Source organism: Brevundimonas sp. EU05-FHT14B07 (genome assembly GCF_058790795.1).
Window position 1 is genome coordinate 184779 of record NZ_JBYTCZ010000003.1, and the last position, 223945, is coordinate 408723.

The following is a 223945-nucleotide window of genomic DNA, read 5'->3' on the forward strand; positions in this document are numbered from 1 at the left end:
CGACCGTGCCAGGCGCCGCGACGCGGCCCACATCGTTGCGGCCAAGGTCCAGCAGCATCAGGTGCTCGGCCAGCTCTTTCGGATCAGCCAGCAGTTCGACTTCCAGCGCCTTGTCCGCCTCTGGCGTCGCGCCACGCATGCGGGTGCCGGCCAGCGGCCGGATCGTGACCTCGCCGTCCTTCACCCGAACCAGAATCTCGGGGCTGGAGCCGGCGAGCTGGAAGCCTTCGAAGTTCAGATAGAACAGATAGGGCGACGGGTTCTGGCGACGCAGCGAGCGATAGAAGGCGAACGGATCGTCCGTCCACGGCGCCGAAAAGCGGTGGCTGAGGACGACCTGGAAAATGTCGCCGGCGCCGATGTAGTCCTTGGCCCTGGCGACCATCTCGCCGAAGGCCGGCTCGTCCACCGGCGAGGTGAAGACGGGAGCCGGCGTTTGCTGCGGGGCGGCGCGGACGGGCAGGGGGGCGCGCAAGGCCGTCTCGAACGCGTCCAGCCGCGCCGTCGCGGCGTCGAACGCCTTTTGCGGGGAGATTCCGGCGTCTGGATAGGCGGCCGACACCAGAATGATCTCGTGACGGACCGAATCGAAGATGGCCACCAGCGACGGCCGGGTCAGCACGGCGTCGGGCAGATCAAGCGGATCAGGATTCGGCGCGCCCAGCGGCTCCAGCAGTCGCACCATGTCGTAGCCGAAGACGCCGAACAGGCCGGCAGCCATCGGCGGCAATCCCTCCGGCAGATCGAACTTCGACGCCGTGATCAGTGCGCGCAGGGATTGCAGCGCCGGCAGGGGGTCGGCCGTGAACCGACCTTCGCCTATGGCTGAGCCGCGCGACAGTTCCGCCGCGTTGGATCGACAACGCCAGACCACATCGGGATCCAGTGTCAGGATGGAGTAGCGACCCTTGACCGCGCCACCCTCGACCGATTCCAGCAGACAGGCGTACGGCCGGTCGCGTCCCAGCTTCAGATAGGCCGAGACCGGGGTTTCCAGGTCGTCGATGACCCGCCGAACCAGAACCTGCGGCCGACCGGCCGAAAGGCCGGCGGCGAAGGCGTCGAACGTGACGTCGCGCGAAGCGTCGTCGGTCATTGCGCCGGTGCGGCGGGCGTTGCGCCACCCGACAGACCCAAGGCCGACAGCGCCTGGGCCGGGTCGTTCTTGGCCTTGGAGCGCTGGGCGCCCGCCGAGACCGACGATTCGACCATCGCCTGCACCAACTCCTGGGTCAGGCGCGGGCGGACCTGCTCGGCCAGTGGTCCGGCCACGGCCGGACTGGCGGCGCGGACGTTGTCGACGCGGCCGACCACATAGGCAGTCTGCGACGCCGGCTGTGAGAAGGCCTGGCCCTTGGATTGGCCGAACAGACCCTGAAGCACGCCCTGACCCAGGGCTTCCTGGGTTTGCTGATTGCGGATGACGCCGGTGCGCACGGTCAGCGGCGCATTGACCGAGCGGGCGACTGCGGCGATGTCCTCGCCATTGCGCACGCGGGTCGTCAGTTCTTCAGCCTTGGCCGACAGGCGACGCATGGTCTCACGCTGGATCCATTGGGCGGCCAGGGGCTCGCGAACCTCGGCCAGGGTCGGCAGGGCCGACGGGCGGATGTCGTTGACGCGCACGGCGAAATACTGGCCCTGACCGGCGTCGATGACGTCGCTTTCGCCGCCCTTGGTCAGGCTCCAGGCCGTCTCGAAGATTTGCGGGGGGGCGTTCAGCGCCTGACCGTTCGGCAGTTTGCCGTCCTTGGTGAAGGGCGGCAGATCGACGACGCGACCGCCGGCTTCACGCGCCGCGTCAGCCAGATTCTTGCCGGCGGTGCGGGCGGCTTCGTACTTCTCGACCTTGGCGTAGGTCTGGGTCTTCACGTCCTCGGCGCGCAGTTCCTGAATCAGTTCCTCGCGAGCGCTGTCAAGCGTTGCGGGCGCAGCGGGTTGAACCGCCGTGACCTTGGCGACGGCGAAGCCGACACCGGCCTGGACCGGATTGGACACTTGGTTGGCTTGCAGGCCGAAGACGGCGGCTGCGGTCGCCGCGTCGCCGATGGCGGAGCGAGGGGTCTCGTTGAAGGCGGCCGGGGTGATGTTGTTGGCGCGACCGACGTCGGCGGGCGATTGGCCCGCGCGCAGAGCGGCGGCGATCTTCTGGGCCGTCTCGCGGTTCGGCGCGGTCAGGGTGACGAAGGAGCGCGTCTCGGGCTTGCTCAGCGTGTCCTTCTTGAACTCGAAGCGCTCGCGGATGCGGTCTTCCGAGATCGGCGCATTGGCCGAAGCCTCAGGCGTGAACAGAACCACCGACACCATGCGGAACTCGGGCGCGCGCAGGCGGTCGGCGTTCTCCTGGATGAAGGCGTTCAACTGGGCGTCGGTCGGGGCGGGGATCTGACCGGCCATCGCGGGGGTCACCTCGAACCAACGACCGTCGCGGCTTTCGAAGGCGGAACCGGCTAGCAGCGCGCCATAGATGCGCGGCACGCGGGCGCCGGCGAAGACGGCGGCGCCGAAATGCTCCGTCGCGTACTGATCGCGCAGGTCCTGCTCCAGCATGGCGGGGGTCAGGTTCTGTTGCGCCAGAGCCGCCTCATAGGCCTGCTGGTCGAACTGGCCGGTGACCGAGTTGAAGAAGGCCGGGATCTGGCGGATTTGCTTGACGATCAGTTCCTTGCCCGGGCGGATGCCCGCCTTGTAGGCCCAGTTCAGGAAACCCAGCTGTTGCGTCTGCTCGGTCAGGAAACGGACGTGGATGTTTTCTGCAACCAGCTCTTGGTTCGTCAGGGGACGGCCGACCTGCTGCTGCAACCGTTCACGCACCTGATCGAAGGCGGTGCGGAACTCGACTTCGTTCATCGAGCGGTCGCCCGCGTCGATGACGTGTTTCGGTCCAAGGTTGGAGAAGACGTCCATCCGCGCGCCGACGATCACGAAGCTGATCGCGATCAGGACAAGTAGGGCGGCCGCCCATTTGGATCGAGAGAAGGCGCGGAAGGCGGTGAGCATTCGAAAACCCGGGACTGGCCGATATTGGCGTCAATCGTCGCGTATAGTCGGGGCGGGGCCGCCGCTGCAAGGATGGCTTCGTGTCCGGATTGCGGCGGCGCCTCTTGGCTTGGCGGTTTTCGCCTTCTAGACAGGCGGCCATGAAACAATCCGTGAAGATGATCGTCGGCAATTGGAAGATGAACGGCGTCTCGGCCGCCTTGGCGCAGGCTGAGGCGATCAGGGACGCCGTCGGAACGACGGAGCAGGGATGCCGTGTGGTGCTATGCCCGCCGGCGACGCTGATCTCGCGTATGCAGTCCGCGCTGGCAGGCAGCGGCGTGGGCGTGGGCGGTCAGGATTGCCATGAGAAGCCCGCCGGCGCCTTCACCGGCTCGGTGTCGGCCGAAATGCTGCTCGACGCCGGCGCGACCGTGGTGATTCTGGGGCATTCCGAACGCCGCTCGGCTTTCGGCGAGACTGATGCGGACGTCGCCGCCAAGGTCGAGGCCGCCATCGCTGCCGGACTGGAGCCCATCGTGTGCGTCGGTGAAACCTTGCAGCAGCGGGAAGCGGGCGACGCCATCGCCGTGGTGTCGGGCCAGGTCGCGGGCTCGCTGCCGTCCAGCTTGGCCGAGCGCGACTTCGCGGTGGCTTATGAACCCGTCTGGGCCATCGGGACGGGCCTGACCCCGACGCTGGATCAGATCGCCGAGGTGCATGCCGCCGTGCGCGCCTCCATCGTCGAAAAGCTGGGAGAGGGCGCTCGCACCGCGCCCATTTTGTATGGCGGTTCGGTCAAACCGGAGAATGCGCGCGACATTCTGGCTACGCCGGAAGTCGGCGGCGCCCTGGTCGGCGGCGCGTCCTTGAAGGCCGAGGACTTCATGCCGATCGTCAACGCCGCCGCGTGACGTTTGCCCCTGGCGCGCTTCGATGATAGAGGCCGCCGCTTGATCGGCGCATATCCGCGCCCACATGAATGACGCCATGCTCCAGACCATCCTGCTCGTCGCCATCATCATCGTCGCCATCGCGCTGACGGGCATCGTCCTGCTTCAGAAGTCCGAGGGCGGCGCCCTGGGCATGGGCGGCGGTCCGTCGGGCTTCATGACCGCACGCGGGGCAGGCAATCTTCTGACCGTCACCACCTGGTGGCTTGCGGCCGCGCTGTTCGCCCTGACGATCATTCTGACCGTCGTCGGCAATATGGATCGCGCCTCGGTGTCCGGCATCGACGCCGACGCTGTGGGTTCGTTGGCCACGACGCCGCAGACCCAAACGCAACAGCCCGCCCAGCAACAGCCCGCTACGCCCGCCAAACCGGCGACGCCGTCGCTGGATGATCTGGAAGCCAGCCTGCCGTCGGCCTCCACCGCTCCGGCGCCGGCCCAACAGCCCGCTCAGTAAGGCTCAGACAAAGACCCGAGTTTCCGAAAGCGCGCCGCAGGGCGCGCTTTCTTCTTTTGATCAACAGTTCGATTCGACGGCGGCATGACCGAGCCGCGAATCATGGAGTAAGGTGTCCCCCCATGGCTCGCTATGTGTTCATCACCGGCGGCGTGGTTTCCTCGCTAGGAAAAGGCCTCGCCTCCGCCGCTCTCGGCGCTCTTTTGCAGGCGCGCGGCTACAAGGTCCGCCTGCGCAAGCTCGACCCCTATCTGAACGTCGATCCGGGCACGATGAGCCCGTATCAGCACGGCGAGGTCTTCGTGACCGACGACGGCGCCGAGACCGACCTGGACCTGGGCCACTACGAGCGGTTTACCGGCGTGTCGGCCGCCAAGTCCGACAACATCACCACGGGCCGAATCTATTCGACCATCTTGGAGAAGGAGCGGCGCGGCGACTATCTGGGGGCTACGGTCCAAGTCATTCCGCACGTCACCGACCAGATCAAATCCTTCTGCCTGACGCCTGCCTTCACTGATGACGGCGATGACGTCGATTTCGTCCTCGTGGAGATCGGCGGCACGGTCGGGGACATCGAGGGCCTGCCCTTCTTTGAGGCCATCCGCCAACTGGGTCAGGACTTGCCGCGCGGTCAGTCGTGCTTCGTCCACCTGACCCTGCTGCCGTTCATCAAGACGGCCGGCGAGATGAAGACCAAGCCGACCCAGCATTCGGTCAAGGAGCTGCGCTCCATCGGCATTCAGCCGGACATCCTGCTGTGCCGCTGCGAGCAGCCGATCCCGGCCGAGGAAAAGCGCAAGATCGGCCAGTTCTGCAACGTGCGCGAAAGCGGCGTCATCCAGGCGATGGACTCCGCCGACATCTATGCCGTGCCGCTGGACTATCACCGCGAGGGTCTGGACCGCGAAGTCCTGGCGCACTTCGGCATAAACGACGCGCCCGAGCCGGATCTGACCGGCTGGCAAGAGATCGCGCGTCGCCGCCTGCAGCCCGATGGCGAGGTCACCATCGCCGTGGTCGGGAAATACACCGTCCTCAAGGACGCCTATAAGTCCCTGATCGAGGCGCTTCACCACGGCGGCGTGGCCAACAACGTCAAGGTCAACATCGACTGGGTCGAGGCCGACACCTTCGAAGGCGACCCTGAGGCCTGCGAAGAACGGCTGCAGGGCGCCCACGCCGTCCTAGTGCCGGGCGGCTTCGGCGAGCGCGGCTCGGAAGGCAAGATCGAGGCGGCCCGCTTCGCCCGCGAACGCAACATCCCTTATTTCGGCATCTGCTTCGGCATGCAGATGGCGGTGATCGAGGCGGCGCGGAACCTGGCTGGCTATCCCAAGGCCTCGTCCACCGAGTTCGGCCCGACCGCCGAGCCGGTCGTCGGCCTGATGACCGAATGGACCCAGGGCAACCAACGCGTCCTGCGTCAGCAGGGCGGCGACCTGGGCGGCACCATGCGGCTCGGCGCCTATGATTCGACCTTGTCGGCGGGATCTAAGATCGCTGAGATCTACGGCTCGACCGCGATCAGCGAGCGTCACCGCCATCGCTACGAGGTCAACATCAACTATCGCGAGGCAATCGAGCAGAAGGGCGGGCTGGTCTTCGCCGGTCTCTCGCCTGACGGCGTCCTGCCCGAGACGGTTGAACGCAAGGACCACCCCTGGTTCATCGGCGTTCAGTATCATCCCGAGCTGAAGAGCCGTCCGTTCGCGCCGCACCCCCTGTTCGCCAGCTTCATCGGCGCGGCGGTGGTGCAAAGCCGGCTGGTCTGACGGAACGCGGTTCTCACAGACTCCATCGGGTCCGCGTTTTGCAGTAGACTGTCCGGAACGGATCGAATTGGCACGATCCGAATGCGGCGGGACCGTCGATGATCGGCGAGTTGCTTTATCACCTGCACCGGCACGTGCGCCTGGTGCTGATCGCCGGAGCGCTGATGCTCGTGCTCGGCGTGGTCCTGGTCGGCTATGAAGCGCTGCGGCTTCTGGACCAGCCGCCGGCCCGCCCGGCCGAAGCCGGACAGGCCTTGAGCTAGATCAGTCGATCTTCAGCCGCACGAAGAGCATCGCCCCGTCGGGATCGCCGCCGTACAGCGCCTCCAACGCCGTCGGCACGCGATTCATGGCATAGAGACCGCCGAGGCCGAACCGGACGTGTTCGGTGATCCGCCAGTCGCGGACCACGCCGACCGACGCCTTGCCCACCGTATAGAGCGGGCCGTGACCGCCGCTGACGCCGGGAACCAGTTCATCCGTCTCGATCCGTTCGGCGCGGGCGAAGACCGTCCAGCGGTCGTTCGGATGGATCGCCGTTTCCAGCAACCAGCCGTCCTTCGATTCACCGTGGTCGTTGGTCTTTCGGCCCCAGGCCAGGGTCGAGGACCACCAGCCGTCATCGCCCAGACGGCGGGTGTGGATGGCGCTGGCCGACCATTTCGTTTCGTCCTCGTCGGGCTCCAGCTGTTCCGGCGCGGAGACATCGGCGTAGGACGCCTGCAGCGACCAGTTGCCGGTCGGGTTCCAAGCAGCCCGCACCGACCAACTATCCAGCCGTGGCGAATCGATGCCCCATCGCTCCTCGTCCGGCTCGCGTCCCTTGAAGGCCGAGGTCTCGATCTTGAAGCGGTCGTGCGCCCAGCCCAAGGTGGTCACGCCGAAGACGATATGGGTCGAATCCAGCCAGTGGTGGGTGATCGGCGCCTCGGGACTGTCCATCGCGCTCATGCGGTGCATGAAGGCGGGCGGGCCGAAGGCGGGCTCGCCCGGCAGGCCGATATAGCCATAGACGCTGTCCTTGTCGGAAAGGCGCTTCGAATAGCTGGCCGACAGCTCCATGAACAGATCGTGCGGATGCTGTCGATCGACCAGTGGATTGACCCCGTCCGCCGTCTCGCCCGCCGCCAGAAGCAGCGGATAGCCGGACTTGCCCATCAGGGGGTCGGGGCTGAGCATCGCGCGTAGGTTCAGCGTCGAACCGTCGTCGAAGTCACGGCGCGCCGAGGTCATCAACATGCCGGCGACGAAGGTCTTGTCGCCGCCGCGCGGCCCAGACTGGCTGTCATAGACCAGGTTCAGCATGGCGTGGGTCATCACCATCCAGTCGCCACGGACGGTGTGGACGCCGCCGTGCTCGCCCGCATCGGGTTGCCAACCGGTGCCTGAGGCGTCGCGGCTCATGGGCCAGGGGCCATACGGGCTGGTCATCGTGTGACCCATGCTGGCGTGATCGGTCATCGGGTCGGCCGATGACATGGCCATGTCGTGACCCGCGTGCGGATTGCCGGCTGGCGTGGTCGGCGGCGCGTGGTGCGAATGATCCTGCGCCGCCGCGGCCTGAGCCAGGGCGAGCAGGGAAGCGCCGGCGCAGGCGCCGACGAGAATACGGATAGCCATTCGAGGCCTCCTCTGATGATCGTGACGGAGTGCGCCCTGCGAGAGGCGCGAGGTGTGTCAGACGATCAGGAGGCGGGGTGGTCCGGGTTCGGGCGACAGCAGTTGCCCGACTGGCAAGGCGGCCGGAACCGCAGCGATGCGCGAGGGCGAAGGAGCCGGGCCGGATAGGGGCGCAGGATCCAGCGTGGGTGTCGCTACGCAGGCGACGCAGCAGATCATCGCCTTCATGGCCTTGGGCGCATGGTTCGGGGTCTGGTCGGGCGAAGACTGGCCTGTCTCATGGCCCGTCTCATGGCAAGGCGCGGCGGCTGCCGGCGACGCCGAGGCGCCGACAGCGCCGAGCGCCAGCACCGAGAGGGCGCCGATCAACAGCAACAGGGATTGAACGATCTTCACGGCGTCACGATAGGCGTCGGGTGATGACGTCGCAATGCGTCAGCGCAGCGGCTTCTTGTCGACAAGGGACAGGCCCGGCGCGTCGGGCGCTGTCGCGCCGCCGTCGCCCAGCGCCCGCTGCATGAACACCACGTCGCGCCAGTCGTCATGCTTCCATCCGGCCGCTTTGAAGACGCCGGCGTCGGTGAAGCCCCGCGTGCGGTGCAGCGCGATTGAGCCGACGTTCTCCGCATCACCGATGACCGCGACCATCTGACGAAGACCCATCACTTCGCTGCGGACGATCAACGCATCGAGCAGAGCGCCCGCGACGCCGCGTCCCCTGGCCCAGGGCGCGACGTAGATGGAGTCCTCGACCATGTAGCGATAGGCCTGACGGGTGCGGAAAGGCCCGGCGTAGGCGTATCCGGCGACCGCGCCGTCGATCTCTACCACAAGGCGAGGCAGGCCGAGCGCCTCGACGGCGGCGAGCCTTGCGGCCATCTCGGTCTCGTCAGGCGCCTCTAGCTCGAAGGTGCCGCGCCCATTGGCGACGCTTTCGGCATAGATGGCCGTGATCGCCGCAATGTCGTCGGGACCGGCGTCGCGAACCATCAGTCCGCTCACGCGTGCTTCCACCCCTTATCGATGGCCCAGACGGCGAAGGCGTAGTCGTGGGCGACTTCTTTCAGATAGTCGAAGCGCCCGGCAGCGCCGCCGTGACCGGCCTCCATGTTGATCTTCAACAGCACGGGCTTGCCCGAGGTGGTGGCGGGTCGCAGCTTGGCGACCCACTTCTCCGGCTCCCAGTAGGTGACGCGCGGATCGGACAGGCCGCCCGTCGCCAGCACCGCCGGATAGGCCTTGGCCTCGACCTGATCGTAGGGGCTGTAGCTCATCATGTAATCGTAGGCGGCCGGGTCCTCGATCGGATTGCCCCACTCGGGCCATTCGGGCGGCGTCAGCGGCAGGGAGGTGTCCGACATGGTGTTGATCACGTCCACGAACGGCACCTGACCGATGATCCCGGCCCACAGGTCGGGCCGCATATTGTTGACCGCCCCCATCAGCAGACCGCCGGCCGATCCGCCCTGAGCGACGATGTTTCCAGCCGTCGCGTACTTCTTGTCGATCAGGTGTTCGGCGGAAGCGATGAAGTCGGTGAAGGTGTTCTTCTTCGTCATCTTCCGGGCGTCCAGGAACCAGCCCCAGCCCTTGTCGGACCCGCCCCGAATGTGGGCGATGGCGTATATCCAGCCGCGATCCACCAGCGACAGCCGGTTGGTCGAGAAGCTGGCCGGCATGGGGATGCCGTAGGAGCCGTATCCGTAGAGCAGCAGGGGCGCCGAACCATCGACTGGCGTCGATTTGCGACGCAGCACCGTGACCGGCACCAACTGGCCGTCCGAAGCAGGCGCGTTCAGCCTCTCGACCACATAGTCTTCAATGTTGTGACCGGACGGAATCTGCTGCGTCTTGCGCAGGGTCCGCTCTCGAGACGCCATGTCGTAGTCGAACGTCTGCGTCGGCGTCGACGGCGAGTTGTAGGTATATCGGGTGGTCGTCGTCTCGTATTCGGAGGCGCCGGCCAGCGACAGGGCGAAGGCCGGTTCGTCCACCGCGATCTCATGCTCGGCGCCGGCCCGGTCGCGGATGATGATGCGCGTATTGGCGTCTGCACGTTCCTGACGCGCCAGATGGGCGTTGGTCAGGTCCAGACCTTCGATGAAGCGGCCCGGCGTGTGCGGCACCAGATCGGTCCAGTTCGCCTTGGCCGGCGTCGCGGTCGGAGCCTGGACGATCTTGAAATCGATGGCCTCGTCCGCATTCGTGCGGATCACCCAGCGGTCGCCCCAGTGATCGACGTCATAGCGGGTCGCCACCACGCGCTGCTCCAGCACGACGGGTTCGGCCGTCGGAGATGCTGCGGGGATATAGCGCGCTTCCGACGTTTCCTGGTTCTGAATGCCGATAACGATGAACTGGTCGTCGGCGGTGCGGCCCACGCCGATGAACATGCCGTCGTCGGCTTCCTCATAGACCAGGGTGGTCTTGCCGCCGCGCGCCGGGCGACGGAAGATCTTGTCCGGACGGCCGTTGTCGTCGCGGTTGGTCCAGAAGATCCACTGGCTGTCCGGCGAGAAAACGAAGTCGCCGGTGGCGCTGTCGATCACCTCGGGCAGGACCTCGCCGGTCGCCAGATCCTTGACGTAGATCTTGTGCACCTCGGAACCCTGGGCGTCCTCGGCATAGGCGAACAGCGTATGATCCGGGCTGTGGCTCGCAGCCGACACTTCCGAATAGGCCTTGCCCTTGGCCAGTTCGTTGGCGTCCAGCAGCAGCTGAGGCGTGGGGGCCATGACGAAATTCTTCGTCACCGGCTGACCGTCGACCATCCACGTGCCCTGACGCTCGACGCGCATGTAGCGGGGGTGCTGATCGCCGGTCTGGTATTCGACATAGTAGTTCCAGCCGCCGTCCGGCGCGGGAACCGAGCTGTCGTCTTCCTTGATGCGACCGCGCATCTCGGCAAACATCGTCTCCTGCAAGGGCAGGGTGGAGGCCATCATGGCCTCGCGGTAGGCGTTCTCGGCGGTCAGGTGTTCCTTGACCTCGGCCTTGATCAGGGTCGGATCGCGCAGGACCGCCTGCCAATTGTCGTCCTTCATCCACTGATAGTCGTCGGTCCGGGTGCGGCCCAGTTGTTCGATGACGACAGGGATTTTCTTGGCGACGGGCGGCTGAGGCATGGGGGATCCGGTGGACTGACGGGCGAGCGCGGGGGAGGCCGAGACGGCGAGGGCGGTCGCCGCCGTGGACATGATCAGTTGCCGACGATTCATCGGACGCTCCCTGCTTGTTTGAAGGGCGGACCTTGAAGGTCCGGCCCCCTCTACGTCAAACGGAGAAACGCCGAGCCGATCATCCGGCCAGCGCGTCCACCGTCATCCGCCGCAGCAGGTCGCCGCCCTGACCCACGGCAGCCAGTCGGCTGGAGACGTGGCCCAGCACATTGGCGGCATAGACTTCGTAGAGGTCCAGCTTGCCCTGCAGCCAAACCGCATCGCCGTCGTTGGCGTCCAGCTTCGCCTTGGCGGCAAGCGCGCCTTTGGCCAGCATCCAGCCGCCGGTCACATCGCCCAGCAGTTTCAGATAGGCGTCGGCCGCCGCCAGCACATCGGCCGCCGCGTTCGGATCGGCCTTCTGATCCAGCAGCCACAGGGTCGCATCCTCGACGGCCTCGATGGCGGTGGCGAACCGTTCAACGGGCTTGCCGCTGTAGAGCTTTCCGAGATCGACCAGCGTCGCCTTCATGTCCGCGATCAGCGCCTTGGCCGCATCGCCGCCGTCCATTGACAGTTTGCGACCGACCAGATCCATGGCTTGAATGCCGTTGGTGCCTTCGTAGATCGGGGCGATGCGGGCGTCGCGATAGTATTGCGCCGCGCCGGTCTCCTCGATGAAGCCCATGCCGCCGTGGATTTGGACGCCCATCGAGGCGACCTCGCAGCCGATATCGGTGGACCAGGCTTTGGCGATCGGGGTGAACAGGTCTTCGCGTCCCTTCCAATGGCGGCGTTCCTCTTCGGTCCCGGCGTGGCGGGCCAGATCGGCGGCGACGCCGGTCGACAGGCACACGGCGCGCGCCGCCGAAATCTTGGTCTTCATGACGCTGAGCATGCGGCGCACGTCGGGATGGTCAAAGATCGGGGCGTTGACCTCGCCGGTCCAGACCGAGCGACCCTGACGGCGGTCCAAGGCATAGGCGAGGGCGTGCTGATAGGCGCGTTCGGCGATGCCGACGCCCTCGACGCCGACGGCCAGGCGCGCCGCGTTCATCATAACGAACATATGGGCCAGGCCCTGATTCGGCTGACCGACCAGTTCGGCGGTCGCCCCCTCATAGCTCATGACGCAGGTCGGCGAGGCGTGGATGCCCAGCTTGTGCTCGACGCCGACCGGGCGGAAGGCGTTGCGGTCGCCGAGCGTACCGTCTTCCTTCACCGCAAACTTCGACGCCAGGAACAGGCTGATGCCCTTTGGCCCCTTGGGCGCGTCCGGCAGGCGGGCCAGCACCAGATGCACGATATTGTCGGTCGCGTCGTGGTCGCCCCAGGTGATGTAGATTTTCTGCCCGTTCAGCGCATAGGTCCCGTCGCCGTTCGGCGTCGCCGTGGTGATCAGCGAACCCAGGTCCGATCCGGCGCCCGGCTCAGTCAGCACCATGGCGCCGGTCCATTCGCCGCTGACCAGTTTTGTCAGATATTTGGCCTTCTGCTCATCCGTCCCGACCTGCTCCAGCGCCTCGATCGAGGCCAGCGACAGCATGGGGCACAGGCCGAACGCCATGTTGGCGGCATGGACGGTCTCATAGGCCGCCAGTTCCAGCGCCTTGGGCAGGGCCTGTCCGCCGGCTTCGGTCGAGGCCGACAGCCCGGTCCAGCCGCCGGCCGCGAACTGGCGATAGGCGTCGGCGAAGCCAGGCGCGGCGGTGACGGCGCCGTTGGCGTAGGTCGAGCCCTTCTGATCCCCAATCCGGTTTAGCGGCGCCAGCACCTCTTCGGAGAACTGTCCCGCCGCCTCCAGAACGGCGCCGGCGACATCGGCGTCATAGTCGGGAAAGGCGCCGGTCGCCGCCACGTCGGCCATGCCGGCGACGGATTCCAGAGTGAAGGCCAGGTCTCGAACGGGCGCGCGATAGGTCATGGGTTTCCTCAATCGTCTTTGCGGCCTAAGTGCCGCGTCGGGGCTTGTCGCTGCAAGCGTCTTGGCGACGCGCCCCGTCTCAGTGCAAAGTGGCTGAATGCATGGTGACGCCGTGCCGTCGCGGAAGGGAAGACATGGGCGAGCCCCGCAATCGATATTCGGTCGTTTCCCTGCTGATGCATTGGGGCATCGCCGCCGCCGTTCTGGCGCAGGTGCTGCTGATCACGGCGCATGAGAATACGGAAGGGCCGATTTCGGGCCAGTTCGTCATGCTGCACAAGTCGCTGGGTCTGACGATACTGGTGCTGACCCTTGCGCGGATCGGATGGCGTCTGGCGCATCCGGCGATTCCTTTGCCGTCGGCCTTGCCGCGCTGGCAGAAGGTGGCGGCGCGCGCGACGCACGTCCTGTTCTATCTGGCTCTGATCGTCATTCCGATGACCGGCTGGCTCGCATCATCGGCGGGCGGGCGCGTGATCGAGTGGTTCGGCCTCTTCTCCTGGCCCCTGCTGCCCGTCGGCGGCGGGCGTGAAGCGGCGCGCAGCCTGATGGGGCTGCACGAACTGGCGGTGAAGGGTATCTATGTCTTGATCGCCCTGCATGTGATCGCGGCGCTGAAGCATCAGTTCATTGATCGGGACAATGTGCTGCACCGGATGATCCCGATCATCCCGCGCAGACCGTGAGCCAAACGCCGCTGCAAGCCGCCCAGGCGCTGGCGAACGGCGATCTGATCCTGCTGCCGACCGAGACCGTTTATGGACTGGGCGCCGACGCAAGCAATGCCGAGGCGGTCGCCGCCATCTTCGCCGCGAAAGGGCGGCCGAAGTTCAATCCGCTGATTTCGCATGTTGTGGATGTCGATGCGGCGGCCAAGATTGGCGAGCTCGGCCCGCTCGGACTTGCCTTGGCGGACGCCTTCTGGCCCGGACCCTTCACCCTGATCACGCCAATCCTGGACATGCGCAGTGTCTGCGACTTGGCGCGCGCCGGATTGGACAGCGTCGCGATCCGCGTTCCGGCGCATCCGGTAGCGAGGGAAGTGTTGGCGGCGTTTGGCGGCCCGGTCGTGGCCCCCTCGGCCAATCGTTCCGGCCGACCGAGCCCGACGACCTTCACAGATGCTGTCGAGGAGACGGGCTTTGCAGTCTCAGCGGCTGTCGATGGCGGGCCTTGTCAGGTCGGTCTGGAAAGCACGGTCGTTTCGGTGCTGGGGGGACGGGTCGCCCTGCTGCGTCCAGGCGCCATCACCCGATCCGAGATCGAGGCGGTCGTCGGTCCCATTGAAGAGGGCGTAGAGGGGCATCGTTCGCCCGGGCGACTGACCCTGCACTATGCACCGGATGCTCCGGTTCGCATCGAGGCCGGCGCTGCGCGGGACGGCGAGATCCTGCTCGGCTTTGGCCCTGACGCCGGTGAGCCGCGCTGGAGTCTGAGCCCGTCGGGCGACCTGCGCGAAGCCGCCGCCAATCTGTTCCGACTGCTGCGCGAGGCCGACCGCACACGGCCGACGGGTATCGCCGTGTCGCCGATCCCGACGACAGGACTGGGTGAAGCCATCAACGACCGTCTGCGCCGCGCCGCAGGCTTCGTCGGTTAGCCGAAGCGGGCCTGAAGATCGACGCTGGACTGGCGTCCGACGCTGCCCAGGCACGCGTCCAGCCAATCGTCGGCGGCCGCGCGTCCCCGCGCCTTCAAGTCGTTGAGGAAACCCCATTCGGTGTTGAACTTGGATCGCAGCGACAGGTCCGAGAGCCAGCCGTCCGCCTCAATGGCGTGCAGTCGGACATGCCGATAAGGTCCGGCGCCGCCGCCTTTCAACTGCCCGTGTTCGATCAGTTCACCCGCCAGCGCGATGGCGCGCAGCTCGGCGACCAGCGGCGCGTTGAAGACGATCTCGTTCAGCCGATCGACGATATCGCCTGCGCTTTTCGGCGTCTCGTCGCGCACCATCGGATTGAGTGTGATCAACAGCACGTCGTCCGGCGTGTCGTCTCCGGTCAACGGCCACAGCGGCGGATTGGTCAGATAGCCGCCGTCCCAATAGGGCTCCCCGTCGATCTCCACGGCTTGAAACAGATGGGGCAGGCACGCCGACGCCATCAGGACATCGGCGTTGATCTCGTTCGTCTGGAAGATGCGCGCCTTCGCCTGGCGTACCGCGGTGGCGGCGATGAAAAGCCGGATGTCCGAGGCCTGAACGGCGCCGAAATCGACCGAGGCCTGCAAAACCCGTTTCAGAGGATTATGGTTCAGCGGATTGAATTCATACGGACTCATTGACATCGCCAGCGTCTCGCCCGCGCGCCAGAATGGGTTGTCCTTGATCCAGTCGGGCGTCCGCGTCGCAGTCCAGATCGCGCTGTCGCCGAAGACGTTGCGACCGCCGGACTGGTTGACCTCTCGCCAGAGCTTGTCCAACGCGGCGCGGCCATCTCCTGACGCCAGGCCTGAAACCAAGGCCGTGCCGTTCATCGCTCCCGCTGAGACGCCGGACACCGCTCGAATATCAAGCCGATCGTCTTCCAACAGACGATCCAGTACGCCCCATTGGAAGGCGCCGTGTGCGCCGCCGCCCTGAAGCGCAAGGCAGATGGGCCGTCGGGCAGGAGCGGCGGGAACTGAGCCCGCCGCCTCGGCGGTCTTGCGCTTGAAAATCGCCATGACCGCCGCCTTCCTTTGCTACTGCGCGGTCCAGCCGCCGTCGATGGAGAAGCTGGCCCCGTTGGCCGAGGCGCCGAGGTCGCTGACCAGGTAAAGGAAGATGCCGGTCAACTCCTCCGTCGTGACGAACCGCTTTGTCGGCTGGGCCGCCAGGATCACGTCCGTCAGCACCTGCTCCTCGGTCATGTTTCTCGTACGGGCCTGATCCGCGATCTGCTTGGTCACGATCGGCGTCTCGACAAAGCCGGGGCAGATGGCGTTGCAGGTGATGTTGTCGCGCGCCAGTTCCAGCGCTGCGGTCTTGGTGAAGCCGATGACGCCGTGCTTTGCCGCGACATAGGCGGACTTGAACGGACTGGCCACCAGACCGTGCGCAGAGGCCATGTTGATGATCCGGCCGCGCCCCTGCGCCTTCATGATCGGGATCGCCGCGCGCGTGGCGTAAAAGGCCGACGACAGGTTGATGGCGATGATCTTCTCCCACTGGTCGGTGGGGAAGTTCTCGACGGATTCGACGTGCTGGATGCCGGCGTTGTTGACCAGAATGTCCAGGCGTCCCAGTTCGCGTTCAGCGAAGGCGATCATGTCGGCGATTTCGTCACCGCGCGTCATGTCCGCCGGATGATAGAGGACGCGAACGCCAGATGAGGCCTCCAGATCGGCGCGAGTGCGCTCGATCTCCGCCGGGTTGCCCAAGCCGTTTAGAACGACTTCACCACCGCCTGCCGCCACGGCCCGCGCCAGAGCCAGTCCGATGCCGGAGGTCGAGCCCGTAATGACCGCGACCTGCCCTTTCAGATCGCCGATACCGCGTGCCGCCCGACTGTCAGCGCCCGTGGAGTCCTTAGGCTCTTGCGACATGAATCCGCCCCTTCGTTTGTTTTGGCGAGATTAGCGGGAGGTCGATGTCGGGATCAAGAATTTCCCGATCTGATGAATATCCACTCGGCGTCGGTCGAGGCGGCCTTGTCGAACGCATAACCGTCGCGGTCGAAAGCCTTCAGGTCGGCGACCCGTTCCACGCGTTCGTCGATCGCGAACCGCGCCATCGCCCCGCGCGCCTTCTTGGCGAAGAAGGAGATGATACGGCTCTCGCCATTCTTCTCTTCCCGGAACTGGGGCGTGACGACAGGCAGTTTCAGAGCCTTTGCATCGACGGCCCCGAAATATTCCTGGCTGGCCAGGTTTACCAGCGTCGGATCCGGCTGGCCTTCGGCGTCTTCGTTCAGTTGTTTAGAAATCCGGTCGCCCCAGAAGTCGTACAGGCTGGCTCCGCGACGCGTCTTCAGCCGCGTGCCCATCTCCAGCCGATAGGGCTGAATCCGGTCCAACGGACGCAGCAGGCCGTAAAAGCCGGACAGAATGCGCAAATGATCCTGCGCGAACGCCAAGGCGTCGGCGTCCAGTTCGCGCGCTCTCAAGCCCTCATACACATCGCCGGCAAAGGCGAAGGCCGCCTGAACGCCCTCTGTGGATTCTGGATCGAATGCCTTGAAGCGCGAGGCGTTCAGGGTCGCCAGATTGTCCGAAATCCCCATCAGCCGACGCAGATCCGCCTTGGTCTGGCGCTTGGCGGTTTTGGACAGGCTGGCGGTGTCTTCGACGAACCGGCGGTCGCTGCCGGGAATAGCCCCATCGGCTTCGGTGAAATCGAGGCGCTTGGCCGGGGAAAGAACAATCAGCAAGACGCGGCTCCGTAATGTCGCCGCCCACATAGGATGCTTCGATGACGATTTGAACCGGCTGCGGCGAAGCGGCGATTAGGGTCGCTAGAACAAAACGGCTGGGTTCATGATCCGCTTGGGATCGATGGCGCGGCGGATGGCGGCCATGGTTTCGATCTCGAGCAGGGACTTGTAGCGTTTGACCTCTTCGGTTTTCAGCCGGCCAAGACCATGCTCGGCCGAGATGGAGCCGTCATAGGTTCCGACAACGTCGTGAACGACTTGCGACCCTTCTTTCCAGCGGCCGATGAAGGCAGGGATGTCCTGACCGACGCCCGGCAGAATGTCGTAGTGCAGATTGCCGTCGCCGACATGGCCGAAGACCGAGATGCGGGCGCCGGGATGGAAGCGTTCGACGGCGACTGAGGCCTCGTCGATGAATTCGGCGATGCGGCTGATCGGGACGGAGACGTCGTGTTTCCAGCCGCCGCCTTCGGGCTTCAGCGCCGCCGAATGCTCCTCGCGCAGGCGCCAGAAGGCGGCGCGCTGGGCGTCATTCTGGGCGATGGTGGCGTCAGTGATCAGGCCTTGCTCGAAAGCGACCTCCAGCAATGCCTCGATCTGGGCCTCGGCGCCGCCGGGCGTACCGGAGGCGACCTCGATCAGGACATACCACTCGGGCGTCGAGTCCAGCGGCTCGCGGGTGTCGGGGATGTTCTTGAGGACCAGTTCCATCCCGAGGCGCTTCATCAGTTCGAAGGCCTCGACCCCGCCGCCCGTCTCGGCCTTAGCGCGTGCGAGCAGTTCGACGGAGGCGGCGGCGGTTTCCAGGCCGACCACCGCGACGGCGCGCGAGCGCATGATGGGGAAGAGTTTCAGGGTGGCGGCGGTCACGACGCCCAATGTGCCCTCGGCGCCGATCAGCAGCTGTTTCAGGTCGTAGCCGGTGTTGTCCTTGCGCAGACGCTTCAGGCCCCGGAAGATTTCGCCGTTGGGCATGACCGCTTCAAGGCCCAGCACCAAGTCGCGCATCATGCCGTAGCGCAACACCTGGGTGCCGCCGGCGTTGGTGGAGATGACGCCGCCGATGGTTGCCGAGCCTTCAGCCGCCAGGCTGAGCGGGAAGTAGCGACCGGCCGCCGTCGCCGCTCGCTGCGCCTCAAGCAGGGTCAGGCCGGCCTCGACCGTCATGGCGTCGTCGAGCGGGGTCACATCGCGGACGGCGCGCATCTTGCGGGTCGACAGCAGGACCTCGCCGAAGGGGATCTGGCCGCCGACCAAGCCGGTGCCGCCGCCTTGGGACGTAATGGCGACGCCCTCACGAGCGCAGATCGTCACCGCGCGCGCGACCTCTTCCGTCGAACGCGGGGTCAACAGGATCGGCGTATTGCCGGTCCAGCGATTGCGCCATTCGGTCAGCGACGGGGCGATGACATCAGGATCCTGGGTCCAGCCGCCCGGACCCAGCGCGGCCTTCAGTTCGTCGAGCACGGCGGCGGAGGGGGCGGGCGTCTGCATGCCCCCTTTTGTCAGGCGTTGTCTTGCGTTGGAAGGGCCGCTGGGGCCTCAGACGTCGAGTTCTTCTTTCACGAACTGCGCATTTTCCTGAATGAACTGGAAGCGTGCGTCGGCGCGCTTGCCCATCAGGCGTTCGACCAGGTCTTCGATGCTGGTTTCGGCGTCGGGGACCGTGATGCGGGCCAGGGTCCGCTTCTTGGGATCCATGGTGGTCTCCTTGAGCTGGGAGGCCATCATTTCGCCCAGGCCCTTGAACCGGCCGATCTCGGTCTTCTTGCCCTTGAAGACGGTGCTCAGCAGTTCGTCGCGGTGCGCGTCGTCGCGGGCGTATTCGCTCAAGGGGCCGGCCGAAATTCGGTACAGCGGCGGCAGGGCCATGAAGACCCGACCCTGGCGGATGGTCTCGGGCATGACGCGATAGAAGAAGGTGATCAGCAGGGCTGCGATGTGAGCGCCGTCGACATCGGCGTCGGTCATGATGACAATCCGCTCGTAGCGCAGGTCGTCAATGTTGAAGCGATTGCCCGGCTGGACGCCCATGGCGAGCGCCAGGTCGGACAGTTCGACGTTCTGACGCAGTTTGTCCGCCGTGGCCGAGGCGACGTTCAGGATCTTACCACGCAGGGGCAGAATGGCCTGGGTCGTGCGGTCGCGCGCCTGTTTGGCCGAGCCGCCGGCCGAATCGCCTTCGACAATGAACAGCTCGGTGCCCTGGGCCGACTGGCGGCTGCAGTCCGACAGCTTGCCTGGCAGGCGTAGTTTGCGGGTGGCGGCGGCGCGCTGGACTTCTTTGTCCTTGCGGCGACGCAAACGGTCTTCGGCCCGGTCGATGACGAAGCCAAGCAGGGCGTTGGCCTGTTTGGGGCTTTCAGTCAGCCAGTGATCCAGCGGGTCACGGAGCAACTGCTCCACGATGCGCGTCCCCTCAGGCGAGGACAGGCGGTCCTTGGTCTGGCCCTGGAACTCGGGATTGCGGATGAAGACGCTGATCAGGGCGCCGGCGTTGGCGATGACGTCCTCGGCCGTGATGATGGCGGCGCGCTTTTCGTTGGTCAGTTCGCCATAGGATTTTAGACCCTTGACGAGAGCGGCGCGGAAGCCGGCTTCGTGCGTGCCCCCGTCGGGCGTCGAGACGGTGTTGCAGTAGGACTGGATGAACCCGTCGGATTCGCCGAAACCGATGGGCGACCATGTGACGGCCCATTCGAATGCGCCCGCCTCGCCCTGACGCTCGGCACGGCCGGCGAAGGTGGGGGTGACGGTGTCCAGTTCGCCGATCCGATCAACAAGGGCGTCGGCCAGGCCGCCGGGGAAGTGCAGGCTGGCTTGGGTCGGGGTGGCGTCAGTGATTCGTTCCGGCGCGCAGGTCCACCGGATCTCTACGCCTCGGAAGAGATAGGCCTTGGAGCGGGCCATACGGAACAGGCGGGCGGGCTTGAACGCCGCGCCCATGCCGAAGATTTCGTCGTCGGGCTTGAAGCGGATCAGGGTGCCACGCTTCTTGGACGGGCCGATCTGCTGGATCGGGGCCAGGACGTGGCCGCGGCTGAAGGCCTGTTTCCATTCGAAACCGTCGCGCCAGACCGTGACCTCGACGCTTTCGCTCAGGGCGTTGACGACCGAGACGCCGACGCCGTGCAAACCGCCAGAGGTTTCATAGGCTTTGCCGGAAAACTTGCCGCCGGAGTGGAGGACGGTCATGACGACTTCCAGCGCCGACTTGCCGGGATGTTTGGGGTGAGGATCGACCGGGATGCCGCGACCGTCATCGCGCACCGACAGATAGCCCTCGGCGTCCAGATCGACGGTGATCAGCTTAGCGTGCTTCGCCACCGCCTCGTCCATGGCGTTGTCCAGGACTTCGGCGAACAGGTGGTGCAGGGCGCGCTCGTCGGTGCCGCCGATATACATGCCGGGGCGTTTGCGAACGGGTTCAAGCCCTTCCAGCACTTCAATGGAGGAGGCGGAATAGCCGGTGGCGGCTGCCGTCGTCGCTGTGGCCTGAACAGGTGGCGGCGCGGGGGTTGGGGCGATAATGGGCGCAGCCGCAGGCGGGGTCACCGCAACAGGCTTGGGCGGCTCGGGTTTGCGAGCTTCGGGTTCGTCGTCAAAAGCGAAGAGGTCGGCGGCCATTCAAATAGTCTGAGGCGATTCGGGACCGGGTCTGGTAGGCCCGTGAGGCCGGTCGAGCAAGCGGCGCACGAACCGGGGCCGGATCGAAGGTCACGGCGCGGGCCATAATCGCCAGCATCAGGATCCATGGCAGGTTGGCGTGGGTCAGCAGAACGCTCTCTGACAGGCTCAAAGCGGTGAAGGCGGACAGATAGGAGATGCTCCAGTAGCCTTCGCGCGCACTAAGCCCGTTCGTGCGCGCGATGACGAAGATCGCAGAGATAGCCATGATGGCGCCTACAGCCGCCGCACCGGGCCAGCCCAACTGCACGAGAAGGTCGATCCAGCCGTTGTGGGCGGAGGGGACGGGCCATTGGGTCTCGATGCGGATTTCGCGCGCGGGGATCGAGTCCACGCCCCAGAAGGCGCTGAAGCCGTATCCCGTCCAGGGGCGTTCGGCGACCTTTCGCATCAAGGCTTCCCAGATAAGGGTGCGGCCTGTCAGCGACGGATCTTTACCCAGCGCCTCCAGGATCGCGGCGGAGTCGGAGTTCCACAGCCAGGTTGCGCCCGCCGCAACGATGACGGCAAGCCAGATGCCGATGACGGTGATGACGGCGCCGCCCTGTTTCAACGCCCACCATCCGCCGATCATGCCCAGGCCCAGGCCCCAGCATAGAAGCGATGTCTTGGATTGGGTGGCGAGCACCAGGAGCGTGGTCAGGCCCAATGTCAGAAGGCAGATCCAGAACCGGTGGCTGCGTCCCGCGATATGATCGGCGGCCAGGGTCGCTGCGGCGGAGACGGCGCCCACCACCATGACCAGCCCCATCTGGTTCTTCTCGTACCAGAGGCCGCGCCACAGGCCGGCGTTGTCGAACTGGTGCACACCGACCTTCGGATAGCCGAACACCATGATCAGGCTGCCGACCGCCATCACCAGACAGGTGTACATCAGGACGCGCGGCAGGGCGTCGTCACGGAAGCGGGCGCCAAGATAGATGGCGAAGGCGCTGTTGATCGCCATGGCGATGACACGGCGCTCCGTGACCTCGGGGTCGATGGACCAGTATTTCGAGACGAAGCACAGGGCGACCAGGGCGAACATCATCAGCCATGCCGGCCAGGCGCGGATGACCTTGTCGAAGCGAAAGACGATCAGGCCGGCGATGACGGCATAGACCGGCAACCAGATGAACCGCAGGATCGGCGTCTCGACCTGGGTCGGCGCGATGACGGGCGCGATAAGGGCGCCGGTCAGCATGAAGACGACGAAGCCGGCCGCCCACTGTTCCCACAGCGGCGGAGAATCATCCGGGATATGAACGGGCGGTTCACGCACGGGCGCACAGTCCTTTGCGTCGCTTAAGGAACCGTGAGCGCGGCGGTGAAGGCGGCGAGACCTCGTTCCAGATCGGCGATCAGTTCTGAGGGGTCTTCCAAACCGACATGCAGTCGGATCAGTTCGCCCTCAAGCGCGGGCGGATGGTTGCGGTAGTCCATCTGATGGGTTTCGTGAGTGATCAGGCTTTCGAACCCACCCCAGGAATAGCCCAGACCGAATAGGGTCAGGGCGTTCAGCAACGCCTCGCCCGCCGCCCTGTCGCCGCCTTTCGTGACCACGCCCATCAGGGACGCGGCGCCGGTGAAATCTCGCCGCCACAGGTCATGGCCGATCGAGCCGGGCAGGGGTGGGTAAAGGACGCGGGACACCTCGGGTCGAGCGTGCAGCCACTCCGCGACGATCAAGGCCGACCGCGCCTGTTCGGCATAGCGCAGCGGCAGAGTCCGCAGGCCGCGCAGCGCCAGCCAGGCGTCGTCGGGCGACACATGCCAGCCAAGATCCTCGATAGTATCGCCGATGGCGCGCAGGCAGGCGGGATTGTTTGAAGCGATACTGCCCATCAGCACGTCCGAATGACCGCCGACATATTTGGTCACGGCCTGGACACTGACATCCACGTCATGGGCCAGCGGACGATAGGCCAGGCCGGCGGCCCAGGTATTATCGACCACCGTCAGGACGCCTCGTGTGCGGCAGGTCTGGGCCACGGCGGCGACATCGACCATTTCGAATGTGAGAGAGGCTGGCGACTCCATCAGCACCAACCGCGTGCGTTCGCCGATGGCGGCCAGAACAGCCTGCGCGTCTGCGTCTGCGGGCAAAAAGCGGGTCGTGACGCCGCGGGTCGATTGATACCGGCTCAGGAACCGGCGCGTCGGACCATAGACGGCGTCTGTCGTGATCACCTCGTCGCCCGGTCTCAAAAGCGCCAGCAGCGAAACCGTGACGGCAGCAAGACCCGACGGAACCAGAAAGGCGTCTTCTGCCCCCTCCAGGTCGGCCAGGGCGCGGCGGAGATCGCGGGCGGCGCTGGTCCCGCTGAGGCCATAGGTCGGCCCGTCCGTCTCGTCGCGCATGACGGCCGCGCTGTCGCTCAACATCGTCGAGGCGCGTTCGATCGGTGGATTGACGCCGCGCCGACCCTGGCCGCGTCGCGTGGCAGCGGCGATCAGGCGGGTGCGGTCCGAAAGCGGCGACATGGCCCCTCCGATGGGTTGCGGATCGGCCCCTAAAGGCCTCTAAAGCCAGCGGGGCGCAAGCGGCGAGGGATAGGAACGCGATGCGGTGCTGGACGATCGGAGCGATGGCCGTTGTGCTGATGACGACGGCTTGCGGGCGCAAGGACGCCAGCCCTGCGCCGGAAACCGGCCCCGCCACGCCCGCGCAAGCGTCTTCGACTGCGGTCGGAAAAAGCCCGACGCTGGCCGCCATCAAACGTCGGGGTCGCCTGAACTGCGGCGTGCATCAGGGGTTAGTCGGCTTTGCCTACACCGACAATCGCGGCCAGTGGCGCGGCTTCGACGTGGACTTCTGTCGCGCCACGGCGGCGGCGGTGCTGGGCGATGCCGATGCGGTGCGGTTCGTGCCTCTGTCGGCGTCGGATCGTTTCACGGCGCTGAACGACGGCCGCATCGATGTGCTCTGGCGCAACTCGTCCTGGACGATGAGCCGCGACGCGGGCGAGGGGTTCGTCTTCGCCGGTATCAACTATTACGACGGCCAGGGCTTTCTGGTCCGGCGCTCGCTGAACCTGAACAGTGCGACAGAACTGACGGGCGCGCGGGTGTGCGTTCAGTCGGGTTCGACGTCCCAGGCCAACGCCGCCGACTATTTCCGGTCTCGCGGCATCGAATATCGGCCCGTTGTGTTCGAGACTGAGGAAGCGGCGCGCGACGCCTATGGCCGTGAAGATTGCGACGCGTTCAGCGCCGACATCTCCGCGCTAGCCGCCGCGCGGACTGTGCTGACCAATCCCAACGAGCATGTGATCCTGTCCGATGTGGCGTCCAAGGAGCCGCTGGGGCCGGTAGTCAAGGCGGGCGACGAACGCTGGGCCTCGACCGTCCGCTGGACCCTAAACGCCCTAATGCTGGCCGAAGAACTCGGGGTCACCAAGGCCAATGCCGAAGATCAGTTCAAGACGACGACGGACCCACGCGTGCGACGTCTTTTGGGCGCCGAGGGCGAGTTCGGACCCATGCTGGGGCTGTCGAACGCCTGGGCCAAGGACGCCGTGGGTGCGGTCGGAAACTATGGCGAAATCTTCGAGCGGAATCTGGGGTCGCAATCGGCGCTCGACCTGGCGCGCGGTTTGAACGCACAATGGAACGCGCGCCCGGCCGGCTTGATCTATGGCCTGCCGATCCGATAAGCGCCGACGCTTGCATCGCTTCCTGGGGGACAGATGACCGAGACGAAACGCGGCGGCCTTGCGCTGCACTGGCTGATGTTGATCGGTTTCGCGGTCGGTCTGATCGGGGGATTGCTGGTCAATCTGACGCTGGGAGCGGATACGGCCTGGGTGGTCTGGCTGACGGACAACGTCACCGGACCGCTGGGTCAGATCTTCCTGCGTCTGCTGTTCATGATGGTGATCCCGCTGCTTTTTTCGGCCCTGGTGGTCGGGGTGGCCGAGATGGGCGACCTCAGCTCGCTGGGTCGCGCGGGGGTCAAGACTCTGTTGTTGACCATTCTGGTGTCCAGCATCGCCGTGGTGATCGGCCTGGTGATGGTCAATGTCTTCCAGCCTGGCCGAGGCGTCGATCCGGTGCTGGCGCAACAACTGCTGGAACAAGGACGTGACGGCGCCGCCGGCATCGTCAGCGGCGCGCCCGAAACCATCCAGCTGGGCGATTTCTTCCTCGACCTGATCCCGTCGAACGTCTTCACCGCTGCCTCCGAGAACCAGATCCTGCCGGTGATGGTGTTTGCTCTGTTCTTCGGCATCGGCCTGGTGATGGCCAAGTCGCCCGCGACCGACCGCTTGCAGCAGGTCATCGAGGGCATGTTCGAAGTCACGATGAAGCTGATCAACCTCTTTATCAAACTGGCCCCCATCGCCATCGCCTGCTTGATGTTCAACCTGGCGGCTTTGTTCGGCTGGGACCTGCTGGTGCGGCTGGCGGCCTATGTCGGCGTCGCGGTGGGCGCGATGGCGATCCACATGTTCGTCGTCTACCCGCTGGTGATCTGGATCCTTGGCGGACGGTCGCCGATCGCGTTCTTCAAGGGCGTGCGCGAGCCGATGGTGGTGGCCTTCTCGACGGCTTCATCCAACGCGTCTCTGCCGGTGTCGCTTAAGGCGGCCGAGCAGGAGCTGAAGCTGCCGCGCAAGATCGCCCGCTTCGTCCTGACGGTCGGCGCCACCGCCAATCAGAACGGCACGGCTTTGTTTGAGGGCGTGACGGTGCTGTTTCTGGCCCAGTTCTTCGGCATCGACCTGACGATCACGCAGCAGATCATCGTCATGCTGGTCTGCATCCTTGGCGGTATCGGCACGGCGGGCGTGCCGGCCGGTTCGCTGCCGGTCGTGGCGATGATTCTGGTGATGGTGAAGGTGCCGCCTGAAGGCATCGGACTGATCCTGGGCGTCGACCGCTTCCTGGACATGTGCCGCACGACGCTCAACGTCACGGGCGACTTGGTTCTGGCGACTGTCGTTTCGCGCGGTGAGGAAGACGAACAGATCGACGCCGACGATGTCGTCCCCGTGGCGCCGCCGGCCTGATCTCAGCGGGTCTCGACGGGGGTGTCCGTTCGGGCGCCCCATTCCGCCCAAGAGCCGTCATAAAGCTGCGACGGACGACCGAGTTCTGTCAGGCCCAGCGTCAGTAATGCGGCGGTCACTCCGGATCCGCAGGTCGTGATGACGGGGCGGCTGATATCCACACCGGCGTCCGCAAAGGCCTGCACCAAAGCTGAGCCACGCTTCATCGTGCCGTCGTCGTTTAGCAATCGGTCGTAGGGGAGGTTGCGCGCGCCGGGCATGTGGCCGCTCCGAACACCGGCGCGAGGTTCGGGCGCCGCGCCTTTGAATCGTGGTGCGCCGCGCGCATCTACGACCTGGGCATCCTGGGCCAAGGCCGCGCGCACGTCATCCAACGAGGCGACAGCATTGGGCGCCATGTTGGCGTAAAAGTCTTTTGCATCTGCGACTGAAGGCCCGGAGACGGTTGGCAGGCCGTCGTCACGCCAGCGCGGCAGGCCGCCGTCGAGCACCTGAACCCTCGTCGCGCCCATCGTCTTCAGCATCCACCAGACGCGCGCCGCCGAGAACAATCCGGCTGTATCATAAACGACGATCTGGTCATCGACGGAGAGGCCCAGCGTCCCGACCGCCGCCCCAAAGGCCTCTGGCGTCGGCATCATGTGGGGCAAAGCGCTGTCGCGATCCGATATCGCATCCAGATCGAAGAAGACTGCGCCAGGGATATGGGCCTGTTCGAAATCGGCGCGCGCGTCGCGGCCGTCCAGATGCCAACTGCTATCGACGATCCGCAAATCGGGCGCGCCCAATCGCGCGGCAAGGTCCATTGTCGAAATTAGCGGGCTCATAGGCGAGACAGGCTCAGTTGGATGACGTCGGTGCGGCGAGAGCGGAATCCGGCCTCGCAATAGGCCAGATAAAAGTGCCAGAGCCGGCGGAATCTTTCGTCAAAGCCGGAAAGCTTGCTGATTTCGCCCCAGGACGCCTGGAAACGTTCATCCCAAAACTTGAGCGTCGCAGCGTAGTCGAGGCCGAACCGTTCCACCGACTGCCATGACAGTCGGGCTTTCGACACGACCGGCGCCAGCCGGTCTTCGGAGGGCAGCATTCCGCCGGGGAAGACATACTTCTGGATGAAATCCGTCCGGGCATTGTATTCGTCGAACAGGTCGTCCTGGATCGTGATGATCTGCAGTCCGGCCTTGCCGCCAGGTTTAAGCACGTCGTGGACCTTGCCGAAGTAAGCGGGCCAGTACTCCATGCCCACAGCCTCGAACATCTCGATGGACGCCACCCGATCAAATCGACCCTGCACATCGCGGTAGTCGATCAGCTGAATATCGGCGCGGTCGCTCAAACCCGCGTTGAACATGCGCTGGCGAGCGAAATCGTGCTGCTCTTTGGAAATCGTGATCCCGGTGACCTTGGCGCCGATCTCGCGCGCCGCGAACTCGGCGAAGCCGCCCCAGCCGCAGCCGATTTCCAGCACTGACATGCTTGGCCGAAGATCCATCATTCGGGCCAGGGCGGCGTATTTCTCACGCTGCGCCACCTCCAACGCCTCACCATCGCGGCTGAAGCGGGCCGATGAATATGTCATCGTGCCGTCCAGCCACTGGGAATAGAAGGCGTTGCCCAGATCGTAGTGGGCGTGAATGTTTTTCTTCGATCCGGTCTTGCTGTTACGATTGGTGCGGTGGCTCAGCCAGTTGACCACCCACATGATCAGGTTGCCGTCGAACAGGCGCCGGATGTGATCGTAGTTGTCCACCAAGGTTTCGAGCAGACCGGCCAGGTGCGGACTGTCCCACTCGCCCGCGATATAGCCTTCGGCGAAGCCGATATCGCCGGCCGCCAGGACGCGGCGTGCAAACCGATAGTCGCGCACGGTCATCATGCCGCTGGGACCCGGCCGCTTGCCTTGAAGCACATGGGTCTCGCCATTGGGCAGTTGCACGGTCAAGCGGCCGAAGGTCCAGTTGGCGGCCAGAAGCCGCAGCAGCATGGCGAACACGCGCGGTGTTCGGCTGGCGACGGCTTCGATATCGGCGTGTGCGACGCTCATCTTTTGACTTTCAACGCGGAATACAAAGGGGGTCAATCACGGTCGCTGTGGTCGTCGCCGCGACCGGAAACGGTCTTCAGGGCAGCGAGCGCCCGGGCGCGGCCCTTCTCGTGTTCGACGATCGGTTTGGGGTAATCGCGCCCTAGAACGATTCCGGCGTCACGCAGCACTTCAGCGGGTGCGCTCCAGGGTGACTGTAGCCAGCGGTCCGGCAGGCGGCGAAGTTCAGGCACCCACCGACGGACATAGCCGCCGTCGGGATCGAACTTTTCACCCTGCGTGATGGGATTGAAGATGCGGAAGAAGGGGGAAGCGTCTGCGCCAGAGCCTGCGACCCACTGCCAGTTCTGCGCATTGCTGGCCCGGTCGGCATCCACCAGCGTGTCCCAGAACCAGGCTTCGCCTTCGCGCCAGTCGATCAGCAGATGCTTGATCAGGAAGGAGGCGACGACCATCCGAACCCGATTATGCATCCAGCCCGTCGTCCAGAGCTGGCGCATACCGGCGTCCACCAACGGGTATCCGGTCCGTCCCTGTCGCCACGCCTTGAGGCTCGCGTCGTCCTTAAACCAGGGCATGGCGTCATATTCGGGACGGAACGCGCGCTCGGTAAGATAGGGAAAATGGTGCAGCAGGTGCGCGGAGAACTCGCGCCAGCCGATCTCAGCAATGAATTTGTCGGCCTCCGACGATGACACCTTGCCGTCTTTGGCTGCCTGTTGGGCTCGGTCTATTGCACGCCAAGGGCTGATCTCGCCCCAGTGAAGATGCGGCGACAGGCGGCTGTTGGCGCCTTGCCGGTCGGGAAAGTCGCGATCCTTCGCATAGGTCTTCAGGCCGGATGGTATGAACCTGGATAAGGCCTGCGAGGCCCCATCCTCCCCCGGCGTCCAGTCGAAGCCCTTGGACCAATCCGGACGGTGGGGGTGCAGCTTCCAGCCGTCGAGGTCGTCGGATTGAACCGTTTCGGGCGTCTGTATCTGGCGAGGTCCCGTTGTGTGAGCCGGCGCCTCGGCCGTGGACAGCAGAGCTCTCAAGAACGGCGTGAAGACTTTGTACGGCTGGCCCGAACCGTTCAGCACCTCGCCCGGGCGGCAGAGCAGGGCGCCATTGAAGCCACGGCATTCGACGCCGTCCGCCTTGAGCGTATGGGCGATTTCGGCGTCATGCTCAAACGCCTCTGGTTCGAACAGGCGGTTCATAAAAACAACGTCGGCGCCGGTTTCGGCGATCAGCGCCTGAAGCTGGCTCAGCGCATTGCCCTTGCGCAGAATCAGGCGCGAACCGCGATATTGAAGCGCGGCATCCAGCGCCCTCAACGACTTGTCGAGCCACCAGCGCGACGCGGCGCCCATCGGCCGCTCGAAATGTTCGTCTAGAATGTAGACGGGCAGGATTGGTCGCCTGGTCTCCGCCGCGTGGTTCAGGGCGGGATTGTCATGCAGTCGCAGATCGCGGCGAAACCACAGGATGACAGGTTTGGTGGCCACGCGGGCGAACTCCGTGATAACTTGCGCTCATCCCTTCAGAGCGCCACCTGATGGCCCAATAGCTGCGGCAAAAGCCGCCTCCACAACACCGAACGTCGAAAGAGCCGCCTCGTGAGCCGACCCAACGCAGTCATTACGTTGTCCGAAGGTCTTCGGACGCCTGTCGTCATCGGCGGCGGCGCAAGAATCGCCTTCATCGCCGGTCCTTGCCAGATGGAGAGCCGCCAGCACGCGCTGGAGACGGCCCATGCCCTGAAGGAAATCGGCGATCGGCTGAACGTCGGCATCATCTACAAGACCAGTTTCGACAAGGCGAACCGGACCAGCGCCAGCGCCGCGCGCGGTATTGGTCTGAAAGACGCCATGCCGATCTTCGCCGAGATTCGCGAGGTCACAGGCCTTCCGACCCTGACCGATGTCCACTCCGAGGTTCAGTGCGGTCCCGTCGGCGAGGTCGTCGATGTATTGCAGATCCCGGCCTTCCTCAGCCGCCAGACCGACCTGCTGCTGGCCGCCGCCGCCACCGGCAAGGCGATCAACATCAAGAAGGGTCAGTTCCTGGCTCCTTGGGACATGAAGAACGTCATCGCCAAGGTCGTCGGCGCCGGCAATCCGAACGTCATGGCCTGCGAACGCGGCGCCAGCTTCGGCTACAACACTCTGGTCAGCGACATGCGAGCGCTTCCGGTGCTGCGAGAGATCGGCTGCCCCGTCGTCTTCGATGCGACCCACAGCGTTCAGCAGCCGGGCGGGCAGGGCGCGTCGTCGGGCGGTCAGCGCGAGTTCGTGCCGGTGCTCGGGCGCGCGGCGGTGGCCGTCGGCGTCGATGCAGTCTTCATGGAAACGCACCAGGATCCGGATAATGCGCCGTCGGATGGCCCAAACATGGTGCCGCTGAGCCAGTTCGAGGCCCTGGCCGCCGAACTGATCGCCTTCGACGACCTGGCCATCAAGATCGGGGCCAAGGCGCCGGTGGCGCAGGCCGCCTGAATCCTCTAGGTCGGACCCATGTCTGACACCTTGGATCTGGGCGCCCTTCAAAGCCTGTTGGAGCGCGTGCGCGGCCTGAAGATCGCCTGCGTCGGCGATCTGATGCTGGATCGCTACGTCTATGGCGAGGTGAGCCGCATCTCGCCCGAGGCGCCGATCCCTGTGCTCCGCACCAGCCGCACCGTCGCCATGCCGGGCGGCGTCGGCAACGTCGCGCGTAATATCGCGGCTATGGGTGGGGTGGCGCGGCTGGGCGCCGTGATCGGCGACGACGCGGCTGGAGCGGAACTGACCGCTCTGATCGCCGCCGAGCCGCACATAGAAGACGTCGTGGCGAGGCCGGCAGGCGCGTCCACCATCGTGAAGACGCGCTTCGTTTCGGGAGGGCAACAGCTGTTGCGTTTGGATGACGAGGCTGCGCCGACCTCGATCCAAGATTCGGCTGCCTTTACAAATGCGTCGGTCTATTTGCTCTCAGATTACGCCAAGGGCGTCGTCGGCGATGCACTTCTGGCTTCGGCGCTGAACGCGGCGCAGAAATCCGGTGCGCCGATTGTCGTCGATCCAAAGGGAAGGGATTTCGCTCGCTACGGCGCTGTCGATGTCATCAAGCCCAATGCTTTGGAACTGGCCAGCGCCACAGGTCTGCCGGTCGGCACGGACGCCGAGGTCGAGATGGCGCTTGCCGCCTTGCTGGCGGCCACGACCGCCAAGGCGATCATCGTCACCCGTGCGGGCAAGGGCATGAGCCTGGCGCGGCGCGGCGAACCGGTGAAGCACTTCCCCGGCCGGGCGCGCGAGGTCTTCGACGTGTCTGGCGCTGGCGATACAGGCCTGGCCGCCATCGGTTTGGCGCTGGGCGCCGGCGCGTCGCTGGAGATGGCGGTCGAGTTCGCCATCCTGGCCTCGGGCGTGGTCGTCGGGAAGGCCGGCACGGCCGTGGTTACACCCGCCGAGCTTATCGAAGCCGAACTAAGCCAGTACGCCACCGCTGCGGTATCCAAGGTGACGCCGATCGACGAGCTGGCGGTCGAGGTCGAGGGCTGGCGACGTCAGGGCCTGAAGGTCGGTTTCACCAACGGCTGCTTCGACATTCTGCACCGCGGCCACGTCGCCTATCTGGCCCAGGCGCGCAGCTGGTGCGATCGTCTGGTCGTGGCGCTGAACACCGATGCATCGGTCAAGCGACTGAAGGGCGAGGGGCGCCCTGTGAATGATCTGGACAGTCGCGCCGTCGTCATCGGCGGGCTGGCCAGCGTCGATCGCGTCACCAGTTTCGATGACCCGACGCCGATCGCCCTAATCGAACGGTTGCGTCCTGATGTTCTGATCAAAGGCTCGGACTATACGCGAGAGGGCGTCGTGGGCGGCGATCTGGTCGAAAGCTGGGGCGGCGAGGTCAAGCTGGCGGATTTCAAGGACGGCTATTCGACCACGCGAACGATCGAGAAGATGACAGGGAGCGCGCAGTGACGCCGAGAATGATCGTCGTGACCGGAGGCGCCGGTTTCATCGGTTCAAACATCGTTGCGCGGCTGACAGCCGAGACCGCCTATGATGTCGTCGTCTGCGATCGGTTGGAGACGGCCGACCTGGCCAAGTGGAAGAACCTGGCCAAACACGCGATCGCTGACTTCTGGTCGCCCGAAGAATTGTTCGAACAGCTGGAGCGCCACGCCGAGCGGATCGAGGCCGTGGTTCATATGGGCGCGATTTCTTCGACGACCGAGCCGGACGCTGACCTGATCCTGCGGACCAACTTCACCCTGTCGCGCGACCTATGGGACTGGTGCGCAATTCGGGGCTCGCGGATGATCTACGCGTCTTCCGCTGCCACCTATGGCGACGGCGAAACGGGCTTCAACGACGATGACGATGCAGACTCATTGTCGCAGCTTCGCCCGCTAAATGCGTATGGCTATTCGAAAATGCTGTTTGACCAGTATGCTGTTCGGCAGGCGGATCGGGGTCAGGCGCCGCCCCAGTGGGCGGGGCTGAAGTTCTTCAACGTCTATGGCCCAAACGAAGGTCACAAGGGTGGAATGAAATCGGTCGTGGCTCAAATCTGGCCCAAGGTCGAGGCTGGCGAGACTGTGACCCTGTTTCGGTCGCACAATCCGAACTATGCGGATGGCGGCCAGATGCGGGACTTCGTCTATGTCGACGACGTGGTCGATATCATTGAGTTTCTGCTTCAGTCGCCGCAGGTCTCGGGCATTTTCAACGCCGGATCGGGTCAGGCGCGGTCGTTCGCCGATCTTGCGCTCGCCACTTTCGACGCCGCCGGCAAGACGCCCTCCATCGACTATGTCGATACGCCCCTGTCGATCCGCGACCGCTACCAATATTTCACGGAAGCCCGCATGGACCGCATCCGCGCCGCAGGCTTCGAGGGTCATTTCACGCCGTTGGAAGAGGGCGTGCGGCGCTACGTGCAGGACTTCCTCGCCACGGCTGATCCGTACCGCTGATGCGTCGGCTGACCTTCAGGCAATGGGTCGGATATGCAGGCTTCGCCGCCGTCTTCGTGCTGACGGCGGCCGTCGCGGTTTGGAGCGGCGACATCCTGAGGGCAGGTCTGGACCCGCAGGTGCCGTTTCAAACCTACAAGCCGCCGCCCGCGCCCGACTATCGAAAGACATCCTCCTGGGCGCTGATCGATCAGGGCGCGCCTAACCAGGCGGCGGTCTTCTTCGTCATGCCGACCACTTTCGATGGCGGGGCCGAGTGGAATGGGCCGATCGACGATGCGCGGGCCAACGCCTATATGCGTCGCGTCGTGCTGCCCAACTATGCGTCGCCCTTCGCCCGAGAAGGCAGGGTCAGCGCGCCGCTTTATCGCCAAGCCAGCCTTTATACGCGACTGACCTTGCGTGACGACGCGCGCGAAGCGCGCGCCTTCGCCTATGAGGACGTGAAGGCCGCCTTCGAATTGTGGCTGCAGCGGCATCCCTCTGGCCCCATCGTTATCGCGGGGGTCGAACAGGGCGGGGAGCTGACGGCGCGCCTGGTTCGCGACCAACTCCGCGCCGAACCGGCGCTGAAGGACAGGCTTGTCGCCGCCTATCTGATCGAGACCCTGGTCGGGAGCGAGATGTTCCGGCAGGCGATCTCACCCTGCGACGCCGCTGGTCAAACGGGATGTGTAGTGGCCTGGGCGTCGGTGCAGGACGGCGACGAACCGGGCGCGCGGCGAAAGCTGAGACGCGCTCTGGAATGGGACGATCGCGGCGATCTGGTGAACTTGTCGACCGATCCCATCTGCGTGAATCCAGTGACGGGTGCTGCGAGCCAGCCGCGCGCCCCTGCGCGTCAGCACAGCGGCGCGACCAATGCGACCGGCCTGGAATGGGGCGCCCGACCGGCTCTCACTGGTCGGTTGATCTCCACCGAATGCCGTGGCGGCCTGTTGTGGCATAGTGCGCCGGACGCCGATTTCTTGACGGCTGGCGGCAGCTGGGCGGATCGGCGCAAGATCGTCCCCTATAATCTTTTCTACGGCGACATCGAGCGTGACGTCAGCGTGCGTCTGGCGGCCTGGCGGGCCAAGCACGGCCTTTAAAGCGGCCGTCCTCCCGGTTTGTCTGGCGCCGCTCGCGCGTAGCGGGTAAGCTTGCCGCGTCAGGGAGGGATCTGAATGGACGTGACCACCATCTTCGCCGGCGTCGTGCTGCTGCTGGCCATCGTGCTGTTGATCAGCGTGATCAAGATCGTGCCGCAAGGCCGTGAATTTACGGTCGAACGCTTCGGCAAGTACACCAAGACGCTGAGCCCTGGCATCGGCTTTCTGACGCCGTTCGTGGAACGCGTCGGCCGCCGCATGAACATGATGGAACAGGTGCTGGACGTGCCGACCCAGGAGGTCATCACCAAGGACAACGCCATGGTGAAGGTCGATGGCATCGTCTTCATCCAGGTGATGGATTCCGCCCGCGCCGCCTATCGCGTCGACGATCTGCCCTATGCGATTTCGCAGCTGTGCATGACCAATCTGCGGACCGTCGTCGGTTCAATGGAACTGGATGAGGTGCTGAGCCAGCGCGACAGCATCAACACGCGACTGCTGCATGTCATCGACGCAGCGACCGAGCCGTGGGGAGTCAAGGTCAATCGGATCGAGATCAAGGACCTGACCCCGCCGACCGACATCACCAACGCCATGGCCCGTCAGATGAAGGCCGAGCGCGAACGTCGGGCCGTCATCACCGAGGCCGACGGCGAGAAATCCGCCGCCATCGCCCGCGCCGAGGGCGCCAAACAGGCTGCCATCCTTCAGGCCGAGGGTCGCAAGGAAGCCGCCTTCCGCGACGCCGAGGCGCGCGAGCGCGAGGCCGAAGCCGAGGCCCGCGCCACGGCCATGGTGTCGGAAGCCATCGCCCGCGGAGACGTCAACGCCATCAACTATTTCGTGGCTCAGAAGTACGTCGAGGCCTTCGCGGAACTGGCGCGCAGTCCGCAGCAGCGCACTGTCATCGTGCCTGCCGAAATGGGAGCCCTGGTCGGCACGATCGCCGGCATTGGCGAGATGGTCAGCCTGGCCAAGGATCAAAACTCGGCCGCGACGCCGCCCGTGCGGCCCGCGCCGCCCCGCCGCCCCGCCGGGGGCTCGGTTCCACCCTCGGCCTGATCCAAGGAGGCTGACCCATGATGTCGCTTGCTGATCTCTATGTCGCCCAGCCGTTCTGGATCTGGTTGGCGATCGGGGTCCTGCTGCTGGCGGTCGAGGCGATGTTCTCGACCGAATGGCTGCTGTGGCCCGCTGTTTCGGCCGGCGTCGTCGCGGTCATGACCGCAGCGGGCGTGCGGTTGGGGGTGCCGGGCGAGGTCGCGGTCTTCGCGGTTCTGACCGTCATCGCCACCCTGCTGTCCCGTCGTCTGATCTCCAAAGCCAATCCCGACGGTCCCGACATCAATGACCGCGACAGCCGTCTGGTCGGCCAGCGGGCGAGGGTGGTCGAGACGTTCGTTTCGGGCCGTGGCCGCGTCTTCATCTCCGGGGCCGAATGGCCGGCCGAGATCGTGGGCGAGGCGCCGGTCGAAGGACAGGATGTCGTCGTGATGCGCGTGAACGGCTCCTTGCTGACGGTGCAATCACCCGTCTGAACGCAACGGTCGCATCGGCGTTCGTCAGGCATGACAGACAGCCAGAACGCCGTCACGGACGGTTTGCCGACGCCTAGGCGCTACTGGGCCATCGTATCCATCGGCTTGGGCATCACGCTTGCCGTTCTGGATGGCGCGATCGCCAATGTCGCCCTGCCGTCGATTGCGCAGGAATTACAGGCGTCATCGGCCGCCTCGATCTGGATCGTCAACGCTTATCAGATCGCCATCGTGGTCGCTCTTTTGCCACTGGCGTCGCTGGGCGAAATCGTTGGCTATCGGCGTGTGTCACAGGCGGGACTGGCCGTGTTCACCCTGGCCTCCATCGCGTGTGTGTTCGCCAACTCCATCGAGACGCTCAGCCTCGCCCGCGTTGTTCAGGGGTTCGGTGCAGCGGGCATCATGAGCGTCAACGGAGCCTTGGTCCGTTACACCTATCCGCAGCGACTGCTGGGTCGCGCGGTCGGAATCAACGCGGTGATCGTTTCGCTGGCGGCGGCGGCGGGGCCGACCATCGCCAGCGCAATCTTGGCTGTCGGACACTGGCGCTGGCTGTTTGCGCTGAATGTGCCGATAGGCCTGTTAGCGGTGTCGCTGGCGGGTTTCACCCTGCCGCACAACCGACTTCAGCCGCGAAAGCTGAATTGGGTCGGGGCTGCGCTGAACGCCGCCGCGTTTGGCCTGTTGATCACCGGCCTTCAATCGCTGGCGCATGGCGAAGCGGCCGTTTTGGGTTTCGGTCTGACAGGGGCAGGGCTGGCAGCCGGGATCTTGCTGATTCGCCACGAGCGCTCACGGACATCGCCGCTGATCCCCCTCGACCTGCTGGCGCGACCGATGTTCAGCCTGTCGGTCGCAACCTCGGTCATATCCTTCACCGCTCAGATGATGGCGTTCGTGGCCTTGCCCTTCTTTCTCCAGGCAGCGTTGGGGCTTACGGCGGTCCAGACCGGCTTGCTTATGACGCCTTGGCCACTGGCGACCATGATCGCAGCGCCGCTGGCCGGCCATCTGTCTGATCGCTATTCGGCGGGCGTGCTGGGCGCCATCGGCCTTAGCCTGTTTGCTTGCGGCCTGATGGCGCTCAGTTTTCTCAATGCCGATTCGAGCCATTTCGACATCATCTGGCGCATGGCCCTTTGCGGCGCGGGCTTCGGACTTTTCCAGTCGCCCAACAATCGCGCCATGTTGTCGGAGGCCCCGAAAGATCGCGCCGGCGCAGCGGGAGGCTTCCTGGGCATGGCGCGGGTCGTCGGGCAATCCCTGGGCGCCGTGGTGGTGGCTTTCCTGCTGTCGGCCGCGCCGATCAACGGCGTCGGTCACGGGTTCCAGATCGCGGCCGTCACGGCTCTGTTTGGCGCGGTGATGAGCGGGTCGCGCGTCCGCCGAGGTCCAGCCGAGCCGGACAAGGAGGTGGAGGCGGTCTAGCGCCGGGGCAGTTCCGCGACACCGCGATTCGCCAGTTGGTCGGCACGTTCGTTCAGTTCATGTCCAGCATGACCCTTCACCCATCGCCATTTCACGTCGTGACGCAGGCGCGCCGCGTCCAGCCGCTGCCACAGGTCTGCGTTTTTCACAGGCTTCTTGTCGGCCGTCAGCCATCCGCGCGCCTTCCAGCCGCGCATCCATTCGGTGATTCCCTGCATCACGTACTTGCTGTCGGTATGCAGTTCGACCTTGCAGGGCCGTTTCAGGGCTTCCAGCGCCATGATCGCGGCCATCAGCTCCATGCGATTGTTGGTCGTGTTGGGCTCGCCGCCCCACAGTTCCTTCTCGTGGCCACCGCCGGCCTGAAGCACGGCGCCCCAGCCTCCTGGGCCCGGATTGCCCTTGCAGGCGCCGTCGGTGTGGATGATGACGTGATCGGAGGGACTCATGGTCGCGCAGACCTACAGCCTCCCTTGGCGCGGGGCCATCACTGCGCCTATATGCGGGTCGAATAAGAGTGGATGGGATCGGATGACCGATCCCCGCGAGGAGAATACGCCATGGGCTCCATGAGCATCTGGCACTGGGCCATCGTCATCGTCGTCATCGCGCTGCTGTTCGGCGGCCGGGGCAAGCTGTCGGGCATCATGGGCGACGCCGCCAAGGGCATCCGCGCCTTCAAGGACGGTTTGAAGGACGAAGACAAGAAGGACGGCCCGCACGAAGGCGTCAGCTCGCTGCCGCGCACCGAGGCGGAAAAGGAAGAGCTGAAGCGCTAGTCGTCGTCTGTAAGGGCTGACGCATGGGCGGGCTCGGCCCCGGTATCGGGGGTTTCGAATTAGTGGTGATCGGTCTGGTGGCCCTGCTTGTGGTGGGGCCAAAGGACCTGCCTGTCCTGATGCGTCGCGTCGGTCAGATGGTGGCCAAGGCGCGCGCCATGGCCAATGAGTTCCGATCCAGTTTCGACGAGATGGCGCGTCAGTCCGAACTGGACGACCTGCGCAAGGAGGTCGAGGCGCTGCGGACGGGGCAGGGGGCCATGTATCCCCTGGGCGCCGAGGCGGACGCCGCCTTCAAGGACATCAACGCCGGATTGACCGGGCCGACTGCGGCGGCTGCCCTGCCTGCGCCCGAAACGGAGGCGCCGATCATGACGTCTGCGGCCGACGAATGGCCTGACACGCCGGCGCCTGTTGAGCCCGTTACGGCGACGAAACCCAAGCGAACAGTCCCAAAGACCAAGGCGGGGACGTCCGTCTCCGGATCGGCGACGGCCAAACCTCGGTCAGCCGCCAAACCGAAGACCGCCGCGCCAGCCGCCAAGACCAAGCCTGTAGCCGCCAAGCCCAAGACCTCGCGCAAGAAAGCCGTTGACCTGTGACGCCTTCCGATCGTGACGAGGCCGAGATCGAGGCGTCGCGTGCGCCGCTGATGGATCACCTGATTGAGCTGCGCGGGCGGCTGCTTATCTGTGTGGTGGCTTTCTTCCTGGCCTTCATCCTTTGCTTCGCCTTCGCCAATCAGATTCAGATTGCGCTGATCAAGCCGTATCAGGCCGCCGTGGCGATCCATGCCGCAGCTTTGGCGACCGGCGGTCACGCCAATCCCATCGAACTGATCGCGGTGATGACGGGGATCAAACCTTATCCGCCAGGCAGCGCCGCCGTTGTCCAGCTGATCGCCACGGCCCCGCTGGAACAGCTCTTCACCAAGATGAAGATCGCGGCCTTTGGCGCGGCGGTCCTGACCTTCCCTGTCATGGCGTGGCAGATGTACCGGTTCGTGGCGCCGGGTCTCTATCGCAACGAGCGCGGGGCGTTTCTGCCATTCCTGATCGCCGCGCCTGTGATGTTCTGCTTGGGCGGGGCGCTGGTCTATTACGTCATGCTGCCGTTCGTGATGCTGTTTTCGCTGAGCCAGCAGGTGGCGACCGACGGCATATCCGTGGCGCAAACCACTAAGATTTCCGACTACCTCAGCTTGGTCACCTCCCTGCTGCTCGCCTTCGGTCTTTGCTTCCAGCTTCCTGTGGTGACGACTCTTCTGGGCCTCGCCGGTCTGATCAGTTCCAAGGTCATGGCGGCCGGTCGGCGCTACGCCATCGTCGCCGTGGTCGTGGTCGCAGCGGTCGTCACGCCGCCCGATCCGATCAGCCAACTGATGCTGGCCGTGCCGCTGGTCATTCTCTACGAGATTTCAATCTGGTGCGTGCGACTGATCGAGCTGCGCCGCAAGAAGGCGGACGATCTGGAAGCCGAGATCGCTTAGCGCCACGGCGGCGCGTCGGTCGCTGCTCGAAACAGCCAGGCCATGCAAAAAAGGCCGGGGAGCGATCCCCGGCCCTTTGTCTTGACTGCGATCAGGTGATCAGCAGCTGTAGTACATGTCGAACTCGACCGGATGCGGGTGCAGTTGCAGACGCATCACTTCTTCCATCTTCAGCTCGATATAGCTGTCGATGAAGTCGTCATCCATGACGCCGCCCTTCTTGAGGAAGGCGCGGTCCTTATCCAGGTTCTCCAGCGCTTCACGCAGCGAGCCGCAGACCTCGGGGATCGAGCCGCGCTCTTCCGGCGGCAGGTCGTAGAGATTCTTGTCGGCGGGCGCGCCCGGATCGATGCGGTTCTCGATCCCGTCCAGACCGGCCATCAGCAGGGCGACAAACGTCAGATAGGGGTTGCCCATCGGGTCGGGGAAGCGGGCTTCCAAGCGCTTGGCCTTGGGCGAGGAGACGTGCGGGATGCGGATCGAGGCCGAACGGTTGCGGGCCGAATAGGCCAGCTTCACCGGGGCTTCATAGCCGGGGACCAGACGCTTGTAGCTGTTGGTGGTCGAGTTGGCGAAGGCGTTGATGGCCTTGGCGTGTTTGATGATGCCGCCGATGTACCACAGACATTCCTGCGACAGACCAGCGTACTTGTCGCCGGCGAACTGGGGCTTGCCGTCCTTCCAGATCGACATGTGAACGTGCATGCCCGAACCGTTGTCCGCAAACATCGGCTTGGCCATAAAGGTCGCCGACTTGCCGTATGCGTGGGCCACATTGTGGATCACGTACTTATAGAGTTGCAGGCGGTCGGCCATGGTCAGCAGGTCCGAGAACTTCAGGCCCAGTTCGTGCTGAGCCGGAGCCACCTCGTGGTGGTGCTTCTCGGGCTGAAGGCCCAGATCGCGCATGACGCCCAGCATTTCGCCACGCAGGTCCTGTCCGGAATCGACCGGATTGACGGGGAAATAGCCGCCCTTGGGCCCAGGGCGATGGCCCATATTGCCTTCGGAATATTCAGCACCGGTGTTGGCGGGCAACTCGGTCGAATCATAGCTGTAGCCGGTATCGTGCGGCTGGGTGGACCAACGCACGTCGTCGAAGATGAAGAACTCGGCTTCCGGTCCGAAGAAGACCTGGTCGCCCACGCCCGATGACTGGACGTAGGACAGCGCCTTCTTGGCCATCGAGCGGCTATCGCGGTTGTAAGGCTCGCCGGTGTCCGGGTTCAGCACGTCGCAGAACAGGAACATCGTCTTCTGCTGATAGAAGGGATCGATATAGGCGGTGGTCAGGTCCGGCTTCAGCAGCATGTCGGACTCGTTGATGGCCTTCCAGCCGGCGATCGACGAGCCGTCGAACATCGTGCCTTCGTTCAGGAAGTCCTCGTCGACCAAATCGACGTCGAAGGTGACGTGCTGCAGACGGCCGCGCGTGTCGGTGAAGCGGACGTCCACATATTGGACCTCCCCATCCTTGATCTCTTTGAGGATCTTGCTGGCGCTCATTCTCGGAAAGTCCTGTTCTTGTCGTTTGGGGAGGAGACCGGACAGCGACCCGAGGGCCGAAGGCCGGGGAGGGTAGTCAGGTCAGACGGCTTGGGCTCCGGTTTCGCCGGTGCGGATGCGGATCACCTCGGCGACATCGGACACGAAGATCTTGCCGTCGCCGATCTTGCCTGTGCGAGCCGAGGTTTGAATGGCCTCGACAACCGCGGGCGCAAGGTCGTCGGCGACGACCACCTCGATCTTGATCTTGGGCAGGAAGTCGATGACGTATTCCGCGCCTCGATACAGTTCGGAATGACCTTTCTGGCGACCATATCCCTTGGCCTCCAGCACAGTCATGCCTTGCACGCCCACGTCCTGGAGCGCCTCTTTGACGTCATCCAGCTTGAAGGGCTTGATGATGGCTTCGATTTTCTTCATGGCGACCCCGGAGCGGCGCACGGAATGCAGCGGCGCTCGGGCGCGAATGGGACACAGCAGGGCCGCTCAAAGCAAGCGATTTTCGCAGGCTGGCGAAGGATAATCGGAACGCGGATGATAGAAACCAACGACCCGGCGATCTGGCGCAATTTTCTGCCTTGGCCGAGCGCAGAAACGCACAAGCATACGCGCGGACGCTTGGCGGTCGTTTCAGGAAAGGCGCATCACACCGGCGCTGCGCGACTTGCAGCTCATGCGGGTCTCAGGATGGGCGCTGGAGTCGTGCGAATCCTCTGTCCGCCAGATGCGGCGTCGGTGATCGCGCCGGCTGTGCAAGCGGTGATGTTGAAGCCTTTTTCTTCACCCGAAAACTTAAGTCGGGAAGCCACCGGCAGTGACGCCATCGTGATCGGACCTGCCGCAGGGCTGGACGACGCGACGATCGCAAACATTCAGGCGCTTGGCTCGACCGGCGCCGTTTTGGTGATCGACGCGGATGGTCTGTCGGTCTTCAAAGGTCGGACTGCGGAACTACTCGCGGTGTTGGATCGTGACGATATCCTGACGCCGCATGAAGGTGAGTTTGAGCGACTTTTCCCAGGCCTGCTCGCCCAAGGTCGTGAAACGGCCGTTCAGGACGCGGCGCGAGAGGCACAAGCCACGATCGTCTTGAAGGGCGCCCAGACGCTGATCGCATCGCCTGATGGTCGCATCCGCCGAAATGAAAACGGCTCGCCGTGGCTGGCGACGGCCGGAACCGGCGACGTCCTGGCCGGCATGATCGGCGGATTGGCCGCCCAGCGCATGGACAGCTTCGATGCCGCTTGCGCCGCTGTTTGGCTTCATTCCGATGCTGCAGAGCGTTTTGGCCCGGGGCTGACATCGGATGATCTGTACGATGTCCTGCCGAAGTCGTTGTTCGAGCAGTGGATGGCTTCCGCCACCTAGCGCGTCCCACCGCCGGCTAATCACTATATTTCATATAATATATCTTAGGCGATAACGTGATCGCGCTGTTCAGGGCTGCAAACGGCTGTCTTGAGCTTGGCGTTGAATGGTCACTGGCGTGCCCGCCGGTTTGGGCTGCCGTGTCAGACCGACGCCTTTGACCCACAGCTTCAGCGCCTCCCAATGGATCGCCGCGACCACCTTGAACGTCATCAGCGGGATCGCTGCAGCCGCAGCCGCGATGTTGCGATCCTCCAACCGTTCCCGCTTGGCCGCCATAGCGGCCGTGATCAGCACGCCTTCAGCATCTAGCCCATCGATCGTCATGTCGAGGCGATCGCCCGGCGTATGACCACGGAACTGGTAATCCATCTCCATGCCCATAAATGGCGACACATAGAGCGCCTTGGCCGCGCCCTGACGAATGACGCCTGCGGCCTGATCTTCGATCGGGATCGGAATGACATAGGCGTGGCGGATGCCGAAGGTGCTGGTCACCTCGTACACCATGGCGGCCAACCGTCCGTCGGGCCAATGGCAATAGTAGATGCTGATCGGGTTGAAAACGTATCCGAGGACGCGTGGCATGGTTAACAGGCGGACAGTTCCGCCCTTTAAGTCGATGCCGGCTTGAGCCATCCACGCATCCACCTGAGGACGCAGCGCGCCAGAACCGTCTCCGTAATCCTTGTCATGAAAGGACAACAGATTGAATCGATTGCGCGAAAACAGGCGCAGGCGCGCGTCCACATCATCGATTTCCGACAGGTCGAGCAGGAGCCAGAAGACGCGATAGTTCAGCTTATGGATCTTGGGGCGAAGGCGTCGGTGCATAACCCGGCCGCGATAAAGGGCCGAGCTGAGTGTCACGCGGCACGTTCCAGCTGCGCGCCCATAGGCGTCGTCAAATGAATGCGCCCGCTTTCGTTCGCGACGGACCAAGGGCGACGCACGCCGCCGAGTTGTTCGGCGACGGCGAGGCCGGATTGCAGGCCATCCTCGTGGAAGCCCGCGCCGAAGTGGGCCCCGCAGAACCAGACGCCCCCCTGCCCTTGCAGGCTCCACAACTGCTTTTGAGCCTCTATGGCGGCGGGATCGAAGACGGGGTGCTCGTACAGTTCGCTGCGTAAAATCGTGTCGGCCCGCGGCGGACGTGGCGGGTTGAGCGTCACGAAAAGGTCGTTGCCCGGCAGACCTTGCAAGCGGTTCATCCAATAGGTGACGCAGAGGCCGTCGTCCGCGCCGATATAGTTCCAGCTGGCCCAGGCGCGATGGCGATGCGGCATCAGCCCGGCGTCGGTATGCAGGACGGTCAGATTTCGGCTGTACCGGAAGGCGCCGAGCAGCGCCTTCTCGCGCGCCGTTGGTTCGGCCAGCATCGCCAGAGCCTGGTCCGCATGGGACCCGATCACGACCTGGTCGTAGCACTCGACCCCGCCTTGGCTGTCGTGAACGAAGACGCCATGGTCGCTACGCCGCACGGACGTGACGCTGTGGTCCAGCCGAATGTCCTGGATGGCACGAGCAAGATGTTCGACATAGACGCGGCTGCCACCCTCGACGGTGCGCCACAGCGGCCGCCCCACCAGTTTCAGCAGGCCGTGATTACCGCAGAAACGGATGAAGGACTCGGCCGGATAGTCCATCAGCGTGTGCGCCGGCGATGACCAGATCGCGGCGGCCATAGGCAACAGGTGATCGTCGCGGAACGCCTCGCTGAAGCCTTCCCGCTTTAGATAGTCACCGAGCGTCAGCGAGGAATCGGACATTGCAGCCAAATCCTTTGGCGCGTCGCGATAAAAGCGCAGGATTTCGCTCAGCATCGACCAGAAGCGAGGACGCAGGGCATTGCGACGCTGAGCAAACAAGCCTGGCGCGGCATATTCGAACTGTCCGTCATCCAGTGAAACAGCGAACGACATATCCGTCGCGCGTGTCGGGATCCCCAAATGCTCGAACAGGGCGATCAGATTGGGATAGGTCGCGTCATTGAAGCAGATGAAGCCAGTGTCGACCGCAATGTCGCCGGAAGGCACGCTGGCCATCACCGTATTCGAATGCCCGCCCAGGCGGTCGCCCTTTTCGTAAAGCGTCACGTCATGGCGTTTCGACAGAAGCCAAGCCGAAGACAGCGCGGCGACGCCAGATCCGACCACAGCGATCTTTTGACGTTCGGCAGAGGGCGTCGCGGACGACAGAGGCATGAAAACTCCGAAAGATACGCCGCAGCGCAATCGCTAGGGCATGAACGGATTACGGGTCGCCGTCATGTTCGGATCGCGATTGATCCAGACATTTCCGCTGAGCGTATTAGTGTTCATGCATGCCGAGCCGTTATCCTTCGCATCAACGCCATGTCGGTCCAACCGCGTGAAGGCGCTCGACAGCTTGCCTGATCCGCTGCTGCACGATCGGCTGATCGAACAGATCGCCCTGAGGCGCGATCGTGACGCCTTCGCTGCACTCTTCGCCTATTTCGCACCGCGGCTGAAGGCCTGGCTGATCAAGTCGGGCGCGACGCCCGGAGCGGCCGAAGACTTCGCGCAGGACGCCATGCTGACCGTGTGGCGCAAGGCCGATCTGTTTGATTCGTCCAAGGCGCGCGCCGCCACGTGGATTTTCACCATCGCTCGCAACCGTCGGCTTGACATGCTGCGCCGTGACGCGCGTCCCCTGCCGACGCCCGAAATCGAGCTGGCGGGGGACGACGTCCGCCGGCCCGATGAACTGCTGTCGATGTCGCAAGACGCGGACCGCGTGCGCGACGCTCTGGCGCGGCTCAGCGCCGACCATGTCGAGGTTCTGCGTCTGGCCTTCTTCATGGACAACTCTCATTCAGAGATCGCCAAACATCTCGGCCTGCCGCTCGGCACCGTCAAATCCCGTATTCGTAACGCCATGACCAAGCTTCGTTTGATCCTCGCGCCGTCCGAGGACGCTGCGCGATGAAACCTCAGCGCAATCCCTCCGAAGAACGTTTGCTGGCCTATGCGGCCGGCACGCTCAGCCCGCCCGAGGCTGTTGTGATGGCGGCGCATCTGGCGATGCGGCCGGCCAATGACGCCTGGGTGCGCGACCTGCAGTCGGTCGGCGGCGAGTTCCTGGACGAGACTCCCCCCTCCCCCTTGTCGAATGATGCGCTCGCCTTGGCGATGGCGCGGATCGAGACGGATGCCGGCAAAGCCAATCACAGCGCGCCCCTGAACGACATGCCCGAGCTGCCCGAGCCGCTGCGGCGGTATGCGCTGGGCCCATGGCGCTGGGTCGGGCCCGGCATGCGCGTGCGCGATGTCCATGCGCCCCGGGATGGTGATTGTCGTGTCATTCTTCTGAAGATCGAATCCGGTCGAGAGACGCCAAAACACACGCATGGCGGCGTCGAGCTGACCTGCGTCATCTCCGGCGCTTACGCGACCGAAACCGAGCGTTTCAACGTGGGCGATTTCGAAGAGGCGGACCCGGATGTGCTGCACCAACCCCGTGTGGTGTCGGACGAGCCGTGCCTGTGCGTCGTCGCGCTCGACGGTCAGATTCAGCTGGATGGGTGGGTCGGCAAGCTGATCCAGCCCTTCGTTCGCCTGTGACGGCTCTCGCGACCATTTGGGGTGTCGCCGCCCTCTTTCTCGTTGTCGTCATGTCTACGGCTTGGCTGGTTCAGAAACGAACCGGCCAGGGCGGTTGGGCGGACGCGTTCTGGTCGCTTGGACTGGGAGCGGCCGGTGTCGGCGTCGCGTTATTCCCCATCGACGGCGCCGCTCCGTCGTTGCGCCAGTATCTTGCGGCGCTTCTGATCGGCCTTTGGGGCTTGCGGCTAGGGTCCCACATCGCTGTTCGCGCCGCCCACGAGGAGCGAGAAGACGCTCGCTACGCGCGTCTACGAAAGGACTGGGGCGCCGGTTTTCAGGTCAAGATGTTCGGCTTCCTTATGTTGCAAGCCGGAGCCGCCGCCTTCTTGGCGCTCAGCGTGATGGCGGCGGCACGCAACCCGGCGCCGGGCCTGACGCTCCAAGATGCTGTAGCGACACTGATCTTTGTCGGAGCCCTGGTTGGAGAAGCCGTTTCCGATCGCCAGCTGGCGGCCTTCAAACGCAACCCGGCCAACAAGGGTGGAATCTGCGATGTCGGTCTGTGGGCCTGGTCACGCCACCCGAACTATTTCTTCGAGTGGGTGAGTTGGTGCGCCTGGCCCGTGTTCGCCATCAATCTGAGCGGTGAATGGCCTTGGGGTTGGCTGGCGCTGACAGGGACAGCCTATATGTACTGGCTTCTGACCAAGGTCTCCGGCGTGCCCTTGCTGGAAGAGCATATGCGACAATCAAGACCAAAGGCGTTCGAGGCCTATGCCGCCCGCACCAGCGCTTTCTTCCCTCGCCCGCCCCGGCGATGAGGCGATCCTAGTCTTTCTGAACTGATCCCAGATGCGTCTCGCCGCGTTCGCGAGCCATTTCCATCTGCCTGTGACGCTCGGCATATCGCTGCCGCTGGACCTCGTCGCGGACATCGTGACAGCGCTCGCAGCATACGCCTTCGACATAGTGAGGGGAAGCACGACCCGCCTCGTCCACTGGCAGACGACATGCCCGGCACAAGGTATGAGGACCTTGGCTTAGGCCGTGCCCGACCGAGACGCGTTCGTCAAAGACGAAACACGCTCCATGCCATAGGCTCTGATCCTCATCCACCGTCTCAAGATAGCGAAGGATGCCGCCCTCCAGATGGTGGACGTTCTCCACACCCTCAGCCTTCAGGAAGGCCGTCGATTTCTCACAGCGAATGCCGCCGGTGCAGTACATGGCCACGCGCTTGGCGCCGGTCTGCTCAATCAGGGCGCGACCTTCGCTCCGGAACCAGTCGGGAAAATCGCGAAAGCTGCGGGTATTGGGTTGGACGGCCCGTTCGAACGCGCCGATCTCGCCTTCGTAGTCGTTGCGCGTATCGATCACCAAGGTCTCGGGATCGGCGATCAGCGCGTTCCAGTCCGTGGGCGTAACGTAGACGCCCGCCTGATTGGGAGGGTCCAGATCCGGCTGTCCCATGGTGACGATCTCGCGTTTGACGCGCACCTTCATCCGGTGGAAAGGCACGGCGTCTGTCCAGGCGTATTTGAGCTCCAGCGTCTCGAAGCCTGGCATGGCGTGGATCGTGGAAAGCACCGCTGCGATGGCCGCCTCCGATCCGGCGATGGTGCCGTTCAGACCCTCCGGCGCGACGAGCAGGGTTCCCCTCACCTGCCCAGCGTCGCAGACCGCCTGAAGCGTCTTGCATACGGCTTCGGGGTTGGCCACCGGCGCGAACCGGTAGAGCGCGGCGACACGCACGGCTTGATCGGACGGGGTCTGATGGTCGGTCATGGATCAGCCCCTCGAAGGCGCCGGAGGTGGCGCGCCCAGCAGGACTCGAACCTGCAACATCCCGCTTAGAAGGCGGGTGCTCTATCCGGTTGAGCTATGGGCGCTCTGGCAAGACGTCAGGCGTCAGTGCGTCCAAGACTGCTTGCGGTTGGTGGCGAAATTGTCGGCATAGGCCTTGATGATCACCGGCGGATCGTTCGGCTCGTGCAAGCGGAAGGCGATGCCGTGACGCTCGGCGTACTCGATCGCCTCTTCCTTCGATTCGAAGCTCAGCCGAACCTGGCCGTTCATGTCGGTGGAGCTGGTCCAGCCCATCAGCGGATCGATGGTGCGCGCCGAGGCCGGTTCGAATTCCAGCCGCCAGTCGCGGCTCTTGGCCTTGCCCGACTGCATCGCAGTTTTGGCCGGGCGGTAGATGCGAGCCAACATGGCGAAATCCTCAGTGACGGCGGGGTCTGCGACCCTGCCATAACGCGCGCTGGACATATGATCCAGCGGCCTTCCGTTGGTCGGGGCGAGAGGATTCGAACCTCCGACCCTCTGGTCCCAAACCAGATGCGCTACCAGGCTGCGCTACACCCCGGACCGAACGGAGCGCTCTATTGGCACTTCGCGACGCGATCCGCAATCAAGGCTTGAAATAAGGATGTAAAACTTTGTCGCCAGGCTTGGCGTTGATTTCGGCCGCCCGCCCTGCCCGCAGTTCCAACACGCCGTTGGCGGCGCCATTGGAAGGGATCGGCGCCTCGGAGAACGGCGTGGCGTGCGAGGCGATGGAGACGATCCGGCCTTGCGGATCGATGTACAGAATGTCCAGCGAACTCGGCGTGTTGCGCATCCAGAAGCTTTGCTCGCGCGGCGCTTCGCCCGGCCATTGGAACAGCATCCCACGGTCGGCCTCGAGCGGCGGACGAAACATCAGCCCCCGTTGACGTTCGGGCTCTTCATCGGCGATTTCGACCCAGAACTGATGCTCGCCCGACGTGGTCACGACGGCCAGTTTCTGCAGCGGCTCGCCATTGGGGCCGACCGGCGCCTTGGCCGCGCATCCGGCGAGCGCGAGCATAATAAGCCCCGCCATCGCAAAACGTCTCGTCGCCTTGATCATACGCCTCTCCTGGGCGCTGGATCAGTCGCCCGTTCTGATGTCCGCCACCACCAGACCTTTGGGTCCGTTGGCGAATCGCACCCGCACCGCATCGCCAGGAATCAGATCATCCAGGCCGCAGCGACGCAGGGTTTCGATGTGGACGAAGATATCGCCCGGCTCGCGATCACGCACGACGAATCCGTAGCCCTTGGTGCGATTGAACCACTTGACCAGGGCGGTCTCCAACTGTTCGTCACTTTCGGCGACCGGCCGTGGCGGCGGCGAAGTCACAGGTCGACGCACGGCGGGCGTCGCTTCGCCCTCGCCCAGGTCATGGATCTCGATCGTCTGCCAACCCTTGGCGCGCTTGACGCAGTCGCACGTAATGGTCGCGCCTTCATCGGCCGCGTCACGGCCGAGATCGCGCAGGCTGCTGATATGCAGCAGGATGTCTCTCGTTTCGGTCAGGGTCGGATCGTCAGGGACGATAAACCCATAGCCCTTGACGGCGTCGAACCACTTCACGCGCCCAGTGACGCGAACGGTCTGCGCCGTTTCCGTCTCTCTAAAGTCAGACACTTAAAAACCCCCGCCCGCGCCTCCAACGGACTCGTTTTATATTTAACACCGTTCCGCGAAATTTTGAAAAGCGGAAAATGCGCGTCTATGCAGAAGCTTGCGTTCTGGGGAGTGCACACGCGCGTCGTGGACGCTGGCGAATGACCGCCTGTTTCGTCTGCAATCTTGATTGGGGCTGTTTCTCGGGAGCCTCAAAAGGCTCAACCATCGTCCTGCCCGCGTGGCAGTCCCTAGGGGAGTCGAACCCCTCTTTTCAGGTTGAAAACCTGACGTCCTAACCGATAGACGAAGGGACCGCTGCGCGGGAGAGCCGGCGATATAGCCGCGCCCTCGGGGCGGTGCAAGCGTGGATTTTCAGTTTTTTGAAGCCGTCGTCAGATCATTCGAGGATCGGCGACATCCTCGATCTCGAACTGCACGCCCTTGCGGCCATTCCAGTCGTCAGCCTTCAGCCGGCCCACGACGCTCAGCCCGCCCTGGCCCGACAGCAAGGCCTGGCCCGTCGGCAGATCGGCGCAGCGCCAGGCGATGGCCTTGACCGAAGCGCCATCCGGACCGACCAGACGGCACCGCACGTGACCACCATTCATGGCGACGGGTTCGCGGGCTTGAACCCCGCTCAGGGCGAAGCTGGGTTCAGGGTTGGCCGGGCCGAATGGGGCCAGACGCTCAAACGATTCGAACAGATCGCGCGTCGCCGCCGCCGGGTCGATCAGCGCGTCGATCTCAAGCACGTCCTGGGCGACAGCCTCGACTCTTTCGGCAGCGAGTCGCTCGTTCAGAAAGGCGGTCAGCTCGGACACGCGCGCACTGTCCATCGTCACGCCTGCCGCCATGGCATGACCGCCGCCAGCGAGCAGGATCCCGCTCTCCCAGGCCGCCTGGATCGCGCGTCCCAAGTTCATGCCTGGCTGTGACCGGCCCGAGCCCTTCCCGAGACCAGTGACGGGATCGACGCCAACGACGATCACCGGCTTGCGCCAGCGCTCGCGCAAACGGCCGGCGACGATCCCGACGACGCCCGGATGCCAGTCCTCGCCCGCGACCACGACGACGGCGCTCTCGTCGGCATGGGCGCCGGTCGCCTCGACTCGACGAACGGCGGCGTCGGTGACGGCCCGCTCCACATCGCGCCGCGATAGATTCAGGGCATCGAGTTCGATCGCCAGGGCCTCCGCCTCGGCCGGGTCGTCCGTCGACAGCAGCCGTGCGCCGAGGTCGGAGCGACCGATGCGTCCTCCGGCATTGATGCGCGGCCCCAGGATGAAACCGGCATGATTGCTTTTGGCCGGTCCCGGTTCGGCGCCGGCCGCCGCCAACAGCGCGCGCAGACCCGGATTGCGCCAGTCGCTCATGACCTTCAGCCCAAGGCCGGTCAGCGCGCGATTGAAGCCGGTCAGGCCGGTCACGTCGCAGATGGCGCCCAGCGCCGCCAGATCCAGCCACTGGCGAATGTCCGGCACGGGCTTCTCGGCGAACAGGCCCCGCCGACGCCCCTCCCGGTTCAGCGCCGCCAGAAGCACGAACACGACCCCCGCCGCCGCCAGATTTCCCTGACCCGAGTTGCAGCCCGGCCGGTTCGGATTGACGACCGCCAACGCCGTCGGCGGCTCGCTGCGCATCAGGTGGTGATCGATCACGACGACGTTCAGGGCGATGGCGGCCGCATGGGCCAGGGCTTCGTTCGCTGCAGCCCCGCAATCCACCGTGATGACCAGATCGGCGCCCGAGGCCTTCAGCGTATCGAATGCCCTGGCGCTGGGGCCGTAACCTTCGGTCATCCGGTCCGGAACATAGATCGAAAGCGTATGTCCCATCGCCCGGAACCAACGCACCAGCAAAGCCGCGCTGGAGGCGCCGTCCACGTCATAGTCCGCGAAGACATGGATGTTCGCCTTGGCCTGTAATGCGTTCAGGATCGCATCGGCGGCCGCATCCATGTCCATGAAGCTTGAGGGATCGGGAAACAGGGCGCGCAGGGTCGGGCTAAGGAAATCTTGGCCCTGGTCTGCGCGTACGCCCCGCGAGGCCAAGGCCCGGGCCAGCGGTTCTTCCAGGTTCAGGGTCTGCATGTGCGCGCGCGTCGTGGCGGCATCGGCCGGACGTTGACGCCAGGCGCGCCCGGACAGGGACCGAGACACGCCGAGGAATGCGTTCAGTGTCTTTGCGCCGCCGTCGTCTGCCATCAGCGCATTATCGCGGGATTCTGCCTCCCGCGCGACCGGTCATCGCGTCGGGCTGCGGTCGAGCCGCGGCGGAGCCTTTGCCCTGTCACGCAGGCTTTGGGCGAAGGCCTCGATATCCGCCTGGGTTCGGACGGCGTCAGGCGACACCGGAACGGCGTTCACGGCCGCGCGTGTTTCGGCGGCGAGCGCCTCGGCGTTGCCGAGCGTCCAGTCGATGCGTGCGATCTCGCTGGTCAGCGTCGCGCTGTCGCCTTGGAGACGCTGCACATTTGACGCGACCTGAGTGACCGGCGGCAGGTCGGTCGGCGCTGCCGGAAAGTCTTCCCAGCGCGGATAGCGCCGATTGGCGTCGACCAGTTCCTGGATACGCGGCGCCAACGGCGAGACGGCCTCAGTCTTAGACGCGGATGCCCCAATACAGCCGCTCAGTGGCGTCGCGGTCGCGACTGCGGCGATCAGGATCATCTTTTTCGAGTGCGACGCGTTCATTTCCTTGATGGTCTTATGCCATCATCGCGGTGCGCGGAAGGGCGGATGAACCGCCCTCTGGCGCAGGAAGCGCGCAGGACGATCATGGCCAAGACTCCCAGAACGCCGACAGACGCCCCCGACCGCCCCGCACGCAAGGCCGGACGTCCGACGTCCGCCAAGCCCCGCCCGCCTCGGCAGCCTCGGCAGCCTAAGTCGAAACCTGCCGAAACGCGGGAGGCCGTCTCTGAAACCCATGCAGAGCCGACTCTTGAGCCGACCGCAGCGACGTCCAACCAGGCCGAGGTGATCGAAACCCTGTCGATGAATCTAGCCAAGGCGGCCATGATGGCCCAGAGCGCGATCGCCGAGGCGGCGCTGACCCAGGCCGATCGGCCGGCCGCCCTTTCCGCCGATCCCTTCAACGTCGCTCCGGCCATGACGTCAGTCATGACCAGCCTGGCCGCCCAGCCTGACAAGATGATTCAGGCCCAGGCCGACCTGTTTGGCCGCTATATGCAGCTCTGGTCATCGACGGCGCGTCAGGCGGCCGGCGAGGCGCCCGATCCTGCACCGGTCGACAAGCGGTTCAAGGATCCGGCCTGGTCTGAGAACCCCATGTTCGACATGATGCGGCGGTCGTATCTGCTGACATCGGACTGGATGAACGGCCTGATCGCCGGGGTCGAGGACGTCGATCCGACGCTGAAACGTCGCGCCCAATTCTTCACCCGCCTGCTGACCGACGCCTTCTCGCCGTCCAACTTTTTGGCCTCGAACCCCGTCGCGCTGAAAGCCTTGGCGGAGACCAGCGGCGAATCGCTGGTGAAGGGCATGCAGAACTTCGCCGCCGATCTGGAGCGTGGCGGCGGATCGCTGCGCATCAGCCAGGCTGACTACGGCAAGTTCGTCGTCGGCGAGAACGTCGCCACAGCGCCGGGCCAGGTCGTGTGGCGCGATGAGCTGTTCGAACTGATCCAGTACGCGTCTACGACCGACACCCAGCACGAAATCCCGCTGCTGATCTTCCCGCCATGGATCAACAAATTCTACATCATGGACCTGCAGCCGGCGAACTCGCTGATCCGCTGGCTGTCGGCTCAGAGCTTCACGGTCTTCGTCTGTTCCTGGGTCAATCCGGACAAGGACAAGGCCGGCTTCGGCTTCGACGACTATCTGGAAAAGGGCATTTATCGCGCGGTCGAGAAGACGCTGGAGCAGGCGGGCACGAAGCAGCTGAACGCCGTGGGATATTGCATCGGCGGCACCCTGCTTGGCGCTGGTCTGGCGCACATGGCGGCCAAGGGCGACAAGCGCATCGCCGCCGCTACCTTCTTCGCCGCTCAGCATGACTTCGCCGAGGCCGGCGACCTGCTGCTGTTCACCGACGAACACTGGATCGCCGAGATCGAGCGTCAGATGGATGCGGCGGGCGGCGTCCTGCCGGGCGCGGCTATGGCCGAAACGTTCAACGCCCTGCGGTCCAACGACCTGATCTGGTCCTTCTTCATCAGCAACTATTTGCTGGGCAAGGATCCGCCCGCCTTCGACCTGCTGTTCTGGAACGCAGATCAGACGCGGATGCCCAAGACGCTTCACCTGGAGTATCTGCGCCAGATGTATGGGGCCAACGCCCTGGCCAAGGGGCAGTTCGAGATCGGCGGCCTGACGGCGGATCTGTCGAAAGTCGAGATCCCGCTCTATTTTCAGGCCAGCCGCGAGGATCACATCGCGCCGATGAACTCGGTCTATCGGTCCGCCAAACTGTTCGGCGGCAAGGATGTGACCTTCACCCTAGCCGGGTCAGGTCACATCGCCGGCGTCATCAACGCCCCGGCCGCAAAGAAATATCAGCATTGGACCAACCCTGCCCTGCCCGCGACCTTGGCCGAATGGCAGGCTGACGCCGTCGAACATACCGGCAGCTGGTGGGAGCATTGGTCGGCCTGGCTCGGCGCGCGTTCCGGCGCTCAAATCCCCGCTCGTGACCCCGCCAAGGGTCCGCTCAGGCCCATCGAGCCAGCGCCGGGCAGCTATGTGAAAGTGAAGTCTTGAACCGTCTCGAACCCAACGCCCTGCTCGCCGTCAGCACAGGCGTCGCCTTGATCCTGCTGATCATGACGGCCAGCCTGTTCGGAGAACCGGGCAACACGATCAAATATGTGATATCGGCCGTCATCTGCGCGGCCGCTTTCGTCCTGCTCAACGAACGGATGGCGCGCGCGATGAAACGACCGGTCGCTCAGCCGCTGATCCACGTCAGCGCGCCGGGCACGGCGGTCTGGGCCGGACTGTTTCCATTGATCGTCATCGCCATGGCCTGCGTGCCCGTATTCTTCGCCGGTCACGACTATGGGCTGCTGGTGATCATCGCCTCGGTCATCTTCGGCCTGACGGTCGATTCAGCCGTCCGCGCACACCGGGCCTAGGCCGAGACGAACTTCAGCGCCACGCCGTTGTTGCAGTAGCGCAGGCCCGTCGGACGCGGACCGTCGTCGAACACATGCCCCTGGTGTCCCAGACAGCGGGCGCAATGGTATTCGGTGCGTGGAATGCCGATGGCCAGGTCACGCTTCTTGCCGATATTGGCGGGGATGACGTCATAGAAGCTGGGCCAGCCGGTGTGGGAATCGAACTTCCACTGCGATCGGAAGAGCGGCAGATCGCAGCCCTTGCAGACGAAGGTCCCGCGTGCGTGCTGATCGTTGAGCGGGCTGGAATAGGGACGCTCCGTCCCCTCGTGCCGCATCACGCGCCAAGAGGCGTCGCCCAAGCGTCGTCGCCAATCCGCATCGGACACCCGACGATAGGGCGAGGCTGCGTACTGCCCCTCCCCGGCTTCGGACGTTTCAGGCGAACAGGCGGACAGGGCGAGCGCGCCGGCGCCCATCAGAAGGCCCCGGCGATGCAGGATCAGGGACTGGGTCATGTCCCTGATACGACGACGGTCGCGGAATGGTTTCAGACCTCAGATCAGACCGGTCGCCTCATCCAGGCCCAGCATGATGTTCAGGTTCTGCACCGCCGCGCCCGACGCGCCCTTGCCCAGGTTGTCGAGCAAAGCGACCAGCCGCGCCTGCTCGCCATTGCGATCGCCGAAGACATGCAAGCGCAGGCGGTTGGTGCCGTTCAGGCCTTCGGGCTCGATGCCGGTCATGGCCTCGGTTTCCTCCAGGTCGGCGACCTCGACGAAACGCTGGCCGTCATAGGCCTCGACCAGGGCGCCGTGCAGCCGTTCGACAGAAGGGGTTTCCGGCAGGGCTCCCAGATGCAGCGGAACCTCGACCAGCATGCCCTGGCGGTAGTTGCCGACCGCCGGCGTGAACAGCACGTCTCGGCTCAGACCTGTGTGTTTGGTCATTTCGGGCACATGCTTGTGCCTAAGCGTCAGACCATATGCGCGATAGGCGGTCGTAGCGCCCCCACTGTTTTCTCGGGCCGCCTCGAACTCGGCGATCATGGCCTTGCCGCCGCCGGAATAGCCCGACACCGCATTGACCGTGACCGGATAGTTGGCTGGAACCAGACCCGTCTTCACCAGCGGCCGCACCAAAGCGATGAAACCCGTGGGATAACAGCCGGGGTTCGACACGAACTGAGAGCGCGCAATCAGCGCACGCTGCCCGGCATCCATTTCAGGAAAGCCATAGGCCCAGCCCGGCGCGACCCGATAGGCGGTCGAGGCGTCGATCACCTTGACCGACGGGTTGGCGATCATGGACACGGCTTCCCGCGCGGCATCGTCGGGCAGACACAGGATAACCGCATCGGCGCCGTTCAGAGCCTCGCGCCGTGCATCCGCATCCCGACGTCTGTCGCCCAGCAACAGCAGAGTCAGATCCGGGCGCGCTTCCAGCCGCTCGCGGATTTCCAGCCCCGTGGTGCCGGCCTCGCCGTCGATGAAGATGGTATGGGTCATTTGTCTCTCCCGTCCCTTCTCCGCTTAAGGAGCAAAGGCGCAAGAAAAAGGGCGCTCCGGGTCTCCCCGAAGCGCCCCAAATCCAAACCGCGTAAACGCGATCAGCGCTTCGAGAACTGGAAGCTGCGGCGAGCCTTGGCGCGGCCGTACTTCTTGCGCTCGACGACGCGGCTGTCGCGGGTCAGGAAGCCGTGCGGCTTCAGGACCTTGCGCAGTTCCGGTTCGAAGTGCGTCAGGGCGTGCGACAGGCCGTGGCGGATGGCGCCGGCCTGTCCCGACAGACCCGAACCTTCGACGGTGCAGATCACGTCATACTGCGTGGCGCGGTCCGAGACGGTCAGCGGCTGAGCGATCATCATGCGCAGCACGGGACGAGCGAAATACTGCTCCTGGTCCTTGCCGTTGATGGTGATCTTGCCGGTGCCGGGCTTCACCCAGACGCGAGCGATGGCGTTCTTGCGCTTGCCGGTCGAATAGGCGCGGCCCTGTGCGTCCAGCTTCTGGACATAGACGGGCGCGTCGTTCTCGACCGAAGAGCTCAGGCCCTTCAGAGCGTCGAAGCCGGTTGCGGTTTCGGTGTTGGTCACGTCGGTCATGCTCAGACGCTCCGGGTGTTCTTGGGCGACGCCGACTTGAAGTCGATCGTTTCCGGTTGCTGGGCTTCGTGGTCGTGCGCGGCGCCGGCGAACAGGCGCAGGTGCGTCATCTGCTTGCGGGCCAAGGGGCTTTCCTTGGGCAGCATGCGCTCGACGGCCTTTTCAAGCACGCGCTCGGGGAAGCGGCCGCCCAGAACCTTCTCAGGCGTGGTCGACTTGACGCCGCCCGGGTGACCGGTGTGGCGATAGTAGATCTTGTCGGTGTTCTTCTTGCCCGTGAACACCACCTTGTCGACGTTGGTGACGACGACATAGTCGCCGCAATCGACGTGCGGGGTGTAGTCGCCGCGGTGCTTGCCGCGCAGACGGTTGGCGATGAAGGTCGCAAGGCGGCCCACCACGACGCCTTCGGCGTCGATGTGGATCCACTTCTTCTCGACCTCGGCCGGCTTCAACGAAGCCGTAGTGCTCTTCAGCATGAGGGGTTTCCTGGAGACGAAAATCGGGTCCGGCCCCCGAGGGAACCGAATGAAGGCGCGCTGATACAGGAGACGATTGGTCGCGTCAACGCGCACGACAACGCCGCATTTGCCACAACGTATTGTTCAAACACAGTTTTTCAAATACGGTATTAAAATACCCAGCGTAACTGGCGTGAGAAGCGTTACGGCGTAACATAAAACGTCATCAAACCATGATTATAGGCGGGCATCGCAACGGCGACAGCTTGGGAGCCCCTCATGATCCTTCATCGTCGCGGTCTGATCGCCACGGGCGCAGCCGCCGCCTTCTCGGGACTGGTGCGTCACGCCGCCGCTCAGACGGCGGGTGAAGAGACCTACGTCAACAATGTCCATGGCTACGGCCCGCTGCTGCGCGATCCCAATCGACTGCTCGATCTGCCCGAAGGCTTTTCCTATCAGGTCGTGGCCCAGAGCGGCGACACGATGGACGACGGCCTGTTCGCTCCGGGACAGCCCGACGGCATGGCCTGTTTCCCGCTTGAAGGGTCTCGCGTGGCCCTGGTTGTCAATCACGAGCTGAAGGGCTCCAGCGGCCTGCATCGCAACCTGGGTCCAGGCGGCCTGCGGGAGGAACGGCTTGACCTGTTGGACGCCAGCCGGGGCTACGACACCTACAAGAATGGCCGCCCCCTGCCCGGCGGCTGCTCCACCATCATCTATGATCTGGCGACCCGCCAGATGGTCGGCCGGCATCTGACGCTGGCCGGCACCTCCACCAACTGCTGCGGCGGCCCGACGCCGTGGGGCAGTTGGCTGACCTGCGAGGAAACGCTGGAGACGCCGGCCGACGCCGATGTGACCAAGGCCCACGGGTGGGTCTTCGAAGTGCCGGCGACCGCGACTGGCCTGGTCGATCCCGTGCCTCTCAAGTCGATGGGCCGGTTCGATCACGAGGCCGTCTGCGTCGATCCCCGCACGGACGTCGTCTATCTGACCGAAGACGACAACGCCGGCCTCTTCTATCGCTTCATTCCCAATTCGCCCGGCAAGCTGATCGAGGGGGGCCGGCTTCAGGCGATGGCCTGGAAAGGCGCACCCTCGGCCGACACCCGCAATCAGGACGGTCGCACCTGGGCTGTCGGCGACTGGAGGGAGATCGAATGGATCGATCTGGATGACGTCGAATCTCCCAATGGCGACCTGGCCAAGCGCGGTCATGCAGCCGGCGCGGCCTGGGTCGCCCGAGGGGAAGGCGTTTGGTGGGGCGAAGACGAACTGTATTTCACCGCAACTTCGGGCGGACCCATCCGCCGCGGTCAGGTCATGCGGCTGGTTCCCGGTCTGAACGGCGCGGCAGACCGGCTGCAGTTGTTCGTGGAAAGCACGGACCCGAAGACGATGAACATGGCCGACAACATCACCGTCGCGCCTTGGGGACACCTGATCCTGTGCGAGGACAACTATTCCTCGGACGTCCGCAACCACCTGAAAGGCGTCATGCCAGAGGGCAAGGTCTATACGATCGGCCGCAACGTCTTCACCGGCAACTCGGAGTTCGCCGGCGCCTGCTTCTCGCCGGATGGCGAGGTGCTGTTCGTAAACATCATGTACCCCGGCATGACGCTGGCGATCAGAGGCCCATGGTCCTCGGTCCGGACATGAAGATGCGCGGCTGAGCCCGCAGCACCAACCAAAGGTTCACGGTGGCCGTCGCCAGCACGATCGCGGCGCCCGCCTGGTGCAGCACGCCCAGCCACACCGGAACGGCGTGCACCAAGGTCACGATTCCCAGCAGAGCCTGGAACCAGATCGCACCCGCAAGCGTGAAGGCGCCGAGCCCCATTCCCTCCGCCACGCGCCAGCGCCAGGCCTGGAAGGCATAGACGCTGACGGCGATCAGCAGAGCATAGGCGACCAGTCGGTGATTGAACTGCGTCAGCGCCTGATCATGCAGGAAGGCGGCCGCGCCCAGGCTCCAGTCCGCAGGCGGCAGAACGGCGCCGTTCATCAGCGGCCAGTCGGTATAGACCAGTCCCGCATGACCGCCCGCAACCAGAGCGCCCAGCAGACATTGCAGAAACACCGCGCCCAGCAGCAGGCCGGCGCCCCTCGCCCAACCCGACGGCGGCCGGCCGTGATCCTCACCGTTCCAAGCCTCTAGCCCCGTCCAGATCAGGGCGGCGAACAGAACGAACGCCAGGCCCAGGTGCGTCGCCAGACGCTCCGGCGCGACGCTAACCCGCTCCGACAAGCCGCTGGACACCATCCACCAACCGATCAGACCCTGAAGGCCGCCCAAGGCCAGGAGCAGGACACAACGCCAGATCAGGCGGTTGGGCATAGCCCACTGATGAAATACCGACCGGGCCGGCGCCAGACGGCACAGCAGGAAGATGATCAGCGGCAGGGCGAATACCATACCGACCAGACGACCGATCAGCCTGTGCAGCCATTCCCACCAGAAGATGCCCTGAAACTCGCCCAGGCTCATGCCGGCATTGACCTGCGCGTACTGCGGGATCTGCTTGTATTTCTCGAAGGCCTCGGCCCACTGCGCGTCGTTCAGAGGCGGAATGGCGCCCATGATGGGCTTCCATTCCGTGATCGACAGGCCCGAGCCCGTCAGCCGCGTGATGCCGCCGATCACGACCATCAGGAAGACGACGGCGGCCGTGGCGAAGAGCCATACGGCGACGGCGCGGTTACGATCTGGATTTCCGAAACGGTTCATTCGACGCCTGACACTGACCCGGATATGGTGTCGCGTCGAACGAAGACCAGACGCGACCGGTGCGGTATGCCCGCCCCAAGCGACAAGATCGAGTCGGATTGAGTTAACGGCGCTGTCGCCGCAGGAGATCAGGGTTGCAATACGCCGATATCGCCGCCGCCGTCGCAGGCGGCCTGCTGCTGGCCTGGATCGCGGACCTTCTGACGGGCCGGCGCGGCTTCGGCGGCACAAGCCTGGTGTCCGGGATCGGCCTGGCCTGCGGATGGTTTCTGGCGGTGCGGGTCTTCGCGGTCAGCACGATGGACAGCTGGGTATGGGTGCCGTGGGCGCTCGTTGGATCTGGCATCTGTCTGGTCGCCTTCTTCCTGTTCCGGAACAAGCGCTGATGCCGCCCCGTCTGCGTCGCTTCGTCGCCGCGATCGGCGTGCTGCTCTTTCTCGTTTTCTGGGTCTGGGGCCTGATCGCCCTGCGCGGAATGCTGCCGCCGTCGCAGTGGATCGACTTCCTGTTCTTCGGCATCGGCGGGACCGCTTGGGGCCTGCCTCTCATCCCGTTGCTGCGATGGGCCGAGCGCGGCTGAGCGCCGAACCTGCCCCCCAGATACGGCGATGGGGCCGCCCGCAAGGACGACCCCACCATCATCATTCTTTTTCAAGAATGGTCGGAGCGACAGGATTCGAACCTGCGACCCCTTGACCCCCAGTCAAGTGCGCTACCAGGCTGCGCCACGCTCCGAAGGCGCTCCCTATAGACGGGGGGACCGCTGTCCGCAAACGCTAAAACCACTTTTCCACCTACCGTGAAAGAACAGCGTCCAGACGCGCTTTGGCTTGCTCGAGATCGGCCAGAACCTGATGCAAATTCGAGGTTTCGGCCCGCGTGACATCCGAAGTCGCCGCAGAGATCGTGACATCGCCGTCGTCGATCAGTGCGGCGGCCTCCGCGCCGATCAGCTTTTTCAGCCCCTGTTCCTTGTGCAGACGCTGGACGCCGCGAATCGTCAGTCCGTCATCGTGCAGCAGACGTTTGACCGCCTTCAGCACCGCGATGTCCTGAGGCCGATAGAACCGCCGACCGCCGGCCCGCTTCACAGGTGTGACGAAATCGAACTTCGTTTCCCAGAACCGCAGGACATGCTGGGGCGCGCCGACCTCTTCGGCCGCTTCGGAAATGGTTCGGAAGGCGTCGGCGCTCTTGGCCACCGCGATCAGGCCTCGACGACGGCGTCGTGAACCCGGCTTTTCATGATTTGCGAAGCGCGGAAGCTGATGACCCGGCGCGGATTGATCGCCGCCGGTTCGCCCGTCTTGGGATTGCGGCCCATACGCGCGCGCTTCTCACGGACCTGGAAGACGCCGAAGCCGGACAACTTCACCGTCTCGCCGCGTTCCAGCGATTCGACGATCAGTTCCAGGGTGCGCTCGACCAGGCTGGAGCATTCCTGACGCGACAGGCCGACCTCTTCATGCACGGCTTCGCACAAGTCGGCGCGCGTCACGGTCTGTTGGCCTGCCATCATATCCCCGCTGTCATGCGATCCGCTCGCATCCATAGGGGCGCAAAGCCCCCGAAAAATCAATGCCTCGATGTCGATTAGAGCCGAAGCGCGCAGGCGCCCCAGGTCAGGCCGCCGCCCATGGCTTCAAGCAGCACCATATCGCCCTTCTTGATCCGCCCATCCTGGATCGCAGCATCCAGCGCCAGCGGGATCGAGGCGGCCGAGGTGTTGGCGTGGGTGGCGACGGTGGAGATCACCTTGTTCTCATCCAGACCCAGCCGGTCGCCGACGCCCTTGATGATTCGCTGGTTAGCCTGGTGCGGCACGAACCAGTCGACATCCGCGATCTCGATGTTGGCGGCGGCGCAGGCGGCGGTGATGCCTTCTGCGATGTTCACGACGGCATGACGGAAGACCTGGTTTCCGGCCATGCGCAGATGGCCAACGGTCCCCGTCGTCGCCGGGCCGCCATCGACGTAGAGCAGATCGGTCTTGGATCCGTCAGCGCGCAAGGCGAAGCCCAGCATACCCTGGTCGTCCGATGTCCCCTGCCCTTCGCACGGTTCCAGCACCACGGCGCCGGCCCCGTCCCCGAACAGGACGCAGGTGGTCCGGTCGGTCCAGTCCATCAGCCGCGTCATCTCCTCGGCCCCGATCACCAGAGCGCATTTCGACAGACCGCGCGCCACGAAGCCGTCAGCGACGCTCAGCGCATAGACGAAACCGGAGCAGACGGCCTGCACGTCGAAAGCGATGCCGACGCCCGCGCCCAGCTTGGCCTGGACGATCGACGCGACCGCCGGGAAGGTCATGTCCGGCGTGGTGGTGGCCACGATAATCAGGTCGACGTCGGACGCCGCCTTGCCCGCGTCGGCAAGCGCCTTCTTGGCGGCCTCGACCGCCAGATCGCTGGTCGGCTGGTCATCACGCGCCTTGTGACGCTGCTTGATCCCGGTGCGCTCCTGGATCCATTCGTCGGAGGTGTCGATGAACTTAGCCAGGTCGGCGTTGGTGACGATCTCGTCCGGCAGGTAAGAGCCGACGCCTGTCACGGCGCTGCGGGTGACGGTCACTGCAGGGATTCTCCCACGGCTGCGGCGGGCTTGGCGGCATGATCGAACACCGCATCCAGCTTGCCCAGGTTGTCCCCCACCTTGCTCATATAGTCGCTGCGGGCCAGATTGACAGCGATGCGGATGGCGTTACCGAATCCCTTGGCGTCCGCGCCGCCATGGCTCTTCACCACAATACCGTTCAGGCCTAACAGGGGGCCGCCGTTGATGGCGCTGGGGTCGATCTTCTGGCGCATTTTCTTCAACGCCGGCATGGCGATGACGGCGCCCAGCTTGGATTGCAAGTTCGAGGTCAGGGCCTCTTTCAGCAGGGCCGAAATATAGCGCGCTGTGCCTTCGGCGGTCTTAAGCGCGATGTTCCCGGTGAAGCCGTCTGTCACCACCACGTCCACCGTGCCCTTGGCGATGTCGTCGCCCTCGACGAAGCCGTGATAGTTCAGGTCGAACGGCCCGTCGCGCAGGATGGCGTGAGCCTCCTTGACCTGTTCGTTGCCCTTCATGTCCTCGGACCCGACGTTTAGGAGGCCGATGGTCGGGCGGGCGATGCCGCGCACTGCGGACTGGAACGCTTCGCCCATGATGGCGAACTCGATCAGCTGCTCCGCATCGCTGCCGATGTTGGCGCCGACGTCCAGAACCGCCGTGTGGCCCTTGAAGGTGGGCCAGCTGGCGACGATGGCCGGACGTTCAAGCCCGGGCGCAGACATCCGCAGAATCAATTTCGAGATCGCCATCAGGGCGCCGGTATTGCCGGCCGAGACAACGCCGCCGGCCTGACCCGTCTTCACCGCCTCGATGGCGTTCCACAGGCTGGAGCCCTTGCCGCGGCGCATGGCCTGGGCCGGCTTTTCGTCCATGGCCACGACCTTGTCGGTGTGGCGTATCTCGCAGACGTCCGCCGCCAGCCCGCAACGCGCCAGTTCCGGCGCGATCTTGGCCTCGTCGCCATGCAGCAGGAAGCGAACCCCCTCGCCGTCATGGGTGCGGATATAGCTGCGGATGCCGGGAACGACGACGGAGGGCCCGTGATCGCCGCCCATGGCGTCAAGCGAGATCGTAACTGGGGCTGGCAAATGGACCTCTTGTGGCCGCGTCGTCTTGTCGCGCGACGCTTGGCAGGATGCGCTGGACGATAGCGCCGACGCCGGGGGATGCAACCACCCGGCCCCTACGTCAACCTCAGCCTTGGTCGTCTTTGGATTTGAGCGCCCTCAGGGCCGCGAACGGAGAAATCTCCGTTGGCTCCTCAGGTTGCACGAACTCCGCGCCCGGCTTGCGCGGGAACGGATCAAGCGACAGCACCAATTGCTCGACCGCATACTGGCCCAGGTCGATCTTGCCGTCCTCGATCACGTCGGCGTCTTCTTCATCCAGCGTGACCTCAATCTCGTCGGTTTCCTCGGGCTTGGCTTCGACGAGCTGAATGGAGAACCGGCGATCCACATCGACTGGCAAGGGCTCCAGCGTCAGGCCGCAGGTCTGCACCGCATGTGCGGTCACCCTGCCCTTCATCGTCCATTCGCTGGTTGACGGCGTCGGCTTGATTTCCAGATCGACGGCGAAATCGTCCAGCCCCTGAAGATCGAGGCTGCGGGCGATTCGCTTGCGAGTGTCTGCATCCGGCTCCAGCCGGCGGCTCAGGCCCGCGCCGATCTGATTGACCCGCACCGTTTCGCTGTAGGGGAGCGTCGCGCTCATCTCGTTCAAACTTCCGCCCAGGCCGGCGTCGCCAGCACCTTGTTGAAATCCTGCGCCGCCAAGGCCGCGCGTGTCGTCAGCGCATAGCGCGCCAATGTGTCCGCATGGGGCGCTTGCGGATCCGCATAGACATTCTTCGCCATCGCCTCCGCCAAAGCCGCCGCATCGCCGGCGCGCAACGGCTGCTCATAGGCGTTCATCCGGCCGTAGAGGGCTTCGCCCAGCTTGCGCATCTTCTTGCCGACGGCGACGTCGCCCACGCCTTCTTCGCGCAGGACGTGATCCAGCGCCGAGACATAGACGTCGAACACCGCCTGAGCCGCATCCTGGCCCTGAGCCGTGTTCTCATCGCGCAGCCGCAGCACCAGCAACAGCACATGCAGCGTGTAGAGCTCGAATCGCGCGTCGATGCGGTCGTCGACCGCCAGGTGCGTGTAGAAGGCCGGATTGCGGGCCTGGCTGACGGCCTTGGCGTAGAGATCGTCGCCGAGACGGACGCCGGACCGGGGTTTGAACAGGTTTTTCAGCATGGGTTCCAACGGCCCCTTTTCCGCCGCGCCGTTGAACTAGGACGCAGGTCCGTCTAGGTCAAAGACCTTGTTCTCTCGCAGGCGCCCGACCATGTCCCGTTTCGTCCCGCTTTTTGTCGCTGTTTCGCTGGCCGGCCTGTCCGCCGCCTGCGCCCCGACCATCGGCTCCAACGGCTTCCAGGCCATCGACGCCAAGCCGCAAGACGTGGTCGCCGGCACGGACACCAAGGAAACCGTCCTCGCGAAGCTGGGTTCGCCTTCGACCACCTCGACGTTCGAGCCGGATCAGGTCTGGTACTACATCAGCCAGACGACCGAGAAATACACCTACAACCTGCCCAAGGTTTCGACGCGCACCGTGACCGAAATCACCTTCGTCCCGCAGGGCGATCAGGTGGCTTCGGTGCGCACTCTCGGCCTGACGGACGGCGAGCAGATCGCCATGAACCGCAACGAGACGCCGACGCGCGGTCGTGAGCTGACGGTTCTGGAACAACTGCTGGGCAACGTCGGTCGTGGCCAACTGCCCCGCACTGAAGACGACACGCCCGGCCAGCGCCGCCCCGACTAAGGCGGCTCTTTCCCCAAAACACAGGCGCCCCGGAGATCGCTCTCCGGGGCGTTTTCGTAAATGGCTGTGGTTTCGCCTAGCCGATGGTCCCGCTCGCCAGCACCGCCAGCAGCAGCAGGGCGACGATATTGGTGATCTTGATCATCGGGTTCACCGCCGGACCCGACGTGTCCTTGTAGGGATCGCCCACCGTATCGCCGGTCACGGCCGCCTTGTGGGCTTCGGAGCCCTTGCCGTGGACGACGCCGTTCTTGTCGGTGAAGCCTTCCTCGATCACCTTCTTGGCGTTGTCCCAGGCGCCGCCGCCTGATGTCATCGAAATGGCGACGAACAGGCCGGTGACGATCACGCCCATCAGCATGGCGCCGAGAGCGGCAAAGGCGTTCGCCTTGTCCGAAATGGCCAGCACCGCGACGAACAGGACGATCGGCGACAGCACCGGCAACAGCGACGGCACGATCATCTCGCGGATCGCCGCCTTGGTCAGGATGTCGACCGCCCGGCCGTATTCCGGCTTCACCTCATAGGTCATGATGCCGGGGTTCTCGCGGAACTGGCGTCGGACCTCCGCGACGACCGATTCGGCGGCCCGTCCCACCGCCATCATCGACATGCCGCCGAACAGGAACGGCAGCAGTCCCCCGAACAGCAGCCCGACGACGACGTAGGGATTGGTCAGATCGAAGGCGATCGGACCCATGTCGGCGAAGAACGGATAGTCCGCCGGATTGGCCGAGAAATACTGCAGGTCCGACGTATAGGCGGCGAACAGCACCAGCGCGCCGAGGCCCGCCGAACCGATGGCGTAGCCCTTGGTCACGGCCTTGGTGGTGTTGCCCACGGCGTCCAGCGCATCCGTCGAATGCCGCACGTCGCTGGGCAGACCGGCCATCTCGGCGATGCCGCCGGCGTTGTCGGTCACGGGTCCAAAGGCGTCGAGCGCCACGATCATTCCCGCCACGCCCAGCATGGTCGTCGTGGCGATGGCGATGCCGAACAGGCCGGCCAGCTGGAAGCTGGCCACGATGCCGACGATGATCGTCAGCGCGGGCAGCGCCGTCGCCTCTAGCGAGACGGCCAGGCCCTGAATGACGTTGGTGCCGTGCCCGGACACCGAGGCGTTGGCGACCGATCGCACCGGACGGAAGCCGGACCCGGTGTAGTATTCGGTCACCACCACGATCGCCGCCGTCACCGCCAGACCGACCATGCCGGACCAAAACAGCGCCATCGGCTGGATCTCCAGACCGCTGGCCGTCACGATCGGCCCCGTCACCATCTGATCGATCACCCACCAGACCGCGCCGATGGACAGGACGCCGGTGACGATAAGCCCCTGATAGAGGGCGCCCATGATGTTGTTGGACTTGCCCAGCCGCACGAAGAAGCTGCCGATGATGGAGGTGACAATACACACCGCGCAGATCGCTAGCGGCAGCACCATCATCAGATCCACATAGGGCTGCCCCCTGAAGAAGATCGCGGCCAGCACCATGGTCGCGACGGTCGTCACGGCATAGGTCTCGAACAGATCGGCCGCCATGCCGGCGCAGTCGCCGACGTTGTCGCCCACATTGTCGGCGATGGTGGCGGCGTTACGAGGATCGTCCTCGGGAATGCCCGCCTCGACCTTGCCCACCATGTCGCCGCCCACGTCGGCGCCCTTGGTGAAGATGCCGCCACCCAGGCGCGCGAAGATCGAGATCAGGGAGGCGCCGAAGCCCAGCGCCACCAGCCCGTCGATCACCTCGCGGCCTGTCGAGGCCAAGCCCAGATGCTGGGTCAGCACGATGTAGTAGCCTGACACCCCGATCAGGGCGCCGCCCGCCACGAACATGCCGGTGATGGCGCCCGAGCGGAACGCCAGGTTCAACCCCTTGGACAGACTTTCGGACGCGGCCTGCGCCGTGCGGACATTCGCCCGCACCGAGATCAGCATCCCGGCATAGCCGGCTGCACCGGACAGGACGGCCCCGATAAGAAATCCGATGGCGGCATAGATTCCGATAAGGAAGTAGGCGGCGATCAGGATCACGATCCCGACGATGCCGATGGTCAGATATTGCCGCTTCAGATAGGCCGAGGCGCCTTCCTGGATCGCGGCGGCGATCTCTCGCATCTTGTCGTTGCCGGTGCTCGCCTTCATCAGCACGGCGGTCTGAGCGGCGCCATACAGCACCGCCAGCACACCGGCCGCGAAGACCAGCGTAAGTGAGTTCGTCATTGGCGTTTCCATGCCCTTGCAAACAGGCGCGCAGGCCTTGGCGCGGTCGGGCGTTATCGCCTCTGTCCGCCTTCCGGTCCCCCCGCACGCGGCGAACGCGTCAGTGCGTTCTGTGGGATTTGCAAAGGGAGCCTGTCATGGCAGGCGGAGTGACGCAACAGCGGTCGGTCAGGCCGTTCAGCGAGCGGTCTGCATTCCCGTGCGGCGCCGCGGCGACTGGCTGACGACCTCAACGCGCCGGACGGAGCCACGCCCCGCAATCGCCGCAGACGCCGCCACTAGGGACGCGGACAGAGCCCGTTCATCCAGCCGTGTCCAATCCCCGGGCACGGTGAAGGGCGTCTTGTGGGCCGCGCGGACGACGGCGTCGCGGAAGAAGGCTTCCTTGGACTTCATCTGCTCGACGGTCTTGCCGGCGCCCAGTTCGAGCCGGAGGGCGACAAACACATAGTTCCGCAAGCGTCCGCCCTCGATGACGGGCAGGCCGAGACCTGCGATGCTCAGGGCCGCAGGCGCAGACTCCGTTTCGCTGCTGGAGGCGACAGCGCGACTGGCCGCAGTGGCGGTCAGGGCGGCGGTTCCGGCGGCGATCAGGGTTCTACGGTCCATGAACGACATCCTGCCGGACGGGCGTTAGGATTCCCTTGCCACGTCAGCCGTGGGTCCAGCCGTTTCTGGACATCGGCACGGGCTGACCGTCGTAAAGAACCGTCAGGCCCTGACCTGCGGTGACTTCGCCGACGCGGGTCAGGCGAATCAGCCGGCGCTCGGCCTCGCGACGCAGGGCGTCTTCGTGGCGCGAATGGGCGGTGAAGGCGATCTCGTAGTCGTCGCCGCCGCTAGCCAGGTCTTCCAAAGACAGCTGCGGATCGACCCGGTCGTCGAACCAAGCCTGGGCCGCTGCGGACAGGGGCAGGACGTTCAGATTGAGCGACACGCCGACCCTGCTGGACTGCGCGATGTGGGCCAGGTCGGCAGCCAGGCCGTCCGACACATCGACGGATGCTGTGGCGAACTCGCGCACAATGTCGGCGAAGTCGATACGGGGCGTCGGCATCCTGTAGTGGCTGACCAAAGCCTCCGTCCGCTCAGGCGCCAGAGCCAATTGTCCTTGCGCCGCCTTCAGGCCCAGAAGGCCGTCCCCGATGACGCCGGTGACGAAGACGAGGTCGCCGACCTGCGCGCCTGCGCGAGAAACGACTTTGCCCGTCGGCGCCCAACCCAGGGCCGTCAGAGAGAAGGACAGCGGGCCAGGAGTCTTGACCGTGTCCCCGCCGAGCAGATGAACGCCGAACCGCGCCTGATCCTCGGCCAGCCCGGAAGCAAAGGCCTCGCGCTCGGGCCAGCCGCAGCGTTCCGACCAGAAGCAGGCCAGCAGATAGCCGAACGGCTCAGCGCCCTTGGCGGCAAGGTCCGACAAGTTCACTCGCAGCAGCTTCCTGGCGACCGTGTCCAGCGGATCGTCGGGCAGAAAATGCACGCCCTCGACGATGGCGTCCTTGGTCAAGACGAGGTCACAGCCGGGGCGTGACGGCAGCACCGCCACATCGTCGGCCAGCCCCCTGCCCCATTCGGGATGGGCCAGGGGCTTGAACAGCCTCTCGATCGTCTCGAACTCGCCCGCGATGTCGAGCGCCGGCATTATTTGCGCGTGTCTCTGGATACGCCGTCCAGCGCCGCGTTGACGAAGCGCGCCTCGGCGTCGTCGAAGAAAGCCTTGGCCAGTTCGACATATTCGTCGATCACGACCTCGCGCGGCGTCTCGGGATGCTTGATCAGCTCCCAGGCGCCCGACCGCAGCAGGGCGCGCAGGGTGGCGTCGATCCGCTCAAGCTTCCAGTTGGAGGCCAGACGCGCCTTGATGGCGGCGTCGATGTCGCGCTGGCTTTCGATCACGCCGCGCACGATGTCGGCGAAATAGGCCTCGTCGGCCTCGGCCAGGGCCTCGCCCTCGATGTCGGTGTCGAAGCGGAAGTTCGAGAATTCGGTGATCACCGTCTCCACGCCCTCGCCCGCCAGTTCCATCTGATACAGGGCCTGGACGGCGGTGAGACGCGACACGGTGCGGGCGCGACGCTGTTTGGAGCTCAGATTGGGCTCGGCGCGCTGCTTTTCGGCTTCGGCGAGTTGTTCGAGGACGGCTTTGACGCTGTTCGGTTCAGTCATGCGCCGACGCCATGACGCAACCGCCTCTTCAATGCAATGAGGTCCAGGCACGCCTTGGCGGCGCCGCCGCCCTTATCCCCTTCCGAAAGACGGGCCCGATACCAGGCCTGATCTTCGTCCTCGGTCGTTAGGATGCCGTTGCCGATGATGACGCCCTTGACGCCAAGCGCCATGATGCCGGCCGCCGACTGATCGGAGACGATCTCGAAATGGTAGGTCTCGCCACGGATGACCGTGCCCAGAGCGACATAGCCATCATAGCGGGGCGCGGTCGGGAAGCGGCCGGCCTCCTCGGCCAGGGCGATGGCCGGCGGCACCTCCAGCGCGCCGGGTACGGTGATGACGTCGAAGTCGGCGCCGCGCGCCTTCAGCGTCTCCTTGGCCCCTTCAAGCAGGGCGTCGGCCAGGTCGTCGTAGAAGCGCGCCTCAACGATCAAAATACGGGGGGCTTCGGTCACGCCTTTATTTCTCCATCCATGTCGCGCCAGCCGACGATGCGCAGGCCGTAGCCTTCAAGCGCAGTGGGCTCGGGTCGCGTCGAACTCATCACGATCATGTCCCTGACGCCCAGGTCCAGCAGGATCTGGGCCCCCACGCCATAGGCGCGCAGCGATCGATCCATCGCCGCCGGCTTGTCCGAGCCCGCCAGCCGTTCGGCCAGCGAGGTCAGCGACGGATCGCGTAGGAAGACGACGACGCCGGGTCCGTCATGGTCGGTGATCTGTTTCAGGGCGCTCGGCACATAGTCCTGGCGCGCCTCGACGTGGCCCAGCAGGTCGCAGGCGAAGTCCACCTGGTGCATCCGCACCAAGGTCGGTTTGGCCGGATCGATGCGCCCCTTGACCAGGGCCACATGCTCGGCGCCCTCAATGGTGTTCTTGTACAGCATCAGGCGGAACGGTCCGCCGTGAACGCTCTCGAACGGCGTATCCATGATCCGTTCGACGAAGCGTTCGGTGCGGCGACGATAGGCGATCAGGTCGGCGATGGTGCCGATCTTCAGCCCATGCAGCTGGGCGAAGGCGACCAGATCGGGCATCCGCGCCATCTCGCCGTCGTCCTTGATGATCTCGCAGATCACCCCGGCGGGGGTCAGGCCGGCCATGCGGCTGATGTCCACGGCCGCCTCAGTGTGGCCGGCGCGGACCAGAACGCCGCCGTCGCGCGCGACCAGCGGGAAGATGTGTCCCGGCGAGACAATGTCGTCCATGCCCTTTGACGCGTCGGTCGCTACATGAATGGTGCGCGAGCGGTCGGCGGCGGAAATGCCGGTCGTCACGCCGTCCTTTGCCTCGATCGAGACGGTGAAGGCGGTCTTCATGCTCTCGCGGTTGTCGGCGGCCATTGGCGGCAGGCGCAGTTGCTGGGCGCGCTCGGCGGTCAGGGCCAGGCACACCAGGCCGCGCGCCTGGCGAATCATGAAGTTGATCTGGTCCGGCGTCGCAAACTGGGCGGGGATGATGATGTCCCCTTCGTTCTCGCGATCCTCGGCGTCCACCAGGATGTAGGGACGGCCGTTGCGGGCGTCTTCCAGAATGTCCTCGATGGGACTGATGGGGCTGTCGTTCATGTTTGCGGCCTGGGCTTGCATCACGCGGTCTCCTGCCACCGCGCAAGGTATCGCGCCAGCATGTCGATCTCCAGATTGACGGGATCGCCCACTTTCAAGCGGCCCAGGGTCGTCACGTCCCAGGTGTGCGGGATGATGTTCAGCGAGAAGACCTGACCCTCGACGGCGTTTACGGTCAAAGACACGCCGTCCACCGTGATCGACCCCTTGGCGGCGATATAGCGATGCAGAGGCGCGGGGGCCTCGACCTCGATCCGGTGCGATCCGCCTTCGGGCGTGATCGAAACCACCCGCCCAAGACCGTCGACGTGGCCGGACACGACATGGCCGCCCATTTCGTCGCCCAGCTTGGCGGCCCGCTCCAGATTGACGCCGTCGCCGGTCTTCCAGCCGCCCAGGGTGGTCTTGGACAGGGTCTCGTTCGATACCTCGACGGCGAACCAGCCCCCCCGTGCATCGTGGCCCTTTTCGGTCACCGTCAGGCAGCAGCCCGCGTGGCTGATGGAGGCGCCCAGATCGATGCCGTCGGTGTTCCAGGCGGTCTCGATCTCGTAGCGCCGGTCGCGATCGGTCTCGCGGACCTCGCGGACGCGGCCGATGTCGGTGACGATGCCGGTGAACATTTGGACTCTGGACCCCTTGGGAGAAAAATACCGTCTAATTCGTCTAATCGTCTAAATTGGACGGCGTCAGAGACGGGCGTAGCGTTCCCACAGATCGTCCCCGACGGGCTCGACGCCCAGGCGACGGAACTTGGGGGCGTCGGCCAGCTTTGCAAGAGCCAGGGCCGCGACGCAGGGCCGCCCCTCCCCGCCCAGCAGGACCGGGGCGCGAAACCACTCCAGCGCATCGACGGCATCGGCGCGCAGGAAGGAGGCCGCGACCTGACCGCCGCCTTCGATGAGCAGCGATGTTGCGCCGGCGGCTTCCAAGGCTTTCAGCACGGCCGGGATGGTCGGACGACCGTCCTCGGCGGCGACCTGCATCACCTTGGCGACGCCGATCGCGCGCGATTCCGCCGCGGTCAGGATCAGGGTGTTTTCGCCGGCGACCTTCGCCGCCTGCGGCGTGCGCAGCCGGCTGTCCAGCACGACACGCAAGGGCTGATCCACGCTGCGGCCCGGCAAGCGAGCAGTCAGTTCGGGATCGTCGTGCAGGACCGTCTCGACGCCGACCAGGATCGCGTCGTGGGCGGCGCGCAGGCGGTGACCCTCAAGCCGCGCGGCTTCGCCGGTGATCCACTGGCTTTCGCCCGAGGCCGTGGCGATCCGCCCGTCCAAGGAGGTCGCCAGTTTCAGCGTGACCCGCATCAGGCCTTGCCGGACGGTTCGTCGAACCCTTCGTCGCCCAAGAACTTGGCGAAGTCGCCGGTGTGGCGGAAATCCTTGTAGACCGAGGCGTAACGGACATAGGCCACCTCATCGACGCCCTTCAGCGCCTTCATGATGAAGTCGCCGACCGTGCTGGACGGGATTTCGGTCTCGCCCAGGCTTTCCAGTTGGCGGACGATCCGGTTGACCATCTGCTCGACCTGATCGGCCTGGACCGGGCGTTTGCGCAGCGCCACCCCCAGCGAGCGTTCCAGCTTGTCGCGATCGAAGGGCGTGCGCCGTCCGTTGCGTTTCAGGATGACCAGTTCACGCAGTTGCACGCGCTCGAACGTCGTGAAGCGCCCGTTGCAGTTCGGGCAGGACCGGCGGCGTCGAATGGCCGAGCCGTCGTCCGACGGCCGGCTGTCCTTCACCTGGGTGTCCTGATGACCGCAAAAAGGGCACTTCATCAGGCGCTTATCCGTAGATCGGGAAGCGGTGCGTCAACTCTCGCACCTGGGCCGCGACGCCCGCGACCACAGCCGGATCAGCTTCGTCGCCGCCATTCATCGACGAGACCACGTCGGCGATCCAGTGGCCGATCTGCTTGAACTCTTCCTCACCGAAGCCGCGCGTGGTGCCGGCCGGGGTGCCCAGGCGGACGCCCGAGGTGACGGTGAACGGGGCGGTGTCGAACGGCACGCCGTTCTTGTTGCAGGTCATCAGCGCCTTTTCGAGCTCATGCTCGGTCGCCTTGCCGGTCACGCCCTTGGGCCGCAGGTCGACCAGGGCCAGATGGCTGTCGGTGCCGCCCGAGACGATGGCCAGGCCACGCTCGATCAGGACGCCGGACAGGGCCTGGGCGTTCTTGACCACCTGTTGGGCGTAGCCCTTGAACTCGGGCTTCAGCGCCTCGCCGAAGGCCACGGCCTTGGCGGCGATGACGTGTTCCAACGGGCCGCCTTGCAAGCCGGGGAAGACGGCGGAGTTGATCTTCTTGCCCAGATCGACATCGTTGGACAGGATCATGCCGCCGCGCGGACCGCGCAGGGTCTTGTGCGTCGTCGTGGTGACGACGTGGGCGTGTGGGATCGGGTCCGGATAGGCGCCGCCGGCGATCAGGCCTGCATAGTGGGCCATATCCACCATCAGATAGGCGCCAACGCTGTCGGCGATCTCGCGGAAGCGCTTGAAGTCGATGTGGCGGCTGTAGGCCGAGGCGCCGGCCAGGATCAGCTTGGGCTTCTCACGCTCGGCCATTTCGGCGACGTGGTCGTAGTCGATCAGATGGGTGTCTTCGCGCACCTTGTAGGTCACAGGGCGGAACCACTTGCCCGACTGGTTCGCCGGCGAACCGTGCGTCAGGTGTCCGCCGCAGGCCAGATCCATGCCCAGGAAGGTGTCGCCAGGCTGCAGCAGGGTGAAGAAGACCGCCTGGTTCGCCTGGGCGCCCGAGTGCGGCTGGACGTTGGCGAAGGCGGCGCCGAACAGTTGCTTGGCCCGCTCGCGCGCCAGATCCTCGGTCACGTCGACGAACTCGCAGCCGCCGTAATAGCGACGACCGGGATAGCCTTCCGCGTATTTGTTGGTCAGGACAGAACCCTGCGCGTCCAGCACCGCCTGAGAGACGATATTCTCTGAAGCGATCAGCTCGATCTGCTCGCGTTGACGGCCCAGCTCGCCCTGAATGCCCTTGAAGACATCCGGGTCGGCGTCAGCGAGCGTCTTGGTGAAATAGGCGTCGTGGGTGAAGGCCGTCACTCTGGAATCCCCGGAAATCAGAAGCTGGCCTATCTATCCCCAGCCGCGCGCGACCACAACATCTTGTGGTCAGCCTTTGCCCAGAGCCCGCCTCAACTTGGCGATCGCCACCCGTTCGACGGACTTGGGCTCGTTGACCGGCCCCATGGCGCTGACCTCCCGGCCCGTCGCAACATGGATGGCCGAGCATTTGAGGTAGGGGCCGTTTCGGGTGAATTCGACGATGACCTCTCCGAGGTCGTCGCCCGTCGTCATGCGGCGACGGGTCGGCGCGCCACGTTGCAGTGGGCGAACAGTTTGTCCATCGCCTGGACCAGATGATCCATCATGGCGTCGGTGTGGTTCGGGGAGGGGGTGAACCGCAGGCGCTCAGTCCCCTTGGGCACGGTCGGATAGTTGATCGGCTGAACATAGACGCCGTACTCGTCCAGCAGCATGTCCGAGATCATCTTGCAGTGGACCGGATCACCGACGTGCACCGGGACGATATGGCTCTCGCTTTCCATCACCGGGATGCCGGCGGCGGCGAAGCGGGCTTTCAGGGTCGCGGCCCGCTCCTGATGCTGGACGCGCAGTTCGGGGTGGGTCTTCAGGTGACGCACGGAGGCCAAGGCGCCGGCGGTGAGGGCCGGCGGGAGCGAGGTGGTGAAGATGAAGCCCGAGGCCCAGCTGCGCACAGCATCGATGATCATGGCGTCGGCGGCGATATAGCCACCCATCACGCCGATCGCCTTGCCCAGGGTGCATTCGATGATGTCGATCTGGTCCAGCACACCGTCGCGCTCGGCGACGCCCGCGCCGGTTTCGCCATACAGGCCGACGGCATGGACTTCGTCCAGATAGGTCAGGGCGCCGTATTTTTTGGCGAGCGCAATGGTGCCGGCCAGATCGGCGATATCGCCGTCCATCGAATAGACGCTCTCGAACGCGATCAGCTTGGGCGCATCGGCCGGCGCGGCGGCCAGCAGGGCCTCCAGATGCGCCAGATCGTTGTGCATGAAGACGTGACGCTCGCCGCCGCCGTGGCGGATGCCGGCGATCATTGAGGCGTGGTTCAGCGAATCGGAAAAGGTGATCAGGCCCGGCAGGATCTTCTGCAGGGTCGACAGCGTCGCCTCGTTGCCGACATAGCCCGAGGTGAACAGCAGCGCCGCTTCCTTCTGGTGCCAGTGGGCCAGTTCGGCTTCCAGATCGACGGCGGAGCGGGTCGTGCCGGAGATGTTGCGCGTGCCGCCGGCGCCGGCGCCTACCGCATCGATCTCATTATGCATGGCGTCCAGCACGACGGGGTGCTGGCCCATGCCGAGATAGTCGTTGGAGCACCAGATGACGACGTCCTGTTCGGAGCCATCCTCGCGGCGACGCACAGCCTGCGGAAACTGACCGCGCACGCGCTTCAGATCGGCGAAGACGCGATAGCGTCCTTCGCTGCGAACCTGCTCCACGGAGCTATTAAAGGCGGCCTTATAGTCGAACAAACTACGCGTTCTTTCGCTTATGGCGATGTCTTTGCGTTGTTTGCTCTCCCGAAGCGGGCTTGTCCATGTCCGCCGCATGGACAAAACGCCCCAAACCCTTAATTGATAACGGTTCTCAGTATCGAGATCGATCAGCCCGGCTTGCGGAAACGATAGACGAACTGGTCCGTCTTGCCGCGGATCTTCTCGTCGAAGACGTTCAGGCTGTGGTCGTCTGCGGGATTGGCGACGGCCTGGCTCTCGCCCTCGAAGACGAAGCCCGCCGCCTCGACCTCGCGCTTCAGATAGTCGCCTTCGATGCGGTGCAGGGTCTGAACCGCCGAGATGCCCGTGCCGGGCGCCGCCTCATGGTCGATCAAGATGTAGCGGCCGCCGGGCTTCAGCGCCGCGAACACCGCCGCATTCATCTTGGCCACGTCCGTGTTGAAGCCGGGGATGTGGAAGTCGTGGTATTCCTGGCTCATGAAGATCATGTCCAGCGGCTCGGCGAAGGTCATGGAGTCCAGCAGGCCGTTGACGCGCGTCACGTTCGAATAGGCCGCGACAAGCGCATCGGCCCCGGCGTTCTCGCGCGCCATCGTCCGCTCGGGCACGAAGGCGTAGACGCGGCCGGTCGGGCCGACCACGTCGGAGAACAGCCGAGTGAAATAGCCAGCGCCGGGGCGAATGTCGGCGACCTTGTCGCCGGGCTCCAGTTGAGCGAAGGCGAGAATCTCAGCCGGGTGACGCAGCGGATCACGCGCGACCTCTTCGGCCGGACGCTTGGGATCGGATAACGCTACGGTGTAAATCGCGTGCAAGCTGGCAGCTTCCGAAACCTCATCCGCAGTCATGGCGCCGGAAGGCGTGACCACGGTCCGCTCTCCGCCGTCCGAGTCGATGATGATGCAGCCGGACAGACCTGCCGCCAGAACCAGGGCCGTTGCACCCGCCGCCAATTTCCCGATCATCACCGTCTCCATCGATTTATCGCGATAGGCTCGCATTTCGCCGATCCGCGCAAGCCGTCATCACGCACGAAACGATCCGACGCATCACGCGATTTGCGCACCGGCCGTTGCGGCGCTAGTCCGACGCTGGATTTTCCAAGGTCTCGCCATGCTTCCCTATCAGCCCGCCCCCTTCCCGCTCGCCCGTCCGCGCCGCCTGCGGTCCAGCCCGTGGGTGCGCAGGCTGGTGGCGGAAACGACCCTGACGCCGGCCGATCTGATCTGGCCGTTGATCGTCCATGACGGCGCCGAGGATCGCGTCCCGGTCGCCTCCATGCCCGGCGTGTTTCGGCTTTCCCCAAAGGCGGCGGCGTCGGCGGCGGTCGAGGCGCGCGACCTCGGCATTCCGATGGTGGCCCTGTTCCCCAATGTCGACGGCGCGATCAAGGATGCGGTCGGCACCGGCGCAACCGACCCCGACGGCCTGATTCCCGACTGCATCAAGGCCATCAAGGACGCCGCGCCCGAGATCGGCATCATGACCGACGTCGCCCTGGACTGCTACACCGACCATGGCCACGACGGGGTAATGGAGGGCGACCGGATCGCCAACGACGCCTCGCTGGACCGTCTGGCCGAACAGGCCTTCATCCACGCCCATGCCGGCGCCGATGTCGTGGCCCCGTCGGACATGATGGATGGCCGCATCCAGGCGGTGCGCGAGGCGCTGGAGGCGAACGGGTTTCAGGACACGCTGATCCTGTCCTACGCCGCCAAGTTCGCCTCGGCCTTCTACGGCCCCTATCGCGACGCCGTGGGCTCTTCGGCGATGCTGAAGGGCGACAAGAAGACCTATCAGATGGATTACGCCAACTCCGACGAGGCGCTGAAGGAGGTGGCGATGGACCTGTCGGAAGGCGCCGATGCGGTGATGGTCAAGCCGGGCATGCCGTATCTGGATATCGTCCGGCGCGTGTCCGAGACCTTCCGCGTACCCACCTTCGCCTATCAGGTGTCGGGCGAATATTCGATGATGCAGGCGTCCATCGCCAATGGCTGGCTGGACCGGGACCGTGCGATCCTTGAAACCCTGCACGGGTTCAAGCGCGCGGGTTGCGCGGGCGTGCTGACCTATTTCGCACCGCAGGCCGCACGGCTGCTGGGCTGATGGGCGTGGAGATCCGGCCGATCACGGAGGCCGACTGGCCGGGCCTGTGGCCGATCATCGAGACCGTCACCCGCGCGGGCGAGACCTATACCTATCCGTTAGACATGACCGAGGCGCAGGCGCGCGCCATGTGGACCCCGCCGGCGCCCGGCGGAACCTTGGTTGCGGTTGAGAACGGCCAGGTGCTGGGCGCCGCCAAGATCATTCCCAACCAACAGGGAAACGGCGCCCACGTCGCCAACGGTAGCTTCATGGTCACGCCCGAAGCGCGCGGGCGCGGCGTGGCCCGGGCGCTGGGCGAGGCCGCGCTGGCTTTCGCGCGGGATGCCGGCTTTCGATCCATGCAGTTCAACGCCGTGGTCGAGACCAATACCGTGGCCGTCGCCCTTTGGAAGAAGTTGGATTTCGAGATCGTGGGCACGATCCCCGAGGCTTTCAATCACCCGATGCACGGACGGGTCGGCCTGCACGTCATGCACCGCCGGCTCTAGGCGTCAGTCGCGGGGTTGCAGTCGCGCGGCCAGGCTGGAGGTGTCCCAGCGGTTTCCGCCCATGGCCTGAACCTCGGCGTAGAACTGATCGACCAGGGCCGTCAGAGACAGGCGCGCGCCGTTCGTGCGCGCCTCGTCCAGCACCAGACCCAGGTCCTTGCGCATCCAGTCTACGGCGAAGCCGAAGTCGAACTCGCCCTTGGCCGCCGTCTTCCAGCGATTGTCCATCTGCCAGCTTTGCGCGGCGCCCTTGGACACGGCCTCATAGGCGGCGTCGGTGTTCAGTCCCGCGACCTGAGCGAAGTGGACGGCCTCGGCCAAGCCCTGGACGACGCCGGCGATGGCGATCTGGTTGACCATCTTGGTCAGTTGGCCCGAGCCGGCCGGTCCCATATGTTTGATGGCCTTGGAATAGGCCTTCAGCACGGGCTCGACCCTCGCCAGGGCGGCGGCATCCCCGCCGGCCATGACGCTGAGTTGTCCGTTCTCGGCGCCCGCCTGACCGCCCGACACCGGCGCGTCGATGAACGACCTGCCCTGCCCGTTCGCCAGTTCGGCCATTTCGCGCGCCACCTTGGCCGAGGTCGTGGTGTGATCGACGATCACGGCGGCCTCCGACAGATGCGGCAAGGCCTCGGTCACGACGGCTCGCACGTCGTCGTCATTACCGACGCACAGGATGAACAGGTCGACGCCCCGCGCCGCCTCAGCCACCGTCGCCGCCGCTTTGCCTCCCATCGCCGCCGCCCAGGCCTGGGCCTTTGCCACAGTACGATTGAAGCCGGTCACGTCGTGGCCCGCCTCGACCAGATGACGGGCCATCGGGGCGCCCATGACGCCCAGGCCGGCGAATGCGATCTTCATGACAGGCTCCTTGATCCTGCCGTGGGACTAGGCCGCGCCACGCCGCGGTTCAAGGTCAACGCCCGGTTAACCTTGGCCAGCCCACAATGGGACACCATTCGTCGGGGTGCGCGTCCATGTCCGTGAGCGATCGTCCGATCCTCATCAAGAAGGTCAAGAAGGTCTCCGGCGGAGGCCACCACGGCGGTGCGTGGAAGGTGGCCTATGCGGACTTCGTGACCGCCATGATGGCCTTCTTCCTGCTGATGTGGCTGATCAACACGACCGACCCGGAGCAGAAGCGCGGCATTGCCGAGTATTTTGCGCCCGCCAGCGTGTCCGAGACGACGTCGGGTTCCGGCGGCATTCTGGGCGGCACATCGCTGGGCGACGATGACGTCAAGAGCGCCGGCTCGCAGTCTGTGCTGGAAGAACTGGCGCCCGAGGCGCCCGCGACCGATCAGACGGGCTCCAGCCTGTCGTCCGCCAGCGACTCGGCTCTCCAGGCCGAGATCCAGAAGCGCGAGGCCGCCGAGTTCGCCAGCGCCGCCGAATCGCTGCGCCAAGCCATGCAGTCGATGCCGGAACTGGCCGAACTGTCGAAACAGCTGATCGTGGACCAAACGCCCGAGGGGCTGCGCATCCAGTTGGTCGATCAGGAAGGCCGGTCGATGTTCGACAACAACTCTGCGCGCCCCAACGCCCGCGCCCAGGTGCTGCTGCGCGCCGTGGCCAAGGTGATCAACCAGTTGCCGAACCGCATCTCCATAACCGGACACACCAGCGCCGCGCCCGGTTCCAGCCGCGCCAGCGCCCCTGCGGACTGGACCCTGTCGTCCGAGCGCGCCAACGGTTCGCGTCTGGTGCTGCAAGGTTCGGGCGTCGATCCCGACCGGGTCTATTCGGTGGCGGGCAAGGCGGGGTCCGACCCGCTCTATCCGGACGATCCGACCCTGGCCGGCAACCGCCGCATCGCCATCGTCCTGTTGCGCGAGGCGCCGGTCCTGCCGTCGGACACCTCGCTGTGACGCTGCTCGGCTGCAACGCGAACAGGCTTGCAGCCGAAGCACGGATGACGCCAAATCGCGCGATGAGCGTTGTGTCGTCGCAATATTGGCAAGATCGGATGCGGACCTGAGGCCGTGACCCAGCACGTACCGACCCGACAACTGCGCTTCTTCATGACCTCGGTCGCGCCCTGCCCCTACCTGCCGGGCAAGACGGAGCGCAAGGTCTTCGCCAACCTGCCCTTCTCGGACGGCGCGCACGTCAATGACGAATTGACGCTGGCCGGTTTTCGTCGCAGCCAGAACATCGCCTACCGCCCGGCCTGCGAGGCGTGTGATGCCTGCGTCTCGGTGCGGCTGCCGGTGCCGGAGTTCGCCTTCAGCCGTTCGCAGCGCAAGGTGCTGGCCCGCAACGCCGACCTGTCGCGCGACCTGGTCGAAGCGGAGGCGACGACCGAACAGTTCCAGCTTCTGCGCCGCTACCTGACCACGCGCCATCCGACCGGCGGCATGAGCGACATGGGCTGGCTGGATTACGTCGCCATGGTCGAGGATACGGCCGTGCGCACCCATCTGATCGAATACCGCCTGCCCTCCAGCGACGGCGGACCGGGCGATCTGGTCGCCGTGACCCTGACGGACCTGCTGAAAGACGGGCTGTCGATGGTCTACAGCTTCTATGATCCGACGATGGAGCGACGCAGCCTGGGCCGGTTCGCCATCCTGGATCACGTGCGCCAGGCCGCCATCGTCGGCCTGCCGTACGTCTATCTCGGCTATTGGGTCCAGGGCTCGGCCAAGATGGACTACAAGGCCGACTTCCGTCCGATGGAAACCCTCGGCAAGTTGGGGTGGTCGCGGCTGGACGAGTAGGCGACCTTTCGGTCGCCTATCTGAACTTACGTAGGCCTCTTGGTCCCTGACGACCCGCGCCGGCGCGTTTGCCCAGCCAGTCTTTCCAGTCGGGCCAGTTGCGACGACGTCCGCCGCCGTCGGCCCATTCCGGCCCGTTCTCGGCGTTGAAGACTGTGATATCGGCGAGGCCGCCTTGTTTGAAGCTTTGCAGCTTCACGCCCTTGCCGCGTCCCATCTCGGGCAGTTCAGCAAGAGGGAAGATCAGAGTCTTGATGTTCTCGCCGATGGTCGCAACGTGATCTCCGGTCACCCGCAGCACCGCCAGCATTTCTCCGTTAAGCACCTGCTTGCCGCCGCGCTTCTGCGCCAGCGTGTCGTCTTCCGGTGCGATGAAGCCGTATCCGGCCTTGGACGCGATCAGCAGCTTGCCGCCCGGCTGATAAGCCAGGACGTTGATGATCTCGGCCTTTTCGTCCAGATCGATCATCAGGCGCAGCGGCTCGCCATGGCCGCGTCCGGACGCCAGCTTGTCCGCGCCGATGGTGAAGATGCGTCCATCCGACGCCGCCACCAGCAGCTTGTCGGTCGTATAGGCCGGGACGAGGTAAGCGAGTTGGTCGCCTTCCTTGAACTTCAGCTCCGACGGATCCTCGACCTTGCCCTTGGCGGCGCGGATCCAGCCGCGTTCCGACAGTATGACGGTGATCGCCTCGCGCGGAATGAACGCCTCGGGCGCGACAAAGGCGGACGTATCCACCGCCTCGGCGATTGTCGTCCGGCGCGGCGAGATGAGCGCCTTGCGCACGGCCTCCAGTTCCTTGGAGATCGCCTTCCACTGCTTGCCTTCTGACGACGTCAGCGCCTTCAGGTTGGCAAGTTCCTCCGACAGCGCATTGAATTCCTTTTCAATCGTCATCTCTTCCAAACGCGCCAACTGACGCAGCCGGGTGTCGAGGATGAAGTCGGCCTGAACCTCCGTAAGGCCGAACCTGGCGATCAGGACGGCCTTGGGCTGCTCCTCCTCGCGAACGATACGGATCACCTCATCGAGGTTGAGGAAGACGATGCGCAGGCCTTCCAGCAGGTGCAGACGTTTCTCGACCCGCTCGATCCGCCATTGCGAACGACGGTTCAGCACCTCGCGCCGGTGATCCAGGAAGGCGCGCAGGCAGTCCTTGAGCCCCATGACGCGCGGCGTGCCGCTGGCGTCCAGCACGTTCATGTTGATCGGGAAGCGGACCTCCAGATCGGACAACTTGAACAGGCTTTCCATCAGCATTTCAGGCTCGATGGTGCGGTTCTTGGGTTCCAGGATCAGGCGGATGTCTTCGGCCGATTCGTCGCGCACATCGCCCAGCAGAGGCGCCTTCTTGTGCTCGATCAGGTCCGCCAGCGCCTCGATCAGTCGCGACTTCTGCACCTGATAGGGCATTTCGGTGACGATGATCCGCCAAACGCCGCGCCCCAGATCCTCGGTCTCCCAGCGCGCGCGCAGTCGCACACCGCCCCTGCCCGTTTCATAGGCGTCCAGGATGGAGGCATGGCCTTCGACCGCAACGCCGCCTGTCGGGAAGTCGGGACCCGGCACATGCTGGACCAGGTCTTCGGTCGTCGCGTCCGGCCGCTCCAGCAGCAGTTGGCAGGCGTCGATCAGTTCGCCAACATTGTGCGGCGGGATCGAGGTGGCCATGCCGACCGCGATGCCGGACGATCCATTGGCCAGCAGATTCGGGAAGCCGGCCGGCAGGACGATCGGCTCCTCGTCCTGATCGTCATAAGTGGGCCGGAAATCGACGGCGTCCTGATCGATGCCGTCCAGCAGCAGGACCGCGGCCGGCGTCAGCTTGCACTCGGTGTAGCGCATGGCCGCCGCGCTATCGCCGTCGATATTGCCGAAATTCCCCTGACCATCGACCAGCGGATAACGCTGGGCGAAGTCCTGAGCCAAGCGAACCAACGCCTCATAGATCGAGGCGTCTCCGTGGGGGTGGTATCCGCCCATCACCTCGCCAACGACCTTGGCGCATTTGCGCGCCGCCGCCTGCGGGTTCAGGCGCATCTGATGCATGGCGTAGAGGATGCGTCGGTGCACGGGCTTGAACCCGTCACGCACATCCGGCAGCGCGCGGTTGGTGATCGTCGACAGGGCGTAGGCCAGATAGCGGCGGCTGAGCGCCGTCTCCATCGGCTCGTCAATGATGCGGCCGCCTTCCGGCGGCGGGGCGTGGATCGTCATGGCTCTGCGAATCGGGGATCGGAAGCGGGAAGTCTAGCCCGTAAGACGCCAGATTGGCGGATAAGCGCGCTGGGGAGTCACCAAACCGCTCCGCCGTGCGTATGTGAGTGACACACTCTCGTCAGGCCGCGCCATGATCCTGTTCCTGCTCTCCTATCTCGCCGGCGTTCTGACCATCGTCAGTCCCTGCATCCTGCCGGTTCTGCCCTTCGTTTTCGCACGGGCAGATCGGCCGTTCATCCGCAACGGTCTGCCATTGTTGGTCGGGATGGCCGTGACCTTCGCGGGCGTGGCGACGCTGGCGGCGCTGGGCGGCGGCTGGGCGGTTCGAGCCAATGAGGTCGGGCGCTGGATCGCCTTGGCCGTCATGGCGGTGCTGGGCGTCAGCCTGCTGTTTCCGGCCATGGGCGATCGCCTGATGCGGCCGTTCATGGCGGCGGGGTCCTGGCTGACCGATCGCGCCGAGCGCCAGGGCGGCGATCAGGGCGACGTGCGCTCGTCCCTGCTGCTCGGCGTCGCAACAGGGCTGCTCTGGGCGCCGTGCGCCGGACCCATTCTGGGTGTGATCCTGACGGGCGCAGCGCTTCAGGGCGCCGGAGTCGGAACGACGGTTCTGCTGCTGGCCTATGCAGCAGGCGCGGCGACATCCCTGGGTCTGGCCCTGTTGGTCGGCGGTCGCGTGTTCAAGGCCATGAAGGGCGCGCTAGGCGTCGGCGAATGGGTAAGGCGCGGCCTGGGCGTTCTGGTGCTGATCGGCGTGGTCATCATCGGCCTGAGGGCGGATACAGGACTGCTGACCCGGATTTCGGCCGCCAGCATGGGCCGGATCGAACAGGCGCTGCTGGGCGGGATCGGGCGCGGCATGCCGACGAACCAGGCCCCGGCCGATCTGGCCAATCTGCCCGTCGAAGGGGTGATGCCGCCGCTGACCGGGGCGACGACCTGGATCAACACCCCGCCGCTCACGACCGAACAACTAAGGGGCAAGGTGGTTGTCGTCGATTTCTGGACCTACTCCTGCATCAACTGCATTCGCTCCATCCCCTACGTCCGCGCCTGGGCCGAGAAGTACAAGGACCAGGGTCTGGTGGTGATCGGCGTGCACACGCCCGAGTTCGCCTTTGAGAAATCCGAGGCCAACGTCCGCCAGAACGTCCAGCGCCTTGGCATCGACTATCCGGTCGCCATGGACAACGAGTTCGCCATCTGGCGGGCGTTCAAGAACCAGTACTGGCCCGCCCACTACTTCATCGACGCCAAAGGACAGATCCGTCACCACCATTTCGGCGAAGGGGACTATGCGGGCTCCGAACGCGTGATCCAGCAACTTCTGAAGGAAGCGGGCGCCGCGAACGTCGCCAGCAACGTCGTCACTGTCCAGGCTGAGGGCGCAGAAGCCGCTGCCGACATGGCCCAGGTCGAATCGCCAGAGACGTACGTCGGCTATGGCCGCGCCGAGAACTTCCGCTCTCCCGGCGGCCTGGCCAACGACGTAATCAAGGACTATGTCGCCGCGCCGCTGAAAATGAACGATTGGAGCCTGTCGGGCCGTTGGCGTGTGACGCGTGAGCATGCCGACCTGCAGACCGCTGGCGGCCGTATCGCCTTCCGCTTCAAGGCGCGCGATCTCCATCTGGTCATGGGGCCCAGCAAGCCGGGCGCACCCGTCCGCTTCCGTGTCCGGATCGATGGCGAGGCGCCGGGCGCCAACGCCGGCAGCGACATCGACGCCCAGGGCCTTGGCCGGGTCGACGGCGAGCGGCTGTACCAACTGGTCCGTCAAACGGGCGCGGTGCGCGAACGGACGTTCGAGATTGAGTTCCTGGATCCCGGCGTTCAAGTCTTCGCCTTCACTTTCGGCTAGAGGCGGCCGGCGTCGCCCAGTTTGTCCAGCATCCACACACGCGCAGGCGGCAGGGGCTTGTTCTGTGGGTGGAAAACGAACTGCTCCAGGAAATGCCCCGTCAGGTCGAACCCGGCCCGGACGTCGCCCTCGATCAGACCGGATTGGGCGCCCAGCATGAAGGGCGGCAGGGTCAGCATCTTGTCGGCATAGGGTGCGCCGGCGTCACGACTGACGGCCCGGCCCGTGCGGGGACTGACGTAGATCAAGTCGTCGGCCGTGCCGGTCGCGGCGCATTTCGACAGGTCCAGACCAAAGCCCAGATCTTCCAGGAGGCCGGCCTCGAACCGCACGAAGATCGCAGGCCAGACCGCCGGCATCTCGAACGCCGCCATCAGCGCCTCGAACGCAAGAAAGACGCCGGGATGCGGCTCACGCTCGGGCAACGCCCCTTGTGTCACGCCTGCCGCCGCCGCCAGTCCAGTCAGGGCCAGGGCGTCGTCGAACAGGGCGCTAGGCCCCTCGCCTACCGGCTCCAGCCGCACGGCGCCGAGGTGATCCGAGGTGCGGGCGCGGTAATCGGCCATGACCCGCGCGCCCGCCTGCAGGAACGGCTTCATCTTGCGTGACGCGCCGCCCGCCACATAGGCAGAACGCCTGCCGTGGTTCTCGGTCAGCAGATCGACCACGGCGCCCGTATCGCCGTGGCTGCGCGCCGACAGGACGAACGCCTCTTCGTGGAAGTCCATCAGTCCGCCGGATCCTGAGCGATCAGCCCGACCACGCTCTTGGCCTTGTCGTTCGGCACGGTGAAACTGAGCACATATTGCTCGATCTTCCAGCCATGGTCGGTCAGGCGCAGCACGCCTGAGCCTCGCGTCAGGCCATAGGCATCGTTGTCGAGCAACTCATCGAACCAGACGATGCAGCGGCAACCGCCCGGCGCCAGGGTCGCCACCCGGTCATGCGGGCGATAGGTCCAGCCTTTCCCTTGTGAGAAATAGGGCGTGGCGTAGGCGCGAAACTCAGCCAGTGACCAGCGCTCGGCCGCATCCGTGCCGATGAACCGGGCGTCAGGCGTGAACAGATCGAAATAGGCGTCGCTATCCGCATGCGAGGCCGCCGCGTGCATTCGGTCGAGAACAGCGCCCGCCTCGAGGACGGGATCGCCCGCAGCCTGAGTGGACGAAGCGGAAAAGACGAGAGCGGCAAGAAGAGCGATCATAATTCCGTTCTACTCCTGTTCTCCTCGCCGGAAAACCGTCGGATGTCTCAGCGCGCCAGCGTCGTCGGAAACTCGTGGCCCAAGGCCTCGGCCATCGCCTGCTGGCTGATCAAGAAGACCTGGTCACGCAGGTGATAGTTGTTGGACAGGACAATCACCGTCACGTCGGCGTCCGGCTGATAGAGCATCAGGTTGCGGAATCCGCCCCAGCTGCCGGTGTGGTAGATCTGGCGGTCCTGGAAGCTGGGCCGCACCTGATCGCCCAGGCGATTGGCGAAGATGCCGAAACCCCAATCCCGACGCGGATGGCTGCGTTCGTTCGGCTTGGTGTCGGCCGGCGCGTGGTCAGCCAGCATCTGCTGATAGCTGGCGGGGGTCAGCAGGCCGCCGCGGTGCAGCGCCCTCTGCCAGACCAGCAGATCGTCCAGCGTCGAATAGACCGCGCCGGCGCCCGCCACGATAGAGGTGTTGGCGTTCGGCTGGGCCGCTAGACCGCCGGGGAAGTTGGCATAGCCCATGATGACGCCGTGATCGCCGCCATCGAGATCAAGCCCGCTATCCTTCATGCCGAGAGGCTTGAAGAAGTTCTCGCGCATATAGGTCTGAAAGGGCTTGCCGCTGGCCTTTTCGACGATGGCAGCGGCCAGATTGAAACCGGCGTTGTCGTACTGAACCTTGGCGCCCGGCTCGAACTGAAGGCCGAACCGTTTCGAATCCTCGGTCAGTTCGTCCAACGTCGCCGGCGTCGTGCGGCGTATGCCCCAACCGGGCCGCGCCATCAGGTCGGGAATGCCGGAAGTATGCGACAGCAGGTGGCTGATGCGGATCGGCGCCCAGGCCTGCGGACAGGGCTGGATCCATTTGCAGACCGGATCGGAGACGTTCAGCTTGCCCTCGTCCTGAAGCTTCAGGATCGCCGTCGCCGTGAACTGTTTGGAGATCGAGGCCAGGCGGAAGCGCGAGCCCAGCGCCAACGGCTGGTCCTGCTCGTAGTTGGCCTTGCCATAGACCTGGCGGAACAACACCTTGTCGCCCTTGGCCACCAGAACCGCGCCCATGAAGCGGCCTGAAGCAGCTTCGCGATCCAGGCGCGCCGCGAGCTGCGGCAAGTCCTGAACTACAACCGCGGGTGGTCGCGGCGGTGCATCGGCGCGCTCGGTCGCCAGTTCCACATCGGTCTTGGGCGCCACGGCCGTGGTGATGCCGCCCCAGACCGCGCCGCCGAGGATCAGCGCCCCAAGGACGCCCAGAACGAGCCGAGGATGCCCCCCGGCGGTACGCGGCACATCAAACACAGGAACTCAGACGTCGAAATCCAGACCGAACTGGGCATAGAGGGCGCGGCTGTCCTGCCATTTCGGATCGACCTTGACGGTCAGGAACAGGTGCACCTGACGGCCGAGGATTTCGTTCAGCTCCTCGCGCGCCTTCTGGCCGATCCATTTCAGCGTCTGGCCGCCCTTGCCCAGGACGATGGGCCGTTGGCTCTCGCGCTCGACATAGATGGTCTGCTCGATCCGGGCCGAGCCGTCGGCGCGATCCTCGAAACTGGTCGTCTCCACCGCCGCCGAATAGGGCAGCTCCTCATGGACGCGCAGATAGACCTTCTCGCGCGTGATCTCGGCCGCGAGAACCCGGACCGGCACGTCGGCCGCCTGATCCTCGGGATACAGCCACGGCCCCTTGGGCATGGACAGGGCCAGACGTTGCTTCAGGTCCTCGACGCCGTCGCCATTGGCCGCCGAGATCATATAGACCTCGGAGTAAACTCCGCTTTCGAACAGCTTCTGCGACAGCGCCAGCAGGGTGTCGCGGCGCATGCCGTCGATCTTGTTCAGCGCCAGAACAACCTTGGTCCCGGTGGCCTGCAGGTTGGCGATGATGGTCTCGGTGTCCTCGGCCGAGCGACGATCGGCCGCCGTGCCCTCTCGGCCTTCGGCGTTGATGTGCGACTGGGCGTCGATCAGGTGAACGACGATGTCCGCATCTTCTGCTCCGCCCCAGGCTGAAGCGACCATGGCTCGGTCCAGGCGACGACGCGGCGTGAAGATGCCGGGCGTGTCCACCAGCACGATCTGGGCGTCGCCTTCCATGGCGATGCCGCGCACGGGAAAGCGCGTCGTCTGCACCTTTTGCGTGACGATCGAGACCTTGGATCCGGTCAGCCGGTTCACCAGCGTGGACTTGCCGGCGTTGGGTGCGCCGATGATGGCGGCAAAGCCTGCGCGCTGGTTTTCGATATCGGTCAAATGACGCCTTCACGTTTGAGGAGAGCCGTTGCGGCCGCCTTCTCCGCCTCCTGACGCGAACGCCCTTGCGCGGTCAAGGGCTGCACGTCCTGCACGGACACTTCGACGGTGAATGTCGGCGCATGGTCCGAACCCGTCCGATCGGCGACGCGATAGGTCGGCAGCGGCCGCCCCAACCCTTGCGCCCATTCCTGAAGCGCCGATTTCGGATTGGTCACGGTGCGGGATGGCGGCGCCGACAGTTCGTCGGACCAGGCCCGTTCGAACACGGCCTTGGCGGCATCCAGCCCGCCGTCCAGATAGACCGCCGCCAATACGGCCTCGACCGCATCGGCGATGACGCCGGCCTTGCGGCGCCCGCCGGTCTTGGTCTCGCCGGGCGATAGCCGCAGCGCGGGCCCCACGCCCAGCGCCTCACCGACGCGGGCGCAGGCGCCCTTGTCGACCAGGGCGTGCAGGCTGGACGACAGCTGGCCCTCGTCCGCCGTCGGAAACTGAGCCGACAGGCGCTCGGCGACCAGCAAACCCAGCACCCGGTCGCCCAGAAACTCCAGCCGCTCGTTGTCGCGTGGACCGTGGATGCCGACCGGCGCCCCCTCGCCCACGCTGGCGTGTGTCAGGGCGCGCTCCAGCAGGGCCTTGTCGTTGAACCTGTGTCCCAGGCGCGTTTCCAGCGCCGCGACCGCTTCGGCTCTCAGATTGGCCATCAGTGCAGAACGTTGAAGAACCGGTCGAGCCGCACGTTGAACCAGCTGACCGGGTTCCACAGCGACGAACCGGGCTTCCACGAGAACAGGATGATCTGCGCCTTGCCGACCAGGTTCTCGGCCGGGACCATGCCCACGCCGCTGGACTGTTCGACACGGCTGTCGATCGAGTTGTCGCGGTTGTCGCCCATCATGAAGTAGTGACCGGCCGGGACCTCATAGACGGGGGTGTCGTCCAGGTCGTTTCCGGGACCGAAGTCCTGGGTCATGAAGCTCTTGCCTTCCGGCAGGGTCTCGCGGACCTCCGTCACCGGGCGCGGGCCGAAGATGTCGTTGATCTCCTGCTCGCTGACCACGACATCCTGCACCGGCTTGTCGTTGATATACAGCTTGTTGGCGATCATCTGGATGCGGTCGCCGGGCAGGCCGATCACGCGCTTGATGAAGTCCGTCTTGTTGTCTCGCGGCAGTTTGAACACGACGATGTCGCCGCGCTTGGGCGCCGAACCCATGATCCGGCCGTCGAACAGCGGCGGGCTGAACGGAATCGAGTGTTTGGAGAAGCCATAAGACCACTTCGAGACGACGATATAGTCGCCTTCGTACAGGTTGGGCTCCATCGAGGCCGACGGAATGGTGAAGGGCTGGAACAGGAAGATCCGCAGCACCATGGCGATCAGCAGGGCGAAGACGATGGTCTTGAAGATTTCGCCGGTCTCGCTGGCCGCCGAGGTTGCCTTGTCGCCGCCCTTGGGCGTCTTGGCGTAGACCTTCTGGTTCGCCGTCGTGGGCTCCTGCACCGACTTGATCGGAGCGTCCGCTTCCGAGGCCGCAAATCGTTCTTCGGGCGTGGCGTCGCGATTGGCGTCGTCGGGCTTTTGGTCTTCGCTCATGCGATCAGGCATCCTCGCCGCGTCCGCGCGGTCATCGCGCACGCCTATAACCTGATTACGACTGCGGCAAGGCTTCGATCACCACGAAGGCGAGCGCATAGGGATGTTCGTCGCTCAGCGTCAGGTGGATTTTCACCTCGTGTCCGGGCGGCGTCAGACGCGCCAGATGCTCAGCCGCATGCCCGGTCAGCGCCATCGTCGGCTGACCCGAACGCAGGTTCACCACCCCCATGTCGCGCCAATAGACATCGGCGCGCATGCCGGTGCCCAAGGCCTTGGCGCAGGCCTCCTTGGCGGCGAACCGTTTGGCGTAGCTCCAGGCCGGGTCCGGCTTACGGTCCGAGCGGGTGCGTTCCAGTTCGGTGAAGCAGCGGGTCTTGAAGCGATCTCCAAACCTATCAAGAGACGCCTGGATGCGACGGATGTCCGACAGATCCGCGCCGACGCCGATGATCATTTGGCCGCATCCATCGCGGCCCGCATCCGTCGGATCGCGCCATCCAAGCCGATGAAGATCGAGTCGCCGATCAGGAAATGGCCGATGTTCAGCTCGCGGATTTCCGGGATCGCCAGCATGCGCGGAGCCGTGTCGTAATCCAGCCCGTGGCCCGCGTGGACTTCCAGCCCCAGGATGTCGGCCTGGGCGGCGGCCGCGGCAAGGCGTTCGAACTCGACCTCCCGCTCGCCGGGATCGATAAGGTGGCAGTAGCGGCCGGTATGGAACTCGATCACCTGGGCGCCGACGGCAGCGGCGGCCTCGACCTGCGCTTCGGTCGGTTCGATGAAGAGCGAGACCCGGATGCCGGCGTCCGCCAGCGCCTTCACCAAAGGCGCGATCCGGCCTTCGTGACCGGCGACCGCCAGACCGCCTTCGGTCGTAACCTCCTCGCGCCGCTCGGGCACCAGACAGGCGGCGTGCGGCCGGTGGCGCAGAGCGATCGTCAGCATCTCATCCGTCACCGCCATTTCCAGGTTCAGCGGCTTGCCGGCTCGCGCGCATAGGGCGCTCAGCACGTCGATGTCGGCGTCGGTGATGTGGCGGCGGTCTTCGCGCAGGTGAGCGGTGATTCCGTCTGCTCCGGCCGCCAGCGCCGCCTCGGCCGCACGCGCAGGATCGGGATGCGTCCCTCCCCGCGCATTTCGCACCGTGGCGACGTGGTCGATGTTGACGCCCAGCCTGACCCGTTCGCGCATGGCTCTACTTCGACAATCTGCGGCTGCCGGGATCTTCCACCGGAAGCGCGGCCAATTCCGGCGGAAGAGCGTCGGCTGGGTAAGCGGGCACGTCCAGCGACGCCAGGGCGATCAGCGGCACACCCACATCCGCCTTGCCGCCCGACCGGTCGACGATACAGGCGGCGGCGATCACCTCACCCCCGGCGGCCTGGATCGCGGCGATGCATTCGCGTGACGACAGGCCTGTCGTGACGATGTCTTCGACCATGACGACCTTTTCGCCCGGCTCGACCGAGAAGCCGCGACGCAGTTTGAAATCCCCGCCCTCGCGCTCGACATACATCGAACGGACCTTCAGGTGTTTGGCCGTCTCGTAACCGGGGATGATGCCGCCCACAGCCGGCGAGATGGCGACATCGACTGGGCCAACCGTGGTCGTGATCTTGTCCGCCAGCGCCTTGCACAAACGCTCGCATCGCGCGCCGTCCATGAAGACCAGGTTTTTCTGCAGGAAGACCGGGCTGTGCAGACCCGACGACAGGACGAAATGGCCTTCGCGCAGGGCGCCGGCGTCGCGAAACTCGTTGAGGACGTCTTCAGTGTTCATGACAGGGTTCTAGACCCGGATCGCGCGCGGATGAACCCTGCGGCGACGCTTCATTCGATGTTTTCGTTCGGCCGCAGCCCGCGCGCGAGCAGTTCAGCCCAGACGCCCTCCGCGTCCTCGCCGAAACCGATCAGGTCCAGGTCGGACGCGGCGATCATCCCATGCTCGACCAAGGCGTCGAAACCGATGACCGAGGTCCAGTAGGCCTTGTCCACCAGAACGACCGGAACCGGCGGCGCCTTCTTCGTCTGGCGCAAGGTCAGCATCTCGAACATCTCGTCGAAGGTTCCGAAGCCGCCGGGAAACACCACCAACGCATTGGCGCGCATCGCCAGATGCATCTTCCGCATCGCGAAATAGTGGAAGCGGAACGTCAGCTCCGGCGTCGAATAGGCGTTCGGCTCCTGCTCATGCGGCAGGGTGATGTTGAAACCGACGGACGGCGCGCCCGCGTCGACGGCCCCGCGGTTGGCGGCTTCCATGATGCCCGGGCCGCCGCCGGTGGCGATGACATTGTCGCGGGGTTCGCCAACTCGACCGCGCAGCGCTCCGCCGCGCTCGGACGCCAATCGACCAAAGGCGCGGGCCTCTTCATACCAACGGTGCCCTTCGCGGATGCGCGCGCTGCCGAAGACGACGAGGGTCGAGCGCACGCCCCAGGCCCTCAACGCCTCCTCAGGCTTGGCGTATTCCATCAGGAACCGCACGCCGCGCATCGAATCGCCCAGCAGGAAGTCCTGATCCATCGCCGCCATGCGATAGGACGGCGAGGCCATCTGCGCCGCGTTCGGCTTTATCGGGTCGCTCATTCGCCCCGCGCGCGCTCGACGGAATCGACCGACGGATTGGCGCGCAACGCCGCCATGATCATGGTGGCATGCTTGGCGTCTTCGACCTCGACATCCACGTCCACGTCGAAGAAGTCCTGCTGACGGTGCGCCATCGACAGGTTGATGATGTTGCCGCCGGCCTCGCCGATCAGGGTCGTGACCTGACCCAGCACGCCCGGCGCATTTCGGATCGTCGCGCGAATACGGGCGGCGGCGACCGCATCCGTCTCGGCCTGAGGCGTCCATTGCAGGTCGTGCCATACCGAATCGTCATCGGCGAAGGCGGCCAGGGTCTGGCAATCGATGGTGTGGACGGTCAGGCCGGATTCCGGCTCCAGAATGCCCACGATCCGGTCGCCCGGCACGGGCGTGCAGCATTGGCCGAAATGAACCGACACGCCGGGCGTCAGCCCCCCGCCGCGCACGAACAGCCGCGCCTTGTCGCCCTCGATGCGCTGCTTCTCCGGCCCGGCCTTCAGCCGTCCCTTCAGCGCGGGGAACAGGATTTCGGCCGCCGTCGTCGGCGACAACCGCCCGCGACCCAGGCCTTCGAACAGATCGTCGTCGCTCGCGACCGCCAGCAGCTCCAGAACCGGCTTCAGCGACACGTCGGTCAGGGTCTTGTCGACCCGGCCCAGGGTCTGATCCAGCGCGACGCGGCCCAGCTTGATGAACTCTTCGCGCTCGGAGGTGCGGATATGGCGGCGAATGGCCGAGCGCGCGCGGCCCGTCACCGTCAGGCTGCGCCAGTCGGCAGGCACTTCGCGCTTGGAGCCCCGAATGATCTCGACCACGTCGCCGTTTTGGAGCGGCGTCCGCATGGGCTTCAACTCGCCATTGACCTTGACCCCTACGGCCGTGTCTCCGACCTCGGTGTGGACGGCATAGGCGAAGTCCAGAGGCATTCCCCCGCGCGGCAGGGTCACCAGTTGCCCCTTCGGCGTGAAGACGAAGACTTGGTCCAGATACATTTCAAGTTTGGCGTGCTCGACCCAGTCCTCGCCGCCCTCGCCGTGCTCGATCACCTGAACCAGGTGGCGCAGGTTCTGAAGCGGGTCGCGCCCGCCGCCCTGCTCCATCGCCTCGCGGTCGAAGCCGTAGGAATGGTTCTTGTAGCGCCAGTGGGCGGCGACGCCGTCCTCGGCGATCCGGTCCATGTCCTCGGTGCGGATCTGCATCTCGATCCGCAGACCCCGGGGGCCGACGACGGTCGTGTGCAGCGAGCGATAGTTGTTCGACTTGGGCGTCGAGATGAAGTCCTTGAACCGCTCGGGCACCATCGGCCATTCGCGGTGGATCACACCCAGCGCGCGATAGCAGTCGTCCTCCGCCTCAACGATGACGCGGAAGCCATAAATGTCCGACAGGGACGAAAAGCCGACGGACTTGCGCTGAAGTTTGCGCCAGATCGAATAGGGCGTCTTTTGCCGGCCATAGACATTGGCCTTCAGGCCCGCCTCGGACAGGACGCGCTCAACCTCGCTCGCTACACCGTCGATGGCGCGACCGTGCTCCAGCTTCAACGCCTCCAGCCGCCGCTCGATGGCGGTCTTGGCCGTTGGGTTCAGATGGGTGAAGGCCAGTTCTTCCAGCTCGGACGCGATCGAGTGGATTCCGATTGACCGGCCCAGGGGCGCATAGACTTCCAGCGTTTCGCGGCTGATCCGCTCGCGCTTCTCCGGCTTCACGAACTGGAGCGTCCGCATGTTGTGCAGACGGTCGGCCAGCTTGACCAGCAACACCCGCACGTCACGGCTGATGGCCAGGATGAACTTGCGCAGGTTCTCGGCCTGGCGCGTGTGTTCGGCCTGAAGCTCCAGCCGCGACAGCTTGGTCACGCCCTCGACCAGGACCGCGACCTCTTCACCGAACATGCCGGCGATGTCGTCGCGCGTCGCCGAAGTGTCCTCGACCACGTCATGCAACAGGGCGGTGACGATGGTGGCGGTGTCGAGCTTGTAGTCGGTCAGTATGCCCGCGACCTGAATCGGGTGGGCGAAATAGGGATCGCCCGAGGCTCGCAACTGCGAACCGTGCATCTTCATCGCATAGACGTAGGCGCGGTTGAGAAGCGCTTCGTCGGCGGTAGGGTCGTAGGCCTTGACCGCCTCGATCAGCTCGAACTGGCGCAGGATCGGCGCACGCTTGGGCTGCGGCGCCGGATCGACGAGCGCCGTCTGAGGGTCGTTTTTGTTTGCAGCTTGAGGCGCCGGCGGAACCGTTTCGGTCCGCGCCGGCAGGATAGTGACGCCAGGGGCTCCCTCGGGCGTCAGTACCGCTCCTCCTGACCGCCGTCGCGGTCGCTTTGCAGGGCGCGGATCAGTTCCGCCTCGGCCATGTTCATGTGCTGCGGCGAGGCCAGCAGAGCGACCGTTTCGGCCTCATCCTCGGCTTCCGTTCGCTCATCGACGCGTTGCAGCGTGGTGATGATGGTTTCGCGCAGTTCGTCCGGCACGACAGTGTCGTCGGCGATCTCGCGCAGGGCGACGACAGGGTTCTTGTCGTTGTCGCGGTCGATCGTCAGGGCGGCGCCGTTGGCGATGCTGCGGGCGCGGTGGCCAGCCATCAGCACCAGACCAAAGCGGTTCGGAACCTTCTCGATGCAGTCTTCGACGGTGACGCGGGCCATGAAATTCCTCGAACGCGGGGGAGAACCGCGTCAAATACAGATGAGGACGGCTTTTTGCAACGCCACAGGGGCGGAAGTTGGGCGTCAGGTCGGGCGGGCGTCGACGCCGACGGGGGCGCAAGCGGCCAGATCGCTCGCGGCCCCGCCATGCGGATGCGTCCATGCCGGCGCGATCTCGGCGATGGGGCCCATGACGAACCGCCGCTCGGCCGCGCGGGGATGGGGCAGGATCAATCCCCGAAGATCACCGCTCGATCGTCCGTAGGCGATCAGGTCCAGATCTAGCGTCCGCGGCGCATTGCGAACCGACCGCTCGCGGCCGAACGCGTCCTCGATCCGGCCGAGCGCCGCCATCAGGGCATGGGGATCGTGTTCAGTGCGGACGATGACCACGCCATTGAGAAAGGCTGGATCGTGCGGATCGGGCCAGGCCTGAGACGACCACCACGACGAGCGTGCGACGACATCAATCCCTTCGCTGCGAAAACGCGCGATCGCCGCCTCCAGCGCTTCGGTGCAGGACGACCATGCCCCCTTGTCATTGCAGCCCAGGGCCACGATGACTGCATCATTCAGGTCGAACCCGTCATCGATTCCGACGGCGACCGCGCGATCCGATTTTTTATCTCTTTCGACGGCTTCGACCATGTTTCATCCCACCGACCGGTTGGCGATCTTTATCGACGGCTCGAACCTCTACTCCGCCGCCCGCGCCCTGCAGCACGACATGGACTTCCGGCGGATGCTGGACTGGTTCCGCGAGAGGTCCATCCTGACCCGCGCATACTACTATACGGCCGTGGTCGAGGGCGAAGAATTCTCGCCGGTGAAGCCGTTGGTGGACTGGCTCGACTACAACGGCTTTTCGGTCGTCACCAAGCCGGTGAAGCGGTTCACGGACAACAGCGGCCACAGCCGGATCAAGGGCAATATGGACATCGAGATCGCGGTGGACATGCTGGAGCTGGCTCCGCACATCGACCATGCGGTGCTGTTCTCCGGCGATGGCGACTTCCGGCGGGTGGTTCAGGCGATCCAGGCCAGGGGCGTGCGGGTGACTGTCATCTCGACCCAGAAGACCCAGCCGCCGCATATCGCTGACGAACTGCGTCGTCAGGCCGACGCCTTCCTGGACCTGAACGATCTGATGGCCGACTTCGGCCGCCCGAAGGCCGCCCAATGACCCTGACGCCCGAACCGCCCCGCGACTGCCCATTGTGCCCGCGCCTGGTCGCCTATCGTCAGGAGAATGCGCGTCAAAATCCAGACTGGTGGAACGGGCCGGCCGCCTCGTTCGGCGATCCGAACGCGCGTCTGCTAATCGCCGGCCTCGCACCCGGCCGTACCGGCGCCAACCGGACGGGACGTCCCTTCACCGGCGATCACGCCGGCTGGCTGCTGTACGACACCCTGAAGAAGGCCGGCTTTGCGCACGGCCATTACGATCCCAACGGCGACGATGACCTGACGCTGACGGACTGCATGATCACCAATGCGGTCCGATGCGCCCCGCCCGGGAACAAGCCTCTGCCGATCGAGGAGACGACCTGCCGTCCCTTCCTGATCGACCGGCTCAAACTGCTGCCGAATCTGAAGGTGATCGTGACCCTGGGCGACGTCTCGCGCCGCAATATACTGAAAGCCTTCGGGCGGCCTGCGTCAGCGATGCCGGCGGGTCACGGGGCGCAGGGCGAAGCCGGCGGATACGTCATTCTGAACAGCTATCACTGCTCCCGGTTGAACACGAACACCGGTCGCCTGACGCCGCAGATGTTCGAGGACATCTTCGCGCGCGCCCGAACCCTGATCGAGGCCTGAGCCTCAGCCCTTGTCGCGCATCAGGCGGGCCTTGTCGCGCTGCCAGTCGCGTTCGGCCGAAGCCTCGCGCTTGTCGTGCAGCTTCTTGCCCTTGGCCAGCGCGATCTCCAGCTTCGCCTTGCCTGCATCGTTCAGATAGAGCTTCAGCGGAATGATCGTCTGGCCGTCGCGCTGGACCGCCCCCATCAGCTTGTCGATCTGCTTTCTGTGGAGCAGCAGCTTACGCGGTCGGCGCGGTTCGTGGTTGAAGCGATTTGCCTGTTTGTATGGCGGAATATCGGCGTTGATCAGCACAATCTCGCGCCCCTCCACCGCCGCATAGCTTTCGGCGATATTGGCCCGGCCGTCGCGCAGCGCCTTGATCTCGGTGCCCAACAGCTGAATCCCGGCCTCGATATTGTCTTCCAGGAAATAGTCGAACCGCGCGCGTCGGTTTTCGGCGATGACCTTGGACTTCGATTGCGGCTTGGGCGCCATCAGATGACGCCCGCCGCCGCCATGGCGCGGTCGATAAAGGGTTTGACCGCATCGGAGGTCGGCGACAGCGGCAGACGCGCCTCCTCGTTGCATAAGCCGAGCTTGGCCAGGGCGTATTTCGTCGGCGCGGGCGAGTTGTCCAGGAACAGCGCCTTGCACAAACTAATCAGTCGGTCCTGCCAGTCGCGTGCTGTCGCATAATCTCCGGCAGTCATCGCATTGTGCAAGGCGACCATGGCCTCCGGCGCGACATTGGACGCCACCGAGATTAGGCCGACGCCGCCATGGGCGTGGTAGCCGAGATAGCTGGGGTCGTCGCCCGAGATGAGGTCGAACTGGCCATCGATGTTCGCTCGCATCCAGCTGACGCGGCTCATGTCGCCCGTGGCGTCCTTGATGCCGACGATGTTGGGGTGGGCCGCCAGCCGCGCCACCGTCTCATTGGACAGATCGGACCCCGTCCGGCCCGGCACATTGTACAGCAGGATCGGCAACTGCACGGCGTCGGCCACCGCTTCGAAATGCGCCGCCATGCCCGCCTGGGACGGGCGAATGTAATAGGGCGTGACGATCAAAGCCCCATCCGCGCCCACCGTCTTGGCGTGGCGGGTCAGGTCGATGGCTTCCTTGGTATAGGGCGATCCGGTGCCCGCAATGACGGCGACGCGCCCGGCCGTCAGACGCACGCACAGCTCGATGACGTGCTTGTGCTCATCCAGGTCCATGCTGGCGCCCTCGCCCGTCGTGCCCATCGGGACGACGCCGTGAACCCCTGCGGCGATCTGACGCTCGAGCAGTTTGGCGAATGCGGCTTCGTCCACGTTTCCGTCACGAAGTGGTGTGATCAGGGCGGTGATCACGCCCTTGAACAAGGGGGCGTTCATGAGACTAAGCTGGCCTGCGTGGGGAGTGACGATGGACGGATGTTCATCGCCTTTGCAATGAGCGCGGGACGTTAGGTCGCCAGCGGCTCCGCCGCAACCGGGATTGAATGGGAACAGGACAGATCATGATCGCGACCAGTCTGGCGGCGGCCCTCGCCGTCCTTGCGCCGAACCCGCAGGACGTCCTGCCCACCCAGCCTGTGCCCTATGCCTCGGCGTCCTCGTCCGTGCCCGGATATTCGGCGACCTATCAGGGCCGCGTGCTGAATGATCAGGACACGGCGCTGTTTCGTCAGGGGCTGGCGGCGGCCCGTGCGCGCGATGTGTTCGGCGCCCAGTCCGCTATGTCGCAGATCAGGGACGCCTCGGCTCGCAAGCTGGTCGAATGGGCGCTGATCGACACCTCGGGCGAGCAGCTGTCCTACTCGGACCTCGCGCGCGGTCAGTCCGATCTGGCGGGATGGCCGCGCGGCGAATCAAGACGCGCCGCCGCCGAAAAGGTGCTGGACCGCTCCGGCATGGGCGCGGACGCCGCCCTGGCCCTGATGTCCGACGGCAAGCCGACGACGGTCGAGGGGGCCATCGCCTACGCCTCTGCGCTGCAGCAGCGCGGCCGCCAGGATGAGGCGCGCGCCCTGGTCCGCGACTGGTGGCGCACCCGCTCGTTCGACGACGCGCCGCAGTCGCGTATCCTCGGCCAATGGGGTTCCTGGCTGACGCCCGCCGATCACGAGGTGCGGCTGAATATGCTGTTGCTCGGTCCGCACGGACCGGCGACACGCAGCATGATCAATCTGGTCTCGCCTGATCGCGCCGCCATCGCCAACACGGTCATGACCCTGCGCTCGGCCTATAGCCCTGACGCCGTCATCGCCAATCTGACGCCGACCCAGGCGGCCGATCCGGCCGTCGTTCTGGAACGCGTTCGCCTCCTGCGATCGCAGAACCGGCAGTCCGAAGGCTTCGCCTTGCTGGCCAATCTTCCGCCGGCGCCAGGCCACACGACCGGCGACAACACCCTGTGGAGCGAGCGCCGCAACTACTTCCTCGACGCCCTGCAACAGGGCAACTGGCGCGCGGCCTATGACGCCATGAACGGTCACGGCTTCACCTCGGGCGACCGGATGGTGGACGCCGAGTTCTTCGCCGGCTGGGTCGCCCTGACCAAGCTGAACCAGCCCGAGGTCGCCGCCCGCCATTTCGAGGCTCTGCGCACCGCCTCATCCACGCCGATCACTCAGGGCCGCGCCTACTATTGGCTGGGTCGCGCCGCCGAGGCGCGCGGCGAACGCGACGCCGCCCTCGCCTACTATCGCAACGGCGCCCAGCATTGGCAGACCTTCTACGGTCAGCTAGCGGCCGAGAAGGTGGGCTTGACCACCCTTCAGCTGCCGGGGGAACCTGTGCCTTCACAGGCGGACATCGCCCGCTTCGAAGGCAATGAGATCGTCCGCGCCACGCGGATTCTGGGCGAGACCGGCGAGATGAGCCTGCTGCGCGTTTTCGCCTATCAGCTGGACAATGACCTGCCGACCATCAACGACCTGGCCCTGCTGATGGACCTGTCGCGCGGCTATGGCGAAGGCTTCACCGCCATGATGGTGGGGCGCGCCGCCAGCCAGCGGGGCTTCGTCATGCCCGAGCGGATGTATCCCGTCCGCGTCCCGCCCCAGGTCGCCGGCGCCGCACCGCTGGAGTTCACCCAGGCGATCACGCGTCAGGAATCCAGTTTCGATCCCCGCGCCCGCTCCGGCGCCGACGCGCGCGGCATGATGCAGTTCCTGCCGTCCACCGCCTCCGGCGTCGCCCGCCGTCTGGGCATGAGCTATTCCGCCGAGCAGTTGTGGGATCCCGACTACAACATGACCCTGGGCAGCTATCACCTGGGCGAGCTGATGGCCGCGAACAACGGCTCCATGCTCCTGGCGACGGTTGGCTACAACGCTGGACCGGCCCGCCCCAGCCAGTGGATCGCCCGATGCGGCGACCCGCGCGGCGATGCGATCAAGACCATCGACTTCATCGAGTGCGCGCCCTTCACCGAGACGCGCAACTATATGATGCGGGTGATGGAAAACATGGCGGTCTACAAGGCGCGCCTGAACGGCGGCACGGCGCCGCTGACGCCCTCGGCCGACATCTCGCGCGGATCGGCGGCCGGCGCGCGGCCCTATATCGCCTACTGAGCCCGGCGGGCCGCCAGCAGCGGCCCGTTCGGCCCCTCGATCCACTCGCCGTCCAGCCCGAAGACCTGGCGCAGGACGGCGGGCGACAGCGCCTGGATCGGTGGGGCGTCAGCGACTACGCAGCCCTGATCCAGAACCACGACGCGATCCGCCACGGCGGCAGCCAAGGTCAGGTCATGTAGGCTGACCAACACCCCCGCCCCACCGTCGGCCCTCGCCCTCAACCGTTCGAGCACAAGCCGCTGCGCATCCGGGTCCAGCCCCGCAATCGGTTCATCGGCCAGCAGCAGCGGGGCATCGACCACCAGGGCCCGCGCCAGCAGAACCCGCGCCCGCTCTCCCCCCGACATCTCCGCCACGCCGCGATCCGCCAGATGACCGGCGCCCATCTCATTCAGCGCCGCCCTGGCCCGCCCCAAGGCCTCGGCCCCCGACAGGAAGGGCGCCCCCAGGGCCGTGACCTCGATGGCCGGCAGGTTCCAGGCGATGCGTCGCTCCTGCGGCAGATAGGCCGCCCGTTCCGCGCGCTGACGATGGGACAGGTCTGTGATCTGCGTCCCGCCCAGCCGGACCTGACCGCCGGTGACCGTCAGCAGGCCGACCGCCGCGCGAATGGCGCTGCTTTTGCCCGCCCCGTTCGGCCCGCAAAGAGCCACGACCTCGCCCGCCGCGACCGACAGACTCACCCCCTCCAGCACAACGGCCTTGCCCAGCCGCGCCTGAACCGTCTCCAGCGACAACAGGCTCACAGCCGCCACTCCCGCGCCGCCCGCCAGGCGATCAGAGCGAACAGGGGCGCGCCGATCAGGGCGGTGAACACGCCCAGCTTAAGCTCCTGATCCGTCGGCGTCAGTCGCGCCAACAGGTCCGCGACGATCAGCATCAGCCCGCCGGCGAGCGCCGAGGGCGCCAGGACTCGCTTCGCATCGCCGCTAACCGCCGCGCGCACCAGATGCGGCGCCGCCAGGCCGACGAACCCGATGACGCCCGCCACCGCCACGGCCGCCCCTGTTGCCAGGGCCGCCGCGATCAGGGCGAAGGCCCGCAACCGTCCCATATTCAAGCCCGACGCCGCCGCACCCTCGTCGCCCAGGGTCAGCATCCGCAGACCTGTGCCCGACAAGGCAGCAAAGCCCCCCGCGACGATGACGGCCGGCGTCACCCAGGCCACATCGACCCAGCTTCGGTTCTGCACCGATCCCAGCAGCCACGACATAACCTCGGCCGAGGCGATGGGCGACGGCGACAGGTTGAAGATCAAGGCTGTCGCCGCGCCTGCGAAACTGGACACCGCCACTCCGAACAGGATCAGGGCCTCCGGGGCCCGCATGGCTCTGGACGCCGCGATCAACAGTCCGCCCGCCAACGCCGCGCCCGCCAATGCCGAAAGCTCGACCATTCCCGGCACAGCCGCAGCGCCAAGGACGATCGCCAGCGCCGCGCCCAGGGCCGCCGTCGCCGACACGCCCAGTACGCCGGGATCGGCTAGCGGATTGCGCAACAGCCCCTGCATCACCGCGCCCGCTAGACCCAAGGCCGCGCCGACGACAAGGGCGCAGACCGCGCGCGGCGCCCGCACCTGCCACAGCACCTCGGCCGGACCGGATGTCGGATCGGTGAAGGCAGCCGCGTACTGATCGACGCTGAACGCCGTCTCGCCTGCCAGCACCGCCAGAGCCAGCGCCGCGAAGATCAAACCGGTCAGGACCAGGCACAGCCGAACCGTTCTGCTCACGGCCGCCCCTTGGCCATCATCTCAACCGCGTCGGCGGCGAACCAGGCCGGGCAGGTCAAGGTCGCGGCAGGCAGGCGCGCCGCCGTTCGGCCCTCGGCCGCCCGCGTAACAACCGGATGCCGCCCCAGTCCGCGCAGGTCGGAACGCAGCTGATCGAAAAAGCCGAGGACAAATCGGATCGGCGGGTTCATCGCGATTCGCTCGACGCTGAGGGCGCCAAAACCGGGAGCGGCCGTCAGGTTGCGAAATCCGGCCGCCCGCATCATCGCATCCATCAGCGTGCCTGGCCCAGCAGTGAAGCCCCCCGATGTCAGATAGACGGCACCAGGCGCCTCAACCTCGTGCTTCACCGGCGCCGCTTTGACCAACTTCCCGTCCATCTGTCGCTCTAACGCCTGTCCGCGCTCAGCCTGTCCCAGATCCCGCGCCACAGTCCGGATATTCCGTCGTACGCCCTCCAGATCAATCGCATCATCGATTGTGACCACCTTGACGCCGCGCTGCGTCAGCGCGGACAGCAGGCGCGGCTCGCCGCCCCAGTAGCGCACCACGACGTCAGGCTGAAAACCCACGGCGGCCTCAAGTGTCGGACGCAAACGCTTGTGACCGACCGCCTGCTGACGCAGCCAGGCGTCCGGATCGTCGGCACGGGGCGACAGCGCGAGGTCCGCGTCCGGCGCCAAGGCCAGCACATATTGATCCGCGCATTGATCCAGCGCCATGATCCGCAAGGGCCGCGCCTCAGCCACACTGCTGCTGAACGCCAGAGCCGCCAAGGCGACGCAGACACGCCTCATCGTTCGATCAGACCGGCGAACAGGGCGTCCAAAGTCGTGCGAACCAGCGCCTGCCGATCGGACCACGGGAAGTAGGGCTTTGTGATCATGAGCGACACGATCCCGTGCGCCGCAGCCCAGATCGCCTGCGCGATCGTGGCGGGATCGCCTTTCATGCGTCCGGCCGTCACGGCGTCGCCGACGGTCGCTTCCAATGTCGTGAACAGGCTGGAGCCGAGCTCGCGCGCCGCGTCCTGGGCGCCCTCTCGCGCCTCGACAGGTCTTGTCAGATAGATCAGGCGATAGGCGTTGGGATGGGCGAAACCAAAGTCGATGTAGCCCTCGATCATCCGCCGCAGCCGCTGCTCGGGCGGCGCGGCCTCATCGGCGACGGCGGCATTGGATGCGATCAGCCGCGCAAAGGCGTCACGGCAGATTTCCTGCAGGATCGCGCCCTTGTCCGGGAAATGCATGTAGAGCGCCGTCGACGACAGCCCGACCTCGTCCGCGATCTTGCGAATCGTCGCGCCTTCATAGCCGTGCTCGACGAAGATGCGCTCGGCCGCGGCCAGGATTTCGCCCCTACGCGAATGGCCTTCGCCCTTGGGCTTTCGGGTCGTGCGCGAGGCGTTCGAAAGTTCAGACAAGCCGCTGCTCCGGGTGAGGCGCCCTGAATAGCGACAATCCGTCCCGGACGCCAACCGACTTGCAGAACGAGGTTGTTTCAAATAGCGATTAGGGGTTGTGACGCTTTGGGGGCGGATGCGGTGAAGGATTGGGCGCATCCAGGGATCAGGCCCCGCCGAAACGGCGCCTCACGACGTACGCCGAGCGGTTTCCAGGTCACGACCTTGATCCTGCTTACGCTGACATCCGCCGTGGCGCTAATCCGCTGGCCCCAAACCGCTCTCACCGTCGCCCTGGTGTTGTTCCAAGCCGCGTTCGTCGTGTGCGCGCTGTGGAAGGCCGTCATCGGTATCGCCAGCCTGCGACGCCCCGCGCCTGTTCCGCGTCCGATCGAATGGCCGCGCTACACCATTCTGGCGGCGCTTTATGATGAGGCGGCTGTGACCTCGCAGTTGATCGCCAACCTCGGCCGGATCGACTATCCGGCGCACAGGTTGGAGGCGTTCATCGTGCTGGAGGCGCATGATGAGGTCACACTGGCCGCAGCCCAGGCGACGCCCAAACCGCCGTGGCTGAAAATCCTGATCGCACCGCCGGGCAGCCCCCAGACCAAGCCGCGTGCTTTGAACTACGCCTTGGGCCACGCGCGAGGCGATCTGGTCACCATTTATGACGCAGAGGATCGACCGCATCCGCAACAACTCCGTCAGGCGGCGGCCCGCTTCGTCGCCCAGCCCCGGCTGGGTTGTCTTCAAGCGCCGCTGCGTATCCGAGCATCCGGCAAGACTGGCTCGTGGTTTTTAGATCGGCAGTTCGCCTTTGAGTATGCGGCCCTGTTCGAAGTGACCTTGCCGGGCATGGCGCGGCTGGGCCTGCCCTTTCCGCTGGGCGGCACCAGCAATCATATCCGCATGACGGCGCTGCGTGGAGCTGGCGGCTGGGACGCGCACAATGTCACCGAGGACGCGGACCTGGGCTTTCGGCTGTGGTCGATGGGCTGGAGGCTCGGCGTCATCGACAGTCCGACGTGGGAGACGCCGCCGGGCGCGATGGACCGATGGCTGCCCCAGCGCACCCGATGGCTGAAGGGCTATATGCAGACCTGGGGCGTGCATACGCGGCGTCCCAACGCCCTGGGCCGTCGCGGAAGCTTGTCGCTGGTCATGACCTTGGGCGCGGCGATCCTGTCGGCGGCCGCCCATGCCCCGACGCTGGCCTGGCTGGTTCTGGCCATCGCCGTCTGGGCGCTTTCCGGCGTCTTGCCGCCCCTGCCCGGAGGCTCGCTAGGCGTGCTGGCGCTGGGCGTCATCGCCGCCTGGATGAGCTGTGCGGTCGGAGCACGACGCGCCGGGCTCGATTATCGGCTGGGCGATGTGCTGGCTGCGCCAGCCTATTGGGCGTTGCTCAGCCTGGCCTTCGTCCATGCAGCCTGGCGGTTGGCGGTCGAACCGCACGTCTGGGACAAAACCCCGCATGATCGCGACGATCAGATGCCGGAATTGACGGTCGTGGCGCTGGACGCTGGACGCGAGGCGGCCTGAGCGCCTATCAGCCCGACGATGGCGCCCGTCCTTTCCAAAACTCCCGAAACCCTCGTGACCTCCGGCTGGTCCGACTATGCCCTGCTGGACAGCGGCGACGGCAAGAAGCTGGAGCGGTACGGCCGTTACACCGTCGTTCGGCCCGAGCCGCAGTGTTTCTGGTCACCCCGCGATCCGAAAGCCTTCGAAAACGCGACAGCGACGTTCGATCCGCAGCAGGAAGAGGAAGACAGCGGTCGCTGGCGGTTCGACAAGCACGGCCCCATCGACGCCTTCCCTTTGAGATGGCGCGATGTGAAGTTCACCGGCCGCTTCACCCCCTTCCGCCACCTCGCCTTCTTCCCTGAACAGGCGGCCAACTGGGAATGGCTGGACGGACGGGTGCGGGACTTCACACGTTCAGCCGGCCGCGCGCCGAAGATCCTGAACCTGTTCGGCTATACCGGCGTCGCCAGTCTGGCCGCGGCCGCCGCAGGCGCCGAAGTCACCCACGTCGACGCGTCCAAGAAGTCGGTCGCCTATGCCCGCGAGAACGCCGAGCAGTCGGGCCTGGCCCAGCATCCGATCCGGTGGATTGTCGAGGACGCCCGCAAATATGTCGCGCGCGAAGTTCGTCGCGACTCAAAATACGATGGCGTCATTCTGGATCCGCCCAAATACGGGCGCGGCCCCACGGGGGAAATCTGGCGCCTGTTTGAGGACATGCCGGGTCTGCTCAAGGACTGCGCCGCCTTGCTGGCGGACGATGCCGACTTCCTGCTGCTGAACGCCTATGCAGCCCGTGTGTCCGGCCTGTCCCTGGCGCATCTGATGGTCGAGGCGACCCAGGATCGCGGCGGCCGGATCGGCTGGGGCGAACTGGCCCTGTCCGAAGACGGCCCGGACGCCCGCGCAATCGGCTTGTCCTTCTTCGCGCGGTGGAGCCAATGACCGAACGCGTCATCACCTCCCTGACCAACGACACGGTCAAGGGCGTCCGCGCCCTGCATATGCGCAAGGAACGCGACCTGACCGGCACCTTCCTGGCCGAAGGGCTGAAGTTCATCGGCGAGGCGTTGGACCTGGGCCGTGCGCCCCGCATGCTGCTGGTCGGCGATGACGCCCGTCCTCATCCGTTGCTTGACCGCGCCAAGGCCGCCACTCTCAAGGCTGGCGGCGATATCATCGTCGTCACCCACGCCATCCTTGAAAAGATCAGCCGCCGGGACAATCCGCAGACTGTGCTCGGCGTGTTCGAACAGGCCTATGCGGCTCTCGACAGCCTGAACCCCGCCTCGGCCCCCTGCTGGGTCGCGCTGGAACAGGTGCGCGATCCCGGCAATCTGGGCACCATCATTCGCACGGCGGATGCGGCCGGTTGCGGCGGCGTCATTCTGATCGGCGACTGCGTCGATCCCTATTCGGTAGAAGCCGTGCGCGCGACCATGGGGTCGGTCTTCGCCGTCTCGATCACCAGGACGACGCCCGAGGCTTTCCTGACCTGGCGCAAGACCTGGCCCGGCAGCGTCGTCGGCACCCGACTGGACGCCAAGGTCAGTCACCGCTCGGCCGTAATGCAACAGCCGTCGCTGATCCTGATGGGCAATGAACAGGCCGGCCTGACCGACGACCTGGCCGCCGCCTGCGACGTCAACGTCAAGATTCCGATGCGTGGCCGCGCCGACAGCCTGAATCTGGCCATCGCCACCGGCATCATGGTCTATGCCGCGACGGATGAAGCCTAGCGCTTCTCCTCCGGCGCCACGCGGCCCATGCCCCACAGGGCCGCGATGGTGACCAGGGCAGAAATCGCCAGATAGCCGCCGACGGCTCCCGGCCCGAATCGCTCGGCCAGCTTCAGCGCAATGTAAGGCGCAAGCGATGCGCCCAGGATGCCCGCCAGATTGAAGGCCATCGACGCGCCGGTGTAGCGCACCGGTGTCGGGAACGGCCGCGCCATGGCCGCGCCGATAGGGCCATAGGTGCAGCCCATCAGGGCAAACCCGAGCGCAAAGAAGATCAGAAGGCCGCTGAGGCCGCCTCCGAACAGTGGCGCGAACAGAAAGCCGAACAGGCCGATCCCAACCGACGAGGCGATCAGCACCCTGACCTGCCCATATCGATCCGCCAGCAACGCCGTCACAGGGATGAAGGCGGCGAAGAACAGCACGCCGATCAACTGGATGGGCAGCACATCGGCCCGGGCCAATCCCATGCCTGTCGTCGCCCATCCGAGGGCGAAGACGGTCATCAGATAAAAGAGGGTGAAGGTCGTCACGCCGCTGAACGTCCCCAGAACCAGCGCCGCCTTGTGATGGGCGAACAGGGTGACGGCCGGCGCCTTGACGCGCTCGTCACGGTCCACCGCCTTCTGGAACTCGGGCGTCTCGGTGATCTTCAGCCGCACCCACAGGCCGACGAACACCAGCACGGCGCTCGCCAGGAACGGAATTCGCCATCCCCAGCCTTCGAACGCGGTCTCGCTCATCGTCGACGTCAGAACGATGAAGGATGTGGTGGACAGGATGAAGCCGATGGGCGCGCCCAGTTGGGGGAACATGCCGAACCAGGCCTTCTTTCCGGGCGGCGCGTTCTCTGTCGCCAGCAACACCGCCCCGCCCCACTCGCCGCCCAGGCCCAGCCCCTGGCCGAACCGGCACAGGGCCAGGAGCAGGGGCGCCAGCAGGCCGACCTGCTGGTGCGTCGGCAACAGGCCGATCGCCACGGTCGACAGGCCCATCGTCATCAGCGCCGCGACCAGCGTCGCCTTGCGCCCCACCCGGTCCCCAAAATGCCCAAAGGCCAAGGCGCCGATGGGCCGCGCGAAGAAGGCGATGGAAAAGGTCGCGAACGACGACAGAAGCGCCGTACCCGGATCCTCGCCCGGAAAGAACAGCGTCGGGAACACCAGAACGGCCGCCGTGGCGTAGATATAGAAGTCGAAGAACTCGATCGTCGTGCCGATCAGGCTTGCGAACAGCACGCGGCCGGTGGAGTTCTTCGGCAGGACGTCGGACATCTTCTTCTCCCGGTTGTCCCAGCGATGCCCGTTTCCCAGCCGCCGCGTCAAGGCGATCAGGCGCCGCGCGGCTTGACCCGGTTCGTCGCTTGCGCCTCGGCTGGATTTTCCGGCCACGGATGACGGGGATAACGGCCGCGCATCTCCGCGCGCACCGCCGCCCACGAGCCCGACCAGAAGCGCGGCAAGTCTTTGGTGACTTGCACCGGCCGCCGCGCCGGCGACAACAGGGCCAGGGTCAACGGTACGCCGCCGACGGTCGGATGCGTCGTCACGCCGAACAGTTCCTGCACCCGAATATCGACGCGCGGTCCGGCCTCGGCGGCATAGTCAATGGCCGCCGAGCCTAGCGGCGTGACCAGACGCGGGGGCGCCAGCTCGTCCAGACGGCGCTGTAGGTCCCAAGGGATCAGTCCGCGCAGGGCCTCGGCCAGACGACCGTCAGCTATCCCCTCCAGCGACTTCGCCCCTTCCAGCAGCGGCCACAGCCAGCCCTCACGCGCCGCCAGCAGAGCCTCGTCGGACACATCGGGCCACGCTGGGTCGCGCGCGTGCAGGAAGGCCAGCCGCGCGCGCAGTCCCGACGCCTGCTCGCCCCATTTGAGCGCGCCCAGCCCATCCGCCTCGATCTCGGTCCGAAGGGCGGCAGTCAGGGTCTTCGCATCCGGCGCGCCGACAATCTTTTCGTCCAGCATGATGGCCCCGATGCGCCGCAAGCGCCGGATCACCGACCGCCCCGACGGTTCGCGCGCCAACCGGTCCTCCGTCGAGATCAGGCGCGCCAGATCGCTGTCGATCCGGTCCGCCTCCAGCGCCGCCGCCAGTCGCACCCGGTCGCGCGTATCGCCTCCGCCAAGATCGGCGATCGCCAACCAAGGCTCACGCGCCAAATGGTCGGTCGCCTCCAGCACGGCCCCTCTCCCGCTGGCGAGAAGGTATTCACCCGCCTTGCCCCGCGCCCTTGCGATCCGCTCGGGAAAGGCCACGGCCAGCAGCAGTCCAGAATCGATCGTCCGACCCGATCCGCCGCCCGCCGCGCGCGCCCAGCGCTCCGCCAGCTTGATCGAATCGCGCGTTCTCTGCGTCCGATCGCGCTCCAGCCCGATCAGGCGATCCGCCAGATCGACGCTCGATCCGCCCAGACCCGGCTCGCTCAACACCGCCGCGATCCGTGCGCCCGTCATTGCATCGCCGGCGTCGGACGCCACGGCCACCATATGGGCCAGCCGCGGCGACAGCGGGATCTTCGTCAGGCGCAGCCCGTGTTTCGACAGTCCGCCATCGGCACCCAGCGCCCCCAACCGTGTCAGCACCTTGCGCGCCTCGGCCAAGGCTCCAGCCGGCGGCGGGTCCAGCAAGGCCAATCCCTCGACCGAGCGCGCGCCCCAACGCGCGAGGTCTAGGGCCAGTCCGGTCAGATCCGCCTCTTGGATTTCCGGCCGTTGATGCGGGACGAGCCCGCGCGTTTGTTCCTCATCCCACAAGCGGTAGCAAACGCCCGGCTCGGTGCGCCCGGCCCGGCCGCGCCTCTGTTCCGCGGAGGATCGGCTGACCTTGACCGTCGCCAGCCGGGTCAGGCCGCTGGAGGGTTCGAATCGCGGCACACGCGCCAGGCCGCCGTCTATCACGACCCGCACGCCTTCGATGGTCAGACTGGTTTCCGCGACCGAGGTCGCCAGCACCAGCTTGCGCCGCCCCACAGCCGCCGGTTCGATGGCTCGGTCCTGTATGGCCCGGTCCAGTCCGCCGTACAGCGGCACGACATCGACGTTCGGCAGACGCAGTCGCTCATTCACCAGCTTGGCCACCCGATGGATTTCACCCTGCCCCGGCAGGAAGACAAGCGCGGACCCCGTCTCCTCGCCCAGCGCTGTCAGGCAGGCGCGCGCCACAGCCTCTTCGAACCGTTCGGACGGATTGCGGCCAAGATACCGGGTCTCGACCGGCCAAGCCCGTCCCTCGGCCTCGATCACCGGCGCGCCGTCGAGCAGACGCGAGACCCCGACCACATCCAGCGTCGCGGACATGACCAGCAGCCGCAGATTCTCACGCAGCAGCTTTTGCGTCTCTCTCGCCAGCGCCAGTCCTAGGTCTGCGTCCAGACTGCGTTCGTGAAACTCGTCGAACAAGACCGCGCCCACGTCCTCCAGACCCGGATCGTCCAGAATCATGCGCGTGAAGACGCCCTCGGTGATCACCTCGATGCGTGTGTTCGGCCCGATCCGGCTCTGCAACCGGGTGCGATAGCCCACCGTCTCCCCGGCCTGTTCCCCCAGTGTCTTCGCCATCCGGTCGGCCGCCGCCCGTGCGGCCAGGCGTCGCGGCTCCAGCACCAGTACCTTGCCCTCCAGCCAGGGCTGATCCAGCAGGGCCAGCGGCACGACCGTCGTCTTGCCCGCCCCCGGCGGCGCCGCCAGCACGGCCGTATTGCCCGCGCTCAGGGCGGCTTTCAGCGGTTCAAGAACGGCGTGGATGGGCAGCATGCGTCGCCTCTAGCCTGCCGACAGGCGATCACGAAAGCGTCGTCGCGCCTTAACCACCCCGTCATGCGCGTTGCGCGCCGCCTCATCCGTCGCTAGCGTCCGCCCCAAGCAGCCGAGGGGCTGCATCAAAACGTGGGGGTATTTTATGTGGCGCGTTAAGTCGCTCGACGCGATCCTTGCCACGGCCGAGAAGAAGTCGCTTCACCGGTCGCTTGGTCCTATTCAACTAACGCTTCTGGGGATCGGGGCCATCATCGGCACCGGAATCTTCGTCCTGACCGCTTCGGCCGCCCAAAAGGCCGGACCGGGCATGATGATCAGCTTCGTCATTGCCGGCGCCGTCTGCGCGGTCGCAGCGCTCTGCTACTCCGAACTCGCGTCGATGGCCCCGGTTTCGGGCTCAGCCTACACCTACACCTACGCCGTGATGGGCGAACTGCTGGCCTGGACGGTCGGTTGGGCGCTGATCCTGGAATACGCCGTGGCCGCCTCGGCCGTGTCGGTCGGTTGGTCGGGGTATGTGCTGGGGCTGATAGAACAGGGGCTCGGCTTCGATTTCCCCGACCTCCTATCCGCCGGGCCGACCTGGTCGATGAACGGCTTCATCCCCACGCCTGACTTCTCGGCCGGGATCGTCAACATCCCCGCCATCGTCGTGGCCCTGCTGGTGACGGCTCTGCTGATGGTCGGCACCACGGAATCGGCCCGGGTCAATGCAATCCTGGTGGCGATCAAGGTCGTCGCCCTGACGGTCTTCATCGTCATCACCCTGCCTGTCATTAAGTCGGCCAACCTGTCGCCGTTCGCTCCCAATGGCCTCTTCGGACAATACTCGGGGATGGGCATCGTCGGCGCCGCGGCCTCGATCTTCTTCGCCTATGTCGGCTTCGACGCTGTTTCGACGGCGGCCGAAGAGACCAAGAACCCGCAGCGCAACGTGCCCATCGGCCTGATCGGCTCTTTGGCCATCTGTACGGTCTTCTATCTGCTGGTCGCGCTCGGCGCCGCCGGCGCCATCGGCGCTCAGCCGGTTCTGGGCGCCGCCGGTGAAGCGGTCCAGCCGGGCTCGCCCGCCTTCGTCGCCGCCTGCGCCCTGCCCGCCAACGCCGAAATGCTGGTCTGCTCTAACGAGGCCCTGGCTCACGTTCTGCGCGTCGTCGGTCATCCCCAGATCGGCAACGCCCTTGGCACCGCCGCCCTGCTGGCCCTGCCGTCGGTCATCCTGATGATGATCTTCGGTCAGACCCGCATCTTCTTCGTGATGGCGCGCGACGGTCTGCTGCCGGAAGGCCTGACCAAGATCCATCCCAAGTGGAAGACGCCCTATATCGTGACCGCCGCCACCGGCATCGCGGTCGCCATCGCCGGCGCCCTGTTCCCGGTCGGTCAGCTGGCCGACATCTCGAACTCGGGGACCCTGTTCGCCTTCTTCATGGTGTCGATCGCGGTGCTAGTGCTGCGGGTCAAGGATCCGAACCGCCGCCGTCCGTTCCGTACGCCGCTGATCTGGGTGTTCGCGCCCCTGTCGGCGTTTGGCTGCGCGTTCCTGTTCTGGAACCTGCCGCACGACGCCAAGATGGTGCTGCCGATCTGGGGTGGCATCGGCCTGGTGATCTACTTCCTGTATGGCTACCGCAAGAGCCACCTGGGTCGCGGTCTGGTCGAGGTTCACGAAACGGACCGCGACGTTCCGCCGCCGCCCGTGCCGCCAATCAGCTAAGACCAAACTGGGCCTGTCGCACCAATCGCGGCAGGCCCATCTATCGGCCTCAAGTAGCCCGCAAGGGCGATAGGCCAAGAATAAAGAAAGGCCCCGGATCGCTCCGGGGCCTTTTTGTCTTGGTGCGGATGAGAGGACTCGAACCTCCACGCCTCTCGGCGCTGGAACCTAAATCCAGTGCGTCTACCAGTTCCGCCACATCCGCATCGGGTAGGCGGTCGCCTCTAGAGGGTGACGCCGCTCAGGGCAAGACCTCAGCGACGGCCAGCGACCAGTTCGTTGCGAATGGAGCGTCCCAAGGGATCGCGGGCGCGCCAGGTGTCGCCGACATCGGCCTCGACCATCCGGCTGCAGAACCGCGGCAGAATCTGGCGCGGGCTGAAACCAGTAAGACAAATCTTGTCACCCTCGGCCGACCAGCGGGCCGCCACACGTCGCCCGTCCGAAAACTGCGAGGTGTAGCGTCCATCCGGATCGAAATAGTGCCTGACCCACTGTCCGTTCGGATAGTGGGACACGATCGTATTGCCGAACGCCTTGGACATATCGGCTGAGGCGGGAGAGGCCGCCAGCACACCCACAATAGCCAAGCCGCAGATCACCGCACCCTGCTTCACACGCCCCTCCTGCGCCGTCCATAATCGACTATCGACGATACATAAGACGGCGCAAGCGCTGCGGTTCCTCAGCCGTTGCCGCGACGACCCGATTCGAACAGGAACCAGACGCGCTTCTCGCTTTCGTCGATCCAGTTCTCGAGCAGGCTGGCGGTCGCGACGTCGTTGTGCTCGTCGCACAGGTCATGCACCTCGCGCATCCGGCCGATCAATTCACCGTTGTCGTCGCGAAGCTCGGCCAGCATATCCAACGGATCGACGTAATCGGCGTCATTGTCGGCGACGCGTGATTCCTTGGCGATCTGACCGATGGAGCGCAGCGTGGTCCCGCCGATCTTGCGCGCGCGTTCGGCCATGGGATCGGTCATGGCCAGGATTTCCGCCGACTGCTCGTCCAGCATCAAATGATAGTCCCGGAAATGCGGGCCCGAGACGTGCCAGTGGAAATTCTTGGTCTTGATGTAGAGAGCGAACGTATCGGCCAGCAGGCCGGTCAGAGCGGCGGAAATGCTCTGGGTCGCCTCCTCCGACAGGCTCGTCGGCGTCTTCAGGGGCGCCAGGCGCTTTTCTTTGGCGGTGACCATCATCGTTCTCCTCAGCAGCAGTCTGCGGTCAAGCTAGGTAGCCGGGCATCCGAACGGAAGCCCTGGCGCAGATGATAATGCTGAAGCTGTGAACTAGTTCGGCGGCGCCGACCTTTGTCGGCGGATGGCTGGGGAACTAGGACTCGAACCTAGAATGACGGTACCAAAAACCGTAGTGTTACCATTACACCATTCCCCAGCAGGACCGGCGTTTCCGAAGCACTCTGTGCGGCGGAGGCGGTCAGATACGCCAAGCCGTTTTGGGATGCAACACCCTCTTTCAGGACTATTTTCGCTTACCGTGAAGATGGGTCGAAATGGGCGCTTGCGGCCTATCGAACCCATGGCTATAAGCCGCGTCCTCACTTCGGGGCGACGCCGCCAGGCCAGCCCCCACGGTCGGAGTGTGGCTCAGCCTGGTAGAGCACTGCGTTCGGGACGCAGGGGTCGGAGGTTCGAATCCTCTCACTCCGACCATCTTCTCCTCAGAAAAATCGACGATGCGACAGCGGGTCTTTGCCCGCTGCCAGAGCCGCGTCAGTCGTCGTTCGCCGCGCTCTCCATCGCCCGGCGCGCCACCGCATTCAGATGCGCCCCAACCGACTCGATGGCCCTAGAGCCTAGCGCCTTTCTGCGCGCGGTCAGATCGGGCGAACCGGCGTCGTAGTCGGCCATCAGCCGCCGCACGAACGCCCCGCTCTGAACCTCGGCCAGCACCTCATCCATCGCTTGGCGCGATTCGTCTCCGATAACCCTCGGCCCGGTCAGATAGGCGCCGTATTCCGCCGTGTTCGAAATCTTGGCGAAGGCGCCCGCGATGCCGCGTTCGTACATTAGGTCGGTCACCAGCTTGGTTTCATAGAAACATTCGAACCACGCCACTTCGGGCGGATAGCCGGCGTTGACCAGCTTCAAGAAGGCCGCGTCGATCAGTTCGGCGATGCCGCCGCACAGAACCACCTGTTCGCCGAACAGGTCGCTCTCGCACTCGTCGCGCATCGTCGTTTCCAGAATGCCCTTGCGCCCGCAGCCCAGCGCCGCCGCATAGGACAGGCCCAGCGCATGCGCGTCGCCCGTCGCGTCCTGCTGCACGCCAAACAGGCAGAAGACCCCCTCCCCGGCTTCGTACAGATCTCGGATGCGCGGCCCGATCCCCTTGGGCGAGGCCAGGATGACGTCCAGATCGGCGCGCGGTTCGACCAGGCCGAATCTCACTGACAGGCCGTGGGCGAAGACCAAGGCCGCGCCCGGCCGCACGTTCGGCTCCAGTTCGTCGCGCCACAGATCGCGGTGCGCCTCGTCTGACGTCATGACGGCGACCACGTCGGCGCCCGACGCGGCGTGTCCGGCCGTCATCACCTCGAACCCGTCGGCGCGCGCCAGGTCTCGCGTCTTGGAGTCAGCCTTCAGACCCACCACGATGTCGGTCACGCCCGAATCGCGCAGGTTCAGCGCATGGGTCCGGCCCTGGCTGCCGTACCCGATCATGGCCACGCGCTTGCCGCGGATGATCGAAAGGTCGCAGTCGCGATCATGGAAGACGGGCAGCGGATTGGGTAGGGTCTGGGTCATGACCGCCTTCATAACCCCATCCGACGTCGTCGCCTTCTGGAAAGAGGCTGGGCCCGAAAAGTGGTTCGTCAAGGACGAGGCGTTCGACGCCGATTTCCGGGATCGCGGTCGCGCGGTCCACTGGGCCGCCGCGCGCCGCGAATTGGACGACTGGATGGACACGGCCGAGGGCGCCTTGGCGCTGCTGATCCTGCTGGATCAGTATCCGCGCAACAGCTTTCGCGGCACGGCGCATCAGTTCGCCACCGACCCGCTGGCCCTGATGTTCGCAAACCAAGCCGTAGCCCGTGATCTGCATATGGAGGTCGAGCCGGCGCTAAAGAACTTCCTGCTCCTGCCCTTCGAACATTCCGAACGGATCGAGGATCAGGACCGCTACATGGCCTTGGTCGCCGGCGATGAAGAGTTGGAGAAATGGGGCACGCTGCACCGGGACATCATCGTCCGCTTTGGCCGCTTCCCGCACCGCAACGCCGCGCTGGGCCGCCAGACGACGCCTGAAGAACAGGCCTTCCTCGACGGAGGCGGTTTCGGCGGCTGATTCGATCCACAACGATCAGATAGCGAGCGGCGACGGCCGATTGGCGAAAGACCGATTCGGGTAGAAGCTGATGCCATGAACGCTCAGGTCGCCATCGCTGAACTTCAGGCTCGCATCGCTGCGGCGCCTACCGATCATCCCGAGCGTCAATACCTGAACCTGCTGCGAGACATCCTCGACAACGGCGTGCGCCGCGACGATCGCACCGGCACCGGCACCCTGGGCGTCTTCGGTCGCCAGATGCGGTTCGATCTGTCCAAGGGCTTTCCCGTCCTGACGACCAAGAAGCTGCATCTGCGGTCGATCATCGTCGAACTGCTGTGGTTCCTGCGTGGCGAGACCAATATCGCCTATCTGAAGGACAATGGCGTTCGCATCTGGGACGAATGGGCCGACGCCGAGGGCGAGTTGGGTCCGGTCTATGGCAAGCAATGGCGGTCCTGGACTGGGCCGGACGGCCGCATCATCGACCAGATCGACAAGCTGGTTCATGGGCTGAAGACCAATCCCAACAGCCGCCGCCACATCGTCACCGCCTGGAACCCGGCCGATGTCGACGATATGGCCCTGCCGCCCTGCCACTGCCTGTTCCAGTTCTTCGTCGCCGACGGAAAGCTCAGCTGCCAGCTGTATCAGCGCAGCGCCGACGTCTTCCTGGGCGTGCCGTTCAACATCGCCTCCTACGCCCTGCTGACGATGATGCTGGCCCAGGTGGTGGGGCTGGAGCCGGGCGACTTCGTCCACACCTTCGGCGACGCCCACCTTTATCTGAACCATCTGGAACAGGCCGAACTCCAGCTGACCCGCGAGCCCCTGCCCCTGCCCGTCATGCAGATCGCGCCCAAGACCGACCTGTTCGCCTTCGACCTCTCGGACTTCACCCTCGAAGGTTACGAGGCCTGGCCGCATATCAAGGCGGCCGTCGCCGTTTAAGGTCGTTCACGATGATCCGCGCTTTCTCTCTTGGTCTCGTTCTACTCGCAACGCCCACGGCGTCGGCGGTCGCCCAGCCGATCTCATCCGCCGTTGAAGCCGCCGAGATCACACCGGTACAAATCAAGGTGCCTGCGCCGGACGGTCGGGCCATACCGATCAGCATCTGGACCGCCCCGGTCGAAAGCGGCGTGGTGGTGTTCAGCCACGGCTATAACGGTTCGCCGACGGCCTATGCCCGCATTCTGTCGGCCTGGGCGGCGCACGGTTTCACGGTAATCGCACCGCTGCACGTCGATTCTCTGCGCCATCCCGAACATGAGAAATATGACAATCGCGCCGCCTTCTCGACCAGGCTGATCGACCTGGGCGTCGCACGCGGCATCGCCGCTCATGCGCATTCGGGCAAACCGCTGATCGTGGCGGGGCATTCGTTTGGCTCTCTGATGTCCGTAATCGAGGGCGGCGCCGTCACGGCGGCGGGCGCCGCAGGCGACCCGGCGGTAAAAGGCGTGATCGCCTTTTCCTCGGCCGGCTCTATCCCCGGCCTCGTCACCTCCGACAGCTACCGTACTGTTGACCGTCCGCTGTTGGTGATCACTGGCGATCAGGATCTGGTGCCCGGCTTCGTCAGCGATTGGCGCGATCATCGCGCGCCGTTCGACAATAGTCCGGCCGGCGACAAAACCCTCATGATCTTCGCGGGCGCAGACCATCAACTGCCGGGGACGGCGCAAGGCGAACGTTTTGATCAGATCATCCGGGCGACGGAGGATTTCCTAGACGCCTACGCGCTGAATGATGCCGACGCCCGGTCGCGCCTACTGGCCTTCGCCGCAGACGGCGTCAGCGTCGAGCGACGCTGAACGGATGGATTTGCGCGATCTGTCCGCGTCGGTGATTCGCATCTCCGACATCTATGCCGCAGAACACGATATCGACCGCGACCGCGACTGGGCCTTGCTCAAACTGCAGGAAGAGCTTGGCGAACTGACCGCAGAGCACCTTCGGCTGACTGGCCGAGCAAGAGGCGCGCCCGACAGCCAGGCGCTGGGTGACGAGGCGGCGGATGTACTGGGGATGCTGCTGATCTACTGCGCGCGGGCCGGTGTCGATCTGGATCAGGCCATGCAGCGCAAATGGCTGAACTGGCTGGAGCCGAATGTATGACCGTTCCTCTTATCGCCCTGGTCGTCGCGCGTGGACGCAACGGCGTCATCGGCCGCGACGGCGACCTGCCCTGGCGGCTGCGCTCGGACCTGCAAAGGTTCAAGGCCATCACGGTGGGCAAGCCCTGCCTGATGGGCCGCAAGACCTGGGAGAGCCTGCCGTTGAAGCCTCTGCCCGGTCGGCTGAACATCGTGCTGACGCGTGACGAATCCTACGAAAGCGACGGCATGTCCAAGGGCGCGCTGGTCTGCGCCACCCTGGACGAAGCCATCGAGATCGGACGCGAAACCGCCGAGGACGATGGCGTCGAGGAGATCTGCATCATCGGCGGCACCGCCCTGTTCGAGGCGTCCCTGCCCCGCGCCAGGCGCCTCTACATTACCGAGGTCGAGGCCTCTCCCGAGGGCGACGCCGTCTTTCCGTCATTCGACGAAACGGCCTGGGTGGAGGTATCGTCAGAATCGCACCCGGCGGGCGAGAAGGACGACCATGCCTTCACCTTCCGTGTGCTGGAACGACGCTAGGAGAAACAGATGTACGTCACCACGACCAACGACCTGCCCGGCTTTCGCGTCACCCGCCACATCGGCCTGGTGCGCGGTGTCACGGTGCGCTCGCGCAACGCCATCTCCGACGCCATCGGCGGGGTCCAGTCGATGCTGGGAGGCCGAGTCGGCGCCTATGTGAAGCTTGCTGAGGCCGGGCGTCAGGAAGCCTATGACGAACTGGTCAAACACGCCCAAGCCCACGGCGCCAACGCCATCCTGGCCGTCCGCTATGACGCGACGGAGATCATGCCGGGCGTGACCGAGGTGCTGTGCTACGGCACGGGCGTGATCGTCGAGCCGGCATGACCGGCTCGACGTTTCCCGATCAGGACAGAGTCATCAGGTCGGAACGCTCGAAGTTGCGCAGCTCGTCTTCACGACCGTCGCGGATCTTGGCGACCCACTGAGGATCGGCCAGCAGTGCGCGGCCGACGGCGACCAGGTCGAACTCCTCGTTCTCCAGACGGCGCAGCAGACCGTCCAGCGAGGCGGGCTTTGAACCCTCGCCGCCGAAGGCCGCGATGAACTCGCCGTCCAGGCCGACGGACCCGACGGTGATCGTGGGCTTGCCTATCAACTTCTTGGTCCAGCCGGCGAAGTTCAGGTCCGAGCCTTCGAATTCCGGCTCCCAGAAGCGGCGCTGAGAGCAGTGGAAGACATCGACGCCGGCGTCCGACAACGGAGTCAGCCACTCGACCATCTGTTCCGGCGTCTCGGCGATGCGGGCCGTGTAATCCTGAAGCTTCCACTGCGACAGGCGCAGGATGACGGGGATGTCGTCGCCGACGCCTTCACGCACCGCTTTCACGACCTCGGCGCCGAAGCGGGCACGGTCCGCGATGGTCGGTCCGCCCCAGCGGTCCTCGCGCGCATTCAGGCCGCCCCAGAAGAACTGATCGATCAGATAGCCGTGGGCGCCGTGGATTTCGACGGCGTCGAAGCCGAGGTCGCGAGCCGCGCGGGCCGACCGGCCGAAAGCGGCGATGGTGTCGGCGACATCTTCCTCCGTCATCGGCTCCAGCTTGGTCTTGCCCGGCATGGTCATGCCCGACGGGCTATCCACCTTGCCCAGCGGCGCCCAGTCATCGCCGCGTCCGCGCGCCGAGCCCACGTGCCAGATCTGCGGCGCGATCAGACCGCCAGCGGCATGAACCTCTTGCACCACGGACTTCCATTCCGGCAGCGCTTCGCCGTGGAAAACCGGAACATTGGCGTCGTTGCGCGCCGCCGGACGCTCGACGACCGTGCCTTCGGTCACGATCAGGCCCACCCCGCCCTCGGCGCGACGGCGATAATAGGCGGCGACGTCGGAGGTCGGGATGCCATTCGGCGAGAAGGACCGCGTCATGGGCGCCATGACGATGCGGTTGGGCAGGGTCAGCCCTTTGATCGTGAAGGGGCTGAACAGGGCGTCGAGGCTCATCGTATCTCCTTGGGTATCTGTAGCACCCAAGGTGGCGAACAGGGTTGCGTTTGAAAACCCCTTGCCTCGGCTTTTTCTAAAGCCCGAGCGCCGCCGAGACGCGCGCGGCTATTTCGGCGAAGCGGCCGGCGATAGCACCCTGCGGATCGGTTGCGACAGGCGGTCGTCCGGCATCGCCGCCCTCTCGGAAGGCGGCGTCCAGCGGCAAGGCGCCCAAAAACGGGATGGATAAGCGCTCGGCCTCGGCTTTGGCTCCGCCTTCACCAAAGACTGGCCCGCTCATGTTCTCGATCAGGCCAAACGTCGGGACATTGACGCGCTGGAACAAGGTGTGGGCACGTCGCGCATCGGCCAGAGCGACTTCCTGCGGCGTCGACACGATCACCGCCCCATCCAGCGGCGTCTTTTGGATCAGGGTCAGCTGGACGTCGCCCGTGCCCGGCGGCAGATCGACCACCAGCACGTCCAGCGGCGCATCAGCCGTTCCCCAACGCGTCTGTGTCAGCATCTGCGTGATGGCCTGCGACGCCATCGGTCCACGCCAGATCATGGCGTCGTCCTTCTTGGTCAAAAGGCCAACCGACATAGCCTTCAGCCCGTGGGCGACGTGCGGCACGATGGCGCCGTCCTCGTAGGCGGGCTGACCACTGATGCCCAGCATGGTTGGTAACGAGGGCCCATACACATCGGCGTCGAGAATGCCGACCGAAAGCCCGCGCGCCGAAAGCGCAGCGGCCAAATTTACGGCGACGGTGGACTTGCCGACACCGCCCTTGCCGCTGGCGACGGCCAGCACGCGGCGGACATGAGCCGGGCGCTCGGTCGGGACGGGCGCCTTGGCGCGGCCCTGATCGACCGCCGCCTTTGACAGGCCCGCCGTGCGCGGCGCAGCAGGCTTGGTCTCGGCGGTCAGAATGACCGAGACGCGCGCCATGCCGGGAATGGCCTTCAGTGCAGCCTCCGCCGCGTCACGAACCGGTGCGTAGGCGGCCGCTTGGGTGTGATCCACTTCCAGAGCAAACCCCGCGCGATCCTCAGCCACGACCAGACCCTGAACCAGACCGGCGGCGACCAACCCCAGGCCGGAAAGAGGATCGATGACGGCGTCGAGTGCGGCGATGACGGCGGTGCGTTCGACCAAGGCGGTCTCCAGAAGACTTGCGGGCAATGATGCGCGCGTTCTATCGCCGTCGAACCCATCCCGCGAGCCACGATTTGTCCCAACCGTCCCCAATCACCCTGATCGCCGGCCCGACCGCCTCGGGCAAGTCGGCGCTGGCGCTGAAGATGGCGCGCGAAACGGGCGCGGTGATCATCAACGCCGACAGCCAACAGCTTTACGCCGACCTGCGCATGCTGACAGCCCGCCCTTCGGCGCAGGATGAAGCCCAGGCCGATCATCTACTGTATGGGGTCGCCGACGCCGCCGACGCCTGGTCGGTCGGACGCTGGAGCCGCGCGGTAATGGCGTTGCTCGACGACCTCCGCGATCAAGGCCGGCCGGCCATTTTGGTGGGGGGGACCGGCCTTTATTTCACCAGCCTGACACGCGGCCTGGCCGATATTCCTGCGGTGCCGAGCGCGGTGCGCGATCAGATGGATGCCGACTACACGGCGCTCGGCGAGTCAGGTTTCCGCCGGCGCCTGGCCCAGATCGATCCCGAGGCGGCGCAAGCCATCGAACAGGGAGACCGCCAGCGACTGGTGCGGGCCATGAGCGTCTTCATCGCCAGCGGCCGCGCGTTAAGCGTCTGGAGGGCCGACACCCAGCCCTTGTTGGCGCCGGATTCATGGACCGGATGGGTCAGGGAGCCTGAGCGCCAGCAACTCTATGCAAACTGCGACCAGCGCGTGGACCTGATGATCGATCAGGGAGCGATAGACGAAGTCCAAGCCCTCATGGACCGTGGATTGAACCCCGCCCTGCCCGCCATGAAGGCGGTCGGGGTCAGAGAACTGGCCGCCTACCTATCCGGCGATCTGGCCCGCGACGACGCGATCGCCGCCCTGAAACAAGCCACCCGCAACTACGCCAAGCGTCAGTTGACGTGGTTCCGAAACCAGACGCCGGAGTGGCGCCGCGCCTGAGTGCAATCCGGCGCTTGGAATGCCTCACGGCTGCGCCTATATTCGTCTGGTCCGGTTTCGGCCGGACTATAGCGATAAACGCGCTTGTAATAAGCGGACCGGACCCGGGTGCGATTCCCGGCGGCTCCACCAACTTTCTCCCCGCGTTATCGGCGGAGGCAGCATGGGGCCGACTAGCATCGACGGACGTGTAAAGAGGATTGCTTTCGCTCGTCCTGGCCCACCGTATCGGGCCATTTTCTAACTGCGAACGATAACTTCGCTGGAGAAGTCGCTCTCGCCGCGTAATGCGGTTCGAGTGATTTCGAATCTTAAGTCCTAGGGGTTCAGATCCTTGGGCGGGGCCCGTCGGGGGGCCTGGCAACAGAACCCCCGGCACTTTCCAAAAGATGATCGGGAGCTTGGCGCCAAAATCCCGGCGCTTTACCTTCATGACACCTTTCGCCTACGGCCCTGCGCCGCTATCAGTCGCGCTCTGATGTGAGGTGACGATGAGCGACCAGGCCCCTCCGGTCGATGAGATGCGGTACGAACAGCTGGCGCAGGAAGCCCTGCGCGGCGTCATGCGCGCCGCGCTGGAACGCGTGCTGGCCGAGGGCCTGCCCGGCGCCCACCACTTCTACATTACCTTCAAGACGCGCGCCGTCGGCGTCAGCGTGGCCCCCGACATTCTGGCGAAATATCCAGAAGAGATGACGGTCGTTCTGCAGCACCAGTACGACGACCTGCGCGTCGAGCCTGAGCGTTTCTCGGTCAAGCTGCGCTTCGGCGGCATGCCCAAGAGCCTGGTCATCCCCTATTCCGCGATCACGCGCTTCTACGATCCCAGCGTCCAATTCTTGCTGCAGTTCGAAGACCCGCAGCTTCTGGACGAGGTCGAAGACGAGCCGACCCCGCCCCAGGACATGCCGCCGATTTCGGACGGCCCCAAGGTCGTTTCGCTGGACCAGTTCCGCAAGAAATAGCCGCCGTCAGTCCTTGCGTGGATAGGAGCGGATCAGGATCCGCTCTTTTTCGCCTTCGCGTCTTTCGACCAGCAGCCGCGCGACCTGGGCGTCGTCGTGGAACAGATAGCCCTTGATGGAATCGAGCAAAGCCTTGGCCAGGTTGTCGAGGTCCATCCAGGGCGGCTCGCCGACATGCTCCATGCGGATTTCTACGACATGGTCGCCCCATGATGGTCTGGCTCCGCGCCATTCCTTGCGCATGAACTCATAGACCAGCGGCTTGTAGTATTTGGCCTGGGTCGTCAGGCCGTCGATAACGAGCTCGACCGCATCGCCATCCTCGCGCGCCCTTACCTTGCCGGTCCCGATCCAGCCCGCGGTCACGGTCGCATCGACTTTATGCAGACGGCGGGCGCAGCATCCAGCAAGCGCGCAGAGCGGATCGTTACGGGCGGCGTAAGCTGCTCCTCAGAATTCGCGGGCATCCGCTGGATTCTGCGCGCGACATCCAGCCCTTCGACCACAGCGCCGAAAGCGGCGAAGCCCTGACCGTCAGGATTCCGCCCTCCGCCAAAGTCCAGGCTCGGCGTATCTTGTGTGACGATGAAGAAACTGGATGTAGCGCTGTCCGGTCCGTCCCGCGCCATGGACACCGCGCCGGCCGTATGACGCAGGCCAGTGTCTCGTGTCCGTTCGAGAATGATCGGCGGCCGCGAGGCGTCGTCGCTGCCGCGTGGCGTCGCCGCCTGGACTACGTCGATGGGATAGCGGCTGGCGGTATTGGTATCGCGGTTGACCGTTCGGAAGAACGTGCCCCCATCATAATCACCCGTCACGACGTAGCTGATGAAGTTGCATGTCGTAATCGGCGCAGCGGCTGCATCCAGCGCCAATACGATCGTGCCGGCTGTCGTGTCGAGCGCAACGCGGGTCATTCTGGGTTCAGGCTGAACAGTCGCGCAGCCCACCAACGTCGACAGCGCCGCCACGGCGATCAACCCTCGTCTCATATCCGCGCTCTTCTTGCCCTGCATGGCTCTCGTGCTACACCGCCGCGCAACCCATCGCCACGCCTGAGAGACGAGATTTACGCGCATGAGCAACGTCCGCACAGAGACCGACACCTTCGGCCCGATCGAAGTCGCCGCCGATCGCTACTGGGGCGCTCAGGCGCAGCGGTCGCTCGGAAACTTCAAGATCGGCTGGGAGAAGCAGCCCCTGCCGGTCGTGCGCGCCCTGGGCATCGTCAAGCGTGCGGCCGCCGAGACCAACCGCGACTTGGGCAAGCTGGATCCGGCTCTGGCCGACGCCATCATCAAGGCCGCCAATGAGGTTATCGAAGGCAAGCTGAACGACCACTTTCCGCTGGTGGTCTGGCAGACGGGTTCGGGCACCCAATCGAACATGAACGCCAATGAGGTGATCTCGAATCGCGCGATCGAGATTCTGGGCGGCGAGATGGGCTCGAAGAAGCCGGTCCACCCCAACGATCACGTCAACATGAGCCAGTCGTCCAACGACACCTATCCCACCGCCATGCACGTCGCCTGCGCCGAACAGGTGGTCAACGACCTGATCCCGGCCTTGAAACATCTGCACGCCGCGCTGGACGCCAAGGCCAAGGCCTGGGGCCACATCATCAAGATCGGCCGCACCCATACCCAGGACGCCACGCCTCTGACGCTGGGCCAAGAGTTCGGCGGCTATGCGCAACAGGTCGAGAACGGCATCAAGCGCATCGAACAGACCCTGCCGGCCCTGATGGAACTGGCGCAGGGCGGCACCGCCGTCGGCACCGGTCTGAACGCGCCCATCGGCTTCGCCGAGAAGGTTGCGGCCCAGATCGCCGAGATCACCGGCCTGCCCTTCACCACGGCCCCGAACAAGTTCGAGGCCCTGGCCGCCCACGACGCCATGGTCTTCAGCCACGGCGCCATCAACACGGTCGCCGCCAGCCTGTTCAAAATCGCCAACGACATCCGCTTCCTGGGCTCCGGCCCGCGTTCGGGTCTGGGCGAATTGGCGCTGCCGGAAAACGAGCCAGGCTCGTCGATCATGCCGGGCAAGGTCAATCCGACCCAATGCGAAGCCCTGACCCAGGTCTGCGTCCAGGTGTTCGGCAACAACGCCGCCCTAACCTTCGCGGGATCGCAAGGCCATTTCGAGCTGAACGTCTACAACCCCGTGATGGCCTACAACTTCCTGCAGTCGGTGCGCCTGGTCGCCGACGCGGCCATCAGCTTCACCGACAACTGCGTCGTCGGCATCGAGGCGCGCGAGGACAATATTGCGCGCGGCCTGAACAACTCGCTGATGCTGGTCACCGCTCTGAACGGCAAGCTGGGCTATGATCTGTGCGCCAAGATCGCCAAGACCGCGCACAAGAACGGCACCACGTTGCGCGAAGAGGCTGTCGGCGGCGGCTATCTGACGGACGCGGAGTTCGATGAAGCCGTGCGGCCGGAGAAGATGATCTCGCCGGGCTGACCCCATCCAAGATCGATATTTGTGAAACGCCGACGTCGTCTGACGTCGGCGTTTTCGTTTGGGTCAGGCCTTGTCGCGGATGGTGCGTCCGACCGGCGCCAGCGCCAACTTGGCCAGTTCGAGATCCTTCAGCGCAAACGGAATGCCGATGATGGAGACGAACTCCGCCACGGCGATGAGCAGGTGCGTCAGGGCGATGTACCAGCCGGCCACGACGAACCAGACGACGTTCAAAACGACGCCGACGCAGCCTGCGACGGGATGCGTGTCCTGCCACACGATCTCGCGGCCGAAGGGCCAGAACGAATAGCTGGCGATGCGCCACGCCGCGAACGTCCACGGCAGGCCGACGACGGTCAGCGCGAGGATCGCGCCGCCCAGTAGCCACAGCAGCCCGGAAATCCAGCCGCCGAAGATGAGCCAGAGGATATTCAGGATCAGGCGCATCAAAACAGGCTCCCCTGTCGCCCAATGCGACATACCTCAAATAAGCAAAAGACCCCGCTTGTGCAGCGGGGCCTTCATTAAATCGGCGTCAGATCGGCCTTAGTGCGGCTTCTCGGTCCAGCGCGCCTTGGCGTCGTCTTGGGTCAGGCTCAGATGGACGTGCTTGTCGTCAACCCGTTCGACCCAGCTGACCGGGATCATGTGGTGCTTGAAGCCGCCGGCGAAATCCAGCTTCGCCAGTTCGATCTGGTCGCCCAGGACGTGATCGACCCGGCCCACGTGACCGCCGTCCGAGCCCACGACTTCGAGGTGTTCCTTGATGAGCGAAACGTCAACCATGTGTATCTCCAGCAGTTTGGTTTGTCCTGCCGATGAGAACACACCCGGCCTGCGACGGTTTCAAACGGCGACGCTTGTTCATCGCCTTGATGACAGGATTGCCAAGGACGCGGTAGAAGCCGGCGTTCACACGGAACCGGAACTCAAGATATGCGGCGGATTGGATCAGGCCTGTTCGGCGTCCTCATGGCCTTGGCCCTTTCGGCGTGTGGAACGCTGGATCGCCCGACCGGCCCCCTCCGCATCACCGACGGCACGCTCGTCAAGGCGGAAGACCCTCGCATCCGCGCCAGCGACAGCGCGCGCCTACAAGCCTTCACCCAGGAAATCGGTCAGCGACTTCGGCCTGACAAACCGACGTCGATCCTGGCGCTGTCCGGCGGCGGCGCAAACGGGGCCTACGGCGCCGGGGTTCTGGTCGGTTGGACCGAACAGGGCGATCGCCCCGCGTTCGATGTCGTCACCGGCGTCAGCACGGGGGCGCTTGCCGCTCCGTTCGCCTTTCTTGGATCGGATTGGGACGACGAACTTCAGCACGCCTACACCAGCGGCGCCGCCAGCAATTTGCTGAGCTGGCGCAGTTTCGCCGCCTTCCTGAACCCGAGCCTGTTCTCGTCACAGGTCCTGCGCAATCTGGTTGATGACAACGTCACCCCTGAACTGATGCAGGCCGTCGCGCGCGAGCACGCCAAGGGCCGACGCCTGCTGGTGGCGACGACCGATCTGGACAGCGAGGAAACCGTCATCTGGGACATGGGTCTCTTGGCGACCCAGGGCGACGAGAACGCCCGCGAGCTGTTCAAGGAGGTGCTGGTCGCCTCGGCCAGCATTCCCGGCGTCTTTCCTCCGGTTCTGATCGCCGGGCTTCAGGACGACGACAAGGTGGTTCTGGAAATGCACGTCGATGGCGGCGTCAACACGCCGTTCCTGGCTATTCCTGAAGACCTGATGCTCTGGACCCGCCCAAAGGACGAAGGCCGCGTCGGCGCCCTCTATGTGATCGTCAACGGCCAGGTCGGCCGCAACGACGGCGTTACGCCCGGCCGCCTGTCGGGGATCCTGGCGCGGACCTATGACAGCATGAGCAAGTCGTCGCTGCGCATCCATTTGGCGGTGACGGCGGCGTTCGCGCGGCGCAATGGGCTGGACATGGCGCTGTCGGCCATTCCAGACAATGTCGCCGCCTCCAGCCTGAAGTTCGATCAGGAGACCATGACGGCCATGTTCGAACTGGGGCGTCAGCGCGGACGCGGCGCCGACGCCTGGACCCGGCTGGGCGAGCGCCCGGCGGACCAGCCCTTCATCCCCCAGACGACGATTTCGGAGTCTCAGGTGCCGGCTGTGCTGGCGCCAGAGCCCTCGGCCAAGCCGCCGGCCGATGCGCCCCCCGCCGAAAAGCCCAAGGCGTAGTCATGGGCGAGATCATCAATCTAAACCGAGCGCGAAAGACCCGCGCCAAGGCTGAAGACAAGGCGTTGGCCGCCGCCAACCGCTTGGCCCATGGACGCTCCAAGGCCGAGAAGACCCTGTCCGCTCTTGAGCGTCAGCGCGCCCAGAAGCAGCTGGACGGTCAGAAGCTGGAGCCGAAATCCGACGACTGACGGCTCAGGCCTTGGGCGCGCGAATCAGCATGACCTGCCCCGCCAGCACAAGCGCCAGGCCGATCACGGCGCTCGAGCCGAAACGCGCGCCCTCGAACAGCACCGACACCAGCATGGCGATGGGCGGCGTCAGAGCCGAGATGTAGCTGGCCAGGGCATAGCCGCGTTGGCGCGCGATGGTGAAGTACAAGCCGAACGCGATCACCGACCCGAACAGCGAGAGATAAAGCAGCGACAGGACATAGTCCGGCGTCGGCTCGATCTGCCACGTCACGCCGGTCGCCATGCCGTACAGCGCCAACATGGCTGTGCCATAAGCCATCGCCCAGGACGTGGCGGCCATGACGGGCGCGCCCGCCTGCTGTCCCTTCCAGGCGAACCAGTTGCCGAGCGCCGAAGCCAGTACAGCGGTTAGCGCGAAAAGGACGCCCAGCTCCGGATTGAGCCCAGCGCCGGCCGCAGTGATCTGGCCGTAGGACAAGACCCCGACGCCCATGACGCCCAGTACTGCGCCGATCCACGCCGCTGGTGCCGCCTTCTGTCCACCCAGCAGCCGAAATAGGATCAGGTTCACAAAGGCCAGGGCGGCGAAGATCACCGCGACCACAGCCGACGCCACCTGCCCTTCTGCGGCATAGACGAAGCCATAGCTGACCGCGAAGACGAAGGCGCCCTGTCCGATGGCGGCCAGATGCTGGCTGCGCGTCAGACGCAGCGGCCGTCGCGTCACGGCGCAGAAGGCGAACAGCACCGCCGACGCCAGACCAAACCGCCAGACGATGGAGACGATGGAATCAACCGGCCCCAGCTGCAGGGTGATCGCGTACCAGGTCGTGCCCCAGATCAGGGCGCAGATGGTGATCGCAGCGATCGCAAAGGGGCGGCTCAAAGGTTGATCTCCGACGGTGGACGGCCCGCATAACACGCCGTGACGCCACGCGCCCTCACGTCTTGCGCCTGAGTGTGACACACTGGGCGCCTCGAAGGAGATCGCCATGCGAAACGCCCCCCTGATCCTGCCTGCCGCTCTGGTCTTGGCGGCCTGCGCCGCCACGCCGGACGTGACGACCGGAACGACGATGGTGAACGTAACGGCCACCTATCGCGAACGGATCATGCTGCCGCCCGGCCATGTCCTGACCGTCAGGGTTGAGGATGTCAGTCTGGCCGACGCGCCCGCCAAGGTTCTCGCCGAAACACGAGAGCCGCTGACTGGCGCCCCGCCCTATCGCGTCACCCTTGGCTTTCCCACGTCTCAGATCGATCCACGCCACACCTATGCCGCGCGCGCCGAGATCCGCGACGCGGCCGGCGCCCTGGTCTTCGTCACAGACACCCACCACGCGATCCTGACGAACGGCGCCCCCGCCTCGGCCGAGATCGTGCTGAAGTCCGCGCGTTGAGCAGCCTCAGCAAACGTTCGGTCGCCCTCGCCGGCCATGCCACGTCGGTGGCGTTGGAGCCGGAGTTCTGGGCCGTGTTGGACCGGATCGCGGCTGCCCGCAGCCTTAGCAAGGCTCAGCTTCTGGCCGAAATCGACGCCGGTCGCGGCCGACGTCCCCTCGCCTCCGCCTGTCGCCTGCTGGCGCTGGACTGGGTGGCGGATCATGGACGTCAAACGTGAACGCCCCCTGGAGAATCGGCTAGTCGCTGCCGCCGTGCCTGCCATGGTCGTCTATCGCTTCCGATCGACTGATCAACTGCACCTCATCTGAAGGGGCGTCGCCCATTTCGACGACCGCCACCCAGATCGCCATGATGGCGAACATCGAGGTCATGCCCAAGGCAAAGGCGATCCAGCCCGCCCGCCCGTTCGGCTTGCGGCGCGTCGGCCTTGGCTGGTGATCGTCGTGCTGCATTGCAGCTAGGAACCGACCCTCGCCCGCACGGTTCCGAGCTTTCGTCATGCGCGGCCCTGACATTGCCGCGCGGTCCCCTTATGTTCCGGTTCGATTCTGACTGACGGATATTTTTGCGCCTGTGACTGATCTTCCCGCCCCCCGCATTTCCGACCTCGCGCGCGCTCGTGCGCCCGAGGGCGAGGCGCCGCGCGATTATCTGAAGGGGCTGAATCCGGAGCAGCGCGAGGCGGTCGAGACGACCGAGGGGCCGGTGCTGGTGCTTGCCGGCGCCGGCACGGGCAAGACCCGCGTCCTCACGACACGACTGGCGCACATTCTGGCGACAGGCCGGGCAAAGCCGTGGGAGCTGCTGGCCGTCACCTTCACCAACAAGGCCGCGCGCGAAATGCGCGAGCGCATCACGCATCTGATCGGCCCCTCCGCCGAAGGTTTGCGCTGGCTGGGCACCTTCCACTCCATCGCCGCCCAGATCCTGCGTCGCCACGCCGAACTGGTCGGTCTGAAATCCAGCTTCACCATCCTGGACACCGACGACCAGGAAAGAGTTCTGAAACAGCTGCTGGAAGCGGCCAACATCGACACCAAACGCTGGACGCCCAAGTCGCTGTCCGGCCTGATCGATCACTGGAAGAACCGCGGTTGGACGCCGGACAAGCTGCCACCGGGCGAGGACTTCGCCAACGGCAAGGGTCAGGGTCTGTACGCCGCCTATCAGGCGCGCTTGCGCAGCCTGAACGCCTGCGACTTCGGCGATCTGCTGCTGCACAACATCACTATCCTGTCGCAGCATGCGGACCTGGCTGAGGAATATCGCCGTCGGTTCCGCTACATCCTAGTGGACGAATACCAGGACACCAACGTCGCCCAGTATCTGTGGCTGCGGCTGCTGACGGCCTCGACAGGCAACGTCTGCTGCGTCGGCGACGATGATCAGTCGATCTACGGCTGGCGCGGGGCCGAGGTGGACAACATCCTGCGCTTCGAACGCGATTTCCCTGGCGCCAAGATCGTCAAGCTGGAGCGGAACTATCGCTCGACCAGTCATATCCTGGGGGCGGCGTCCGGCCTGATCGCGGCCAACCGCGACCGGCTGGGCAAGACCCTGTGGACCGAGGACGACAGCGGCGACAAGGTGCGCGTGCGCGGGGTCTGGGACGGTGAGGCCGAGGCCCGGCTGATCGCCGACGAGATCGAGACCGCGCGGCGTCCCCATGCCGGCGAACCCGGCCTGAAATACAAGGACATGGCCATTCTGGTTCGCGCCTCGTTCCAGATGCGCGCCTTCGAGGAACGGCTGGTCATGCTGGCCATCCCCTACACCGTCATCGGCGGCCCGCGCTTCTTCGAGCGCGCCGAGATCCGCGATGCCCACGCCTATCTGCGCCTGATCCTGTCGGAAGACGACGACCTCGCCTTCGAAAGGATCGTCAATGTGCCCAAACGCGGCATCGGCGACACCAGCGTGCAGAAAATCCTGCAACTGGCCCGCCAACACGACCTGTCGGCCCTGACCGCCGTGCGGGGCCTGATCAATACCGACGAGCTTCAGGCCCGCACCCGCACCGCCCTGTCCAACTTCGTGCGCGACATCGACCGCTGGCGCCAACTGTCCGAGACCACGCCCCACTGGCAGGTCATGGAGACGGTGCTGGAGGAGAGCGGATATACCGACATGCAGAAGGCCGACCGCACCAGCGGCCAAACCCGCCTGGAGAACCTGAAGGAACTGACCCAGTCGATGCAGCAGTTCGAGACGCTGCAAGCCTATCTGGAGCACGTCTCTCTGGTGATGGATCTGGAGCGCGCGACCAGCGACGATCCCAACGGCGACGGGGCGGTGCAGATCATGACCCTGCACGGCGCCAAGGGACTGGAGTTTCCGCTGGTCTTCCTGCCCGGCTGGGAGGAAGGCGTCTTCCCCAGCCAGCGCAGCATCGACGAAAAGGGCGAAAAGGGTCTCGAGGAGGAACGCCGTCTGGCCTACGTCGGCGTCACACGCGCCAAGCAGGACGCCCGCATCTCCTTCGCCGCCAACCGGCTGGTCTATGGACGCTGGACCTCCCAACTGCCCAGTCGGTTTGTCGACGAACTGCCCATCGCCCACGTCGATCCCCAATCCGACACAGGCTATTACGGCGCTTCGACCGGCATGAAGGAGGCCAAGAGCCGCTGGGACGACGCGCCATCCTTTGGCAGCGGTTATTCCTCCCCCGGCTGGAAACGCGCCCAATCCTTCACCGCCGCCCAGACCCCAGCCAAGATCCCGGCGCGCAAGGCCGTCATCGAAGGCGACGGCCGACTGATCGCCACCGCCGACCCCAAATCCAGCTCAGGCTGGAAAAAGGGTGAACGCGTCTTCCACCAGAAGTTCGGCTACGGCAACGTGCGTGTCATCGAAGGCAACAAGCTGCTGGTCGAGTTCGAAAAGGCCGGGGAAAAGCGCGTGATCGACAGCTTTGTCGAGAAGGCCTAACCCGGCACCCTAACGCAATGAATGGAGCCAAAGATGGCGGGCCTCAAGGACAAGCGCGGCTTCATCGACAAGGATCGTATTGATCTGTCGGAACGTCAGTCGGTCGAATACTGGATGAAACGCTGGGGCGTGACCAAGGACCAGATCACCGCCGCGCACCGCAAGGTTGGGCGCATGACCAAGGATATCGCAGCGGAATTGGGCAAGAAGCGCTGACGCCGCCTTCCTGAAACGAGAAACGGCCCCGGAGCACTCCGAGGCCGTTTCCGTCTCTGGCTTAGATGTGGATCACACGCCCATATGCGTCCAGCGCCGCTTCGTGCATGGCCTCCGACATCGTCGGGTGCGGATAGACGATCCCGTGGATATCTTCCTCTGTCGCCTCCATGGTGATGGCGGTGACATAGCCCTGGATCATCTCGGTGACCTCGTGGCCGATCATGTGGGCGCCAATCAGCGCGCCGGTCTTGGCGTCGAAGATTACCTTGACGAAGCCGTCGGTATCGCCCGAGGCGATCGCCTTTCCGTTCACACGGAACGGGAAGCGGCCGATCTTGACGTCGCGCTTCTCGGCGCGAGCAGCCTGTTCGGTGACGCCGACCGAGGCCACCTGTGGCTGGGCATAGGTGCAGCCGGCGATCGGCGAATGGACGTTGGGCGTCTTGTAGCCAGCGATATGTTCGGCGGCGTGGATGCCTTCGTGCGACGCCTTGTGCGCCAGCCAGGGCGCGCCGGCGCAGTCGCCAATGGCGTACAGGCCTTTGACGTTGGTCTGGCAGTGGCCATCGATCTTGACGTGGCCGCGGTCCATTTCCAGACCAAGTTCTTCCAGACCGATGCCGTCGGTATTGGCGGTGATGCCCACGGCCGAGATGCAGACCTCGGCCTCCAGGGTCTCGGCCTTGCCGCCGATCTCGACGCCGACCTTCACGCCCTTGGCGTCCTTGCTCACCTTGGTGACCTTGGCGCCCAGCTTGAACTTCATGCCGCGCTTTTCGAACGACTTCTGAGCGGCCTTCGAGACCTCTTCGTCCTCGACCGGCATGATACGATCCACGGCCTCGACCACGGTCACGTCACAGCCCAAAGCGCGATAGAAGCTGCCGAACTCGATCCCGATGGCGCCCGAACCGATCACGACAATCGACTTGGGCAGGAACTTCGGGGCCATGGCCTCGCGATAGGCCCAGATGCGATCACCATCGGCTTCCAGTCCGATCTGCGGCAGGGCGCGGGCGCGGGCGCCGACGGCCAGCATGACGGACTTGGCTTCCAGACCGCGCGAACCGCCCGCCTTCAGCGCGACGACGACCTTGGGCGCGGCGGCGCCCTTCTCCAGCTTGGCCGAACCCTCGATCACCTCGATCTTGTTCTTCTTCATCAGGAAGCCGACGCCCTGATTCAGTTGTTTGGCCACGCCACGCGAGCGCTGGATGATGGCGTCGAAATCGAACGACGCGCCGGACGCCGACAAGCCGTACTCCTTCAGGTGGCTCAGGCTCTCGAACTTCTCGCCCGACTTCAGCAGGGCCTTGGTCGGGATGCACCCCCAGTTCAGGCAGATGCCGCCCAGGTTCTCGCGCTCGACGATGGCGACCTTCAGGCCCAACTGGCTGGCGCGAATGGCCGCGACATAACCGCCGGGGCCCGAGCCGATGACGACGAGATCGAATTCAGCAGCCATTAGATCAACTTCTCGATGTCGGCCTTGATGGCCTCGGGTTCAGTCTGCGGGGCATAGCGGGCGACCACCCTACCCTCGCGGTCGGTCAGGAACTTGGTGAAGTTCCACTTGATGGCTTTGGAGCCCAGGAAGCCGCGCTTCTGTTCGGTCAGCCAGGCGTAAAGCGGATGTCGGTTCGGTCCGTTGACCTCCACCTTGTCGAACAGGGGAAAGGTCACGTCGAAACTGGTGGCGCAGAAGGCGGCGATTTCCGCCGCCTTGCCCGGCTCCTGCTCGCCGAACTGGTTGCAGGGAAAGCCCAACACCTCGAAAGGCTGATCAGCAAACGCGCGGTGCAGCTTTTCGAGGCCGTCGTACTGCCCCGTAAAGCCACACTTGGACGCCGTATTGACGATCAACAACGCCTGACCGAGAAAGCGATCGAGCGAAACGTCCGTGCCGTCGATGGCGCGGGCGGAGAAGTCATAGACCGAGGTCATGACTTCCTCTCCCTTACGCCAGCATCGCGACGGGATCTTCGATCAGCGGCTTGAACGCCTGCAGGAAGCGGGCGCCGGTCGCGCCGTCCACCACGCGGTGATCGCAGGTCAGGGTCACGGTCATGACCGTGGCCGGTACGACCTGGCCGTTCTTGACGACCGCGCGCTGCTCGCCTGCGCCCACACTCATGATGCAACCCTGCGGCTCATTAATGATCGAGGTGAACTGCTTGATGCCGAACATGCCCAGGTTGGACACCGAGAAGGTGCCGCCCTGGAACTCTTCGGGCTTCAGCTTGCGGTCGCGCGCGCGCTTGGCCAGGTCCTTGGACTCTGTCGCGATCTGCGCCAGGCCCTTGGTTTCGGCCTTCTTGATGATCGGAGTGATCAGGCCGCCATCGATCGCCACCGCCATGGAGACATCGGCGTTGTGGTGCATGGCGATGCCTTCCGGCGTGTAGGAGGCGTTCGCCTCCGGCACCATCTTCAGGGCCAGGGCGGCGGCCTTGATGACGAAGTCGTTGACCGAAACCTTGATCCCTTGCGGCTCCAGCATCTTGTTGACCTTGGCGCGCACGGCCATCAGCTGGTCGATTTCGCAATCGATGAACAGCGGGAAGTGAGGCACATTCTGGACGCTGTCGACCATGCGACGCGCCACGGCCTTCTTCATGCCGTCCAGCGGGATCAGGTCGTAGCTGCCGTCTGGAATGCCCATCTGCGCCAGAGATTGCGCCTTGCGCGGCTCGGCTGCGGTCGTGGCGGGCGACGCCGAAGAGGCGGTCGCCGGTTGGGTCGAACCCTTGCCAGCGGCCTCGACGTCGCGCTTGACGATGCGGCCGTGGGGACCGGTGCCCTTGATCGATTTCAGATCGACGCCGTTCTGAGCGGCGATACGTCGAGCGAGCGGCGACGAGAAGATGCGATCTCCGCTGTCCGACTTCGGCGCGGCGGGCGCCGGAGCGGCAGGCGTAGTTGTCTTGGGCGCCTCGGCAGTAGCCGGAGCGGCCTCGGCCTTGGGCGCTTCTTCCGTCTTGGCGGCGGGTTTTTCGGCCGGCTTGGGTGCGGCCGCGCCGCCCTCGTCCTTCAGGCGGGCGATGGGCGTATTGACCTTCACGCCTTCCGTGCCTTCAGCGACCAGGATGTCGGTGATCTCGCCTTCATCCACGGCCTCGACTTCCATCGTGGCCTTGTCGGTTTCGATCTCGGCGATCACGTCTCCGGCGGACACGACGTCTCCGACCTTGACGTGCCACTTGGCCAGAACGCCCTCCTCCATCGTCGGAGACAGGGCCGGCATCAGGATGTCGGTCATCAGGCGTTCCCCCCGGTTGGCGCGATCGGTTCGGCGACAGTGCGGACGTCATTCGCCTTCACCACTTCGCTGAGACCTTCGAGGATGCGGTGGTAGGCCGCAGTTTCATCGTGTTGATGACGCACGGCATAACCGTGCGCCATGTGTCGCGCCGCATAGGCCAGCAGCCGACCGAACTGTATGGGATCGTTGAAGGCCGGTTTGACAGACATCACCGGCTCGTCCTTCGACCACCACATCCGAAGGACTTCGATGGCCTTGGGGTCAGCAGCGACGCTGTCTGGCGTCGTCAGCATGAACTCCGATGCCTCGGTCATGCCATCACCTGTTTCACGGCGGCGATGATCTTGTCCACGCCCGGCAGCGACAGCACTTCCAGATTGGCGGCATAGGGCAGCGGCACGTCTTCCTGGTGCACGCGTAGCGGCGGGGCATCCAGATAATCGAAGGCGTGCTCAATGACGCGGGCCACGACCTCGGCGCCGACGCCCATCGGACCCCAGCCCTCTTCGGCCGAGACCAAACGGTTGGTCTTCTTGACGCTCTCGACGATGGTCTCGTGATCCAGGGGGCGCAGAGTGCGCAGGTCGATCACCTCAGCCTCAATACCCTCCTCGGCCAGCTTCTCGGCGGCCTGCAGGGCGAAGCCGACCATGCGGCTGTGGGCGGTGATGGTGACGTCCTTGCCTTCGCGACGGACCTTGGCCTTGCCGATCGGCAGGACATAGTCCTCGACCTCCGGCACATCGAACTCCAGGCCGTACATCATCTCGTGTTCGAGGAAGACGACCGGGTTCGGGTCACGAATGGCGGCTTTCAGCAGGCCCTTGGCGTCGGCCGCGTCGTACGGCGCGATGACCTTCAGACCCGGCACCTGCGCATACCAGGCCGAGTAGTCCTGGCTGTGCTGGGCGCCGACGCGCGAAGCAGCGCCGTTCGGACCGCGGAAGACGATAGGCGCGCGGATCTGACCGCCCGACATATAGAGCGTCTTGGCGGCCGAGTTGATGATGTGATCGATCGCCTGCATGGCGAAGTTGAACGTCATGAACTCGACGATCGGCTTCAGGCCCGACATGGCGGCGCCGACGCCCAGGCCGGCGAAGCCGTGCTCGGTGATCGGGGTGTCCACGACGCGCTGGTCGCCGAACTCCTGCAGCAGGTCACGGCTGACCTTGTAGGCGCCCTGGTACTGGGCGACTTCCTCGCCGATCAGGAAGACGCGGTCATCGCGGCGCATCTCTTCGGCCATGGCGTCACGCAGGGCGTCGCGCACGGTCGTCTTGACCAGTTTGGCGTCGGCCGGAATTTCCGGGTCGCGCAGTTCGACCTTGGGTGTCGCGGTCTGGGCCGGGGCCTTTTCGGGATCGCCAGTCTTACCCTCGGCCGCAGCCTTGGGCGCCTCAGCTTCGCCCTTTGCGGATTCAGCCTTGGGCGCAGGCGCCGCTGCGCCGTCTTCGCCGGCCAGACGCGCGATCGGCGTGTTGACCTTCACGTTCTCGGAGCCTTCGGCGACCAGGATTTCCAGCACTTCGCCTTCGTCCACGGCCTCGACTTCCATCGTCGCCTTGTCGGTTTCGATCTCGGCGATCACCTGGCCGGCCGACACGGTGTCGCCCGCCTTGATGTGCCACTTGGTCAGCGTGCCCTCTTCCATCGTGGGGGACAGCGCCGGCATCAGAATGTCGGTCACGGATCAGGCCTCCACGTAGACGTCGGTATAGAGCTCGGACGGATCGGGTTCCGGGCTCTCTTGGGCGAATTGAACAGCTTCGGCGACGATCGCCTTGATTTCGGTATCGATGGCCTTGAGCTCGTCCTCGGTCGCCTTGGCGGCCGACAGCAGCATTTTCAGGTGATCGATCGGGTCGCGGGTCTTCTTGACCTCGTCGACCTCTTCCTTGGTCCGGTACTTGGCCGGGTCAGACATCGAGTGACCGCGATAGCGATAGGTCTTCACTTCCAGGATGAAGGGACCGCCGCCTTCGCGGGCGCGCTTCACCGCACGCGCCGTCGCGTCACGCACGGCCAGTACGTCCATGCCGTCCACCTGCTCGCCCGGAATGCCGAAGCTGGCGCCGCGCTGATACAGTTCGGTCGTCGACGACGAGCGCTCGATGCTCGTGCCCATGGCGTACTGGTTGTTCTCGATGATGTAGATGGCCGGCAGCTTCCACAGCTGCGCCATGTTGAAGCTTTCGTACACCTGCCCCTGGTTCGAGGCGCCGTCGCCGAAATAGACGAAGGCCACCGAATCGTCGCCGCGATACTTGCCGGCGAAGGCCAAACCGGTGCCCAGCGCCACCTGGGCGCCGACGATGCCGTGACCGCCATAGAAGCCGGTCGGCACGTCGAACATGTGCATCGATCCGCCCTTGCCCTTGGACGAACCGCCGCTGCGGCCGGTCAGCTCGGCCATGACCTCTTTCGGATCCATGCCGGCGGCCAGCATATGGCCGTGGTCGCGGTATCCGGTGATGATCTTGTCGTGGCCCTGTTTGACGCTCTCCTGAACACCGACCGCCACGGCCTCCTGCCCGATGTACAGGTGGCAGAAGCCGCCGATCAGACCCATGCCGTACAGCTGGCCTGCACGCTCTTCGAAGCGGCGGATCAGAACCATCTCGCGATAGAAGCGAAGAAGATCTTCCTTGGACGCCGTCGGCGTGTTGGGCAGTTTGTCAGGCGTGGTCGTCTGAGCGGATTTGGCTGGGGCTTTCGCCATCCGGTATCTCCCGGCTAGGCGCCGAGAACCGACGCCTTCTTATCGTTACGGAAAGGGGCTTTAGCAGCCTTCCTTCCGGTAACGCAAAGGGGTGCGGGCCGCCCTGTAACAATAGTTCAAGTGGTGAAGGTCGCTCAGCCTTGGGCGGCCGGGGCCGAGACGCGGATCACATAGTCGCGCGGATCGGAGAAGCCGAGCACGGCGCGCGCGCGCTCTTCCAGAAGGTCGCGAGACAGGCTGTCTGTGCGCAGGTAGCGGACCCGTGTCTCAAGGTCGCGGCGCTGCTCGGTCAGATGCGCCAGTTGGTCCTCGCGCTGCCCCAGCAGGGCGTCGCGAGACGATCCGCTCAACAGTCCGCGCTCGCCCGTCAGCGCCTGCACCCCGAGATAGGCCAGAAGCAGCAACAGGGCGAGGGACAGGCGGTAAGGTTTCATCCGTTCGGGCACTTGAGACGCTCCTTCTGAGCGCGAAAACACAGTTCAGAAACCGTGCCCGAAAATGCCTAACGAAATGTAGCTTGACCGTAAGAATGTCGGCGGAAAACGCTGATTCTCCGCCGACAATTCCGATTTCTATTTGAGTAGCATACCGTCGCCGAAATAGACGCCCTGATCGCCCAGCATTTCCTCGATGCGGAGCAACTGGTTGTACTTCGCCACGCGGTCAGAGCGGGCCAACGAGCCCGTCTTGATCTGACCGCAGTTTGTCGCCACGGCCAGGTCGGCGATGGTGTAGTCCTCGGTCTCGCCCGACCGGTGGCTCATCACGGCGGTATAGCCCGCGCGGTGGGCCATATCGACGGCGTCCAAGGTTTCCGACAGGGTGCCGATCTGGTTGACCTTGATCAGGATCGAGTTCGCTAGACCTTCGCCGATACCGGCGGCCAGACGCGCCGGATTGGTCACGAACAGATCGTCGCCGACCAGTTGGACGCGGTCGCCCAGGCGCTCGGTCAGCAGGCGCCAGCCGTCGAAGTCATCCTCGGCCATGCCGTCCTCGATCGACACGATCGGGAAGCGTTCGCACAGGTCGACCAGATAGGCGGCCATGCCTTCGGAATCGACGGTCTTGCCCTCTCCGGCCATGACGTATTTGCCGTCCTTGAAGAATTCGGTCGAGGCGACGTCGAGGCCCAAGTGGAAATCCTCGCCCGCGAGGTAGCCCGCCGCCTGGCCCGCCTTGGTGATGAAGCTCAGCGCCTCATCGGCCGAGGCCAGATTGGGCGCAAAGCCGCCCTCGTCGCCGACGTTCGTGTTGTGCCCGGCGTCCTTCAGTTGCTTTTTCAGGGCGTGGAAGATTTCGGCGCCCATGCGCACGGCGTCAGAAAACGTCTCGGCGCCGGTGGGCAGGATCATGAACTCCTGGATGTCGATCGGATTATCGGCGTGGGCGCCGCCGTTGATGATGTTCATCATCGGGGTCGGCAGGACGCGGGCCGAGACGCCGCCCAGATAGCGATACAGTTCCTGATTGGCCGACAGGGCGCTGGCCTTTGCGACCGCCAGAGACACGCCCAAAATCGCATTGGCGCCCAGACGGCCCTTGTTGGGCGTGCCGTCCAGCTCGATCATCGCCTCGTCGATCCGGCGCTGCTGCTCGGCATCCATGCCGGACAGGGCGTCAAAGATTTCGCCGTTGACGGCGTCGACCGCCTTCTGGACGCCCTTGCCGCCCCACATGTCCTTGTCGCCGTCACGCAGTTCGACCGCTTCGTGCGCGCCCGTAGACGCGCCGGACGGAACGGCGGCGCGGCCAAACGAACCATCTTCCAGCGTGACATCGACCTCGACCGTCGGATTGCCCCGGCTGTCGAGGATCTGGCGGGCGACGATGTCGGCGATGTCGGTCATGGCTCGGCTCTTTGGCTCAAGGGGCAAGGGAGGTCCGACGGTTTAGCCGCCTCCCCACCAAACGCCAATGCCGACATCGTCGCCAGGCGTCAGGAACAGCCCTCGACGAGCTGGATCGAAGGATCACCCGCGTGGACCATCATTACCTTGCCGTCGCTGCCGATCTCATATCGAACGCCGCGCGCCGATGGATCGGTGACATAGGTCGTCGATCCGCCCTTCGACCAGACGAACAGATCCTCGGCCGGCGCCTCCTGGTATTTGTGCGGCTGGGCGAAAACCGCGCCGCCATAGGCTTGCTTGATCGCCATGGCCGTATCGCCCACCCCGAATCCACGATCGGTCTTCGTCGTCGCACCGCGCGCCAGGGTGATTCGCGTCAGCACGCCGTTCTGGACCATCACCTGCACATCTGCTGGCGCGTTTGCCGGATGGAACTGGTCACAGACTTCGGGCTCGGCGCCGCCGACGGCGTTCGGTTGGGAGTCCTCGCCCCAGACCTTCACCAGTTCGGCGCGCGTCATGCCGATTCGCACCGGCCCCAGACCTTCTGCCGTCAAAGCGTTCGGATCGGCGGAGGGCGTAGCGGGCGTCTCGTTCGCCGAAGCGACCGGCGCTGCGGCGGGCTCTGAGACGCGCTCTTCGGCGCGATTGCAGGCGGCGAGGCTAAGCAGCGCGCAGGCGCTGACGGCGGTGAAACGAATCATCATGCGGCGTCTCCCATGGAAGCTTCACCGCATTGAACGCACGAAAACGGCGCGCGGGTCACCGCGCGCCGTCGAAATCGTCATCCGACCGAAGTCGGGGTCGCCTGAAAGACTAGTCTTCCTTCGGCGTGATGACCTGACGACCGCGATAGGTGCCGGTCTTCAGGTCGATGTGGTGCGGGCGCTTCAGCTCGCCGGTGTCCTTGTCCTCGACGTAGACGTTTGAGGTCAGGGCGTCGTGGGCGCGGCGCATGTTGCGACGCGAGGGAGATACTTTACGCTTCGGAACGGCCATGTCCGTCTCAATCTTCTAAGTCGGGCGCCGCCCAGAGCCGAGCTCCGTCTAGCGCGAAAACAATAGCGGCGGCCCTCAGGACCGCCACGCGAGGCGCGGCTTATGCATGAACCGCGCGACGATTTCAAGGCGTTTAAGCAGCCGTCAGACGCCGGACGATCTTCGCAGGATTGCCGACCACCACCACGTCGGACGGCACGTCCTTCGTCACGACCGATCCCGCGCCGATCACCGAACGATCGCCGATGGTGACGCCCGCCAGAACGATCGCGCCGCCGCCGATCCAGACGTCGTCCCCGATGACGATCGGCCGCGCCGTCTCCTCGCCCCGGCGGGCGACCGCGTCCAGCGGATGCTCCGGCGTCAGCAGCTGGACGCCTGGCCCAGCCTGGAAGTTGTCGCCGATAAGGATCTCGGCGCAGTCCAGGAACACGCAGTTGGCGTTCGCAAAGGCCCGCGCGCCCAGATGTATGTTGACGCCGTAGTCGCAGAAGAAGCCCGGCATGATGATCGCCTTGCCGTCGGCCGCATTGACCAGTTCGTTGACCAAGGCGCCGCGCCGATCGCGATCCGGCTCGGCGTTGATGGCGACGGTCAGGGCCACGGCGCGGGCGCGACCGTCGCGCAGATCGGGATCGCCCGGATCGTAAGGCAAGCCCGCCAGCATCTTCTCGCGCTCGGTCATGCGGCCTCCGTCAGAGCGGAGGCCACAGCTTCACCGATGGCCAGGGAACTGGTCAGGCCAGGGCTTTCGATGCCGAACAGCGCCATCAGACCATCGATGCCGTGATGTTCGCGGCCATGAAGCTGAAAGTCCGGTTGCGGCTCGCCCGGCCCATGCAGTTTGGGCCGAATGCCGGCGTAGTCCGGCGTCAGGGCGCCGTCGGGCAGACCCGGCCAGAAACGACGAATGTAGGTGGCGAACTCTTCGGCCTTGGCAGGATCGACCGAGTAATCCTCGGTTTCGACATAGGCCAGGTCGGGCCCGAACACGGCCTGACCACCCAGATCCTTGCGATAGTGGGTGCCCAGCGCGCCGGGGATGGGCGGCGGATAGATCAGGCGGTCGAACGGCGCCTTGCCCGTCAGCCGGAAATAGACGCCCTTGCCGAAATGTCGGGCAGGGATGTCACCGAGAGGATAGCCTTCGATCAACGCCGCCACCGCCTGGGCCGACAGTCCGGGCGCGGTGACCAGAAGGCGGCTGGCGACCTGCATCGCCCCCTCCCCGCCGACACGGATCGTGAAGCCGCCGCCCGCCAGCGGCTCTGCGCCTTCGAACGGCGCCGAGACCACGACCGACCCGCCCGCATCCTCGATCTCGCCCTGCAGGGCCAGCATATAGCCGTGGCTGTCGAACAGCCCGCTCTCGGGCGACAGGATGGCGGCATGAGCATTCAGTTCGGGTTCCAGCGCCCGCGCCTGTGCGCCGGTCAGATGCGCCAGCCCTTCGACGCCATTCGCCGTCGCCTGTTCGAAGATCGCCTCGATCTGCTCGACCTCTGATTCCTGCGTCGCCACGACCAGCTTGCCGCATTTCCAGTGATCGATCTTGCGGCTGGCCAGGAAGTCGTAGAGCGCACGGCGTCCCTCGACGCAGAAGCGGGCCTTCAGCGATCCGGTCGGGTAATAGAGGCCGCCGTGGATCACCTCGGAATTGCGGGAGGAGACGCCCTGGCCGATGTGGCCTTCCTTCTCCAGCACCAGCACCGTCAGGCCTCGTTTCGACAACGCCCGACCGCAGGCCAGGCCCACAGCCCCGGCGCCCACGACGGTCGCGTCGAAATCAAAACTCATCGGACGTCGTATCTCCGTTTCGCCTCGGCCTCGAAACAGCCGATCAGCTTTTCCACGGCCCGGTCGAAGTTCGCCGACAGCATCATGTCCAGCATCCGGGACTTGAAGGCGAAGTCGATCATGAACTCCAGCCGCGTGCCGCCGGGATGAGGAAGGAACTCCCAGCGGTTCTTCAGGTGCTTGAAGGGCCCGCGCAGCAAGCCGACCTCGACCTTCGGCGCATTACGATCATGCCGGACCCAGGTAGAGAACCGCTCCTTTAGAAAGGAAAACCCGACGCTGGCCTCCGCGTCCTGCAAGCCGACGCCCTCGCCTTCCTCGCGCGCGTTCCAGACGCGCATCGACGTCACCCACGGCACGAAGTCGGGATAGGCACGCACGTCGGCGACCAGATCGGCAAGCTGTTCGGGCGCATAGGGAAGAATGCGCGTGACGCGGTGGACGGCCATTCGGAACTTAGCGGCGCAGCTGCGCCTCGCGCGCCGCCTTCAGCCGGGCGAAATCGTCTCCGGCGTGGTGCGACGAACGCGTCAGCGGGCTGGACGACACCATCAGGAAGCCCTTGGCCCGGGCGATCGCCTCATACGCCTTGAACTCTTCCGGCGTGACGAAGCGGTCGATCGCGGCATGTTTGCGCGTCGGCTGCAGGTACTGGCCGATGGTGATGAAGTCGACGCCGGCGGACCGCATGTCGTCCATCACCTGCATGACCTCTTCTTTGGTTTCGCCCAGGCCGACCATGATGCCGGACTTGGTGAACTGGTTCGGGTCGCGCTCCTTGACCATCTGCAACAGGCGCAGGCTGTGGAAGTAGCGCGCGCCCGGCCGGATCTTCAGATACAGGCGCGGAACGGTCTCCAGGTTGTGATTGAAGACGTCGGGCTTGGCGTCGATCATTACGGCAGCCGCCCCGTCCTTTCGCAGGAAGTCGGGCGTCAGGATCTCGATGGTGGTGTCCGGCGCCTGGATGCGGATCTGGCGCACCACCTCGGCGAAGTGGGCTGCGCCGCCGTCGGCCACATCGTCGCGATCGACCGAGGTGATGACGACGTGGTTCAGGCCCATCTGCTGGACAGCCAAGCCCACCTTGCCCGGCTCTTCCGGATCCAGCGGCTGAGGCAAGCCCGTCTTGACGTTGCAGAAGGCGCAGGCCCGCGTGCAGGTGTCGCCCATGATCATCAGGGTGGCGTGTTTCTGGCTCCAGCACTCGCCGATGTTCGGGCAGGCCGCCTCTTCACAGACCGTCACCAACCCCTTGGAGCGAACGATCTCCTTGGTGGCGTTGTATTGACCAGAGCCCGGCGCCTTGACCCGCAGCCAGTCGGGCTTTTTCAGAACGATCGACTCGGGCCGGTTCTGCTTTTCGGGGTGACGCAGCTCGGACGGCTTGCGCTGAAGGGTGTCGATCAGGGTGACCATGGCCGGTATTTCGGACTTTGAGGCCGTTTAGGCAAGGCACACCGGGTAACAGACTTGCCGCAGGCGTGATCGCGCATCGGAACTCACGCGACGTTACGCATCTTTTCAAGATGACGCGGCGTCATTAATGACAGTCGCCCGAACAACAGAGAGGGCCGCCCGCGTCCTCCGTAGGAGACGCGCTTGCGCCAGGCCCTGGATCCCTCGCTTTACGACTCGACCCTGATCGACGCCCTGATCGATGCGCGGTCGCGGTTCGGCGACAAGGAAATCCTTGAGGATCAGGACCGGCATCCGCTGACCTACACCGGCCTGATCCGCGCCGCCTTCGTGCTAGGCCGCAAGATCGCCAATATGACCGACAAGGGCGAGCGGGTCGCCATCCTGCTGCCGTCGTCCATGGGCGTCGTCGTCACCTTCTTCGGTCTGCACGCCCACGGTCGTGTGCCGGTGATGCTGAACTTCACCGCCGGCGAAGCCAATCTGAAGGCGGCGATCAAGGCCTCGGGCGTCAAGAAGGTGCTGACCGCCAAACGCTTCATTGACCAGGCCAAGTTGGACGACCTGATCGTCGAACTGAAGACGGTGGCCGAGGTCGTCTGGCTGGACGATGTCCGCAAGACCATCGGCTTGGCCGACAAGCTCTACGGCCTCGCCGCCGGCGCGGCGCCCAAGCGGTTCCGCGTGAAGACGGACCCCGATGCGCCGGGCGTCGTCCTGTTCACCTCCGGCAGTTTCGGCACGCCCAAGGGGGTGGTGCTGAGCCAAAAGAACCTCGTCGCCAATGCGCGTCAGGTAGCGGCCCACATCGACCTGCTGCCCGAATGGGTGATGTTCAATCCCCTGCCGACCTTCCACTGTTTCGGCCTGACCGGCGGGGTCATTCTGCCGCTGCTGCAAGGGTTGAAGGCGTTCCAGTATCCGTCGCCGCTGCACGCCAAACAGATCACCGACCTGCTGCCCCAGGTGAAGGCCTCGATCCTGTTCGCGACCGACACCTTCCTGAACCAGTACGGCCGCGTCGCCGAGCCGAACGACTTCTCGACGCTGAAGTTCGTCGTCGCCGGCGCCGAAAAGGTGCGCGAGGAAACCCGCACCCTGTTCAACACCAAGTTCGGCGGCGTCGAACTACTGGAAGGCTACGGCGCAACCGAGGCCTCGCCCGTGATCGCCGTCAACCATCCTGACCGAAACGCGCCCGGCACGGTCGGTCAGGTGCTGCCCGGCATCGACTGGAAGCTGGAGCCCGTTGAGGGCATCGAAGCAGGCGGTCGCCTAATGCTGCGCGGGCCCAATGTCATGAGCGGCTATGTCACCTCGGCCGAGCCCTTGCAGTGGGATCCGATTGGCGACGACTGGCTGGACACCGGCGACATCGTCGATGTGACCGACGACGGCTATGTCACCATCCGCGGCCGCGCCAAGCGCTTCGCCAAGATCGGCGGCGAGATGGTCTCACTAACCGCCGTCGAAGGGATCGCCGGCGCCGTCTGGCCGGATCAGCGCCACGCCGTGGTGTCGATTCCGGACAGCCGCAAGGGCGAGAAGCTGGTGCTCGTCACTGACCACGCAGACGCTGAGGTCGCGCCCCTGGCCGAATGGGCGCGAACCAACGGCGCGCCCGAACTGATCGTGCCGAAAAAGATCGTCAAGGTCGCCGAGGTCCCCGTCCTGGGCACCGGCAAGACCGACTATGTGTCGATCCAGAAGATGGTCGAGGCCGAGAAGGCGGCCTGATCAGCCGATCCGGACGCCCGTCATCGAGATCGAGCCGCCGTCGATACGGTCGTTGAAGAAGCTGACCGCCTCGCCCGGCTCCTGCTGGGCGGCGATGTAAAGCACCGGCAGGAAATGTTCGTCGGTCGGCACGCTCAGTTGCGCGTCCTCGGCCAGACCCACCCAGTCGATCAGCGCTTCATGGTCGCCCCGTTCGAACGCCGTCTTGACCGCCTCGTTGAAGCCGGTCGCCCAGGCGTAGGGCTCTGCGCCGTCCTCGCGCTTCCAGGTCCGCAGATTGTGGACGAAGTCGCCCGAGCCGGCGATGACGATTCCCTCGTCGCGCAGCGGTTTCAGCGCCTTGGCCAGTTCGTAATGCTGGCGCGCCGTCAGCTCGCGATTCAGCGATAACTGAACCACGGGCACGTCTGCCTCTGGCCAAACATGGCACAGCACCGACCAGGTCCCGTGATCCAGGCCCCACCCTTGCGTCTGAACTGCGCCGGTCAGCGCCGACACCCGCGCCGCCAGCGTAGGCGACCCGGGCGCCGGATACTGCATCTGATGAAGTTCGCGCGGGAAATTGCCGAAGTCATGGATGGTTTCGGGATTCTCCTGCGCGGTGACGCCCAGCCCGCGCGTCTCCCAGTGGGCGGAGATCATCACCACCCCCATGGGCTTGCCGATCGCTTCGCCCAGCGCATGCCAGGCGGCCCCATAGGGACCGCCAAGCGCATTCATGGGCGAACCGTGGCCGAAGAAGACGGCGGGCTGGCGCATCAGGTCAGCCGTGCAGCTTCTTGGCCAACTCGGCGATATGCTTGCCCTGGAACCGGGCGCCGTCCAGCTCGACGTCGCTGGGCTGACGCGAGCCGTCACCGCCCGTGATCGTCGATGCGCCATAGGGCGAGCCGCCGTGGATGGCGTCCAGCGTCATCTGCCCCTGGAAGGAATAGGGCAGACCCACGACCGGCATGCCGTGGTGCATGAAGAAGTTGTGCAGGCCTTGGAACGTCGTCTCCTGACCGCCGTGCTGTGTCGCCGTCGCGGTAAAGGCCCCGCCAACCTTGCCGATCAAGGCGCCCGAGAACCACAGGCCGCCGGCCTGATCCAGGAAGGCGCGCATTTGCGACGCGGCCGAACCGAAGCGGGTGCCGGCGCCGATGATGATGGCGTCATAGTCCTTCAGATCGTCGATCTTCGCGATCGGCGCCTTTTGATCCAGCTTGTAGTGCGAGGCCTTAGCCAGCTCTTCCGGCACGGTTTCCGGCACGCGCTTGATGTCCACGACGGCGCCGTCGACCTCGCGCGCGCCTTCGGCGACCGCCACGGCCATGGTTTCCAGGTGACCATAGGTCGAATGATAGAGGACGAGGACTTTCGGCATCGAGGAGGCTCCGTTGAATGGCAACGGTCGTCATTCGCAACAACGACCGTTGCTAACTTGGCGCGCTGCCAGCCGTTCCGCAAGTCCCCGACCTCAAATCACGTCTCGAAGGGACAGATGGTATCGTAAAAGGTCTCGTCGCCCGGCGTGGGGCGACCGCGACGACAATGGAAACGGTGCTCCATCACCATCGCTTGCTGTTCGATGTTCAAGGCGTCCCAACGGCAGGTCAGTTCCACGCGGTAGGCATAGGAGGCGGGTGTGTCCCCAGCTTTCAGCTTGGCGAACAGCAGATTGACGCCCTGCTGGGCTTGCCAGACGTGCGTCAGTTCATGGATCAGGACGCCCTGCATGCGAACCGGCGCTGCCGCGAAGTCGGAGACGAGCTGCGCTTGAGGCCACACGATCCAGTCTCGCCCGAACCAGCGTCCAGCCACGAAGGCGCGGCGGAAAGGCCAGCCGATAAAACGGACGGGCGCCAGGTCGATTGCAGCGCCGAACGCCTCTCGCGCTAGGCCCTTTTCAGCTTCGGTCAGGGCGCGAACGAAGGATCCCAAGGCTTCACATACTCCCAGTGCCACGGCTCATAGACATAGGGCACAAAGCCGAAACGCCCAGCGTTCGCAACCAGCCAGCGATAGGTCTTCGACCGCGCCATATATTCGCGACTAACCGGGGTGGTGGAATCGACACCCAGACCCGGCGCCTGGCCGATATACAGATCGACCGCCGTGCCGGTCCGATGCGGCGAGCAGACGGCGCGGCGCAGGCCGTCGCAGTTGCCCTGCTGCGCACAGCGCGCCGCGTCCGCCTCGGGATCGCGGAAGCCGGAGAAGATCTGCAGCAGTTCTGGATCGGCCCCCACCTCCGGAACCTCCGCCCGCGCGGCCGCGACCAGCCGACGATAGGCGTCCAGCACGTCGCGGCGCAGCAGACGTGTCAGACGGTCGGCATGCTCTTCAGATTCGACCAGATAGCCCAGTTGATTGATCGGCGGCGGCTCGGGACAGGCTCCGCTGACGCGCGCCATGACGAACGGCCGCCGCTCCTGCCAAAGGCCGCGAAACACCTGGAATGTCGCCGCATCGAACAGGCCGGTCGGCGCGAGGCCGTGCGTCTGCTGAAACCCCGCCAGTTGCGATGCGAAGATCGGCGTGCCGGGCCCGCAGGCCGTATGCAGTTCGCGCTGGATCAGCGGCAGATAGGCCTGCCACCCCCACTCCGCCGCCCCGAACGGCGCCCATTCCATGCCGTAGGCCGACCCCGCGTTCGCCAGTCCCTGCGCCTGCCAGCCGTCGGCGTTGGTGTGACAGGGCCCGGCCGCACGCGCGCCGCCGGCAAACGTCAGAACGAAGCAAACGGACAGGAACGCAAAAAGGCTTCGCCACATGTCCCACAGGAAGCCCCAAGCCGGTCGATCTCACAAGTGCATGCGTCACCGATCGCTGGCATGGTGACGCGCGGCCGACTCGCGCCGCGCCTTTCGGACCGACGCATGTCCACCGCCGCGCCGACCGCACCCCGCCGTTCCAACGCCGTGCTCGCGGCCTTTTCCGGCCCGTGCCTGCCGCTGGCGGCCTTTGGCGTCGCCCTGCCCGTCACCCTGCCGGAATTCTACGCCACCTATGTAGGCCTGGAGCTGGGAGTCGTGGCGGCCGTCTTCATGGCCGTGCGCCTGATCGACATCGTCTTCGACCCCTTCATCGGCTGGGGCATGGACAAGACCAAGACGCGGTTCAGTCGCTATCGTCCGTGGATGGCGATTTCGACGCCGATCCTGATGCTGTCGGCCTTCATGATGTTCGTCGTGGTCCAACCGGGCGCCGGACCTGCCTATCTGTTCGGCTGGCTGCTGGTCCTCTATCTCGGCTTCTCAATCGGCACCCTGGGCCAACTCGGATGGGCCGCCGTGCTTGCGCCGCAGTATGACCAGCGCAGCCGCGTCTATGGCTGGTGGCAGGTGTTCAACATCATCGGCGTGATCCTGATTCTGGTGCTGCCGACCGTGGTGGTTCAGACCGGCATCGGAAACTATTCCGACGGCGTGCGCATCATGGGCTGGGCCATCCTGATCGCCCTGCCCGTCACCATCGGCCTGGCCATGGTGGCCGTCCCGGAGCCCGTAAATGCGGGCGACCAGCCGCACGGGGGCGCCAGCGCCTATTTGGCTCTCCTGAAGATGCCCACGGTCCGGAAGCTCTTGATCGCCGACCTGCTGCTGGGCGTCGCGCCGGGCATCACGGGTTCGCTGCTGTTCTTCTTCTTCGGACAGATTAAGGGTTACGACCACAGCCAGGCCGGCCTGTTCATGTTGTTCTATTTCGTCGCCGGTCTGTGCGGCGCGCCGATCTGGGCATGGCTGGCCACGCGGATCGGCAAGGACAAGGCCCTGGCCGTCGCCAGCCTGATCTTCGCGGCTCTCTATATCGCCGCCACCCTGGTTCCCGGCGGCAACTTCATGCTGACGGCAGGCGCCATGTTCATCGCCGGCCTGCCCTATGCGGCCGGCCTGTTCCTGTTGCGCGCCATGATGGCGGACGCCGGCGACGAGGTGCGGCTGGAGACGGGCGTGGATCGCACCGGACTGATGTTCTCCATCCTGTCCGCGACGACCAAGATCGGCCACGTGGTCGCGCTGATTCCCTACCTGATCCTCCAAGGTGTGGGCTTCAAGGCGGTGCCGGGCCCGATGGGCAACAGCGCCTTTTCACTACTGACGCTCCAGATCCTGTTCATTCTGGTCCCCGGCCTGCTGCTGGCCGCCGCCGCCTGGGTGCTGAAGGGCTATCCCTTGACGCCGAAGCGGCACGATGAAATCCGCCTCGCCCTGGAAGCTCGTGACGGAGCCCGCCGTTGAGACCGATCGACCGCCTGCTCGGCGTCATGGAGCGGTTGCGCGATCCCGTCGGCGGCTGCCCCTGGGACGTGGAGCAGACCTTCGCCACCATCGCCCCCTATACGATCGAGGAGGCCTATGAGGTCGCCGACGCCATCGAGCGCAACGATCTGGTCGAGCTGAAGGGCGAACTGGGCGACCTGCTGTTCCAGGTCGTCTTCCACGCCCGCATGGCCGAGGAACAAGGGCTGTTCGCTTTCAACGACGTGGTCACGGCCATCGCCGACAAGCTGAAACGTCGCCATCCCCACGTCTTCGGCGACGAAGCCCAGCGCTCGTCCAAGGAACAGACTGTCGCTTGGGAAGCCATCAAGGCCGCCGAGCGCAAGGACCGCAAGAAGCCGGGCGTCCTGGACGATGTGCCGGTCGGCCTGCCCGCCCTGACCCGCGCCGCCAAGCTGACAAAGCGCGCCGGTCGCGTCGGCTTTGACTGGCCATCCACCGATGAGGTGTTCGACAAGCTGGCCGAAGAGGTCGAGGAATTGCGCGTCGAGATCGCCGCTGGCGACAAGGCCAAGGCGCGCGAAGAGCTGGGCGATCTTCTGTTCGTCGTCGCCAACCTGGCGCGCAAGCTGGACGTCGAACCCGAAGACGCCCTGCGCGCCGCCAACGCGAAGTTCGTGCGTCGCTTTGGCTTCATCGAGGCCGAGCTGGCGAAGGACGGCCGCACGCCCGACCAATCGGACCTGGCCGAGATGGACCGCCTCTGGGACGCCGCAAAGGTCGCCGAAAAGGCCGCGCCTGAAGCCTGAGCGACCCGCGTGAACTACGACCTGATAATCTTCGACTACGACGGCGTGGTCGCCGACAGCGAGGTGCTGAACAGCACCGTCATGGCCGAGCAACTGACCGCCATCGGCCTGCCGACCTCGCTCGACGACGTCTTGGCCGCCTATACGGGCAAGCGCTGGCGTGACAATCGGCCGGTCGTCGAGGCGGCCTTGGGTCGTGCCTGCCCTGCCGACTTCCACACCACATGGTTTGCGACCTGCCGCCAGCGCGCGCCGCACCAGCTTGAGCCCGTGCCCGGTCTGCTGGACTTCGTCGCCGCCCGGACCGAGCCTCGCTGCATCGCCTCGTCCAGCGGCCCCGACTGGATCGGCGTCGGCCTGAACCTATTCGGCCTGACGGATCATTTCGACGGCTCGGTCTTCACCGGTCTGGTGGTCGAACGCGGCAAGCCCCACCCCGACATCTTCCTGCACGCCGCCCAGACGATGGGCGTCGATCCGACGCGCGTCCTGGTTATCGAAGACAGCGAGGCGGGCGTCACGGCAGGCGTCGCGGCCGGTATGACGGTCGTGGGACTGACGGCGGGCGGCCATGTTCGCGACGGCCATGCCGAGCGCCTGACGGCCCGCGGCGCACACCACATCGCCGACAGCTATACGGCCGTCTCCGCCTTCATGGATCGTCAGAGGTAGCGCAGTTCCTGAAGATCGACGTCACGGAACAGCTTCTTGGCCGTCACCTCATCCAGCTGACGCGCCCTCATCAATCGACGCAACTCCTCACGCTCGGCCGCCAGCGCCGCTAGCCACAGACGACGCTCGATATCGTCCATCTTGCGCGTCAGGGCGGCGTCTTCCTCGTCCGTGCGGGTGTGGGTCTCGATCCGCTGGCGATAGGTTTCCATGATCCGGCCGGCGATGTCGGAATAGAGGTCGGGGTTGGGCTTGCCCTCCGCCATGGCGTGCGACGCGTCCTCGATGGCGCGCAGGGCGGCCGAAGCGGCCGCGACCCGGCCGCGATCCTCTTCCTGCTCATGCGACGGCTCCGGCGGCAGTTCGACGTTCTTCAGCAACCGGGGCAAGGCGAAGGTCGCCAGCACCAGCGAAACCACGATCACACCCGCCGCCAGGAAGATCGCAAGGTTCCGCGACGGCATCGGCGATCCGTCGCCCAAGGCGAATGGAAGGGTCAGGATACCCGCCAGAGTGATCGCGCCCCGCACGCCCGCCAGAGACATCACCATGGTCAGCCGCAGACCGACCTTGGCCGGCGGCCCACGATGGCGGCGAAACAGGGTCAGCTTCAGCGAGGTCCAGACCCAGACGAACCGCAGCGCCGCCAGGGTGGCGACGATGCCGAACACATAGACCGCCAGCCACCAGACCTCGGGCCGGCTGGTGCCCGCCACCACCTCGGCCGCGCGCGACATGATCGAGGGCATCTGTTCGCCCAGGATCACGAAGATGATGCCGTTGGCGACGAACTGAACCGTGTCCCACACGACGCTGCGCCGGATCCGCGTCATCGCCATCGACTGGCCGGCGATGCCCCCACGCTCGGTGAAGCTCATCGTCACCCCGGCCGCAACCGCCGCCAGAATGCCGGACGCGTGCAGTTCTTCCGCGACCAGATAGGCCGCAAACGGGATCAGCAGGCTGACCAGAATCTGCGCGCCCACGTCCTCTCCCCAGCGTCGGCTGACAAAGCTCTTGGCGTAGCTGATGGCCATGGTGACCAGAACGCCGACGGCGACCCCGACCAGAGCCAGCCAGGCGAACGTCCCGACCGCATGACCGATCGAAAACGCTCCCGTCGTCGCGGCGGCGACCGCGATCCGCATGCAGGTCAGGCCCGTCGCATCGTTCAATAGCGACTCGCCTTCCAGAATGTGCATCAGGCGCTTCGGGATCGGCGCTCGTGCCGCGATCGCCTGAACCGCGATGGGATCGGTCGGCGACAGGATGGCGGCCAGGGCGAAAGCCACCGGCAGCGGCATCTCCGGGATCATCCACCAGATCAGGAAACCCAGACCGACGACGGTGAACAGCACCAGCCCCAGCGCCAACTCAAGGATCACCGCCCGGTCGCGAAACAGGTCTTCCTTGGGAATTCGCCAGCCGTCCAGAAACAGCAGCGGCGGCAGGAACAGAAGAAAGAAAATGTCGGGCTCAAGATCGACCGTCTTGCCCGTGATCAGCACGATGGCGGCGCCCAGCCCGATCTGAACCAACGGCAAGGCGATGCGCGTGATCCGCGCGATCGAACCCGACACCACCACGGCTAACAGCAGAAGCAGGACGGTTTCGATCAGATGCATGAAAACTCAGTCGGTCAGGTCGGGATACAGGCGCTCGAATCGCCCAAGCGCCGCAGGGTGCAGCCGGACCGTGACGTGAGTACGGCCAAGCTCGTCCGCATCGCGCGACGTGACCCGCCCATGTTCGTACAGCCACGCCAAGGCGTCGCCCTGATGCGGTTCGAGCGTCAGCTGAGTCTCGGGATCGTCGTCGATCAGGCCGGCAATGATCTGGCGCAGAGGCTCGATCCCCTCCCCCGTCCAGGCTGAGACGGCGACCGCCTCACCGTCCTTCGCCAACCGTTCGGCCTGACCCAGCACAGTCTCGCGCGCCTCGTCGTCCAGCAGGTCGATCTTGTTCCAGACCTCCAGCACCCGGCGCGTCTTGCCCTCTGGCGTCTCGATCTGTTTCAGCACGGCCTCGACGTCCTTGGCCTGGGCCGCGCTGTCGGGCGAGGCGATGTCGCGGACGTGCAGGATCAGATCGGCCTCGCCGACCTCCTCCAGGGTCGCGCGGAAGCTCTCGACCAGTTCGTGGGGCAGGTCGGAGATGAAGCCGACCGTATCCGCCACGATGGCCGGTCGCCCTTGCGGCAGCCGGATGGTGCGCTGAGTCGTGTCCAGAGTGGCGAACAACAGGTCCTTGGCGAAGACCTCCGACCCCGTCAGTCGGTTGAACAGCGTCGACTTGCCGGCATTGGTGTAGCCGACCAGGGCGATCGTCGGGAACGGCGCCTTCTGACGCTGCTTGCGGTGCAGGCCGCGCGTGCGTCGCACCTCTTCCAACTCGGACTTCAGCCTGACGATGCGGTCGGCGATCAGACGCCGGTCCAGCTCGATCTGGGTTTCGCCGGGCCCACCGGTCGAACCGGTGCCGCCACGTTGCCGCTCAAGGTGGGTCCAGGTCCGCACCAGCCGCGACCGCTCATAATCCAGTCGCGCCAGCTCGACCTGAAGCCGCCCCTCCTTGGTCCGCGCGCGACGGCCGAAGATTTCCAGGATCAGGCCGGTGCGGTCGATGACCTTCACCTCCCACGCCTTTTCCAGATTGCGCTGCTGCACCGGCGTCAGGGCGTCGTCGATGATGACAGCCTCGGCGTCTGCGGCGCGCACGAGCGCGGCCAACTCCTCGACCTTGCCCGTGCCGAACAGGGTCGCTGGCGTGGTGCTGCGCAGCCGAACGATCTCTTCGGCGCGCACATCGAGGTCCAGCGCGCGGGCAAGGCCCGCAGCCTCCTCAAGCCGTTCGCTCGCCAGCCGGGGACTGTCCGAGCGTCGGTCGGGGTGAATGACGACCGCCCGGATCAGCGGGACGGTGTGGTCGATCAGTTTTTGGGTCAATCAGTCTTCTTCGGCGTCGGGCTCGTACAGTTGAACGGGCGCGGACGGCATAATGGTTGAGATGGCGTGCTTGTACACCAGCTGGGACTGGCCATCGCGGCGCAGCAGGACACAGAAGTTGTCGAACCAGGTCACGATGCCCTGCAACTTGACTCCGTTGACCAGGAAGATGGTCAGCGGCGTCTTGGTCTTGCGGACCGAGTTGAGGAAGGTGTCCTGAAGGTTCTGACGTTTGTCTTGCGACATGGCAGGTTTTTCCTGTTCTTCGTTGTTCGTCGCCGTGGGAGCGGCGGGGCCGATGCAGCCAACCGCGACCTTAACCGCCGCCCGGCCGCTCGGGCAACGCCCTAAATGGCCCCTCGACGCGCCTGTTCAAGATAGAGTTCTCGCAGGCGGGTCGCGACGGGGCCGGGCTGGCCGTCGCCGATCTTCACGCCGTCCAGCGAAACCAACGGCATGATGAAGGCGCTGGCGGCGGTGACGAACACTTCGCGTGCGCGTTTCGCTTCATCGACCGAGAAGGCGCGTTCTTCCAGTTCGACACCCTCGGCGGCGGCGAGCTCGAGGACGGCTGCTCGCGTGACGCCCCGCAGGATATTGGCTTGGATGTCCCGCGTTCTCAGCCTGCCGTCCTCATCCACGATCCACGCATTGGTCGATGCGCCTTCGGTGATCAGACCCATGTCGTCATACATCAGGCACTCGTAGGCTCCGCGCTCGCGCGCCGCCTGTTTGGCCAGCACATTCGGCAAGAGACCGACGGTCTTTATATCGCAACGCCCCCAGCGAATATCGGGCTGGGTGACGCCGGCCGCGCCGTTTTGCGCCAGACGCTGACTCCGCGCCGGATCGATCGACTTGGCGGTCACGACAACACTGGGCGCGACATCGACCGGAAAGCCATGATCGCGTGGCGCCGTGCCGCGTGTGATCTGCAGATAGACCATGCCGTTGCGCACACGATTGCGCCGCACGGTCTCGCGCAGAACGACGCCCAAGGCGCCGGCGCTCATCGGAATGTCGATCTTCAGTTCGTTCAGACTGCGGTGAAGGCGGCTCATATGACCTTCGAAATCGCCCAGCCTCCCGTCGAAGACCGACCAGACCTCATAGACGCCGTCTGCAAACTGGAAACCGCGATCCTCGATATGGACCACGGCCTCGCCATGCGCGCTATACGCGCCATTCACATAGGCGACGCGTGACATCAGGCCGGCTCTTCTTCATCGCCGCCGCGCGCTGGCGAGACGCCCAGCGACTTCAGCTTTCTATGCAGGGCCGATCGCTCCATGCCGATGAAGGCGGCGGTGCGCGAGATATTGCCGCCGAACCGCATGATCTGCGCCGCCAGATACTCCCGCTCGAAGACCTCGCGCGCCTCCCGCAGCGGCAGGGCGATGGTGCGCTCGCCGCCCAGGTTCGCCGTCCCGCCGTTAGAGGTCGCCACCTCCTGCGGCAGCATGTCGGCGGTGATCGTTTCCGCCGGATCGCCGGTCGCCAGGATCAGCAGACGCTCGATATTGTTGCGCAGCTGGCGGATGTTGCCGGGCCACGGGTGGACTTGCAGCACCGCCACCGCATCGTCCCCGACGATGCGTTTGGGCAGCCCTTGCGAGGCGCTGATCGTGTCGACGAAATATTCGACCAGTTCGGCGATGTCCTCGCGCCGTTCCGACAGCGGCGGGACACGGATCGGCACCACATTCAGACGGTGGAACAGGTCTTCGCGGAAACGTCCCTCTGCGATCTCGGCCTTCAGATCGCGCGAGGTCGACGTCACGACGCGGACATCGACCTGCACGTCCTGCTCTCCGCCGACACGCCGGAACCGCTGGTCCACCAGAACGCGCAGGATGCGGCTCTGGCTCTCGCGCGGCATGTCGCTGATTTCGTCCAGATACAGCGTGCCGTTGTGGGCGCGTTCGAACACGCCGATCTTGCGCGGACGGCCGTCCTGGCCCTCCTCGCCGAACAGTTCGACATCCAGACGTTCCGGCGTCATTCCGGCGGCCGAAATCGCGACGAACTCGGCGCGCGCGCGCGGGCTGGCTTCGTGGATCTGACGCGCAACCAGTTCCTTGCCCGAGCCGGCCGGTCCGGCGATCAGGACCCGACTGTTGGCCTGCGCCACCTTGGCGATGGTGCTGCGCAAGGCCTGCGCAGCCTGTGATCGGCCGATCAGACCCGACGGCGTCATGGTCGCCGCGCGCAGGCGGCGGTTCTCGCGCCTTAGCGTCGCCGCCTCGATGGCGCGTTCGACCACGACAACGAGCCGATCCGACTTGAACGGCTTTTCAATAAAGTCATATGCGCCACGCTTCAGCGCCGTCACCGCCGTCTCGATGTTGCCGTGACCGGAAATCATCACCACCGGCAGGTCAGGGTCCAGTTCCTTGACCACTTCCAGCAGCTCCAGCCCGTCCAGCCCGCCGCCCTGCATCCAGATGTCCAGGATCGCCAGCGACGGCTTCCTTGCCCGGATCGCCGCCAGGGCCTCGTCGGAGTTTGCGGCGACGCGCACGGCATGGCCCTCGTCCTCAAGCAGGCCGGACACCAGGTCGCGGATGTCGGCCTCGTCGTCGACAACGAGAATGTCGGAACCGGTTGGTCGCATCTTGCCTCGCTATTCGGCGGCCAGGGTCTGGAGCTTGCGCTCCGCGCCCTCGCCGCCTTTACCGTGGGGTTTCAGGGGGAAGATCATGCACACGCGTGCGCCGCGCAGGGTCTTGGCGTCGGCCAGCTTCAGCTCGCCGCCGTGGTCCTCGCAAATGCGTTTGACGATGGCCAGGCCCAGGCCCGTGCCCTTCTCGCGCGTGGTCACATAGGGTTCGGTCAGGCGATCGCGGTCGCGAGCCGGCAGACCCACGCCGTCGTCCTCGATGACGAAGGTGGCGAAGCCGTCCTCGATCGTCAGCGACGCGATGACGCCCGCACGATCCGACGCCGCAGCTTCGCCAGCGGCAAGCCGTTGCGCCGCAACCGACTCGCCCGCGTTTTTGAGGATGTTGATCAGCGCCTGCCCAACCATGCGGCCGTCGGCCTCCATTGTCGTCTTGGGCAGGGGCTCGGTGATGTCGACCACGATGTCCGGCGCGGCGACCCGCTGGGCGAACACCGCCTCGCGCAGCATTTCGGCCGGGTTCTCGGGCGCGAAACGCGGCGCCGGCATGCGGGCGAAGGACGAGAACTCATCGACCATGCGACCGATGTCTCCGACCTGGCGGATGATGGTGTCAGTACACCGGTCGAAGATTTCGACATCCTCGCCGATCCGCGCGCGGTATTTCCGCTTCAACCGCTCGGCCGACAGCTGGATCGGCGTCAGCGGGTTCTTGATCTCATGGGCGATGCGACGGGCCACGTCGCGCCAAGCCGCGTTTCGCTGGGCCGTCACCAAGCGGGTGATGTCGTCGAAGGTCAGGACCATCTCGCCACCGAAGCCGCCCTCGATCCGAACGCGCAGCCGCCGCGTGTCTCCGCCCCGGCTGACGTCGATGTCTTCCTCGATATGGGCCTCGGCGCGCCGAACCAGATCGCTCAGCTCTGGCGACAGGGCCGCGAGTTCGTGACCCAGAACCTCGGCGTCGTCGATGTGAAGCAGTTGCAGGGCGCTGTCGTTGATCGCCGACACCCGCCCACGCTTGTCCAAGCCGATGACACCGGCGCTAACGCCCGACAGCACCGTCTCGATGAACCGGCTGCGATCATGCGCCTCGTCGCTCGCGGCTTTCAGCGCGGCCTGCTGAGCCTGCAGATCGCCGGTCATGCGGTTGAAGGCGTCCGAAAGGGTGGCGATTTCGGCCGGGGCGCCGTCGCTGTCGACCCTTGCGGTGAAGTCGCCGCCCGCGACCTGTCCCGCCGCCTTCACCAAGCGACCAATGGGCGCGGAGATGCTGCTGGCTGCCGACATTCCCAGCCACACCGCCCCGACCAGCACCAGCAGCGCCGTTTCCAGATAGCTGAGAATAAAGGCTGACTGAATCCGCGCGCGGCTTTCCTGAGCCTCTCGATAAGCCTGGATCGACTGAACCGACGTGTTCATTCGCGCCACAAGGCCGTCCTGAAGCGGACGCACCAGATAAAGATAGGCGTCGCCATAGGACGGCAGGGCGATGATCGACCGGACGGCGTCTGGATGCTGCGTGACGGTTTGCGGAGGCTGCCCGCCTTCAGCTGCGGCCGCGAGTTCATCGCGCGGCGGCGCAAGATAGGGAGGAGCGCCCGTCTTTTCAGCGCGAGCCAGCACCTCGCCCTTACCATCCAGAATGTAGATGGCGGGATAGCCGAAGATGTCTCCAACTTGACCCAGAGCGTCGTTAAACTGAATGCGATCAGCGAACAGACTTCTGGCGCTTCCCAACTGATCCGAAATAGTGACCAGGTCAGCATCCATCGCGGCCGACACGTCCTGGATATAGGCGCGTCCCACGATCGCTCCGTTCTCGACCGAGGCCTGGACGTTCTGGCTGAACCACTGGTCCACGCCCCGATTGACCAGAACGCCGAACACCAGGGCGATCAGCACCGACGGGACCAGGGCCACCATCGAGAACAAGGCGACGAACCTCAGGTGAAGGCGCGATCCGGCTTCGTCAGTGCTGCGCACCAGCGTCAGCACGCGCCGGCCGACGATGATGGCCAGGCCTGAAATCAGCAGCAGATTGGCCGCCAGCACGATCAGGGCGATCTGGCTGCTCGATCCGCGCGCCGAGCCCGATGTCGCGCCCGGCGCGACCGCCACCAGCCAGATAGCCGCAGCCGTGATCGCGACAGCCAGAAAAAACGCCAGTCCGAAGCCGGTCCGCGCCCGTTCGCTATCGACCCACCCCCAGAACGACCCGTCGTCCGACGCGAGGTCGGGCAAAGCGGTGCGTGCTGAAGGCGTATCCGTCATGCCACAGCAGTCTCCAACACCTGTGGCCCATTTTCAACAGCAGACTTACCCAACCGAGGCAAATCCGGCCGCCACAGTTCGCGCATGGCGTCTTCGACGGCCATCGGATCGTCCAAGCGGCAAATTCTTGCCTTCGCCTCACGACGGTGTTGCGGATCGGCCGGCCACGGCGCCTGTTCGATGTACCAGCCCAGATGTTTGCGGAACATCTTCAGACCCAGCGGCAACCCATAGAAGTCGGCCGACGCCCGCAGATGCTCGATCACGATCGTCAGACGCTCTTCAGGTCCGGGTTCCTCCAGCGCCACACCGTCGATCAACGCCCGCTCAAGATGCGCCGCCAGCCATGGCCGGCCATAGACGCCACGTCCCAGCATCAATCCGTCCGCGCCGGACTGCGCCAGGGCCTGGCGCGCTTCATCCGCGGTGATGATGTCGCCATTGACGATGACCGGGATGCCGACCGCCGCCTTCACCGTCCCGACCGCATCCCAATCCGCTTGCCCAGTATAGAACTGCTTTCGCGTCCGGCCATGCACCGTGACGGCCTTCACGCCGATCTGTTCCGCGCGGCGGGCCAATTCGGCGGCGTTCCGGTTCTCGTCGTCCCAGCCCAGCCGCATCTTGACCGTCACGGGCCGATCGGTCGCGTTGACCGCCGCCTCCATGATCCGACAGGCCAGATCGGGCGTCCGCATCAGGGCCGAGCCGGCAGCCGAGCCCGTGACCTCCTTGGCCGGACAACCGAAGTTCAGGTCGACGATGTCCGCCCCGGCCTTTTGCGCCATGCGTGCGCCCTCGCCCATCTGTTCGGGATCGCGCCCGACCAGCTGGATGACGGTCAGCGGCAGGCCGGCTCCCACGGCGGCACGCCGCACGACGTCCGGCCGCGCCCGCGCCAGTTCCTTTGCGGCCACCATCTCCGTGGCGACATAGGCGGCGCCCAGTCTGGAGGCCAACACGCGGAACGGCAGGTCGGTCACGCCGGTCATCGGCGCCATCAGCACCTGGCCGGGCACAATCACATCGCCGATTTGCAAGGTCTTGGGCATTTCCGTCTTTCGCCGCATCGCAGCCGCCCTCGTCAAGCACGACCGCGGCGCTTTGATGGTTTCGCCCCGTCGCCGCGCGCACTATCAAGGCCGCCATGACATTCTCGGGCATCATCGTCGCAGCCGGTTCCGGCTCGCGCGCCGGCGGCGACAAACAGTGGCGGGACCTGGGTGGAAAGCCCGTGCTGCGCTGGTCAGCCGAGGCCTTGCTGAACGCTGGCGCCGACGAACTGATCGTCGTGGTCGCCCCTGACGCCGTTGACCGTGTGGCCGAGGTGCTGTCCGGTTTGCCGCGTTGGAAAGCCGTCGTCGGTGGAGCCGCCCGCGCCGATTCGGTCCGCGCCGGGCTTGCAGCCCTGAGCTTTCCGGCAGATCAGCCGGTGTTGATCCACGACGCCGCCCGCCCCCTGCTGGATCGCGCCGTCATCGACCGTCTGCTTTCGGCCCTTGAAACTTCGGACGGCGCCCTGCCCGCCCTGCCTGTCGCCGACAGCCTTCGGCGTGGCGAGGCGGGAATCATGACCGACGTGGTTGATCGCGACGGTCTGTGGCGCGCCCAGACGCCTCAAGCCTTCCGCCGGGTCGTGATCGAGAGCGCCTATGCCGCCTGGTCGGACGCCGAGGGTCCGACCGACGAAGCCGTCGTCGTGCAGCGCAACGGCGGCGCGGTGGCCCTGGTTCAGGGCGACGCACGTCTGATGAAACTGACTTATCCCGAGGATTTCGCCATGGCCGAAGCTCTGCTGCCCCAAGCGCAGCGTTATCAGACCCGCATCGGCTCCGGCTATGACGTGCATCGCTGGGGACCGGGCGGGTCCGTCTGGCTGTGCGGGATCGAGGTGCCGCACGATCAAACGCTGATTGGCCACTCCGACGCGGACGCCGGTCTCCACGCCCTGACCGACGCCATCCTGGGCGCCATCGCGGCTGGCGACATCGGCGACCATTTTCCGCCGACGGATCCGAAATGGAAAGGCGCCTCGTCGGACCAGTTCCTGATCCACGCCGCCGAACTGGTCGCGGCGCGCGGCGGCCGCATCGTCAATGTCGACGTCACCCTGATCTGCGAACGCCCCAAGGTGAAGCCGCACCGCCAGGCCATGCGCGACCGGATCGCCGGACTTCTGAACCTTCCGCTCGACGCGGTCAGCGTCAAGGCGACCACGACTGAAGGGCTTGGTTTCACCGGACGCGGCGAGGGTCTGGCCGCCCAGGCTGTGGCGACTGTGGAAACGCCAGTCGCCTAGCGCGCCGCCATCTTCATCTGACGCACCAGCGATCCGAACAGATTGACGTAGTCGTCCGTCCACGGACGCACCGTCGTCGGCGACAGCTTGCGCCAACGCGCATCGTCCCTGAAGCCCTCCAGCGCCGCCGGACTCTTGCCGATCAGCAGGGCCTCGGTCGAGGCCTCGGCCATGTCGCCTTGGCCCGACTGCTCGATATAGACCTGGTGCAGGTGCGGGACCTTCAGGGCCTGCGCCGCCGCCTCGGCCGGCAGGGTAATCTCCAGATTTCGGTTCGACAGATGCAGCACAACGACGCCGTCGGGCGCCAGCAGCCGCAGATAGCCGCGGATCGCCTCCACCGTCAGCAAATGGGTCGGCACAGCGTCGGACGAGAAGGCGTCGATGACCAACAAGTCGTAGGATCCCGCCGGCTCGCGATCCATCGTCAGGCGGGCGTCCCCCAGAACCGTCCGAACCGGCCCATCGGCGCAGCCATTGATGAAGCTGAACCATTGGGGGTCGCGCGACAGCCGATCCACCATCGGATCGATCTCGAAGAAGGTCAGTTGGTCCTGGGCGCGCTTGTAGGCGGCCATGGCGCCCGAGCCCTGCCCCACCACGCCGACGCGCGCGCCGTCCAGCCGCCTCGTCTGCATCTGCAGCATCGCCTGCCCCAGCGGCGTCGAGGTCGCGTAATAGAGCGTCGGCTGACAGCGGTTCGACGGCGCCTGGGCCTGGGCGCCATGCAGGGTCGTGCCGTGCATCAGCACATGGACCGGCCCGCCCATCAGCGGATCGTCGATCTTGGCCACTCGCATCACGCCAAAGAAGCTGCGTTCCGACAGGGCCCAGTCATAACCGCGCGCCAGATGATAGCCTGACCAGACGATGGCGGCCAAAACGATCGTGAACATCACCGCCCGATCACGGACCAGGAAGGCGAACAGGGTCGCGATCCCCAGGATGGCTTGCGCGATCCGCACCAGTTCGGCGTCGGGGATGGCCGCGCGGATGTCCGGCGCATACCGGACCGCCTCCATCGACAGCGGCCCCAGAAGAGCGATGACCACGCCGGCGACGCAGCAGATGATCTCCCACGGCCTGATCTCGCGACGGCTCCACGGCCGCAGTAGTCCGACCGCCACCAGCACCAGCGGATACTCCCACACCATGTCGAAAACGGCCGGCGCGATCAGGCCATTGAACAGTCCGCCGACCACGCCGCCTAGCGACAGCAACAGATAGAATTCGGTCAGCCGATCCGGCGCCGGCCGCCGCGCCGCCAGCCTTTGGTGACACATCAGCGCGGTAAAGAAAAAGGCCGCCAGATTGATGGTGAACACCAGCAGCCATTCGCCTGTCCGGAACGCAATCAGGGCGGCGCAGGCCGCTGCCGCCGCCGCCTGCAAACCAAGGCCGATGGCTGGCGAAATCGCCGGCCGGGTCTGGAAAGCGATGACAAACGTCAGCAGATAGAGCGCGAGCGGTATGACCCACAGAAAGGGCGCCGAAGCCACATCCGTCGTCAGATGCGCCGTCACCCCCAGCATCAGACTGGACGGCGCGGCGGCCAGCAGGAGCAACATCCCCTTTTCGCGCCAGGCGATCGGCGGGCTGGCCTCAAGCGGCGCGGGCTCCGCCGTCCCGATCTCGCGTCGTCGCCAGACCTGAACGCTCAACCCTACAACCATCACCACGAACAGCCCATAGCCGACGCTCCAGCTTAGGCGCTGATCCGACAGGCTGGCCAGCGGCTCGATCACGACCGGATAGGCCAGCAGGGCCAGGAAACTGCCCAGGTTCGAGGCGGCGTAGAGAACATAGGGGTTCTGGCCGTCTGCATGTCCGGCCCGCACACGCGCATACCAGGCCTGAAGCAGCGGCGCAGTCGCCGACAACACCGCGAACGGCGCGCCGATCGACACCGCCAGCGTCGCCAGCAGCCACATCGCCGGTTGGGACGGATCGGGATCACCCAACAGGCCGCTGATCTGCAGGGGCAGGAAAAACGCCGCCACGATCAGCAGGCCCAGGTGAACCCCGACCTGCGCCCGCATCGTCGCCAAACGTTGCAGCAGGTGCGCATAGCCATATCCGGCGAGCAGCGCGGTTTGGAAGAACACCATCGACGCGTTCCAGACCGAAGGCGATCCGCCCAGGGTCGGCAACAGCAGCTTGGCCGCCATTGGCTGGACGACAAAGACCAGACAGGCCGATGTGAAGATGGCGACGGCGAACAGGATCGGCGCGATGCGATCCGATGTCGGGGCGGCGGGGCGTAACGGATCGACAGCCTCGGTCATGCCTCTGGTTAGAGCGGGGTTCGCGGCCTATGAAAAGACCATGTTTTCCCAAGATATCGAGCACCTGGCGCAACAGATTGTCGCAACAGCCAGCGAGCGCGGCCTGATGCTGGCGACGGCCGAAAGCTGCACGGGCGGGCTGGTGTCCGCTGCGATCACGGCCATCCCCGGTTCGTCAGCGGTTCTGGATCGCGGCTTCGTCACCTACAGCAACGAGGCCAAGGTCGAGATGCTGGGCGTGTCGCTGGAAAGCCTGTCCGTCCACGGCGCCGTGTCGCAAGCCGTCGCAGTGGCGATGGCTGAGGGCGCCGTGGCGCACTCGCGCGCCTCCGTCTCTGTGTCCGTAACAGGCGTGGCCGGACCGGGCGGCGGATCGGTCGATAAACCCGTGGGTCTGGTCCACTTCGCAGCCTCAGGCCCACAAGGCGTCGTTCACCGTGTCGAGCGGTTCGGCGACCTCGGCCGCGACGACATTCGCCAAGCCAGCGTTCGTGTGGCGCTGGAACTGCTGGCGGATCGGCTCGCGTGAGCGACCCTGTCGTCATAGACGCCAGGGGTCACCGCTGCCCTGTTCCCAGCCTGAAGCTCATGAAGGCGTTGGAAACCGCCTCGCCCGGCGCGCGGATCGTGCTGCTGGCCACCGACCCGATGGCCCGGATCGACGTGCCGTTTCTGATGTCTCAGAAAGACGGGCGCGTGCTCGAGATCGACGAGGCCGACGGCCTTCTTCGCATTACGATCGAGACCGGCGCCCGGCCCTACGCTCCGACAGATTGACGACATCGGCCGGCGGCGTGTCGGCGATCGCGCGCGCCTTGGCCGCCAGTTCCATCTCGGTGGCGAACGCTCCGCCGTAAAAGATGGCGTTGACGTTCCACGACAGCCAGATCAGCAGCACCACCACGGCGCCGACCGATCCATAGGTGGCCCCCAGCGGCGCGATCTGCTCGACATAGATGGCGCACAGCCATGACGACACGACCGACATCAATGTCGCCACCAAACCGCCCGCCGTCGCCGGCAGCCAGGCGACCGGCGTCCTGTGGCTCATGGCGTAGCGGTAAAGCAGGGTCAGTCCGATGACCAAGCCGATAGCGGGCAGGAAGGCGTCCAGCGGCGCCATGCCGCTGCGCCCAGGTAGGCCGGCGGCCGACGACGACGCATGCGCCATAATGCGCACGGTCACGACCGCCCCCGACACGACCGTGAACAGCGCAAAGGCGAAGATGGCCACAAAGAAGGCCAGCAGATTGAACTTGAAGAAGCCGTGCGGCTCGGTCTCGTCATGGATCAGGTTCAATCCCGCCAACAAGGCCTTGAAACCTCGGTGCGCGGCATAGGCGCCGACGAACAGGGCGAAGGCGCTTTGAGCGGAAACCGTCCGCGCCGATGCATTGCTCAAACGCGTGATCTCGCCCTGAAAAATGGTCTGCGCCGCCTTGGGCAGCAGGTCCGACAAGGCGGTCGCCTGCGCGCTGACTTCGCTGATCGACAGACCCAGCTTGTAGAAGCCGATCAGGATGGCGATCGCCGGAAACACGGCCAACAGGGCGAAGAAGGACACGCCGCCCGTATAGAGCATGACGTCGCGCCCCCAGCTGCGGGTGAACGCTCGCACGGCCAGCCCGCCCCAGAACCCGGGCGCTTTCAGGACCGACCGTGTCAGTTGCTCACTCAAATCGGTCCCCACAACCGTTGCACAAGCGGCGGAACCTAGCGGATTTCGTCTGCGGCGAAAGTCTCATCCGCGTGAGGACAATCATTCGCGATCCGGCCGCATCCCTTTGGCGGACGACATTGCATCCTTAACACCCTCGTCGCTATGGTCCGCGCGTTTCCGGCCGGCTATTGGCGCGGCGACTTTTGGAGACGATCGGCTTGGCTTTCGACGCGCGCGTATTGATCCTGGCGGCTGACGATGGCCGGATCGGGCCGCTCGCTGCGGGTCTGGACGCGCTGGGCTGGACGACGGTGACCGCCCGTGACGTCGTCTCCGCTGAGATGACGCTTCAGGACTTTCCGCTCGAAGCCGCCGTCATCGATATCAACACCTTCGACGCCGACGTGGCGTCACGCCTTCGCGCCGCCGCCGAGCCGCGCCGCCTGCCCATCGTAGTCATCGGCGCCCGCCCTGATTCGGTAAAGGGTGCGGATCTGACCATGTCCACGCCGCCGCATCCGGCCCAGGCCGCCTTGCGCCTGGAGCAGTTGGGCCGGGCCGCCATCGCCGAGGAAGAATATCGGCTGCGCGTCACCACCTTCGCCACGCGCGGGGTCGGCTTGGACAAAAGGGCCGACGACGATGGTCCCTTGCGTGTGCTGGCCGCCGGCGTCGCGGACCGGCGCTTTCTCGCCCTGTCGAACGCCCTGACTGCGGCCGGTGTCGAGGTGGTCGCGGCGCCGACGCCCTACACCGCCTTCGACTATCTGCACGAAAGCCCGTTTGACGCCGCCGTTCTGTGGGGCGCCGAAGACCATGCGCCGGCCCTGTCGATCGCGGCGGGCATGAAGCGCAACACGCGCCTCTATCATATTCCGCTGATGCTCTATCTGCGCGGCAGGAACGAGATCAGCTTGGCTGAACTGTTCAATCGCGGCTTCGCCGATGTCGCGTCCGCCGACACGCCCGAGGGCGAAACGGCCGAGCGGATCCTGGCCCTGGCCGGCGCGCACCGCATTCATCTGGGCATCCGAAAGACGTTGGACTCGGTCCGCAGCCTGGAAGTGATGGACCCGGAAACGGGCCTGTTCACGCCCGAACTGTTCGCAAGCCACCTGGGCCGTGTCGCCGAGGCCTCGCGCGCGCGCAAGCGCCCACTTTCCGTCTGCGTACTGAGGGTGCGCGAAACCGAATCCGTCACCTGGGCGCGTCAGGGCGGTTGGCTGGATCGCGCCATGCCGCAGATCGGGGCCATGGTTTCGCGCCTTGTCCGTGTCGAGGACACCCCTGCCCGCTTGGCCAAGGAGGTCTTCGCCCTCGCCCTGCCCGCGACCCACGCTGAACCGGCGCGTCTGGCTGCAGAGCGAATCGCCGCCGTGATCGGCTGCACCGCCTTCGACGCCGGTCCAGACAGGTCGCCGTTCGTCGCCGAGTTCGACGTCGGCGCCGCCGAGATGCGCCCCGACGAAAGCGCCGCCGCCCTGCTTGAGCGCGCCTCGGCCGACCTGTTCGAAAAGACGCGCTGAGGGGCTTTACGCCCCCGCCACCCGCGCCAGATCGGCAGTGATCCGCTCGGCCACCTTCAGACGCTCTTCCGCCGTCGGCCAATCGCCCGAAACGACGATCTTCTGATCCGGCCGAATTTTCCAGAAGGCGTGGTTCTTCTGGATCAGCCCGACCAGTCCCGCCGGATTGGGGAAGCTGTTGTCGCGCAACGTCAGGACCGCACCGCGCGGTCCGATGTCGATCTTCTCGATGCAGGCCTTGCGGCAGTTCGACTTGATGCCGACGATCTTCAGCAGTTGCTGCGCCTCATCCGGCAAGGGCCCGAAACGGTCGATCAGTTCGGCGGCCAGGGCTTCGCGATCCTCGGCCTGTTCGGCGTCGGAAAGACGACGATAGAGGCTGAGACGCACGTTCAGGTCTGGCACGTAATCTTCTGGAATGAGGACAGAAGCACCGACATTGATCGACGGCGACCAACCACGATCCACGGCCTGTCCCTCGCCCTTCTCGCGCAACTCCGCCACGGCGTCTTCCAGCATCTGCTGGTACAGTTCGACGCCGACCTCGCGGATGTGGCCCGACTGTTCGTCGCCCAGCAGATTGCCGCCGCCGCGCTGGTCCAGGTCGTGGCTGGCCAGTTGGAAGCCGGCGCCCAGATTGTCCAGCGACTGCAGAACCTGCAACCGCCGCTCGGCTGACAAGGTCATCGGCTTGACCGCATCGGTGGTCAAATAGGCGAAGGCTCGGGCCTTGGACCGCCCGACCCGACCCCGGATCTGATACAGCTGCGCCAGGCCGAACATGTCGGCGCGGTGCACGATCAGCGTATTCGCCGTCGGAATGTCCAACCCGCTCTCGACGATCGTGGTGGAGACCAGGACGTCATATTCCCCGTCGTAGAAGGCGCTCATCACCGCTTCCAGCTGGGTCGCACTCATCTGGCCGTGACCGACGACGAACTTCACCTCGGGGACATGTTCGCGCAGGAACTTCTCGATGGCGGGCAGGTCCTTCAGGCGCGGCGCGACGTAGTAGGCCTGACCCCCGCGATATTTCTCACGCAGCAGGGCCTCACGCACCAAGACCGGATCCCACGGCGTGACGTAGGTCCGCACCGCCAGGCGATCGACCGGCGGGGTGGCGATGATCGACATCTCGCGGATGCCCGACAGCGCCATCTGAAGCGTGCGCGGGATCGGCGTGGCGGTCAGGGTCAAGAGATGCACGTCGGCGCGCAGCGTCTTCAGCTTCTCCTTGTGCTTGACGCCGAAGTGCTGTTCCTCGTCGACGATGACCAGGCCCAGGTCGCGGAAGCCGACCTGTTCGCTCAGCACCGCATGGGTGCCGACGACGATCTCGACCGAGCCGTCCTTCAGCCCAGCGCGCGTCTCCGCCGCCTCCTTGGACCCCACCATCCGCGACAACTGACGCACCTTGACCGGCCAGCCGGCGAAGCGTTCGGTGAAGGTCTTGTAGTGCTGGCGGGCCAGCAGGGTCGTCGGCGCGACGATCGCCACCTGCTGCCCCGTCATGGCGACGACGAAGGCTGCCCTTAGCGCCACCTCGGTCTTGCCGAAGCCGACATCGCCGCAGATCAGGCGATCCATCGGCGTGCCCTTGCCCAGATCTTCCAGCACATCGCCGATGGCGTTCAGCTGATCGTCGGTCTCCTCATAGGGGAAGCGCGCGCAGAACTCGGCGAACAGACCCGGCGGCGGCGTGACCGCATCGGTCTCGCGCAGCGCCCGTTTGGCGGCCAGAGCGATCAGCCCCTCGGCCATGGCGCGCAGACGTTCCTTGGCCTTGGCCTTTCTGGCCTGCCAGCCTGCGCCGCCCAGTTTGTCCAGTTGGACGCCCTCGGAGTCCGAGCCGTATCGAGTCAGAAGGTCAATGTTTTCAACCGGCAGATAAAGTTTGCTCTCACCGGCGTAGAACAGCTCTAGACAGTCGTGCGGGGCCTGCTGGATTTCCAGCGTCTTCAGCCCTTCATAGCGGCCGATCCCGTGATCCAGGTGAACCACCAGATCGCCCGTCGTCAGGGCCGACGCCTCCGCCAGGAAGTTCGAGGCGCGGCGCTTCTTGCGCGGTCGCGCCAGACGATCACCCAGGATGTCGGTCTCCGAAATGACCGCCACGGCGTCGGTGACGAAGCCATGCTCAACCGGCAGGACGCCGCGCAGATAGAGGTCCTTCGGCGCCGCCTGAACGTCGGCCCAGTCGCGCACGGCGACGATGTGATCCAGCCCATGGTCGGCCAACATGGTCGCCAGCCGCTCCGACGATCCTTCGGTCCAGGAGGCGAACAACACCCGCTTGCCGTCGGCCTTCAGCGCCGCCGCATGGGCCGCCACCGCCTCGAACAGATTGACGCTGTCCTGCGCCCGCTCGGCGGCGAAGGTTCTGCCCAACCGTCCGCCGGCATCCTCGCCTCCCGTGGAGAAGGGCGTGAAACGACGCACGGCGCGACCCGCCAGCGCCTGGTTCCAGTCTCCGGCGTCCAGATAGAGCCGCTTTGGCGGCAAGGCGCGATTGGCGCTGGCTTGTCCTTTGGCCTTGGCCGCCTCGGCGCGCGCATCATAGGCGTCCGCCACCAGATCCCATCGCTCGGCGCGGGCCGTCTCGACCTGGTTGTCGAGGAAGATCGCCGCGTCGTCCGGCAGATAGTCGAACAGGCTGTCCAAGGTCTCATAAAACAGCGGCAGCCACTGTTCCATGCCCTGACGCCGCGCGCCCTCGCTGATCGTCGCATACAGCGGGTCGTCGCCCGGCGCGCCGAACAGGTTCAGATAACCCGTGCGAAAGCGCGAGATGGCGGCCGCATCCAGCAGCGCTTCCGACACCGGCGCGAGGGACACGGACGTCATCTGGCCGGTCGACCGCTGCGTTTCGGGATCGAAGGTGCGGATCGATTCCAGCTCGGATCCGAACATGTCCAGCCGGACCGGCTCCTCGAAGCCAGGCGGATAGACGTCGACGACCCCGCCGCGCACCGCGAACTCGCCGCGCTCCGACACGGTCGAGGCCCGGACATAGCCGTTGGCGGCGAAATAGCGCTCCAGCGCCTGGATATCGAGATCGCGTCCGACCTTGGTTTCGAACCCGGCCTGTGTCGTGACCGACTTGGGCGGGGTGCGTTGCATGGCCGCCGACACCGTCGTCACGACCAGAACCGGCGCATCGCCGGGCTTGCGCATCGCCAGTCGCGTCAGCGTCGCCATGCGCTGCGCCGCGATTCCCGCCGTGGGGCTCAGTCGGTCATAGGGTAGACAGTCCCACGCCGGATAATCCAGGACTTCAATACCTTTCGAGAAGAACTGAAACGCTTGAACGAAGCTGCCCGACCTCTGAAAGTCGCGTGCGACGAACAGGCCGACACCGCCCCCGGCCTTGATCCGTTCGGCGACGATCAGCGCGTCCAACCCCTCGGGCGCGCCGCCCAGATCGGCGTCGGTCCGGTGTTCGACCTTGGCGTCCATCAGCCGATTCCCTTGCCGACTTCGGCCGCGACGTGGGCGCGCATGAAGGCGCGCACCTTGGCCATCACCGGCGTCTGGAATTCGGGCGGCGTCGGATCACGCTCGATGATCCAGCCGTAAAGCCACTGATCTTCCTCGTCGATCAGCCGTTCAAACTGGTCCAGTTCCGCATCGGTCAGCGTTGGCGCGACCTGATCTGAAAATGGACCCAGAACCATATCAGCCTCGCGAAAGCCCCGCCGCCAGGCGCGGAACTGAATGCGTCCCAGCCGCTGCCTGCGCTCAGGCGTCATCTGCTCAGGGGTCATTTCGCTTTCGGGACGCGCGTCGATTTCGGCCACAAGAATCCTTGCCCGTTAAAAATGCCGATGCGCTCAAGCAGCGATCCGCCGCGCGGAGAGCGATAGCGCATCAGGAATGTGAGAAGCGCAGATAGCGTTCCTGAACGCACTTCGCCACCCGTCATGGTCACGCTATGTTCACGGCGATGCGTCCGCAGATTCTCTTTCCCCTGTTCGCCGAGGTCTCGACCCTTAAGGGCGTGGGCCCTCGCGTCCTGCCTCTGGTGCAAAAGGTGGCGGGCCCGCTGGTTCGCGATCTGCTGTTCCTCAGCCCGTCCGGCGTCATCGTACGCCGCCCTGCTGAGGCCGCCACCGCGGTCGATGGCGAGGTGGGCGTCTTCACCGTGACCATCGACCGCCTCTTCACCCCCAGCCGTCCTGGCGCGCCGCTAAAAGTCCGGGCCAGCGATCCAACGGGCTTCGTGCATCTGGTATGGTTCGGCGGTTCGCCCCAGCACATCGACCGGCTGTTGCCGCGTGGCGAAACGCGGTTGGTCGCGGGCAAGGTCGAAAGGTTCAATGGCGAGGTCCAGATCGTCCATCCGGACATCGTCACGCCAGACAAGGCCGCCGACATTCCGGCGTCCGAACCCGTCTATCCGGCGACGCAGAGCCTCAGTTCGCGCCAGTTGCGCAAACTGATCCAGGCCGCCCTGCCCGCCGCGCCCGATCTACCGGAATGGCAGGACCCCGCCTGGCTGAAGAAGCAGAACTGGCTGGGTTGGCGCGCCGCTCTGGACGCCCTGCATGCCCCCACAGGCGAGATCGACCTGTCGCCCGATGCCCCGGTCCGCCAGCGCCTGGCCTATGACGAGTTCCTGGCCCATCAGTTGGCTCTGGCCCGTCGTCGTCGCGCCCGCGAGATCAGGCCCGCCCCCGTCATCGTCCCCGGCGCAGCGTCCGAACAATTGCTCCAGGCCCTGGCCTTCCAGCTGACCAAAGCCCAGGCCCAGGCCGTCGCCGAAATCCGTCGTGACCTGGCGTCGGGCCAGCAGATGGGCCGATTGCTGCAAGGCGATGTCGGCTCGGGCAAGACCGCCGTCGCCGCCCTGGCGCTGGCCGACGCCGCTGCCAGCGGTTTCCAATCCGCACTCATGGCCCCGACCGAAATCCTGGCGCGCCAGCATTACGAGAAGCTCGGCCCCATGCTGGACGCAGCCGGCGTCGCCGCCGTCCTGCTAACGGGTCGCGACACCCCGGCGCAACGACGCGAGAAACTGGCTGCCCTGGCCTCGGGTTACGCCCAGGTCGCCATCGGCACCCACGCCCTGTTCCAGGACGCCGTCCGCTTCGACCGCCTGGCCCTTGCCGTCATCGACGAACAGCACCGATTCGGCGTGAACGAGCGCCAGCGGCTGCAAGCCAAGGGCGACCCGCGCCTGGGCGCCGTGCATCTGCTGACCATGTCGGCCACCCCCATTCCCCGCACGCTCGAACTGACGCAGTACGGCGAGCTGGAGGTCAGTCGCCTGATGGAGAAACCGCCCGGCCGCACCTCCGTCACAACCGCCGTCCTGCCTTTGGCCCGCATCGGCGAGGTCGCCGCCCGCCTGAAGAGCGCCGTCGAAAGCGGCGCCCAGGCCTATTGGATCTGTCCTCTGGTTGAGGAATCCGAGGCCATCGACCTGGCCGCCGCCGTCGATCGCGCCGACGATCTGCGGCGCCTGCTGGACGTGGAGGTCGGCCTCGCTCACGGCCAGATGCCGGGCGCAGAGCGCGAGGCTGTCATGGCCGACTTCGCCGATAGCCGCCTGCCGGTTCTCGTCGCCACCACGGTGGTCGAAGTCGGCGTGGACGTGCCCAACGCCTCGATCATGGTTATCGAACACGCCGACCGTTTCGGTCTGGCGCAGTTGCACCAATTGCGCGGCCGCGTCGGTCGCGGCGCCAAGGCCAGTTCCTGCATCCTGCTGTATGGCGGTCAGGACGGCGCCCTCGGCGAGACGGCGAAAGAGCGGCTCGAAACCCTGCGTCGCACCGAGGACGGATTCGTCATTGCCGAGGAAGACTTCCGCCTGCGCGGCGGCGGCGATCCCCTGGGCCTGAAACAGAGCGGTTTTCCCGCCTACCGATTCGCTGACCCGATCCGCCACCGCAGCCTGATGCTGGCGGCCGCCGACGATGCGCGGCTGATCATGAACCGCGATCCTGATCTGACGTCGGAACGCGGTCAGGCGGTGCAGGTGCTGGAAGAGCTATTCGACTGGAAAAACCACAAGGCCGGCGCAAGCTAGCCGATCACTCGGCTCCAGCCATCGAATCCGACCTCGACGTTGTCAGGAACAAGCGCCGACAACGCCTTGTAATCCATATCGATGTGCAGGTTCGTCAGCACCGCGCGCTCCACGTTAGCCGCGGCGATCCACGCCAGGGCCTGGTCCAGATGAGCATGGGTCGGATGCGGCGCGTAACGCAGTGCATCCACGATCCAGAGCTTGCAGCCGGCCACCGCCGCCAGGGCCGCCTCGTCCAGATCGGACACATCGCTGGAATAGGCCACGTCGCCCAACCGATAGCCGACAGAGCGGATCGGCCCGTGCGCCTGGTCGAAGGTCGTGACCGGGATCGAGCCGCCCGCCCCCTTGACGGACCAGGCCGTGCCATGCGGCGGAATGATCCGTCCGTCCAGCAGCGGCGGATAACCGAACTTGCTCTCGAAGATGTAGTCGAACCGATGCGTCAGCGAGCCGTGCGTCGCTTCATCCATCCACGCCGGTATCCGCTTCCTGGCCCGCGCGGCGAAGGTGCGCAGGTCGTCGATGCCGTGGGTCTGGTCCGCATGATCGTGGGTGTAGAGAACCGCATCCACATGTTTCGTGCCGCTGGCCAGCATCTGTTCGCGCAGGTCCGGCGAAGTGTCGATCAGGACAGTGGTCACCCCCTCCGGCCCGGTCTTCCTCGCCAGCATCGAACAGCGCGTTCGCCGGTTCTTGGGCTCGTCCGGGTCGCAGGCGCCCCAGTCGCCGTCTCCGCGCGGCACCCCGCCCGACGATCCGCTGCCCAGAATGACGACGTCGAAACTCATGCAGGCCTGGGTATCCGGTCAAAGAGGCCGAAGAAGGCCTCGGTCGTGATGCGGTCCGCCTCCTCGGCGCTCCAGCCTCGGATTTCGCCCAGCTTGTCCAGCACATGGCCGATGTAGGCCGGCTCGTTGCGCCGTCCACGATGCGGAACGGGCGCCAGATAGGGGCAGTCGGTTTCGACGATGATCCGGTCGCCCGGCATATCGCGGATCACCGCCCGCACGTCCTCGGCCGCCTTGAAGGTCGCAATGCCGGATACCGAGAACCACGCGCCCATTTCAGCAGCGATTTTGGCCAGTTCCGCCCCACTCGTATAGCAGTGCATCAACATCTTGAACGGCCCCGCCGCATACTCCTCGCGCAGGATCGACGCCATTAAACCGTCCGCCTCACGCGTGTGGATCACCAGCGGCAGGCCGGTTTCGCGCGCCGCCTTCACATGCTGCCGGAACAAGGCCGCCTGCACCTCGCGCGGGCTGAAGTCGTAGTGGAAATCCAGACCGCATTCGCCGATGCCCACAATCTTGGGCCGCTGGGCCAGATCGATCAGTGTCGCCGCCGTCAGGTCCGCTGCATCCTTGGCCTCGTGCGGATGCACCCCGACCGTGCACCAGATGTCCTCATGGGCCATGGCGATGCCGTGCGTCGCCTCGAACGTCGTCAGCTTGTCCGAAATCTCGACCATCAGCCCGACGCCCGCCGCGCGCGCGCGCGCGATCACGGCGTCCCGGTCCTCGTCGAACTGCGGCGCGTGCAGGTTCACGTGACTGTCGATCAGCATCAGCCCATCCGCTCCTGCTGGGCTTGAACCCGCTTCAGGTCCGCCAGCGCGCCGGCCAGCACATCGGCCTTATCCAAGTTCAGCCCCGCCGCCCGTTCCGGCAGCGGCTGCAACCGCTCCCACAGTTCGGCCCATCGATTGCCGGCGCCGGGTGCGCTCTGTAAGGCGCGCATACGGACCGCCGCGATCAGCCGATCCATCAGCGTCTCGAACCGCTCCTGCCCCTCGGCGCCGCGGAACCGGTCGGCGATGGCCAGGGCTTCGGCCCGGTCCACGTCGCCCTCGACCCATCGCCGCGCCAGCTGGTCCATCTCGAACGTCGCGCCGGACGCCAGGGCCAGGGCCGCCCCCGGCGATCCGCCCGCCATGATCGCCGCATGTTCGGCGTCCTCACGCTCCGCGCCCGTCCGATTGCGCACCAGGGTCTCCAGCCGATCCGGCGTCCAGATCGGAAAGCTCAACCGCCGGCACCGCGACCGGATCGTCGCCAGCAACCGCCCCGGCGCATGGGTCACCAGAAACAGCACGCCGCGCTCGGGCGGCTCCTCAAGAACCTTCAGCAAGGCGTTGGCGGCATTGAGATTCAGGTCATCCGCCGCATCGATGATCGCCACCCGAAACTGGGCTTGCGACGGGCTCTTCGAAAAGAACTCCGGCAGTTCACGCGACTGATCGACCGAGATCGACTTCTTGGTCTTGCCCCCTTCGACCAGGCGTTCCAGCACCAGCAGGTCCGGATGCGACTGGGCCGAGATCAGCCGGCTGACCGGATCATCGCGCCGCGCGCCCAGCGGCCCGGACGCCGGATTGGCCGCCGCGCCCAGCAGTCGTCGCGCCGCGCGATAGGCGAACGTCGCCTTGCCCGTCCCCTCGACCCCGCACAGCAGCCAGGCGTGGTGCAACCGCCCCCGCTCCCAGGCGTCCAGAAACGCCGTCTCCGCCGCCGCATCGGGAACCAGGTCGAACCGGTCGCGGGGGTGATCGTCGCTCACAGCAGCCGATCCTGAACCGCCTGCCAGACCCGCGCCTCGACCTCGTCCAGCAATCCGACCGCGTCGATCAGCACGCAACGCTGCGGATTGGCCTCGACGATCCTCAGAAAGCCCTCGCGCAGCCGCTGATGGAACTCCAGACCCTTGGATTCGAACCGCGTCTCGAACAGGCCGCGCCCGAACGCTCGCTCCAGCCCGACCTCGACCGGCAGGTCGAACACCAGCGTCAGGTCCGGCTGGTCGTCCCCGACCACGCCCGCGTCAATCTGTTCGATGAAGCTTTGGGCCACGCCGCCGCCTGCGCCCTGATAGGCCCGGCTGGAATCGGCGAACCGGTCGCACACCACCCAGTCGCCGGCCGCCAGCGCCGGACGGATGGTCCGCTCCAGATGGTCCGACCGCGAGGCGTACATCAGCAAGGTCTCGGTCATGGCCGACCACGGCTCCGCGTCCGTGGCCACCACCAGATTGCGGATCACCTCCGCGCCCCTGGAGCCGCCGGGTTCACGCGTGCGCACGACCTTGCGCTCGCCCAGCGTCGCCTGCAGCCGGGCGACCAGCCGCCCGACCTGGGTCGATTTGCCGGCGCCCTCGCCGCCTTCGAAGCTTATGAATTGTCCACGGGTCACGCGCCTTCATGGCGCGCCGACGCCGCCCGGCGCAAGCCCGCCCGCGCGATCAGCTGCCGGATATCAACAGGGCGCCCGCATAACCTCGCGCCACGACCGACTGACGCGCCGCCTCGGCGGCATTGGCGCTGTCCCACGGCCCCACCACCACATTGAACCCCCCCGCGCCCCGATCGGCCCGCACCCAGCCGCTCAGGCTGTCAGCGATTCGCCCGGCCTCGACCTGGTCCGAGAAACTGCCCGCCTGGACCCAGAAGGTCGTCACCTCCGCAACCACGGCCGGCGCGGGGGCGATAACGGGCGTGCTGACGGGCGTGTTGGCCGGAACCGCGCCTCGCGGCGTCGGCGCTGACGCCCGCAACAGCGTGCCCCCGCCCTGCTGCGGCGCCCGGCCGAGGTAGCGCACCCGCACCCGCCCCACGCCCTGCGACAGCATTCCCAGTTCGCTCGCCGCCTCGCGCGACAGATCTATGATCCGGCTGTCCACGAACGGCCCCCGGTCATTGATCCGCACCACCAGCCGGCGCCCGTTCTCCAGGTTCGTCACCTCGACCAGACCGGGCAGAGGCAGGGTCTTGTGCGCCGCCGTCAGGGCATGCATGTCGAACCGCTCGCCGGTCGAGGTTGGCCGCCCGTTGAAGGCGTCGCCGTACCAGGACGCCATCCCGACCTCTTCGTAATCCGGCTGTTCCTTGGGCGTGTACCAGCGCCCGCGCACCTGATAGGGCCGCATCGTCCCCGACACGATCGGCGCCGGGTCCTTGACGACCGGCGGATGGTCCTCGCCACGCCCGGCGACCGTCCCGCGCACGCCCGCGCCGCCGACGGTGGAACAGGCGGCCAGCAGCGAAAACAGCCCCAGGATCAGCGCGCCGCGCACTCCCTGTCCAAACGTCATCGATCCGCCTCGCAAAAAATACGAAAACAGGATGACCGAAGACATTTCCGCTTTGGTTAATGACCCGTTCGCCTGCTATGGCGTCCGCCTCCGCTGCGGCGGCAAGGAAGTGTGGCCGAGTGGTTTAAGGCACTGGTCTTGAAAACCAGCGACGGTGAGAGCCGTCCGTGGGTTCGAATCCCACCGCTTCCGCCACTAACGCTCGGCGCTACAAAGCAGCAGATCGCAACTCAAAGCACTTGACTGGAAAACGTCTAGGTTGAATGACGAGAGTCATCACGGGGGTGACCATGTCAAATCAATCGACCGGCCTGAGCGCCGACACGCAGGCGCTGATGGCGTTCGAGTCAAACAAGAAGTCGGCAGGCGTCGCCTATCTACTTTGGTTTTTCACGGGCGGCGTCGGTGGGCATCGCTTCTACGCGGGCCGCACGGGTTCCGCTGTGGGCCAACTCATGCTTACGATCCTGGGCTGGGCGACCATTTGGTTTGGCCTAGGCTTCGTCTTTCTCGGCGCGCTCGGCATTTGGTTGTTGGTTGATGTCTTCCTTCTGAGCGGCATCATCCGCGCCTACAATGCCGACCTGATGCTTCGACTAAATGCGGCGCCTCGTCGGGAAACTGCGTCTGCGGACGACCTCGCTAAATTCGCGGCTCTGCGCGATAGCGGCGCGATTTCCAACGACGAGTACGAATCCCAGAAGCGGCGCATTTTGGGTGTGCCCGGCAACGCCGTGGTCTGACGCGGCCGCGCGCCCTCATTAGCCCTTGCTATTGCCCCGTCTGCCGTTAGGAACCCGGCTCCCCTGCCTGGAGCCCTGCCATGACGGCGACGAAACCGATGACGATCGGGATCGACTTCGGCACGACCAATACGGTCGTGGCCCTGACCGATGCGGACGGCCTCGCCCATCTCGTGACCTTCGACGCGGTCGAGGGCCAGACGACCACCTTCCGCTCGGCGCTCAGTTTCCAGACCCATCCCGGCGTGGACGGCCAGCCGCCCGAGCGCGTGGTCGAGGCCGGCCCCTGGGCCATCGCCGCCTATGTCGAGGATCCGCTGGAGACCCGCTTCATCCAGTCGTTCAAGACCTTCGCCGCCAGCGCCGCCTTTACCGAGACCCGGATCGACAACAAACGCTACGCCTTCGAGGATTTGCTGGCCGCCTTCCTCTTGCGCCTGCGCCACCATGCCGGCGACGCACTGACGGACGCCCCGCCCGCCGTCATCGTCGGCCGTCCCGTCACCTTTGCGGGCGGCAATCCGGATGAGACCCTGGCCCTGTCGCGCTATCAGACGGCGTTTCAGCGGCTGGGCTTCACTGACATCCGCTATGCGCACGAGCCGGTCGGCGCCGCCTTCTATTTCGCACGCCAGCTGAAGGCAGACGCCACGGTCCTGGTCGCCGACTTCGGCGGCGGCACCAGCGACTTCTCGATCATCCGGTTCGAACATACGCCCGACGGCCTGCGCTCGACGCCGCTGGCGCGCTCGGGCGTGGGCGTGGCTGGCGACGCCTTCGACTACCGGATCATCGACCAGCTGGTCTCGCCCGAACTGGGCAAGGGCGGTCTGTACAGCTCCGTCGGCAAACAACTGCCGATTCCCCAGCGGTATTATTCCGCCTTCGCCCGCTGGGATCAGCTGGCCCTGCTACGCGCCTCGCGCGACATGCGCGACATCCGCGCCTTGGCCCGCACCGCACTGGAGCCGGAGAAGATCGAGCGTCTGATCGAGGTGCTGGACGACAACCACGGCCATGACCTGTACCGCGCCGTCTCAACGCTGAAGATGGCCCTGTCGGCCGACGACCAGGCGACCTTCCTGTTCCAGGCCGGCGGCGTCCATATCGAAAAGCCGGTCGCCCGCGCCGATTTCGAACGCTGGATCGCGCCGGAACTGGCCGCCATCGAGGGCGCGGTGGATCAGGCGATGGCCCGCAGCGGCCTGGCGCCCGACGCCATCGACCGCGTCTTCCTGACCGGCGGCACCTCCTTCGTGCCGGCCGTGCGGGCGCTTTTCCAGAACCGCTTCGGCGCCGATCGGATCGAGACGGGCGGCGAGTTCGAATCCATCGCCGCCGGCCTGGCCCTGATCGGGCGCGAGACGGATCTGGACCTGTGGAGCGAAAAGGCGGTCTAGAATCCCGACCCTAGAACCCTTGCGCCCGCGCCAACCGTTCGGCGTGGAAGCCGGCGTCTCCCAGCAGTTCGTTCAGCACCCTCACCCGCTTCATGAACAGGCCGACGTCGAACGCGTCGGTCATGCCGACCCCGCCGTGCATCTGAACCGCCTCCTGCACCGCCAGCTCGGCGACGCGCCCCGCCTTGGCCTTGGCGATGGAGGCCGCCAGCGGCGCGTCCTCGCGCCTCTCGTCGATGGCGATCTGGGCGCCGATCGTCGCCGCGCGCGCCAGCTCCAGCTCCGAGAACAGATGCGCGGCCCTGTGCTGCAACGCCTGAAACTCGCCGATCAGCTTGCCGAACTGTTTGCGGGTCCGCAGATAATCCATCGTCGTCTTGAACGCCTGATCGCCCGCGCCTGTCAGGCTTGAGGCCGCGCAGGCCCGCCCCAGGTGCAGCGCGCCATCCAGCAGCGCCTCCCCGCCCCCGACCGCGCCGATCACTGCATCGGCGTCAACCGCCACATCAGTCAGCGTGATCCGCGCCGCATTGTGCGCGTCCACCATCACCGTGCGCTCGACCGCGACGCCCGCCGTCGCCGGATCGACCAGGAACAGCGTCGTGCCCTCCTCAGCCGTCGCGACGACGATCAGGGCGTCGGCCACATGGCCGTCCAGCACAAAGGCCTTGGCGCCGTTCAGCTTGAAGCCGTTGCCCGCGCGCTCGGCCCTCGTGGTGATCCGCGACGGCGCGTGTTTCGCGCCCTCGTCCACCGCCAGCGACAGGATCGCCTCGCCCGCCGCGATCCTGGGCAGCCAGGCCTGCTGCGCCTGCGATCCGCCGTCGATCAGCACCTTGGCGGACAGGATCGACGATCCCAGATACGGCGACGGCGTCAGGGTGCGGCCCAGGCTCTCGGCGATCACCCCGGCTTCTACGGCGCCCAGCCCCATGCCGCCCAGCGCCTCTGGGATGATGACGCCGGCGAAACCCATCTCGCCAAAAGCCCGCCACAGGTCGCGCGACACCCCGTCGGCGTCACGCTCGTCCCGCAGCTTCCTCAGATGGGCGATCGGCGCCTGTTCGTTCAGGAAGCCGTCGGCGGCGTCCTGCAACATCGTCTGTTCTTCGGTCAGGATCAGCGGCATAGTCTCACGCTCCCGGCAGTTGCAGCAGGTGTTTGGCGATGATGTTCAGTTGAACCTCGCTGGTGCCGCCCTCGATGGAATTGGCCTTGGTCCGCAGCCAGTCGCGCGCCGCCTTGCCGTCATGCGACCGCTCGCCCTCCCATTCCAGCGCATCGGCCCCGCCCGCCGCCATAAGCAGCTCATGGCGCCGCTTGTTCAGCTCGGAGCCATAGTATTTCAGCATGGAGGCGATGGCCGGGTGCGCCTGTTTGGCCTTCACCTGATCGCCCACCCGCTCCATCGCCAGACGGAAGGCGGCGGCGTCAATCTCCAGGTCCGCGATCTGCGCGCGCAGCATCGGCTCGTCCAGACGCCCAGCTTCGTCGGCGCCGATGGCGTCCAGCGCCACCTGCCCCACAGGCCGCCCGCCGCCGACCTCGCCCATCGCGCCGATCATGGTCCGCTCGTGCGCCAACAGATATTTGGCCACGTCCCAGCCCCGGTTCAGCGTCCCGACCAGGTTTTCCTTCTCCACCCGGACATCGTCGAAGAAGGTCTCGCAGAAGGGCGACTTGCCTGAAATCAGGGTGATCGGCCGCGTCGTCACACCCGGCGTCTTCATGTCGAACAGCACGAAGCTGATGCCCAGATGTTTGGGCGCCTCGGGGTCCGTGCGCACCAGGCAGAAGATCCAGTCGGCCTTGTCGGCGTAGGAGGTCCAGATCTTCTGACCGTTGACGATCCAGTGGTCGCCGCGATCCTCGGCCCGCGTCTGGATGGACGCCAGATCCGATCCCGCGCCCGGCTCGGAGTAGCCCTGGCACCAGCGAACCTCGCCGCGCACGATCTCTGGCAGGAAGCGCTTCTTCTGCTCTTCGGTCCCAAAGGCCAGCAGCGCTGGGCCCAGCATCCAGACGCCGAAACTGGCCAGGGCCGGCTGGGCCTTGATGCGTCGCAGTTCGGAGGCCAGCACCTTGGCCTCCTCGCGGCTGAGACCGCCTCCGCCGTATGCCTTGGGCCATTCCGGCGCCGTCCAGCCCCGCGCGCCCATTCGCTCCAGCCACAGCTTGTGCGCCGGGGTCTTGAAGGTGGGATTTCGCCCGCCCCAGATCATCTCGTCGTCGGCCATCGGCCCGCGACACTCGGCCGGGCAGTTCGCCTCCAGCCAGGCGCGCGTCTCGGCGCGGAATTGCTCCAGATCGGTCATTCCTCGTCTCCCATGGCGTGCGTCGCTGACCGGCCGAAACCGATGCGAGACATCGTTGGGAATGACCTTATCCAGGAAATCCCCGCCTTAGAAAGCGAAACCTGAATGCCGATCACTTAGCTGACGTAACGTCAGATCAGGCCGTGACCCTTGGGCAGTTCGGCATAGCGGTGAACCCGCGTCGCCATCACCAGACCGAAGCCGATCATGACAGTCAGCATGACTGTTCCGCCATAGGACAAGAGCGGCATAGGCACGCCCACGACCGGCGCCAGCCCCATCACCATCGCCCCGTTGATCAGCACATAGAGCGCAAAGGTCGCCGTCACGCCCGACGCCGCCAATCGCCCGAAGTGACTGTGCGACAGCGAGGCGATTCTCAGCGAGATCAGGATGATGGCGGCATAGGAGGCCAGAAGCGTGAAGGTGCCCACAAAGCCGAACTCCTCGGCGAAGGCGGCGAAGATGAAGTCGGTCTGGCGTTCAGGCAGGAACTCCAGCTGGCTCTGGCTGCCCAGGCCGAACCCGCGCCCCAACGGCCCGCCCGACCCCATGGCGATCTTGGACTGCACGATCTGATAGCCCTTGTCCGACATGTCGGCCTCGGGGTTCAGGAAGGTCAGCACCCGGTGACGCTGATAGTCGTGCATGCCGAACATCACATAGGGCGGCACCAGCACGGCGGCGGCGATGATCAGCGGCAGGATGATCCGCCAGCTCAACCCGGCGACGAACATGATCGCCGCGCCCGTCAAACCGATCAGCATGGCCGACCCCAGGTCCGGCTGGTGCGCGACCAGCAGAAACGGCAAGCCGATGATCCCGACCGGGAAGATCAGCTTCCAATGGAAACTCGCCTCCTTGGCTGAGGCGCCGTGATACCAGCGCGCCAAGGCCAGCACGACACCGATCTTCATGATCTCGGACGGCTGGATGCGGGTGAAGCCCAAGTCCAGCCATCGCGTGGCCCCTAGCGCCGTATAGCCCAGCGGCGTCTCCACCAGCGCCAGCATGAACAGCGCCATCCCGTAGATGGGATAGGCCAGGGCGAACCAGTAGCGGATGCTGATCAGGGACAGCATCAGCATCAGCGCCAAACACATGCCGAACCGGATCAGGTGCTTCATCGCCCACGGCGACCACGATCCGCCCGCCACCGAATACAGCATCAGGGCGCCGGTGCCGGACACCACGCACAGCAAGGCCGTCAGCCGCCAGTCGATCTGGCCCAGCTTGGTCGAGACGCGTTCGCGCTCGCCGGGACGTGATAGGGCTGAGGCGGTCAACGACCGGGCTCGGACAGATAGGGACGCGGCCCGCTGGTTGCAGACGGCGCGGGGCGACTCGGCTGCGGCGGGGCCACGACATCGGGCTCGGGCGCGGCGCCCACCACCCCGTCCTCGACGATGGCGTCGCCGGTCGGTTCGGGCGGCAGCGGCCGTTCGATGCGGGCTCGCATGTCCGGATCCTTGAGCAGGACGGTACGCATCACTTCACGCGCACGCGGCGCGCCGGCGGTCGCTCCGCCCTTGCCCCCGTGTTCGACGATGATGGCGACCGCATATCGCGGCGCATCCACCGGCGCGAACGCCACGAACAGGTTGTGGTCCTTCAGCGCCCAGATATTGCTCTTGCGCGAGCCGGAGCCGTAGTTCCGGACCTGCGCCGTACCGGTCTTGCCGGCCATCTGGATGTCGCCTAACCCCAACTGGCTCTGGCGATAGGCGGTGCCGGATCGATCGTTGGCCACGGCGATCATGCCCTGGCGCACATATTCGACGTGGGCCGGATCGAACGGCAGGTCTGGGGCCTCGGCTCCGCTGGGCTGCTCGACGCCGCCGATGGACTTGATCAGGCGCGGCTGAAGCTGCTTCTTCCCGTTCGCCAGACGCGAGGTCATGACCGCCAGCTGCAGGGCGTTCACCGTAATCGCGCCTTGCCCGATTGCGACCGAGGTCGTCTCCCCCGGATGCCAGACCGGATCGCGCGGGAAGGTTCGCGCCTTCCATTCGGTGGACGGCAACAGGCCTTTGCGCTGGTTGCCGACACCGATGTCGAACTCGTGCTCGAAGCCAAGCGCCAGCCCGGCCTTGCGGATGTTATCCACGCCCGCGCGGTTGCACATGGCGTAGAAATAGACGTCGCAGGAGTTCTTGATCGCGTCGTGCATGTTCTGGGTGCCATGCCGCCCCCAGCATCGCTGCGTTCGGTTGCCCGTCCGATACGAACCCGAGCAGAACACCGTCAGCTTCGGATCGACCCCGGCTTCCAACAGAGCCAAGGCCGTGGTCGGCTTGAAGGTCGAGCCCGGCGGGAAGGTGCCGTTCAGCGTCTTGTCCAGCAGCGGCTTGCGCTCATAGTCGGCCAGCGCGCGATAGGTCTTGCTCGGCACGCCGCCGACGAACAGGTTCGGATCGAACGATGGCGCAGACATCATGCACAGGATGTCGCCGTTGCGCACATCCATGACCACACAGGCGCCCGACTCGTCGCCAAACACTTCCAGAGCCCGGTTCTGAACATCGGCATCCAGCGTCAGGATGACTTCCTTGCCCGGCACGGCGGGCCGCGACCCGCCGATGTCCTCGGCGACGACGCGGCCTCGTGCATCGACCTCGACCCTATTGCCGCCCGGCTCGCCGCGCAGCGACGTATCCAGCGCCTTTTCCACGCCCTGGCGGCCGATGCGAAAGCTGGGGTTGAACAACAGGGCGGGCGGCTGCTCGCCCTTGTCACGGATCGCCTTGACGTCGCGATCGGACACCTTGGCCACATAGCCAATGACGTGGGCGAACGATCCGCCGAAAGGGTAATAGCGCGCCTCGTTCATATCGACCATCACGCCGGGCAGTTCGTTGGCGTACTGATTGACCTTGGCGAACTCCTCCCAGGTCAGGTCGCTCTTGACCGGCACCGGGTTGAACTTGGAAGCCGCATTGACGTCGCGGATGATCGCGCGACGGCGCTCCAGCGTGTCGGGCAGCAGCCGTCCCAAAAGGTCCAGGGTCTGGTCCAGATCCTTGGTCTCGTCGCGCACCACCAGCACACGGAAGCTGGGGCGGTTGCCGGCGATGACGACGCCGTTGCGGTCCTTGATCAGGCCGCGCGGCGGCGGGACCATGCGGAAGTTGAACTGGTTCTGCGACGACAGGGTCGCATATTCCTGAGCCTGCACGACCTGAAGCTGGCCCAGCCGTCCAATCAGCGCGGTGATCCCCAGCGCCGTCGCCCCGCCCAGCACAAAGGTGCGCCGCAGGAAGGACCCCTGACGCTCATTCACATCGGCAAAGAAGATGGAGGGCTCGCCGCTCATCGGAACCGAATATCTCCGTCGTCGAATCGCTCAAGCATCCAGTTGGCGATCGGAAACAGCAGCAGCGTCGGCACGACCTGTCCGACCAGTGGCAGGATCGCCGGCGCGTTCGCCGCCCGCATCGTCACCACCAGATAGGCCAGAAAAAAGGCGCCCAGCGTGCAGGCGGCATAGGCTCCGAACCGGATCAGCCCCTCATGCCCCGCCAGCAGATTGCGCGAGAGCAGCACCGTTCCATAGACGCCCATCAGGCACAGCGCCCACAGACCCAGCGGCGTATTCCAGAACAGATCGAGGAAAAGGCCGATCAAAAACAGCACCGCCGGCGCCAGCATCGACGGCCGGATCAAGGGCCAGGCGAAGGCCAGGATCATCGGAATGACCGGCTCGGGCAGATGCAGACCGAACAGCTGGAGCGGCGTTCCCAGAACGACCGTCGCGGCGAGGACGAGCAGGGCCGGATAGACGATCCACTGAAGAGGTCCGACAACGCGAACCGCGACGGGCCGTCTCACGCCGCGCCTCCCGGAGCGGGCGCCGGCGCAGGGCTGGGCGCAACCGGCGCAGGCGACGGGGTCGAAGCCGCAGGCCTCGGAGACGTCACGGCCGGACGGGCCGCAGTCGGCGCAGCGGCGGGCGCAGGCGTTGGCGCTGGCGTCGCCGCCGCAGCACGCGCCCGTTCGGCCTGAGCCTGCTGCGCCGCCGCACGACGGGCGGCGGCGTCACGGATCGCCCCGACCTCGGCCGCGCTCGGCTCCGGTGCCGTCGACAGGCCTGCGAGCGGCGGCGCATTCAAGGCGTTCGGGCTGACCAGCTGTCCAAAGCTCTGGAACAACAGCACGCGGACATAGTCGATCGCGCCGTGATCACTGAACAGTTTAACCCGCCAGGCGCCGTCCACGCCCTTGGCGGCCACCCCGACCGGCAGACCGCGAGGCAGACCGCCGCCGTCCCCTGAACTCAGGATACGGTCACCCGCCTTGATCGAACCCGATCCGCGAATGAACTCCAGACGCGGGCTGTCGCCGCCGTCTCCGGTCAGCATGGCGCGCGCATCGGTGCGCTCGATCATTACAGGGGTGCGCGACGCCACATCCGTCAGCAGCACGACACGGCTGACGCCGCCCGTCACGCCCGTCACCCGACCAACCAGTCCGTGTTCCGTCACAACGGGATTACCGATCCGCACGCCCTTGGCCGAACCGACGTCGATCAGCTTGGCGTTGGAGAAGGGACCGCGAGATTCCGAAATCGCTCGTCCCGTGGCCATGGGCACCGGCGGCTCGGTGCGCAGACCAAGCATGGCCTCATAGCGGCCGTTGATGTTCTTTTGGGCGATCGCTTCGTCGCGCCAGCCGCGCAGTTCGGCGATCTCGGCCTTCAGGCGGCGGTTCTCGCCGATGGCGAAGAAATAGCCGCCGACATAATCTCGCGCGGCCCCGGCCCAGCGCACCGGCGCGGCGAAGACCCCGCCCACTGGCCCGGCCGCCGCTTCGAAACCGCCGCGCGCCGCGCCCATGGTCGAGCCGCCCTCGGACGTGGTCCGGTCGCCAAGCAACAGGACGACCGCGCCGATGACGGCCACGACGACGACGACCGCGGCGGTCCACGCCAGCGGCACCTTGATGTTTTCAAAAGGGCCGTCGCGAAACGCCACGGGCGACCTTCCACTCAAAGGGGTTGGAATCGGCAGGACGCCCCCTGCCGCTGAGCCTGCCTATCGCAAAATCAAGGCCGGAATGGAACCGTGATCACGCAGGCCTGACAAGGATTTGCAGCCAAGCTTTCACCTGGCTGCAACGGACGGATCAGAGCGCGGAGTCGAGAACGCCCTTCATCCAGCGCGGGTGCTCCAGCACGCGGCCGCAGCCGATGGCCACGCACGACAGCGGATCATCGGCGACCGAGACCGGCAGGCCGGTGTGATCGCGGATCTCGACGTCCAGACCGCGCAGCAAGGCGCCGCCGCCCGTCAGCATGATGCCCTTGTCGGCGATGTCGGCGGCCAGTTCAGGCGGGGTGGCTTCCAGCGCGACCTTCACGGCTTCGATGATCTGGGTGACCGGCTCGGCCAGGGCTTCCGCCGCCTGACGCTCCGAGATGCGCACCTCGCGCGGCACGCCCTGCATCAGGTCGCGGCCCTTGACCTCGATCGACAGGCCTTCGCCGTCGGCCGGGATGCGGGCGGTGCCGATGTCCTTCTTGATGCGTTCGGCGGTCGTTTCGCCGATCAGAAGGTTATGGTTGCGGCGCATGTAGCTGATGATGCTGTCGTCCATCTTGTCGCCGCCGACGCGGACCGAACGCGAATAGACGATGCCCGACAGCGACAGGACGGCGACTTCCGTCGTGCCGCCGCCGATGTCGACGACCATCGAGCCTGTCGGCTCGTGGATCGGCAAGCCGGCGCCGATCGCAGCCGCCATGGGCTCGTCGATCAGGCCCACGCGGCGCGCCGAGGCGTTCAGGCAGCTGTCGTTGATCGCGCGACGCTCGACCGCCGTGGCGCCCGAGGGCACGCAGACGATGATCTTGGGGTTCACGAAGCCCTTGCGATTATGAACCTTGCGGATGAAGTGCTTGATCATCTCCTCGGCGACTTCGAAGTCGGCGATGACGCCGTCACGCATGGGGCGGATCGCCTCCATGTGGCCCGGCGTGCGGCCCAGCATCTGCTTGGCCTCGATCCCCACGGCGTGAACGACCTTGCGCCCCCCGACGTTTCTCAGCGCCACGACCGACGGCTCGTTCAGGACGATGCCCTTGCCCTTCATGTAGATCAGGGTGTTGGCGGTGCCCAGGTCCATCGCGATGTCGTTGGAGATCGCGCCGAAAAGGGAGAAGCTCATGGGAATCGATACCGTTGTTAGCTGGCAGGGCGTCTAGATGTCTCAGTCGACCTGGCGACGCCCCAACTGCCCTGACATCCCCACGCCGGACAGTTCCTGATCGTCTTCGCCACGCCTACTAGCGGCGGGTTTGCCCGTATGAAACCGGGAATACAAGCCCCGATGACAGTGTCGTCATATGGAGAGGGCTATCGAGGCACGACGCCTGTGGACACCGGCTTCAGGATGTCGGCCTGCCGTCGCGCTTCGGAACGACGGCCAGGGCGTCCGCCGCCTCCATCGTGGGATACAGCGTGTCCTCCTCGCGGGCGACCCGATGCGCCAAGGCGCCGATCAACCCCTTGGTTACAGAAGCGAAACGCTCCCGATCCCTCAGAATGCGGGCCTGTGACCACTCTTCGAAATAGTGCGCCCAAACGCCGCTCAGAGCCCCCATGTCCTCAACATAGTGCTGCGCGAGGTCGCGAACCGAATGATCTTGGGACCGCATCAGTACGGGATAAAGTTCGCCGTCCTCGATCGCGAGATGCTCGGTCAGAGCCGTATTCAGCGCACGCATCAGCTCACGGGCGCGGATCGCATCGTCCGACGTTTTCATAATGGCGGCGGTGCCTCCCAGGGCGCTGGCCAGTCGAATGATCCGGCCGTGCTGCGTCTTCAGAATACGGACATCCATGGCGACGCCTCCAAAGCAACACCATGCAACCTCTGGATGAACGGAATCTAAATAGCAGGCTAAGCAAATCCCCTCAGTCGCCGCGCGCGATCTCGCGCCGCTTGACCAGTTCACGCACCAACAGCATCAGCGCCAGCCAGGCCAGCGCCACGCCAGCCAATATGGCCGAGGTCCAGATCCCGTCGCCGCTGACCGCCGTCATGAAGGATCCGCCAAAGAAGGCGACGAGCGCGGTCTTCGGCAATACCCCCAGCGCGCACCCCGCCAGAAAGCCCGGGAACGACGCCCTCGCCGCCCCGAACGCCATGTTGACGACGATGAACGGCGCCGACGGCACGTTGCGGATCATGAAGCTGGCGTAGAAGGCGTTCTTGCCGACGAACCGCGTCAGCCGTCCGACCGTCTTGCCGCCGTGCCGCGCCAGCAGCCGCGCCGTGGGTCCGCGTCCCAGCCAATAGGTCACGCCCGCCGACACGACCGTCGCGATCCAGCTGTAGAGGAAGCCGAACCACGGCCCGAACGCCACGACGCAGGCGGCGATCAGGATGAACTGCGGCGCGCCGAAGAAGGCCGAAATCGTGAACACCACGATGGCGGCTACCAGCCCCCAAGGCCCCTGACGGAACCCGCCCAGCCAGTCTTCCAGCCGCCCCTCGGCCTCCAGCCCCAGTTGGCTCTTGCCGACGGCGAACAGGGCGATCATCGCGCCCAGCAGCAAGGCCGTCGCCAGCACGGCGCGCCAGCGACGCGCCTCCATGTTCGACAGAAAATCGATGATCCAGCGCATCAGAGCCGCCGCTTATCATCCCATCTCTGCATTAGCGAGCATCAGCGCATTGTCCCGAGGGGCGACGCCGCGTAAACAACCCCGCCTCCCCGGCAAAAACTTCCAAAACCACGGGATAGTTCATGTCCAGCCTGCAATCTTCCGCCCTCGCCCGCGTCAAGCCCTCGGCCACCATCGCCGTCACCGCGCAGGCCCGGAAGCTTAAAGCCGAAGGCCGCGACGTGATCGGCCTGGGCGCCGGCGAGCCGGACTTCGATACGCCGGACAACATCAAACAGGCCGCGATCGACGCGATCAACCGCGGCGAGACCAAATACACCGACGCCGACGGCATGCCCGAGTTGAAGGCGGCCATCGTGGCCAAGTTCAAGCGCGAGAACGATCTCGACTATACAGCCGCCAACATCCACGTCGCGCCGGGCGGCAAGCCCGTCATCTTCAACGCCCTGGTCGCGACGCTGAATCCCGGCGACGAAGTCATCGTGCCCGCCCCCTACTGGGTCAGCTATCCTGATATGGTGCTGCTGGCCGGCGGCGAGCCGGTCACCGTGATCGGCGAGGAGAAGGACGGCTTCAAGCTGCTGCCGGCCGTGCTAGAGGCCGCCATCACGCCCCGCACCAAGTGGCTGATCCTGAACAGCCCTTCCAACCCAACCGGCGCCGCCTATACGCGCGCCGAACTGGAAGCCCTGGCGGAGGTGCTGCGTCGCCACCCGCAGGTCTGGGTGCTGACCGACGACATGTACGAGCACCTCGTCTATGGCGACTTCGAATACACCACCATCGCCCAGGTGGCGCCGGACCTGATCGACCGCACCCTGACGGTCAACGGCGTGTCCAAGGCCTATGCCATGACCGGCTGGCGCATCGGCTACGCCGGCGGCCCCAAGCCGCTGATCGATTTGATGCGCAAGGTGGCCAGCCAGACCACGTCCAACCCGTCCAGCATCAGCCAGTGGGCGGCTGTCGAGGCGCTGAACGGCCCGCAGGACTTCATCCCCGAGCGCAAGGCCGCCTTCGAAAAGCGCCGCGATCTGGTCGTCTCGATGCTCAACCAGGCGGCTGGCATCGCATGCGCCACGCCCGAGGGCGCTTTCTACGTCTATCCGTCAATCGCCGGACTGATCGGCAAGACGACCGAGACGGGTGTCGCCATCGATGGCGATTCCACCTTCGCCGCGGAACTGCTGAACGCCGAGGGCGTCGCCGTGGTCCAGGGCGAGGCCTTCGGCCTGAGCCCCTATTTCCGCATCAGCTACGCCACCTCGGACGCCGTGCTGGAAGAAGCCTGCACCCGCATCCAGCGCTTCACGGCCTCGCTGCGCTGATCGACCAAGGGCGGAGGCTCAGGCCTCCGCCCGCCATCCGGCCCTACTTGCTGGGCTGCATATAGACCACGCGGCAATCGCCATCGATCGTGGTGTAGCGGTTGTTCGACGCATCGACGAACGAGATCCGGCCGCCGTCGTCATATTCGACCTTGCCGGTCGAGCGTCCCTTGAAGTTCTCCACTCCATAGGTCCAGCAGGTGATGTCCGCCGGCTTGTCGCCCCAGGTGGCGTCGTTGCGCGCCCGCTTGCTGTCGGTGCAGGCGGACAGGGCGCCGGTCAGGGCGATGGCGGTGACGGTGATGGCGAGCGCTTTCATAAGCCTAGCCTTGCATGGACGACGCCCAAGGAAAAGGCCGCCCAAGCGATGCAAGGGCGGCCTGATTTTTCGACGATGGCGCTCGACCTACGGCCGGCTGGCCATGCCCAGCTTCACCGGCTTGGCGTCGTCAGCCAGGGCGCCGCGCTTGACGCCCCACAGCAGGATGATCGGCGCGCCGACATAGATCGACGAATAGGTGCCGATGATGATGCCGAACATCAGGGCGATCGAGAAGCCGAACAGGGCCTCGCCGCCGAAGATGGCCAGGGCCGCCAGCACCATGACGGCGGTCACGCCGGTGATGATGGTCCGCGACAGGGTCTCGTTTAGCGACAGGTCGATCACGTCGCGCAGCGGCATGGTCTTGTACTTGCGCAGATTCTCGCGAAGGCGGTCGAACACGACGACGGTGTCGTTCATCGAATAGCCGATCACGGTCAGGACCGCGGCGACCATGTTCAGGCTGAACTCCAGCTTGAACAGCACGATCAGCCCGAACGTCAGGATCACGTCGTGCAGCAGGCCGACCACGGCGCCGAAACCGAACTGCGGCTCGAACCGGAACCAGATGTACAGGAACATCAGGCCGATCGCTACGCCCAGAGCCAACAGGCCCGAGGTGAACAGCTCGCCCGACACCTTGGAGCCGACGACGCTGACGCCCGAATAGTTGACCTGACCGACCGCGCCGCTGATGGCGCCTTCGACCTGATTGACCACCTGGGTCTGATCGCGGCCTTCCGGCACCTGGAAGCGAAGAATGGCGGTCGAGCCGTCATCGACATTGGTGTCGCGGCGCGCGATGCCCTGGACCTGGACGTCGCCGAGGTTCAGGCCGTTCACGGCCTCGCGGACCCGATCCAGCTCGATCGTCTGGCCCGCCGGCTTGGACACTTCCATCGAGGCGCCGCCCCGGAAGTCGATGCCCATGTTCAGGCCGGGATAGAAGCAGGAGACGATCGCCGCGACGCACAGGATCACAGACAGGACGCCGGCGAACCGCGCATATTTGACGAAGTGGAAGTTCGTCTTCTGCGGCAGCAGTTTGATCAGGGGCCATCCACGCATCGCCATCACTCCGCGATCGGCAGTTTTTTGGGCTTGGCCGTCTTGAGCCAGTAGCCGAGCAGGACCTGAGCGACCAGGACCGACGAGAAGACCGAGGTGAACACACCGATGGTCAGGGTCCAGGCGAACCCGCGAACCGGGCCTTCGCCGAACACGAACATGATGCCCGCCGCGACCAGGGTGGTCAGGTTGGCGTCGATGATGGTGCCCATGGCCTTGTTGAAGCCGGCGTCCATCGAGGCGATGACGCTGCGTCCCGCCCGGGCCTCGTCACGCATCCGCTCGTAGATCAGCACGTTGGCGTCCACCGCGACCGCGAAGGTCAGGATCAGACCGGCGATGCCGGGCAGGGTCAGTGTCGCCTGGGTCAACGACATGGCCGCCACGATCAGCACGCCGTTCAGCACCAGGCCGACCACCGACACGCCGCCGAACAGCAGGCCGTAGGCCAGGATCATGAACAGCACGATGATGGCGAAGCCGACGGCGGTCGACAGGGCGCCGGCGGCGACCGCGTCCGCGCCCAGTTCGGCCGTCACGGTGCGGCGCTCCTCGACGTTCAGCGGCGCCGGCAGGGCGCCCCCGTTCAGCAGGTTCACCAGCGTCGCCGCTTCCTGGATCGAGAAGTTGCCTGTGATCTGACCCGAGCCCGAGGTGATCGCGCTCTGGATCGTCGGGGCCGAAATGACCTTGCCGTCCAGGATGATGGCGAAGGGCTTTTGAAGGTTGGCGGCGGTGGCTTCGCCGAACCGGCGGGCGCCGGCGCCGTCGAAGCGGAAGTCGATGGCCGGACGGCCGCTCTGGTCCGAACCGACGCCGGCGCGGGTCAGGTTCTCGCCCGACACCAGCACGCGCTTCTTGACCAGATAGGGCGTGCCGTCCTCGCCTTGCAGCAGTTCGGAATCGGGCGGCACACGGCCGGCCAGGGCGTCCTGAACCGAGTTCTCGACATCGACCATCTGGAAGGTCAGCTGCGCCGTCTGGCCGATGACTTCTTCCAACTTTGTCGGATCGCTTTCGCCCGGCGCCTGGACGACAATCCGGTCGGCGCCCTGGCGGGTGATGGACGGTTCGCGCGTGCCCAGGCTGTCGATCCGGCGGCGCACCACCTCGATCGACTGGTCCACGGCCGTCGCGCCCATGCCGTTCAGCGCGGCGTCGGTATAGGCGAAGCGGATGCGGTTATCGCCCAGGCGCGTCGCGGTGCGTTCCGCCTGGCCGCCCGGTCCGACCTGACCGCCCAGTTGTTGCAGCGCCTTGAACGCGACATCGCTCTGGGCCGGATTGGCCAGGGTGACGACCACGCCGCCGGCTTCACGCTGGAAGCCGTTGGTGGCGACGCCCGCGCCGTTCAGCGTGACCCGAACGTCTTCGATCAGGTTGGTGACGCGCTTTTCGCGCATCGCCGGCACATCGACTTCCAGCAGCAGATACGAACCGCCCTGAAGGTCCAGCCCCAGGTTCAGCTTGTTCTTGGGCATGAAGCCGGGCAGCGCCTCGCGTTGCTGATCCGACAACAGGTTCGGGAACGCCAGCAGACAGCCGAGAACGGCCGCGACGACGACGAGAATGACTTTCCAGCGCGACAGCTGAATCATGAGGGCGGTCCAGGTATCGGCGGATACGCGAGCGTATCAGGCCTTGGAATCGTTGGCGGCGATGGCGGTGCGGTTGCGCACCTCGGCGATCATGGCCTTGACCACGCGCACGTTGACGCTGGGGGCGATCTCGACGTTGACCTCGGCCTCTTCGACGCGGGTGACCTTGCCGATCATGCCGCTGCCCAGGACGACGGTGTCGCCACGCTTGACGGCGGCGATGGCGGTCGCGTGTTCCTTGGCGCGCTTCTGCTGCGGACGGATCAGCAGGAAGTAGAACAGGATGAAAATACCGATGATGGGCGCAAACCCGATCAACTGCGCCGTCAAGCCGCCTTCAGCGCCCATGGTAGTCTCCGCAAACAGATAGGGGGCGGCCGTCATCGGCACCCATCAAAAACGAGGCGCGGAACCTAGGGCTCCGCTTCGTGGAATGCAACGCGGCGAAAGCGCTACCTGGGCAACACTGTCAAAGGATCGACAGCGACCGGATCGTCGCCGCGCATCTGACGGGTCTCGAAGTGGATCGAGGGGCGTCCGTCGCCGGCCGTCAAACCCACGGTGCCGATCTGCTGGCCCGCGCGAACGTCGTCACCGTCCTTGACCGTCGCCGAACCCAGATGGCCATAGACCGTGCGCCAGCCGTTGGCGTGCACGATCAGCACCGTCAGCCCCTGCCCCACCAGATCGCTGCCGACATAGGCCACGCGCCCAGCCGCAGAGGCGCTGACCGTCGCGCCGGCTGAGGCGCCGATGTTGATGCCATTGTTCCGCTCGCCCATGCCGACCGGGCCGAAACGCCGCACGATGTCGCCGCGTACAGGCCACAGCAGATTCGGCTGAGCGGCAGCGGCGCCGGCGTTTGTCTGTTCGACAGGTCGCGTCTGGACCGGCAGGGCCGCATTGCCCGAGGGCGGCGGCGGGGGCGGCGGCACGGCGCCGTTGTTGGGCACCAGCACGCCGACGGGCGAGGCGCCGGTCGCGTAAGGATCGCGGCCGGTATCCACCGCCGCTTCTGGCAGGATGATTCGCTGGCCCGTCGTGATCGCCCCGCGCGGCCCCAGTCCGTTCAGATCGATCAGCGTCTGAACCGGCGTCTGGAAGCGGCGTCCCACGCCCGAGATCGTGTCGCCCGGTTGGATCACATAGGCCGCGCCCGGGCGCACCGGGGCCGACGAAGACGGATAGGACGGCGGCGTATAGGCGGGTGGTTGCGACGCCGGCGGCTGATAGGTCGGTTGGCTCGGACCGACATTGACCGTCGGCGGCAAGGCTCCGCCGTCCACCTGCCCGATCGGCGCGGTCGCAGGCGGCGGCGATTCATAGGGGGCCGGCCGATAGGGCTGGTTCGAATTCTGACCGGCGTTCGGATAGACCGGCTGCTGCGGATAGGCGCCCTGCCCCGGACCGTAAACTGGAGCCGGGTTCGCATGCGTCGAATAGCGCGGCTCCGAAGGATAGCTGATGCAGGCCGCCGTGCTCAACGCCGCCCCCGCGACCAGAACCGCTCTCATCCAGCCCGAAATCATCGCCACCGGCTGCTCCCATTCGTGGTTAAACTCGCCCGCCCGGTGTGCCCGCTCGCGCCCCATAAGCCAACCCCGCAAACCGCACGGAATTGGGGCGCGAAGGTTAACGGCTCAAACAGCGAGCAACCCGGTCGCGAGCGATAGCCAGCAAAAAGGAGCCTAACCCTCCTTCGCCGTCCCCTCGACCAGGGGCACGAAACGCACTTCCGTCAGACTTTCGCGGTGGAAGGATCCGTCGCCCTGTCCGACGTAGCGATGCAGCATCTGCACCGACGTGCGCCCCACAGGCGCGACCAGCACCCCGTTCGGCTTCAGCTGTTTCAGCAGTTCGGTCGGCTCGGTGGGCGAGGCGGCGGTGACCATGATCCGGTCGAAGGGCGCCTGTTCAGCCCAGCCCAGGCCGCCGTCGCCGTGCTTGGTGATGACGTTCTCGATCTTCAGCACCCGCAGTCGCGCTTCGGCCTCGACCAGCAGACTGCGATACCGCTCCACCGAATAGACATAGCGCGCCAGCCGGCTCAGCACCGCGCACTGATACCCGCTGCCCGTACCGATCTCCAACACCCGGTGACGCGCCTGCACCTCCAGCGCCTGGGTCATCAGTCCGACGATATAGGGCTGGCTGATCGTCTGGGCGCAGTCGATCGGCAGGGCCTGATCCTCCCACGCCTGATCCAGGAACTTCTCGTGCACGAAGACCGCGCGGTCGATGCTCTCCATCGCCTTCAGCACGCGCGGATCCGTGACCCCCTGCTGCCTCAACGACAGGATCAAGCGCCCGGCCCGGTCGTCGTGCAGGTTCATGCGGCGGTCGCCACAGTCTTGGGCGGCGCCCCGCCCAACACCTTCTTCAGGTCATGCACGCTGGTCATGTGCGTCAGGTCGATATGCAGCGGCGTGACCGAGATCCGCCCCTCCTCGATGGCCCGCAGGTCCGTGCCCTCGGCATGCTCCTGCTTTTCACCGCGGAAGCTCATCCAGTAATAGTCCCGTCCGCGCAGGTCCGTGCGCCGCACCGCATGCATCTCGCCGACGTTGCGGAAGCCCTGGGTCGTCACCTCGACCTGATCGACGGCTTCGGGCGGCCGGTTGGGGAAGTTCAGGTTCATCACCACCCCGTTCGCCCATTTCTGGTCCAGCAGGCGGCTGATGATCGCAGGCGCAAAGGCTTCCGCTGTCTCCCAGTGCGCCACGACCTCGTCGTGGAACCGCTCCAGGCTTTGGCTCAGGGCGATGGAGCGGATGCCGAACGCCATCCCCTGCAAGGCGCCCGCCACCGTGCCGGAATAGCTGACGTCCTCGCCGATATTGTGCCCGCGATTGACGCCCGACAGCACCAGATCGGGCTTCTCCGGCATCAGGTCATTGACCGCCAGCACGACACAGTCGGTCGGCGTGCCCGTCACCGCGAACCGCTTCTTGCCCAGGTTCAGCACCCGCAGCGGCTCGGTCAGGGTGATCCCCCGCCCCTTGCCCGACTGCTCGACGGCGGGCGCGCACACCCACACGTCGTCGCTCAGCGTGCGCGCGATCCGCTCGAGGCATTCCAGACCTTCGGCCTCGATGCCGTCGTCGTTGGTCAGAAGAATACGCATCAGCCGCCCACGACCTGCAAACCGCCCATATAGGGCTGCAACACCGCCGGCACGGCGATCCGCCCGTCGTCTTGCTGATAGTTTTCCATGATCGCCACCAGCGTCCGGCCGACCGCCAGGCCCGAGCCGTTCAGCGTGTGGACGAACTCGGTCTTCTTCTCGCCGGCCCGCTTGAACCGCGCATCCATGCGCCGCGCCTGGAAGTCGCCGCAGTTCGAGCAGCTGCTGATCTCGCGATAGGTTCCCTGGCTGGGCAGCCAGACCTCCAGGTCGAAGGTCTTCTGCGCCGAAAAGCCCATGTCGCCCTTGCACAGCAGCATCCGCCGGAACGGCAGCTCCAGCGCCTTCAGCACGGCTTCCGCACAGGCCGTCATCCGCTCATGCTCGGCGTCTGAGTCCTCCGGCCGCGCGATGGACACCATCTCGACCTTGGAGAACTGGTGCTGGCGGATCAGCCCGCGCGTATCACGTCCCGCCGACCCCGCCTCGGCCCGGAAGCACGGCGTCAGCGCCGTCATCCGCATCGGCGTCGCCAAGTCGTCCTCGGGCAGGATGGTCTCGCGCACGAGATTGGTCAGGGAGACTTCGGCGGTGGGGATGAGGTAGTGCCGTTGACTGTAGGAGCCGGCATTTATTTCGCTCGCTATGACGCTCCAGTCGCGCTCATAGACCTCTCGAAACGAAGCTGTGGCCGCTTCTCGCATAGCGGACACGAAAGCTTCGCCTTGCAGCCCGTCTTCGGCCAGTTTGCGTTCTAGGGCTTCAACTAGAGGACGATGCTCTTCGCCTGATTGAGCGCCCATCTCTCGCACTCGATTGCGGACTGCTTCCTGATCTAGGGATTCGGCGCGGAACAAATCCTCCTCAAATTTGGGCAACTGCCCGGTCCCGAACATCGCGTCGTCCCGCACCAGATACGGCGGGTTCACTTCCAGATAGCCGTGCTGGTCCGTCTGCATATCCAGCATGAACTGGCCCACGGCCCGTTCCAGCCGCGCCAACTGCCCCTTCAGCACCGCGAACCGCGCGCCCGACATCTTCGCAGCCGCCTCGAAGTCCAGCATCCCTAGGGCCTCGCCCAGGTCGGCGTGGTCCTTGGCCGGACCCGTCCGACGCGGCTCACCCCAGGTCGAGACCTCGACATTGCCCGCCTCGTCCTCGCCGTCCGGCACATCCTCGGCCGCCAGGTTCTTCTGCGCCGCCAGCAGGTCGCGCAGCTCCTTGCCGACGCGCGCCTCGACCTCGGCCGCCGCCGCGATATCGCCTTTCAGCGCCTCGACCTCGGCCTTCAGCCGGTCGGCCTCGGCCATGTCCTTGCGTCCCATGGCGGCGCCGATCAGCTTGGAGGCCGCATTGCGCTTGGCCAAGGCATCCTGCCCCGTCGTCTGGGCGTGACGCAGTTCGCCGTCCAGCCGCAGGATGTCCGCCACCAGCCCGTCGGCCTCATCCACCCCGCGCGACGACCAGCCCGCCACGTAAACCTGGGGGTTCTCGCGAATGGCTCTGATGTCGTGCATGGTCTGAAACTTCGGCTGGGCGGGAGAAGCCGAACGCTCTACCCGCCCACGCGGAATCGGGCAACGCGAGAAGCTCGCACCATTGTCTCCTCCCCACTTGTGGGGAGGGGGACCGCGAAGCGGTGGAGGGGTTCTACACGCCGCTCAAGCACCGGGATGCGCTGAAGAGCCCCTCCGTCTCTCCGCTACGCTTCGAGCCACCTCCCCATGACATGGGGAGGAGACGATGCTCAGCCATCGCAATGCCGCTGGCCCCTCCCCAGCGATTTCAACCGCTTGCCGATTTATGTCCGCCTTCTCCCATCCAAGGGGTCAAACGGCCGCATAATGCACCCGTCTCGTCGCATGGAGGGCTCGTAAGGCCTGCGACCTTGCGGCGGCGAGAGCGGAGGGAACGGGGGCGGTGGTGAAACTCCATCGCGGCGCCGGGGCTGATCGGTCGGGGAATCGCCCCGGCGCCCGCAGTCGCGTCGCAGGGTCGAGGGGGATACTCGGCCGAACCGGGGATCGGGGATCGCTGCTCCGACCCGCCCGTCGCAGGCTTATGGGGTTAGGCGATAAGACCGCCACCGCTCGGCGCCCCGAGCTTGCAGGCCAACCCCCCGCGCGGAGCGTCATACCCTTCGTCGAAACGGTACTTACAAACTCACACTCCGGGCGAAGGCCCGGCGCTCCGCCTAGCCCTCCAGACTTCGCTGCGACCGCGCGAAGGCGCCGTCGCACGTCCAAACATCTTAATTCACCCGCTTGAGAATCGCGCCTACAAACGGATCATGGCCACGCTTCGCCCCGACACGCTGGCGACCTCGCTCGCGCGAATTTTCGAAGGTCGCATGGTCGACCGGGCCAGCTGGTTTGCGCTGACCGGCGGCGAGCCGCTGTTCACCGAAGGCGATCCGGCCGACACCCTTTATCTGGTCCGCTCCGGCCGTCTGGGCGTGTTTCGGATGGAGGCGGATCAGCCGCCGCACATGCTGGGCGTGGTCAAGGCGGGCGAGCCGGTGGGCGAGATGGCCATGCTGGCCGGCACGCCGCACACCGCCACCGTCGTCGCCCTGCGGGACAGCGAGATCCTGGCCCTGCCGCGCGAAGCCTTCTTCGAGGCCGCCCGCACCGAACCGGACCTGATGGTCGAACTGTCGCGGTTGATGATCCACCGCGCCCGCGAGCGCACGGCGGGCGCGTCCGAGCCCAGCGTCTTCGGCTTCGTCTCGGCCCGTCCCCGGCCCATCCGCGCCTTCGTCGAACGCATCGCCGCCGCCATCCAGGCCATGGGCTTCACCTGTCAGGTCATCGACCAGTCGGCCCTGGCCTCGGCGTCCGAATGGTTCAGCCGGGTGGAGGGCGACCACGACTATGTCCTCTATGTCGCCGAACAGGATCAGCCCGCCTGGGCCAGCCTGTGCGCGCGTCAGGTGGACCGGATGTTCATCGTCGGCAGCGGCCTTCTGGCGCCGCCGTCCGCCGTGCCGCGCCGCCAGGGCTTCGGCGACGGCCGCCGCCTGACCGACCTGATCCTGCTGCGCGATCCGCGCATGCATCACCCGGCCAACACGCGCGTGTGGCTGGATGCGCTACAGCCCGATCGCTGGTTCCACTGCGTCGAAGGACTGGCCACCGACGCCGAGCGCATCGCCCGCGTCGTCACCGGCACGGCGGTCGGACTGGTTCTGTCCGGCGGCGGTGCGCGGGCCTATTGCCACATCGGCGCGATCCGGGCCCTGGAAGAGGCCAAGGTCCCCATCGACTTCGCGGGCGGCGCCTCCATGGGCGCGGTTGTCGCCGCCGGCCCGGCCCTGGGCTGGTCCTTCGAACGGCTGGATTTCGAGATTCGGCGCGCCTTCGTCGAGTCCGATCCGCTGTCGGACCTCGCCGTGCCGATCATCGCCATGTCTCGCGCCCGCAAGGTCGCCCGTCTGCTGGAACAGGCTTACGGCGACATCGACCTGGCGGACCTGGCCCTGCCCTTCTTCGCCGTCTCCTCCAACCTGACCTCGGGCCGGATCGAGGCGCATCGCACCGGCCTGATGCGGCGGGCCATGCGCGCCTCCATCGCCATTCCCGGCGTCCTGCCGCCGGTCGTCATGGACGGTCAGGTGCTGGTGGACGGCGCCGTTCTGAAGAACTTCCCTACTAGCGTGATGCGTCAACTGAACAGCGGCCCGATCATCGGCGTGGACATGTCCCAGACGCGAGGCGTCGATCCCCAGGCGCTGGAGAATCCGCCGTCCTGGTGGAAATGGGTCCTGTCCGGAGCCTGGAAAGCCGGCCCGCCCATCGTCTCGATCCTGATGCGCTCGGCCACCATCACCACCGACGTCGAGATGACGCAGTCGCGCGCCGACGCCGACGTCCTGGTCCTGCCCCAGGTCGCCGGCAGCGACATTCGCGACTGGAAAACCTACGACGGCCCCGTCGCCACGGGCTATGAGGCGATGAAGGCCGCGCTGGCCGAACTGACGGTCCCCGTCACTCACCTGCGGCGACGGGTTCCAGTCCTTTAGGTCAAAGCGGTTCGCAGGCCCGCTTCAGCCAGTCCAGCGCCTCGCCATCCATCAACGGCCCGACCTTGGCCAGCGTTTCGGCGTGATAGGCGTCGACATAGGCCCGCTCGTCCGGCGTCAGCATCTCGACCGCGATCAGCTTGCGGTCGATCGGCGCGAACGTCAGCTGCTCGAACCCGTGCATGGGCCTCTCGCCACCCTCGGGGACCTCAGCGGGCGTCACGACCTGCAGGGTCTCGATACGGATGCCCCAGTGGCCTTCACGGTAATAGCCGGGCTCGTTGGACAGGATCATCCCTTCCGCCAGCGGCTGGGACGTGCCCCATTTCGCAATCCGCTGCGGCCCCTCGTGGACGCCCAGATAGCTGCCGACGCCGTGGCCGGTGCCGTGATCGTAATCCAGCCCCGCCGCCCACATTGGAGCCCGCGCAATGGCGTCCAGCGCCATGCCGCTGGTCCCCGCCGGGAAACGGATCGTCGCCATGGCGATGTGCGCCTTCAGAACCAGCGTGAACTTGTGGCGCTGGTCCTCGCTCGGCTCGCCTACCGCCATGGTGCGGGTCACATCGGTCGTGCCGTCCAGATACTGACCGCCGCCGTCCACCAGCAGCAACGAGCCCTTCTCGACCTTGCGGATGCTGGCTCCCACCGGCTTGTAATGCGGCAAGGCCCCGTTCGGCCCGGCCCCGGCGATTGTGTCGAAACTCAGGTCCTTCAGCACCCCGGTCTGCTCGCGGAATCGCTCCAGCGCCTCAACCACCTCGCGCTCGTCCGGCAGCGTCTCCTGCACCACCGTATCGACCCAGTGCAGGAACCGGCTCAGCGCCGCTCCGTCACGAATGTGCGCCTGACGGCTGCCCTCGATCTCCACCGCATTCTTGGCCGCACGGGGAATAGCGCAGGGGTCCATCGCCCGCACAACCGTCGCGCCCGCCGCTTCCAGCCGGTCGAAATACCAGGCCGAGGAAAGCGACGGATCGATCATGACCTTCTGGCCCGAAAGCCCGTCCAGCGCCGCCGGCAGCTGCTCGGTCGCCTCGATGCGGACATCGTCGCCCAGCCAGGCCGGCAAAGCATTCGTCACCTTGGCCGGGTCCAGGAACAGCCGCGCCTTGCCATCCGCCGCCAGGATGGCCTGGCCGATCGGCAGGGGCGACCGGATCACGTCCCCGCCGCGCACATTGAACAGCCAGGCGATCGACATCGGCGCCGTCAGCACCACCGCGTCTGCGCCGGCGTCCGCCACGGCCTTGCCGATCCGCGCCCGCTTGGATGCATGGCTCTCGCCGGAATAGGCGTCCTCGTGCGGCACGACCGGCGCCGTCGGCTGGGCCGGACGACCGGCGCCCCAGGCCAGGTCCAGCGGATTGGCGTCCACGGCGCGCAACTCGGCCCCCGCCTTCTGCGCCGCCGCCTTAAGGGCGACCAGGGCATCCGGGCTGTGCAGACGCGGATCATAACCGATCACCGCCCCCTTCGCCGCCGTCTCGAGATAAGCCGCCACGTCATTGAGGTCGCGTCGCTCGAAAAGCGCCGGATCGGTCTGGGCCTTGACCTGAACGGTGTAGCGACCGTCGGTGAACATGCTGGCGCGATCCTGAAACACCACCGCCGCCCCGGCCGAGCCGGTGAAGCCGGTCGCCCAGGCCAGGCGCTCATTGGCGTCCGGCAGATACTCGTTCTGATGCTCGTCCTCATGGGGGATCAGAAACCCGTCCAGCCCCTGCTTCGCCATTTCGGCGCGCAGCAGCGGCAGGTTTTTGGCCCCAAAGGACGGGTCGGTCGTCTCGTCGAAAGTCTGGCGCATGATCGATCCTCAGCCCTTTCGCAGTTGCAGGGCGCTCCAGGCGTCGTGATGGATGGTCTGTTCGACCGTAAAACCCAGCGGCAGATAGGCCTCCAGCACCCGCTCCTCCTGCGTGCGCAGCAGGCCCGACAGGATCGCGACCCCGCCGCTCTTCAGCGCCGCCGCGATCTCGGGCGCCAGATGCACCAGCGGCGCGGCCAGGATGTTGGCGAACACCAGATCATACGGCTGATGCTGGGCGATGCGAGGATCGCTGAGGCCATCGGCGAAATAGAAGTCGCACTTGGCCTCGTTGATCTCGGCGTTCTCATTGGCGATCCGGGCCGAGGGCTCGTCGATGTCGGTGCCGACCGCGATGGGGGTGCCCGTCTTGGCCGCCGCGATCGCCAGCACGCCCGTGCCGCAACCCACGTCCAGCACCTTCTCAAAGCTTTCGGTCTCCAGCAGCTTGTCGAACGCCTCCAGGCAGCCGACCGTCGTGCCATGGTGGCCTGTGCCGAATGCGGCGCCAGCGTCGATCTTCAGCGTGACGCGACCCTCGGGCACCTTACCCTGATCGTGCGCGCCGTAGACGAAGAACCGTCCGGCCTCGACCGGCGGCAGACCCGACAGCGACATGGCCAGCCAGTCGGCGTCCGCCAGCTTCTCGACCAGCACCGTCACCGGATAGCCCGCCAGCACCGCCTTCAGCCCCTCGACCTCGTCATCGGTCGTGGGAAAAGCGTCGATGCGCCAGACGTCGTTGTCCTCGTCCTCTTCCAGGATCGAATAGGTCGCGCCTTCCAGTCGCGGATCGGCGTCGACGGCCTCTGCGGCGGCCTCTGCGGCGGCGCGAGGGCCACGGGCGATTATCTGAAGTGCGGACTCGGACATTTTTCAAACACCGGTAATATGGCGAATCGTAGCGATCCGGTGCTGAACGCCCGTCGCCACCGCGTTTTTATCAAACCGAGGGGTCGGGGAATACATGGCCAAGTCACCGTCTACGTCTAAACCAGCGTCGCCAAAGCCGGCGACCGCCGCTTCCAAGCCTAAAGCCGCGCCGAAGTCGAGCGCCGTGAAGACCGCCGCCGAGAAAACCGCTGCGCCCAAGGCCGCTGCTAAGCCGGCAGCCGCTGCGCCTAAGCCCGCTGCCGCCAAGGCTGTCGCGCCCAAGGCTGCGGCGCCCAAAACCGCCGCCGCCAAGCCTGCTGCTAAGCCGGTCGCCGCCAAGGCCGCAGCCAAGCCGAAACCCGCCCCTGCCCCCAAGGCTGCTCCGAAAGCCGCCGCCCCCAAACCGGCCGCAGCCAAGCCCGCCGCCGCCAAGACGGCAGTGAAGCCTGCAGCTTCGAAAGCGGCCGCACCGAGGGCGACGGCGGCAAAGCCTGCAGCGGCCAAAACTCCTGCGCCGAAAGCCGCCGCTTCGAAACCCGCTGCCGCCTCGAAGGCCGCGCCTGTCGCCAAGCCGGCCGCAGCTGCGCCCAAGCCTGCCGAGCCCGTCGCCGCGCCCAAGCCCGCCGCTGCGCCCGCACCCGCTGCTGCGCCCGCCGCTGCGGCGCCCGCGCCGACGCCGGCTCCCGCTGCCAAGCCGGTCGAAGCCCCCAAGCCGGCGCCGGCGCCCGCCGCCAAGCCCGAGGAAAAGGGCTTCTTCGCCAAGCTGGGCGACATGATCTTCGGCAAGCGCTGATCGCACTTCCTCTCTGATCCAGCAGATCGCCGGACGGCTCGCCCGTCCGGCGATTTTCGTTTTCGGGACCGCGATTTACGACGTGCGGCCGGCATAGCGAAAAACCAGGAATACTTGACTTCTGCGCAGGGGCTTCTATATGCCCCCCAGCCTCGGGACAGGTCTGCGATCCGCGCCGCCCGCTCGCCCAAAGAGGGGCGGTTCCGTCGCTGCTATGCACGCAGACGCTTTCTCTCCCAAGGATTCATGACCGAATTTTCCCAACTGGGCCTTTCGCCCACGACCCTTCAGGCCGTCGCCGACACCGGCTACACGACCGCCACGCCCATTCAGGAACAGGCGATCCCCGTCGCCCTCGCCGGCCGTGACGTGCTCGGCATCGCCCAGACCGGGACCGGCAAGACGGCCGCCTTCACCCTGCCCCTGGTCGATCGCCTGTCCACCGGCCGCGCCCGCGCCCGCATGCCGCGCGCCATCGTCCTGGCGCCGACGCGCGAACTGGCCGACCAGGTCGCCGAGAGCTTCGCCAAATACGCCAAGGGCACCAAACTGAGCTGGGTCCTGCTGATCGGCGGCGTCTCCATGGGCGACCAGGTCGCGGCGCTGAACAAGGGCGTCGACGTCCTGATCGCAACGCCCGGCCGCCTGCTCGACCTGTTCGAACGCGGCAAGATGCTGCTGACCGGCGTCGAGATCATGGTCGTCGATGAAGCCGACCGCATGCTGGACATGGGCTTCATCCCGGACATCGAGCGCATCTTCAAACTGACGCCGCCGCGCCGCCAGACCCTGTTCTTCTCGGCGACCATGCCGCCGGAGATCACGCGCCTGACGACCGCCTTCCTCAAGGATCCGACCCGGATCGAGGCCTCGCGTCCGGCGATGACCGCCGACACCATCACCCAATATATCGTCCGCATCCCGACCTCGGACCCCAAGGCCAAGCGGACCGCCCTGCGCGCCCTGGTCGGTCGGGAGGACGTGCGCAACGGCATCGTCTTCTGCAATCGCAAATCCGAAGTCGATATCGTCGCCAAGTCGCTGAAGACCCACGGCTTCGACGCCGCGCCGATCCATGGCGACCTGGATCAGTCGCATCGGATGAAGACCCTGGCGGACTTCCGCTCGGGCGCCCTGAAGATTCTGGTGGCCTCCGACGTCGCCGCGCGCGGCCTGGATATCCCGGACGTCAGCCACGTCTTCAACTACGACGTCTCGCACCACGCCGACGACTACGTCCACCGCATCGGCCGTACCGGCCGAGCTGGCAAGCTGGGCCAGGCTTTCATGATCGTGACCCCGGCCGACGACAAGTCGCTGGATAAGGTCCTGAAGCTGATCAAGAAGGATCCGGAAGAGCTGGTTCTGGACGGCATCGACTTCGCCGCCATCAAGGACGGCCCGCGCCGCGACGACAAACGCACGGGCGAACGCGGTCGCAGCCGGTCGCGCACCAGCAGCGCGCCCACCCCGTCCGCCGAGCCTGGCGACATCGCCCCCGTCACCGCCGCGCCATCGTCTGAAGAGGCCGCGGCGCCCCGCAGCCGCAGCCGCCGCAAGGCCCGCCCCGAGGCGCCGGTTGAAGTCGCGGCTCCCGTCGCCGCTGCAGTCGAGGCGGAAGCGACCGTCGAACCCGTCGAGACGGCTCGCGCCCCACGTCCCGACCGTGCAGATCGTGAGCCGCATCTGCTGCAATCCGATCGCCGCGGTGACCGCAAGGCCGACAAGGCCGACACGCAGCGCCAAGGCGTGCGTGGCTTCGGCGACGACATCCCCGCCTTCCTGCGCCGGCCCGTCGTCATTCGCGCTTGAATTCGTACACAACGGCGCGGTGAAACGCCGCGTCGTTTACCCTGCATTACGGAACATCCCGTAGTGTGCGCCCCGACACAGCTCCAGAACAGGAGCTCAGGGGAACAAGAATGTCGAAAAAGGTCGAGACGGCGCTAAGAGCTCCTCAAGCCTATGCTTTGGCGCGCAACGTCATCGGCGAAATGGAAAAGGCCGGTGTGTGGCCCACGCCGCTGAACTTCGAGCTCTGGCTGCACTACATCAGCGACCCTGACGGCCCCCTCGCCCAGGAAATCCGTCGTCTTCTGGCGCAGTCTGCGGTCATCACCGACAAGACGTCCGAAATGCTGGCCGCCGAGTTCCTGCCGCGCGGTCGCCTGCCGGATCAGATCCGCGACGTCGGCGCCGTGCTTGACCGCGAATTGGCCAGCGTCGCCAGCGCCATCGCCATGGCGCACAAGACCCAGCACGACTATGGCGAAACCCTCGCCGACGCCTCCCAGTGCATGGAGACCGTCGATGATCCGTCGTCGCTGAAGGATCTGGTCGGCGGATTGTCGACCGCGACCAACCGCGTGCGTCGGGAAACAGCGATCCTGGAAAAGCGTCTGGAAAAGTCCAACAAGGAAGTCATCCGCCTGCGCGAAAACTTGGAACAGGTGCGCCGCGACGCCATGACCGACGCCCTGACCAATCTGGCTAACCGCAAGGCCTTCGATGAACGGCTTGAGGCCGCCTGCGCCGAGGACGACGGCGCGCCGCTCAGCCTGGCCATCCTCGACATCGACCATTTCAAACGGTTCAACGACACCTGGGGCCACCAGACCGGCGACCAGGTGCTGCGCTATGTCTCCACCGTCCTGTCCAACATCTGCGGCAAGACCCGATTCGCCGCCCGGTTCGGCGGCGAGGAGTTCGCGATCATCTTCCCGGGTGAAGGCGCCGGCGTGGTCATGGCCGCGTTGGAGAGCATCCGCAACGACGTGGCGTCACGCGCGCTGCGCCGTCGTTCGACCAATGACGACCTGGGCTCGGTGACTGTCTCCGCCGGCTTCGCCCAGCGCCAAAAGGGCGAAACCGCCGCCAGCCTGCTGGAACGCGCCGACGCCGCCTTGTACGAATCCAAGCGTGCGGGCCGAAACTGCGTCACGCCGGCATCATCGCTCGAAAAGGCGGCTTAGGGTCTGACAAGGCCAAGCTTTCTGCCATAGTCGTCCCATGCGCAGCTTCGCCTTCAATGTCGCCTACTGGATCCTGTCGATCGGCTACGGGCTGACCGCCGCCTTCGCCGCGCTGGCGCCCGGGCGCGGCCCGGCCAGTTGGGTCATCCGTCGCTATGTGAAACGCATGGTCCAGGCCATGTCGATCTTCGCCGGCATCAAGCTGAACGTTCACGGCAAGGATCGACTGCCCCCGGGCGCCTTCATCATTGCCTCCAAACATCAAAGCTGGGGCGACGGCTTTGCGACCTACGATCAGTTCGACGACATCGCCTTCGTCACCGGCGATCACCTGGAAAAGTTTCCCCTGCTGGGCGGCGTGCTGAAGAAGCTGGGCGCCATCGTCGTCAACTCCTGCGGCGGCCACGAAGCCCGCAAGGCCCTGGCCATGCGCGCCGCGGAGGCCCGCGCTGAGAACCGCAAGATCCTGATCTATCCCGAGGGGCACCTCGCGCCCGTCGGCAAGAAGTTCAAATATCGCTCCGGCGTCTGGCACATGTACCGCGACTTCGAAGTGCCGGTCGTGCCGCTCGCTACCAACCTCGGCCTCTTCTGGCCCGAGGAAAAGTACGAGAAGCACCCCGGCACGGCGACGCTAGAGTTCCTCGACCCGATCCCTGTCGGCCTTCCCAAGGACGAGTTCCTGGCTCGGCTCGAAGCCGTGATCGAAACCCGCACCGCCGAGCTCATCGCCCAGGCCACGGGTCAACTCGTGACGCCGGCCGTGCTGATCGACACACCGATCAAATAGGTTTGCAGACAGCGATCTCGAACAACAAAGGCCGGAGCGATCTCGCTCCGGCCTTTTTCATTTCAGCGCTGGTCGTCAGTTCAGGCGGCGCCGTCGGCCTTTTTCTTGGAGGCTTCCGAGTAGATCAGCAGGGGCTGAGCCTTGCCGTCGATGACCTCGGCGTTGACGACGACCTCTTCGACGCCTTCGAAGGTCGGCAGTTCAAACATGGTCTCGAGAAGGATGCCTTCCAGGATCGAGCGCAGACCGCGCGCCCCGGTCTTGCGGGTGATGGCCTTCTTGGCGACAGCGATCAGAGCGTCGTCGGTGAAGGTCAGTTCGACGTTCTCCATCTCGAACAGGCGCTTGTACTGTTTGACCAGAGCGTTTTTCGGTTCGGTCAGAATGGTGACCAGCGCCGTTTCGTCCAGATCTTCCAGCGTCGCCAGCACCGGCAGACGGCCGATGAACTCGGGAATCAGGCCGAACCGCATCAGATCGTCAGGCTCGACACCCTTTAGAATGTCGCCGGTGCGACGTTCATCGATCTCCTTGACCTGCGCGCCAAAGCCGATCGAAGCCCCTGCCCCGCGCGCCGAGATGACCTTCTCCAGCCCGGCGAAGGCGCCGCCGACGATGAACAGGATGTTGGCGGTGTCGACCTGCAGGAATTCCTGCTGCGGATGCTTGCGACCGCCTTGCGGCGGCACGGAGGCGACGGTGCCTTCCATGATCTTCAGCAGGGCCTGTTGCACGCCTTCGCCCGACACGTCGCGCGTGATCGAAGGGTTGTCAGACTTGCGCGAGATCTTGTCGATTTCGTCGATATAGACGATGCCGCGCTGGGCCCGCTCGACGTTGTAGTCCGACGCCTGCAGCAGCTTCAGGATGATGTTCTCGACATCCTCGCCCACATAACCGGCTTCGGTCAGGGTCGTCGCGTCGGCCATGGTGAAGGGCACGTCGATGATGCGCGCCAGCGTCTGGGCCAGCAGCGTCTTGCCCGAGCCGGTCGGGCCAATCAGCATGATGTTCGACTTGGCCAGTTCGACGTCGTTGTTCTTAGTCGCGTGGTTCAGGCGCTTGTAGTGGTTGTGGACGGCGACCGAGAGCACCTTCTTGGCGTGCGCCTGGCCGATGACATAGTCGTCCAGCACGTCGCGGATTTCCTTGGGCGTGGGCACGCCGTCGGTCGTCTTCTTAAAGCCGATCTTGTGCTCTTCGCGGATGATGTCCATGCACAGTTCGACGCATTCATCGCAGATGAAGACGGTCGGGCCCGCGATGAGCTTGCGGACCTCGTGCTGGCTCTTTCCGCAGAACGAGCAGTAGAGGGTGCTTTTGGCGTCGGTGCCGGCTGCTTTGGTCATAGACCCTTATCTCACTCCCGCGGGTCGGACCGAAATGGCCCAAAACGCGCTTCCCTCACATTGAGTCCAGCACTCTGGATGCGAAGGTCTTCAAAAAATGACAATCACCCATCACACGTTCCGGAACAACCCCGAAGGCGGCAAGGGATTGTTGCAGTGCGTGGATGGATCAGTGTCGACGGGGATCAAGGCGAATGTCTGACATGGGTATTGTGCAGGAAATACGCCAGTCCACGGCGAATGGACCTGCCATCGTCGCCTTCGATTTCGACGGCACGCTGACGATTCGAGACAGCTTCACCGAGTTCCTGCGCTGGCGCGCCGGTCCGGGCGCCTGGGCCTTGGGATTGGTCAAGCTGGCTCCGGCGCTGGCCGCCTACGCCAAGGATCGCGACCGGGGCCGGATCAAGGCGGCCTCCGTAAAGGAATTCCTGCTTGGCGTGAGCCGCCAGACGCTGGAAACGGAAGCCGCAGCCTTCGCCGAAGAGATCTGGCCCCGCTTCATGCGCCCCGATGCGCTTGAGGTGTGGAACGACTGGGGCCAACGCGGTGCGCATCGCGTCATCGTGACCGCGTCGCCGACGACGACCGTTGCGCCGTTCGCCCGCAAACTGGGGGCCGAGGCCTTGCTGGGCACTGAGTTTGTCTTCAACGCCGATGACCGAATCACCGGCGACTTCGCCGGTCCCAACTGTCGCGGTGAGGAAAAGGTGCAGCGGCTGAAAGCGGCCTATGGCGATGACATGACGCTCGTCGCCGCCTACGGCGACACCTCGGGCGACACCGAGATGCTGGCGATGGCCCAGCAGCCAGGTTTCCGAATTTTCCGCCGGAAGCCCTGAAACTTAGTTGCCGTCGGCGTCCACGTCGAACACCATCGCCTTGCCGCGCGAGGCCGGATCCCAGCCGGCCTCGATCGCCGAGGCGACAGCGGTGCGGACAGCGTCGACATTGACGCGCTGCTTCTCCACATCTGGTCGGCCGTTGGGCCGAAGTGGCGGCGGAAACTGCACGATGGCTTCACGCTTGAAGTCCGCGTGGCGAAGGGAGACGGCCATGCCCTCCCAGACATTTCCGCCCTTGGGCTGAGGTTGGCGACGAAGCTCCCAGACGTAGCTTTCGCCATCGACATCGACCGTGCCGCTTTGATCTCGTGTGAACTGCATGGCGGTTCCGATAGCACAAAATGAAAAGGGCGCGCCGCAACGGGCGCGCCCTTTTCGCCTTTCGACGGCAGTCTTAGTTGCCGGGCGTCTTCACGCCATCGGCGTCGGCCTGCTCGCGGCGATCGTAGACATGGTCAACGATGCCCCAGGCCTTGGCTTCCTCGGCCGACATGAAGTGGTCGCGATCCAAAGTCTTCTCGACCTCCTCATACGTCCGACCGGTGTGATGGACGTAGATCTCGTTCAGACGACGCTTTGTGTACCGGATGTCGGCGGCATGCAGTTCGATGTCCGACGCCTGGCCGCGGAAACCGCCCGAGGGCTGGTGCACCATGACCCGCGCATTCGGCAGGGCGATCCGCTGGCCAGCGGCGCCCGCCGTCAGAATCAGCGAGCCAGCCGAAGCCGCCATACCCATCACCACGGTCGAAACCGGGCTCTTGATGTATTGCATGGTGTCGTAGATCGCGAGCGCCGAGGTCACCTGACCGCCGGGGCTGTTGATATACATGCTGATTTCCTTCTTGGGGTTCTCCGATTCAAGGAACAGCAGCTGGGCGCAGATCAGCGACGCCATCCCGTCCTCGAACGGTCCCGTCAGAAAGATGATTCGCTCACGCAGCAAGCGCGAGAAAATGTCGAAGGAACGCTCACCGCGGCTGGATTGCTCCACCACCATCGGCACCAGGTTCATGTTCATCAGTTCGATCGGATCGCGCATTTAGCCTTCTCGGATGCAGTGGCGACGATTCAGCGTCGTCAGCCGGTTATGCTGCATATCGCGTTCGATGACACCCTGCGCAAGACGCCGGGTTCAATCGGACTGCGCGTCTTGCTGGTTAGCCGCTGCACGACGTCCTTTCTGTAGCCGTTCCGCGACCGCCGCCTCCTGCGCGGCGGCGGATGCGCGATCGGGCTCCGCTTCATATAGCGCTTGCAGATAGGCGCGGTCCCAGTCCGTGAGGCCGGTCACGTTCTGAGGATCACCAAATAAATTCAGCACAGTGGGCTGATCGGAGTAGTCGGCGCGGGGATCGACCTGCGCCAAGACGACCATCGCGGCGTAGTCCATCAGAGCCGGCAAAAGGACGCCACTGGCCTTGGTCATATCAATGACGACGGTCGCTGAGTTCAGGTCGTACCGCAGTGGCGACCTCATGCGGCTGACGGCCCGCGATCCAATCGAGGGCGGCTCTCCACCGGCGACACGGGCCGCCAGTTGGCCAGTGTCTGCTGAGACTGGCAGGGAAATGTGCCACCATCGCACTGGCGCATCGCTGGTTTTGAACCGTTCCAGCGCCGCCAAACCCATGTTCGTGTTGTCGATCGGAGGACGGAAACGACGACGCCAACCTTCCACCAGCGCAGATGCGACACTGGGACCATCCTCCGTGGCGATTATGAGCACATTGGCCGAGCAGCCAGGCTCGCCCACTCGAATTTCAAGATCATGAGCGATTTCGCCGATGCGATCGGCAAGCATCTGACCGTAGGGCGCCTTCAATCCGGCGACGCTGACGCACAGCGGCGTATTCCACCGTCCAAGCCGCGCACCGGCGGGCGCGGTCGCAACACGCTGGACAAATTGGCGCGCAGCCTGCCGCGGCGACTGACCCTCGACCGTGATCTCCTCCAGATCTGTCGGGGGCGGCTGTGCCGGATCCTGCGCCTGCGCGCCTGCGGTGATGAGGGCGGCCAGAGCGACAGCGGAAAAAGACATTGAAGACATACCTGAAAAAGCAAAATGGGCCCGCACTGCGGACCCATTCGACTTACAATCCAGACGCCACAACCGCCAGTTACGGTCGTGTAATCGAGCGGAAAATCAGCCTTCGCCCTCGTCTTCCTTCAGCAGCTCTTCCTTGGTGATCGGCTTGTCGGTCACATCGGCGACGCCCACGATCAGGTCGACGACCTTTTCTTCGTAGATGGGCGCGCGCATCTGGGCGGCGGCGTTGGGGTTCTGGCGGTAGAAGTTCAGGACGGCCTGTTCCTGGCCCGGATAGTTGCGGGCTTCCTGCAGGATGGCGGCGTTCAGTTCCTGGTCGGTGACCTGGACGTTGTTGGCGCGACCGATTTCGGCCAGCACCAAGCCCAGACGCACACGGCGTTCGGCGATCTTGCGGTATTCAGCCTTCAGATCTTCGTCCGACTTGGCGGCGTCTTCTTCCGGCAGACGACCAGCGGTCTTGTCAGCCTCAACCTGCTGCCAGATGCCGTCGAACTCGGCGTCCACCATCTTCGGCGGCAGCGGGAAGTCGTGGGCCTCATCCAGCTGGTCCAGCAGGGCGCGCTTCAGCTTGAAACGGGCCGCGCCGGCGTACTGCTGGTCCAGGTTGGACTTCAGCAGTTCCTTCAGCTTGTCCAGCGACTCCAGACCGATGCGGGTGGCGAAATCGTCGTCGATCTTGGATTCGGCTTCCGCCTTGATGGCCTTCACCTTGATGTCGAAGGTGGCCTTCTTGCCGGCCAGATGAGCGGCTTGATAGTTCTCGGGGAAGGTGACCTCGATGGTCTTCTCTTCGCCGACCTTGGCGCCCGTCAGTTGCTCTTCGAAACCGGGGATGAAGCGGCCCGAGCCGATCACCAGGTCCGCGTCCTCGGCGGCGCCGCCTTCGAAGGGCTCGCCGTCCAGCTTGCCCAGGAAGTCGATCGTCAGCTGGTCGCCCTCGGCGGCCTTGACGGTCTTGCCCTTCTTGTCTTCGTAGGTCTTGGCCTGACCGGCCAGTTCCGTCAGGGCCTCGTCCAGATCGGCGTCAGACGCTTCATAGGTCGGGCGCTCCAGCTTCAGGGTCTTGGGATCGACCGGCTCGAAGTCCGGCATGATTTCCAGCGACATTTCATAGGCCAGGTCTTCCTGACCGGCGATGACCTTGTCCATGTCCGAGGTCAGCTTCATCTCGGCCGGCGCGGCGGGACGGATCTTGGCCTCGTCGAGCGCCTTCTGGCTGGTTTCGTTCAGCTCGGCGTTGATGATCTCGCCCATGAACTCACGGCCGAAGGTCTTCTTGACATGGGCGACCGGCACCTTGCCCGGACGGAAGCCCTTCAGCTTCACCTGCGGGGCGACTTCCTTGACGCGGGCTTCGAGCTTTTCGTTCAGCTCCGCGACGGGAATGGTGACCGCGATCACGCGGCTGAGGCCTTCGTTCGACTTTTCGACGACTTGCATGGTCGGGATTCTGACGCTCTGGGGCGCATGAGCCATCGAGACGGCCGGCGCGGAATGGATAAAGCAAGAAGGCCGCCCCGTGTGGAGCGGCGCCTCGAAGCCCGCCCTTATGTCGAGAAGGGCCCGAAAGGTCAACGCGGGCGTAGTCAGAGCCGGTGGTTTCGCGGCCTTTGCGTGGCTATGTTGACCAAATGAGCCAACCCGCCTCCCCCATCGGCGTCTTCGTCACGCCCGTCACCCCGCTTCAACAGAACTGCACGACCGTCTGGTGCACCGCCACCAACAAGGCCGCCGTGATCGATCCTGGCGGTTCGGTCGATGCAGTCCTAGGCGAGGTCACGCGGCGCGGCCTGACGCTGGATCAGATCTGGATCACTCACGGCCATCTGGATCACGCGGGCGGCGCAGCAGAAATGCAGGAAAAGACCGGCGCCCAGATCACCGGCCCTCAGAAAGCCGACCAGTTCTGGATCGACCGAATCGTGGAGAGCGGCCGGATGTACGGCCTGCCCGACGCTCGCCGCTTCACGCCCGACCGCTGGCTGGAGGATGGCGACACGGTATCGTTGGGGGAAACGATCTGGGAGGTGCGCCACTGCCCCGGCCATACGCCCGGGCACGTCATCTTCTTCAATCGCGCGGCGCGATTCGCTCAGGTCGGTGACGTTCTGTTCAAGGGTTCGGTCGGTCGCACCGACTTCCCGATGAGCGATCCGCCCGCACTGATCCGCTCCGTGATCGAAAAGCTCTGGCCGCTGGGCGACGACGTCACCTTTGTGCCGGGCCACGGGCCGATCTCCACCTTTGGTGAAGAGCGACGGACCAATCCGTTCGTGTCTGACGCCGCAATGCGACAGGCCCCGATCCAGCGTGAGCCGTCGGGGCCTGCCTGAGCCTGCTGATCGCGTAGCTTAGCGGCGCAGGATCATGCCGATGATGACGCCGATGCCCAACGCATAGAGCGTGGCCTTCATCGGATTGTCCTGAATGTCTTCCTGCACACGATGAACGCGTCCAGATATCTTCTCACGCACCACACCGGCGTCTTCTCTGACGGCCTGACGGACCGACGTGGTCTTGCCAAAGCTACGGCCCTCGCCTTGGGCGAGAATTGCGTCTGCCTGTCGGTCCAGACGTTGGGTCAGATCATCGTCCTCCAGGACGATGTCGTCGGGTGATGTCGCGTTTATTGGGGTGTTGGTCATGTCGATCTCCGTAGTTCGCTGAACAAACCGGCGTTGCGACCCATGGTTCCTTTTTTGAACGCGGGCGATCACGGCGCGTTGGTTGGTCTCACATGGAGCCGCTCATGACCTATATCGAACCCACTCCGACCACGCCGCAACCCGAGATCCAGCCTGAGCCGGCGCAGCAGCCGGAAATACAGCCTTCAGACACGCCCGATGAAGTTCCGCCGATGGAACCGGATGGTGGCGGCGAAGGTGATTCGCGGCCTTACGGTGCTGGGTAAAGTCAAACTCACGAGCCCTTGAGGATCGCGACAGTAAAACGGAGTTCCCGACGGAACCGTCACCGAGTCACTGGGTTCACTTCAGCAAGCGCAACGGCAGCACTGAAAGGAACACGATGGACAGCCAACCCACACGACCCTCCGGCGTTTCCAAGCGAGGTTTCGCCTCCATGGATCCCGAACGTCAGCGCGAAATCGCGCGCAAAGGGGGCGCCAGCGTCCCCAGCGAAAAACGCAGCTTCTCCCAAGACCGCAGCCTCGCCGCACAGGCGGGCCGCAAGGGTGGAGAAGCGTCGCACGGAACCAAGAAAGACGCGGACGCCGCCGACGGGCAATAGTCGGCGGAACTCGATACAAACAAGGGCGGCCCATCGATCGATGCGCCGCCCTTTTTCTTGCCCGCGATCAGCCGCGCATTCGGCTCAGGCGCGCAGGACCGCCAAGGCGACGCTCGGCGCCGGAGAGGTATCGATGCGGACGACCGTCCAGCCGGAGGCGGCCGCCATGGCTTGGATCGATTCAGGCGTGAACTTGCGCGAGCTTTCGGTGTGGATCGTCTCGCCGGTCATGAAGCGGAATGTCCGATCTCCGACGTGCGCGGTCGTCGGGGCAATCGCTTGGAGATGCATTTCCATTCGCGAGGCGTCCGGGTTCCACACGGCGCGGTGAACAAAGGCGTCCACATCGAAATCAGCATCCAACTCGTGATTGGCGCGGATCAGAACATTGCGATTGAAGGCCGCCGTGACGCCCTGGCTGTCGTCATAGGCGGCGACCAGGATCGCAGGGTCTTTGACCAGATCGACGCCCAGAATGAACAACGCCCCCTCGCCCAGCATCCGACGCGCCGCCGCCAGGAATTGCTCGGCCTCTTCCGGTTGCAGATTGCCGATGGTCGAGCCGGGGAAGAAGCCGATCCGTCGCCCCGACGGAAGATCGTCGGGCAGCGGGGCCAGATGTTCGAAGTCGCCCAGAACCGGCTGCACGCGCAGGTTTGGATAATCAGCACGGACGCGAATGGCGGCGTCCATCAGAGCACTCTCGCTGATGTCGAGCGGAACGTAGGCGCCGAGGTCGGTGGCGGCGTCCAACAAGATCCGCGTCTTTTCGCTGGCGCCGGATCCGAACTCGACCAGTACGGCGTCGGGGCCGAAGTCGGCCGTCAGTTCCGCTGCGCGATCGCGCAACAGCGCCATTTCCTGCCGGGTCGGATAGTATTCGGGCAGCACGGTGATGTCTTCGAACAGACGTGACCCGTCCCCGTCATAGAACCACTTCGGCGGCACAGCCTTTTGCGCACGCGACAGCCCTTCGATCATATCCTTTCGAAAGGCGGCGGTTTGGGCGTCGTCCGCTGCGGCGTCTCGCGCCACGGTCCGATCTTCAGCCAGTCTCAAACCCATGAAGGCCCACCTCTGTTGGGGATAGAAGAAGTTGCGATAGGTGATGCGGTCATGGCCCGGCGGCGTGGCGAAAGATCCGCCTCGCAGCACCATCTGATTGGCCATGAACTTGCCGTTGTATTCGGCGGCGGTGCCCGGCGTCGGCTGAAAACCGGGATAGGGCGCATAGGCGCTGGACGTCCACTGCCACACTTCGCCAACCAGGTTCGAGAACGCATCAGGCGAAGAGGCGGCGGCATGTTCCCATTCCGCCTCGGACGGCAGTCGCTTGCCGGCCCAACGGGCAAAAGCGTCGGCCTCATAAAAGCTGATGTGGCGAACCGGCGCAGTAGGATCGACAGGTTTACGCCCCGTCAGACCCATCACGGTCCAGGCGCCATTAGCCAAACGCCAATACAGCGGCGCGGTCCAGCCCTCAGCCTTGACCGTCGCCCAGCCGTCAGACAGCCACAGCTCGGACCGCAAATAGCCGCCATCCTGGATGAAGGCGATCCAGTCGCCGTTCGTCACCAGATCCGCAGCCAGAGCGAACGGCTCCAGCCAGACGCGGTGCGACGGCCCCTCATTGTCGAAGGCGAAGCCCGATTGGTCGTGGCCGATCGTCACCAGACCGCCTTCGAACGCCACCGTTCCAACGCGCGTGTTTTGAAGCGCCTCGGCTCTGGGCTCGATCTCATAGGCGGCGGGGTCGAGCGGAGAGCGCGACATCAGGTTCAGCACATCCATCAGGAAAAGCTCCTGATGCTGCTGGTCGTGGTGCAGACCCAGCTCGAACAGATAGCGTTGATGGCCGCTGGTCTCGCCCTGCGCCAGCCAGGCGACCATCCGGCGGTCGATCTCTCGGCGATAGGCCAGGACCTCATCGACGGAGGGGCGAGTCATCAGCCCGCGCTGGTCCCGCCTGACCCGCTCGCCCAAAGCCTCATAGTAGGAGTTAAACAGCTGCTGAAAACGCGGATCGACGGGCTGGTATCCGGGATCGGACGACAGGATCATCGCCTCGAAAAACCAGCTGGTGTGCGCCAGATGCCATTTCCCTGGGCTGCAATCCGCCATCGACTGAGCTGACAGATCCTCGGCAGACAAACCTTCAGCCAGAGCGATCATGCGCGCGCGAACAGACTTGAACCGCGCCACGTCTGACGCAACCCGCGGGTCGGGCTCGGAGCGCGCATTCATGTCAGCTGTCCCGTCCGACACCAGCCCCAGCGCCTTGTCAGTGCCGAACAAACGCACCAACAAGGCCAAGGTTCCCAAGCACTTGGCGTTCGGGATCACATATCAGCGCATCGGGCGGCCGCCATGTTTGGCGTATTCCAACCGCGCGATGGTGCGATTATGGACCTCGTCCGGGCCGTCGGCGATGCGCAAGGTGCGGACACCCGCGTAAAGCTCGGCCAAAGGCGTGTCACCCGAGACACCGGCGCCGCCGAACGCCTGAATGGCGTCGTCGATGATCTGCAAAGCCATCTTCGGCGCGGCGACCTTAATCTGGGCGATCTCGGAACGCGCGTTTTTGGCTCCCGCCTGATCCATCATCCAGGCGGCCTTCAGCACCAGCAGGCGGCACATCTCGATGTTGGTGCGCGCCTCCGCGACGCGCTGTTCCCAGACCGAATGCTCGGCCAACTGCTTCTTGAACGCCGTTCTGTTCAACAGCCGCGTCACCATCAGTTCCAGCGCCCGCTCGGCCGCACCGATCGTGCGCATGCAGTGGTGAATACGGCCCGGGCCAAGCCGCCCCTGAGCGATCTCGAAGCCCCTGCCCTCGCCGGCGATCAAGTTCTCGACCGGCACGCGGACATTTTCCAGCACGACCTCGGCATGGCCGATCGGCTTTTCATCATAGCCGAATACCGACAGCATCCGCTCGACACGGAAGCCAGGCGTGTCGGCCGGCACGATGATCTGCGATTGCTGGGCGTGGGATGCGGCGTCGGGGTCGGTCTTGCCCATGACGATGGTCACGGCCAGATTCGGATGGCCCATATTGGTCGACCACCATTTGCGGCCGTTGATGACATAGTGGTCGCCGTCGCGCTCGATCCGGGTCTGGATGTTGGTGGCGTCGGACGAGGCGACCTCAGGCTCGGTCATCAGGAAGGCCGAACGGATTTCGCCGGCCATCAGGGGCTTCAGCCAGCGCGCCTGCTGCTCGGCATTTCCGTACATATGGAGCACCTCCATATTGCCGGTGTCGGGGGCGTTGCAGTTGAACACCTCGGCCGACCACAGATGCCGCCCCATCATCTCGGCCAGCGGCGCGTATTCCAGATTGGTCAGACCCGCCCCGTGTTCGCCGGGCAGGAACATATTCCAAAGTCCGGCTTCCTTCGCGGCCGCCTTCATCGTCTCCATGACCGGCGGCTGACGGTTCGAATCCTCGCGGACCTGTGCGAAATATTCGGCTTCGCGCGGGATGACCTGCTCGTCCAGGAAGCGACGGACGCGGGCGTGCCAATCCAGGGCGCGGTCGGAATGTTTGAAGTCCATGTCGTTTCCTCTTTCCCGTTCGCGTCTCTGCCGGACGCTCGATACGAAAACGGCGCGGTCCCTTGTCGGGAGCCGCGCCGCCATAGCTGGTCGTTCAGACCGGCATCAGCGCTTCAGCAGCGGAGCCAGTTTCTGGGCGATCATCATGTCGCCGGCGATCTTCAGCTTGCCCTGCATGAAGGCCATCATCGGGTCCAGCTTGCCTTCCGACAGAGCCATGAAGTCATCCCACTTCATCGAGACGGTGGCGTCGGCGGGCTTGTCCTCGTTCGTCACCGTGTTCGGCGTGGAGGCGCCGTCGATGTAGATCTTGCCCTCGTCGCCGAGATCGAGCTTGACGGTCTTGCCGAGGCCGGAGTTGTCGCCGACGGCGCCGCGGATGTGTTCGGTGACTTGTGCGAGATCGGGCATTGGGGGCGTCTCCCTGTTGGACGTTGTGAACTACGGGTTAGCCCGCATCGGCGGGGGCGCCAAGATCACGTCGGGGAAAGGTCTGATCACTTCTCCGGATCGCCGTCGCGGAACCGCCACTTCATCACCAGCACGCCGGACGCCATCACCAGGGCGCATGCGTTGGCGACCGTGACAGGCCAGGCCTTCGTCATGATCCCATAGACGACCCAAAGCACGAAACAGGTCACGGTCAGGGAATAGGTCTTCAAGCTGACCGATGACGCGTCGCGCTCCTTCCAAATCTTGACCGCCTGAGGCGCGAAGCTGGTGATCGAGCAGATCGCAGCCGCCGAGCCGACGATATTGGCGATCAGATCGCTCATGCTGCGATCGTCGATATGACGTTGAGGCTAAATTTGCACATGCCGCACTCTCAGCGGCCGCCCCAAAGGATGTCAGCGTCGAACGCCAGGCGGCGGCCGTCTGGCCTGGGTCACCTGTTCGAAGGCGTAACCCAGCGAAAGGATGCGCGCATCGTCCCACTTCCCGCCAAGGAAGCTGATTCCCATGGGCATTCCCCGATCAAAGCCCATCGGCACGGTCAGGTGCGGATAGCCGGCGACGGCGGCCAGTCGGCTGGCCGATCCCTGCATATCGTCGTCGTCCTTGGGATCGTTGGTCCAGGCGCGCGACGTGGTGGGCGCGATCAGGGCGATCACGCCATTGTCCCTCATCAGTCGATCGATGCCCTCAGGCCCCGCCAGCCTAAGCGAGGTTGCGCGCGCCTCCAGATAGTCAGCGTCGGTCAAATCGCCCATCGCCTGGGCGCGCTCGAAGATGTCCTGACCGAACAGCACCGTCTCGCGCGGTTCGGCGGCGTTGAAGGCGATGACGTCGGCCAGGGTGCGGGTGCGGACCTGCTCCGGGTCCGTCGAGGCCAGATAGGCGTTCAGATCGTGCTTCAGCTCATAGAGCAACACCTTGAACTCGGCCGCGCCGATGGCGCGACCGTCCGGTCCCTCGGGCAGATCGACCAGCACGGCGCCGGCATCGCGCAAGGCCTTCAGGTTCTGCTCGAACACCGCCTGCGTTTCGGGCGAGTAGCCTTTCAGGAACCGCATCACCCCGATCCGCGCACCGCGCAGCGCGTTGGCGTCCAGCCCGGCGGCGTAGTCGACCTTGCGCGCATCGGCCTCGACCGTCGCCGGATCGGCCGGATCGGACCCGGCGATGACGGTCAGCACCCTGGCCGCATCCCTGACGGTGGTCGCCATCGGCCCGGCCGTGTCCTGCGAATGGCTGATGGGCACGATGTGGGTGCGCGAGACCAGGCCCACAGTCGGTTTGAACCCGACCACGCCGTTGACCGACGCCGGGCAGGTGATCGACCCGTCTGTCTCCGTTCCGATGGCGACGGGCGTCAGCCCCAGCGCCACCGCCGCCCCGCTGCCGGACGACGATCCACAAGGCGTACGCGCGGGATCATAGGGGTTCAGCGTCTGGCCGCCGACAGCGCTCCAGCCGCTGATCGAGTCCGACGACCGGATATTGGCCCATTCCGACAGATTGGTCTTGCCGACGATTACGGCCCCAGCGGCGCGCAGGCGCGCGACCAACGGCGCGTCCCGTCCCGGCGCATTGTTCGCCAGCGCCAACGATCCGGCGGTGGTCGGCATGTCCGCCGTCTCGATATTGTCCTTCAGCAGGATCGGCATGCCGGAAATCGCCGACACGCCCCGGCTAGGTGATGTCGCGGTCCAGACCAGCACCGAATGGGCGCTGTCGTTCGCCCGCCCCGCCGCGACCACGGCGGATGCAGTTGGATAGGCGCCCTGACCGGTCGCGCAGCCCGCAAGGGCCAGCGCGACCGCAGCCGCCAGAATCAGTCGGCCTTGGGTTCGGCCCGCTTGCCGATCGTGCGGTCCAGGAAGTCGAGATAGGTGCGCCATTGTTGCAGTTGCCTCGGATCGCCGCGGACGCCGTGCCGCTGGCCGGGATAGAGCATCATTTCGAACGGCACGCTCTTGGCCTGCAAGGCGTCGATGACGCGCGTCGCATTGCCGAAGATGACGTTGTCGTCGGCCATGCCGTGCAGCAGCAGCAGCCGCCCCGTCATGTCATCCAGCCGCGGCAGGACGTCGGTGGCGGCATAGCCCTCCGGATTGGCCTGGGGCGTGGACATATACCGTTCGGTGTAGTGGGTGTCGTACAGGCTCCATTCCGTCGGCGCCGCGCCCGCCAGGGCCGAGGCCAGGCCGGCGTCCTTGTCGGTCAGTGTCAGCAGGCTGAGGAAGCCGCCGAAGCTCCAGCCCATCACCGCGATATGGTCGGCATCGACGTAAGGCAGGGTCTTCAGCCATTGCGCGGCCTGGGCCTGATCCTCGACCGCCGGAATGCCCAGACGGCGATAGATGCTGGTCTCGAACGCCTGCGACCGGTCGCCCTCGCCGCGATTGTCGACGCGGAAGACGATGTAGCCCGCCTCGGTCAGCAGTTGGTTGGTCAGGGGCTGCCAGCTCTTTTGCACGCCCGCCCCAGTGCCGGGGCCGCCATAGACCTGCATCACCACCGGATACTTCTTGGACGGATCGAAGTCGGGGGGCGTGGTCATGCGCCAGACCAACGTCTGGCCATGGCTCTGCATGGTGCCGAACTCGGGCGCGCGCAGCCGCGAAACGTAGGGCGCGAACGGATGGCTGGCGTCCAGCCTGTTCTCCTCGATCCATCGCACCCGCGTTCCGTCGATCCGGTACAGGGCCGACTGCGCCGGCGTCGCCGGATCGGAATAGTTGCCGACATAGGCCGTCGCCGGCCCGTTGACCGACACGCTCCACCAGCCGCCGCCCGGCGTCACCGCGACCGGATCCACGGTGCGGTTCAGATTGGCGCGGAACATCTGCTGCTCGATCGGCAGTTCCTTGCCGTCGCGCATCGAGGCGGTGAAATAGACGTCGCCAGTCTGTTCGTTGACGCCGTCCAGATGTTTGACCGGATAGTCGCCGCGCGTGATGGCCCGCAGGCGACGCCCGTTGCGGTCGTACAGATACAGGTGCCGCCAACCCGAATCCTCATTGGACCAGATGAACCGGCCGTCAGACAGGACGCGGAAGTCGTCGTTTAGATCGACCCAGGCCTGCGCCTTCTGGCTCAGGATCACGCGTGATGCGCCGGTCGTCGGATCGACGCTCAGCAGATCCAAAGTCTTCTGGTCGCGCGACTGACGCTGGACATACAGGGTCTTGCCGTCGCCGGACCAGTTCACCCGCGCCAGATAGATGTCGGTATTAGATCCCAGGTCCACCTTGACCCGTCCCCCGCCCTGTAGGTCGCGCACATACAGTTCGACCACCGCATTGGGCCGGCCCGCGCGAGGATAGCGTTGCTCCACCATCGTCGCGCCGCCGCCGGTGATCTCGAAACGCGGCACGATATCGACTGGGCTCTCGTCCACGCGCGTCATGGCGATGTAGCGCTCGTCGGGGCTCCACCAGTATCCGGTGTCGCGATCCATCTCCTCCTGGGCGATGAACTCGGCGGTGGCCCAGGTGATCAGGCCCGCGCCGTCGTCGGTGATCGGCGTCTCCTTGCCGCTCGCTAGATCATAGACGACCAGATTCTGATCGCGGACATAGGAGACATAGCTGCCCTTCGGCGACACCTTGGCGTCGATCTCGTCGGCCGGCGTCTCGGTCAGGCGGCGCACCTTGCCGTCCGCCCGGTTCGCCAGGAAGATGTCGCCTTCCAGCGGCGCCAGGATGTAGCGGCCCTGCTGGTCCCAAGAATATTCGACCACGCCGCGCGCACTGATCCGCATCCGCTCGCGCCGGGCCTTTTCGGCCTCCGACAGTTCGCCGGCGTCGGGAACCAGCGCCCGTGCGTCGATCAGCTTATAGGGTTCGCCCTCGCCCGTAGGCGCCGCCCACAGGTCCTGCACATCTACATTGTCCTCGCGCGAACGCAGGAAGGCGACCAGCTGTCCATCGGGCGACAGGCTGACTCCCTTGGCTACCGGACCATTCAGGCTGGGGCTGGAGAAGACCCGTTCGGGCGTCAGGATGTTGGAGGGCGTCTCCTGTGCGAGCGCCGATGTGGCCGACAGGAGGATGGTCGAGGCGAGAAGAATGGTGCGCATGGGTCGAGACGCTAGCGGTGCTTCTGCAAGCCGTCACGAGGAAATGTCGTCGCCGGGCGAAAGGCTTGTCCTTCCCTGCGAGGGGTTCTCAGATTAGAGAGACGGCACGATGACAGACGCCGCCCGCTCCCCCGCCCCCGTGAAAGCCAGCCCCTTCAATGAGCTTGAGGTTTTGTGGGTGCGCCATTGGACCGACAGCCTGTTCAGCTTCGGCGTCAAACGGCCCGAGGACTTCCGCTTCCG

At 65.5% G+C, this 223945-nt stretch carries 228 protein-coding genes, 8 tRNA genes and 1 other RNA gene (2 of these 237 only partly in view); 80 read left to right on the forward strand and 157 right to left on the reverse strand.

Features of this window, described 5'->3' with window-relative positions; all coding sequences use genetic code 11:
• A protein-coding gene (gene trpE, locus AC3WRC_RS08775) for an anthranilate synthase component I (protein WP_492303586.1) crosses the window boundary here: on the reverse strand, window positions 1-1096 show its 5' portion. 422 nt of this gene lie to the left of the window's left edge; 1096 of the gene's 1518 nt are visible here — the first part of the coding sequence; it begins with the start codon at window positions 1094-1096; its stop codon lies beyond the left edge, outside the window.
• Window positions 1093-3000, reverse strand: a complete 1908-nt coding sequence (locus tag AC3WRC_RS08780) for a peptidylprolyl isomerase (RefSeq protein WP_492303587.1) — start codon at window positions 2998-3000, stop codon at window positions 1093-1095. Before AC3WRC_RS08780 ends, trpE begins: the two co-directional genes overlap by 4 nt.
• Window positions 3001-3140: 140 nt before the next feature.
• Between AC3WRC_RS08780 and tpiA the strand changes: the two genes are divergently transcribed.
• The 4 genes from tpiA to AC3WRC_RS08800 all read left to right on the forward strand — a co-directional run bounded on the left by tpiA (window position 3141) and on the right by AC3WRC_RS08800 (window position 6427).
• Window positions 3141-3893, forward strand: coding sequence for a triose-phosphate isomerase (gene tpiA / locus AC3WRC_RS08785; RefSeq protein WP_492303588.1), 753 nt, complete (start codon window positions 3141-3143; stop codon window positions 3891-3893).
• Window positions 3894-3957: 64 nt separating this feature from the next.
• Window positions 3958-4389, forward strand: coding sequence for a preprotein translocase subunit SecG (secG, locus tag AC3WRC_RS08790; protein WP_112862061.1), 432 nt, complete (start codon window positions 3958-3960; stop codon window positions 4387-4389).
• Window positions 4390-4511: 122 nt separating this feature from the next.
• Window positions 4512-6164 carry a CTP synthase gene (gene pyrG / locus AC3WRC_RS08795; protein ID WP_492303589.1) on the forward strand — a complete coding sequence of 551 codons (1653 nt, stop codon included), beginning with the start codon at window positions 4512-4514 and terminating at the stop codon, window positions 6162-6164.
• A gap of 98 nt (window positions 6165-6262) precedes the next feature.
• A complete protein-coding gene (locus tag AC3WRC_RS08800) occupies window positions 6263-6427 on the forward strand; it encodes a hypothetical protein (protein ID WP_165116665.1) in 165 nt (54 codons plus the stop codon).
• A gap of 1 nt (window position 6428) precedes the next feature.
• Here AC3WRC_RS08800 and AC3WRC_RS08805 read toward each other — a convergent pair whose 3' ends face one another.
• The 5 genes from AC3WRC_RS08805 to AC3WRC_RS08825 form a co-directional block, all read right to left on the reverse strand.
• On the reverse strand, window positions 6429-7784 hold the full coding sequence (locus AC3WRC_RS08805) for a hypothetical protein (RefSeq protein WP_492303590.1): 1356 nt from the start codon (window positions 7782-7784) through the stop codon (window positions 6429-6431).
• 57 nt (window positions 7785-7841) lie between these two features.
• Window positions 7842-8180: a hypothetical protein gene (locus AC3WRC_RS08810; protein WP_370451852.1), complete on the reverse strand. Its 339-nt coding sequence runs from the start codon at window positions 8178-8180 to the stop codon at window positions 7842-7844.
• A 39-nt stretch (window positions 8181-8219) separates the two neighbouring features.
• Window positions 8220-8774 carry a GNAT family N-acetyltransferase gene (locus AC3WRC_RS08815; RefSeq protein WP_492303791.1) on the reverse strand — a complete coding sequence of 185 codons (555 nt, stop codon included), beginning with the start codon at window positions 8772-8774 and terminating at the stop codon, window positions 8220-8222.
• A gap of 8 nt (window positions 8775-8782) precedes the next feature.
• Window positions 8783-11002 carry a S9 family peptidase gene (locus tag AC3WRC_RS08820; RefSeq protein WP_492303591.1) on the reverse strand — a complete coding sequence of 740 codons (2220 nt, stop codon included), beginning with the start codon at window positions 11000-11002 and terminating at the stop codon, window positions 8783-8785.
• Between the two features lie 79 nt (window positions 11003-11081).
• Entirely contained in the window at window positions 11082-12866 is a 1785-nt protein-coding gene (locus AC3WRC_RS08825) for an acyl-CoA dehydrogenase (protein ID WP_492303592.1), read from the reverse strand.
• Window positions 12867-13000: 134 nt separating this feature from the next.
• Here AC3WRC_RS08825 and AC3WRC_RS08830 point away from each other — a divergent pair, with 134 nt between their 5' ends.
• Both AC3WRC_RS08830 and AC3WRC_RS08835 read left to right on the forward strand, forming a co-directional pair.
• Window positions 13001-13552, forward strand: coding sequence for a cytochrome b (locus tag AC3WRC_RS08830; protein ID WP_284877543.1), 552 nt, complete (start codon window positions 13001-13003; stop codon window positions 13550-13552).
• Window positions 13549-14466 carry an L-threonylcarbamoyladenylate synthase gene (locus AC3WRC_RS08835; protein WP_492303593.1) on the forward strand — a complete coding sequence of 306 codons (918 nt, stop codon included), beginning with the start codon at window positions 13549-13551 and terminating at the stop codon, window positions 14464-14466. Before AC3WRC_RS08830 ends, AC3WRC_RS08835 begins: the two co-directional genes overlap by 4 nt.
• Here the strand turns inward: AC3WRC_RS08835 and AC3WRC_RS08840 are convergent.
• The 7 genes from AC3WRC_RS08840 to metC form a co-directional block, all read right to left on the reverse strand.
• Window positions 14463-15530: a patatin-like phospholipase family protein gene (locus AC3WRC_RS08840; RefSeq protein WP_492303594.1), complete on the reverse strand. Its 1068-nt coding sequence runs from the start codon at window positions 15528-15530 to the stop codon at window positions 14463-14465. The genes AC3WRC_RS08835 and AC3WRC_RS08840 overlap by 4 nt on opposite strands.
• Window positions 15531-15548: 18 nt before the next feature.
• Window positions 15549-16391, reverse strand: coding sequence for a 3-hydroxybutyrate dehydrogenase (locus AC3WRC_RS08845; protein ID WP_492303595.1), 843 nt, complete (start codon window positions 16389-16391; stop codon window positions 15549-15551).
• A gap of 53 nt (window positions 16392-16444) precedes the next feature.
• Window positions 16445-17215, reverse strand: a complete 771-nt coding sequence (yaaA, locus tag AC3WRC_RS08850) for a peroxide stress protein YaaA (protein WP_492303596.1) — start codon at window positions 17213-17215, stop codon at window positions 16445-16447.
• Window positions 17216-17299: 84 nt separating this feature from the next.
• Window positions 17300-18712, reverse strand: a complete 1413-nt coding sequence (locus tag AC3WRC_RS08855; protein WP_492303597.1) for an FAD-binding oxidoreductase — start codon at window positions 18710-18712, stop codon at window positions 17300-17302.
• Between the two features lie 48 nt (window positions 18713-18760).
• Window positions 18761-20845, reverse strand: coding sequence for a DNA topoisomerase IV subunit B (locus AC3WRC_RS08860; protein ID WP_492303598.1), 2085 nt, complete (start codon window positions 20843-20845; stop codon window positions 18761-18763).
• A complete protein-coding gene (locus AC3WRC_RS08865; RefSeq protein ID WP_492303599.1) occupies window positions 20820-22166 on the reverse strand; it encodes an O-antigen ligase family protein in 1347 nt (448 codons plus the stop codon). The genes AC3WRC_RS08860 and AC3WRC_RS08865 overlap by 26 nt, the downstream gene beginning before the upstream one ends.
• 23 nt (window positions 22167-22189) lie before the next feature.
• The gene (gene metC, locus AC3WRC_RS08870) at window positions 22190-23368 is read right to left on the reverse strand and encodes a cystathionine beta-lyase (protein ID WP_492303600.1); all 1179 of its coding nucleotides are present in this window, start codon (window positions 23366-23368) and stop codon (window positions 22190-22192) included.
• 104 nt (window positions 23369-23472) lie between these two features.
• Here metC and AC3WRC_RS08875 point away from each other — a divergent pair, with 104 nt between their 5' ends.
• Entirely contained in the window at window positions 23473-24540 is a 1068-nt protein-coding gene (locus tag AC3WRC_RS08875; RefSeq protein WP_492303601.1) for an amino acid ABC transporter substrate-binding protein, read from the forward strand.
• 33 nt (window positions 24541-24573) lie between these two features.
• Complete coding sequence (locus tag AC3WRC_RS08880) at window positions 24574-25896, forward strand: dicarboxylate/amino acid:cation symporter (protein WP_492303602.1); 1323 nt, start codon at window positions 24574-24576, stop codon at window positions 25894-25896.
• A 2-nt stretch (window positions 25897-25898) separates the two neighbouring features.
• Here AC3WRC_RS08880 and sseA read toward each other — a convergent pair whose 3' ends face one another.
• The 3 genes from sseA to AC3WRC_RS08895 are packed head-to-tail and all read right to left on the reverse strand — an operon-like array spanning window position 25899 to window position 29430.
• Complete coding sequence (gene sseA / locus AC3WRC_RS08885) at window positions 25899-26702, reverse strand: 3-mercaptopyruvate sulfurtransferase (protein WP_492303603.1); 804 nt, start codon at window positions 26700-26702, stop codon at window positions 25899-25901.
• Window positions 26703-26719: 17 nt separating this feature from the next.
• Complete coding sequence (locus AC3WRC_RS08890) at window positions 26720-27940, reverse strand: class I SAM-dependent methyltransferase (protein ID WP_492303604.1); 1221 nt, start codon at window positions 27938-27940, stop codon at window positions 26720-26722.
• A gap of 32 nt (window positions 27941-27972) precedes the next feature.
• Window positions 27973-29430: a cryptochrome/photolyase family protein gene (locus AC3WRC_RS08895; protein WP_492303605.1), complete on the reverse strand. Its 1458-nt coding sequence runs from the start codon at window positions 29428-29430 to the stop codon at window positions 27973-27975.
• Between the two features lie 111 nt (window positions 29431-29541).
• Between AC3WRC_RS08895 and kdsA the strand changes: the two genes are divergently transcribed.
• From kdsA to AC3WRC_RS08930, 7 genes are all read left to right on the forward strand, one after another.
• Window positions 29542-30420, forward strand: coding sequence for a 3-deoxy-8-phosphooctulonate synthase (gene kdsA, locus AC3WRC_RS08900; RefSeq protein WP_492303606.1), 879 nt, complete (start codon window positions 29542-29544; stop codon window positions 30418-30420).
• Between the two features lie 18 nt (window positions 30421-30438).
• The gene (gene rfaE2 / locus AC3WRC_RS08905; RefSeq protein ID WP_492303607.1) at window positions 30439-31893 is read left to right on the forward strand and encodes a D-glycero-beta-D-manno-heptose 1-phosphate adenylyltransferase; all 1455 of its coding nucleotides are present in this window, start codon (window positions 30439-30441) and stop codon (window positions 31891-31893) included.
• A gap of 8 nt (window positions 31894-31901) precedes the next feature.
• Entirely contained in the window at window positions 31902-32891 is a 990-nt protein-coding gene (rfaD, locus tag AC3WRC_RS08910) for an ADP-glyceromanno-heptose 6-epimerase (RefSeq protein ID WP_492303608.1), read from the forward strand.
• The gene (locus tag AC3WRC_RS08915) at window positions 32891-33982 is read left to right on the forward strand and encodes a DUF3089 domain-containing protein (RefSeq protein WP_492303609.1); all 1092 of its coding nucleotides are present in this window, start codon (window positions 32891-32893) and stop codon (window positions 33980-33982) included. Before rfaD ends, AC3WRC_RS08915 begins: the two co-directional genes overlap by 1 nt.
• Before the next feature lie 75 nt (window positions 33983-34057).
• A complete protein-coding gene (locus AC3WRC_RS08920) occupies window positions 34058-35047 on the forward strand; it encodes an SPFH domain-containing protein (RefSeq protein ID WP_066551520.1) in 990 nt (329 codons plus the stop codon).
• A gap of 17 nt (window positions 35048-35064) precedes the next feature.
• The gene (locus AC3WRC_RS08925; RefSeq protein ID WP_492303610.1) at window positions 35065-35523 is read left to right on the forward strand and encodes an NfeD family protein; all 459 of its coding nucleotides are present in this window, start codon (window positions 35065-35067) and stop codon (window positions 35521-35523) included.
• 30 nt (window positions 35524-35553) lie between these two features.
• Window positions 35554-36951, forward strand: coding sequence for an MFS transporter (locus AC3WRC_RS08930; RefSeq protein WP_492303611.1), 1398 nt, complete (start codon window positions 35554-35556; stop codon window positions 36949-36951).
• On the opposite strand, the gene rnhA is transcribed toward AC3WRC_RS08930, so the two are convergent.
• Window positions 36948-37400 (reverse strand): ribonuclease HI, encoded by a 453-nt coding sequence (rnhA, locus tag AC3WRC_RS08935; protein ID WP_066628408.1) that lies wholly within the window; start codon window positions 37398-37400, stop codon window positions 36948-36950. The two genes, AC3WRC_RS08930 and rnhA, sit on opposite strands and share 4 nt — an antisense overlap.
• A gap of 111 nt (window positions 37401-37511) precedes the next feature.
• On the opposite strand from rnhA, the gene AC3WRC_RS08940 reads away from it, so the two are divergent.
• Genes AC3WRC_RS08940 through tatC form a run of 3 tightly spaced genes read left to right on the forward strand, consistent with a single transcriptional unit; the run spans window position 37512 to window position 39219 of the window.
• Window positions 37512-37730 carry a twin-arginine translocase TatA/TatE family subunit gene (locus AC3WRC_RS08940; protein WP_017503863.1) on the forward strand — a complete coding sequence of 73 codons (219 nt, stop codon included), beginning with the start codon at window positions 37512-37514 and terminating at the stop codon, window positions 37728-37730.
• Window positions 37731-37753: 23 nt separating this feature from the next.
• Window positions 37754-38332, forward strand: coding sequence for a Sec-independent protein translocase protein TatB (gene tatB, locus AC3WRC_RS08945; protein ID WP_492303612.1), 579 nt, complete (start codon window positions 37754-37756; stop codon window positions 38330-38332).
• Window positions 38329-39219 (forward strand): twin-arginine translocase subunit TatC, encoded by an 891-nt coding sequence (gene tatC, locus AC3WRC_RS08950; protein ID WP_055810012.1) that lies wholly within the window; start codon window positions 38329-38331, stop codon window positions 39217-39219. The genes tatB and tatC overlap by 4 nt, the downstream gene beginning before the upstream one ends.
• 99 nt (window positions 39220-39318) lie before the next feature.
• Here tatC and glnA read toward each other — a convergent pair whose 3' ends face one another.
• Both glnA and AC3WRC_RS08960 read right to left on the reverse strand, forming a co-directional pair.
• A complete protein-coding gene (gene glnA, locus AC3WRC_RS08955; RefSeq protein ID WP_492303613.1) occupies window positions 39319-40725 on the reverse strand; it encodes a type I glutamate--ammonia ligase in 1407 nt (468 codons plus the stop codon).
• An 81-nt stretch (window positions 40726-40806) separates the two neighbouring features.
• Window positions 40807-41145 (reverse strand): P-II family nitrogen regulator, encoded by a 339-nt coding sequence (locus tag AC3WRC_RS08960; RefSeq protein ID WP_008261682.1) that lies wholly within the window; start codon window positions 41143-41145, stop codon window positions 40807-40809.
• A 114-nt stretch (window positions 41146-41259) separates the two neighbouring features.
• On the opposite strand from AC3WRC_RS08960, the gene AC3WRC_RS08965 reads away from it, so the two are divergent.
• A complete protein-coding gene (locus tag AC3WRC_RS08965; RefSeq protein WP_492303614.1) occupies window positions 41260-42093 on the forward strand; it encodes an NAD(P)H-hydrate dehydratase in 834 nt (277 codons plus the stop codon).
• A gap of 69 nt (window positions 42094-42162) precedes the next feature.
• Here the strand turns inward: AC3WRC_RS08965 and AC3WRC_RS08970 are convergent, their stop codons facing one another.
• The gene (locus AC3WRC_RS08970; RefSeq protein WP_492303615.1) at window positions 42163-42963 is read right to left on the reverse strand and encodes a DUF1365 domain-containing protein; all 801 of its coding nucleotides are present in this window, start codon (window positions 42961-42963) and stop codon (window positions 42163-42165) included.
• Window positions 42960-44297, reverse strand: coding sequence for an NAD(P)/FAD-dependent oxidoreductase (locus AC3WRC_RS08975; RefSeq protein ID WP_492303792.1), 1338 nt, complete (start codon window positions 44295-44297; stop codon window positions 42960-42962). Before AC3WRC_RS08975 ends, AC3WRC_RS08970 begins: the two co-directional genes overlap by 4 nt.
• A gap of 79 nt (window positions 44298-44376) precedes the next feature.
• Between AC3WRC_RS08975 and AC3WRC_RS08980 the strand changes: the two genes are divergently transcribed.
• The 3 genes from AC3WRC_RS08980 to AC3WRC_RS08990 are packed head-to-tail and all read left to right on the forward strand — an operon-like array spanning window position 44377 to window position 46480.
• A complete protein-coding gene (locus AC3WRC_RS08980) occupies window positions 44377-45042 on the forward strand; it encodes a sigma-70 family RNA polymerase sigma factor (RefSeq protein ID WP_492303616.1) in 666 nt (221 codons plus the stop codon).
• Window positions 45039-45677 carry a cadmium/peroxide/UV radiation responsive anti-sigma factor ChrR gene (gene chrR / locus AC3WRC_RS08985; RefSeq protein ID WP_055753591.1) on the forward strand — a complete coding sequence of 213 codons (639 nt, stop codon included), beginning with the start codon at window positions 45039-45041 and terminating at the stop codon, window positions 45675-45677. The genes AC3WRC_RS08980 and chrR overlap by 4 nt, the downstream gene beginning before the upstream one ends.
• Window positions 45678-45727: 50 nt before the next feature.
• The gene (locus tag AC3WRC_RS08990; RefSeq protein WP_492303617.1) at window positions 45728-46480 is read left to right on the forward strand and encodes a DUF1295 domain-containing protein; all 753 of its coding nucleotides are present in this window, start codon (window positions 45728-45730) and stop codon (window positions 46478-46480) included.
• Window positions 46481-46487: 7 nt separating this feature from the next.
• Here AC3WRC_RS08990 and trhO read toward each other — a convergent pair whose 3' ends face one another.
• From trhO to AC3WRC_RS09035, 9 genes are all read right to left on the reverse strand, one after another.
• A complete protein-coding gene (gene trhO / locus AC3WRC_RS08995; protein ID WP_492303618.1) occupies window positions 46488-47444 on the reverse strand; it encodes an oxygen-dependent tRNA uridine(34) hydroxylase TrhO in 957 nt (318 codons plus the stop codon).
• Window positions 47445-47471: 27 nt separating this feature from the next.
• Window positions 47472-47548 (reverse strand) — tRNA-Arg (locus tag AC3WRC_RS09000).
• A gap of 19 nt (window positions 47549-47567) precedes the next feature.
• On the reverse strand, window positions 47568-47873 hold the full coding sequence (locus AC3WRC_RS09005) for an ETC complex I subunit (RefSeq protein WP_039245189.1): 306 nt from the start codon (window positions 47871-47873) through the stop codon (window positions 47568-47570).
• Between the two features lie 77 nt (window positions 47874-47950).
• Window positions 47951-48027 (reverse strand) — tRNA-Pro (locus AC3WRC_RS09010).
• 45 nt (window positions 48028-48072) lie between these two features.
• Window positions 48073-48552, reverse strand: a complete 480-nt coding sequence (locus tag AC3WRC_RS09015) for a DUF192 domain-containing protein (protein ID WP_052689615.1) — start codon at window positions 48550-48552, stop codon at window positions 48073-48075.
• A gap of 21 nt (window positions 48553-48573) precedes the next feature.
• Complete coding sequence (locus tag AC3WRC_RS09020; RefSeq protein WP_492303619.1) at window positions 48574-49113, reverse strand: cold-shock protein; 540 nt, start codon at window positions 49111-49113, stop codon at window positions 48574-48576.
• A gap of 221 nt (window positions 49114-49334) precedes the next feature.
• A tRNA-Glu gene (locus tag AC3WRC_RS09025) sits at window positions 49335-49409 on the reverse strand.
• A gap of 78 nt (window positions 49410-49487) precedes the next feature.
• On the reverse strand, window positions 49488-51299 hold the full coding sequence (gene recJ, locus AC3WRC_RS09030) for a single-stranded-DNA-specific exonuclease RecJ (protein WP_492303620.1): 1812 nt from the start codon (window positions 51297-51299) through the stop codon (window positions 49488-49490).
• A 39-nt stretch (window positions 51300-51338) separates the two neighbouring features.
• Window positions 51339-51764: a hypothetical protein gene (locus tag AC3WRC_RS09035; protein WP_492303621.1), complete on the reverse strand. Its 426-nt coding sequence runs from the start codon at window positions 51762-51764 to the stop codon at window positions 51339-51341.
• A gap of 108 nt (window positions 51765-51872) precedes the next feature.
• On the opposite strand from AC3WRC_RS09035, the gene phaC reads away from it, so the two are divergent.
• Together phaC and AC3WRC_RS09045 are read left to right on the forward strand one after the other, a co-directional pair.
• Window positions 51873-53822, forward strand: a complete 1950-nt coding sequence (gene phaC, locus AC3WRC_RS09040) for a class I poly(R)-hydroxyalkanoic acid synthase (RefSeq protein ID WP_492303622.1) — start codon at window positions 51873-51875, stop codon at window positions 53820-53822.
• Window positions 53819-54196, forward strand: a complete 378-nt coding sequence (locus AC3WRC_RS09045; protein WP_091746865.1) for a hypothetical protein — start codon at window positions 53819-53821, stop codon at window positions 54194-54196. Before phaC ends, AC3WRC_RS09045 begins: the two co-directional genes overlap by 4 nt.
• On the opposite strand, the gene msrB is transcribed toward AC3WRC_RS09045, so the two are convergent.
• The 4 genes from msrB to rplM form a co-directional block, all read right to left on the reverse strand.
• Window positions 54193-54696, reverse strand: coding sequence for a peptide-methionine (R)-S-oxide reductase MsrB (gene msrB, locus AC3WRC_RS09050; RefSeq protein ID WP_492303623.1), 504 nt, complete (start codon window positions 54694-54696; stop codon window positions 54193-54195). The genes AC3WRC_RS09045 and msrB overlap by 4 nt on opposite strands.
• Window positions 54697-54735: 39 nt before the next feature.
• Window positions 54736-55686 carry an N-acetyl-gamma-glutamyl-phosphate reductase gene (gene argC, locus AC3WRC_RS09055; RefSeq protein WP_492303624.1) on the reverse strand — a complete coding sequence of 317 codons (951 nt, stop codon included), beginning with the start codon at window positions 55684-55686 and terminating at the stop codon, window positions 54736-54738.
• A gap of 101 nt (window positions 55687-55787) precedes the next feature.
• The gene (gene rpsI, locus AC3WRC_RS09060; RefSeq protein ID WP_017503896.1) at window positions 55788-56282 is read right to left on the reverse strand and encodes a 30S ribosomal protein S9; all 495 of its coding nucleotides are present in this window, start codon (window positions 56280-56282) and stop codon (window positions 55788-55790) included.
• 2 nt (window positions 56283-56284) lie between these two features.
• On the reverse strand, window positions 56285-56761 hold the full coding sequence (gene rplM / locus AC3WRC_RS09065) for a 50S ribosomal protein L13 (RefSeq protein WP_017503897.1): 477 nt from the start codon (window positions 56759-56761) through the stop codon (window positions 56285-56287).
• Between the two features lie 261 nt (window positions 56762-57022).
• Here rplM and AC3WRC_RS09070 point away from each other — a divergent pair, with 261 nt between their 5' ends.
• Complete coding sequence (locus AC3WRC_RS09070) at window positions 57023-58408, forward strand: alkaline phosphatase PhoX (protein ID WP_492303625.1); 1386 nt, start codon at window positions 57023-57025, stop codon at window positions 58406-58408.
• On the opposite strand, the gene AC3WRC_RS09075 is transcribed toward AC3WRC_RS09070, so the two are convergent.
• The gene (locus AC3WRC_RS09075) at window positions 58377-59477 is read right to left on the reverse strand and encodes a COX15/CtaA family protein (protein WP_055753602.1); all 1101 of its coding nucleotides are present in this window, start codon (window positions 59475-59477) and stop codon (window positions 58377-58379) included. The genes AC3WRC_RS09070 and AC3WRC_RS09075 overlap by 32 nt on opposite strands.
• Before the next feature lie 134 nt (window positions 59478-59611).
• On the opposite strand from AC3WRC_RS09075, the gene AC3WRC_RS09080 reads away from it, so the two are divergent.
• Together AC3WRC_RS09080 and AC3WRC_RS09085 are read left to right on the forward strand one after the other, a co-directional pair.
• Entirely contained in the window at window positions 59612-59863 is a 252-nt protein-coding gene (locus tag AC3WRC_RS09080) for a hypothetical protein (protein ID WP_017503900.1), read from the forward strand.
• A complete protein-coding gene (locus AC3WRC_RS09085; protein ID WP_017503901.1) occupies window positions 59863-60057 on the forward strand; it encodes a DUF2842 domain-containing protein in 195 nt (64 codons plus the stop codon). Before AC3WRC_RS09080 ends, AC3WRC_RS09085 begins: the two co-directional genes overlap by 1 nt.
• A 78-nt stretch (window positions 60058-60135) precedes the next feature.
• On the opposite strand, the gene AC3WRC_RS09090 is transcribed toward AC3WRC_RS09085, so the two are convergent.
• The 7 genes from AC3WRC_RS09090 to AC3WRC_RS09120 form a co-directional block, all read right to left on the reverse strand.
• Window positions 60136-60212: transfer RNA gene (locus tag AC3WRC_RS09090), tRNA-Pro, on the reverse strand.
• Between the two features lie 59 nt (window positions 60213-60271).
• Entirely contained in the window at window positions 60272-60679 is a 408-nt protein-coding gene (locus AC3WRC_RS09095; protein WP_205680970.1) for a MerR family transcriptional regulator, read from the reverse strand.
• 5 nt (window positions 60680-60684) lie between these two features.
• The gene (locus tag AC3WRC_RS09100; protein WP_026108237.1) at window positions 60685-60993 is read right to left on the reverse strand and encodes an integration host factor subunit alpha; all 309 of its coding nucleotides are present in this window, start codon (window positions 60991-60993) and stop codon (window positions 60685-60687) included.
• A gap of 77 nt (window positions 60994-61070) precedes the next feature.
• Window positions 61071-62048 carry a beta-ketoacyl-ACP synthase III gene (locus tag AC3WRC_RS09105; protein WP_492303626.1) on the reverse strand — a complete coding sequence of 326 codons (978 nt, stop codon included), beginning with the start codon at window positions 62046-62048 and terminating at the stop codon, window positions 61071-61073.
• A complete protein-coding gene (plsX, locus tag AC3WRC_RS09110) occupies window positions 62045-63088 on the reverse strand; it encodes a phosphate acyltransferase PlsX (protein ID WP_492303793.1) in 1044 nt (347 codons plus the stop codon). Before plsX ends, AC3WRC_RS09105 begins: the two co-directional genes overlap by 4 nt.
• 139 nt (window positions 63089-63227) lie before the next feature.
• A complete protein-coding gene (locus AC3WRC_RS09115; RefSeq protein WP_055753606.1) occupies window positions 63228-63746 on the reverse strand; it encodes a YceD family protein in 519 nt (172 codons plus the stop codon).
• Between the two features lie 5 nt (window positions 63747-63751).
• A complete protein-coding gene (locus AC3WRC_RS09120) occupies window positions 63752-64276 on the reverse strand; it encodes a ubiquinol-cytochrome C chaperone family protein (protein ID WP_055753607.1) in 525 nt (174 codons plus the stop codon).
• 91 nt (window positions 64277-64367) lie between these two features.
• Here AC3WRC_RS09120 and AC3WRC_RS09125 point away from each other — a divergent pair, with 91 nt between their 5' ends.
• Entirely contained in the window at window positions 64368-64847 is a 480-nt protein-coding gene (locus AC3WRC_RS09125) for an outer membrane protein assembly factor BamE (protein WP_017503908.1), read from the forward strand.
• Window positions 64848-64923: 76 nt separating this feature from the next.
• On the opposite strand, the gene AC3WRC_RS09130 is transcribed toward AC3WRC_RS09125, so the two are convergent.
• The 13 genes from AC3WRC_RS09130 to AC3WRC_RS09190 form a co-directional block, all read right to left on the reverse strand.
• A complete protein-coding gene (locus tag AC3WRC_RS09130; protein WP_055753608.1) occupies window positions 64924-67071 on the reverse strand; it encodes a sodium-translocating pyrophosphatase in 2148 nt (715 codons plus the stop codon).
• Between the two features lie 177 nt (window positions 67072-67248).
• Window positions 67249-67680, reverse strand: coding sequence for a hypothetical protein (locus AC3WRC_RS09135; RefSeq protein ID WP_492303627.1), 432 nt, complete (start codon window positions 67678-67680; stop codon window positions 67249-67251).
• Between the two features lie 43 nt (window positions 67681-67723).
• Complete coding sequence (gene thiL, locus AC3WRC_RS09140) at window positions 67724-68713, reverse strand: thiamine-phosphate kinase (RefSeq protein ID WP_492303628.1); 990 nt, start codon at window positions 68711-68713, stop codon at window positions 67724-67726.
• A complete protein-coding gene (gene nusB / locus AC3WRC_RS09145) occupies window positions 68713-69237 on the reverse strand; it encodes a transcription antitermination factor NusB (protein WP_492303629.1) in 525 nt (174 codons plus the stop codon). The genes thiL and nusB overlap by 1 nt, the downstream gene beginning before the upstream one ends.
• Entirely contained in the window at window positions 69234-69695 is a 462-nt protein-coding gene (gene ribH, locus AC3WRC_RS09150; protein ID WP_492303630.1) for a 6,7-dimethyl-8-ribityllumazine synthase, read from the reverse strand. Before ribH ends, nusB begins: the two co-directional genes overlap by 4 nt.
• Entirely contained in the window at window positions 69692-70828 is a 1137-nt protein-coding gene (gene ribB / locus AC3WRC_RS09155) for a 3,4-dihydroxy-2-butanone-4-phosphate synthase (RefSeq protein WP_492303794.1), read from the reverse strand. The genes ribH and ribB overlap by 4 nt, the downstream gene beginning before the upstream one ends.
• A complete protein-coding gene (locus tag AC3WRC_RS09160) occupies window positions 70828-71430 on the reverse strand; it encodes a riboflavin synthase (protein WP_313444003.1) in 603 nt (200 codons plus the stop codon). The genes ribB and AC3WRC_RS09160 overlap by 1 nt, the downstream gene beginning before the upstream one ends.
• A 66-nt stretch (window positions 71431-71496) precedes the next feature.
• Window positions 71497-72117 carry a RibD family protein gene (locus AC3WRC_RS09165; RefSeq protein WP_492303631.1) on the reverse strand — a complete coding sequence of 207 codons (621 nt, stop codon included), beginning with the start codon at window positions 72115-72117 and terminating at the stop codon, window positions 71497-71499.
• On the reverse strand, window positions 72117-72587 hold the full coding sequence (gene nrdR / locus AC3WRC_RS09170) for a transcriptional regulator NrdR (RefSeq protein ID WP_039245113.1): 471 nt from the start codon (window positions 72585-72587) through the stop codon (window positions 72117-72119). Before nrdR ends, AC3WRC_RS09165 begins: the two co-directional genes overlap by 1 nt.
• Window positions 72588-72594: 7 nt before the next feature.
• A complete protein-coding gene (glyA, locus tag AC3WRC_RS09175) occupies window positions 72595-73878 on the reverse strand; it encodes a serine hydroxymethyltransferase (protein ID WP_174085132.1) in 1284 nt (427 codons plus the stop codon).
• A 69-nt stretch (window positions 73879-73947) separates the two neighbouring features.
• Window positions 73948-74133, reverse strand: a complete 186-nt coding sequence (locus AC3WRC_RS09180; protein WP_055753617.1) for a DUF6898 family protein — start codon at window positions 74131-74133, stop codon at window positions 73948-73950.
• Window positions 74130-75356, reverse strand: coding sequence for a 5-aminolevulinate synthase (gene hemA, locus AC3WRC_RS09185; RefSeq protein WP_492303632.1), 1227 nt, complete (start codon window positions 75354-75356; stop codon window positions 74130-74132). The genes AC3WRC_RS09180 and hemA overlap by 4 nt, the downstream gene beginning before the upstream one ends.
• A gap of 131 nt (window positions 75357-75487) precedes the next feature.
• A complete protein-coding gene (locus AC3WRC_RS09190; RefSeq protein ID WP_492303633.1) occupies window positions 75488-76306 on the reverse strand; it encodes a class I SAM-dependent methyltransferase in 819 nt (272 codons plus the stop codon).
• Window positions 76307-76454: 148 nt separating this feature from the next.
• On the opposite strand from AC3WRC_RS09190, the gene hemB reads away from it, so the two are divergent.
• Window positions 76455-77453 (forward strand): porphobilinogen synthase, encoded by a 999-nt coding sequence (hemB, locus tag AC3WRC_RS09195; RefSeq protein ID WP_492303634.1) that lies wholly within the window; start codon window positions 76455-76457, stop codon window positions 77451-77453.
• Window positions 77453-77944 (forward strand): GNAT family N-acetyltransferase, encoded by a 492-nt coding sequence (locus tag AC3WRC_RS09200; RefSeq protein ID WP_492303635.1) that lies wholly within the window; start codon window positions 77453-77455, stop codon window positions 77942-77944. The genes hemB and AC3WRC_RS09200 overlap by 1 nt, the downstream gene beginning before the upstream one ends.
• Window positions 77945-77947: 3 nt before the next feature.
• Here the strand turns inward: AC3WRC_RS09200 and AC3WRC_RS09205 are convergent, their stop codons facing one another.
• Entirely contained in the window at window positions 77948-78808 is an 861-nt protein-coding gene (locus AC3WRC_RS09205) for an NAD(P)-dependent oxidoreductase (RefSeq protein WP_492303636.1), read from the reverse strand.
• Window positions 78809-78924: 116 nt separating this feature from the next.
• On the opposite strand from AC3WRC_RS09205, the gene AC3WRC_RS09210 reads away from it, so the two are divergent.
• Together AC3WRC_RS09210 and AC3WRC_RS09215 are read left to right on the forward strand one after the other, a co-directional pair.
• Window positions 78925-79815: a flagellar motor protein MotB gene (locus AC3WRC_RS09210; RefSeq protein WP_492303637.1), complete on the forward strand. Its 891-nt coding sequence runs from the start codon at window positions 78925-78927 to the stop codon at window positions 79813-79815.
• A 114-nt stretch (window positions 79816-79929) separates the two neighbouring features.
• Window positions 79930-80667 (forward strand): arginyltransferase, encoded by a 738-nt coding sequence (locus AC3WRC_RS09215; protein WP_492303638.1) that lies wholly within the window; start codon window positions 79930-79932, stop codon window positions 80665-80667.
• A 16-nt stretch (window positions 80668-80683) separates the two neighbouring features.
• Here the strand turns inward: AC3WRC_RS09215 and parC are convergent, their stop codons facing one another.
• Window positions 80684-82885, reverse strand: a complete 2202-nt coding sequence (gene parC, locus AC3WRC_RS09220; RefSeq protein WP_492303639.1) for a DNA topoisomerase IV subunit A — start codon at window positions 82883-82885, stop codon at window positions 80684-80686.
• 103 nt (window positions 82886-82988) lie between these two features.
• Between parC and AC3WRC_RS09225 the strand changes: the two genes are divergently transcribed.
• Window positions 82989-84749, forward strand: a complete 1761-nt coding sequence (locus AC3WRC_RS09225) for a cytochrome c biogenesis protein DipZ (RefSeq protein ID WP_492303640.1) — start codon at window positions 82989-82991, stop codon at window positions 84747-84749.
• Here the strand turns inward: AC3WRC_RS09225 and recO are convergent.
• The 13 genes from recO to folK all read right to left on the reverse strand — a co-directional run bounded on the left by recO (window position 84746) and on the right by folK (window position 95692).
• On the reverse strand, window positions 84746-85477 hold the full coding sequence (gene recO, locus AC3WRC_RS09230) for a DNA repair protein RecO (protein WP_492303641.1): 732 nt from the start codon (window positions 85475-85477) through the stop codon (window positions 84746-84748). The genes AC3WRC_RS09225 and recO overlap by 4 nt on opposite strands.
• Window positions 85477-85953 (reverse strand): nuclear transport factor 2 family protein, encoded by a 477-nt coding sequence (locus AC3WRC_RS09235; RefSeq protein ID WP_492303642.1) that lies wholly within the window; start codon window positions 85951-85953, stop codon window positions 85477-85479. The genes recO and AC3WRC_RS09235 overlap by 1 nt, the downstream gene beginning before the upstream one ends.
• Before the next feature lie 47 nt (window positions 85954-86000).
• Complete coding sequence (locus AC3WRC_RS09240) at window positions 86001-87239, reverse strand: serine hydrolase domain-containing protein (RefSeq protein ID WP_492303643.1); 1239 nt, start codon at window positions 87237-87239, stop codon at window positions 86001-86003.
• Between the two features lie 15 nt (window positions 87240-87254).
• Window positions 87255-88202, reverse strand: coding sequence for a GTPase Era (gene era / locus AC3WRC_RS09245; RefSeq protein ID WP_017503839.1), 948 nt, complete (start codon window positions 88200-88202; stop codon window positions 87255-87257).
• The gene (rnc, locus tag AC3WRC_RS09250; RefSeq protein ID WP_284877461.1) at window positions 88199-88909 is read right to left on the reverse strand and encodes a ribonuclease III; all 711 of its coding nucleotides are present in this window, start codon (window positions 88907-88909) and stop codon (window positions 88199-88201) included. The genes era and rnc overlap by 4 nt, the downstream gene beginning before the upstream one ends.
• The gene (gene lepB, locus AC3WRC_RS09255) at window positions 88909-89802 is read right to left on the reverse strand and encodes a signal peptidase I (RefSeq protein ID WP_492303644.1); all 894 of its coding nucleotides are present in this window, start codon (window positions 89800-89802) and stop codon (window positions 88909-88911) included. The genes rnc and lepB overlap by 1 nt, the downstream gene beginning before the upstream one ends.
• Window positions 89803-89857: 55 nt before the next feature.
• Window positions 89858-90259 carry a holo-ACP synthase gene (gene acpS, locus AC3WRC_RS09260; RefSeq protein ID WP_055753631.1) on the reverse strand — a complete coding sequence of 134 codons (402 nt, stop codon included), beginning with the start codon at window positions 90257-90259 and terminating at the stop codon, window positions 89858-89860.
• A complete protein-coding gene (locus AC3WRC_RS09265) occupies window positions 90256-90996 on the reverse strand; it encodes a pyridoxine 5'-phosphate synthase (protein WP_492303645.1) in 741 nt (246 codons plus the stop codon). Before AC3WRC_RS09265 ends, acpS begins: the two co-directional genes overlap by 4 nt.
• Window positions 90997-91000: 4 nt before the next feature.
• Entirely contained in the window at window positions 91001-91585 is a 585-nt protein-coding gene (pyrE, locus tag AC3WRC_RS09270; protein ID WP_055753633.1) for an orotate phosphoribosyltransferase, read from the reverse strand.
• Window positions 91586-91635: 50 nt separating this feature from the next.
• Window positions 91636-92394, reverse strand: coding sequence for an LOG family protein (locus tag AC3WRC_RS09275; RefSeq protein WP_492303646.1), 759 nt, complete (start codon window positions 92392-92394; stop codon window positions 91636-91638).
• On the reverse strand, window positions 92391-94550 hold the full coding sequence (locus tag AC3WRC_RS09280; RefSeq protein WP_082465025.1) for a RelA/SpoT family protein: 2160 nt from the start codon (window positions 94548-94550) through the stop codon (window positions 92391-92393). Before AC3WRC_RS09280 ends, AC3WRC_RS09275 begins: the two co-directional genes overlap by 4 nt.
• 134 nt (window positions 94551-94684) lie before the next feature.
• Entirely contained in the window at window positions 94685-95044 is a 360-nt protein-coding gene (gene rpoZ / locus AC3WRC_RS09285; RefSeq protein WP_017504892.1) for a DNA-directed RNA polymerase subunit omega, read from the reverse strand.
• Window positions 95045-95128: 84 nt separating this feature from the next.
• On the reverse strand, window positions 95129-95692 hold the full coding sequence (gene folK, locus AC3WRC_RS09290) for a 2-amino-4-hydroxy-6-hydroxymethyldihydropteridine diphosphokinase (protein WP_492303647.1): 564 nt from the start codon (window positions 95690-95692) through the stop codon (window positions 95129-95131).
• Between folK and AC3WRC_RS09295 the strand changes: the two genes are divergently transcribed.
• Window positions 95691-96227 (forward strand): LabA-like NYN domain-containing protein, encoded by a 537-nt coding sequence (locus AC3WRC_RS09295; protein ID WP_017504890.1) that lies wholly within the window; start codon window positions 95691-95693, stop codon window positions 96225-96227. The genes folK and AC3WRC_RS09295 overlap by 2 nt on opposite strands.
• Window positions 96224-96862 (forward strand): uracil-DNA glycosylase, encoded by a 639-nt coding sequence (locus tag AC3WRC_RS09300; protein WP_165116810.1) that lies wholly within the window; start codon window positions 96224-96226, stop codon window positions 96860-96862. The genes AC3WRC_RS09295 and AC3WRC_RS09300 overlap by 4 nt, the downstream gene beginning before the upstream one ends.
• Before the next feature lie 3 nt (window positions 96863-96865).
• Here the strand turns inward: AC3WRC_RS09300 and smpB are convergent, their stop codons facing one another.
• Together smpB and dapA are read right to left on the reverse strand one after the other, a co-directional pair.
• A complete protein-coding gene (smpB, locus tag AC3WRC_RS09305) occupies window positions 96866-97339 on the reverse strand; it encodes an SsrA-binding protein SmpB (RefSeq protein WP_055809902.1) in 474 nt (157 codons plus the stop codon).
• On the reverse strand, window positions 97339-98223 hold the full coding sequence (gene dapA / locus AC3WRC_RS09310) for a 4-hydroxy-tetrahydrodipicolinate synthase (RefSeq protein WP_161639163.1): 885 nt from the start codon (window positions 98221-98223) through the stop codon (window positions 97339-97341). Before dapA ends, smpB begins: the two co-directional genes overlap by 1 nt.
• A 125-nt stretch (window positions 98224-98348) precedes the next feature.
• Here dapA and AC3WRC_RS09315 point away from each other — a divergent pair, with 125 nt between their 5' ends.
• Complete coding sequence (locus AC3WRC_RS09315; RefSeq protein ID WP_492303648.1) at window positions 98349-100409, forward strand: lytic transglycosylase domain-containing protein; 2061 nt, start codon at window positions 98349-98351, stop codon at window positions 100407-100409.
• On the opposite strand, the gene AC3WRC_RS09320 is transcribed toward AC3WRC_RS09315, so the two are convergent.
• The 4 genes from AC3WRC_RS09320 to AC3WRC_RS09335 are packed head-to-tail and all read right to left on the reverse strand — an operon-like array spanning window position 100403 to window position 103567.
• Window positions 100403-101158: an ABC transporter ATP-binding protein gene (locus AC3WRC_RS09320; RefSeq protein ID WP_492303649.1), complete on the reverse strand. Its 756-nt coding sequence runs from the start codon at window positions 101156-101158 to the stop codon at window positions 100403-100405. The genes AC3WRC_RS09315 and AC3WRC_RS09320 overlap by 7 nt on opposite strands.
• Window positions 101155-102144 (reverse strand): FecCD family ABC transporter permease, encoded by a 990-nt coding sequence (locus AC3WRC_RS09325; protein WP_492303650.1) that lies wholly within the window; start codon window positions 102142-102144, stop codon window positions 101155-101157. Before AC3WRC_RS09325 ends, AC3WRC_RS09320 begins: the two co-directional genes overlap by 4 nt.
• Window positions 102141-102920, reverse strand: coding sequence for an ABC transporter substrate-binding protein (locus AC3WRC_RS09330; protein ID WP_492303651.1), 780 nt, complete (start codon window positions 102918-102920; stop codon window positions 102141-102143). Before AC3WRC_RS09330 ends, AC3WRC_RS09325 begins: the two co-directional genes overlap by 4 nt.
• A gap of 17 nt (window positions 102921-102937) precedes the next feature.
• Window positions 102938-103567, reverse strand: coding sequence for a TetR/AcrR family transcriptional regulator (locus AC3WRC_RS09335; RefSeq protein WP_492303652.1), 630 nt, complete (start codon window positions 103565-103567; stop codon window positions 102938-102940).
• Window positions 103568-103771: 204 nt separating this feature from the next.
• On the opposite strand from AC3WRC_RS09335, the gene AC3WRC_RS09340 reads away from it, so the two are divergent.
• The 3 genes from AC3WRC_RS09340 to AC3WRC_RS09350 are packed head-to-tail and all read left to right on the forward strand — an operon-like array spanning window position 103772 to window position 106812.
• Window positions 103772-105088, forward strand: coding sequence for a glycosyltransferase family 2 protein (locus AC3WRC_RS09340; RefSeq protein WP_492303653.1), 1317 nt, complete (start codon window positions 103772-103774; stop codon window positions 105086-105088).
• Between the two features lie 18 nt (window positions 105089-105106).
• The gene (locus tag AC3WRC_RS09345; RefSeq protein ID WP_492303654.1) at window positions 105107-106018 is read left to right on the forward strand and encodes an RsmD family RNA methyltransferase; all 912 of its coding nucleotides are present in this window, start codon (window positions 105107-105109) and stop codon (window positions 106016-106018) included.
• Complete coding sequence (locus tag AC3WRC_RS09350; protein ID WP_492303655.1) at window positions 106015-106812, forward strand: TrmH family RNA methyltransferase; 798 nt, start codon at window positions 106015-106017, stop codon at window positions 106810-106812. The genes AC3WRC_RS09345 and AC3WRC_RS09350 overlap by 4 nt, the downstream gene beginning before the upstream one ends.
• On the opposite strand, the gene AC3WRC_RS09355 is transcribed toward AC3WRC_RS09350, so the two are convergent.
• Together AC3WRC_RS09355 and hrpB are read right to left on the reverse strand one after the other, a co-directional pair.
• Complete coding sequence (locus tag AC3WRC_RS09355) at window positions 106809-108086, reverse strand: MFS transporter (protein ID WP_492303656.1); 1278 nt, start codon at window positions 108084-108086, stop codon at window positions 106809-106811. The two genes, AC3WRC_RS09350 and AC3WRC_RS09355, sit on opposite strands and share 4 nt — an antisense overlap.
• 56 nt (window positions 108087-108142) lie before the next feature.
• A complete protein-coding gene (gene hrpB / locus AC3WRC_RS09360) occupies window positions 108143-110569 on the reverse strand; it encodes an ATP-dependent helicase HrpB (RefSeq protein ID WP_492303657.1) in 2427 nt (808 codons plus the stop codon).
• A 145-nt stretch (window positions 110570-110714) separates the two neighbouring features.
• On the opposite strand from hrpB, the gene AC3WRC_RS09365 reads away from it, so the two are divergent.
• Entirely contained in the window at window positions 110715-112289 is a 1575-nt protein-coding gene (locus AC3WRC_RS09365) for an amino acid permease (protein ID WP_199059651.1), read from the forward strand.
• A gap of 120 nt (window positions 112290-112409) precedes the next feature.
• On the opposite strand, the gene AC3WRC_RS09370 is transcribed toward AC3WRC_RS09365, so the two are convergent.
• The 4 genes from AC3WRC_RS09370 to AC3WRC_RS09385 all read right to left on the reverse strand — a co-directional run bounded on the left by AC3WRC_RS09370 (window position 112410) and on the right by AC3WRC_RS09385 (window position 113689).
• Window positions 112410-112494, reverse strand: a tRNA-Leu gene (locus AC3WRC_RS09370).
• A gap of 49 nt (window positions 112495-112543) precedes the next feature.
• The gene (locus AC3WRC_RS09375; protein WP_492303658.1) at window positions 112544-112906 is read right to left on the reverse strand and encodes a hypothetical protein; all 363 of its coding nucleotides are present in this window, start codon (window positions 112904-112906) and stop codon (window positions 112544-112546) included.
• A 68-nt stretch (window positions 112907-112974) separates the two neighbouring features.
• Window positions 112975-113493, reverse strand: a complete 519-nt coding sequence (locus tag AC3WRC_RS09380) for a Dps family protein (protein ID WP_492303659.1) — start codon at window positions 113491-113493, stop codon at window positions 112975-112977.
• 122 nt (window positions 113494-113615) lie between these two features.
• Window positions 113616-113689 (reverse strand) — tRNA-Gln (locus AC3WRC_RS09385).
• A 201-nt stretch (window positions 113690-113890) separates the two neighbouring features.
• On the opposite strand from AC3WRC_RS09385, the gene AC3WRC_RS09390 reads away from it, so the two are divergent.
• A tRNA-Pro gene (locus AC3WRC_RS09390) sits at window positions 113891-113967 on the forward strand.
• Between the two features lie 60 nt (window positions 113968-114027).
• On the opposite strand, the gene ilvC is transcribed toward AC3WRC_RS09390, so the two are convergent.
• On the reverse strand, window positions 114028-115062 hold the full coding sequence (gene ilvC / locus AC3WRC_RS09395; protein WP_492303660.1) for a ketol-acid reductoisomerase: 1035 nt from the start codon (window positions 115060-115062) through the stop codon (window positions 114028-114030).
• Between ilvC and AC3WRC_RS09400 the strand changes: the two genes are divergently transcribed.
• The 6 genes from AC3WRC_RS09400 (at window position 115061) to AC3WRC_RS09425 (ending at window position 118560) form a co-directional block, all read left to right on the forward strand.
• The gene (locus AC3WRC_RS09400) at window positions 115061-115603 is read left to right on the forward strand and encodes a DUF924 family protein (RefSeq protein WP_492303661.1); all 543 of its coding nucleotides are present in this window, start codon (window positions 115061-115063) and stop codon (window positions 115601-115603) included. The two genes, ilvC and AC3WRC_RS09400, sit on opposite strands and share 2 nt — an antisense overlap.
• A 75-nt stretch (window positions 115604-115678) precedes the next feature.
• Window positions 115679-116536: a thymidylate synthase gene (locus AC3WRC_RS09405; protein WP_492303662.1), complete on the forward strand. Its 858-nt coding sequence runs from the start codon at window positions 115679-115681 to the stop codon at window positions 116534-116536.
• 11 nt (window positions 116537-116547) lie between these two features.
• Window positions 116548-117402, forward strand: a complete 855-nt coding sequence (locus AC3WRC_RS09410; RefSeq protein ID WP_492303663.1) for an alpha/beta hydrolase family protein — start codon at window positions 116548-116550, stop codon at window positions 117400-117402.
• Window positions 117403-117406: 4 nt separating this feature from the next.
• Entirely contained in the window at window positions 117407-117706 is a 300-nt protein-coding gene (locus AC3WRC_RS09415) for a phosphoribosyl-ATP pyrophosphohydrolase (protein ID WP_492303664.1), read from the forward strand.
• On the forward strand, window positions 117703-118230 hold the full coding sequence (locus tag AC3WRC_RS09420) for a dihydrofolate reductase (RefSeq protein ID WP_492303665.1): 528 nt from the start codon (window positions 117703-117705) through the stop codon (window positions 118228-118230). Before AC3WRC_RS09415 ends, AC3WRC_RS09420 begins: the two co-directional genes overlap by 4 nt.
• A 9-nt stretch (window positions 118231-118239) precedes the next feature.
• Window positions 118240-118560 carry a YbjQ family protein gene (locus AC3WRC_RS09425; protein WP_039243695.1) on the forward strand — a complete coding sequence of 107 codons (321 nt, stop codon included), beginning with the start codon at window positions 118240-118242 and terminating at the stop codon, window positions 118558-118560.
• A gap of 19 nt (window positions 118561-118579) precedes the next feature.
• Here the strand turns inward: AC3WRC_RS09425 and AC3WRC_RS09430 are convergent, their stop codons facing one another.
• Window positions 118580-119677: an NADH:flavin oxidoreductase gene (locus AC3WRC_RS09430; protein ID WP_492303666.1), complete on the reverse strand. Its 1098-nt coding sequence runs from the start codon at window positions 119675-119677 to the stop codon at window positions 118580-118582.
• A gap of 76 nt (window positions 119678-119753) precedes the next feature.
• Window positions 119754-120818, reverse strand: coding sequence for an Mrp/NBP35 family ATP-binding protein (locus AC3WRC_RS09435; protein ID WP_492303667.1), 1065 nt, complete (start codon window positions 120816-120818; stop codon window positions 119754-119756).
• Between the two features lie 74 nt (window positions 120819-120892).
• Between AC3WRC_RS09435 and miaA the strand changes: the two genes are divergently transcribed.
• From miaA to AC3WRC_RS09450, 3 genes are all read left to right on the forward strand, one after another.
• Complete coding sequence (gene miaA / locus AC3WRC_RS09440; RefSeq protein WP_492303668.1) at window positions 120893-121765, forward strand: tRNA (adenosine(37)-N6)-dimethylallyltransferase MiaA; 873 nt, start codon at window positions 120893-120895, stop codon at window positions 121763-121765.
• Between the two features lie 10 nt (window positions 121766-121775).
• Window positions 121776-122145, forward strand: a transfer-messenger RNA (tmRNA) gene (gene ssrA, locus AC3WRC_RS09445).
• 111 nt (window positions 122146-122256) lie between these two features.
• Complete coding sequence (locus AC3WRC_RS09450; protein WP_017504863.1) at window positions 122257-122730, forward strand: SspB family protein; 474 nt, start codon at window positions 122257-122259, stop codon at window positions 122728-122730.
• A gap of 6 nt (window positions 122731-122736) precedes the next feature.
• Here AC3WRC_RS09450 and AC3WRC_RS09455 read toward each other — a convergent pair whose 3' ends face one another.
• On the reverse strand, window positions 122737-123117 hold the full coding sequence (locus AC3WRC_RS09455; protein ID WP_492303795.1) for a RusA family crossover junction endodeoxyribonuclease: 381 nt from the start codon (window positions 123115-123117) through the stop codon (window positions 122737-122739).
• Complete coding sequence (locus tag AC3WRC_RS09460; RefSeq protein ID WP_492303669.1) at window positions 123093-123746, reverse strand: peptidylprolyl isomerase; 654 nt, start codon at window positions 123744-123746, stop codon at window positions 123093-123095. Before AC3WRC_RS09460 ends, AC3WRC_RS09455 begins: the two co-directional genes overlap by 25 nt.
• Window positions 123747-123807: 61 nt before the next feature.
• On the opposite strand from AC3WRC_RS09460, the gene fumC reads away from it, so the two are divergent.
• Complete coding sequence (gene fumC / locus AC3WRC_RS09465) at window positions 123808-125199, forward strand: class II fumarate hydratase (protein WP_091746677.1); 1392 nt, start codon at window positions 123808-123810, stop codon at window positions 125197-125199.
• Between the two features lie 63 nt (window positions 125200-125262).
• Here the strand turns inward: fumC and AC3WRC_RS09470 are convergent, their stop codons facing one another.
• Together AC3WRC_RS09470 and AC3WRC_RS09475 are read right to left on the reverse strand one after the other, a co-directional pair.
• Entirely contained in the window at window positions 125263-125649 is a 387-nt protein-coding gene (locus AC3WRC_RS09470) for a YccF domain-containing protein (protein WP_066551433.1), read from the reverse strand.
• Window positions 125650-125745: 96 nt separating this feature from the next.
• The gene (locus tag AC3WRC_RS09475) at window positions 125746-125985 is read right to left on the reverse strand and encodes a DUF2171 domain-containing protein (RefSeq protein ID WP_039243689.1); all 240 of its coding nucleotides are present in this window, start codon (window positions 125983-125985) and stop codon (window positions 125746-125748) included.
• A 150-nt stretch (window positions 125986-126135) separates the two neighbouring features.
• Here AC3WRC_RS09475 and AC3WRC_RS09480 point away from each other — a divergent pair, with 150 nt between their 5' ends.
• Together AC3WRC_RS09480 and AC3WRC_RS09485 are read left to right on the forward strand one after the other, a co-directional pair.
• Window positions 126136-127395, forward strand: coding sequence for a patatin-like phospholipase family protein (locus AC3WRC_RS09480; protein WP_492303670.1), 1260 nt, complete (start codon window positions 126136-126138; stop codon window positions 127393-127395).
• A gap of 2 nt (window positions 127396-127397) precedes the next feature.
• Entirely contained in the window at window positions 127398-127586 is a 189-nt protein-coding gene (locus tag AC3WRC_RS09485) for a DUF4169 family protein (RefSeq protein WP_055753746.1), read from the forward strand.
• A gap of 4 nt (window positions 127587-127590) precedes the next feature.
• Here AC3WRC_RS09485 and AC3WRC_RS09490 read toward each other — a convergent pair whose 3' ends face one another.
• On the reverse strand, window positions 127591-128475 hold the full coding sequence (locus AC3WRC_RS09490) for a DMT family transporter (protein ID WP_492303671.1): 885 nt from the start codon (window positions 128473-128475) through the stop codon (window positions 127591-127593).
• Window positions 128476-128581: 106 nt separating this feature from the next.
• Here AC3WRC_RS09490 and AC3WRC_RS09495 point away from each other — a divergent pair, with 106 nt between their 5' ends.
• A complete protein-coding gene (locus AC3WRC_RS09495; protein ID WP_492303672.1) occupies window positions 128582-128989 on the forward strand; it encodes a YbaY family lipoprotein in 408 nt (135 codons plus the stop codon).
• On the forward strand, window positions 128986-129210 hold the full coding sequence (locus AC3WRC_RS09500; protein ID WP_199059749.1) for a ribbon-helix-helix domain-containing protein: 225 nt from the start codon (window positions 128986-128988) through the stop codon (window positions 129208-129210). The genes AC3WRC_RS09495 and AC3WRC_RS09500 overlap by 4 nt, the downstream gene beginning before the upstream one ends.
• Window positions 129211-129229: 19 nt before the next feature.
• Here the strand turns inward: AC3WRC_RS09500 and AC3WRC_RS09505 are convergent, their stop codons facing one another.
• A complete protein-coding gene (locus tag AC3WRC_RS09505) occupies window positions 129230-129493 on the reverse strand; it encodes a hypothetical protein (protein WP_492303673.1) in 264 nt (87 codons plus the stop codon).
• A gap of 52 nt (window positions 129494-129545) precedes the next feature.
• Between AC3WRC_RS09505 and AC3WRC_RS09510 the strand changes: the two genes are divergently transcribed.
• Window positions 129546-131921 carry an ATP-dependent helicase gene (locus AC3WRC_RS09510; RefSeq protein ID WP_165118681.1) on the forward strand — a complete coding sequence of 792 codons (2376 nt, stop codon included), beginning with the start codon at window positions 129546-129548 and terminating at the stop codon, window positions 131919-131921.
• A gap of 33 nt (window positions 131922-131954) precedes the next feature.
• Window positions 131955-132137, forward strand: a complete 183-nt coding sequence (locus tag AC3WRC_RS09515; protein ID WP_055753752.1) for a DUF3606 domain-containing protein — start codon at window positions 131955-131957, stop codon at window positions 132135-132137.
• 61 nt (window positions 132138-132198) lie between these two features.
• Here the strand turns inward: AC3WRC_RS09515 and lpdA are convergent, their stop codons facing one another.
• The 14 genes from lpdA to lipA all read right to left on the reverse strand — a co-directional run bounded on the left by lpdA (window position 132199) and on the right by lipA (window position 144192).
• Window positions 132199-133605, reverse strand: a complete 1407-nt coding sequence (lpdA, locus tag AC3WRC_RS09520) for a dihydrolipoyl dehydrogenase (protein WP_492303674.1) — start codon at window positions 133603-133605, stop codon at window positions 132199-132201.
• The gene (locus AC3WRC_RS09525; RefSeq protein WP_492303675.1) at window positions 133605-134084 is read right to left on the reverse strand and encodes a glutathione peroxidase; all 480 of its coding nucleotides are present in this window, start codon (window positions 134082-134084) and stop codon (window positions 133605-133607) included. Before AC3WRC_RS09525 ends, lpdA begins: the two co-directional genes overlap by 1 nt.
• Window positions 134085-134097: 13 nt before the next feature.
• Entirely contained in the window at window positions 134098-135399 is a 1302-nt protein-coding gene (locus AC3WRC_RS09530; RefSeq protein ID WP_492303676.1) for a pyruvate dehydrogenase complex dihydrolipoamide acetyltransferase, read from the reverse strand.
• Window positions 135399-135716 carry a DUF5076 domain-containing protein gene (locus tag AC3WRC_RS09535; protein WP_091746652.1) on the reverse strand — a complete coding sequence of 106 codons (318 nt, stop codon included), beginning with the start codon at window positions 135714-135716 and terminating at the stop codon, window positions 135399-135401. The genes AC3WRC_RS09530 and AC3WRC_RS09535 overlap by 1 nt, the downstream gene beginning before the upstream one ends.
• Entirely contained in the window at window positions 135713-137092 is a 1380-nt protein-coding gene (locus tag AC3WRC_RS09540; protein ID WP_492303677.1) for a pyruvate dehydrogenase complex E1 component subunit beta, read from the reverse strand. The genes AC3WRC_RS09535 and AC3WRC_RS09540 overlap by 4 nt, the downstream gene beginning before the upstream one ends.
• A gap of 3 nt (window positions 137093-137095) precedes the next feature.
• Window positions 137096-138124, reverse strand: a complete 1029-nt coding sequence (gene pdhA, locus AC3WRC_RS09545; RefSeq protein ID WP_091746646.1) for a pyruvate dehydrogenase (acetyl-transferring) E1 component subunit alpha — start codon at window positions 138122-138124, stop codon at window positions 137096-137098.
• Between the two features lie 134 nt (window positions 138125-138258).
• Complete coding sequence (locus tag AC3WRC_RS09550; RefSeq protein WP_017504845.1) at window positions 138259-138558, reverse strand: FtsB family cell division protein; 300 nt, start codon at window positions 138556-138558, stop codon at window positions 138259-138261.
• A 138-nt stretch (window positions 138559-138696) separates the two neighbouring features.
• Complete coding sequence (gene eno, locus AC3WRC_RS09555) at window positions 138697-139974, reverse strand: phosphopyruvate hydratase (protein WP_039243670.1); 1278 nt, start codon at window positions 139972-139974, stop codon at window positions 138697-138699.
• An 89-nt stretch (window positions 139975-140063) separates the two neighbouring features.
• The gene (locus tag AC3WRC_RS09560) at window positions 140064-140684 is read right to left on the reverse strand and encodes a hypothetical protein (RefSeq protein ID WP_492303678.1); all 621 of its coding nucleotides are present in this window, start codon (window positions 140682-140684) and stop codon (window positions 140064-140066) included.
• 109 nt (window positions 140685-140793) lie between these two features.
• Window positions 140794-140976 carry a 50S ribosomal protein L32 gene (gene rpmF, locus AC3WRC_RS09565; protein ID WP_026108365.1) on the reverse strand — a complete coding sequence of 61 codons (183 nt, stop codon included), beginning with the start codon at window positions 140974-140976 and terminating at the stop codon, window positions 140794-140796.
• A gap of 133 nt (window positions 140977-141109) precedes the next feature.
• Window positions 141110-141661, reverse strand: a complete 552-nt coding sequence (locus AC3WRC_RS09570; protein ID WP_492303679.1) for a sugar O-acetyltransferase — start codon at window positions 141659-141661, stop codon at window positions 141110-141112.
• Window positions 141658-142773 carry an NAD(P)/FAD-dependent oxidoreductase gene (locus AC3WRC_RS09575; protein WP_492303680.1) on the reverse strand — a complete coding sequence of 372 codons (1116 nt, stop codon included), beginning with the start codon at window positions 142771-142773 and terminating at the stop codon, window positions 141658-141660. Before AC3WRC_RS09575 ends, AC3WRC_RS09570 begins: the two co-directional genes overlap by 4 nt.
• Entirely contained in the window at window positions 142770-143222 is a 453-nt protein-coding gene (locus AC3WRC_RS09580) for a type II toxin-antitoxin system RatA family toxin (RefSeq protein WP_492303681.1), read from the reverse strand. Before AC3WRC_RS09580 ends, AC3WRC_RS09575 begins: the two co-directional genes overlap by 4 nt.
• Before the next feature lie 7 nt (window positions 143223-143229).
• Window positions 143230-144192: a lipoyl synthase gene (gene lipA / locus AC3WRC_RS09585; protein WP_492303682.1), complete on the reverse strand. Its 963-nt coding sequence runs from the start codon at window positions 144190-144192 to the stop codon at window positions 143230-143232.
• 183 nt (window positions 144193-144375) lie between these two features.
• Here lipA and AC3WRC_RS09590 point away from each other — a divergent pair, with 183 nt between their 5' ends.
• On the forward strand, window positions 144376-145929 hold the full coding sequence (locus tag AC3WRC_RS09590) for an AMP-binding protein (protein WP_066624756.1): 1554 nt from the start codon (window positions 144376-144378) through the stop codon (window positions 145927-145929).
• Here the strand turns inward: AC3WRC_RS09590 and ygiD are convergent, their stop codons facing one another.
• The 4 genes from ygiD to AC3WRC_RS09610 all read right to left on the reverse strand — a co-directional run bounded on the left by ygiD (window position 145930) and on the right by AC3WRC_RS09610 (window position 148685).
• Window positions 145930-146688, reverse strand: a complete 759-nt coding sequence (gene ygiD, locus AC3WRC_RS09595; protein WP_492303683.1) for a 4,5-DOPA-extradiol-dioxygenase — start codon at window positions 146686-146688, stop codon at window positions 145930-145932. It lies immediately after the preceding gene.
• A 4-nt stretch (window positions 146689-146692) separates the two neighbouring features.
• A complete protein-coding gene (gene wrbA, locus AC3WRC_RS09600; RefSeq protein WP_492303684.1) occupies window positions 146693-147295 on the reverse strand; it encodes an NAD(P)H:quinone oxidoreductase in 603 nt (200 codons plus the stop codon).
• Between the two features lie 98 nt (window positions 147296-147393).
• Window positions 147394-147852 carry a hypothetical protein gene (locus AC3WRC_RS09605; RefSeq protein ID WP_492303685.1) on the reverse strand — a complete coding sequence of 153 codons (459 nt, stop codon included), beginning with the start codon at window positions 147850-147852 and terminating at the stop codon, window positions 147394-147396.
• On the reverse strand, window positions 147828-148685 hold the full coding sequence (locus AC3WRC_RS09610) for a D-alanyl-D-alanine carboxypeptidase family protein (protein WP_492303686.1): 858 nt from the start codon (window positions 148683-148685) through the stop codon (window positions 147828-147830). The genes AC3WRC_RS09605 and AC3WRC_RS09610 overlap by 25 nt, the downstream gene beginning before the upstream one ends.
• 105 nt (window positions 148686-148790) lie before the next feature.
• Between AC3WRC_RS09610 and AC3WRC_RS09615 the strand changes: the two genes are divergently transcribed.
• From AC3WRC_RS09615 to AC3WRC_RS09625, 3 genes are read left to right on the forward strand one after another with little or no spacing between them, the layout of a single operon-like run.
• Window positions 148791-150152 carry an MFS transporter gene (locus AC3WRC_RS09615; protein ID WP_492303687.1) on the forward strand — a complete coding sequence of 454 codons (1362 nt, stop codon included), beginning with the start codon at window positions 148791-148793 and terminating at the stop codon, window positions 150150-150152.
• The gene (gene mazG / locus AC3WRC_RS09620; protein ID WP_492303688.1) at window positions 150149-150943 is read left to right on the forward strand and encodes a nucleoside triphosphate pyrophosphohydrolase; all 795 of its coding nucleotides are present in this window, start codon (window positions 150149-150151) and stop codon (window positions 150941-150943) included. The genes AC3WRC_RS09615 and mazG overlap by 4 nt, the downstream gene beginning before the upstream one ends.
• A gap of 9 nt (window positions 150944-150952) precedes the next feature.
• Complete coding sequence (locus tag AC3WRC_RS09625; RefSeq protein ID WP_492303689.1) at window positions 150953-151615, forward strand: HAD family hydrolase; 663 nt, start codon at window positions 150953-150955, stop codon at window positions 151613-151615.
• Here AC3WRC_RS09625 and AC3WRC_RS09630 read toward each other — a convergent pair.
• The 7 genes from AC3WRC_RS09630 to dusB all read right to left on the reverse strand — a co-directional run bounded on the left by AC3WRC_RS09630 (window position 151606) and on the right by dusB (window position 160506).
• Window positions 151606-153240, reverse strand: a complete 1635-nt coding sequence (locus AC3WRC_RS09630) for a Na+/H+ antiporter (protein WP_492303690.1) — start codon at window positions 153238-153240, stop codon at window positions 151606-151608. The two genes, AC3WRC_RS09625 and AC3WRC_RS09630, sit on opposite strands and share 10 nt — an antisense overlap.
• Window positions 153241-153246: 6 nt before the next feature.
• The gene (gene hflX, locus AC3WRC_RS09635; protein ID WP_492303691.1) at window positions 153247-154560 is read right to left on the reverse strand and encodes a GTPase HflX; all 1314 of its coding nucleotides are present in this window, start codon (window positions 154558-154560) and stop codon (window positions 153247-153249) included.
• Complete coding sequence (hfq, locus tag AC3WRC_RS09640; protein ID WP_003164861.1) at window positions 154561-154806, reverse strand: RNA chaperone Hfq; 246 nt, start codon at window positions 154804-154806, stop codon at window positions 154561-154563.
• A 101-nt stretch (window positions 154807-154907) separates the two neighbouring features.
• Complete coding sequence (locus AC3WRC_RS09645) at window positions 154908-155768, reverse strand: D-amino-acid transaminase (protein ID WP_492303692.1); 861 nt, start codon at window positions 155766-155768, stop codon at window positions 154908-154910.
• Window positions 155768-157174, reverse strand: a complete 1407-nt coding sequence (gene ntrX / locus AC3WRC_RS09650) for a nitrogen assimilation response regulator NtrX (protein ID WP_066551406.1) — start codon at window positions 157172-157174, stop codon at window positions 155768-155770. The genes AC3WRC_RS09645 and ntrX overlap by 1 nt, the downstream gene beginning before the upstream one ends.
• A 9-nt stretch (window positions 157175-157183) precedes the next feature.
• Complete coding sequence (locus tag AC3WRC_RS09655) at window positions 157184-159454, reverse strand: sensor histidine kinase NtrY-like (protein WP_492303693.1); 2271 nt, start codon at window positions 159452-159454, stop codon at window positions 157184-157186.
• Window positions 159451-160506 (reverse strand): tRNA dihydrouridine synthase DusB, encoded by a 1056-nt coding sequence (gene dusB / locus AC3WRC_RS09660; RefSeq protein WP_492303694.1) that lies wholly within the window; start codon window positions 160504-160506, stop codon window positions 159451-159453. The genes AC3WRC_RS09655 and dusB overlap by 4 nt, the downstream gene beginning before the upstream one ends.
• Before the next feature lie 95 nt (window positions 160507-160601).
• Between dusB and AC3WRC_RS09665 the strand changes: the two genes are divergently transcribed.
• A complete protein-coding gene (locus tag AC3WRC_RS09665) occupies window positions 160602-161753 on the forward strand; it encodes a bifunctional 2-C-methyl-D-erythritol 4-phosphate cytidylyltransferase/2-C-methyl-D-erythritol 2,4-cyclodiphosphate synthase (protein WP_492303695.1) in 1152 nt (383 codons plus the stop codon).
• Here AC3WRC_RS09665 and AC3WRC_RS09670 read toward each other — a convergent pair.
• Window positions 161750-164038 (reverse strand): spermidine synthase, encoded by a 2289-nt coding sequence (locus AC3WRC_RS09670; RefSeq protein ID WP_492303696.1) that lies wholly within the window; start codon window positions 164036-164038, stop codon window positions 161750-161752. The two genes, AC3WRC_RS09665 and AC3WRC_RS09670, sit on opposite strands and share 4 nt — an antisense overlap.
• A 40-nt stretch (window positions 164039-164078) precedes the next feature.
• On the opposite strand from AC3WRC_RS09670, the gene AC3WRC_RS09675 reads away from it, so the two are divergent.
• Both AC3WRC_RS09675 and AC3WRC_RS09680 read left to right on the forward strand, forming a co-directional pair.
• Window positions 164079-164567, forward strand: coding sequence for a CinA family protein (locus AC3WRC_RS09675; protein WP_492303697.1), 489 nt, complete (start codon window positions 164079-164081; stop codon window positions 164565-164567).
• Window positions 164564-164815: a sulfurtransferase TusA family protein gene (locus AC3WRC_RS09680; protein WP_055805020.1), complete on the forward strand. Its 252-nt coding sequence runs from the start codon at window positions 164564-164566 to the stop codon at window positions 164813-164815. The genes AC3WRC_RS09675 and AC3WRC_RS09680 overlap by 4 nt, the downstream gene beginning before the upstream one ends.
• On the opposite strand, the gene AC3WRC_RS09685 is transcribed toward AC3WRC_RS09680, so the two are convergent.
• Entirely contained in the window at window positions 164772-165716 is a 945-nt protein-coding gene (locus AC3WRC_RS09685) for a YihY/virulence factor BrkB family protein (RefSeq protein WP_240893521.1), read from the reverse strand. The two genes, AC3WRC_RS09680 and AC3WRC_RS09685, sit on opposite strands and share 44 nt — an antisense overlap.
• 200 nt (window positions 165717-165916) lie before the next feature.
• On the opposite strand from AC3WRC_RS09685, the gene AC3WRC_RS09690 reads away from it, so the two are divergent.
• Complete coding sequence (locus AC3WRC_RS09690) at window positions 165917-167224, forward strand: diguanylate cyclase domain-containing protein (protein WP_055753775.1); 1308 nt, start codon at window positions 165917-165919, stop codon at window positions 167222-167224.
• Window positions 167225-167230: 6 nt separating this feature from the next.
• Here the strand turns inward: AC3WRC_RS09690 and mfd are convergent, their stop codons facing one another.
• Window positions 167231-170680 (reverse strand): transcription-repair coupling factor, encoded by a 3450-nt coding sequence (gene mfd, locus AC3WRC_RS09695; protein ID WP_492303698.1) that lies wholly within the window; start codon window positions 170678-170680, stop codon window positions 167231-167233.
• Window positions 170680-171021 carry an FAD assembly factor SdhE gene (locus tag AC3WRC_RS09700; RefSeq protein WP_165118683.1) on the reverse strand — a complete coding sequence of 114 codons (342 nt, stop codon included), beginning with the start codon at window positions 171019-171021 and terminating at the stop codon, window positions 170680-170682. The genes mfd and AC3WRC_RS09700 overlap by 1 nt, the downstream gene beginning before the upstream one ends.
• 146 nt (window positions 171022-171167) lie before the next feature.
• Between AC3WRC_RS09700 and recG the strand changes: the two genes are divergently transcribed.
• Window positions 171168-173255: an ATP-dependent DNA helicase RecG gene (recG, locus tag AC3WRC_RS09705; protein WP_492303796.1), complete on the forward strand. Its 2088-nt coding sequence runs from the start codon at window positions 171168-171170 to the stop codon at window positions 173253-173255.
• Here the strand turns inward: recG and AC3WRC_RS09710 are convergent.
• From AC3WRC_RS09710 to AC3WRC_RS09730, 5 genes are read right to left on the reverse strand one after another with little or no spacing between them, the layout of a single operon-like run.
• The gene (locus tag AC3WRC_RS09710) at window positions 173252-174046 is read right to left on the reverse strand and encodes an MBL fold metallo-hydrolase (RefSeq protein WP_492303699.1); all 795 of its coding nucleotides are present in this window, start codon (window positions 174044-174046) and stop codon (window positions 173252-173254) included. The two genes, recG and AC3WRC_RS09710, sit on opposite strands and share 4 nt — an antisense overlap.
• On the reverse strand, window positions 174043-174825 hold the full coding sequence (locus tag AC3WRC_RS09715; RefSeq protein ID WP_492303700.1) for a TatD family hydrolase: 783 nt from the start codon (window positions 174823-174825) through the stop codon (window positions 174043-174045). Before AC3WRC_RS09715 ends, AC3WRC_RS09710 begins: the two co-directional genes overlap by 4 nt.
• Window positions 174825-175817, reverse strand: a complete 993-nt coding sequence (locus AC3WRC_RS09720; RefSeq protein WP_492303701.1) for a DNA polymerase III subunit delta' — start codon at window positions 175815-175817, stop codon at window positions 174825-174827. The genes AC3WRC_RS09715 and AC3WRC_RS09720 overlap by 1 nt, the downstream gene beginning before the upstream one ends.
• Complete coding sequence (gene tmk / locus AC3WRC_RS09725; RefSeq protein WP_370451816.1) at window positions 175814-176446, reverse strand: dTMP kinase; 633 nt, start codon at window positions 176444-176446, stop codon at window positions 175814-175816. The genes AC3WRC_RS09720 and tmk overlap by 4 nt, the downstream gene beginning before the upstream one ends.
• A 49-nt stretch (window positions 176447-176495) precedes the next feature.
• The gene (locus AC3WRC_RS09730) at window positions 176496-177344 is read right to left on the reverse strand and encodes a septal ring lytic transglycosylase RlpA family protein (protein WP_492303702.1); all 849 of its coding nucleotides are present in this window, start codon (window positions 177342-177344) and stop codon (window positions 176496-176498) included.
• Between the two features lie 105 nt (window positions 177345-177449).
• Between AC3WRC_RS09730 and AC3WRC_RS09735 the strand changes: the two genes are divergently transcribed.
• The 3 genes from AC3WRC_RS09735 to AC3WRC_RS09745 all read left to right on the forward strand — a co-directional run bounded on the left by AC3WRC_RS09735 (window position 177450) and on the right by AC3WRC_RS09745 (window position 179487).
• A tRNA-Ser gene (locus tag AC3WRC_RS09735) sits at window positions 177450-177539 on the forward strand.
• Between the two features lie 68 nt (window positions 177540-177607).
• Entirely contained in the window at window positions 177608-178087 is a 480-nt protein-coding gene (locus tag AC3WRC_RS09740; protein ID WP_492303703.1) for an NINE protein, read from the forward strand.
• A gap of 80 nt (window positions 178088-178167) precedes the next feature.
• Window positions 178168-179487, forward strand: coding sequence for an Hsp70 family protein (locus AC3WRC_RS09745; protein ID WP_492303704.1), 1320 nt, complete (start codon window positions 178168-178170; stop codon window positions 179485-179487).
• A 10-nt stretch (window positions 179488-179497) separates the two neighbouring features.
• Here AC3WRC_RS09745 and AC3WRC_RS09750 read toward each other — a convergent pair whose 3' ends face one another.
• From AC3WRC_RS09750 to AC3WRC_RS09790, 9 genes are all read right to left on the reverse strand, one after another.
• Window positions 179498-180616: an acyl-CoA dehydrogenase family protein gene (locus AC3WRC_RS09750; RefSeq protein ID WP_492303705.1), complete on the reverse strand. Its 1119-nt coding sequence runs from the start codon at window positions 180614-180616 to the stop codon at window positions 179498-179500.
• A 4-nt stretch (window positions 180617-180620) separates the two neighbouring features.
• A complete protein-coding gene (locus tag AC3WRC_RS09755; RefSeq protein ID WP_492303706.1) occupies window positions 180621-181802 on the reverse strand; it encodes an acyl-CoA dehydrogenase family protein in 1182 nt (393 codons plus the stop codon).
• 131 nt (window positions 181803-181933) lie between these two features.
• Window positions 181934-183088, reverse strand: a complete 1155-nt coding sequence (gene rodA / locus AC3WRC_RS09760; protein ID WP_066551392.1) for a rod shape-determining protein RodA — start codon at window positions 183086-183088, stop codon at window positions 181934-181936.
• Window positions 183085-185115, reverse strand: coding sequence for a penicillin-binding protein 2 (gene mrdA, locus AC3WRC_RS09765; RefSeq protein WP_153922118.1), 2031 nt, complete (start codon window positions 185113-185115; stop codon window positions 183085-183087). Before mrdA ends, rodA begins: the two co-directional genes overlap by 4 nt.
• Window positions 185112-185630, reverse strand: coding sequence for a hypothetical protein (locus AC3WRC_RS09770; protein WP_316407528.1), 519 nt, complete (start codon window positions 185628-185630; stop codon window positions 185112-185114). Before AC3WRC_RS09770 ends, mrdA begins: the two co-directional genes overlap by 4 nt.
• The gene (gene mreC / locus AC3WRC_RS09775) at window positions 185627-186772 is read right to left on the reverse strand and encodes a rod shape-determining protein MreC (protein WP_492303707.1); all 1146 of its coding nucleotides are present in this window, start codon (window positions 186770-186772) and stop codon (window positions 185627-185629) included. Before mreC ends, AC3WRC_RS09770 begins: the two co-directional genes overlap by 4 nt.
• Window positions 186773-186923: 151 nt before the next feature.
• A complete protein-coding gene (locus AC3WRC_RS09780) occupies window positions 186924-187964 on the reverse strand; it encodes a rod shape-determining protein (RefSeq protein ID WP_017504801.1) in 1041 nt (346 codons plus the stop codon).
• A gap of 220 nt (window positions 187965-188184) precedes the next feature.
• On the reverse strand, window positions 188185-188640 hold the full coding sequence (locus tag AC3WRC_RS09785; RefSeq protein WP_091746530.1) for a hemerythrin domain-containing protein: 456 nt from the start codon (window positions 188638-188640) through the stop codon (window positions 188185-188187).
• Window positions 188641-188713: 73 nt separating this feature from the next.
• Entirely contained in the window at window positions 188714-189427 is a 714-nt protein-coding gene (locus AC3WRC_RS09790) for a TVP38/TMEM64 family protein (RefSeq protein ID WP_091746526.1), read from the reverse strand.
• A 122-nt stretch (window positions 189428-189549) separates the two neighbouring features.
• Between AC3WRC_RS09790 and AC3WRC_RS09795 the strand changes: the two genes are divergently transcribed.
• The gene (locus AC3WRC_RS09795) at window positions 189550-190755 is read left to right on the forward strand and encodes a pyridoxal phosphate-dependent aminotransferase (protein ID WP_492303708.1); all 1206 of its coding nucleotides are present in this window, start codon (window positions 189550-189552) and stop codon (window positions 190753-190755) included.
• A 43-nt stretch (window positions 190756-190798) separates the two neighbouring features.
• On the opposite strand, the gene AC3WRC_RS09800 is transcribed toward AC3WRC_RS09795, so the two are convergent.
• From AC3WRC_RS09800 to serS, 8 genes are all read right to left on the reverse strand, one after another.
• The gene (locus AC3WRC_RS09800) at window positions 190799-191074 is read right to left on the reverse strand and encodes a hypothetical protein (protein WP_492303709.1); all 276 of its coding nucleotides are present in this window, start codon (window positions 191072-191074) and stop codon (window positions 190799-190801) included.
• A gap of 87 nt (window positions 191075-191161) precedes the next feature.
• A complete protein-coding gene (secF, locus tag AC3WRC_RS09805; protein WP_039243629.1) occupies window positions 191162-192151 on the reverse strand; it encodes a protein translocase subunit SecF in 990 nt (329 codons plus the stop codon).
• Window positions 192151-193743 (reverse strand): protein translocase subunit SecD, encoded by a 1593-nt coding sequence (secD, locus tag AC3WRC_RS09810; RefSeq protein ID WP_492303710.1) that lies wholly within the window; start codon window positions 193741-193743, stop codon window positions 192151-192153. Before secD ends, secF begins: the two co-directional genes overlap by 1 nt.
• Before the next feature lie 36 nt (window positions 193744-193779).
• Entirely contained in the window at window positions 193780-194091 is a 312-nt protein-coding gene (yajC, locus tag AC3WRC_RS09815; protein WP_017504795.1) for a preprotein translocase subunit YajC, read from the reverse strand.
• A gap of 104 nt (window positions 194092-194195) precedes the next feature.
• The gene (locus AC3WRC_RS09820) at window positions 194196-195272 is read right to left on the reverse strand and encodes a peptidoglycan DD-metalloendopeptidase family protein (RefSeq protein ID WP_492303797.1); all 1077 of its coding nucleotides are present in this window, start codon (window positions 195270-195272) and stop codon (window positions 194196-194198) included.
• 159 nt (window positions 195273-195431) lie between these two features.
• A complete protein-coding gene (locus AC3WRC_RS09825) occupies window positions 195432-196076 on the reverse strand; it encodes a protein-L-isoaspartate(D-aspartate) O-methyltransferase (protein ID WP_045810751.1) in 645 nt (214 codons plus the stop codon).
• A complete protein-coding gene (gene surE, locus AC3WRC_RS09830; protein WP_492303711.1) occupies window positions 196073-196867 on the reverse strand; it encodes a 5'/3'-nucleotidase SurE in 795 nt (264 codons plus the stop codon). The genes AC3WRC_RS09825 and surE overlap by 4 nt, the downstream gene beginning before the upstream one ends.
• Window positions 196867-198384: a serine--tRNA ligase gene (serS, locus tag AC3WRC_RS09835; protein ID WP_492303712.1), complete on the reverse strand. Its 1518-nt coding sequence runs from the start codon at window positions 198382-198384 to the stop codon at window positions 196867-196869. Before serS ends, surE begins: the two co-directional genes overlap by 1 nt.
• 773 nt (window positions 198385-199157) lie before the next feature.
• Between serS and AC3WRC_RS09840 the strand changes: the two genes are divergently transcribed.
• Window positions 199158-200888 carry a patatin-like phospholipase family protein gene (locus AC3WRC_RS09840; protein WP_492303713.1) on the forward strand — a complete coding sequence of 577 codons (1731 nt, stop codon included), beginning with the start codon at window positions 199158-199160 and terminating at the stop codon, window positions 200886-200888.
• 1 nt (window position 200889) lies between these two features.
• Here the strand turns inward: AC3WRC_RS09840 and AC3WRC_RS09845 are convergent, their stop codons facing one another.
• Complete coding sequence (locus AC3WRC_RS09845; protein ID WP_492303714.1) at window positions 200890-202695, reverse strand: aminopeptidase P family protein; 1806 nt, start codon at window positions 202693-202695, stop codon at window positions 200890-200892.
• A 9-nt stretch (window positions 202696-202704) separates the two neighbouring features.
• Complete coding sequence (locus AC3WRC_RS09850) at window positions 202705-203568, reverse strand: 50S ribosomal protein L11 methyltransferase (protein WP_017506170.1); 864 nt, start codon at window positions 203566-203568, stop codon at window positions 202705-202707.
• 184 nt (window positions 203569-203752) lie between these two features.
• Here AC3WRC_RS09850 and AC3WRC_RS09855 point away from each other — a divergent pair, with 184 nt between their 5' ends.
• From AC3WRC_RS09855 to AC3WRC_RS09870, 4 genes are all read left to right on the forward strand, one after another.
• Window positions 203753-204361 carry a hypothetical protein gene (locus AC3WRC_RS09855; protein WP_492303715.1) on the forward strand — a complete coding sequence of 203 codons (609 nt, stop codon included), beginning with the start codon at window positions 203753-203755 and terminating at the stop codon, window positions 204359-204361.
• 246 nt (window positions 204362-204607) lie between these two features.
• A complete protein-coding gene (locus tag AC3WRC_RS09860; RefSeq protein ID WP_492303716.1) occupies window positions 204608-206173 on the forward strand; it encodes a DEAD/DEAH box helicase in 1566 nt (521 codons plus the stop codon).
• Window positions 206174-206283: 110 nt separating this feature from the next.
• On the forward strand, window positions 206284-207333 hold the full coding sequence (locus AC3WRC_RS09865; protein ID WP_091746499.1) for a GGDEF domain-containing protein: 1050 nt from the start codon (window positions 206284-206286) through the stop codon (window positions 207331-207333).
• Window positions 207334-207370: 37 nt separating this feature from the next.
• A complete protein-coding gene (locus AC3WRC_RS09870; RefSeq protein ID WP_492303717.1) occupies window positions 207371-208123 on the forward strand; it encodes a lysophospholipid acyltransferase family protein in 753 nt (250 codons plus the stop codon).
• 80 nt (window positions 208124-208203) lie between these two features.
• On the opposite strand, the gene clpX is transcribed toward AC3WRC_RS09870, so the two are convergent.
• Window positions 208204-209472, reverse strand: a complete 1269-nt coding sequence (gene clpX / locus AC3WRC_RS09875; protein WP_055755232.1) for an ATP-dependent Clp protease ATP-binding subunit ClpX — start codon at window positions 209470-209472, stop codon at window positions 208204-208206.
• A 194-nt stretch (window positions 209473-209666) separates the two neighbouring features.
• Between clpX and AC3WRC_RS09880 the strand changes: the two genes are divergently transcribed.
• Complete coding sequence (locus AC3WRC_RS09880) at window positions 209667-210314, forward strand: HAD-IB family hydrolase (protein WP_492303718.1); 648 nt, start codon at window positions 209667-209669, stop codon at window positions 210312-210314.
• A gap of 3 nt (window positions 210315-210317) precedes the next feature.
• Here AC3WRC_RS09880 and AC3WRC_RS09885 read toward each other — a convergent pair whose 3' ends face one another.
• The 4 genes from AC3WRC_RS09885 to tig all read right to left on the reverse strand — a co-directional run bounded on the left by AC3WRC_RS09885 (window position 210318) and on the right by tig (window position 213810).
• The gene (locus tag AC3WRC_RS09885; RefSeq protein ID WP_055755230.1) at window positions 210318-210638 is read right to left on the reverse strand and encodes a hypothetical protein; all 321 of its coding nucleotides are present in this window, start codon (window positions 210636-210638) and stop codon (window positions 210318-210320) included.
• Between the two features lie 73 nt (window positions 210639-210711).
• A complete protein-coding gene (locus tag AC3WRC_RS09890) occupies window positions 210712-211359 on the reverse strand; it encodes an ATP-dependent Clp protease proteolytic subunit (protein ID WP_017506180.1) in 648 nt (215 codons plus the stop codon).
• Between the two features lie 93 nt (window positions 211360-211452).
• On the reverse strand, window positions 211453-212358 hold the full coding sequence (locus tag AC3WRC_RS09895; RefSeq protein ID WP_055755228.1) for a hypothetical protein: 906 nt from the start codon (window positions 212356-212358) through the stop codon (window positions 211453-211455).
• Window positions 212359-212463: 105 nt separating this feature from the next.
• Window positions 212464-213810, reverse strand: coding sequence for a trigger factor (gene tig / locus AC3WRC_RS09900; protein ID WP_492303719.1), 1347 nt, complete (start codon window positions 213808-213810; stop codon window positions 212464-212466).
• A 191-nt stretch (window positions 213811-214001) separates the two neighbouring features.
• Here tig and AC3WRC_RS09905 point away from each other — a divergent pair, with 191 nt between their 5' ends.
• Window positions 214002-214703, forward strand: a complete 702-nt coding sequence (locus AC3WRC_RS09905; RefSeq protein ID WP_492303720.1) for an MBL fold metallo-hydrolase — start codon at window positions 214002-214004, stop codon at window positions 214701-214703.
• An 18-nt stretch (window positions 214704-214721) separates the two neighbouring features.
• Here AC3WRC_RS09905 and AC3WRC_RS09910 read toward each other — a convergent pair whose 3' ends face one another.
• A complete protein-coding gene (locus tag AC3WRC_RS09910) occupies window positions 214722-215015 on the reverse strand; it encodes a hypothetical protein (protein ID WP_492303721.1) in 294 nt (97 codons plus the stop codon).
• Between the two features lie 104 nt (window positions 215016-215119).
• Here AC3WRC_RS09910 and AC3WRC_RS09915 point away from each other — a divergent pair, with 104 nt between their 5' ends.
• Window positions 215120-215281: a hypothetical protein gene (locus tag AC3WRC_RS09915; protein ID WP_017506186.1), complete on the forward strand. Its 162-nt coding sequence runs from the start codon at window positions 215120-215122 to the stop codon at window positions 215279-215281.
• Window positions 215282-215397: 116 nt separating this feature from the next.
• On the forward strand, window positions 215398-215619 hold the full coding sequence (locus tag AC3WRC_RS09920; protein WP_039243609.1) for a con-10 family general stress protein: 222 nt from the start codon (window positions 215398-215400) through the stop codon (window positions 215617-215619).
• A gap of 84 nt (window positions 215620-215703) precedes the next feature.
• Here the strand turns inward: AC3WRC_RS09920 and egtB are convergent, their stop codons facing one another.
• The 6 genes from egtB to AC3WRC_RS09950 form a co-directional block, all read right to left on the reverse strand.
• Complete coding sequence (egtB, locus tag AC3WRC_RS09925) at window positions 215704-217863, reverse strand: ergothioneine biosynthesis protein EgtB (protein ID WP_492303798.1); 2160 nt, start codon at window positions 217861-217863, stop codon at window positions 215704-215706.
• Between the two features lie 102 nt (window positions 217864-217965).
• Window positions 217966-219177, reverse strand: a complete 1212-nt coding sequence (locus AC3WRC_RS09930; protein WP_017506190.1) for an acyl-CoA dehydrogenase family protein — start codon at window positions 219175-219177, stop codon at window positions 217966-217968.
• A gap of 105 nt (window positions 219178-219282) precedes the next feature.
• Window positions 219283-219588, reverse strand: a complete 306-nt coding sequence (locus AC3WRC_RS09935) for an SCP2 sterol-binding domain-containing protein (protein WP_017506191.1) — start codon at window positions 219586-219588, stop codon at window positions 219283-219285.
• Window positions 219589-219674: 86 nt separating this feature from the next.
• On the reverse strand, window positions 219675-219953 hold the full coding sequence (locus tag AC3WRC_RS09940; RefSeq protein ID WP_316407484.1) for a SemiSWEET family sugar transporter: 279 nt from the start codon (window positions 219951-219953) through the stop codon (window positions 219675-219677).
• Window positions 219954-220025: 72 nt separating this feature from the next.
• Window positions 220026-221519, reverse strand: a complete 1494-nt coding sequence (locus AC3WRC_RS09945) for an amidase (RefSeq protein ID WP_492303722.1) — start codon at window positions 221517-221519, stop codon at window positions 220026-220028.
• On the reverse strand, window positions 221453-223702 hold the full coding sequence (locus AC3WRC_RS09950) for a S9 family peptidase (RefSeq protein ID WP_492303723.1): 2250 nt from the start codon (window positions 223700-223702) through the stop codon (window positions 221453-221455). The genes AC3WRC_RS09945 and AC3WRC_RS09950 overlap by 67 nt, the downstream gene beginning before the upstream one ends.
• 109 nt (window positions 223703-223811) lie before the next feature.
• Between AC3WRC_RS09950 and AC3WRC_RS09955 the strand changes: the two genes are divergently transcribed.
• Window positions 223812-223945, forward strand: partial view of a ferredoxin--NADP reductase gene (locus tag AC3WRC_RS09955; protein ID WP_492303724.1) — the start only. Its footprint extends 682 nt past the window's final position; the window shows 134 of its 816 coding nt (coding positions 1-134); its start codon is at window positions 223812-223814; its stop codon lies beyond the right edge, outside the window.

Coding starts and splice junctions, on each gene's coding strand:
- AC3WRC_RS08780 (WP_492303587.1), bottom strand. CDS start 3,000: ATGCTCACCGCCTTCCGCGCCTTCTCTCGATCCAAATGGGCGGCCGCC.
- tpiA (WP_492303588.1), top strand. CDS start 3,141: ATGAAACAATCCGTGAAGATGATCGTCGGCAATTGGAAGATGAACGGC.
- secG (WP_112862061.1), top strand. CDS start 3,958: ATGAATGACGCCATGCTCCAGACCATCCTGCTCGTCGCCATCATCATC.
- pyrG (WP_492303589.1), top strand. CDS start 4,512: ATGGCTCGCTATGTGTTCATCACCGGCGGCGTGGTTTCCTCGCTAGGA.
- AC3WRC_RS08800 (WP_165116665.1), top strand. CDS start 6,263: ATGATCGGCGAGTTGCTTTATCACCTGCACCGGCACGTGCGCCTGGTG.
- AC3WRC_RS08805 (WP_492303590.1), bottom strand. CDS start 7,784: ATGGCTATCCGTATTCTCGTCGGCGCCTGCGCCGGCGCTTCCCTGCTC.
- AC3WRC_RS08815 (WP_492303791.1), bottom strand. CDS start 8,774: ATGGTTCGCGACGCCGGTCCCGACGACATTGCGGCGATCACGGCCATC.
- AC3WRC_RS08820 (WP_492303591.1), bottom strand. CDS start 11,002: ATGAATCGTCGGCAACTGATCATGTCCACGGCGGCGACCGCCCTCGCC.
- AC3WRC_RS08825 (WP_492303592.1), bottom strand. CDS start 12,866: ATGACCTATCGCGCGCCCGTTCGAGACCTGGCCTTCACTCTGGAATCC.
- AC3WRC_RS08830 (WP_284877543.1), top strand. CDS start 13,001: ATGGGCGAGCCCCGCAATCGATATTCGGTCGTTTCCCTGCTGATGCAT.
- AC3WRC_RS08840 (WP_492303594.1), bottom strand. CDS start 15,530: ATGGCGATTTTCAAGCGCAAGACCGCCGAGGCGGCGGGCTCAGTTCCC.
- AC3WRC_RS08845 (WP_492303595.1), bottom strand. CDS start 16,391: ATGTCGCAAGAGCCTAAGGACTCCACGGGCGCTGACAGTCGGGCGGCA.
- AC3WRC_RS08855 (WP_492303597.1), bottom strand. CDS start 18,712: ATGCAGACGCCCGCCCCCTCCGCCGCCGTGCTCGACGAACTGAAGGCC.
- AC3WRC_RS08860 (WP_492303598.1), bottom strand. CDS start 20,845: ATGGCCGCCGACCTCTTCGCTTTTGACGACGAACCCGAAGCTCGCAAA.
- metC (WP_492303600.1), bottom strand. CDS start 23,368: ATGTCGCCGCTTTCGGACCGCACCCGCCTGATCGCCGCTGCCACGCGA.
- AC3WRC_RS08875 (WP_492303601.1), top strand. CDS start 23,473: ATGGCCGTTGTGCTGATGACGACGGCTTGCGGGCGCAAGGACGCCAGC.
- AC3WRC_RS08880 (WP_492303602.1), top strand. CDS start 24,574: ATGACCGAGACGAAACGCGGCGGCCTTGCGCTGCACTGGCTGATGTTG.
- sseA (WP_492303603.1), bottom strand. CDS start 26,702: ATGGACCTTGCCGCGCGATTGGGCGCGCCCGATTTGCGGATCGTCGAT.
- AC3WRC_RS08890 (WP_492303604.1), bottom strand. CDS start 27,940: ATGAGCGTCGCACACGCCGATATCGAAGCCGTCGCCAGCCGAACACCG.
- rfaE2 (WP_492303607.1), top strand. CDS start 30,439: ATGTCTGACACCTTGGATCTGGGCGCCCTTCAAAGCCTGTTGGAGCGC.
- rfaD (WP_492303608.1), top strand. CDS start 31,902: ATGATCGTCGTGACCGGAGGCGCCGGTTTCATCGGTTCAAACATCGTT.
- AC3WRC_RS08915 (WP_492303609.1), top strand. CDS start 32,891: ATGCGTCGGCTGACCTTCAGGCAATGGGTCGGATATGCAGGCTTCGCC.
- AC3WRC_RS08920 (WP_066551520.1), top strand. CDS start 34,058: ATGGACGTGACCACCATCTTCGCCGGCGTCGTGCTGCTGCTGGCCATC.
- AC3WRC_RS08925 (WP_492303610.1), top strand. CDS start 35,065: ATGATGTCGCTTGCTGATCTCTATGTCGCCCAGCCGTTCTGGATCTGG.
- AC3WRC_RS08930 (WP_492303611.1), top strand. CDS start 35,554: ATGACAGACAGCCAGAACGCCGTCACGGACGGTTTGCCGACGCCTAGG.
- rnhA (WP_066628408.1), bottom strand. CDS start 37,400: ATGAGTCCCTCCGATCACGTCATCATCCACACCGACGGCGCCTGCAAG.
- AC3WRC_RS08940 (WP_017503863.1), top strand. CDS start 37,512: ATGGGCTCCATGAGCATCTGGCACTGGGCCATCGTCATCGTCGTCATC.
- tatB (WP_492303612.1), top strand. CDS start 37,754: ATGGGCGGGCTCGGCCCCGGTATCGGGGGTTTCGAATTAGTGGTGATC.
- glnA (WP_492303613.1), bottom strand. CDS start 40,725: ATGAGCGCCAGCAAGATCCTCAAAGAGATCAAGGATGGGGAGGTCCAA.
- AC3WRC_RS08960 (WP_008261682.1), bottom strand. CDS start 41,145: ATGAAGAAAATCGAAGCCATCATCAAGCCCTTCAAGCTGGATGACGTC.
- AC3WRC_RS08965 (WP_492303614.1), top strand. CDS start 41,260: ATGATAGAAACCAACGACCCGGCGATCTGGCGCAATTTTCTGCCTTGG.
- AC3WRC_RS08975 (WP_492303792.1), bottom strand. CDS start 44,297: ATGCCTCTGTCGTCCGCGACGCCCTCTGCCGAACGTCAAAAGATCGCT.
- chrR (WP_055753591.1), top strand. CDS start 45,039: ATGAAACCTCAGCGCAATCCCTCCGAAGAACGTTTGCTGGCCTATGCG.
- AC3WRC_RS08990 (WP_492303617.1), top strand. CDS start 45,728: ATGTCTACGGCTTGGCTGGTTCAGAAACGAACCGGCCAGGGCGGTTGG.
- trhO (WP_492303618.1), bottom strand. CDS start 47,444: ATGACCGACCATCAGACCCCGTCCGATCAAGCCGTGCGTGTCGCCGCG.
- AC3WRC_RS09005 (WP_039245189.1), bottom strand. CDS start 47,873: ATGTTGGCTCGCATCTACCGCCCGGCCAAAACTGCGATGCAGTCGGGC.
- AC3WRC_RS09015 (WP_052689615.1), bottom strand. CDS start 48,552: ATGATCAAGGCGACGAGACGTTTTGCGATGGCGGGGCTTATTATGCTC.
- recJ (WP_492303620.1), bottom strand. CDS start 51,299: ATGGCAGACGACGGCGGCGCAAAGACACTGAACGCATTCCTCGGCGTG.
- AC3WRC_RS09035 (WP_492303621.1), bottom strand. CDS start 51,764: ATGATCCTGATCGCCGCAGTCGCGACCGCGACGCCACTGAGCGGCTGT.
- phaC (WP_492303622.1), top strand. CDS start 51,873: ATGGCCAAGACTCCCAGAACGCCGACAGACGCCCCCGACCGCCCCGCA.
- msrB (WP_492303623.1), bottom strand. CDS start 54,696: ATGACCCAGTCCCTGATCCTGCATCGCCGGGGCCTTCTGATGGGCGCC.
- argC (WP_492303624.1), bottom strand. CDS start 55,686: ATGACCCATACCATCTTCATCGACGGCGAGGCCGGCACCACGGGGCTG.
- rpsI (WP_017503896.1), bottom strand. CDS start 56,282: ATGACCGACGTGACCAACACCGAAACCGCAACCGGCTTCGACGCTCTG.
- rplM (WP_017503897.1), bottom strand. CDS start 56,761: ATGCTGAAGAGCACTACGGCTTCGTTGAAGCCGGCCGAGGTCGAGAAG.
- AC3WRC_RS09070 (WP_492303625.1), top strand. CDS start 57,023: ATGATCCTTCATCGTCGCGGTCTGATCGCCACGGGCGCAGCCGCCGCC.
- AC3WRC_RS09075 (WP_055753602.1), bottom strand. CDS start 59,477: ATGAACCGTTTCGGAAATCCAGATCGTAACCGCGCCGTCGCCGTATGG.
- AC3WRC_RS09085 (WP_017503901.1), top strand. CDS start 59,863: ATGCCGCCCCGTCTGCGTCGCTTCGTCGCCGCGATCGGCGTGCTGCTC.
- AC3WRC_RS09100 (WP_026108237.1), bottom strand. CDS start 60,993: ATGGCAGGCCAACAGACCGTGACGCGCGCCGACTTGTGCGAAGCCGTG.
- plsX (WP_492303793.1), bottom strand. CDS start 63,088: ATGGGCGGCGATCACGGGCCCTCCGTCGTCGTTCCCGGCATCCGCAGC.
- AC3WRC_RS09115 (WP_055753606.1), bottom strand. CDS start 63,746: ATGAGCGCGACGCTCCCCTACAGCGAAACGGTGCGGGTCAATCAGATC.
- AC3WRC_RS09120 (WP_055753607.1), bottom strand. CDS start 64,276: ATGCTGAAAAACCTGTTCAAACCCCGGTCCGGCGTCCGTCTCGGCGAC.
- AC3WRC_RS09125 (WP_017503908.1), top strand. CDS start 64,368: ATGTCCCGTTTCGTCCCGCTTTTTGTCGCTGTTTCGCTGGCCGGCCTG.
- AC3WRC_RS09130 (WP_055753608.1), bottom strand. CDS start 67,071: ATGACGAACTCACTTACGCTGGTCTTCGCGGCCGGTGTGCTGGCGGTG.
- AC3WRC_RS09135 (WP_492303627.1), bottom strand. CDS start 67,680: ATGGACCGTAGAACCCTGATCGCCGCCGGAACCGCCGCCCTGACCGCC.
- thiL (WP_492303628.1), bottom strand. CDS start 68,713: ATGCCGGCGCTCGACATCGCGGGCGAGTTCGAGACGATCGAGAGGCTG.
- nusB (WP_492303629.1), bottom strand. CDS start 69,237: ATGACTGAACCGAACAGCGTCAAAGCCGTCCTCGAACAACTCGCCGAA.
- ribB (WP_492303794.1), bottom strand. CDS start 70,828: ATGCAAGCCCAGGCCGCAAACATGAACGACAGCCCCATCAGTCCCATC.
- AC3WRC_RS09160 (WP_313444003.1), bottom strand. CDS start 71,430: ATGTTCACCGGCATCGTCACCGACATCGGCCGCGTCCGCGAGGTCCGC.
- AC3WRC_RS09165 (WP_492303631.1), bottom strand. CDS start 72,117: ATGCGGGTCACGCTGAAACTGGCGACCTCCTTGGACGGGCGGATCGCC.
- nrdR (WP_039245113.1), bottom strand. CDS start 72,587: ATGAAGTGCCCTTTTTGCGGTCATCAGGACACCCAGGTGAAGGACAGC.
- AC3WRC_RS09180 (WP_055753617.1), bottom strand. CDS start 74,133: ATGACGACGGGCGACGACCTCGGAGAGGTCATCGTCGAATTCACCCGA.
- AC3WRC_RS09190 (WP_492303633.1), bottom strand. CDS start 76,306: ATGATCGGGAAATTGGCGGCGGGTGCAACGGCCCTGGTTCTGGCGGCA.
- hemB (WP_492303634.1), top strand. CDS start 76,455: ATGCTTCCCTATCAGCCCGCCCCCTTCCCGCTCGCCCGTCCGCGCCGC.
- AC3WRC_RS09200 (WP_492303635.1), top strand. CDS start 77,453: ATGGGCGTGGAGATCCGGCCGATCACGGAGGCCGACTGGCCGGGCCTG.
- AC3WRC_RS09205 (WP_492303636.1), bottom strand. CDS start 78,808: ATGAAGATCGCATTCGCCGGCCTGGGCGTCATGGGCGCCCCGATGGCC.
- AC3WRC_RS09210 (WP_492303637.1), top strand. CDS start 78,925: ATGTCCGTGAGCGATCGTCCGATCCTCATCAAGAAGGTCAAGAAGGTC.
- parC (WP_492303639.1), bottom strand. CDS start 82,885: ATGACGATCCACGCCCCGCCGCCGGAAGGCGGCCGCATCATTGACGAG.
- recO (WP_492303641.1), bottom strand. CDS start 85,477: ATGGACTTCCACGAAGAGGCGTTCGTCCTGTCGGCGCGCAGCCACGGC.
- AC3WRC_RS09235 (WP_492303642.1), bottom strand. CDS start 85,953: ATGATCGCTCTTCTTGCCGCTCTCGTCTTTTCCGCTTCGTCCACTCAG.
- rnc (WP_284877461.1), bottom strand. CDS start 88,909: ATGGCCAATCTGAGAGCCGAAGCGGTCGCGGCGCTGGAAACGCGCCTG.
- lepB (WP_492303644.1), bottom strand. CDS start 89,802: ATGAGCGAAGACCAAAAGCCCGACGACGCCAATCGCGACGCCACGCCC.
- acpS (WP_055753631.1), bottom strand. CDS start 90,259: ATGATCATCGGCGTCGGCGCGGATCTGTCGGACATCCGTCGCATCCAG.
- AC3WRC_RS09265 (WP_492303645.1), bottom strand. CDS start 90,996: ATGCGCGAACGGGTCAGGCTGGGCGTCAACATCGACCACGTCGCCACG.
- pyrE (WP_055753633.1), bottom strand. CDS start 91,585: ATGAACACTGAAGACGTCCTCAACGAGTTTCGCGACGCCGGCGCCCTG.
- AC3WRC_RS09275 (WP_492303646.1), bottom strand. CDS start 92,394: ATGAGCGACCCGATAAAGCCGAACGCGGCGCAGATGGCCTCGCCGTCC.
- rpoZ (WP_017504892.1), bottom strand. CDS start 95,044: ATGGCCCGCGTCACCGTCGAAGACTGCATCGAGAAGGTTCCGAACCGC.
- AC3WRC_RS09295 (WP_017504890.1), top strand. CDS start 95,691: ATGTTTCATCCCACCGACCGGTTGGCGATCTTTATCGACGGCTCGAAC.
- folK (WP_492303647.1), bottom strand. CDS start 95,692: ATGGTCGAAGCCGTCGAAAGAGATAAAAAATCGGATCGCGCGGTCGCC.
- AC3WRC_RS09300 (WP_165116810.1), top strand. CDS start 96,224: ATGACCCTGACGCCCGAACCGCCCCGCGACTGCCCATTGTGCCCGCGC.
- smpB (WP_055809902.1), bottom strand. CDS start 97,339: ATGGCGCCCAAGCCGCAATCGAAGTCCAAGGTCATCGCCGAAAACCGA.
- dapA (WP_161639163.1), bottom strand. CDS start 98,223: ATGAACGCCCCCTTGTTCAAGGGCGTGATCACCGCCCTGATCACACCA.
- AC3WRC_RS09315 (WP_492303648.1), top strand. CDS start 98,349: ATGATCGCGACCAGTCTGGCGGCGGCCCTCGCCGTCCTTGCGCCGAAC.
- AC3WRC_RS09345 (WP_492303654.1), top strand. CDS start 105,107: ATGGCGCCCGTCCTTTCCAAAACTCCCGAAACCCTCGTGACCTCCGGC.
- AC3WRC_RS09350 (WP_492303655.1), top strand. CDS start 106,015: ATGACCGAACGCGTCATCACCTCCCTGACCAACGACACGGTCAAGGGC.
- AC3WRC_RS09355 (WP_492303656.1), bottom strand. CDS start 108,086: ATGTCCGACGTCCTGCCGAAGAACTCCACCGGCCGCGTGCTGTTCGCA.
- hrpB (WP_492303657.1), bottom strand. CDS start 110,569: ATGCTGCCCATCCACGCCGTTCTTGAACCGCTGAAAGCCGCCCTGAGC.
- AC3WRC_RS09365 (WP_199059651.1), top strand. CDS start 110,715: ATGTGGCGCGTTAAGTCGCTCGACGCGATCCTTGCCACGGCCGAGAAG.
- AC3WRC_RS09380 (WP_492303659.1), bottom strand. CDS start 113,493: ATGATGGTCACCGCCAAAGAAAAGCGCCTGGCGCCCCTGAAGACGCCG.
- AC3WRC_RS09400 (WP_492303661.1), top strand. CDS start 115,061: ATGACCGCCTTCATAACCCCATCCGACGTCGTCGCCTTCTGGAAAGAG.
- ilvC (WP_492303660.1), bottom strand. CDS start 115,062: ATGACCCAGACCCTACCCAATCCGCTGCCCGTCTTCCATGATCGCGAC.
- AC3WRC_RS09405 (WP_492303662.1), top strand. CDS start 115,679: ATGAACGCTCAGGTCGCCATCGCTGAACTTCAGGCTCGCATCGCTGCG.
- AC3WRC_RS09410 (WP_492303663.1), top strand. CDS start 116,548: ATGATCCGCGCTTTCTCTCTTGGTCTCGTTCTACTCGCAACGCCCACG.
- AC3WRC_RS09415 (WP_492303664.1), top strand. CDS start 117,407: ATGGATTTGCGCGATCTGTCCGCGTCGGTGATTCGCATCTCCGACATC.
- AC3WRC_RS09420 (WP_492303665.1), top strand. CDS start 117,703: ATGACCGTTCCTCTTATCGCCCTGGTCGTCGCGCGTGGACGCAACGGC.
- AC3WRC_RS09425 (WP_039243695.1), top strand. CDS start 118,240: ATGTACGTCACCACGACCAACGACCTGCCCGGCTTTCGCGTCACCCGC.
- AC3WRC_RS09430 (WP_492303666.1), bottom strand. CDS start 119,677: ATGAGCCTCGACGCCCTGTTCAGCCCCTTCACGATCAAAGGGCTGACC.
- AC3WRC_RS09450 (WP_017504863.1), top strand. CDS start 122,257: ATGAGCGACCAGGCCCCTCCGGTCGATGAGATGCGGTACGAACAGCTG.
- AC3WRC_RS09460 (WP_492303669.1), bottom strand. CDS start 123,746: ATGCAGGGCAAGAAGAGCGCGGATATGAGACGAGGGTTGATCGCCGTG.
- fumC (WP_091746677.1), top strand. CDS start 123,808: ATGAGCAACGTCCGCACAGAGACCGACACCTTCGGCCCGATCGAAGTC.
- AC3WRC_RS09475 (WP_039243689.1), bottom strand. CDS start 125,985: ATGGTTGACGTTTCGCTCATCAAGGAACACCTCGAAGTCGTGGGCTCG.
- AC3WRC_RS09480 (WP_492303670.1), top strand. CDS start 126,136: ATGCGGCGGATTGGATCAGGCCTGTTCGGCGTCCTCATGGCCTTGGCC.
- AC3WRC_RS09485 (WP_055753746.1), top strand. CDS start 127,398: ATGGGCGAGATCATCAATCTAAACCGAGCGCGAAAGACCCGCGCCAAG.
- AC3WRC_RS09495 (WP_492303672.1), top strand. CDS start 128,582: ATGCGAAACGCCCCCCTGATCCTGCCTGCCGCTCTGGTCTTGGCGGCC.
- AC3WRC_RS09505 (WP_492303673.1), bottom strand. CDS start 129,493: ATGACGAAAGCTCGGAACCGTGCGGGCGAGGGTCGGTTCCTAGCTGCA.
- AC3WRC_RS09515 (WP_055753752.1), top strand. CDS start 131,955: ATGGCGGGCCTCAAGGACAAGCGCGGCTTCATCGACAAGGATCGTATT.
- lpdA (WP_492303674.1), bottom strand. CDS start 133,605: ATGGCTGCTGAATTCGATCTCGTCGTCATCGGCTCGGGCCCCGGCGGT.
- AC3WRC_RS09525 (WP_492303675.1), bottom strand. CDS start 134,084: ATGACCTCGGTCTATGACTTCTCCGCCCGCGCCATCGACGGCACGGAC.
- AC3WRC_RS09530 (WP_492303676.1), bottom strand. CDS start 135,399: ATGACCGACATCCTGATGCCGGCCCTGTCTCCGACGATGGAGGAGGGC.
- AC3WRC_RS09535 (WP_091746652.1), bottom strand. CDS start 135,716: ATGACCGAGGCATCGGAGTTCATGCTGACGACGCCAGACAGCGTCGCT.
- pdhA (WP_091746646.1), bottom strand. CDS start 138,124: ATGGCGAAAGCCCCAGCCAAATCCGCTCAGACGACCACGCCTGACAAA.
- AC3WRC_RS09550 (WP_017504845.1), bottom strand. CDS start 138,558: ATGAAACCTTACCGCCTGTCCCTCGCCCTGTTGCTGCTTCTGGCCTAT.
- eno (WP_039243670.1), bottom strand. CDS start 139,974: ATGACCGACATCGCCGACATCGTCGCCCGCCAGATCCTCGACAGCCGG.
- AC3WRC_RS09560 (WP_492303678.1), bottom strand. CDS start 140,684: ATGATGATTCGTTTCACCGCCGTCAGCGCCTGCGCGCTGCTTAGCCTC.
- rpmF (WP_026108365.1), bottom strand. CDS start 140,976: ATGGCCGTTCCGAAGCGTAAAGTATCTCCCTCGCGTCGCAACATGCGC.
- AC3WRC_RS09570 (WP_492303679.1), bottom strand. CDS start 141,661: ATGACCGAGCGCGAGAAGATGCTGGCGGGCTTGCCTTACGATCCGGGC.
- AC3WRC_RS09575 (WP_492303680.1), bottom strand. CDS start 142,773: ATGAGTTTTGATTTCGACGCGACCGTCGTGGGCGCCGGGGCTGTGGGC.
- AC3WRC_RS09580 (WP_492303681.1), bottom strand. CDS start 143,222: ATGGCCGTCCACCGCGTCACGCGCATTCTTCCCTATGCGCCCGAACAG.
- lipA (WP_492303682.1), bottom strand. CDS start 144,192: ATGGTCACCCTGATCGACACCCTTCAGCGCAAGCCGTCCGAGCTGCGT.
- ygiD (WP_492303683.1), bottom strand. CDS start 146,688: ATGCGCCAGCCCGCCGTCTTCTTCGGCCACGGTTCGCCCATGAATGCG.
- wrbA (WP_492303684.1), bottom strand. CDS start 147,295: ATGCCGAAAGTCCTCGTCCTCTATCATTCGACCTATGGTCACCTGGAA.
- AC3WRC_RS09610 (WP_492303686.1), bottom strand. CDS start 148,685: ATGTGGCGAAGCCTTTTTGCGTTCCTGTCCGTTTGCTTCGTTCTGACG.
- AC3WRC_RS09615 (WP_492303687.1), top strand. CDS start 148,791: ATGTCCACCGCCGCGCCGACCGCACCCCGCCGTTCCAACGCCGTGCTC.
- AC3WRC_RS09630 (WP_492303690.1), bottom strand. CDS start 153,240: ATGCATCTGATCGAAACCGTCCTGCTTCTGCTGTTAGCCGTGGTGGTG.
- hfq (WP_003164861.1), bottom strand. CDS start 154,806: ATGTCGCAAGACAAACGTCAGAACCTTCAGGACACCTTCCTCAACTCG.
- AC3WRC_RS09645 (WP_492303692.1), bottom strand. CDS start 155,768: ATGTCACGCGTCGCCTATGTGAATGGCGCGTATAGCGCGCATGGCGAG.
- ntrX (WP_066551406.1), bottom strand. CDS start 157,174: ATGCGACCAACCGGTTCCGACATTCTCGTTGTCGACGACGAGGCCGAC.
- AC3WRC_RS09655 (WP_492303693.1), bottom strand. CDS start 159,454: ATGACGGATACGCCTTCAGCACGCACCGCTTTGCCCGACCTCGCGTCG.
- dusB (WP_492303694.1), bottom strand. CDS start 160,506: ATGCCCAAGACCTTGCAAATCGGCGATGTGATTGTGCCCGGCCAGGTG.
- AC3WRC_RS09665 (WP_492303695.1), top strand. CDS start 160,602: ATGACATTCTCGGGCATCATCGTCGCAGCCGGTTCCGGCTCGCGCGCC.
- AC3WRC_RS09670 (WP_492303696.1), bottom strand. CDS start 164,038: ATGACCGAGGCTGTCGATCCGTTACGCCCCGCCGCCCCGACATCGGAT.
- AC3WRC_RS09675 (WP_492303697.1), top strand. CDS start 164,079: ATGTTTTCCCAAGATATCGAGCACCTGGCGCAACAGATTGTCGCAACA.
- mfd (WP_492303698.1), bottom strand. CDS start 170,680: ATGGACGCCAAGGTCGAACACCGGACCGACGCCGATCTGGGCGGCGCG.
- recG (WP_492303796.1), top strand. CDS start 171,168: ATGCGTCCGCAGATTCTCTTTCCCCTGTTCGCCGAGGTCTCGACCCTT.
- AC3WRC_RS09710 (WP_492303699.1), bottom strand. CDS start 174,046: ATGAGTTTCGACGTCGTCATTCTGGGCAGCGGATCGTCGGGCGGGGTG.
- AC3WRC_RS09715 (WP_492303700.1), bottom strand. CDS start 174,825: ATGCTGATCGACAGTCACGTGAACCTGCACGCGCCGCAGTTCGACGAG.
- AC3WRC_RS09730 (WP_492303702.1), bottom strand. CDS start 177,344: ATGACGTTTGGACAGGGAGTGCGCGGCGCGCTGATCCTGGGGCTGTTT.
- AC3WRC_RS09740 (WP_492303703.1), top strand. CDS start 177,608: ATGACGAGAGTCATCACGGGGGTGACCATGTCAAATCAATCGACCGGC.
- AC3WRC_RS09745 (WP_492303704.1), top strand. CDS start 178,168: ATGACGGCGACGAAACCGATGACGATCGGGATCGACTTCGGCACGACC.
- AC3WRC_RS09750 (WP_492303705.1), bottom strand. CDS start 180,616: ATGCCGCTGATCCTGACCGAAGAACAGACGATGTTGCAGGACGCCGCC.
- AC3WRC_RS09755 (WP_492303706.1), bottom strand. CDS start 181,802: ATGACCGATCTGGAGCAATTCCGCGCCGAGACGCGCGCCTGGCTGGAG.
- mrdA (WP_153922118.1), bottom strand. CDS start 185,115: ATGAGCGGCGAGCCCTCCATCTTCTTTGCCGATGTGAATGAGCGTCAG.
- AC3WRC_RS09780 (WP_017504801.1), bottom strand. CDS start 187,964: ATGAGCTTCTCCCTTTTCGGCGCGATCTCCAACGACATCGCGATGGAC.
- AC3WRC_RS09785 (WP_091746530.1), bottom strand. CDS start 188,640: ATGGATGTCCGTATTCTGAAGACGCAGCACGGCCGGATCATTCGACTG.
- AC3WRC_RS09790 (WP_091746526.1), bottom strand. CDS start 189,427: ATGCGCTGGATCATCGATTTTCTGTCGAACATGGAGGCGCGTCGCTGG.
- AC3WRC_RS09795 (WP_492303708.1), top strand. CDS start 189,550: ATGTCCAGCCTGCAATCTTCCGCCCTCGCCCGCGTCAAGCCCTCGGCC.
- AC3WRC_RS09800 (WP_492303709.1), bottom strand. CDS start 191,074: ATGAAAGCGCTCGCCATCACCGTCACCGCCATCGCCCTGACCGGCGCC.
- secF (WP_039243629.1), bottom strand. CDS start 192,151: ATGGCGATGCGTGGATGGCCCCTGATCAAACTGCTGCCGCAGAAGACG.
- secD (WP_492303710.1), bottom strand. CDS start 193,743: ATGATTCAGCTGTCGCGCTGGAAAGTCATTCTCGTCGTCGTCGCGGCC.
- yajC (WP_017504795.1), bottom strand. CDS start 194,091: ATGGGCGCTGAAGGCGGCTTGACGGCGCAGTTGATCGGGTTTGCGCCC.
- AC3WRC_RS09820 (WP_492303797.1), bottom strand. CDS start 195,272: ATGATTTCGGGCTGGATGAGAGCGGTTCTGGTCGCGGGGGCGGCGTTG.
- AC3WRC_RS09825 (WP_045810751.1), bottom strand. CDS start 196,076: ATGAACCTGCACGACGACCGGGCCGGGCGCTTGATCCTGTCGTTGAGG.
- surE (WP_492303711.1), bottom strand. CDS start 196,867: ATGCGTATTCTTCTGACCAACGACGACGGCATCGAGGCCGAAGGTCTG.
- serS (WP_492303712.1), bottom strand. CDS start 198,384: ATGCACGACATCAGAGCCATTCGCGAGAACCCCCAGGTTTACGTGGCG.
- AC3WRC_RS09840 (WP_492303713.1), top strand. CDS start 199,158: ATGGCCACGCTTCGCCCCGACACGCTGGCGACCTCGCTCGCGCGAATT.
- AC3WRC_RS09845 (WP_492303714.1), bottom strand. CDS start 202,695: ATGCGCCAGACTTTCGACGAGACGACCGACCCGTCCTTTGGGGCCAAA.
- AC3WRC_RS09850 (WP_017506170.1), bottom strand. CDS start 203,568: ATGTCCGAGTCCGCACTTCAGATAATCGCCCGTGGCCCTCGCGCCGCC.
- AC3WRC_RS09860 (WP_492303716.1), top strand. CDS start 204,608: ATGACCGAATTTTCCCAACTGGGCCTTTCGCCCACGACCCTTCAGGCC.
- AC3WRC_RS09865 (WP_091746499.1), top strand. CDS start 206,284: ATGTCGAAAAAGGTCGAGACGGCGCTAAGAGCTCCTCAAGCCTATGCT.
- AC3WRC_RS09870 (WP_492303717.1), top strand. CDS start 207,371: ATGCGCAGCTTCGCCTTCAATGTCGCCTACTGGATCCTGTCGATCGGC.
- clpX (WP_055755232.1), bottom strand. CDS start 209,472: ATGACCAAAGCAGCCGGCACCGACGCCAAAAGCACCCTCTACTGCTCG.
- AC3WRC_RS09880 (WP_492303718.1), top strand. CDS start 209,667: ATGTCTGACATGGGTATTGTGCAGGAAATACGCCAGTCCACGGCGAAT.
- AC3WRC_RS09885 (WP_055755230.1), bottom strand. CDS start 210,638: ATGCAGTTCACACGAGATCAAAGCGGCACGGTCGATGTCGATGGCGAA.
- AC3WRC_RS09890 (WP_017506180.1), bottom strand. CDS start 211,359: ATGCGCGATCCGATCGAACTGATGAACATGAACCTGGTGCCGATGGTG.
- AC3WRC_RS09895 (WP_055755228.1), bottom strand. CDS start 212,358: ATGTCTTTTTCCGCTGTCGCTCTGGCCGCCCTCATCACCGCAGGCGCG.
- tig (WP_492303719.1), bottom strand. CDS start 213,810: ATGCAAGTCGTCGAAAAGTCGAACGAAGGCCTCAGCCGCGTGATCGCG.
- AC3WRC_RS09905 (WP_492303720.1), top strand. CDS start 214,002: ATGAGCCAACCCGCCTCCCCCATCGGCGTCTTCGTCACGCCCGTCACC.
- AC3WRC_RS09910 (WP_492303721.1), bottom strand. CDS start 215,015: ATGACCAACACCCCAATAAACGCGACATCACCCGACGACATCGTCCTG.
- AC3WRC_RS09915 (WP_017506186.1), top strand. CDS start 215,120: ATGACCTATATCGAACCCACTCCGACCACGCCGCAACCCGAGATCCAG.
- AC3WRC_RS09920 (WP_039243609.1), top strand. CDS start 215,398: ATGGACAGCCAACCCACACGACCCTCCGGCGTTTCCAAGCGAGGTTTC.
- egtB (WP_492303798.1), bottom strand. CDS start 217,863: ATGAATGCGCGCTCCGAGCCCGACCCGCGGGTTGCGTCAGACGTGGCG.
- AC3WRC_RS09930 (WP_017506190.1), bottom strand. CDS start 219,177: ATGGACTTCAAACATTCCGACCGCGCCCTGGATTGGCACGCCCGCGTC.
- AC3WRC_RS09935 (WP_017506191.1), bottom strand. CDS start 219,588: ATGCCCGATCTCGCACAAGTCACCGAACACATCCGCGGCGCCGTCGGC.
- AC3WRC_RS09940 (WP_316407484.1), bottom strand. CDS start 219,953: ATGAGCGATCTGATCGCCAATATCGTCGGCTCGGCGGCTGCGATCTGC.
- AC3WRC_RS09945 (WP_492303722.1), bottom strand. CDS start 221,519: ATGGCGCACCTATCTCGACTTCCTGGACCGCACGATCGGCAAGCGGGC.
- AC3WRC_RS09950 (WP_492303723.1), bottom strand. CDS start 223,702: ATGCGCACCATTCTTCTCGCCTCGACCATCCTCCTGTCGGCCACATCG.